A 172,191-nucleotide genomic window follows, 5' to 3' on the forward strand; every position below is an offset into this window, starting at 1 on the left:
GCTGTAAGCCCAAATCGATGCCACCCTCCGCACCCATGAAAAGGGCTGGCAAAAGCGGGGACTTGGCATTAACAATCTACCGGGCCGGCCAAACCGGCCCGGTTTGCGTGTCTGATGGCGGCCTTGCCGCCAACCCTTGAAGATGGATGTTCGCCGCGATGATCAAGACGGTCGGAATTATTGGTGCCGGGCAAATGGGCTGTGGCATCGCACATGTTTCGGCAATCGCCGGATACAAGGTGCAGATCTATGATCTGGCCGCCGAACGGATCGAAGCGGGCCTTGCAACCGTCAACGGCAACCTTGCCCGTCAGGTCTCCTCCGGCAAGATGACCGACGAGGCCCGCAAGGCAGCCCTTGCCCTGATCAAGGGCTCTTCCGATATCAACGACCTGTCCCAGGCCGATCTTGTGATTGAAGCCGTCACCGAAGACGAAACGATCAAGCGCAAGATCTACGGTCAGGTTTGTCCGATCCTGAAGCCGGAAGCGATTCTCGCGACGAATACCTCGTCCCTGTCGATCACGCGCCTGGCCTCCGCCACCGATCGCCCCGAGCACTTCATGGGCATCCACTTCATGAACCCGGTTCCGGTGATGAAGCTGGTCGAGCTCGTGCGCGGCATCGCCACGGACGAACAGACCTTCAAGACCGCCAAGGAATTCGTCGCGACGCTCGACAAGACCGTGACAGTCGCCGAAGATTTTCCGGCCTTCATCGTCAACCGCATTCTGCTGCCGATGATCAACGAGGCGATCTATACGCTTTATGAAGGCGTCGGCAGTGTCGAGGCGATCGATACCGCCATGAAGCTCGGCGCCAACCATCCCATGGGCCCGCTGCAGCTTGCCGACTTCATCGGCCTCGACACCTGCCTGTCGATCATGCAGGTGCTCTATGACGGCCTGGCGGACTCGAAGTATCGCCCCTGCCCGCTGCTGGTGAAATATGTCGAAGCCGGCTGGCTCGGCCGCAAGTCCGGACGCGGCTTCTACGACTATCGCGGCGAAGTGCCGGTTCCCACCCGCTAATTCCGTCAGCATTTGACAAGAAAAACCCGGCGATCCGCCGGGTTTTTCTTTGTCCAGATCTAGTCTCCTTCAGCTTCCCGCAGCAGGAGCAAGCGCCGCGCTGATCAGCGCCTTGGCGTCGTCGCTGTCCCAGGCGGCCGGCCCGTTCATCGAGCCGATCAGGCAGCCCTTGTCGTCGAGCAGCAAGGTTGCCGGCAGGCCGAAGGCCAGGCCTTCCTTCTTCATGTTGTTGAACACGCCCATCGAGGCGTCGCGATAATAGCCAAGCTCGTGCACGGCCGTCTCGTCGAGGAAAGCCTTTGGCTTCTCGTCGTCGCCGACGTCGATGTTGATCGCCACCACTTCGAACTTGTCGCTGCCGAGCGACTTCTGCAGGGCGTTCAAGGCCGGCATTTCCTCGCGGCAGGGAACGCACCACGTCGCCCAGAGATTGACGAGCAGCGTCTTGCCGGCAAAGGCCGAGACATTGGTCGGCTTGCCGTCCGGACCGTTGAAGTCGAGCGCGATCGGCCGCGGCGACGACGCCGGCGACATCGCGGCGACCTGCCCCTTCATGAAGGGTGTCAGCGCCGCGACCTTGGCCGAGGTCAGCGGGCAACTGGCGGAGGCCGTTTCGGTTGCCTCACCATTGCCAGACCCGGTCTCCTTCACGTATACCGCTGCCGCACCGACGATCACGCCAAACAGGGCGGCGAGCGCGAACAGTTTCACGGCCGGGGGGGATTTCTTCTGGTCGGGCATTTCATTCTCCAAGGCGGGCATTCTTCATGGCTGACGGCAATTCCGAGACGAAATCCTCCAACCAGATGTGGGGCGGTCGCTTTGCCTCGGGTCCGGACGCGATCATGGAGGAAATAAATGCCTCGATCGGCTTCGACAAGAAGCTCTATGCCCAGGACATCCGCGGCTCAATAGCGCATGCGACGATGCTGGCGCATCAAGGCATCATTTCGGCCGACGACAAAGACAAGATCGTTCACGGCCTGAACACGATCCTGTCAGAGATCGAAAGTGGTGCGTTCGAGTTCTCGCGCCGCCTCGAAGACATCCACATGAACATCGAGGCCCGGCTCGCGACCCTGATCGGTCCGGCTGCCGGCCGCCTCCACACCGCCCGCTCGCGCAACGATCAGGTGGCGCTCGACTTCCGCCTCTGGGTCAAGGAAGAGCTGCAGCGCACCGAGAAAGCGCTGACGGCGCTGATCGCCGCCTTCCTCGACCGCGCCGAGGAACATGCAGATACCGTCATGCCCGGCTTCACCCATCTGCAGACCGCGCAGCCCGTCACCTTCGGCCATCACTGCATGGCCTATGTCGAGATGTTCGGCCGCGACCGCTCGCGCGTGCGTCACGCCATCGAGCACATGGACGAGAGCCCGATCGGCGCCGCCGCCCTTGCCGGCACCGGATTCCCGATCGACCGTCACATGACCGCCAAGGCGCTCGGCTTTGCCGGCCCGACCCGCAACTCGATCGACACGGTATCGGACCGCGACTTCGCGCTCGAATTCCTGTCGATGGCCTCGATCACTGCCACGCACCTGTCGCGGCTGGCCGAAGAGATCGTCATCTGGTCGACGCCGCAGTTCGGCTTCATCCGCCTGTCGGATGCATTTTCGACCGGCTCCTCGATCATGCCGCAGAAGAAGAATCCCGACGCCGCTGAACTGGTGCGCGCCAAGACCGGCCGCATCAACGGTTCGTTGATCGCGCTGCTCACGGTCATGAAGGGTCTGCCGCTCGCCTATTCCAAGGACATGCAGGAAGACAAGGAACAGGTCTTCGACTCAGCCGAAAGCCTCGAGCTGGCGATCGCCGCCATGACCGGCATGGTTCGTGACATGACCATCCGTAGCGATCGCATGAAGGCCGCCGCCGGCTCCGGCTATTCGACCGCGACCGACCTTGCCGACTGGCTGGTGCGTGAGGCGGGCCTGCCCTTCCGCGACGCCCACCATGTGACCGGCCGCGCCGTGGCGCTTGCCGAACAGAAGGGCTGCGACCTCGCGGATCTTTCGCTTGCCGACCTGCAGTCGATCCACGCCGACATCACCGAGAAGGTCTTCGATGTTCTGACGGTCGAAGCCTCCGTTGCCAGCCGTACCTCCTTCGGCGGCACGGCGCCCAACGAGGTTCGCAAGCAGATCGCCTGGTGGCGCGCCCGCAACTAAGACATCTGCTCCCAAGCCCGCTGCGGGCGGCTCTTCGCCCGCAGAAACAGGGTGCACAAGTGCCTGAAAAATCGGTAAGACATCGCACCTGCATCAGTTCCCGCGAAGGAAAATCACGATGACATTCACGAAGGCGGCCCGGCTTGCACTTCTGCTGGCGATCCCCGGGCTGGTTCTTGTCGGTTGTGGACGCAAGGGCGACCTCGATCGCCCCGGCTCGACCGCGCCGATCAACACCAAGGCGCCGGCAGGAACTGTCGAGCAGAAGGAAAAAGCAGACGAGCGTTCGTTCCTGCTCGATCCCCTCCTCTAGTAGAAATTACGCAATTCCGAACGGAAGCCGCTTCGCACTTTCCTGGAATTGCTCAAAGCCGAGCTGCGTGACGTGAACCATTTTCAATACCGCGACGGAATTCTCTACGCCGAAGATGTGCCGGTGACCGATATCGCCCGCGCCGTCGGCACACCCTTCTACTGCTACTCGACCGCCACGCTCGAGCGCCACTACACGGTGTTCTCCAAGGCTTTCGCCGATGTGGATGCGATGGTTTGCTATGCGATGAAGGCCAACTCGAACCAGGCGGTACTGAAGACGCTCGGCCGCCTCGGCGCCGGCGTCGACGTGGTCTCTGGCGGTGAGCTGCGCCGGGCGCTGGCGGCCGGCATCCCGGCAAACCGCATCATGTTCTCCGGCGTCGGCAAGACGCCGCTGGAAATGGATCTCGCACTGGAAGCCGGCATCTACTGCTTCAACGTCGAGTCCGAGCCGGAACTTGAGGTCCTTAACCAGCGCGCCGTTCGTGCCGGCAAGCGCGCCCATGTGTCCTTCCGCATCAACCCTGATGTTGACGCGAAGACCCATTCCAAGATTTCCACGGGCAAGAAGGAAAACAAGTTCGGCATTTCCTGGGAGCGCGCCCGTGCGGTCTACGCCCATGCCGCAACGCTGCCCGGCATTGAGGTGACCGGCATCGACATGCATATCGGCAGCCAGATCACCGAACTGCAGCCCTTCGACGACGCCTTCAAGCTGCTGCGCGAACTGGTCGATACCCTGCGCTCCGACGGCCACTCGATCGATCACGTCGACATCGGCGGCGGCCTCGGCATTCCCTACAAGGACGACAACAATCCGCCCCCGCTGCCGGACGCCTATGCGGAAATCGTCAAGAGCCAGCTGCAGTCGCTCGGCTGCAAGATCGTCACCGAACCGGGCCGGCTGATCGTCGGCAATGCCGGCATTCTTGTGACCGAAGTCATCTACGTGAAGGACGGTGGCGACAAGACCTTCGTCATCGTCGACGGTGCGATGAACGATCTCATCCGCCCGACCCTCTATGAGGCCTATCACGAGATCCGCCCGGTCCGCATTTCCGCCGCCAACGCGCCGCGCATCCGCGCCGACGTCGTGGGCCCGGTCTGCGAAACCGGCGACTATCTGGCGCTCGACCGCGAGATGGCGATGCCGAAGCCTGGCGATCTCTTTGCCATCAGCTCGGCCGGCGCCTACGGCGCCGTGCAAGCCAGCACCTACAATTCACGCCTCCTGATCCCGGAAGTTCTGGTCAAGGGCGACCGTTTCCACGTCGTTCGCCCGCGTCAGGACTATGACGCGTTGATCGGTCTCGATTCGGTGCCGGACTGGCTCGACTGACCCGTCCGGGCGCGACAACGACAATCTGTGGATCGGCCGCCCGGCCGATCACGATTGTGTTTGCGCCCTCGTCTTCGCCACAAACGATGGTATCCTGAACGCAAGCGGGATAGGCGAAGTTGCGTGCATTTTTGAGCTCGGCCGTCGCCTCACTATATTGGGTCAGCCACAAGCGTTGATGGGCGACCGAAAGGAAACTTGGGCGGATGACGCAATTCCGGCAGGATGAAACGCCACAACCGAAGCCGTTTTCGAGAACTCTGGCGCTGAAGAGATGGCTGGCGCGCGCGGTGCTGGTCGCCGAGCAGGTCCTGCCGCGTATCCTTCTGCCCGGCGCGATCGCCCTTCTGTTTCTTGCCTTCGCCTGGCTCGGCTTCTTTCGCGCTGCACCTTTCTGGCTGCATGCGGTGGCGCTCTTTGCCTTTGCGCTAACCTTCCTCGCCTCTCTCGTACCGCTCAGCCGGTTGCGGCTTCCCGGTAATGCCGATGCCGATCGCATGCTCGAAGAGCGCAATGCGCTGCCGCATCAGGCCATCCGCGTCCAGGACGATCGCCCCGCGACCGACACCCCTCTGGGCGAGGCGCTCTGGCGCGAACACCAGGCGCGCATGGCACGCATGATCGGCACCCTCGAGACTGGCCTGCCGCGGCCCGATATCGCCAGGCACGATCCCTTCGCGCTCAGGGCCGTGCCTGTGCTGCTCGCTTGCGTCGCCTTTGCCTATTCCTATTCCAACCGCGCCGGATTGCTGAGCGATGCGTTCCGGCTGCCGCAGACGTCGATCGAGGCTGCCAACATCCGCGTCGATGCCTGGGTGACGCCGCCGCCCTATACCGGGCGGGCGCCAATCTTCCTGACGGGCAAGCCGGAAGCCGCCGCTGCCGTGAATGAAGACGCCGCGGCGATCACCATCCCGCAGTTCAGCGACATCACCGTCCGGATCACCGGCGCCGGTGCGGACGCGCCAGTGCGCTACGCGGAAACCGGCGGGAGCAAACCGATCGCCATTCCGGTGGCCGGCGAAAAGGCCGAGGAGAAACAGAGCAAGCCGAAAGTGGACGATACCGGCCCGAAGGTCGCCGAAATGGTTGCAACGGAGCCGGCGCGCAATCCGAATGCCGTGCGCAACCACGTCTACAAGGTCGTCAAGGATGGCGAACTTATCGTCGGCAGCCAGCGCTGGGCGTTCAAGATCACCCCGGACGGCGTGCCTCAGATCGCCTTTGACGGAATCCCCCATCCGACCATCAACGCGGCGCTCGAAATCACGTTTACGGCCAACGACGATTACGGCATCGCCCAGGCCTGGGCGGAGCTCAAGCCGCTCGACGAACCGGCGGAAGGCGCCCGCGCGCTCTATCCGCTACCGGAATACCGGCTCGATCTGCCGCGCCGTAACGCGCGCGAGGCAAAGGGCACGACCAGCCGAAACCTCAGCGAGCATCCGCTCGCCGGCAAGCGGGTAGCGGTGACGCTCGTCGCCCGGGATGCTGCCGGACAGGAAGGCCGCAGCCCGCCGCACGACATGATCCTGCCTGCCCGCCAGTTCTCGCAGCCGCTCGCCGGCGCCGTCGCCGAACAGCGTCAGGTTTTCGCGCTCAATGCCAACGACCTGCCGCGCGCCATCGACCTCAACGACGCCGTCACCTCGCTTGCCGAGGACTGGATCCCGAACCTCACTCATTTCCTGCTGTTGAAATCGGCGCGCACCCGTATGGCGCTCGCCTATAACGACGACATGTTGCGCGATGCTGCCGGATACCTCTGGGAGATCGCGCTCGGCATCGAGGACGGCGACCTGTCGCTTGCCGAGCGCCGCCTGCGCGAAGCCCAGCAGGCGCTGTCGGACGCCTTGGAGCGCAACGCTTCGGACCAGGAAATCGCCAAGCTGATGCAGGAACTGCGCCAGGCGATGCAGGAATACATGCAGGCGCTCGCCGAGCAGGCGATGAAAAATCCACGCATGACCGGCAAGCTCGACCCGAACAACATCCTGCGCCAGCAGGACCTCGAGAAGATGATGAACCAGATCGAGAATCTGGCGCGCTCGGGCGCGCGCGATCAGGCACAGCAGATGCTCTCGGAACTGCAGCGCATGATGAACAACCTCCAGGCTGGCCGCAGCCAGCAGCAGATGGGCGAGCAGAACGACGCCATGCGCCAGCAGATGGACAAGCTCGGCAAGCTGATGCAGCAACAGCAGCAGTTGATGGACGAGACCTTCAAGTTCGATCAGGCCCTGCGTGACCGGATGCAGCGGGGCGACCCGCTGCAGGGCGAAGACAACGAGCTCTTCGGTCAGGAAATGCCGCAGGACCCAGGTCAGCAGGGCGATCCGAATGGTCAGCCCAGCCCGCTTGACAACATGACCGCCGAACAGCTCAAGGATGCACTGAAACAGCTGAAAGAGCAGCAGGACGCACTCGGAAAACAGCTCGGTGAGCTGAACAAGGGCCTGGAAAGCATGGGCATCAAGCCCGGCAAGGGCTTCGGCGAAGCCAAGCGCGAAATGGACGGCGCTTCCGGCGCGCTCGGCAAGGGCCAGGGCGAACAAGCCGTCGGCAATCAGGGCCGCGCGCTACAGGCCCTGCGCCAAGGCGCCCAGGATATGATGAACCAGATGCAGGGCCAAGGTCAGGGCGGCCCTGGCATGGGTGTTCCGCAATACGGTCAAAACGGCCGCGATCCTTTGGGACGACGGCAACAGAATCTCGGCCCGAATTTCGGCGACCAGGTCAAGGTTCCAGACGAGATCGATTCTCAGCGCGCCCGACAAATCCTTGACGAGATTCGCCGCAGGCTGGGCGACAGCCTGTCGCCGGAGCAGGAGCGCCAGTACCTCGAACGCCTGCTCGACATGCGCTGAGCCGAGCGCCCGGCTCAGCCCTTTGCCTCATCACGGCAGAACATGACAACGGCTCCCGTCGCATCCAATCGATGCGCCGGGTCGCAGTCCTGTTGCTGTGGGCCGGCAGGTCTGGCCGTCAGGCGGCCAACGCCAGCGCGACTGCCTTGCGGATATCGGGAAGGGAGAAGGGCTTGGAGATGACGTCGACGATTTTGTCGGTGAGATCGTCAGCCCGCTCGCGCTGCTCGGCATAGCCGGTCATCAGCAGGATCTTCATGGCCGGAAAGGCCGCCGACGCCTGGTGCGTCAGCTCGATGCCGTCCATCACGGGCATACGGATATCGGAGAGCAGAAGGTCGAACGCCTCGGCCTCCAGGCAGGCAAGGCCATCGGCCCCATCGCCCGCTTCGACCGTCTCGTGGCCGTCGAGCCTCAGGGCCCGCGCAACGAAGGAACGCAATGCATCCTCGTCCTCGGTAATCAGGATCTTCGCCATCATGGCCTCCGCGTTCGCTTCCGAGTCCGGCGTTCACGCCGGCACCCGCACCTGATCCAAAAGTACAGCGGGCGTGGATCATCGGGAGACACACTGGCGCTGCAGCGCCGCCGATCCCCGTCGAGAATCACTGCGGCACGCACCAAAACAACCAGTTTTTCGTTTGTGTTCGGTAAACGCCGAACGACTGGATTTCAGGGCGCATGCCCCAAATCGAGACGTTTACTCGGCGTCGCCGGTGACAACACCGACAAAAGGCAGCTCGCGGAAGGCATAGGCGACGTCCATGCCGTAGCCGACGACGAAGTGATCGGGGCATTCGAAGCCGACATAATCCGCCTCGAGCTCGACCTTGCGCTTGACCCGCTTGTCGAGCAGCACGGCGATCGTGACGTTGCGGGCGCCGCGCTCGTACATCAGTTCCTTGGCGAAACGCAGCGTGCGGCCGGATTCGAGAATGTCGTCGATCAGCAGAACGTCGCGCCCATGCACGTCGCTGTCGATATCCTTGGTGATCTTGACGCCCTGCGAAACGGTGCCGGTGCCGTAGCTCGACAGCGTGATGAACTCGACTTCCGGTGCCAGACCGGCCGTATGCATCGAGCGGATCAGATCGGCCGCGAAGATGAACGATCCCTTGAGCACCGCGATCACCAGTAGATCCTTGTGCGGGCCGTTGACGATCATTCCGGCGAGCTCGCTGTTGCGGGCAGCGATGGTTTCGGCCGTATAGAGAGGTTCGATATTCTTACCGCGAACAACGGGCATCAAGGCTTCTCCAGCGTTTCATCCGGAAGACCTTAAGCCTTCCCTTTGGCGCCGCTTAGCACAATCAGCGGGCCGAAACACCGTTTTCGGCGAAGGAAACCGTCACATCCGGCATTTTTCCACCCGCATAGGGCAGTCTCGTCATGAAATGACGGCTCTCACCGGGCGCGACGGCAGCACCCTCGGGCATCACCCGTGTCGTCGTGACCTTGCGCCCGTTGGCGGCAATCTCCACCACGACGAGCGGCAATCGCTGCTCGATATCGGAGCGATTGTCGATCGAACCATAGACGGACAGCACACGCATGCCGCCGGAGTAATCGAGCCCACTCTTGATCCCCGATATCGTCAGCGGCTGGACGTCGGCCTGTCCATCGCCGGCAAAGCCGACGATCGCCAGGAAGGAAGCAAGCGCAACGCCCGCGACCATCCCGGCAAAGCGGCGTGCCGGCATGTCGCGCAGCCGCGTTTCGGCAAGACGCAACAATCGAGCGCCGAGCGACGGCTCCTGCTCCACGACCGTCAGCGTCGGCCGCCTGCGGCTGCCCGTTTGTGCATTGTCGTTGAAAACAGGATAGGGCGTGCGGCGCGACGAAGCGGATATCACCTCGAATTCCGCATCCACATAGTCGGCGCGCCTCGGCGCTGAAGCCCCGTCGCGTCCGCCGCGCTCGGGCGGCAGGAAATCTGTATCGGCGTTGTTGCTGGCGGATTTGGTCCGGAATGCCTGCATGATCATTTCCTCCTGTCCCGCAAGAGAACACGGCCGCAGGCGGCCAGTTTGTCTGCGAAACCCTCGGGCAATGCCAAGCCTCATGCGGTGCAAGAACTAGGCATTGCATCAAATCTTTCCGACACGTAAACCGGAATGGTTAATGTTTCGGAAAGACGTCGCGAAAGCGGCGCCTTTTCATGAAAAATTAACCGTCACTTAACCATGATTCCGCTGGCGGTTTTGCCTTTCTTGGCTGGTCGTCCTATGCGCGGAGGACCGGAACCGGCCGTCGGTTGCAGGGCCGTGAGAGAGACTGGGCTGCCGCTTGATTCACTTTGAGAACGTCGGACTGCGCTATGGCATGGGACCGGAAATCCTCCGGGACCTGACCTTCGACATTCCACGCCGTTCATTCCAGTTCCTGACGGGTCCGTCGGGCGCCGGCAAGACCACGTTGCTGCGGCTTCTTTTCCTCTCGCTGCAGCCGACACGCGGCCTGATCCGGATGTTCGACCGCAACATTTCGTCGATCCCGCGCGAAGAATTCCCGATGCTGCGCCGGCGCGTCGGCATCGTCTTCCAGGACTTTCGCCTGCTCGATCATCTCACCACCTACGAGAACGTCGCGCTGCCGTTGCGCGTGCGCGGCAAGGAGGAGACGAGCTACCGTGCAGACGTGCTGGAGCTTTTGAAATGGGTGGGTCTCGGCGAGCGCATCAACGTGCTGCCACCGGTCCTTTCCGGCGGTGAAAAACAGCGCGCCGCCATCGCTCGGGCGCTGATCGACCGGCCGGAGATCCTGCTTGCCGACGAGCCGACCGGCAACGTCGATCCGCCGATGGCAAGGCGCCTGCTCAATCTTTTCCTCGAGCTCAACCGGCTCGGCACGGCGGTCGTGATCGCCACCCACGATCTGTCGCTGATGGACCAGGTGGAGGCGCGGCGCATGATCCTTTCGCAAGGGCGGCTCGACATCTATGAGTGACAGCCGCACGAAACACCAAAAGGATGTGCCCGAACAGGCACCGGAGGCACAACAGCGCCGGACGGAAATGCGCGTGCGCCCGACCGGCCCGATCGTGCCGTCGAGCAATGTGTCGGGCCATGCGCTGATGTGCGTCATCGCCATCATGTCGTTCCTCGCCTGCCTGACGCTCGGCGGCGTCAGCATGGTGCGAGCCACGGCCCAGAGCTGGCAGTCGCAGATCTCCCGCGAGATCACCATCCAGATCAAGCCCGACGACAATCTCGACATGGAAAAGGCGCTGGCGGATGCCCGCGACCTGGCGCTGACCTTCAGTGGCACGACGGACGGCAAGATCGTCGACCGGGCCGCCACCGCCCGCCTGCTCGAACCCTGGCTCGGCGAAGGCCTCGATCTTGACGAATTGCCCGTGCCGCGCCTCGTCATCATCACCATCGACGAAAGCAATCCGCCGGACTTTGCGGCCATGCGCAAGGCGCTGACAGAAATAATCCCGCAGGCTTTCCTCGACGACCACCGCACCTGGGTCGACCGGCTGGTCGCCATGGCCAACACCACGGCCATGATCGGCACCGGCGTGCTGACCCTGGTCTTTTCCGCCATGGTGCTGACAGTGGTCTTCGCAACGCGCGGCGCGCTGTCGGGCAATCGCCATATCGTCGAGGTGCTGCATTTCGTCGGTGCCGAAGCCGGCTTCGTTGCGTCGGAATTCCAGAAGCACTTCCTCAGGATCAGCCTCAAGGGCGCCGGCGCCGGCGGTCTGCTCGCAGCACTTTTCTTTGCGCTCGCGGGTTTCTGGCAGTCACGGACCTTGGCGACCCCCGAGACAGATCAGGCCACCGCCCTCTTCGGTACCTTCACCATCGGCTATGGTGGCTATCTCGGCATTGCCGCGATCATCGTCGTCATCGCCATCCTGACGACCGTTACGGCGCGGCTGACGGTTACCCGCACGATCTACGAAATAGACCTCATCCGTTCGGACCCCGGCCGTACCGACCTCTACCAAAGCTGAGCCGCCTGATGTTTCGCCGCCACTCGATCTATTCCTTGCCGCAATCTGCGGCTATGTGAAGAGAATCATGATGGCGCGAGAGCTACGCGGGAACGGAATGACCGGAGGAGATAAATGGCACGGGCAAGCCGACGATCGCCGGCGGTCCCGCAGTCTCCTGCGCAAAATCCTCCGCCGAACCTTCTTCGTCCTGCTCCTGCCGCTGGCAATCCTGATCGCCGCCTTCCTGAACTTTGCCGACACGGTCGCCTCCCTGCAGCCGCCGGGTCATCCGAAGGCCGACGCGATCGTGGTCCTGACCGGCGGTTTCCAGCGCATCGACCAGGCGGTCGATCTTCTGAAGGGTGGCGCCGGCAAGCGCCTGCTGATCTCCGGGGTTCACCCGGCGACCACAGGCAGCCAGATCCGCCGCAACACCCAGAGCTCGGCCGACCTTTTCAAGTGCTGCGTCGACATCGGCCATGAGGCGATCGATACCATCGGAAATGCCACGGAAGCGGCGCAATGGATCCATGATCGCGGCTATGCGAGCGTGCTCGTCGTCACCAACAACTATCACATGCCGCGCAGCCTCCTGGAACTGCGCCGCGCCCGGCCGGAAACGGAGTTCATCCCCTACCCGGTCGTCAACTCCGATCTGAAGACCACAAACTGGCTGCGCAACCCGATGGTGCTGAAGTCGATCCTTCTGGAATTCGGCAAGTATACGGTGGCTTCGATACGCGACTTCGCCGGCGCCCGCCCGACCAGCGGCCTGCGCACCGACGCATCGCGCGCGACGCCCGCCGAAGAATAAGGGCCGGCAGGAACAGCCTTCGCCGCTGCAAAGTGAAACAGAGCAGTTTTCCTTCAGCACTTAATCGTGTAGGCAGCGATCAACCGGCTCAAAGACGCCGGTCCCCTTGAGACCTCGCCTACGAGAGCGTGCCTGATGATCGTCTTGCGTTCGATCCTTTTCAACATGGTGTTCTACGCCAATCTGATCGTGCAGATGATCGTGCTGACCCCGATCTACTTCCTGCTGCCGCGCAAGAAGGCGTGGTTCGTGCCGAAGAACTGGGTGCGCAGCAACCACTGGCTCATGGAAAAGATGGTCGGCACGACCTTCGAGATCGAAGGCTTGGAGAATATCCCCGAGGTTCCCTATATCTTCGCTCCCAAGCACCAGTCCTTCTGGGATGCCTATGCGCTGCTCCCCTGGCTCAGCGATCCCTTTTATATCCTGAAGCGCGAGCTCACCTGGATCCCGCTCTTCGGCTGGTATGTGCTCAAGCAACGCATGGTTCCGGTAAATCGCGCGGCGCGCGGCAAGGCGATGACCGGCGTGATGGACCGCACCAAGCAGGAAATGGCAACCGGCCGCGAGCTCATCATCTACCCGGAAGGCACGCGTCGCCCGCCGGGCGCTCCGCCGGAATACAAATACGGCATCGCCCGCCTCTACCGCGACCTCAGCGTACCGGTGGTGCCGGTCGCCATGCATCCCGGCCTCTTCTGGCCGCGCCGCAAGTTCCTGCGCTTTCCCGGCCACTTCAAGGTTCGCATCCTGCCGCCCATCGAGGCCGGCATGGACCCGGACGCTTTCCTGGCGAAGCTCGTCGAGGTAACCGAGAGGGCGAGCGACGAGTTGCTCGTCGAAACCGTGAAGGCCAATCCGCACCTGCCGCTACCGCCGACCGCCCAGCAGCGGCTGAAGGAACTGAAGGCAGAAGGCCGGGCCTGAACCTTCAGGCCCGGGCTGAACGCGGCGCCTGCCGCAGCAATCCGACCACCTCTTCCAGCCAGTGATCGCGGATACCCATCTCCTTGAGATGGGCGAGCGTGTTGAACACGTATTCGCTGTTCGGCCCGGATTTTCCCGTCGAAACCGCGACGATGCCGGCCGCCTCCGTGGTGGTCAGCGAGCCCGCATACTGGACGTGGGCGCGGTCGATGACGTAGGCGAGCGCCGGAACGCGGCGGCCGTCGGCAAGCAGCACCGGCATGGTGCGTTCCTTGTAGACGTGGGTCACCAGTTCACGCTCGCGCAGATAATCGACGACATCCGCCTGCTGCCCGCGCTGGACGCGAAACGCCGTCCCGATGCAGGAGCCGCCGCGGTCGAGCCCAAGCACCAGCCCCGGCCGCTGTTCGGTGCCACGGTGAACCCAGGAATGCACGCAGAGTGAGCGGCGAAAACCGAAGGCGCGTGCCGTGAGCTTCTCCTCGAAGGCAAAGCCCGGGTTCCACATCAGCGAGCCGTAGCCAAAGACCCAAAATTCGTCCATATCCACTGTCATTCAACCCGCGCTGCTGTTCTCACTGCCGAATCACGATCGGTCGCGTGGGACGGTGAGCCATTTTCGGTTTCTACGGCACAGCATCCCGGCACGAAAGAGACAAGGTCGTCCTCCTGCGGCCGAAGGAAAGAATAGTTTTGCGGATCGATGGCGCCACCCGAAAGGCAGCCTCCATCCTGTTTTGAGTGAGGTACCCGCGCCCATGTCGGCCACCGCAGTCTCCAACCCATCGCCGGTCAGCCGGAAATTCCGCTGGCTCCTGGCAGGCATCGTGCTTGTCACCGGCGTTTATTCGGCCGGCTGGTTTCTCGCCGCCGACCAGATCGAGAAGCGGCTTGCGACCCGCCTCGCCGAAGGACAGGCAGCCGGCCTCGGCGGCGAATGCACCAACATGGACGTGCGCGGCTTCCCGTTCCGCATCGGCCTCTTCTGCGACAAGGTCCATCTGGACGACACCCGCAACGGCACCTCGGCCTCGTTCGGAGCGCTGAGGACCGCTGCCCAGGTCTACCAGCCGGGCCATGCGGTGATCGAGCTTGACGGCCCGGCCGAGATCCGGGCTTCCCCCGGCCTCAACATCTTCGCCGACTGGACGTTGCTGCATGCGAGCGTGCGCGCGACCCTGTCCGGCGTTGACCGCACGTCGCTGACCTACGACAACCTGACGGGCCGGTTGCGATTGCCGCTTGAAGGCGACGGATTTGGCTTCGGCGCCAGCCACGGCGAATTGCACCTGCGCCAGAACGGCGCGGATCTCGACGCCGCCTTGAGCGTCGACAAACTGGACGTTCGGCCCGAGGAAGGCCCGAGCCTCGCACCGCCGGCGACCGCCGCCGCCGACCTGACCTTCACCGACCGGGCCGGATGGATGACAACCCCGCCGACGCCTGAGATGTTTCGCGGCAGCAAGGGCGAGCTGAGACAGCTCACCCTCGACCTCGGCTCGGGCATGAACGCCAAGCTTTCCGGGCCGTTCTCGGTCAATGATCAGGGACTGATTTCTGGCGAGTTCTCGCTGACGATGACCAATATCGAGGCCTGGCGCGCCAATCTGGTCACCCTGATCCCGGATGATGCCAACCTCGTCGACAACACCGCCAACATGCTGAAGGCTCTCGCCAACGGCAAGAACGAGGCGACCGTGAAGCTCAACGTGCGCGACGGCACGGCATTCCTCGCCTTCATCCCGATCGGCGTCCTGCCGACCCTCTAGGCTACGGCCATACGCCTCATAGGAAGGAAGACCGCTCCACGGTCTTCCTTGATCTGCTCAGGCTATTTCTGATCCATGGCATGGCGACCGAAGTCCGGCATCGCCGTGTCCTGGCCGGCCTGAATGATCGAGCGGCGAATGGCCCGGGTGCGGGTAAAGAGATCGAACAGCTTGTCGCCGTCGCCCCAGCGGATCGCCCGCTGGAGGTAGGCGAGATCTTCCGAAAACCGCGCCAGCATCTCCAGGATCGCATCCTTGTTATGCAGGCAGACGTCGCGCCACATGGTCGGGTCGGATGCCGCCAGACGCGTGAAGTCGCGGAAGCCCGAAGCCGAATATTTGATGACTTCGGATTCGGTAACGGTCTCGAGATCGTCAGCCGTGCCGACGATGTTGTAGGCGATGATGTGCGGCAGGTGCGAAACGATTGCCAGCACCTTGTCGTGGTGTTCGGCGTCCATCTCCTCGACCATCGAGCCGAGCGTCTCCCAGAAAAGCCGCAGCCGCGCCACCGCTTCCTCATCCGCGCCAGGGGGCGGCGTCAGGATGCACCAGCGGCCGCGGAAGAGGCCGACGAAGCCGGCATCCGGGCCGGAATGCTCGGTACCGGCGATCGGATGCCCCGGCACGAAATGCACGTTCTCGGGCAAGTGCGGCGCCATCTGTGCGATCACCGAACCCTTGGTCGAACCAACGTCGGTGACGATGGCGCCTGGCTTCAGATGCGCTGAGATCTCGGCGGCAACAGCGCCGGACGCGCCGACCGGCACCGAGACGATGACGAGATCCGCGTCGCGAACGGCGTCGGCGGCCGACAGCGTATAGCGATCGCCGAGCCCGAGTTCCTGCGTCCGCTTCAGCGTCGCCTCGCTGCGCGTGGAGACGACGAGCGTGCCGGCAAGCTGCTTCTCGCGGATTTCGCGCGCGATCGACGAGCCGATCAGACCAATGCCGATGAGGGCGATCGTTTCAAACTGCTGAGCCATTATTTCCGTCCCATGAATTCGGTCAGCGCCGCGATGACGCCCTCGTTGGCTTCCGCGGAGCCGATGGTCATGCGCAAGGCATTCGGGAAGCCGTAGCTGCGGACTGCCCTGAGGATATAGCCGCGGCGGGTCAGGAACTCATCGGCCTCCTCCGCCCGCTTGCCGGCCTCGTCGGGGAAATGGATCAGCACGAAATTCGTGACCGACGGCGTGATGCGGAGCCCGATCGCCTCGAGCGCTTCGGCAACGCGGGCAAGCCAGGTGAGATTGTGATCGACCGCCGTTGCGACGAAAGCCTGATCGCGGATCGCCGCCGCACCCGCCGCAATGGAAGGCGCACTGAGATTGAACGGCCCGCGGACACGGTCGACCGCGTCGATCACTTCCGGCGGCGCATACATCCAGCCGATGCGCAGGCCGGCAAGACCATAGATCTTCGAGAAGGTGCGGGTCATTACCACGTTGCGGCTGGCCGAGACGAGCTCAAGACCGGCGGCATAGTCGTTGCGGCGCACATATTCGGCATAGGCGGCGTCGAGCACCAGGAGCACGCCCTCGGGCAGGCCCGCATGCAGCCGGCGGACTTCGTCGACCGGGATATAGGTGCCGGTCGGATTGGCGGGATTGGCGAGAAAGACCATCTTGGTCCGCTCGGTGACCGCGGAAAGGATGGCGTCCACATCGGCGCGCGCATCCTTTTCCTCGACGGTTACGGGCGTCGCACCGGCCGCCAGGATCTGGATCTTGTAGACCAGGAAACCGTGCTCGGTGATAATGCCTTCGTCGCCGGGGCCGAGATAGGTGTGGCACAGCAGCCCGAGCAGTTCGTCCGAGCCGTTGCCGCACATGATGTTTGCCGGATTGAGCCCGTGAACGGCCCCGATTGCCTCCCGCAGCGCCCGCGCCTGGCCGTCCGGATAGCGCTCCAGATTGAAGGCCATCGCCTGGAAGGCTTCTATCGCCTTCGGGCTGGCACCGAGCGGCGTTTCGTTCGACGAGAGCTTATGCACCTTGGCGACACCCGGCGCATGCTCCTTGCCCGGCACATAGGCGGCAATGTCAAGGATGCCGGGACGCGGCTCAGGGCTCTTCGAAGCAAGGCTCATCGGGTCAGCTTTCTATGGCCATCAAGGTGCCACAGCGACCTTTGTCGCGCCTTGGGAGGCGCGGGGCGCTATAGGCAGGAAAAGAGGTCAAGCCATTACCGGCGCAAGCGGCTTTTGTCGAGGGTCCGCCGCCTGTACGCAGCGCCTTATCGGGTGAGGCGTGGCCGTTCGCGTGTGCTCGGCACGCCCTGCGGCGCCAACACCGGCACGAAGACACGGCGGGACGCACGCGCTGCAACCGGTAGCCCCTGGTAAAGCCGCTTCTGCGCCTCGACGACGATGACGCCTGAGAACACTGGCCAGAGCCAGCGGCCGAGCCGCTCAAAGCCTCGGCGCAGCCGCAGGATCGCCCGGAGCTTCGACGGCGGGAAGAACAGCGCGTCGGCCGTAGCCCCCGGCGTGAAGTTGGTCTCGCGCAACAGCGCCGTCAGCTGCCCGCGCGAATAGGGTCGGCCGGAGCCGAAGGGCGTATGCTCCATGCGTGCCCAGACGCCGCGTCGATTGGGCACGACGATCACGAGCCGGCCGCCCGGCGCCAGCACCCGCCAGATCTCCTTCATCGTCTCGCGCGGACTTTCGGCAAATTCCAGCGAATGCACCATCAGCACCCGGTCGATCGATGCGTCCGGCAGCGGCAATTCCTCGTCGAACACCAGCGCCGTCGAGGAAAGCTCGGCAACCGGCCAGTTCACCGCGCCCTGGCCCGCAGGCATGAAGGCGAAGGTGCGCTCCGTGTCCTTGCGGAACCGCTCGAGATAGGGAACGGCATAGCCGAGGCCGACCAGCCGCTCGTCCGGCAGCCGCGCCCAGACGGACGAAAGCGCCATGGTGACGGATTGCTCCGCCATCCGGCCAAGCTCGGAGTGATAGAATTCGCGAAGGTCGACAATATCGGTATGCATTCGCAACATGTTAGCTTCGAAGCGGTAGACTTCAAGGTAAGGCTCGCTACATTCGGCAGCATCTCCCCTCTCCTGACCGGAGGACCTGCCATGGCCGCGCTCGAACTCGATCTTTTCCTCTGCCGCACCGACAATTTCGGCGTGCTGATCCACGACCTCGAAAGCGGCCTGACCGCCTCGATCGACGCGCCCGAGGAGGCGCCAATCCTGGAGGCGCTGGAACGCCGCGGCTGGACGCTCACCCATATTCTCACGACGCACCATCATGGCGACCACGTCGCGGCCAATGACGCGTTGAAAGCCCGCTTCGGCGCCATCATCATCGGTCCGTTCAACGAGGCCGCGAAAATTCCGGGCCTCGACAAGACGGTGCGTCATGGCGAACGCTTCGAGTTTGCGGGCCGCAACGTCGAGGTGATCGAAACACCCGGCCATACCGCCGGCCATATCTGCTTCCATTTTCCACAGGACAAGCTGCTCTTTGCCGCCGACACGCTTTTTGCGCTCGGCTGCGGCCGTCTGTTCGAGGGGACGCCGGCGACCATGTGGCAGTCTCTCAGCCGGCTGATGGCCTTGCCGGACGACACGACCGTCTATTTCGGCCACGAATACACGCTCTCCAATGCCCGCTTCGCGGTCACCGTCGATCCCGACAATGCCGAACTCAAGGCACGCGCTGCCGAGATCGAGGAAATCCGCTGCGACGGCGGCTTCACCGCGCCGACGACAATCGGCCTGGAGAAGCGTACGAACCCGTTCCTGCGCGCCGCCGATCCCGGCATTCGCGCCCATCTCGGCCTGCGAGATGCCGACGATGCCGCGGTCTTTGCGGAAATCCGCAAGCGGAAGGATAACTTCTGATGGCTGAAGCACAGACGGCGGAAGAGGTCATCGAGGCGCTTGGCCTCACACGCCATCCGGAGGGCGGCTGGTACATCGAGACCTTCCGTGACACGGCCGGCGGCCCGCGGGGCCATTCGACGGCGATCTATTATCTGCTTGAGCGTGGCGACCGTTCGCACTGGCACCGCGTCCGCGACGCCGTCGAGATCTGGCACTACCACGCCGGCGCGCCGCTCGAACTCAGCATTGCCGAGGACGGCAAGCCCGCCGAGACGTTGCGGCTTGGGCCCGACATCCGGGATGGTGAGCGGCCGCAGGGCGTAGTACCGGCCAACTGGTGGCAGTCGGCTGCCTCGCTCGGCGATTGGACGCTGGTCGGCTGCACGGTCGCGCCGGCCTTCGATTTTGCCGCCTTCGAGATGGCAGCCCCCGACTGGCAGCCGCCGACCCGATAGCGATCTTTCGGACTACTCCGCCGGCTGGGTGGCTACGGCATCCTTGCGCAAAATCAGATCCTGGGCGGCGAGCACCGCCCCGCCGGTGACGAACAGGCAGGCAAGCGCTATGCGCCAGGATGGCTCTGCAAAGCCGAAGAGGATCAGGATCAGCGTCGAGAGCACCGGTGCTGCATAGCTCGAAACGCCGAGAAGCTGGATGTCGCCGTTCTTCACCCCGAAGTCCCAGGCATAGAAGGCCGCCCCCACCGGCAAGAGGCCGAGGCCCGCGACCGCCAGCCACTCGAAGGTCGTCGCCGGCCAGACCGTCGTTTCGAGCGCGAGATGGCAGACGAAGGACAGGATCGAGGTGGCAAGGCAGAAGCCGGTGACCACATCGGTCGAAACCGCCTCGAAGCGGCGTGTGATCAGCGAATAAACCGACCAGGTAAAGGCGCAGAGGAAGGCCGCGCCATAGCCGATGAGATAGGCATCGTCGAAGGCGACGCCGTTGCGCGCGACGATCAGGATCGTGCCGACGAGGCCCGCAAGCGCGCCGGCGATGTGATACCAGCGCAGCCGCTCCCCCGGCAGCAGTGCCGAACCGACAACGATCAAGAGCGGCCAGAGATAGGCGATCAGCCCGGCCTCCACCGCCGGCGCATTGCGCAGCGCCGTGAAGTAGAGGAAGTGATAGCCGAAGAGGCCGGCAATGCCCGTAATCCAGACCTTCGCCGGCTGCTTGAGCAACGCCAGGCGCTCCGGTTTTGCCACAAGCACCGCAAGGCCGGGCAGGCTGCCGATCAGGAAACAGATTGCCGAAAGCTGGAACGGCGGCATCTTGCCCGATGCCGCCGTGAACAGCGCGAGCAGCGACCACATCAGGATGGCCGAAAAACCGATCAGAGTTGCCTTGAGTTTCATAGTCGTCCCCGGGCGCGATTTCTCTCAACGGAAACCTGCGCCGTCAAAATCACGGTGCTTGGTGGTATTTAACCTTTTAGTTGCACGCGATCGCGCGTCAACCACCAAATCGCGTCGCCGAGACCGTGACCGGCCCGAGCTTGGTGGGGATGCGGACATAGACGGGGGCATAGACATTCATGGTCTCAGCTTTGGCGAACCAGATTTCCATCGTCTGCAGTCGCCGCAGATATTCGACGTCCTCGCGGCCCTTCTTGTAGCCGGCCTTCGGCACGAAGCGGATGCCGCAGACGATCACCTCGCCTTCGAAGCCCTTCGTCTTGAAAGGCCTGGTACCCTTCGGCGACAGCTTGATGTCGAGCCGCGACTCGCCGTCGAAAATCGGCAGGGTGTTGGGGCAGACGCGCGCTTGCGCCGGAATGATCAGCCCCGAAAGCGGATCGAGAACGTTGCGCATGTCACGCGAGGTGACCGGCACCCAGTTCTTCGGCAAAGGCGTGCGCTTCGGCGTCATGCTCGCATGCACGACATTGCCGTTGCGGTAAGTAACGCTGATCGCCCGGCTCTTCGAGCCACTGCGATAGGACATCGAATATTGCGACGCGCGCAGGTAATCCTTGTCGACAACGCCGGAAACCTGTGTCTGGCCCGACGTGCGGCTGAGGATATCGAGCAGGCCCGCCGATTTCAGCGTCCCCGAGATCGTGTAGCGATTCTTCTGAACCTCGGTGTGGAATGAGGCGCGCGCCACCGGCAGACCGGACAGCGAGATGCTGTAATCCGTCAGATGCTCGGCATCGGCGGCCGATGATGCTGTGGAAAACAAGGCCGCCGAAAGCAGCATTGCCCCGCGAAAGCCATTTCGCAACTTCATGCCTTTAGGAATCCATCACTTGAACATCGCCGCAATACCCTGAAATGCAGGGTGTTTACGGCTTTTCTGCGCCATTTCGCTGTCGCCGGCTACGCGGTCGGTCCAATCACGGAACCAAACCGTCGTGTGTCCTCGGTCAAGAAATAGCGCATAGCAAAACCGCTTGGAATGGGTCTCGCGCACCATTATTGTTGCCCGGACAGCGCTTCGCATGGGCAGATCGGCCGGGAAAAACCGCGGTTTTCCGAGAATGCAAGAGGTTTGGCTTGACGGGCGGGCCGTCTCTGACTATAGAACCGCGACTTTCCAATAATGGCCTAGGAACGCGGCCTGGGCTCTGGGCCCGCTACCGCATTGTCCGGCGGCGATAAAGAGAATAGGTGTACCATGTCCCGTAGTTGCGAATTGACCGGCAAGGGCGTCCAGTCGGGCAACAATGTAAGCCACGCCAACAACAAGACCAAGCGCCGGTTCCTTCCGAACCTGTGCAACGTCACGCTGATTTCCGATGCTCTCGGCCAGCGCTACCGCCTGCGCGTTTCCGCAGCTGCTCTCCGCTCGGTTGAACACCGTGGCGGCCTCGACGCCTTCCTGCTGAAGTCGGACGAGAACGAGCTGAGCATGCGCGCTCGCCTGCTGCGTCGCCAGATCGTCAAGAAGGTTGCTGAAGCCGCCTAATCGGCGCCAGCGCACCGTCTTTGACACGCGTTTAAAAGGCTTGCGGGTTCATCCGGCAAGCCTTTTTCTCGTGCGCACGTTTCTTAACCGATACGCGCTTTTGCCTTCATCGGCCGGGTGCACTGCCCTGCTTTCATCCCTCTAGCTGGTGGCATACCCCAGGATAAAAAAATGCTGATCAACCGCACATTCTTCGTCTATGTCGCGCTGATGACCCTCGTGGTCGTCGCTTCGAACATCCTCGTTCAGTTTCCGCTGCCGGGCTCGATTGCCGGTATGCAGCTCGGCGATCTCCTCACCTGGGGCGCCTTCAGCTATCCCTTCGCCTTCCTGGTGACCGACCTTACCAACCGCCAGTTCGGGCCGCGCATCGCGCGCCGCGTGGTAGTCGCAGGCTTCATCGTCGCCATTCTGCTCTCCATCGTCGCCGCCACGCCGCGCATCGCTATCGCGTCGGGCTCGGCCTTCCTGTTCGGTCAACTCCTGGACATCTCGGTGTTCAACCGGCTCCGCCGTCAGAGCTGGTGGCATGCGCCGCTCGCAGGCTCGCTGATCGGCTCGGCGCTCGATACCGCAATGTTCTTCTCCTTTGCGTTCGCACCGTTCTTCGTGTTCTTCGGCCCGAACGACAGCTTTGCGCTGGAAACCGCACCGCTCCTCGGCGTACTTGCGGCTGAAGCACCGCGCTGGATCTCCTGGGCGGTCGGTGACTTGAGCGTGAAGATCCTCTGCGGCCTCGTCATGCTGCTCCCCTATGGCGCGCTGATGAGCATCGTGAAGCCCATGCCCGCTGCGGAAAAGCAGGCGGCCTAAGGGCCGCCTGCCGGCACGCCTCGGCCCGCGCCGAAGCGGCGACCGGGCGTCGATTGCAAGGCGCGGGGAAGAGCAGCAGCCGACCTTCCCCGCGCCTCACCTTCTAGCGCTGCTTCAAAAGCATCTGAGCGTTTTCGAATGGCAGCCCTTCGTCGTCTTCCGACCGCCGGGACTGTTCTTCAAAGCCGAGGTTCTCGTAGAAGGCATAGGCCTGCGAATTGGCGGTGTAGACCTCCAAGCGGAGCTGCCCCTTCAGCTGCAGGGCATGCGAAACCAGCAAGCGGCCGATGCCGGCACCCTGGTGTCGTGGCGAGACGAAGAGCCCGCCGATGAAATCGTCGAGCAAGCTGACGAACCCGGCCGGTTCGCCGTCCCGGATGGCGACCCAAGTCTCCGCGTTCGGCAGATAGACGGTCTCGATCAACAGGCGCTGTTCACGCAACCGCGCCTCGCCGACAAATGCGTGCGCCGTTATCGAGGCCTCGAACCAGATGGCCGACAGTTCTTCCAAATCCGCAGCACGATAGGCGCGGATCATCACATCCATTTTTTTCATGGTTTTTCCGTTCAATAGATATGCGTCAAGAGGGACGCCTGTTCGGCGCCTTGAACAACCGCGAATGCGGGTAAATTTTCAGCCTCTGCGCATAAATCTCCTTCAACGGACAATCGGCCAATAGGCATTTGCCGGGACACCGTCAAGCATCGGACGGGCTTGTTCGGGCCTCTGCGCAGCCGCGCCCAGCGAGACGGCTCGATCCTTCACCGGCGCTTGGCCGGATCTCCACACGATCGGGCGGATCGCACTATTCAGGAGTTGGCTGGCTTATTGTGTCAGCGCGGTGGTGAGCCGGAACTCCAGCATCAGGTTGCGCTCGAGGATCGAATGGTTGTCGTCGGAGACGACGATGACCCGCACGTCGCCGTCGGGACGCACGACGACGTCGAGGCCTTCCATGTTGTCGATCTGGTAGCCCATGTCCGCTTCGAAGAGGACTTCGCCGTCGACGACCGCGCCGGGCTTGATCTTATCACCTGGGATCCGACGGATCTGCATGCCGAGACCCGAGCCGAAGGAGAAACGTCGCTCCAGCAGCAAGAGGTCGCCGTTCGGCAGGAAGGCGCCATCGGTTGCCGCATAGGGATCCTTGCGCACGACGCTGAATGCGCCGCGCTGTGGCCCGTCGAGGATGCCGGCCAAAAGATTGTCCGCCTTGTCGACGCTGCGTTCGGCAATGGCGATCATGGCGCCCGCGAGGGGGCTGTCCTTCGGCGAGACCGCGATCGTCTCAATGCCGGCGTTGCTGCGCAGCTCGCTGATCGGAAACGGCAATGCCAGGCTTCCGATCGGCTTAGAGCCGGCAAAACCCGGATCCGGATAGATGTCGATGCGATGGGCCTGCTCGTAACTGACGATCGCCTGGCCTTCACGAAGGGCAAGCCCTTCGGAATCCACCTTCCATTTCGCCAGGCCGACATCACCGTTACGATCCGCCATCGGCGTGGCGGTCAGGTTGGTGATACCGGAAAGCCGACCCTGCTCGTCGCGGGTTACCGCACCTTCCAGCCAGTGGCCGGTATCCATGACGGCGACGAAAGAGCTGCCGTCAGGACGAAAGCGGATTGCCGAAACCGCGCCGAACAGCGGATTTGACGAGGTCATCTCCAGACCGCCGAGAAACTCCAGGGCGCCAAACCGGGTGGCGCTGGAACCGACAGCGAAATTACTGATCTGGCGGCTGCGGATCGGCAGGTCTTCGCTATCGGAAGCGGACCATGCCGGGCAGGCCGAAGCCAGGAGGAAAAGGGCTAGGAGACCGCGGCCAAGCATCAAGAGAAGTACCTTCAGGGGGGGCATCGGGAATGACGCGGCGTGCGCTCACAGTGAGCCCGCCACGCATGGTAGCTTGGTAGACTGTAAAACTATGTCCGTAAATTGACTTCGGCCGCCAGCGATGCGTGCAGGTGCCGATTGGCAGCTCGGAGGCGATGTTCCACCGCCCCCAAGGGGGAAGCATCACCCGGCGCGGCGAAGACGCGAAGAACCGCGGCGCTGGCTTTCGTCCTCGAAGAGTGCGGCCAGCTGTTCGGTCATCGCGCCGGCAAGCTCATCGGCATCGACGATCGTGACGGCACGGCGATAGTAGCGCGTCACGTCGTGGCCGATACCGATTGCCAGCAGTTCCACCGGCGAGCGCGTTTCGATCTGATCGATGACCGCGCGCAGGTGACGCTCCAGATAGTTTCCGGGATTGACCGACAGCGTCGAGTCGTCGACCGGCGCGCCGTCCGAAATCATCATCAGGATGCGCCGCTGTTCGCGCCGCGCCATCAGCCGCTCATGCGCCCAAATCAACGCCTCGCCGTCGATGTTTTCCTTGAGCAGGCCTTCCCGCATCATCAGGCCGAGATTGCGTCGTGCCCGGCGCCACGGAGCGTCGGCAGACTTGTAGACGATGTGTCGCAGGTCGTTGAGGCGACCCGGGGCCTGTGGCTTGCCGCCGGCCAGCCACTTCTCGCGTGACTGCCCACCCTTCCACGCCTTGGTGGTAAAACCGAGGATCTCGACCTTGACGCCGCAGCGCTCGAGCGTGCGCGCCAGGATATCGGCGCAGGTGGCGGCAACCGTAATCGGGCGGCCGCGCATCGAGCCGGAATTGTCGATCAGCAGCGTCACGACCGTATCGCGGAAGTTGGTGTCCTTTTCGCGCTTGAAGGAAAGCGGCTGCATCGGATCGATGATGATGCGCTGAAGCCGCGCCGAATCGAGATACCCCTCTTCGAGATCGAACTCCCAGGAGCGGTTCTGCTGCGCCATCAGGCGGCGCTGCAGCCGATTGGCAAGGCGGCCGACCGCGCCTTGAAGATGGGCAAGCTGCTTGTCGAGGAAGGCGCGCAGCCGGTCGAGCTCGGCCTCGTCGCAAAGCTCTTCCGACGCGATCGTCTCGTCGAACTCGCGGGTGAAGACGGCGTAGTCGACCTTCTCGTTGAAGTCGGCGAAGGGCTGGTTCGGACGCTTGACCTCGCCGGGCGTTTCGCTGTCCTCGTCGCCTTCGTCCTGGAGATCGTCGTCGGAGATCTCCGCGCCGTCCATCTCGCCTTCTTCCATCTGCTCTTCGGCAGCCTGGTTCTCGTCGGCGGGTGCAGCATCGTCGCCGGCTTCCTCGTCGCTGGCGTTCTCGTCCTGCTCCTGGCTGCGCGGCTGGTCTTCGTCGGTCTCGCTTTCCTGCTCGTCCGGCTCGTTGTCGTCGTCACCGTATTTCTCGGCGACTTCCATCGAGGTCAGCATGTCGCGAACGACCCGGGCAAAGGCCTGCTGGTTGTTGATCGTCGACGACAGGTGCTCAATGTCGCCGGCAGCCTTGCCCTCGATGAACTCGCGCCAGAGGTCGAGCACCTTGCCGGCAGACGCCGGCGGCTTCTGGCCCGTCAGCTTCTCGCGCACCAGCAGCGCTACGGCCTCGCCGAGCGGCGCGTCCGCCTGGCGCTCGATGGTTGCGAAATTCGCCTTGGCGTATTTCTCTTCGAGCATGACGTTGAGGTTCTTGGCGACACCCGCCATGCGCAACGACCCGATCGCCTCGACACGAGCCTGCTCCACCGCATCGAAGATCGCGCGGGCGTCCGCCCCTTGCGGCGACATGGTCGCGTGGATCCGCGCATCGTGACAGGCCTTGCGCAGCGCCATGCTGTCACCGAGCCCGCGGGTCACGGCAAGTTCCTGCAGGGTCGGGCGCTTGGAAAGTTCCGGCAGACGGATGCGTTCGCCGGTCATGCCCGGCCGCTCGTTGGCGAAGGCGACTTCCACCTCGGCATCGCCCGCGATCGATCGGATGCAGCCGGAAAGCGCCCGCTTGAACGGTTCCGCAGCATTCTCGCGCGTGGTTGGCTTTGCCTTCGAATTCGAGCTCACGACAGTTCCTTCTTCAGCCAGAGGCGACGGCGCCCCAGTGGGGCGTCATCCGGTTTGCCACAGCGTCATGGCCCGCCCTCCCAAAGGGGACGGCAGGCCGTGGGATCAGGCGGTGGCTTCGAGCACGATGTTGGCAGCGCTTTCCTTCAGCTCGATGCCGAAGGCGCGCTGGTAGTGCTCGGCGACCAGCGCCCGCTCCAGCTCGTCGCACTTGTTGAGGAAGGTCACGCGGAAGGCGAAAGCGATGTCGCCGAAGATGTGGGCGTTCTCGGCCCAGGTGATGACCGTACGCGGGCTCATGACGGTCGAGAGATCGCCATTGATGAAGGCTGCGCGCGTGAGGTCGGCGACACGTACCATCTTGGAGACGGTCTCGCGGCCCTTGTCGGCAGTGAAGCCCTTGACCTTGGCGGCGACGATGTCGACTTCCTTGTCGTGCGGCAGGTAGTTCAGCGTGGTGACGATCGACCAGCGGTCCATCTGCGCCTGGTTGATCTGCTGCGTGCCGTGATAGAGGCCGGTCGTGTCGCCGAGGCCGACGGTGTTGGCGGTCGCAAACAGGCGGAAGGCCGGGTGCGGACGGATGACACGGCTCTGGTCGAGCAGCGTCAGGCGGCCGGAGGATTCCAGCACGCGCTGGATGACGAACATGACGTCCGGGCGGCCGGCATCGTATTCGTCGAAGACGAGCGCGACATTGTGCTGGTAGGCCCAGGGCAGGATGCCGTCCTTGAATTCGGTGACCTGCAGGCCGTCCTTGACGACGATCGCGTCCTTGCCGACGAGGTCGATACGGCTGACATGGCTATCGAGGTTGACGCGCACGCACGGCCAGTTGAGGCGCGCGGCGACCTGCTCGATATGGGTGGACTTGCCGGTGCCGTGATAGCCCGACACCATCACGCGTCGGTTGTGGGCGAAGCCTGCGAGAATGGCGAGCGTCGTTTCGCGGTCGAAGAGGTAGTCCGGATCCAGATCCGGGACATAGGCGTCGCCCTTCGAATAGGCAGGAACGCGCAAATCCGTATCAATGCCGAAAACCTCCCGGACGGAAATCGTGGTGTCGGGGAGGTTGGAAATGTCGAGGTCAATCTTGCTCATCATGTCTCCAGAGCGGCCACCGGACGGCACCCGCGCATTCGCCTGCAAAAGTGCTTCTGTATTAATCCGGGTTGTTAGCAGAAACCAGCCTGTTTTAACAATTGGTAGGCCTGAATAACCGCGCGAAAACGCTCTTCCGATCCTCTATCTCCGCCATTGGCATCGGGGTGATGCTTCTTGACGAGGTCCTTGTAGGCCGCCTTGATGTCGGCAGTGGTCGCCGAGGCTCCGAGACCAAGCGTTTCGAAGGCCTTCGCCTCGAGCGTCTTCAGCTTGCGCTGACGTGGCTCGGGACGACCGGATCGCGCCCGTGCCTCGCTGACAAAGCCGAAGGGATCGCGCATGCGGGCCTGGGCGCCGGCAGAGCCAGACCGCGTCTGCGACTGGGTCGGGCCGTTCTTGGCGTTCTTGTTGACGCCGACGGTCCAGGTGGGCCGATGACCGGTGATCGCTTCCTTCTGGTAGCGGGCGACCTCGCTGTCGGAGAGGCCGGAGAAGAAGTTGTAGCCCTTGTTGTATTCCTTCACGTGCTCGAAGCAGAACATGAAATACTGCCCCTCGGCGTTGCGACCGACGGGCGCCCGGTGCACACCCTTCTGATCGCAGCCGTCCCACTGACAGACGGGAGCCGCCGGCTCTGCCTGCGGCTCGACCTTGCGCCGGGTTCGAATGCGATCGAAGTATTTTGAATCGAGTCTCATGGCGCTCATTATGGGGTTTGGCGGGAGTCACAACAAGAATTGACAAAGCGGAATGTTGCTGGCTTTGTGCGGGCATTTTGCGCCGCCGTGCCAGCGATTACCGGGTTCTTAACTGCGAGGGGGCGCCAAGCAAACAGCAAAATGGGACGGAAGAATGTCGCTCACCGAGACCATCGAAAAGAAGCTGATCGAGGCCTTCCACCCTGAACGGCTCGAGGTCATCAACGAGAGCCATCAGCATGCCGGCCATCAGCCGGGGTTCGATGGTACCGGCGAGTCCCACATGCGGGTGCGTATCGTTTCTAGCGCCTTTGCCGGCATGAGCCGTGTCGCCCGCCACCGCGCCATCAATGATCTCCTGAAGCCAGAACTCGACGCCGGCCTGCATGCGCTCGCCGTCGAGCCGGCAGCCCCCGGCGAGCCGACCCGCTGGTAGAGGCAATCGCGGCCATCAGGCCAGCGGAGCGCCCTCTTCCGCCGGGCGGATGCGCAGCTTGGTAATGCGGTTCTTCACCCGCTTCATCACGATGAAGCGTTTGCCGTGGAAGGTGAAGGCCTGGCGTTCCTCCGGAATGCTCTTGGACTCGTGGATGACCAGACCGGCCACCGTCGTCGCCTCCTCGTCCGGCAGCGACCAGTCGAGCGCGCGGTTGAGATCGCGGATCGGCACCGAGCCATCGACGACGATCGAGCCATCGGCTTCCTGGCGCACGCCCTGAATGTCGAGGTCGTGCTCATCGGCGATATCGCCGACGATCTCCTCCAGAATGTCCTCCAGCGTCACCAGACCCTGAACCTGACCATACTCGTCGACGACGATCGCCAGATGCAGCTTGCGACGCAGGAACGCGTTGAGCTGATCCTTGAGGTTGGTCGTGTCCGGCACGAACCAGGGTTTCTGCGCGATCTTGACGATATCGAGGTTTTCCGGCTCGACATTTGGTTCGGCCAGCGCCCTCAGCAAATCCTTGGAATGCACGACGCCGATGATGTTGTCGGTCGACCCGCGCCAGAGCGGCAGCCGCGTGAACGGGCTTTCGAGAATATCGCGGACGCAGGTTTCCGGCGGCTCGTCGGCATTGATCGCCCGCATGCTGGTGCGGTGGATCATGATGTCGGAGATTTCAAGCTCGCCAAGATCGAGCACGCCGCCGAGCCGATCGCGGTCGGCCTTGATCACCGAGCCCTCGCGGTGCAGCAGGTCCACGGCGCCGCGCAGTTCCTCATGCGCCGACAGCATAGACATGTCGGAGGCCAGGTTGATGCCGAAGATGTTAAGCAGGCGCCGGACGATGCCGTTGACGAGGCTCGAAACCGGGCCGACGACGGCGACGAAGAGACGGACGAGCGGTGCCACGGCAATCGCGAAACGATCCGGCGAAGCAATCGCCCAGCTCTTCGGCAGTACTTCCGAGAAGATGACGAGCAGCACGGTCATGGCGAGTGTGGCGATCGCCACGCCGCTGTCGCCGAAGAGACCGATCAGCAGGCTCGTCGTCAGTGACGAGGCAAGAATGTTGACGAGATTGTTGCCGATCAGCAGCGCGCCGATCAGCCGGTCGCGACGCTCGATCAGCCGGTTGACGATGCCGGCGCGCTCTTCGCCGTTGTTTTCCAGCGTATGCATACGCGAGCGCGACGCGGCGGTCAGCGCCGTCTCCGAACCCGAAAAGAAGCCCGAAAGCACAAGCAGGCAGAAGACTGACAGGATCGACAGCCAGTACTCCGCCAGGAAGGCAATGAAGGCTTCGCCGGTCATTGCGGGTGCTTTTCCCTCAGGAAGCTCAGAACCTCGGAGGATGGGACGTCATCAGCGACGAAGGACTGGCCAATACCCTTCGTCAGGATGAAGGTGAGCTTGCCGCCCTTGACCTTCTTGTCCTGGGCAATCGCGTCCATCAGCCGTTCTGCCGGAGGCAGTGTACCGGGAATTTCCGACATGCGCGTCGGCAGGCCGACGGCCCTCAGATGCGCCTCGACACGGGTTGCATCGTCGGCGCTCGCAAGGTTCATGCGCGTCGAGAACTGATGCGCCAGCACCATGCCGATCGAAACGCCCTCACCGTGCACCAGCCGGGCGCTGTCGTATTCGGTCGCCGCCTCCAGTGCATGGCCGAAGGTGTGGCCGAGATTGAGCAGCGCGCGCAGGCCATTTTCGCGTTCGTCCGCCGCCACGACGTCCGCCTTGGCCTGGCAGCTGACTGCGATCGCCTCAATGCGGGCGCTACCCCCCGCAAAGACCGCCTGCCAGTTGTTTTCGAGCCAGGCAAAGAAGTCCGGCTTGTCGATCAGCCCGTATTTCGCGACCTCGGCATAACCGGCGCGGAATTCGCGCTCGCTCAAGGTGTCGAGCACGTCGGTGTCCGCCAGCACCAGATCCGGCTGGTGGAAGACACCGATCAGGTTCTTGCCGTGCGGCGAATTGATGCCGGTCTTGCCGCCGACGGAGGAATCCACCTGCGCCAAGAGCGAGGTCGGTATCTGGATGAAGCGCGAGCCGCGGCGCACGATGCCGGCGGCAAAGCCGGTGAGGTCACCGATGACGCCACCGCCAAGCGCGATCACCGCATCGTTGCGCTCGATCCGGGCGCCAAGCACCGTTTCGCAGACCGGAATCAGATGTTCGAAGCTCTTGGTCTTTTCGCCGGCGGGAAGCACCAGCGACACGGCGTCGATGTCGCACTCCCCAAGGCTCGCCATGAGCGGCTCAAGGTAGCGCGGCGCGACGTTCTCATCGGTGATGACGGCCATCTTGCGCCCCTTGAGGCGGGCGGCGATTTCCTCACCGGCCGCCGCAATCAGCCCGGGACCGATCAGGATGTCGTAAGAACGGTCACCGAGGTCGACACGGACCTTGCGTTCGGCTGCAGGCATCGCATGGCTATTCATGGGTCTTCTTGTCCTGGTACTCGATGACGGCGGTGAGGACATCCTCGACCATCGTCTCTTTCTTCACATCGCGCGACAGCACCGTCAGGTCCGCTTCGGCGTAGATCGGGTAACGCGCATTCATCAGGTTTTCGAGCGTCTGCTTCGGGTTCTCGGTCTTCAGCAGCGGCCGGGTGTCGCGCTTGTTGACCCGCTCCCAGAGCACGTCGAGCTCGGCGTTCAGCCAGACCGTCAGGCCACCCTTCTTGATCTGGCGGCGCGAGCGCTCGTTGATATAGGCGCCGCCGCCGGTCGAGACCACGCGCGGACCGCTGCGCAAGAGCCGCTTCAGCACCCGCGTTTCAAGCGCCCGGAACTCGTCTTCGCCATAGCGGGCAAAGAGATCGCTGATCGTCATGCGCGAGACGCGCTCGATCTCATGGTCAGAATCGACGAAGGGAATGCCAAGCGCCTGAGCCGTCAAACGACCGATTGCCGATTTGCCGGCGCCCATCAGGCCGATGAACACGAGATTACGTTTACCGAGTACAAGCTTCGCCCGCTCGGCAAGCGTTGCGGAAACCGGTTCGATCACGTCGTTCATTGGACTTCTTATTCCCCATTCCCTTTCGGTATCGACAAATCGGGGTGTAGCGTCAAGTCGTCGCTCGCGTCCGCTCACGGTTCTTGAACTCGGCGGAAGCGGCGTTCATATAGGTCTGGCACCCGCCACAGCGTCGCGCGCTCATTCCGAGCGCCTGAAACGCACTGGCCGTTTGAACGCCTGCATGTATCCTTACGTCCGCTTCGATCGAAAGGCACATGCAGAGGAGATTGAAATGCCGACCCTCTTCCGGTTCCTGTTCTTCTGCGCCGTAATTGCCGGGATAGTGTACGGCACGATGATCTCTCTCGTCACCTTCGTCGAGCCGACGGAGCGCGACGTCACCGTGAAGATCCCGTCCGAACGGGTGAACAAGACCCAATGAGCGATCTTTCCGCCGCCCATGTCGAGGCTTTCCTCGAAATGATGAGCGCCGAGCGGGGTGCAGCGGTCAATACGCTGCAATCCTACGAGCGTGACCTCGAAGATGCCTCCTCGCATCTGCGCACGCTCGGAACCGGGCTGACCGGGGCGACACCAGATGACCTTCGCGGGTATCTCGCCCATCTCGCCGGTCAGGGCTTCAAGGCCTCCTCGCAAGCGCGGCGGCTTTCGGCGCTCAGGCAGTTCTACAAATTCCTCTACGCCGAAGGCATGCGCGGCGACGACCCGACCGGGATCCTCGACGCGCCGAAGAAGGGACGTAGCCTGCCGAAGACGCTGAGCGTCGACGACGTCTCGCGCCTGATCGGCCAGGCGGAGACCGAGGCGGCAGCCGGCGGTACCGACCACCTCGCCAAATTGCGCATGCATGCGCTGATCGAACTGCTCTATGCGACCGGCATGCGCGTCAGCGAACTCGTGTCGCTGCCCGCAAGCGTGCTCGCCCAGAACGGCCGCTTCCTCGTCATCCGCGGCAAGGGCAACAAGGACCGCCTCGTTCCGCTATCACAGGCAGCGATCCGGGCCATGCGGGCCTATGGCGAGGCGCTCGCCGAGGAGATTGCGCGCGAGGAAAGTGGCAACCGAGAGAGCCCGTGGCTCTTCCCCTCCTCGGGCAAGCAGGGGTTCCTGCCGCGCCAGGTTTTTGCCCGCGATCTGAAATCGCTGGCCGCGCGCGCCAGCATTCGCGTCGCCACGATCTCCCCGCACGTGCTTAGACATGCCTTCGCCAGCCACCTGCTGGCCAATGGCGCCGACCTTCGCGCGGTGCAGGAACTGCTCGGTCACTCGGACATTTCAACGACACAAATCTATACACATGTTCTGGAAGAACGGCTGCACAACCTGGTGCAAAACCATCACCCTCTTGCCAAACAGGCGAAAAAACAGGATTAGGACCGCCGGGCAGGCTGGTTTCGGCCCGCAGACCCTTGTCGCAAAATGATCGGAAACGCATCTCATGCACAACTATCTCGATTTCGAAAAACCCATCTCCGACCTCGAAGGCAAGATTCTCGAATTGAAGAAGCTTGCCGGCGAAGACGAGAGCGTGAACACTTCGGATGAGATCGAACGCCTGGAGACGCGCGTCCGCGACGCGATGGTCGAGATCTATTCCAAGCTGACGCCGTGGCAGAAGACCCAGGTCGCCCGCCACCCCTCGCGCCCGCACTTCCTGGATTATGCCGCCGAGCTCTTCACCGAGTTCACGCCGCTTGCCGGCGACCGCAACTTCGCCAACGACGACGCCATTCAGGCCGGTCTTGCGCGCTTCCGCGGCATGCCGGTCGCCGTTCTCGGCCAGGAAAAGGGCAACGACACCAAGTCGCGCATCAAGCACAATTTCGGCAGCCCCCGTCCAGAAGGCTACCGCAAGGCGATCCGCGTCATGGAAATGGCTGACCGCTTCGGCCTGCCGCTGATCACGCTGGTCGATACCGCAGGCGCCTACCCGGGCGTTAACGCCGAAGAGCGCGGCCAGGCGGAAGCGATTGCCCGCTCCACCGAGATGTGCCTCAACGTTCGCGTGCCGATCGTCACCGTCGTCATCGGCGAAGGCGGCTCCGGCGGTGCGATTGCGATCGCCACCGGCAACCGCGTCTACATGCTCGAGCATGCGATCTACAGCGTCATCTCGCCGGAAGGTGCAGCCTCGATCCTGTGGCGCGATTCCACCCGTGCCAAGGAAGCGGCCAGCAACATGAAGATCACGTCCGAGGATCTGAAAGCGCTCGGCGTCATCGACGGCATCATTCAGGAACCGGTCGGCGGCGCGCACCGCGACCCGAACGCGGTCATCGGCCGCACCGGAACCGTGATCGCCGACGCGCTCAAGGAACTTTCCGGACGCGATGGCGACCAGTTGCGCACCGATCGCCGACAAAAATATCTGAATATCGGCCGTAACCTCTAAGCCGGATCGGCAGTCCTTAAGCGGGAGCGGGGCGGAAATCCCACGACCTTCCCCTCGCCCGATCTGATGGCCCGCGATTGCGGAAGCGGATTTCGCAACTGCAAAGCGGAGTGTGGCCAAATCTTGGCCATATTCATGAGGTCATGAACAGCGCATCGGCAGGGCCACCCTGCAGGGTTAAGAATTCGTGAAGTATAATCGCTTAGTGATTCTCTAAAAGGCCCACCCTCGCGGACTTGGGCTTTCCTAGTCGAGTTTGGGTTTGAACGGGCCTCTGCTGATGCGTTTCTGGAACCTTTTAGCTTCCGCCGCCATTGTCGCCGCGCTTGCCGGCTGCACCAACGAAACGCTGGATGCGACGACATCGGTCGATATCAAATCCGTCAGGAACAAGACCGAGTATCAGGTCTCTGCCCCGATGGTCAAAAAGATGAGCGAGCTCGGGATGCAGAAGCAAGCCCCGATCGCGCTGCGCATCTTCAAGGAAGAAGGCACGCTCGAGGTCTGGAAGGCCAATACCGCCAACCGCTTCCAGCTTTTGAAGACCTACAAGATCTGCGCCTGGTCCGGCAAGCTTGGGCCCAAGGTGAAGGAAGGCGACCGGCAGGCGCCGGAAGGCTTCTACCCGCTCTTCCCGCGCCAGATGAACCCCAATTCCAACTACTATCTGGCGATCAACACCGGCTACCCCAACGCCTACGACAAGGCGAACGGTCGCCAGGGCACACACCTGATGATCCACGGCGCCTGCTCGTCGTCGGGCTGCTACTCGATGACCGACGAGCAGATGATCGAGATCTTTGCGCTCGCCCGCGATAGCTTCAAGGGCGGCCAGGAAAGCGTTCAGCTGCAGGCCTTCCCCTTCCGCATGACCGCGGAGAACATGGCGCGGCACCGCGACAATCCGAATATCGACTTCTGGAAGATGCTGAAGGTCGGCTACGACCAGTTCGAAGTCACCAAGCGTCCGCCGGAAGTCAATGTCTGCGAGAAGAAGTACGTCTTCAACCAGCAGGCCTCCGGCCCGTTCAATCCGGGTGGCCAGTGCCCGGCCATGTCGACGCCGCCAGCCCTGCAGGTGGCGATGGCGAGCTTCGAAAAGAGCTACCAGACCGACTACGACAAGGCGATGAAGAAGTATGACGGCATGGTCTGGTACGAGCCCAGCGAAGCCGAGCGCAAGGCGATCGTCGCCAAGCAGCGCGTCGGCCGCGAACTCGCCTATGCGCCGACCGGCAACTCGCTTGACGCCGGCAAGATGATGAAGGCGAGCGATCTCGAAAAGAAGATCGCCTTGCAGAAGGAAGCGGAAGAAACCAAGCAGGCCGTCGAGATCCAGAAGAAGGAACTCGAAAAGGCGACCGATGGCGGCAAGCACGTCCCGGTCCCGGCCGCCAATCCCATTCCGCAGCCAGTGATGCAGGCGGCCGTCGAGCAGCCGAAGAAATCCTTCTGGAGCCTGTTCTCCAAGAGCGAGCCGGAATTGCAGATGCCGGCCCCGGTCGTCATCACGCCTGAACAGCAGGCTACTGCCGCACCGCAGACGCAAGCGGCCCCGGCAACGACCGCAAAGCAGGCGAAGGCGCCGGCCCCTGCCGCCCAGCAGCAGGCCGCTGCCGTGACCACGGCAACGACACCGTCAGCCGATGCGACCGCCGGAGCGCCTGTTATGACGGAAGAGCCGCCGAAGAAGCGGCCGTTCTGGAAGATCTGGGGCAATTGATGCCGGACGAACAGAAGATCGTCTATGACCTGAGGGGGCTTAAATGCCCCCTTCCCGTTTTGAAGACGCGTAAACGCATGACTTCGCTGGCGCCGGGCGCATTGCTGGAGATTGAGACCACCGATCCGCTGGCGGTGATCGACATTCCGCATTTCTGCAACGAGGACGGCCACAAGCTTGTAGAGGCCGCACCCGCCGACGGCGGCCACCGGTTCCTCATCCGCAAGGGCTCGTAAGACGCCACGTCTGCCGCGCGGCAACGCTTCGATTACTGAGGTGATTTAGAACCGCATGCCTGGCACGGCGAGCGGATTGTCGGACAACGCTTGGGCGTCTGGCCGGTCGATGCGCGGCTTGCCGGTGAAGGCGTCGAAGAGGTCGCGGACGAAGGCCTCTTCCAACCCCTTGGTGATCAGCACCATGCGCGTGCGACGGTCGTTCGGGTCCGGCCAGGCGGCGAGCCGCTCCGGCGTGTGGAAGACGTTCTGCACGCCATGCAGCACCAGCGGCCGGTCCGGCCTGTCGGCAACCGCGACGATCGCCTTCATCCGGAGCAGCTTCTCGCCATGCGCCGAGCGCAGGAGATCGATGAACATGTCGAGCGCCATAGGCTCGATCGGCCGGTCGTGCACGATGCTGAAGGAGCGGATGTCGCCGCCATGTCGCGTCACATCGTGATGGTGATGATGATCGTGCCCATGATCATGGTGGTGATCGTGGTCGTGATGATCGTGACCGTGGTCATGATGATGGTGGTCGTGGTGCGCCTCGTCCTGCAGCCAGCGGCCGACATCAGCGATCTTCGACGACGGGTCGTAGAGGCCACAATCGAACAGCTCTGCGCGCCCTGCTTCGGCGCTGTCGCCATCGATCAGCGGCGCGCGCGGATTGAGCGCGCGGATCCGCGCCGTCAGCGCATCACGCTCCGACGTTTCGGCAAGGCCTGTCTTGCTGATGACGATGCGATCGGCAACGGCAATCTGCTTCAGCGCTTCTTCGTGGTTGGCGATCGTCTGCAGGCCGTTGACGGCGTCGACGACGGTGACCACGCCATCCAGCCGGAAGTTCTGCGCAATGATCGGATTGCCGATCACCGATTGCAGCACTGGCGCTGGGTCGGCAAGGCCGGTGGTTTCGATAACGACGCGCTTCAGCGGCCTGATCTTGCCGGTCTGCATGCGGTCCATGAGATCGGCAAGCGTATCGACCAGTTCGCCACGCACGGTGCAGCAGAGGCAGCCGTCGGAAAGCTCGATGACCCCGTCGCTGGAGGCTTCCACCAGCAGATGATCGATCGACACGTCGCCGAACTCGTTGATGATAACGGCCGTATCCGAGAGATCGGGATCCTTCAGCAGCCGGTTGAGCAGCGTCGTCTTGCCCGCACCGAGGAAGCCGGTAAGGATCGAGACCGGCACCGCCGACAAGGGACTAACCATCATGCACTCCGATCAGAAGGTCGGCCGCGGCACCGGGATCGGCACATTGGCGACATCGCCCTGGCCGACCGGGTCGCCGGCAAGCTTCGGCGCCTTTTCGCCGCTGCCGGCGATCAGCCCGGCGAAGGCAAGCTTCAGCGGCCGGTTGATTTCGTGGATATAGGGCGAGAGCAGCTTCTGGCGGCCGGCTTCGTCGCGGCCCTCGCTGCGAACCTTCGCGGCCGCCTTCGAGCAGATCTGCTTGCTGACATCGGCCACCATGTCGCGCGTCTCGCCATAGGCCGGGATCTGCACCAGCGACGGCTTGCCGTTGCCGTTCGTCGTCAGTGCCATCTGCAGGAGCCGTGCGGACTCATCCGCACGCGCACCGAGGCTGTCCTCGCCGAGCACGACCGAGACGACGCTGCGCCCCTCGCGGGTGGCGGATGAAACCTGGTTGAAGCCGGAGGCGCAGATGAAGCCGGTTTTCATGCCGTCAGCCCCTTCGAAGCGGCCGATCAGCATGTTGTAGTTCGGATAATCCTTCTTGCCGGTGGTGAAACCTTCCAGCGAGAAATAGGAGGCGTATTGCGGAAACTCGCGCTTGAGCGTGATCGCGAGTACCGCAAGGTCGCGGGCGGTCGTGTACTGGCCGGGACCAGGCAGACCGTTGGGATTGATGAAGTTCGAGGAGGTCATGCCGATGCGGCGGGCCTCGGCATTCATCCGCTCGATGAAGGCGGGCTCCGAACCGGCGACCGTTTCGGCGATCGCGACCGCAACATCGTTTGCCGACTTCACCAGCATCATCTTCAGCGCGCTGTCGAGCGTCATCGCCTGGCCGGGCTTGTAGAACATCTTGCTCGGCGGCTCGGCGGCGGCGTTCTTGGTCATGATGACCGGGCTCTCGAGCGTGAGCTGACCGGACTTGATGGCGCGGAAGGCCGTGTAGGCCGTCATCAGCTTGGTCAGCGACGCCGGATACCATTTCTGGAAGATATCCTGGTGCTCGTAAACCTTCAGCGAATTGACGTCGACGACCAGCCTTGGATTGGCCGCAGCCGGCAGCGCCGCAAGAAGCGTGGCGCATGTCGCCGCCGTCACTCCGAGCGCCTTCATCTTGCCACGCGTGAAAAATCCTGCTGTCACCACGATAGGACCTCGAAAATCCGCTGTTGCCTCGTCTCGTCCGGCTATTTAGCCTATATGGCGAGGAGATGGCAAAGCCCATTCACGGGCAGTCGTGCCAATCCACACCGATACGCAGATACAATTAGTGATCGAACAGACCGACAGGACGAAACGATGCCGATACTTAACCGTGCCGCCGAGCTCCAGAATGAAGTCACCGAATGGCGGCGCCACCTGCACAGGAATCCGGAGCTCCTGTTCGCGGTCGAAAATACGGCAGCCTTCGTCGAAAAGAAACTGAAGGAGTTCGGCGTTGACGAAATCGTGACGGGGCTTGGCCGCACCGGCGTCGTCGGCCTCATCCGCGGCAATCTCGGCGCGGGCCGCACCATCGGCCTGCGCGCCGACATGGACGCGCTGCCGATCACCGAGACGAGCGGCAAGGACTGGGCCTCTGAGACATCCGGCAAGATGCATGCCTGCGGCCACGACGGCCACACGGCCATGCTTCTCGGCGCGGCGAAGTATCTCGCCGAGACCCGTAACTTCGCCGGCCAAGTCGCGGTGATCTTCCAGCCTGCCGAAGAAGGCGGCGGCGGCGGCAACGAGATGGTCAAGGACGGCATGATGGAGCGCTTCGCCATTGCCGAAGTCTACGGCATGCACAACATGCCGGGCATGCCCGTCGGCCAGTTCGGCAGCCGCGTCGGCCCGATCATGGCCTCGACCGACGAGTTCACCATCACCATCAAGGGCCGTGGCGGCCATGCGGCCCAGCCGCACAAGACGATCGACCCGATCATCGTCGGAACGCAGATCGTGACCGCCTTGCAGACGATTGCGTCGCGCACAGTCGATCCGCTCGCCTCCGTCGTCGTCTCCGTCACCAAGTTCAATGCCGGCTTCGCCCACAACGTCATTCCGCAGGAAGCCGTGCTTGGCGGCACCGTGCGCACCCTCATGCCTGAGGTGCGCGAGATCGGCGAAAGCCGCATCCGCACGATTGCCGAGGGTGTTGCCCAGATCTACGGCGCGACCGTCCAGGTCTCCTACAACCGCAACTATCCGGTAACGGTGAACCATGCCGACGAGACCGGTTATGCCTTGCAGGCGGCAGCCGAGATTGCCGGTGCCGGCAATGTCCAGCCGTCGCTCGATCCGATGATGGGCGGTGAGGATTTCTCCTACATGCTGCTTGCCCGCCCCGGCGCCTTTATCTTCATGGGCAACGGTGACACCGCCGGGCTGCATCACCCGGCCTATGACTTCAACGACGAGGCGATCCCGCACGGCATTTCCTACTGGGTGAAGCTCGCGGAAACGCGACTTGCCGCCTGAGGCACGGTTGGGAGGCACGATGCATCAGATCGACAAGATTGACCGACGAATTCTCAACATTCTCCAGGCGGACGGCCGCATCACCAATCTGGAGCTTGCCGATCGCATCGGCCTGTCGCCGACCGCGACCAGCGAACGCCTGCGCCGGCTGTTGAAGGAGGGATACGTCTCGGGCTTCGGCGCGCGATTGGACCCGCAGAAGCTCGGCTTTGGGCTGCTGGTCTTCATCGAGGTCATGCTCGACAAGACGACGCCCGACGTCTTCGACCAGTTCGCCGCCGCCGTCAAACAGGCGCCGGCCGTGCTCGAATGTCACATGGTGGCAGGCGGCTTCGACTATCTGGTCAAGACGCGGTTCGAGGACATGGCGGCCTACCGCAACTTCCTCGGCCAGGTTCTCTGGACGCTCCCGGGCGTCAAGGAGACCCGCACCTATGCTGTCATGGAAGAGATCAAGAACGACGGGCCGCTGCCGCTGGTGTGAGCCTCTGTCGCAGAAAAATAAAAGAACGGCCCGGGATCTACACAGATCCCGGGCCGTCTGCTTTCAGCTTAGGCGGCGTCCTGCAGCGATGCCATGTCGATGACAAATCGATAACGCACGTCGCTCTTGACGACGCGTTCATAGGCTTCATTGATCTCTTGGATGCGGATCGTTTCGATTTCCGAGACGATGTCGTGTTCGCCGCAGAAGTCGAGCATTTCCTGGGTCTCCTTGATCGAGCCGATCATCGAGCCGGAAATGCTGCGGCGCGCCGGCACCAGCGAGAAGGCATGCACCGGCACGGCGTTCTCCGGAATGCCGACCAGCACGAGATCGCCATCGACCTTGAGCAGGTTGAGGTAGGCGTTCCAGTCGATCTCGGCTGCAACCGTGCAGATGATCAGGTCAAACGTGCCCGCCAGCGCCGTGAAGGTCTCGGGGTCGTTGGTGGCATAGTAGTGATCGGCGCCGAGCTTCAGCCCGTCTTCCTTTTTGGAAAGCGTCTGGCTGAGAACGGTCACGTCTGCGCCCATGGCATGCGCCAGCTTGACGCCCATATGTCCGAGACCGCCCATGCCGACGATCGCGACCTTCTTGCCGGGACCGGCCTTCCAGTGGCGCAGCGGCGAATAGAGCGTGATGCCGGCGCAAAGCAGCGGTGCCGCAGCGTCGAGCGGCAGGTTCTCGGGGATCGACAGAACGTAGCCTTCCTTGACGACGATGCTGTCGGAGTAGCCGCCCTGGGTCGGTGTCTTGCCGTCGGCTTCGACGCCGTTGTAGGTCACGACCAGGCCGGGCATGTAGTGTTCCAGATCCAGATCGCGGGTAGCGCAGGTGGTGCAGGAATCGACGAAGCAGCCGACGCCGGCGCGGTCGCCGACCTTGAACTTGGTCACCTTGGAGCCGACCGCCGTGACGATGCCGACGATCTCGTGGCCCGGAACCATCGGGAACGCCGAGTTGCCCCATTCGTTGCGGGCCTGGTGGATGTCCGAGTGGCAGACGCCGCAATATTTGATCTCGATCACCACGTCGTCGTCGCGCGGTTCGCGGCGTTCGAAGGTGAAGGGCGTCAGCGGCTTCGACGCATCGGTCGCCGCATATCCTCTTGCAATGGCCATCAGTCTGTCCTCATTTTGGGAAAGGGTGCAGGTCCGGAGGGAGCCCGGCCTGACGCATCAGGACTATGAGGGTGCGCACGCTGCAAGCGTTAGAGCGATCCTGCAAAGTTTTTGCACGATCCTACAAGATTGACAGCGACATCCTGGAGATGGCACGTCGAGACCCTATCTGAGCGTTGCCTCACACAACGCTAAGCCGCTGGAAAGACCTGAGATTATGACAGCCACGCGACAGACTGCCCGTCCCGAGATGATCGACGTCATTGCCCGGTTTGCCAAAACCGACGGTGATCACATGACGCAGATTGCCGGCCTGAGCCTGCACCGCCACGGCGGCGATGCCCCGGTTAACTGCTCCGCCTACAGGCCGAGTTTGGCGATCATCGTGCAAGGAGCAAAGCGCGTGGTTCTCGGCGAAGAGACGCTGATCTACGGCGCCTCGGATTATCTGCTGACGTCGATCGACCTGCCGGTTCTGTCCCAAGTCTGCCAGGCCTCTGCAGACGAGCCCTATCTCAGCATGGCCTTCACGCTCGATCCCGGTAAGATCCAGGCGCTGCTTGCGTCCCTGTCGCAGCTGCCGACACCCGCCGCCTCCGTGCGCGGCATGAGCGTCAGCAAGATCACTGTCGAACTCGAAGATGCCGCACTTCGCTTGCTGCGTCTGCTCGAGCGGCCGGACGATATCCCTGCGCTGCTGCCACTGATCGAGCAGGAAATCCTCTACCGGCTTTTGACCGGGCCGCACGGCCATCGCCTCAGACAGATGGCGACGACCGACAGCCAGCCGCATCAGGTCGGCCGCGCAGTCGCCTGGCTGAAGGAACACTATTCGCGGCCCTTGCGGATCGACGATCTCGCCAACCGTGTTTCCATGAGCGTCTCGTCGCTACACCATCACTTCAAGGCGATCACCGCGATGAGCCCCCTGCAATACCAGAAACAGCTTCGGTTGCAGGAGGCCCGGCGGCTGATGCTGGAGGAGAGTCTCGACGCCGGCGATGCCGGCCATCAGGTGGGTTATGAAAGCCAGTCGCAGTTCAGTCGCGAATATGCCCGCCATTTCGGCGAGCCACCGATGCGCGACATCGGCCGCGTGCGCCGCTCGCTGCTCGAACGGCTTGCTCCGCAGGCGGAGCTGCTGAGCGAGGGCTGACGAGGCGCCCTCGGTTCCGCTGGCGGCGTATCAGCTTCGCTCGATATCCCGCCTAAGCACGATCGAGGTGGTCAGATCCTCGACATTGTCCATCGTCGCCACCTCGTTGCGCAGCTCGTTGAGCGCATTGATCGAGCCGACCTCGACCTCGACGACGAGATCCAGCTGGCCGCTGACGGAGGACACCTTGCGGACCGTAGAGAAACCGGCAAGCCGGTCGAGCACGCCGATCGATGGCGTGCGCTTCAGCGTCACCAGCAGAAAGGCCTGAATCGTGCCCTCGTCCAGCTGGCCGATATCGGCGCGATAGCCGCGAATGACGCCAGCCTTTTCCAGTCGCGTGACCCTCTCGGTCGTCGCACTTCTGGAGAGCCCGATCCGGCCCGCCAGCGACTTCATCGGGATCCGCGCCTCCTGCGACAGAATGCTGAGGATGGTGCGGTCGATCGCGTCGATGTCCTGCATGTCCCCTCCTCCGTGCCTGCCGACAAGATGACGGTTATTATAAACATAGTGCCGGTGCAACCGGCATATTGCCGGATGCATCGGAGCACAGCCCATGCAAATCTCGTCATCGAGATGAGGATCCCCATGAACGATATGCTGAAGACCACGCCCGACTTTTCGACCGAAGCGGCAGCCGCCTTGCTGAAGGAGCATTACGGCCTCTCCGGCGCACTCTCGCTGCTTGCCAGCGAACGCGATCAGAACTTCAAGGTCGAGGCTGAGGACGGCAGCATCTCCATTCTGAAGATCATCAATGGTGCCGAGCCCGAGGTCGAAAGCGATTTCCAGACCGCACTGCTCAGCCACGTCGGCGCCCATGCCGCCGACCTGCCGGTGCCGCATATCCGCCCGACGCTGTCAGGCGCGAGCCTTGCTTCGACCACGAGCACGCGCGGCGTCACCCACCGCCTGCGGCTCGTCAGCTGGGTCGAGGGCCTGCCGCTTGCCGAAACCGGGCGCAACGATGCGGCGCTACAGTCGCTCGGACGGATGCTCGGCCGCTTCGATGCCTCGCTCAAGGGCTTCATGCATCCGGGCGCGCTGCGCGATCTCGACTGGGATATCCGCCAAGCCGGCCGCTCGACCGACCGGCTGCACCACGTCACCTCGGCCGAAGACCGTGCCTTGCTCGAACGCTGCCTTGTCCGCTTCGAAAAGTCCGTGGCGCCACGGCTTGCAACCCTCCGCGCCGCCGTCATTCACAACGACGCCAACGATTGGAACGTCCTGGTCGATAAAGTCGATCACGACACCATTTCCGGCCTCATCGATTTCGGCGACGCCCTGCATGCGCCCGTGATTGCAGAGGTGGCGATCGCCGCCGCCTATGCCGGGCTCGACCATCCCGATCCGATCGGCGCCGCTGCGGCAATCGCCCGCGGCTTCCATGCGGAGTATCCGCTGGCGGAAGAAGAGGTCGATCTGCTCTTCGATCTCATCGCGATGCGCCTCGTCACGTCGGTCACGATCTCGGCGTCCCGCCGCGCCCATACCGACGACAATCCCTATCTCGCCATCAGCGAACGGCCGGCCTGGACGCTTTTGCGCAAGCTCGACCGGATGAACCCGCGTTTCGCCACCGCCATCCTGCGGCATGCCTGCGGCTTCGAGGCAACATCCGGCGCCCGCAAGGCTGCCGCCTGGATCAACGCGAACCGCAAGTCGCTGAAGCCACTGCTCGAACGCCCCGCCGCCACCTATCCGGCAGCGCTCGTCCCCTATGGCGACCCCACCCACCCGATGACGGTAAAATCCGCTGGCGAACAGCCGGATGAAGCCCAGGCGATCTGGGAAGACTATTGTCGCGCGCATGGCGTCGAACTCGGCATCGGACCTTTTGGCGAGGAACGCACCGTCTATGCCGGCGAGATGTTCGTCTCGCGCTTCATCGACCACACCCGCCGCACTCGCCATCTCGGGCTCGACCTGTTCATGGCCGCCGGCACCAGGCTCTACACTCCGCTTGCCGCAACCGTCGTCAGCGTCGAGATCGAGAAGGACCCGCTCGGTTATGGCTGCCTGATAGCACTTCGCCATGAGCCCGAGGGATGCCCGCCCTTCGTCACGCTCTGGGGTCATATGGCGCACGAAGCCATGAGTCGCATCAAGGCCGGTGACCAGCTTGCGGCCGGCGCGCTCGTCGGCGAGATGGGAGCGCCGAAGGAAAATGGCGGCTGGGCGCCGCATCTGCACCTGCAGCTTTCGACCGACATCGCTCTGTCGGCGACCGAAATCCTCGGCGTCGGCGAGCCGCAGTTCCTCGACGTCTGGGCCGAACTCTTCCCCGATGCGCGCACCTTCGCCGGGATCGCCGAGGAGTTCTACGAGAAGAAAGGCCGCTCGCACGACGAGATCGTCAAGCGCCGCAAGGAATTGCTCCTGCCGAACCTTTCGATCTCCTACGACAAGCCGATCAAGTTCGTGCGCGGCGAAGGCGTCTGGCTGATCGACGACAGCGGCCGCGCCTATCTCGATTGCTTCAACAACGTCTGCCACATCGGTCACGCCCATCCGGCAGTGGTCGAGGCGATGGCAAAGCAAGCGGCGATCCTCAACACCAACACCCGCTACTTGCACGACAACATCGTCGCCTATGCCGAGCGGCTGACGGCAACGCTGCCGAAGGAATTGACGGTCGCCGGTTTCGTCAACAGCGGTTCCGAGGCCAACAGCCTGGCGCTGAGGTTGATGCGCGCCCATACGGGCCGCGAGAATGCGATCACGCTCGACTGGTCCTATCACGGCACGACGCAGGAGCTGATCGACATCAGCCCCTACAAGTTCCGTCGCAAGGGCGGCAAGGGTCCGAAGCCGCATGTGCATGTGGCAACCATTCCCGACAGCTACCATGCGCCGGCCGACTGGCCGGCCGAGGAACACGGCAAGCGTTTTGCCGAAAGCGTCGCCGAACTGATCCAGGCCATGAAGGCCAAGGGCGAAGGCCCGGGCTTGTTCATCGCGGAATCGATCCCGAGCGTCGCCGGCCAGGTGTTCCTGCCGGAGGGCTACCTGAAGGAAGTCTATCGCCTCGTACGCGCGGCCGGCGGCGTCTGCATCGCAGACGAAGTGCAGGTCGGTTTCGGCCGCGTCGGCAGCCATTGGTGGGCCTTCGAGACCCAAGGCGTCGTGCCGGACGTCGTCACCATGGGCAAACCGATCGGCGACGGCCATCCGCTCGCAGCCGTCGTCACCACCCGCGAGGTGACCGACAGCTTCAACAACGGCATGGAGTATTTCAATACCTTCGGCGGCAACCCGGTCTCCTGCGCCGTCGGTCTCGCGGTGCTCGACGTGATCGAAGGGCAGGATCTGCGCGGCAATGCGCTTTCGGTCGGCAACTATCTGATAGATGCCTTGCGCGCCATGCAGGCCCGCTACGAGGTGATCGGCGATGTGCGCGGCATGGGCCTCTTCCTCGGCATCGAACTTGTCACCGACCGCAAGACCAAGGCACCGGCAACCGAATTCGCCCGCGCCGTCTCCAACGGCGCCCGCCGCCGCGGCGTGCTGATGGGCACCGAAGGCCCGCATGACAACATCTTGAAGATGCGCCCGCCGATGATCTTCTCGAAACGCGATGCCGATCACCTGCTCGCCGTGCTCGAAGAGACTTTTGCGGACGTCGCAAGGACGCTCGGTTAAGGCCGGCTCGAACAGCAGAAAAACCAAACGCAATGACCGGGGTGCCCGACACGCATCCCGGCACGAAGACGCATGCCCTAAAAACATCAATGAGGAGAACAGGACAATGAAACTTGGAGTGAAATTTGGAGTTCTGGCACTGGCGAGCACGGCGTTTCTTGCCGGCACCGCCGCCAACGCCGGCATGCTCGACGTCATCAAGGAACGCGGCGAACTTCGCTGCGGTGTCAGCCAGGGCGTGCTCGGCTTTTCCGCGCCCAACGACAAGGGCGAATGGACCGGTTTCGACATCGATTTCTGCCGCGCTGTGGCTGCGGCAGCGCTCGGCAATCCCGACAAGGTGAAATACGTACCGCTGTCGACCAAGGAGCGCTTCACCGCCCTTCAGTCGGGCGAGGCCGACCTTCTGTCGCGCCAGACCACCTGGACGCTGTCGCGCGACACCGATCTCGGCATGAGCTTCGTCGGCGTCAACTACTATGACGGCCAGGCCTTCATGGTGCGCAACGACCTCGGTGTGAAGAGCGTCAAGGAACTCTCGGGCGCCTCCGTCTGCACCGAGACCGGCACGACGACCGAACAGAACATGGCCGACTATTTCGGCGCCAACAACATCCAGTACCAGGTCGTCGCCTTCGAAAAGGCCGACCAAACGATCCAGGCCTTCAACACCGCCCGCTGCGACGTCTATTCGACCGACGCTTCTGCACTTTATGCCCAGCGCCTGACGCTGAACGACCCCGATCGTTTCGTCGTGCTGCCGGAAGTCATCTCCAAGGAGCCGCTCGGTCCGGCCGTCCGCCAGGGTGACGATCAGTGGTTCAAGATCGTGCGCTGGACGCTGTTCGCGCTGACCGAAGCCGAAGAACTCGGCATCACCAAGGACAATGCCGCAAAGCTTCTCGAAAGCGGCACGAACGCCCAGAAGCGCTTCCTCGGCATCGAGAACGAAGCCGGCAAGTCGCTGGGGCTCGATCCGAAGTGGGCCTACCAGGTGGTTTCCGCCGTCGGCAACTATGGCGAAGTCTTCGAACGCCACCTCGGCAAGGACAGCCCGCTGAAGATCGATCGCGGTCTCAACAAACTCTGGAGCCAGGGCGGCCTGATGTACGCCCCGCCGGCACGCTGATCCCAGGAGCAGTTCCGGCAAAGTCTCCCGTTTGGAATTGCTCATCCAAGGAAAAGCGCCAACGAGACGCCGCGGCCCTCCCCGCGGCGTTTTCGCCTTTACCAGCCTTCCTCCAGCACCCGGCCCAGCATGTCGGCGAAAAAGTCGGCGCTCTCGCGGGATAGGCAGAGCGGCGGCTTGATCTTCAGCACGTTCAGGTGGTCGCCAGTCGGCTGCATGATGACGCCGAGATCGAGCAGGCGGTCGCAGATCGCCGCCGTCTCCTCGGTCGCCGGCGACAGGGTCTCCCGATCGCGCACGAATTCGACGCCGAGATAGAGTCCCATGCCATGCACCGCGCCGATCAGCGGGAAGTGCTGCCCTAGCGCTTCGAGCCGCGCCTTCAGATAGCCGCCGACCACCTGTGCGTTTTCCGGCAGCCGTTCTTCGGTCAGGATATCCAGGACCACCTGCCCGACGACGGAGCTCACCGGGCTGCCGCCCGAGGACGAGAAGAAGTACCCCTCCTTCTCCAGCGCATCGGCGATCTCGCGGCGGGTGATGACGGCGCCGAGCGGATGGCCGTTACCCATGCCCTTGGCGACGGTAATGATATCGGGCACGACGCCCTGCTCCTCGAAGCCCCAAAAATAGTCTCCGAGACGACCATAACCGACCTGCACCTCGTCGGCGATGCAGACGCCGCCGCGGGCCCGCACCATGGCATAGACCGCGTCGAGATAGCCCTTCGGCAGCGGAATACCGCCGGCATTGCCGTAGACCGGTTCGCAGATGAAGCCCGCGAGCTTCTCGTCCGCCGCGTCCAGCTCGGTCAGTTTCTTGACGACGGAGCGCACATAGCTGTCGGTCGTGTCGGCGCCGCGGAACTCGCCGCGATAGGTGTTGGGCGCGGTAACCGGATGTACCCAGGCCGGGCGGGTTTCGAGCGCCTGCGGATTGTCGGCGATCGAGGTCGACACCGCGTCGCTCGCGACCGTCCAGCCGTGATAGGCCTCGAGCAGGCTCACGATGTTGCGCGCGCCGGAATAGGCCCAGGCGAGCCGCAGTGCCAAATCGTTCGCCTCCGAGCCGCTGTTGACCAGAAACACCGTGTCAAGCCCATCCGGCGCGAGCGCTGCAAGCCGCGTCGAGAATTCGGCGACGGAGGCATAGTGAAAACGCGAATTGGTGTTGAGCAGCGACCATTGCCGCCCCACCGCGGCTGCAAGCCGCGGATGCCCATGGCCGAGAATGGTCACGTTGTTGACCATGTCGAGATAGCTGCGGCCCTCGATGTCGAACAAATGGTCCTTCCAGCCGCGCTCGATCTGCGGTGGTTTCAGGTAGTAGTTCTTCTGCGGCCTGGCGAAGTGCTGCTGGCGGCGGGCAAGCAGTGTTTCGCTGTGCGGCTCCGGCCCATCGCATTCGAAGCCGAGGACGCCGGCCGGCGACGGGCACAGGTGCTTCCACGCCGCCGCCTGACGCGGCACGACGAAAAGCGGAGGCACGAGACCATGCTCGCGGCAAAGCTGGACGCGGATCAGGCCGTAGGAGTGCTGCTCGCCGGAGACGACGCCCAGCACGGCACCAGCAACGATCGTCTCCTCGAGGTCGGCACCGGCTTCCACGCCCTCGAGAAACAGGCTGGCTTCGGCCCCTTCGAGCACCAGCAGCCCGTCCTGCCGGACGATACGGGCGGCAAAGGGAGCGACAATCTCGCGACCGGCCTCCAGGCAGATGTCGACATGCAGTGCGAAGGTGGCATCGGGCTTCGGTGACCGCAGCTGGGTCTCCGTCATCCGGTATTCGCCATAGCGCGTCGTCGCGATGCCGATTGCATGGGCGGCGTGTTGCAGCAGCGAGATCGGCAATCCCTGGTGCTGCCAGCGCTCCTCTGGCAACAGCGGGCTCAGGATCGAGAGGTCGATCTGGCGCACGTCAGTGGGGCCGAGCCCCTGGATGAGGCTCTCACCGGTCACTCGGGCCGAGTCCGGCGCAAAGCCGACGGCCGAAAGAATGGCGTGCTCCATCAATGCCGAAGGCACCGACGACGCGACCTCGAAGATCTCCCGCTCATGCGCGGCATTGCCCTCGACGTAAGCATTGTCGGGCTCGCGGGAGAGTTGGTGTTCGGAGCTTGCGACCAGCACCGCAGCGCGCGCAACGATCAGCGGCCAAAGCGCCTTCAGTTCCACCTCGGTCAACGGGCATGCCGCATGAAACGCCTTGACCGCGGGTAGGATGAACCAGGGGTCTCCATCCGCGTGATGCAGCAGCGAGGCGCAGGTGACAGCGAGTTCGGCAGCCAGCCAGCCATTGAGGATATCGCCGAAATCGATGACGCCGTCCGGCATCGCCCGGCCGGCGGCGTCGAGCCGGCTGACCACATTGTCGTCGGTGACGTCATGGTGGATCGCCTGGGTCCTGAGTTCAGGGGTAAGCGGCTGCAACCGCCGCATGGCGCCGACCATCACTTCAGCGATGCGCTTCTTGCGCCGCTGGTCCGCCATATCGGTAAGCAGATGCAGGACGACGGGGCCGGCGCGCCTCAGATCCCATTGCAGTTCCCGCTCGAGCCCCGGATGCTCGAAGTCCTCCAATGCCGACGCGAGCTGACCCGCTAGGCCGCCGAGGGCAGCCACGGCTTCGCGCGAAAGATGTTTGCGCCGGGTGAGCGGTTCGCCTTCGAGATAGGTGAGCAAGCGGATGCGATAATCCGCGCCGCGGACGGCAACGCTCTCGATCGCCTCACCCTTGAGAGAGGGCACGACCTCCGCAACGCGTGTCGTCGGCAGACGTTTGCCAAGGTGCCGCAAGGCCGCATTCTGCGCTTCCAGTTCCAGCGGCTCGTATTCCGCCCGGCAGATCTTCAGCACATAGCGCCGCTCGCCGGTGTCGAGACGGTAGTTGCGGTCCTGCTGGCTGCCGAGTTCGCTGATCGTGCCCGACAGGCCATAGTGTTCGGCGAGCAGCGAACGCGCCTCCTCGGCGCCGACATCGGGTCTCGGGAGCTCTGTGCGAAGCTTCAGCGGGTCCTCAACCATGATCTCGTCATCCTCCCCTTAGGCGGTCGATCCTCCGAATCGACCGGAATGTTGTCGAGAATAGAGCGGGATCAAGGAAAAGATGTGCGGTTTCCCGATTACACCCACCCGCAACCTACTGCGACATGCCTTCGAGCCGATAGCGCGTGCCGGGATAGAGCAGCCGCGCCGTCGTCACATTGCCTGCGTCCGACCATGTGCGGCGCCGGATCATCAGGCACGGTTCGTTGCGGTCGATGCCGAGCAACTTGCATTCCCAGAGCTGCGGTGCGACCGCCTCGACGATCTGCTCGGTGCGGGTGATCGGCGCCATCGCCGTCAGATAGGCGTTCGGCGTCATCGCCTGGAAATCCTGCTCCAGATAGCGCGGGCAGATCGCCGGATTGACGAAACGATCCTCGATCTGGATCGGCAGGCCGTTTTCCGAGTGCACCATGATCGAATGGAAGACGCGGGCGCCGGTGGCAAGCCCGAGTGCATAGCCGATGTCAGGCGTCGCGACCTCTTCCTTGAGCAGCGTCATCAACGACGTATGGGCGTGGCCACGTTCATGGATCTCGTCGGCGATGTTGCGGACTTCGAGCAGCGCGGTGCTGCCCTTGTGCGCGGCGACGAAAGAACCGACGCCCTGCACCCGCGTGATCGCGCCTTCGGTTGCCAGTTCCCTCAGCGCCCGGTTGGCGGTCATGCGGCTGACGCCGAGGTCGGCAACGATCTCGTTTTCCGAGGGGATGCGATGATGGGCGGGCCATTCACCGCTCTCGATGCGGCTGCGGATGAACTGCTTGACCGCCTCGTAGCGCGGCATCGGGCCGTCTTCGAAAGCGATTGTCTCGTTCCGTTTTCCCAGTGCCGTCATCAACTCAAGCCCCGCCTTTCCGCGCCGCCGAACAAATCATGCGCATTCGCCCTCGAATCTTTTCGTTCATTTCACGCTTGCGCGCCAGCGTAAAATATCTATAGTTCCATATACAACTACGTACAGGAAAATGCACATGGCTAGTTTTCCCGTCAACCGGATCTTTGCAGAACGGGCTCTCCTGCCCGGCGGCTGGGCCGAAAACGTCGCGATTTCGCTCGACGCTTCCGGTCGCATCGCAACGATCGAAACCGGCACCACCGCCGCTAGCGGCGACGAGCGCACGGCCGGCCCGCTGATCCCGGCGATCGCCAACCTTCACTCCCACGCCTTCCAGCGCGCCATGGCCGGCCTTGCCGAAGTGGCGGGCAGCGGTGACGACAGCTTCTGGACCTGGCGCGAGGAAATGTATCGCACCGTCGGGCTGGTAACCCCTGACGACGTCGAGGCGATCGCCGCCAAGCTCTATATGGAAATGCTGAAGGGCGGTTTCGGCCACGTCGCCGAGTTCCACTATCTGCACCACCAGGCCGACGGCACCCCCTATGCCGACTCGGCCGAAATGTCGCTGCGCATTCTCGCTGCCGCCCGCACGACCGGCATCGGCCTCACGCATTTGCCTGTCTTCTACGCCCACGCCAATTTCGGCGGCGTCGCGCCCAATCCCGGCCAGCGGCCGTTCCTGCACGATCCTGATCATTTCCTCGCACTGCTTGAGCGGCTCGCGCCGCTCTGCCGCGACGCCGGCCATACGCTCGGCTACGCCATCCATTCGCTGCGCGCCGCAACGCCCGAGGAGATGCGCATCATCCTCGATGCCGCACCCGTTGCCGGTCCGATCCACATCCATGTGGCCGAGCAGACCAAGGAAGTCGACGACAGCCTCGCCTGGAGCGGCCGCCGCCCGGTCGAGTGGCTGCTCGATGAAATGCCCGTCGACGCACGCTGGTGCGCAATCCACGCAACGCATCTGACGGAAAGCGAACGGCAGCGTCTGGCGCGTTCGGGCGCCGTTGCCGGCCTCTGCCCGGCGACCGAGGCCAATCTCGGCGACGGCATTTTCCCGGCGGTCGATTTCATGGCCGAAGGCGGCGTCATCGGCGTCGGCACCGACAGCCACGTGGCGACCAGCGTCGCCGAGGAGTTGCGGCTGCTCGAATACGGCCAGCGCCTGCGCGACCGCCGCCGCAACCGGCTGGCCACCGGGCCGGGCGCCTCGATCGGCCGAACCATCTTCGACGCGGCGCTCAAGGGCGGCGCCCAGGCCGCCGGTCAGAAGGCGGCCGGCATCACCGTCGGCGCGCGCGCAGATTTCGTCGTGCTTGACGGCAGCAACCCCTACATCGCCGCCGCCACCGACAACCAGATCCTCGACCGCTGGCTCTTTGCACTCGGCGGCGAGACTGTCCGCGACGTCATGGTCGCGGGCGCGTGGAAGATCCGGAACGGACGCCACGACCGGGAGGACGATATCGACCGCGCCTTTGCGCGGGTGCTGATGAAACTGAAGTAATCGTCAAAGCCAAAAATCAAATCAGGGAACAGCTTAATGTCGATCAACAAATTGAAACTCACCCTGGCCGCAACCGGCCTCGTGCTCGCGGCCTCCACCGGCAGCGCCAGCGCTTCGTATTGCGGCGACGGCAAGACCGTCATGTTCGCCGGCATCGATTGGGAAAGCGGCGCCTTCATCACCGAAGTGATGAAGACCATTCTTGCCAAGGGCTACGACTGCCAGGTGGATTCGATCCCCGGCAACTCGGTGACGCTGGAACAGGCAACCGCCAATAACGACGTCCAGATCTTCGCCGAGGAATGGCTCGGCCGTTCGGACGTCTGGAACAAGGCGGTCGAGGAAAAGAAGGTCGTCGCCGTCGGCAAGACCTTCGTCGGCGCCAGCGAAGGCTGGTTCGTGCCGGAATACGTCATCAAGGGCGATGCGTCGCGCAGCCTTGAAGCCAAGGCGCCGGACCTGAAGAGCGTGTCGCAGCTCTCCGATCCGAAGATCGTCGAGCTCTTCGCCGATCCGGAAGAGCCCAGCAAGGGCCGCTTCCTCAACTGCCCTTCGGGTTGGACCTGCGAGGGCGTCAGCTCCGCCAAGCTCGAAGCCTACAAGCTCGGCGAAACCTATGTGAACTTCCGCCCGGGCACCGGCACGGCGCTCGATTCCGCCATCACGTCCGCTTACCTCCAGGGCGAACCGATCCTCTTTTACTATTGGTCGCCGACGGCGATCATGGGCAAGTTCAAGCTCGTGCAACTCGAAGAGCCGGCCTATAGCGAAGAGTGCTGGAAGGAGCTTTCGAGCGCCAACGGCAAGCGCGAGCAGGGCTGCGCCTTCCCGTCGGTCGACGTCTCCTACGGCGTCAACAGCACCTTCGCGCAGGAAGCCCCTGAAATCATCGCCATCCTCGAAAAGGCGACTTTCCCGCTCGACGCCGTCAACGGCAGCCTCGCCTACATGGCCGACAACAAGGTCGACGCGACGGCAGCGGCCGCCGAGTTCCTGAAAACCAAGGCAGATGTCTGGGGCAAGTGGGTTTCGGACGAAGCCCGCGGCAAGATCGAAGCCAGCCTCAAGTAATCGCGACCAGCCGCTGACTTGGGCTTCATCGCCGCGTCTAGCGCGGCGATGAATCCTGATCCGGCGGCCGGCCACATACCCGTGGCAAGTGCCGCCGGCGGCCGATCTGTGTCCGCTGGCAGCCCGAGCAAGGAACGCATCCGATGTTTCCGGATTCTCTCAATCTCTCCATTCGCGGGCCGGTGAACGATTTCATCCAGGCGCTGGTCAGCGGTTATGGCTGGGTCTTCAAGGCGATCAGCGCCGTCATTCTGAAAGCCGTTCTATTCATCGAATGGATCCTGCGCGGCCTGCCCTGGTGGGTCGTCATCCTGATCTTCATGGCGCTCGCCTGGCAAAGCTCGAAGCGCTGGACCCTGACGGTCGCCGTCGGCGTGCTGCTGTTCTTCGTCGGCGTGCTCGGCCTCTGGGACCTGACGATGCAGACGCTCGCCCTGATGCTGATGGCAACGATCGTCTCCGTCGTCATCGGCGTGCCGATGGGCATCTTCGTCGCCAAGAGCCGGACCGTGCGCAGCATCACCCTGCCGGTGCTCGACGTCATGCAGACGATGCCGAGCTTCGTCTACCTGATCCCGGCTTTGATGCTCTTCGGCCTCGGCAAGGTCCCGGCGATCCTCGCCACCATCATCTATGCCGTGCCGCCACTCATTCGCCTTACCGATCTTGGCATCCGCCAGGTCGACCATGAAGTGGTGGAAGCAGCGACCGCTTTCGGCGGCAGCCCCAACCAGATCCTCTTCGGTGTCGAGCTGCCACTCGCCGCGCCGACAATCATGGCCGGCCTCAACCAGACGATCATGATGGCGCTGTCGATGGTGGTCGTCGCCTCGATGATCGGCGCCCGCGGCCTCGGCGAGCAGGTGCTGAACGGCATCCAGACGCTCGACGTCGGCAAGGGGCTGGAAGCCGGTATCGGCATCGTCATTCTCGCGATCGTTCTCGACCGCATCACGCAAGGCTTCGGCAAGAGCCGGACGGAGGATCCCCGCAATGGCTGATATCGAGATCCGCAACGTCTACAAGATCTTCGGGCAGGACGCGAAAGCCGCGCTCGCCATGGCCAAGGAAGGGCTCAACAAGTCCGAAATCCTCGCCCGCTCCGGCTGCAGCGTCGGCCTCAACAATGTCAGCCTGACGATCGGCGCCGGCAAGATTTTCGTAATCATGGGGCTTTCTGGCTCCGGCAAGTCGACGCTGGTGCGCCACATCAACCGGCTGATCGAGCCGACCAGCGGCGAAGTGGCGTTCGACGGCAGCAACATCCTGGACCTCGACGCCAAAGCGCTGCGCACCTTCCGCATGCACCGCGTCAGCATGGTGTTCCAGAGTTTTGCGCTGATGCCGCATCGCACCGTGCTGCAGAACGTCGTCTACGGCCAGCGCGTGCGCGGCCTGCCCAAGGCCGAGGCCCGCGACATCGGCATGAAATGGATCGAGACCGTCGGCCTTGCCGGCTACGACGCCAAGTACCCGCATCAGCTTTCCGGCGGCATGAAGCAGCGCGTCGGCTTGGCTAGGGCGCTGGCCGCCGATACCGATGTGATCCTGATGGACGAGGCCTTCTCGGCACTCGACCCCTTGATCCGCGCCGACATGCAGGACCAGTTGCTGCAGTTGCAGCAGAACCTTTCAAAGACCATCGTCTTCATCACCCATGATCTCGACGAGGCGCTGCGCATCGGTTCGGAAATCGCCATCCTCAAGGACGGCCAGGTGGTGCAGGTCGGCACGCCGGACGATATTCTGGAACGGCCGGCCAACGATTATGTTGCCCGCTTCGTGCAACGCCGACAGGGACGGCCGGAAGCCCATGAGTGAGAAAGTAGTCCTCGATGCGCCGCTGACCTGGAAGCAAATCGCAGCGGTCGCCAATGGCGCACCGCTCGCGCTTTCCGATGCAGCACGCCAGCGCATCGTCCACGCTCGCCGGGTCGTCGACGCTCTGGTCGAGCGCGGCATCCGCGGCTACGGCATCAACACCGGTGTCGGCGCGCTCTGCGACGTCGTCATCGACCGCGAGAACCAGCAGGCGCTGTCGCGCAACATCATCCTCAGCCATTCCTGCGGCGTTGGCGAACCGCTCGCCCGGCCCGAAGCCCGGGCGGTGATGGCCGCCCAGATCGCCAACTTCGCCCACGGCTATTCCGGCGTGCGCATCGAGACAGTCGAGGCGCTGCTGGCACTGCTCAACGCCAACCTCGTCCCCGACATCCCCTCGCGCGGCTCGGTCGGCTATCTCACCCATGCGGCCGCGATCGGCCTCGCGCTGATCGGCCACGGCACCGTCGATGACGGCAAGGGCAAGATCAGCGGCGTCGAGGCGCTCGCGCGGATCGGCCTCAAGCCGCTCAGGCTCGAAGCCAAGGAGGGCCTGAGCCTTGTCAACGGCACGCCCTGCGCCACCGGCCTTGCGGCATTGGCACTGTCGCGCGCTACGCACCTCTTCGACTGGGCGGATGCCGCCGCCGCGATGACCTATGAAAACCTCGGCAGCCAGGCGAATGCCTTTGCCACCGGTCCATTGGCGCTTCGCCGCTCCAAGGGGCTGGATGAGGTCGGAGCATCCCTGCGCGATTTTCTCGCCGGCAGCCCGATGCTCGCCGAGACCGCCGGCACCCGCACGCAGGATCCTTTAAGCCTTCGTGCCGTGCCGCATGTGCATGGCGCTGCCCGCGATGCACTGGCCCACGTCGCCGAAGTCGTTGACCGCGAGCTTGCAAGCCTCACCGACAACCCGGCCGTGTCGGGCACGCCCGAAGCGCCGGAGGTGCATTCGCAGGCCCATGCGGTGGGCGCTGCTCTCGGCCTTGCCATGGACAGCCTGGCCGTCGCCGTTGCCGAAGTCGCTGCCATCTCCGAGCGCCGCATCGACCGGCTCGTCAATCCGCTGGTGAGCCGCCTGCCGGCCTTCCTCGCCGGCGATAGCGGTGTTGCCTCCGGCTTGATGATCGCCCAGTACACCGCCACTTCCCTTTCCGCTGAAAACCGGCGCCTCGCGGCCCCCGCCAGCCTCGATGGCGGCATCACCTCGGCGCTGCAGGAGGACATCCTGACGCATGCGACGCCGGCCGCCTGGAAGGCACTTGCCATCGCCGACAACCTCGAAACGATCCTTTCGATCGAACTGCTTGCGGCGTCGCAGGCCTATGACCTGCAGCCGCGTGGCCGCGCCGCACGCACCGACGCGCTTTACCGGCGCATTCGCTCGGAAATCCCCACCTATGCCGACGACCGGCCGCTCAACGGCGACTTCGCCCGCATGCGCACACTGATCGAAGGAGGCACGCCATGAAGGTGCTTCGCGCCAAAGACTACAAGCGCATGCCCTGGAAGAACGGCGGCGGTGAGACGGTGGAGATCGCCATTTTCCCCGAGAAGGCGTCGCTTGCCGATTTCGACTGGCGCGTCAGCATGGCGACCGTCGCCACCGATGGCCCCTTCTCCAGCTTCCCCGGTATCGACCGCACGCTGTCGATCCTTCAGGGCAAGGGTATGCGGCTGATGATCGAGGGTCGCGGGCCCGCTTTGATGACCGGCGAGACGGCGCCGCTCCCCTTCCCGGCCGACGTCGCGACATCAGCGACCCTCGTCGACGGTCCGATCGTCGACCTCAACGTCATGACACGGCGCGGCAGGCTCACGCACTCGGTTCAGCGACTGGCACTCGATCATCCGCGCAGGGCAGAAAACCTGGGGGGCACGACCCTCGTGCTATGCCACGGCGGCGCCGTGCGGTTGACCGCAAGTGACGCCACGGCCGACCTGGCAGCGGGCGACACGGCCGTGCTGACGGGCGCAGCCTCCTTAACCATCGAACCGGCGGCCTCTGCCGTCCTCTTCCTGATCACCATCGACAAGCCGGCCGCCTGATCGGGCGCCGTCTCGCGTCGTTCAGCCGCGCCTCAGATGCAGCAGGGGATAGGGCCGGCCTGCATCGTCGACAGGCGAACGCCCGACCACCTCAAAACCCATTCGCCGATAGAAACCGGCGCCGGACACATTCTGCTCGTTGACGTCAACCGTCAGCACCGGATGCAGGCTCATCGCATGCTCGACAAGCCGCCGACCGACGCCAGCGCCGCGCGCCTCGGCCTGGACGAAGAGCGAGTCGATCTGCGCCCCGCTCATGCCCATTAAACCGAGCGCCAGGTCATTTTCATCCGCGGCGATCCAGAACTCGGCGGCCGGCAGATACTGGTCGCGCACCAGGACCTCGATCGCAGCAAAATCCTCCGGCGTCAGGAAATCATGGGTGGCGACAACGGCGCTGCGCCAGATCTCGAAGGTGCGCGGAAAATCGGATGGACGGGAGGGGCGGATGGAGATGGTCATGATGCAATCGCTTCTGAAAATGCGGCAGCGCGAGGCGTGCCGCGCGTCCGGCTGTGGCCAACGCGACTTTGCGAGGGCGTCAGCCTGTGAAGATGTCCGGTCCTGATCCGGTCCCGGACCGCGCACCTTATCCGCAGCCCCGACGATCGCAAGCGATCTCCGCACCTGCGGTTTTCAGGCCACGCCGGTTAAGAATTCAGCAACCATATTCCATGTTCCCCGGGGAACAGCACGATTGACGCCACACGATAGTCTCCATGTCACGGTTCTTAGCCACACATCAACGAACGCAGGGACTGGAGGACAAGGACATGATCAAAACCGCTTTCGGCGTCAACGTCACCGTACTGGTCTTCTCGATCACCGTGATCGCCATCATGCACTTCGCCCTGTCCCAATATCGCGCAGCCGAAATCGCCAACATCGACCTGCCGGACTACACGACGATCACTTCGTCGATTCATCGCTGAAGCGACCTACCCCGCGGCGCCAGCCGGGCAGCATGCCTGACTGGTTTCTACGCACACCCTCTCAAGTCGCATCTGCAGGCGCTGCCATCGATGATGGCGGGGCCTTTTGCATCGATCATCGGCTCCATGTATGGCCAAAGGGATTATGATAGGGAACGCTGACTGAACGAATCGCCGCTCAAGACAGCGTTAGCAGCATATCCAGGAAGGCCCGAAATGACGGATCCGCAAAACGAACTGAAACTCAGCGCGTTCAAGTTCCACGAGCAGGCCGTCCGCGCCTCCGTCGGCGGAAAACCGCTCGCACTCGATGCGTTGGAACTCGGCGGCGAAATCCTGGTGGTACTGACCTGGCTCGGCAATTCCGAAAGAGGCCTGCGCAAGCCGGAATACGTCCTGCCCCTGAGCGCCGTGGCGCATCAGGCGCTGAGCAACGATCAGGACGCCAAATACAAATGGGCCATCGGCGCCCCGCTGCCGCAATCGCTCTTTGACGGCAGCGCATCAAGGCAGTTCCGCAGACAGTTCGGGGTCAAGAGCGGACCGGCGCTGACATTGCCCTTGAAGCCGCCGCACCATTGACGGCGATTGTGCGTGCCTCAGACGAGCGCTTTCGTGCCAGATCTCACTCATCAATCATTGCAATCTTAGAATCGTTAGAGATTGATGCCGTAACCGGCCAGCCACGAGCAGTCATCTCCAGATTGCGGAATGGAACCGTCCCCGCTTACCATGCGTAGGATGGGGGATATGCCTATGAACGACAGAGGCTTCTACATTCCGGTTCTAAGCGCGCTGACCTTGGCCGCCTTTGCACTGCTTATTCGCTTCTTTCCAGATGTGACGAACTGGGAGCTCTGCGAAGCGTCGAGATGCACCGTACAGGATTGGCTGGCAGCGACGGCCGGCTGGGTGGGATTTCTCGCAGCCGCAGTCGGCGCATACTTCGTTTATCACCAATTGGCGGAACAAAGGCGACAAACTGCATTCGCGCTCGGAGATGGCGATCCCGTCTTTCAGGTCCACGTCTACGCTTTCGACCACACACGTGCGGTTCTGCGCTTCATCAATTGGAACAGGCGTACCCTCGCCATTCACCGGATCAGGATCCGGTGCGCGGATGTCGCAATTCCCATGCCGATCAAGTTTCGCTGGTCTGAGGACCAATTCACGCCCGGCGGAGTCGTCAACGACTGCGGGATCAATGCGGCAGGATGGCTCAACACAGTGCCTGGCGTAGAAGGCTGGATAGACAGACAAGGTCGTCCAGATATCTTCGACTTCCAACTGCTCTTCCAGGAAGAAGTTGAAGACTTCATCGAACTCATTGGGGGTCTTAGCACTGCAACGATCGCTGAGATCATTGTAAACGCACAATATGAAGACGGTACGGAAAGACCGATTGATTTTAGGCTGAGGGTACCCGTCATCGATTTCCTGCCGAACACCGCAGCACGTGTACATTTGCACACTGCGGATGGCTAAGAGCATTCAAACAGAGTGCCCGCTTGGCGCCTTTTCAGCAACTCATCCAGCGCGCGTAATGAATCGACCACCTCATTCGCCCCGAGGTGGTAACGCATGCCGTACAAGCAAACTATTATCGATTCACTCGGGAACAAATGGTAGCGGAGGAGGGATTCGAACCCCCGACACAAGGATTATGATTCCTCTGCTCTAACCTACTGAGCTACTCCGCCGGGTACCGCGTCAGGGCTTCGAAGTGGAAGCCGTCTTGACCGGACGGGCGGCTTATACGGCCCGCTTCCGCCCACTGTCAACCCAAGTCTCCGGGAAAATGTGAAGTTTTCACAACAGCCCGGAAATCAAGGGCTTCAGGCGGCTGCCTGCGCCGAAAGCAGCGCCTTCAGCGCGGCTTCTGCGCCGGCTTCGCGTTCCGATTTGCGAATAAATCCGCCGCCATAAACGCGCGCATCCTCGCCGACGCCGGAATAGAGTGCGCAGGCTTGGCCGGGTGCAATACCGGCTTCGCCTTCCGCAAGCTCCACATAGATGCCCTCTTCGTCCATCGCGAGCACGGCAGGCGCCGGCTGGCGGGTGGAGCGCACCTTGGCGAAACATTCAAAGCCCCGCGCAGCGGCCACTTCGACGTCCTCATCACCCAGCCAGTTGACGTCGCGCAGGTAGACGCGGCGCGTTTCCAGCGCCTCCTTGGGGCCGACGATGACGCGGCGCGAGCGGGCGTCGAGATAGACGACGTAGAGCGGCTCGCCGGTCGCAACGCCGATGCCGCGGCGCTGGCCGATCGTGTAGTGCAGGATGCCCTCATGCGTGCCGAGCACGCGGCCGTCGAGATGCACGATCTCGCCGGAAAGCGCTGCATTCGGCTTCAGCTTCGACACGATGTCGCTGTACTTGCCCTGGGGCACGAAACAGATGTCCTGGCTGTCGGCCTTCTGGGCGACGACGAGGCCCATCTCCTCGGCGAGCTTGCGGGTCTCGGCCTTGGAGAGATGCCCCAAGGGGAAGCGCAGATAGTCGATCTGCTCCTGCGTCGTTGCAAAGAGGAAGTAGCTCTGGTCGCGATCGGCATCCGTCGGCCGGTAGAGCGCCCGCTGGCCGGCATAGCGCGGTTTCGGGCTCGGGCGCGAGCGGATGTAGTGGCCGGTCGCCAGCGCATCGGCGCCAAGCTCCTTGGCGGTTAAAAGCAGGTCGGCAAACTTGACCGTCTGGTTGCAGGCAACGCAAGGGATCGGCGTTTCGCCGGCGATATAGCTTTCGGCGAAGGGATTGATCACCGTTTCGCGGAAGCGCGCTTCGTAGTCGAGCACGTAGTGGGGAATGCCGAGGGTTTCGCAAACGCGGCGTGCATCGTCGATGTCCTGGCCGGCACAGCAGGAGCCGGCACGGTGCACGGCGGCGCCGTGATCGTAGAGCTGCAGCGTGATGCCGAGAACGTCGTAGCCCTCGCGTTTGAGCAGGCCGGCAACGACGGAACTATCGACGCCACCGGACATGGCAACGACGACACGCGTATCTTCGGGCTTGCGGTCAAAATCGAGACTGTTCACGGGATCCAATCCGGCCTTCGGGCGGCAACCTTGCGCCTGCCCTGTTTCACGCTTCATGCGATGCTTTGCCGAGGAACTCTCGGCACACGGCATCTTCGGCTCCGCGGCGGCCGGCATCAATCGGATGCATAGAGCGCGCCGCAGTACTTTCAGTTCCGCGACATATAGAAACTTGTCCGTCCGGCGGCAAGGCCGGCCGCTGCCGCTGCCCGGCCTTAAAGGCGTCAGATCAGCTTCAATCGCATGGCGCGGGCAATCGCCTGCATGCGGTTGACGGCATCGAGCTTGCGGGTCGCGCTCTTGAAGTAGCTGCTGACCGTGTAGGTCGAGATCCCCAGGATGATGCCGATCTCGTCGCTGCTCTTGCCGGCAGCCGCCCAGCGCAGACATTCCAACTCGCGGCTCGAGAGTTTTTCACGTGCCGTATTGCCGGTGTCGAAGGTGCGCTCCAGGCATTCGAAAAGCTGGACCAGCGTGAGATACAGCGTCGCCCGCTCGACGCCGGCAGGTGCCTCGCGGCGGCCCGAAAGCATGGCGATGAAGGGATCGCCGCCACTCGTGTGCAGCAGCACCGCGAAATGGCGCGCCATCTCCGGATGGGCCAGCAGGCGGTGCACCATGGCCTCGTCCGCGGGCTTGGCCGCAACATCAAGCAGCTCGGCCCCGCCGGTCACCGGCAGCTTGGTGAACCGCAACTTTTCGACCAGCCCGCTCGACTGGAAAGTCTCGCAGGCGTCGTACTGGCGCACCAGTTCGGACGGCCAGTTGCTGAGCACTAGCCGCTCGGAAAAGCGCTGCTGTTCGGCCAGCGGCATGCGCGCGATCATGAAATGGCCGAAGCCATAGCGCGCGATCAACCGCCGCATGAGATGCAGAAGTTCGTACTCGGTGCGGACGGTGGCCGTATCGATGTCCGAAAACATCTCCACCGTTTCAGCCTCGCGCAGCAAGGCCGGTTCATGCGATTCCTTCATCTGCGATCACCACATCCCCGGCGCCACCGCGCCGGTCGAGAGAAATACAAACAACGCCCCACATCTTCAGGAGCATGAAATTCACCCGACAGGCGAAATAAAACTGCCGCTCCCGGCCTGCCCGCGAAAGAAACGCGCCCGGTTGTGAAAACTATGACGATGCACCAAGAATGAATGCGGGAGCGTACATACGACGCTCATCCTTATTTCGGGGCTTCGTTACCAAAAATTTTAGTTAAAGTGAAATGTGGTATTTGCATGGCTCCCATGTCAATTCCGGGAGAATCCGGATTGTTCTCAAGCGTTTCCACAAGTCGGGGAAATATTGCCCCAAGATCTAAGGGGCGCCACACGCGGATAAAAGCCCGCCGGAAGTGTCTCAAATTATGAGCAAATTGTTACTTGACGCTTAGGCAAATGTTAAATGTGGCAGGCTAAGGTCACGGTCATATGGTCTTGAGTTTGTGTAGAGAGTCCCATGACCGAAATGATGCGACCACGCGTGAAATATGTCATCGGCCCCGATGGCAGCCCTCTGACGATTGCGGATCTTCCGCCGGCTAATACCCGGCGCTGGGTGATCCGCAGGAAGGCTGAGGTTGTTGCCGCCGTGCGCGGTGGCCTGTTGAGCCTGGAAGAGGCGTGCGAACGCTATACCCTTACCGTCGAGGAGTTCCTGTCCTGGCAGTCCTCGATCAACGATCACGGTCTCGCCGGCCTGCGCACCACTCGCATCCAGCAGTATCGCCACTAGTTCGCCCATCACAGGGCCATAGGTCGCGCGGCGGCTCCGGGTTTCCCGGGGCCGCCGCCGTCGTTTTTCCAGGTCCCGCGCGCACCGGCATTGGTTGCGTTTAACGAACGATCTGTCCTCCGGCGATGGCGGGGCAGGCGATTCCGATTTGCGGAAAACTGCGCTAGCTTCCACGCAGACAAACCCGTTCATCAAGGAAGGCTGCCATGGAAATTATGCACGAGGAAACCGGATCGCACGGCCGCTACTCGACATCAGTCGAAGGCCATACCGGTGAAATGACCTATTCGCGCACCTCGCCTCAACTGATCATCGTCGATCATACGCTCGTTCCGGATGCTCTGCGCGGCAAGGGTGTCGGCCAGGCGCTGGCCAAGCATGCGATCGAGGAAGCCCGCAGGGGCGGCTGGAAGATCATTCCGCTCTGCCCTTTCATGAAGGCCCAGGCGATGCGACATCCCGAATGGCAGGATGTCATCCAGGGTTGAGACAACCGCGCCGGCAGCCACGGCACAAATCTTAAATCGAAATCGCGACCCGCGTCTTGAAAGAGGCGCGGCCCTGCAGGTCCCAAAATGAGAAGACCCGCCCGGATGCCGAGGCATCGGGCGGGTCTTTTTGTCTTGTCACGATCGTGCCGGATCGGATCATGCCAGCCGCATGATCCGTCAAGGATGGAACCATCTGCTCCGAAACGGGCAATCGGCCCGTCCAACGGACAAATCCCCCTTGCCGGATCCGGCTCGGGGTTCAAATCACCCTTTGGAACAAGGCGTTACGGCCCGCTGCGCCGGATTATGGCGCAGGAGCCGCAGCTATGCCCGCAGGCGGGTCGACGTGTCCCGCTCTTCGAGGGCCGCCGCCTTCGCGTATTCGGCCTGCACTTCTTCGAGCGCGAGTTCGGCAGCATCCTGCTGCGTCTTCAGTTCGCGAATGGAAACCTGAAGATTGTCGGCTCTTTGACGTGCGGCCTTGGCGAAGGTGGGATAGGCGAAGTGCTGGGGATCGGAGATACCCGACTTCTTCTCCTCGAAAATAATCTGATTTTCCAGATCCTTGGTCATCCGTTCGAACTCAGCCATCATCATCTGAAGCTGGTTCAGCTGACGCTGCTTCTCCCGGACCTGAAATTCCTTCAGGCGGACAAGGCTCTCACGTGCTTTCATACGCAATACTCCCGTGGATAACGAGACCCCGGTTACTGATTTGCCCGCGAGCCGGCCCGAACAGGGCCGGAAACGAAAAATCTTCAGCGATATTAACAAAAGCCTACCGCTGGTAACCTTTCGTTTACGGGCATCGTTAATCATAGGCGTGATGATTTAAGGCTCCGTAAATGCTGAGGCACGAAATGTGACCGCCCCGGCATTAACGAGTCAGAAGAGTCAGATAACGGCATTTCCTCATGTTTCACATGAGATTAGCCGTTCTGGATTCACGTTTGAAATCAGGAGACTGCTAAAAATATTTAACAAACTCGATACACCTTGCCAGAGGGAATCAGAATTTGTTAACCATTTGGTGGCAGCCTCCAAATCAGGCAACGACTGGATCCGTATCGCGTAAGGGTGCCACGACAACCTTGGGCGGCGGAAAAGGGGAAGAATATGCGGGTTCTATTAATTGAAGACGACAGTGCAACGGCTCAGAGCATTGAGCTGATGCTCAAGTCCGAGAGTTTCAACGTCTACACCACCGATCTCGGTGAAGAAGGCGTCGATCTCGGCAAACTTTATGACTATGACATCATCCTTCTCGACCTCAATCTGCCGGACATGTCCGGCTACGAAGTCTTGAGAACGCTGCGTCTTTCCAAGGTGAAGACACCCATCCTGATTCTTTCGGGTATGGCCGGCATCGAAGACAAGGTTCGCGGCCTGGGCTTCGGCGCAGACGACTACATGACCAAGCCGTTCCACAAGGACGAACTGGTCGCTCGCATTCATGCGATCGTCCGCCGCTCCAAGGGCCACGCCCAGTCGGTCATCTCCACCGGCGAGCTCATCGTCAACCTGGATGCCAAGACGGTTGAAGTCGGCGGACAGCGCGTCCACCTGACCGGCAAGGAATACCAGATGCTCGAGCTGCTCTCGCTGCGCAAGGGCACGACGCTCACCAAGGAAATGTTCCTGAACCACCTCTACGGCGGCATGGACGAGCCGGAACTGAAGATCATCGACGTCTTCATCTGCAAGCTGCGCAAGAAGCTTGCAAACGCCGCCGGCGGCGCCAACTACATCGAAACCGTCTGGGGCCGCGGCTATGTGCTGCGCGAGCCGGATGGTGCCGAATACGCCGAAACTGCCTGATTCCCCGCCAGGGCTTGCACCGATCCCCGCATGATGCGGGCCCGACATTCAAGAGTTTCGCAAAACCCGCCTTATGAGGCGGGTTTTGTTTTGCGCGCAAACAACCACGCTTGCCGATCCTGCAATGCCCGGCGGATGCCAGGGTTGCGCGCGCCTGCACCCTCCCCTTCCCCGACGCTCGAAAATCTGATCCGCTCGCCCGCTCCGCACACAACAAAAAGCCGCGGCAAATGCCACGGCTTGATTTTGCTGCAAACAGATCAGGATAAGGCGGCTCAGGCCGCCATCGACTGGCTCGCGAAAACGCTGGTCAGGATCTTGCGGTCGAAAGGCTTCAGCAGGAAGTCGTCCGCGCCAGCGCGCTTGCCGGCCATCATCTTCTTCAGGTCTGCCTCGACGACGCAGTAATAGATCCGCACCGAAGGGCCGTTCGGCAACCGGCGAATATTGCCGATGAGCTCGAGCGCGCCTTCGAGACCCGCGTCGATGATCAGGATGTTCGGGAGTTCCGCTTCGCAGCGCACAAGCGCCTCGAGGCTGTTCGACGCCTCGTAAACCATGAAGCCCATGCCGGAGAGGATACGTTTTCCAACTTTCCGCACGACATCCGAGCCGTCGGCAATCATCAAACGTCGCATGTCCAACTCCCTTCGCCACTTACCTATACGCGTATCGGCATTCCTGAAACAACTCTATACAAATTTGGGAAAGATTTCGTTACGGAGTTTGCTTAACGAAGCTTTTTCATGCAGGATCAACACGCTGAAAACATTAAATTTTCCAGAATGCGAGCGAGATCGAAACGCATATGGCAGATACGTTTCCGCCGGATGCGATGGCACCCGGCGGCTGTCGAGAAGTCACGAAATCGGAATACCTGGCGCAGCCTAATTAAACCTCAGGCTGCATTTTGGCCGTAAAGATGATTTCCTCGCCGGTCGAGGTAACGGCGATGTCCATGCGCGCCTCCTCGCCGAGAAGCACGGTGTAATAGGGCTGGATCGAATGGGCATCGACCGCCTCTTCCGGCGTGCCGGACAGGAGTTCCACCAGCCTCGGCGGTACCCGCATCATCCGGCCCTTCGCAACGAGCGTGAACGCGGCGTCGAATTCCGGATTCTCGAGCGTCACGTCGATCGAGCCGCCGCGCGGAATGGCGCCGTAGGCAATCAGGAAGAGGTTCAGAAGCAGCTTGACCCGGTTCTTGGCGATGATCGCCCGCGGGCCGTGCCAATTGACCTCGGTCTTCTTCTCGGCAGCGGCAAAATCCTTGGCGGCCTTTTCCGCTTCGCCAGTGTCGATCGACGCGCCGACCGAACCCGAGGCACCGAAGGCAAGGCGCGCAAACTTCAGCCGGACAGAGGCGTTGAGCGCGCTCGTGCGGATGAGGTCCATCGCATCGGCATCGGCGCCGCCCTCGTCGAGCAGTTCCAGGCCGTTGTTGATGGCGCCGACCGGGGAAATGATGTCGTGGCAAACCCGGCTGCACAGAAGCGCGGCCAGATCGGGTCCCGTCAATGTCAGGTTCGGATTCGTTGCCATCTTAGTTCCTTGTTTGGTGCCATCGGCCGTCGCCTGGAGCACGCGCCGTGGTCACGCCGGTAAAGCCTCACGCGTGAAGACGCAAGTCATGAGCTGCCCGGCGCAGCCGTTCATCAGTGGAACATAATGACACCACATTTGGTAAACCGATTGTTAAGACCATCAGTTCAAATTGCATGGCATTGGTCCAGACCCCAACTGGCCGAGCAGTGATCTGACTGTCGGCCACTGCAAACCCGCAAGCGAGCAATTTTCGCGCCTGACGGAGGATATGATGCATCAGATCATGAAGGCAGCCACATCGGCTCGCCGTGTTGTCCTGGCCACGATGTTTCTGGTCGCCGGCGCCCTGTCCGCTGCGCACGCCCAGTCGGCGAACAACAACAGCCAATACACAATGCAGGAAATCGTCGATGCCGGTCACGGCTTCTTCGGCGAAACCTCGGGCGGCCTTGCCAAGGTCGTCGAACGTGCCTTTGAACGCTACGGCCTGCCGAACGGCTACATTCTCGGGCAGGAAGGCTCAGGCGCGTTCATCGCCGGCCTCACCTATGGCGAAGGCGAGCTCAACACCAAGAATGCCGGACAGCACAGCGTCTTCTGGCAGGGTCCGTCGCTCGGCATCGACTGGGGTGGCCAGGGCAGCCGCGCCATGATGCTCGTCTACAATCTGCCGAGCGTGCCGGCGCTCTACAAGCGCTTCGGCGGCGTCTCCGGCTCGGCCTATGTGGTTGCCGGCGTCGGCATGACGGTGCTGACCGACGAGAACATCGTCGTGGTGCCGATCCGCACTGGCATCGGCGCGCGCCTCGGCGTCAATGTCGGCTACCTCAAGATGACCCAGACCCCCACCTGGAATCCTTTCTAAGACCGTTGCCGGACCTGCCTGTCGCAAAATCCGGCACCATAGACTTGCAGCGCACGAAACGTCATGTTTAGTGCAAGGAAGCGGAAGATGGAGCGCCTGCCGTGCCCTTTGTGGCCGGGCAGGCGGTTCGGTTTCCGGTCCAGTTTCGAAACGGCCAGCTCGTGATCCAATTCTCGCTTCTCTTTGCCCTGGGCTTTCTGACGGCGATCATCATCGGTCTCCTGGTCGCACCGGCGATCCACCGCCGGATCGTGCGTTTCGCCGAGGACCGGCTGAAAGCGACGATGCCGCTCAGCCCTCAGGAGGTGCGCGCGCAAAAGGATGCTGCCCGCGCCGCCTTTGCCGCCGAGAATGCCCGCACGCTTCAGGCCCTGAAGCGCGAACGGGACAAGGGCGTGTCGCTGATGCTGACCAACGAGAAGAGCCTGCAGGAAGCCCGTCGCCTCAGTGGCGAAAACGCCGATCTGCACGCCCAGCTGGCCGACATGAACGTTGAGGCGGCAGACATGCGCTCGGCCATCCGCCAGTTCGAACAGCGGCTGGAACGCATGAAGGCGACCCTCGACAGCGTCGAGCGGGACAACGCCGGCAAGGCTGACGAGATCAGAAAGCGCGACGCCCAGCTCGCCCAGGATGCGGCCCAGACCGACAATCTGCGGATCGATCTGGCTGCGCGCGAGACCGAGGTCGAGCATCTGAAGAGCCGGATTGCCACGCTGCGCGACGAGCGCGAAGCCCTGCGCAGCGACTTGAAGACCGAGACCACCCATGCAAAGGAAATGGAGCTCCGCCTGTCGCGCGACGGGACCCGCCTTCACCGGCTGGAAGACAAGCTTGCGCGCGAAATGGCGACCAGCGCCGATCGCGAGAGCGCGCTCGAAAGGCGCGCCGGGGAAATCGAGAGATTGAAAGCCAAGGTCAAGGACACCAACCAGGAAATGCGTGACGCCGCCAAGGCTCTCCGCGCCGCGGGCGTCGCCTTTCCCCTGCGCCGCGACCGCAAGCCGGCATCCGAACCGGCCGCCAACGGCGCCGCGGAACCGGCCCAATCCGTAGGAGGGGAGCCCGGCTCCATCGTCGCCGCCGACGACCTGCGCAATCGCGCCACCGCCCTTTCGGAGCGCCTAACCAACTCCAAGTCCGCAGCCCATGACGAGGCGCTTCGTGATGAAGTCGCAGCAATCGCCGCGGGCATGGTCGCACTGACGGCGACGAACGAAGGCGCCGCCTCCCCCATCCTCGGCCTGCTCTCGGGCGAGGAAGAAGGCACCGGTAACAGGAAAAGCCTGGCAAAGCGCGTCAAGGACATCCTGCCGCGCGAGTAGTGCGCGCAGCGGTCGGAATCATCTGCCCTTACACCAGTGCGAACCGTCAGATCCGGCCGTTGATCAATGCCACCTGGTGCAATGCGATGCCCGCCGCGGTCGACACATTGAGGCTGTCGAGCCCAGGACGCTGGCGGATGCGCGCCGTCTGGATCGCCGTCATCACCGATTGCGGCAGCCCCTCGCCCTCGGTCCCCATCAGAAGCGCCGTGCGCTGTGCCGCCGGGATCGCCCCGATGTCGATCGTTCCCGCCGGCGACAGGCCCCAGATTGCAAAGCCCGCATCCTGCAGCTGCTGCAGCATGACGGCAACGGACCCTTCGCGGGCAAAAGGCACCGTCAGCACGGAACCGACGGAAACGCGGATCGCCTTGCGGTACATCGGATCGCAGCTCGTCTCGTCCATCAGCACCGCATCGACCCCGAAGGCCGCGGCGTTTCGGAAAAGCGCACCCATATTGTCGTGGTTGGAGATGCCGCAGGCCGCCAGCACCAGGCTCGACGCGGGTAGCGACGCGATCAGCGCGTCGCGATCCGGCTCGCCTTCGCGGCGCCCGAGTGCCAGCACGCCGCGATGCATGTTGAAGCCGGCGATCGCGTCGAACACCTGCGCATTCGCCACATAGACCGGCACGTCAGGCGGGAAACGCCGAAGAATGTCGCCAACGCCCTCCAGACGGTTTTCCAGAAGCAGGAGGGCCTCCGCCGCAAAGCCACGGCCGGTCTCGTGCGCGGCAGCCAGCATGCGCAGCACCACGGTGCCTTCGGCGATGAAGCGACCCTGCCGCCCCGTCAGATCGCGCTCCTTGATCGAGACGAAACCGGCGATCCGGGGATCGGCGGGATCGTCGATGCGCAAGACGGGCGGGAGGGCGCCTGGCATGCCGTCAGTTCGTCCGAACGGTAATATCCGCAACGATGCGGCCGGTGCCGATGTCGAAGACGATGGCGCGCGGCTCGGCGCCGGGCAGGTTGCCGTAGAACAGCACCTGCGAGCCCGAAAGCGCGACATTCGTCACGGTGAAGCCTGCGGGCAGCGCGGCAACGGCGTTGAGCGGTGCCTCGCTCGGGACGACGGCAGCGGACGTCTGGGCCGGCGCTTTCTCATCCGTGCGTGTCAGCTTGTAGACAATCGTTCCAAGGACAGCCATAAGCATGACCAACATGACGCCGGCCGAGACGAGCTGCAGCTTCACCATCTTGCGGCGGACATTTTCCATCGCCGGATCTAGCGGCTTGTCTTCCTGGTCGTCGGGCTCGATTGCGGTCATGGCTGGCCTTTTTTCGGATTTTTAGCGGAATGAACGACCCCTTTAAACAAGCAACGGCCAATAGGAAAGTCCTGACGGCGGGCGAGGATGCCGCAGGGCGGCTCGATTCCTTCCTGACGGACGCACTTTCGGGTGAATTCTCCCGCAACCGCATCAAGGCCCTGATCGAACAGGGTGCGGTGTCGGTCAACGGCAAGCCGGTGAGCGAACCGAAGAAGAAGGTACAACCGGGCGACGTTTTCGAGATCGACCTGCCCGAGCCGGAAGATCCCGAGCCGAAGGGCGAGAACATCCCCCTCGACGTGCTCTATGAGGACAGCGACCTGATCGTGCTGTGCAAGCCGGCCGGCCTTGTCGTGCATCCGGGCGCCGGCAACTGGACCGGCACGCTGGTCAACGCCCTGATCCACCATTGCGGCAGCAGCCTGTCGGGCATCGGCGGCGTCAAGCGCCCCGGCATCGTCCATCGCCTCGACAAGGAGACGAGCGGCGTCATGGTCGTCGCCAAGAACGATGCGGCCCATCGCCATCTCTCGGACCAGTTTGCCGACCACGGTCGCACCGGCCCGCTCGAGCGCGCCTACCGGGCGGTCGTCTGGGGGCGGCCACGGCAACTGAAGGGTACGATCGACGCGCCGCTCGGCCGCGCCGGCGACCGGACGAAGCGCGCGGTCAAACGCGAGGACAGCGACGACGCCCGCGAGGCGATTACCCATTACGAGGTGGTCGAGCGCTATCTCGAAAAGCCCGACGGCACCTCGCTCGCCTCGACCATCGAATGCCACCTGGAAACGGGCCGGACCCACCAGATCCGCGTGCATATGGCTCATATCGGCCACCCGCTGATCGGCGATCCCGAATACGGCGCCGCCTTCAGAACCAAGGCGAACCTTCTGCCGGAGGCCGCCAAGACCGTGGTCAATCAGTTTCACCGCCAGGCGCTGCATGCCTTCATGCTGCAGTTCGAACACCCCTCGACCGGCGAGACCATGCATTTCGAAGCACCGATGCCGGCCGACATGGCAGCGCTGATCGACGCGCTGCGCAGCGGGGAGTGACCGCCCCTTGAAATCCGGCGAAAGAATTCCGATCTAAGGCGAGCCTCTATTCGTGACATTTCCGTCGCTCCGGCGTCACATGCTTGTGAACCGGACTCCTTGAATCATGCTTTCGCCGTACTTATTTTCTACGTTCGTGGGGTCTTGACGAAGACCCACATGCCCGGCTTGCCGACCGGAGGCCGGAGACTAAAAAGGGGGGTGCTTCATATGGCCCGAAACAATTTGCCGTCCATTGCCGCTGGAGAAGGCGGCCTCAATCGTTACCTCGACGAAATTCGCAAGTTCCCGATGCTGGAGCCGCAGGAAGAGTACATGCTCGCCAAGCGGTACCAGGAACATGACGACCGCAAAGCGGCACACAAGCTCGTCACCAGCCACCTTCGCCTCGTCGCCAAGATCGCGATGGGTTATCGCGGCTACGGCCTGCCGATCGGCGAAGTCGTGTCGGAGGGCAACGTCGGCCTGATGCAGGCCGTGAAGAAGTTCGAACCCGATCGCGGCTTCCGTCTCGCCACCTACGCAATGTGGTGGATCAAGGCGGCGATCCAGGAGTACATCCTGCGCTCGTGGTCGCTGGTCAAGATGGGCACGACCGCCAACCAGAAGCGGCTGTTCTTCAACCTGCGCCGCCTCAAGGGCAAGATCCAGGCACTCGATGAGGGTGACCTGAAGCCGGAGCAGGTCAAGGAAATCGCCACCACGCTCAAGGTGAGCGAGGACGAAGTCGTGTCGATGAACCGCCGCCTGTCCGGCGACGCCTCGCTCAATGCGCCGATCAAGGCGAGCGAAGGCGATTCCGGCCAATGGCAGGACTGGCTCGTCGACGATCACGACAACCAGGAAGAAATCCTGATCGAGCAGGACGAACTCGAAAGCCGCAGGGCGCTGCTGGCGAACGCGATGAAGGTGCTCAACGACCGTGAGCGTCGCATCTTCGAAGCACGCCGTCTGACCGAAGATCCGCTGACGCTTGAGGATCTTTCGGCCGAGTTCGACATCAGCCGCGAGCGCGTCCGACAGATCGAGGTTCGCGCCTTCGAAAAGGTTCAGGATGCCGTGCGCAAGGCAGCGCTGGAGCGCGCCAATTCCCTGCGCGTCGTCGAAGGCGCCTGAGGCGACTGCAGCACTTCAGCGAAGGTTCTGCTTCAAGAACGCGAAATCCAATAAAAAAACCCGGCGGTTGCTTCCGCCGGGTTTTCTGTATCTATCGCTCTTATCGAGCTTACTGGCTGTTGCTTTCGGCAGCCGTTCCCGTCGTCGACCAGGCGCGCATCGCCTGGTTGAAGGCATCCGTACCGCTCTGCCCCTTCTCAAGCGTCAGCAGCGCGCGGCGCCCGTTGCGATAGGTGAGCGGAATATCGATCCAGCTGCGGCTACGCAGCAGTTCGGTGTTGTTGCCGATGGCGTCCGTCGCATCGTTCAGCGCGATCATGTGGAAATCGTCGGTGATCTTGGCCGGAACCGCGATCAAGGCGTCTCCCCGGTCCTGCTCGGTCCGCTTCATCGATACGCGCTGGACGCTGTCGATAGCGCCGCCTTCGAAGTTCGACGGCAGCGAGAACACGAATTCGATGACGTGACTTGCCGGCAGCGACGGATCCGCATTCCGCTTGATCGTCATCAGCGCGGTGAGGCCACGGTCGGGAACGGTGATCTGGGCCTGGATTGCCGGTTCGGGCTTGGCATCGCCGCCAGGCGACTCCTCCTTCACCGTCCATGCCACGGTTCCCGGAACGGCCGTGGGCGAAGACTGGCCAAGACGCTCCTCGTAGAGGAACATCTTCTCGCCGGTCGCAAGCGCGACTTCAGGCTGGTTCGGCTGGCCCGCCGGCTGTCCTGTCGCAGGCGCTCCGGCCTGGCCGGCCGTGCCGCCCTGCCCGGCGGCCGCTTCGACAGGCTTGCCTGCCTCCGTCTGCGGCGCCACGGACTTGCCTTCCTGCGCCGCGCTCTCGCCGGTTGGGTTGGCCGGACCGTCGTCGGTTTCCGATCCGTCCGCCATCAGGCGCTGCGTGAACTTGGTCGAGCTGTTGTCCGGAGCGACGGTATCGTCGTGCGCAGCCGGTTCCTGCGTGGCGGTTTCGCCAGCGGGCTGCGGCGGCGTGCTTTGTTCTGCCGGCGCTCCGCCGATGTTTGACACCACCGAGGTTATCGACGCCACCATGCCGGAGATCCAGGCATTGCCGGCCTCTCGGTTCTGCCAGTAGGCAAACCCGCCGCCGCCAAGCGCCAGCAGGGCGACGCCCGCAATCGCGAGACGCTTAATGCTGAAGCGCGACGGCTTCGGCGTGGCCCGGTAAGATGTCGGCCTCGGCGCCGCCGGGGTTGCTTCGCCAGCCCGTTCCGGCTCGCGCGCTGCGGCCGCAGCTCCGGCTCCCGCCGCAGCAGTATTGGCCGCGTCCTCGAAACCGAGCAGGTCGTCGATATGATCCCAAGCGGTACCAGCGCGTTCCTGCTGGTTCTGTGCCGCCGGTGCGGCAGTAGCCTGAACAGGCTTTTCGACCGGCCATGACCAGTCGCTGATCTCCGGTTCGGAAGTCTTCTCGGCCCGCCGCTCTTCGATCGCCGCGAAGGGGTCATTGTCGTCGAACGACCAGCCGCGCACCGGGTCCGCCTTCGGCGTCGCCTCAGGCGCATGTTGGTCCGGCTCGGCAACCGGGTGCATCCCCAGGAGCTCGGGCGCGTTATCCGGTTCGTGGGCCTCGGCGGCACGCTCGTCGCTGAGGTGTTCGGCAACCGGAGCGACGGTCGAAGTCGGACCAACGGTCTCCCACTCGGGCAGGTCCCACTCCGAGAGTGCCGGCTTCTGCTCGGCGTTTGCCGCCGGCGCTTCCTCCCAGGCCGGCTCATGCGCGGCATGGTGCTGCGCCTCGACCGACGGGGAAGGCTCCGATGTGTCCTGCGTTTCTGCCACCGGCTCCGAATACTCGGGCGCTTCGTAGGCTGGCGCGTCTTCGTGCGGCTGAGCCACGACGGGACTTTCGTCCAGCGGCGCCGCAACGGCTTCGGCAGGCTCAACGACCGGTTCGTATTCTACCGGCTCGACCGGAGTTTCCTCGGCCAGTTCAGCATGAGGCTCGACGACATGCGTCGGTTCCTCATAAGCCTCGACATGGTGGTAGGGCTCGGCGGCGCTTTCCGGTTCCGCGGCCGGCTGTTCGACCTGTTCGGCAACGGCCACCGGTTCGCTTTCGGCAACCGGCGCAGACTGAGCTTCAGGTTCCGGTTCCGGTTCCGGTTCCGGAACGGGCTCGTCTACTGCAGCGTCCGAGGCAACCGGTTCGACGGTCTCCGCCTCGGCTACCTCCGGCTCGTCGAGCGCCGGCAGGGCCTCGGCATGTTCGCTGTCGACCTCGGCGATCGCATTTTCGAGCTTCGCCAGCTGGCGATTGATCATGTCGTCCGACGGACGCGGGTTCATGTTTTCGAGTTGGCGGCGCACGGCCGCGCGCGCCTTCTCGTATACCCTGTCCCGCATTTCAGGTGTGTTTTCCGACAGGCCGTCAACGGTCCTGCGAATAACTGCAACAAAGTCCGCCATTAGTACTTTCTCATACGCCCAGGTATGTCTTTGCGATCACGACGCAATGTCAGTTCGCCGACACTAGTCCTCAAAGGGGTCCGTCACAAGTATTGTGTCGTCCCGCTCCGGGCTGGTCGAAAGAAGAGCAACCGGTGCACCGATCAGTTCTTCCACCTGGCGGACATACTTGATCGCTTGCGCCGGAAGATCTGCCCAGCTGCGCGCGCCAACCGTCGATTCTTTCCATCCTTCAAGCGTAACATACACTGGCTTTGCCGAAGCTTGCTGCGCCTGGCTTGCCGGCAGATGGTCGATCTGCTGCCCATCCAGAGTATAGCCGATGCAGATCTTCAGTTCGTCGAGACCATCGAGAACGTCGAGCTTGGTAAGCGCGATGCCGGTGATGCCGTTGGCGGCGACCGACTGACGCACCAGAGCCGCATCGAACCAGCCGCAGCGACGCTTGCGACCCGTGACCGTGCCGAACTCATGCCCCTTCTCGCCGAGGAACTGGCCGATTTCATCAGTAAGCTCGGTCGGGAACGGACCTTCGCCGACACGCGTCGTATAGGCCTTGGTGATGCCGAGGATATAGCCGAGCGAACCCGGGCCCATGCCCGAGCCGGCGGCAGCCTGGCCGGCGACCGTGTTCGACGAGGTGACGAACGGATAGGTGCCGTGGTCGATGTCGAGCAGCGTGCCCTGCGCGCCTTCGAACAGGATGCGGGCGCCCTTGCGGCGAGCCTTGTCGAGCAGCACCCAGACGGTGTCCATGAACGGCAGCACCTTGGCGGCGACCGACGAAAGCTCCTGCATGATCGCGTCATGGCTGATCTCGGCTTCGCCGAGGCCGCGGCGCAGCGCGTTGTGGTGCGTCAGCAGGCGATCGACCTTGGCCGGCAGCGTGTCAAGGTCGGCAAGATCCATGACGCGAATGGCGCGACGGCCGACCTTGTCTTCGTAAGCCGGACCGATGCCGCGGCGCGTGGTGCCGATCTTCGTACCGCTGTTGGAGGCGGCGTCCTCGCGGATGCCGTCGAGCTCGCGGTGCAGCGACAGGATCAGGGTGGCATTGTCGGCGATGCGCAGATTGTCCGGCGTGATCGCAATGCCCTGCTTGCCGAGCTTGTCGATTTCGGCGATCAGCGCGTGCGGATCGATCACGACGCCGTTGCCGATGACGGCAAGCTTGCCGGGACGCACGACGCCGGAGGGCAGGAGCGACAGCTTGTAGCTGACGCCGTCGATCACCAGGGTATGGCCGGCATTGTGACCGCCCTGAAAGCGCACGACGATATCCGCGCGCTCGGAGAGCCAATCCACAATCTTGCCTTTGCCTTCGTCACCCCATTGGGAGCCGACCACTACGACATTCGTCATAATTCTCTTCCTGTTCAGGCGCGCAACCGAGGCTGCGCTGTTCTCAAACCCGCGCATCTATACTGTGTTGTCATCTGGAAAGCGACCCCGTTATGTCGGGCGTTCCGCCCTTTTTGCATGACAAGGCCGGGATATAGAGCCTATATCTTCCGCTCTCCCGCCATCGCGACAGCCGGTCGCCATCCCCATGCAGGTCTGACCATCGTGAATTCCAGGGCCTACTTCTATCTGTGCATCACCGCTCTCTTCTGGGGCGGCAACTCCGTCGCCGGAAAGATGGCCGTTGGCCATGTGAGCCCAATGATGCTGACGACCCTGCGCTGGGTCTTCGCGCTCATCGTCATCCTGGTGCTGATGACGCCGCAGATCCGCCGCGACTGGGACAAGATCCGCAAGCACTGGCTGCAACTTCTTGCCTATGGCGCGATCGGCTTCACCACCTTCAATGCCCTGCTCTACTCGGCGCTCAAATATACGAGCGCCATCAATGCCGTCATTCTGCAGGCCGGCATCCCGATGCTGATCTTTCTCTTCAACTTCGCGCTCTTCCGCACCAAGGCGTCGATCGCCCAAGTGATCGGCTTTACCGTCACCCTCGTCGGCGTGCTGGTGACGGCGGCCCATGGCGACGTCACCAGCCTGCTGTCGCTCGAATTCAACTTCGGCGATGCGCTGATGATCGCGGCCTGCATCGTTTATGCCGGCTACACCGTGGCGCTGCGCTACAAGCCGACCATGCACTGGCAGAGCTTCATCGCCGCCCCCGCCTTCGGCGCGCTGTTGAGCGCCATCCCGCTGTTGTTCTGGGAGATCGGCACAGGCACGGCGATAGTCCCAGATACCACGGGCTGGGTCATCGTTCTCTATGCCGCGATCTTCCCGTCGCTGATGTCGCAGGTGCTTTATGTGCGCGGTGTCGAGATGATCGGCGCCAACCGCGCCGGCCTGTTCATCAACGCCATTCCCGTTTTCGGCACGCTGCTGTCGGTGATGCTGATCGGCGAGACCTTCCACCTCTTCCACCTCGTCGCCCTGCTCTTGGTGCTCGGCGGGATCGCGATCGCCGAAAAAGGTCGCCCGCGCTAGAGAAATCTCGCGCCTGCCGGGCAAGTTTCGGGCGATGCAATCGCTAGAACTCGGGAGGCGACTTAAGGCTTGATTAGCAGATGGGTGTTTCTGTCGCCGCCAGGATTTTCCTTGGGGCTAAGGCAGTGAAAAATATTAGAATTTCGACACGTATCTACTTATTGACGGCGATGGCGCTGGTCTTCATGGCAGCCGCCATGGCCTACAAGACTCAAGTCGCCAACTCGGAAGTCAGCGACGAGCGCCGGCAGATGCTGCGCAACGTCACCGAAGCGGCGATCTCGACGATCGCAAGCTTCGAGGAGCAGGAGCGCAATGGCACGCTCTCGCATGAGGAAGCCCAGAGCCGCGCTATTTCCGCCGTTATGGCCATGCGCTTCGGCCAGGACGGCTACTTCTTCATCAACGGCTTCGACGGCATGATGATCGCCCACCCGCTCGCCAAGAAGCTCGTCGGCACCGACGTGCGCGGCCTCAAGGATACCAACGGCAAAGCCTTTAACGTCGAGCTCATCGCGTTGGCGCAGAACCCGGGCAGCGGTATCGTCAACTACTATTGGGACAAGCCCGGCCATGAGGAGCCGGTCGAGAAGTACTCCTACATTCAGGGCTTCAAGCCCTGGGGTTGGGGCGTCGGCACCGGTGTCTATGCCGACGATCTCGCCGCCAAGTACAATGCGTCTCTGCTGATGACGATCATCACCACGGCGATCGCCGCGATCGCGACGCTTGCTGCCGCCATGGCGATCGGCCGCTCGATCAGCCGGCCGATCAACCGGCTGAAAGACGTGATGCTCGAAGTATCGAACAACGACACCCGTTCGGAAGTTCCGGATACCGACCGCCGCGACGAGATCGGCCACATGGCCGATGCCCTCGTCGTGCTGCGCGCCTCGGTGATCGAGCGCAACGCGCTTGAAGTTCGCCAGCGCGAACAGCAGGTGGCGCTCGACGGCGAGCGCAGCGCCAACGAGGAAATGCAGCAGGCGACCGCCCGCGTGCAAGCCCATGTCGTCAGCACCATCGGCGGCGCACTGGAAAGGCTCGCGAGCGGCGACCTGACGACCCATGTCCCCGATCTCGGCGCCGACTACGAAAAGCTGCGCCAGGACTTCAACACTGCCGTTGCGGCCCTTCGCTCGACGGTGAGCGCGATCGCCGATTCCACCTCAGTTGTCACCGGCAATGCCAATGAGATCAGCAAGGCAGCCAACGACCTGTCGCAGCGCACCGAGCAGCAGGCAGCGTCGCTCGAAGAAACCGCAGCCGCCCTCGACGAGATCACCTCAGCAGTTCAGAACTCCACCAACCGGGCCGAGGAGGCGACCCGCATGGTCGCCGAGGCCCGCAAGGGTGCGGCCACCTCGAGCGAGGTCGTTCGCGACGCGATCACCGCCATGGGCCGCATCGAAAACTCGTCTTCGAAGATCGGCGAGATCATCGGCGTCATCGACGACATCGCCTTCCAGACGAACCTCCTGGCGCTGAACGCCGGCGTCGAGGCGGCACGCGCCGGTGATGCCGGCAAGGGCTTTGCCGTTGTCGCGCAGGAGGTGCGGGAACTGGCGCAGCGTTCGGCAACGGCGGCCAAGGAGATCAAGGGGCTCATTACCGCGTCGGGTGTCGAGGTTTCGGCCGGCGTGCGTCTGGTCGAGGCGACCGGCTCGGCGCTCGGCGACATCGAGCGGCGGGTCAACGAGATCAACGACCGCATCGTCGCCATTGCGACGGCCGCCCGCGAACAGTCGGTCGGGCTGCGGGAGATCAACACCGCCGTCAACCAGATGGACCAGATGACCCAGCAGAACGCCGCCATGGTCGAGCAGACCTCGGCCGCAAGCCAGGCGCTCGCCGGCGAAAGCAACGTGCTATCCGGTCGGCTCGCCCAGTTTACCGTCGAGGAGAAGGTATGGCGGTCCGCTGCGCAGCGCGCAGCTTGATCCATCCCGAGACGAAAATGGCGCCAATCGGCGCCATTTTCATTCAGACGAGATGCCGCTCCATATAGAGCGCATCATCGCCATAACTTGAAAGCTTCTGCACCAGCCGTTCGTCCATGCGAACCTCGAAGCCCTGTCGCTCCCAGAAGCGGCGGGATCCGTTGACGGAAACGAGCGACATCGACCGGAACCCTTCCGTCCGTGCAACATCGGCAAGCATCGGCAACACGCCGCCCCCTGCCCCGGAGCCACGCATTTCGGGCAGAAGGGCGAGGTCATGGATGTACCAGGTATCGGCAGCCTCAGGGATTTCGCCAAGCATGCTGTTCAGCGACGGCGGCGCACCGCGAAGCCAGGGGTGGCTCAACACATAGCCGCGCGACAGGCCCTTTGAGTCCAGCATGAAACAACCGGCAGGGCTGAGCGCGATGCGGTCGGCGAGCACGGCGTCATCCTCGGGAAAGGCCTGGTGAACCACGAGCTGGATCTCCGATACGGATGCGAGGTCGGGCAGGCTTGCCTCACGCCAGCGGAATGTCATTTCGGTCATTTCTCGTCACATGCGTTCGAAACAGGAAAACGCACCGGCGGTCGGCCGGTGCGTCCTCGATATGTCCCGTGAGTGGGTCGGCAAAGTGGCAGACCGTGCTGCCACTTGCTGGGCTGGCATCAATCGATGTTGAAGACCAGCGGCTTTGCCTGGCGAATTGCCGGATTGGCACGCAGCTTGTCAAGCACGGCCTCGGAAACAGCGCCATCGACGTAGAGCAGCGCGATCGCGTCACCGGCTTCCTTCTCGCGGCCGAGCTGGAAGTTCGCGATGTTGACGCCCGCATCGCCGAGCGTCATGCCGATGAAGCCGATCATGCCGGGAACGTCGGTGTTGGTGATGTAGACCATGTGGTTGCCGACATCCGCATCGAGGTTGATGCCCTTGATCTGGATGAAACGCGGCTTGCCGTCCGAGAACACCGTGCCGGCGACCGACCGCGTCTGGTTCGCCGTCTTCACCGTCAGCTTGATGTAGCCGTCGAAGACGCCGGTCTTGTCGCGCTTGACCTCGGACAGGATGATGCCCTTTTCCTTGATCATGACCGGCGCCGAAACCATGTTGACGTCGGCGACCTGCGGCCGGATCAGACCGGCAAGCACGGCACTCGTCAGCGCCTTGGTGTTCATGCCGGCGGTCGAGCCGTCATAGAGGATCTCGATTTCCTTGATCGCGCTTTCGGTCACCTGACCGACGAAGGCGCCGAGAACATCGGCAAGCCGGATGAACGGCTTCAGGATCGGTGCTTCCTCAGCGGTGATCGACGGCATGTTGATGGCGTTGGAGACCGCACCCTTGACCAGATAGTCCGACATCTGTTCGGCCACCTGCAGCGCGACGTTCTCCTGGGCTTCCGTGGTCGAAGCGCCGAGATGCGGCGTGCAGACGACGTTCGGCAGGCCGAAGAGCGGACTTTCGGTTGCGGGTTCGACCTCGAAAACGTCGAAACCGGCGCCGGCGACATGGCCCGACTTGATCGCTTCGGCAAGCGCCTTCTCGTCGACCAGACCACCACGGGCGCAGTTGACGATGCGCACGCCGGGCTTGGCCTTGGCAAGCGCTTCGGCGCTCAGGATGTTGCGGGTCTTGTCGGTCAGCGGCACGTGCAGGGTGATGAAGTCAGCCTGGGCGAGCAGTTCGTCGAGTTCGACCTTGGTGACGCCCATTTCTTCGGCACGCTCCTTGGAGAGGAACGGGTCGTAGGCAAGCACATGCATCTTCAGACCGATGGCGCGCGAGCAGACGATCGAGCCGATGTTGCCGGCGCCGATGACGCCGAGCGTCTTGCCGGTGATTTCGACACCCATGAAGCGGGACTTCTCCCACTTGCCGGCCTGCGTCGAGGTGTCGGCGGCCGGAAGCTGGCGGGCAACGGCAAAGAGCAGCGCAATCGCGTGTTCGGCGGTCGTGATCGAGTTGCCGAAGGGCGTGTTCATCACGATGATACCGCGGCGCGAAGCGGCCGGGATGTCGACATTGTCGACGCCGATGCCGGCGCGGCCGATGACCTTGAGGTTGGTCGCAGCGGCGATCAGCTTTTCCGTCGCCTTGGTGGCGGAACGGATGGCAAGACCGTCATAGTTACCGATGATTTCGGCGAGCTTGTCCTTGTCCTTGCCGAGCTTCGGCTGGAAATCGACTTCGACGCCGCGGTCGCGGAAGATCTGGACGGCGGTTTCCGACAGTTCGTCGGATACGAGAACACGAGGTGCCATGGGAGGCCTCCTTAAAGATCAGGTCTGAATGGGAATGCGGGTAGCCAGGCCTCGCTCCCATCGGGAGCGAAGCGGATCACTCAAATCAGTGTGAGATGCGGGCGAAGTTCATTGTCCTCACCCTTTGTCCAATCAGGCCGCGGCCTGTGCCAGCGTTGCCTTCTGGGTCTCGAAAGCCCAGGTCAGCCATGGCATCAGCGCCTTCATGTCGGCGGCCTCGATCGTGGCGCCGGCCCAGATGCGAAGACCGGACGGGGCATCGCGGTAATGGCCGATGTCGAAGGCGACGCCTTCCTTTTCGAGAAGCGCAACCACGCCCTTGGCAAAGGCCGCCTGTCCGTCGGCGTCGAGCGCGAGCACGTCCTTGTCGACGATCTTCAAGCAGACCGAAGTGTTGGAGCGGGTCTCGTCCTTGACCGCCAGGTTTGCGATCCAATCGTTGGCGGCGACGAAATCGAAGATTGCCTGCGCATTGGCATCAGCCCGGGCCATCAGGCCCTTGAGCCCGCCGACCTGCTGCGCCCAAAGCAGCGCATCGATGTAATCTTCGACGCAAAGCATCGACGGCGTGTTGATGGTTTCGCCGGTAAAGATGCCTTCAATCAGCTTTCCGCCCGAGGTCATGCGGAAGATCTTCGGCAGCGGCCAGGCCGGCACGTAGGTCAGCAGCCGTTCGACGGCGCGCGGCGACAGGATGATGACGCCATGGGCGCCCTCGCCGCCAAGAACCTTCTGCCAGGAGAAAGTGACGACGTCGAGCTTGGCGAAATCGAGGTTCTGCGCAAACGCGGCAGAGGTCGCATCGCAGATCGTCAGGCCCTTGCGGTCAGCCGGGATGAAGTCGCCGTTGGGCACACGCACGCCCGAGGTCGTGCCGTTCCAGGTGAAGACCACGTCGCGGTCGAAATCGACCTTCGAAAGGTCGGGAAGTTCGCCGTAACCGGCTTCGAACTTGCGTACGTCGGCGAGCTTCAGCTGCTTGACCACGTCGGTCACCCAGCCGGCGCCAAAGCTTTCCCAGGCGACCATGTCGACGCCGCGCGGACCGAGCAGCGACCAGAGCGCCATTTCGACGGCGCCGGTGTCGGAAGCGGGCACGATACCGATACGGTAGTCGGCCGGCACTTCAAGAATGTCACGGGTAAGATCGATGGCCTGCTTCAGCTTCGTCTTGCCGATCTTGGCGCGGTGCGAACGACCGAGCGGAGCATCGGAGAGAGCGTCGAGCGTCCAACCGGGGCGCTTCGAGCAAGGGCCAGAAGAGAAATGGGTATTGTTCGGACGGAGGTCCGGCTGTGCAGGCTTTGCCATGTGCTATCCTTCCAGATAGATAGCCCTTCGTTGGGGAAGGGTGTCCCGCCGTCGTCGATATTGGCGGCGGGATCGGAAGTCAAGCGCTTTGTCGCAATCGACAAAATTAATGGCGTCGCGGGCAACATATGAAAAGACAGGCGGCCACCGCCGAACGATTGTTGCCAGGCAACGCCTTCATGTGGGCAACAGGTTGAATCACTTGGGGAAAAGCAAACCTGCTCGACTTTCCCGCGGCCGATGGCGCTAGAACGAGAAGCGCAGGCCCGCTCGGATTTCGTGACGGGAAAGACCGTCGTCAAAGCCCTTGTCGCCACGTGCGCCCGCAAGCGCCTCAGTGCCGAAGCCGAACATCTCGCCGTCGGCGATATGGGAGTAGCGGTAGCCGACATCGAGCTTCAGCTGATCGCTGAGGTCGTAGGAAACGCCGGCCATCAGCGCATAGGTGAACCGCCAGCCGTCGCGCCCCTCGTAAGAGATGGAGCCGGCCGCTCCGGCGCAGGCGCCGCCACCGGCAACGCAGGTCGCCTTTTCAACCGCCGTATCCCAGTTGAGACGCGTCGCGCCGAGACCAGCGCCGACATAAGGCGTGAAGCCGGCAAGCGTGCCGAAATCGACATAGGCATTCGCCATCAGGCCGAGAGCGGAATAGTCGGCCCCGGTCGAAAACGCGCAGGATGTTCCCGCCCCTTGCCCCGCGCACGGGCTTGCCGATGAGGATGAACCGTTGAACCGGCCCTCGAAATACTCCGCCGTCAGGTCAGCGCGGAACGTGTCGGTAAACTGGTAGCCAACGCCAAGCGACCCGGAAAACGGCTTGTCGAAACGGGCGTTGTCGAAGGTGGTGCTGTCGTAGGTCGACGTGCCCGCATCGAAGGTCCGGTAATAGGGATCGCCTTCGCTACGCCAAGGCGCATAGCCGATATCGCCGCGCAGATAGATCGCACTCGCGCCAGCCGATTCTTTTTCGATGGTGATCTCCGGCGCATTCAGGAGATCCTCATCGGCAGCGAATGCCGCGCCGGAAAGGAGCAGGCCGGCACCAAAAGCGGCCCCGCAGAACCCGTTTCGCCAATCCATGCCCATGCCCTTTCACCACTGCTATCGGTGCGGGATGGCGCGCTGCCATCACCGCTTCGTTCAGCGTTAACTATTGGCAGCGACTGGTTAACCCCCGGTTAACCATGCCTGTTAGGAAACAAGCAAAGAATGGCGGCAACGAAAAAGGCCACCCGAAGGTGGCCTTTTGTATCATCTGGTCTGGCCGATCACTTGTAGACGATCGGCTCCGGCTCGTAGGGCACTTCGCAGACACTGCCGAACGAGTAGCGCAGACCAGCGCGCGCCTCGTGGATGTAGAAGCCTTCGTCGGAGCCCGGACCGCCACCGTTGGCGTAGCCGAACATGTCGCCATCGTCGACCTGGCGGAAGCGGTAGCCGACGTCGGCTTTGAGATTGCAGGTGAGGTCGATGGCTGTACCGGCCATCAGCGCGTAGGTAAAGCGCCACTTGCTCTCACCGTCATGGCTCGTCGTCGGGTCGCAATTGCCGGGGTTGCCGATTTCGCAACTGGTGTTGCGCAGCTTGTCCCACTTGACGTGCGTCGCACCGATACCGGCACCGACGTAAGGCGTGAAGGCGCCGTAGGTGCCGATATCGACATAGGCGTTGGCCATCAGGCTCCAGGCGGAAACCGATGTGACGTCGCGCGACCGGCACGGGCCCGGGAAGTTGCCGCAGCCACCCACGGTCGAGCCGTTGAAATCGGCGCTGCCCCAATAGTCGGCCGTGACGTCGGCACGGAAGTAGTTGTTGAACTGATAACCGACACCGACGCCGGCGACCCAGGAGTCATCGATATCGGCGGTTTCGAAATTGGCGATGGAGCCGCCCGGCCCACCCTGGTAGAAATTCGCGCCGCGCAGGTTGTTCCAGGCGTAACCGACATCGCCGCGCAGGTACCAGCCGCTGGTCTGGATGACTTCGACCGGCTGTTCCGGCACCGGCTCGATAGGCGGTTGATAGACATCCGCAGCAAGAGCTGCCGTGCCGCTGAGCAAGATCGCAACAACGCCACTCAAAATTCTCTTCATGGCCCACTCCAATAGATTCCGTTGCTTGGATCACCGTGAAAGCGGTGCCCAAATCCCGTTGTTGTTGTGGATAATGAGGAGCAAAGGTTAAGTTCCGATTAACTACAAACGTTTACCGCGTTTGTTAAGGAATCGGCATATTCTTGTAGTTGTCGTGCAGTTTACTGCCTGCTGCCCGAGATCACATAAGGTAGAGCTAAATAGAACGGCAGAACAACACTCTCTTTGGTCGTGATGGTTGCAGGTTCTGTTCCCCAGCGGAGTTCTAACGGGAAAATGGCCCGGACCGCGGCGACACTACCGGGCAAAAGCAACAGGCAACGGGAAAAAAAGAGGCCGGCGCTTCGCACCGGCCCTGGAGGGAAGTCGATTGGTACCGGCTTAGGCGGCGTTGCGCACGCTGCCGATGACATTGACCAGTTCGTCGACGATGCGCTCGACCTGGCCGCGATCGTCGCCTTCCGCCATCACGCGGATAAGCGGCTCCGTGCCGGACGGGCGGATCAGCAGACGACCGGATTTCGCAAGCTCCGCTTCCGCGTCCGCAATCGCCTGGCGCACGGTCGCGTCTTCAAGCGGCTTGCCGGCCGAAATGCGCACGTTCTTCAGCACCTGCGGCACTGGCTCGAAGCGGTGGCAGACCTCGCTCACCGTCTTGCCCTGACGCTTGATCACCGCAAGGATCTGCAAGGCCGCAACAAGACCGTCGCCGGTGGTGCCGAAATCGGAAAGCACGATATGGCCCGACTGTTCGCCGCCGACGTTCAGCCCGTCCTGGCGCATCTGCTCGACGACATAGCGGTCGCCGACCTTGGTGCGGCGCAGGTCGATGCCGCGCCCTTTAAGGTAACGCTCGAGACCGAGATTGGACATCACGGTCGCCGCAACGGCACCGCCGCGCAGCATGCCGTCCTCGGCCCAGCTGTCGGCAATGACGGCCATCAGTTGATCGCCATCAATGACGGTACCGTTCTCGTCGACGATCAGCACGCGGTCGGCGTCGCCGTCGAGCGCGATGCCGATATCGGCGCGCACTTCATGGACCTTCTTGGAAAGAGCAGCCGGATGCGTCGAGCCGCAGTCGAGGTTGATGTTGAGGCCGTTCGGCTCCGTACCGATGGTAACGACTTCGGCACCCAGTTCCCAAAGGGCGGTCGGCGCCACCTTGTAGGCCGCGCCATTGGCGCAATCGACGGCGATCCTCAGGCCCTGCAGCGTGACATCGCGCGGCAGCGTGCGCTTGGCATGTTCGAGATAGCGATAGATGTCGCCATCGACGCGCTTCGCGCGGCCGATGTCTTCCGACTTCGCCAGCTGGCCCGAGAGATCCTGGTCGAGCAACGCCTCGATCTTCTGTTCGATGTCGTCGGAGAGCTTGTAGCCATCGGGGCCGAACAGCTTGATGCCGTTGTCCTGGAAGGGATTGTGGGACGCCGAAATCATCACGCCGATATCGGCGCGCAGCGAGCGGGTGAGCATGGCCACACCCGGCGTCGGGATCGGCCCGAGCAGGAAGACGTCGAGACCGGCCGCGGTGAAGCCCGCCACCATCGCGTTTTCGAGCATGTAGCCGGAAAGACGCGTGTCCTTGCCAATCACCACCCGGTGGCGATGGGCGCCATTGCGAAAGATCGTACCGACGGCGATGCCGACCCGCATCGCCAGATCCGGTGTCATCGGAAACATATTGGACTGGCCGCGAATACCGTCGGTGCCGAAATACTTGCGCTTCATAAGAGCTCCATCGTTCTGCCGGGTCAGCGCTGGCTTTGCCAGTTTCGCCTGTCTGCGGGGTGCGCGACTGGGTTTCATTGACCGGACCTCATTTCATATCGGCGGTTGCCGTACGCCTCGGATCGTCGTGCCCGCCAATGGCCATGCGATCGCAACACATGAGTCTTCTTTGACACAAAAGCGCAGCAAACGGCAGCGAGCCTAGCATCAGAAATCATTACATCCCGTTACCAAATGCCAGGTGCAAAATCGCCAACGAAAAACCGCCGCTCCACTCAAGGAACGGCGGCTTCAATACATGGCCGACAGCTGTCGGTTATTGCGGCTGCGGCTCGAACCCGCCTTCGGACTCTTCGCCCTTGCCCGCCGAGCCTTCCTTCTTGGCACCGGCCGAGGGAACGGCCGAGCCACGATGCGGCGGCGTGTCGTCGCCGAGATCACGTGCCGGCTTCTCCCCGCGGATCAGCGCCTTGATTTCTTCGCCAGTCAGCGTTTCGTATTCGAGCAACCCTTCGGCAAGCGCCACGAACTCGTGGTTCTTCTCCGTCAGGATTTTGCGCGCGGTCTCGTAGGCCTCATCGATCAGACGACGGATTTCGTTGTCGATCTTCTGGGCGGTCGCCTCCGACACGTTCTTCTGCTGAGCAACGGAGTGGCCGAGGAAGACTTCCTGCTGGTTCTCGCCATAGGAAACCTGGCCGAGCTGGTCGGAGAAGCCCCATTGCGTCACCATCGCACGGGCAAGCTTGGTGGCCTGCTCGATATCCGAGGATGCGCCCGAAGTGATGTTCTCTTTGCCGAAGGTCAGTTCTTCGGCGACGCGTCCACCCATCATGATGGCAAGACGCGAGACCATCCACTTGTAGCTCATCGAGTAGCGGTCGCCTTCCGGCAGCTGCATGACCATGCCGAGCGCGCGACCGCGCGGGATGATCGTCGCCTTGTGCAGCGGATCGGCCGAGGGAACGTTGAGCGCGAGGATCGCGTGACCGGCTTCGTGATAGGCGGTCAGCTTCTTCTCGGCCTCGGTCATCGCCGACGAACGACGCTCCGCGCCCATCATGATCTTGTCCTTGGCATCCTCGAACTCGAGCATGGTGACAAGACGCTTGTTGCGACGGGCGGCCATTAGGGCGGCCTCGTTGACGAGGTTCATGAGGTCGGCACCGGAGAAGCCGGGCGTACCACGGGCGAGCACCTTGAGATCGACGTTCGGCGCCAGCGGCACGTTGCGCACATGCACCTTGAGGATGCGTTCGCGGCCGTTGATATCCGGGTTCGGCACGACGACCTGGCGGTCGAAGCGGCCCGGACGCAGAAGGGCCGGGTCGAGAACGTCAGGACGGTTGGTCGCGGCGATCAGGATGATGCCTTCGTTGGCTTCAAAGCCGTCCATCTCGACCAGCAGCTGGTTGAGCGTCTGTTCGCGCTCGTCGTTGCCGCCGCCGAGACCGGCGCCGCGATGACGACCGACAGCGTCGATTTCGTCGATGAAGATGATGCAGGGCGCATTCTTCTTGGCCTGTTCGAACATGTCGCGCACACGGCTGGCGCCGACGCCGACGAACATTTCCACGAAGTCCGAACCGGAGATCGTGAAGAACGGCACGTTGGCTTCGCCGGCAACCGAGCGGGCCAGCAGCGTCTTACCGGTACCGGGAGGACCGACGAGCAGCACGCCGCGCGGAATGCGACCGCCGAGGCGCTGGAACTTCTGCGGGTCGCGCAGGAATTCGACGATTTCTTCCAGGTCCTGCTTGGCTTCGTCGACGCCGGCGACGTCGTCAAAGGTGACGCGGCCATGCGCTTCGGTCAGAAGCTTGGCCTTGGACTTGCCAAAACCCATCGCCCCACGCGAGCCGCCCTGCATCTGGCGCATGAAGAACAGCCAGACGCCGAGGATCAGAAGCATCGGAAGCAGGGTACCGATATAGCTGAGGAACCCGGACGAACCGTCGGTTTCCGGGCGAACCGTGACCGTCACGTCCTTGGCTTCGAGGCGCTCGGTCAGCGCCGTATCGACTGATGGCGCGTAGGTCTGGAAGGTTGCGCCGCTTTCGGAATAGCTGCCGATCACTTTCGAGCCGGTGATCACGACTTCCTTGACGCGGCTCGCATCCACGTCCTTGAGGAATTGCGAGAACGGAATCTCGCGCGAGCCGGTGCGCTCCGTCGGCTGTTGGAACATGCTGAACAGCGCGATCAGCAGAAGCGCTATGATTGCCCAAAGGGCAAGATTACGAAAATTAGGGTTCATCGAACTCCCCGGAACCTGTCACGACCCGCGCATTTCGCGAGCCGCTGTCTTGCTCCCTAACATAGGGTTCTGGTGACGTATTGCCAAGGCAAACCGCCGGCTACCGTTCCATTTCTGTCAATAGATCGTGAACCGGCGGCGGAGGATAAGGCTCTCGTCCGAACAATCCGGCGATCCGATCGGCCATGATCCGGTCGAAACCCGGCAAAAAGGTGTCGTAGAGCCCGATCCGCGGCTCGATTGTGATGGATGCGACACTTTCGCCGTTCTCAGACAGGACCCTCGGCGCCGTAAGCGATGCACGACCGGCAACGCCCGGTGGCAAGCCTGCGGCAATAAGTCTCTGCTGTTGTGGCCCGCCTCGGCCCTCTGCCGCGACGGAGATGGGCGCGCTTCCGCCATTTCGCACATGGAAGCGGCCATCCCATGTTGCGGTCTCGCCGCCTGCAAGCGTCAAAGTCGTCAGGCCCCGCGCCTCGCGATAGAGGTAGAGCCCGCTTGCGCGGCGGTCGAACACGCATCTTCCGGCCGTCATCCTACCGAGCGTTGTCTCTCGCAGAAACGCCGCCACCCGCTTCACCGTATCTGCGGCGGGGATATGCGCGCGGCCGCCGACCACGGCCACCAGCGCGAGCAGCGCCCGCTGCCAATCGACGTTGTCGCGATGGTCGTCGAGAGCAAGCGGGATCTCCACCACCAGGCCTGCATGCACGCGCACATGGCGGGTGATGAAGGCGGCAGCCCTTGTCGACGACCGGGCCCTGGCTCCAGCATCCCATACCCCCTCTTCTGCCCGCGGTGATTGCGCCAGTTCAGCCCGGACGCGGACGCGCTCGAAGGTCGGGTTGGCGTTGCTCGGATCATCGAACCAGGTCACGTCGCGTGTCGCGAGATAGGCGCGGATCGACGCTCGGTCTAGGTCGAGGAACGGCCGCAGCACCCAGATCCGGCGGTCATAAAGGGTGGCACTCGCCATGCCGGAAGCGCCCGGCCCCTGCGCCCTTTGCATCCGCATCAGGATCGTTTCGCGCTGGTCGTCGCTGGTGTGGCCGGTGACGATACAGCCGGCCTCAAGCCGCTCGGCGGCATCCGCCAGTAGCCGATAGCGCGCCTCGCGCGCCGCCGCCTGAATGCCGGTCAGCGGTTTGGGGCCATCCCAACGCTTGATGAGGTGCGGAACGCCGATGCTTGCGCAGAACGCGGCAACGCCTTGCGCTTCCGCAGCCGATTCCGGCCGCAGGGCGTGATCGACCGTACATGCGGCCAGGGAAAATCTGTTGGGGTCGCTTGCCTCGATCGCCTCGTTCAGGGCGAGAAGCAAGCCCTTGGAATCGCTCCCGCCGGAGACGGCAACGAGGATACGCATCGGGCGAAGAAAGGAGGCGAGAAATCGTTTTGCCGTTTCGACAACGGCTGTCGGCGCTGGAGCCTCAGCAGCCAAAGCGGCTCTGCTCGCTCGTCACCTTCGCCTTCACCGCAGGCGAGGCCTTGGGATAGCGCTTGTTGACCTCGCCCAGCGTCGCGCAGGCGGTTTCCTTGTTGTCGAGCGCACCGAGCGACATGCCGAGCTTCAAGAGCATTTCGGGCGCCTTCGGCGATTTGCCGTGGGCCTGATGCGCGTTCAGGAAGGTCTTGGCGGCGTCGCTGTATTTGCCTTGCGAATATTGGGCTTCACCCAGCCAGAAGCTGGCATCGGCTGCCTTGTCGCCCTTCGGAAACGCGGCCAGGTAGTCGCCGAATTCCTGCTCGGCAGTGCTGTAGTCGCCCGAAAGGACATGACCGTAGGCCGACTGGTAGAGGTCGCCGGGATTGTCGAGCGATGCAGTCTGCTGGCTGCCGGGATTGCTGTTCAAGCCGCCGTCGGCCGGTGCGCCGGAATCGACGCCGGGAAGCGTGGCGTTTGCGCCCGGCCGCCCATCCGTCGTCGCTGCGACCGGATTGCCGTTCTCGTCGAACACGATCTGTCCGAGTGTCGACGGCGGGGCCGCGCCGTTGCCGCCCTGGCTTGCTCCGGGCGAAACGCCCGAAGACGCCATGTCGTTGCCGCCGGCTGCGGGCGCCATGGTCTGGCTATCCGTCACCCCCGGGGTGACGGACGCCTGATCGCTGGTTTTCGGCGTCTGCAGAGCGCCGCTCTTCTTGGGGGAGGCCTTGCCGCTTTCCAGATCCTGGAAGCGGAACTCGTTGTCCTCCTGGAACTTCCGGATCTGCTCCTGCATCTGCAAGAGCTGGAAGCTCATTTCCTCGATACGCCCGTTAAGCGAGCGGATCTGTTCTTCGAGCTGGCCAATCCGTGCGGTTTCGGCCGACTGCACCTTTACGACGGGCAGGTTCTGCGCGCCGCTGTTGGTCTCAGTCGTTCGGGCCAGCAGCCCTGAAAGAGGCATGGCGTTCGCCGTCTGGCCGAGACCCGCAAGGGTCGCAAGACCGATCAGGCCCGCCACGACAAATTTCTTCATTTCATTTGTCCTGTTCGAATACCGGTTGTCCCACCCTTGACCAGGGGCCCGCAATACATCTCGCCGAGTCATCTGGGTGATTGCCGCACAGTTTTCCAATTGCCCTGAAAAAGCAACGGAGTTCGGCCAAAGTGTGGTAAAAAAGCAAAGGGCGGCCAAGGGCCGCCCTTTTAATTTAGCGATCTGTGATCTCCGGAACACGCAACGCCTCCTGGGATCAAGTCGTGATTCCGGGCCACGCGATGCGCGCGGCCGCGGCATCATTACATGCCGGCGCCACCGAGAACGGTAACGGCGCGGCGGTTCTGCGACCAGCAGGAAATGTCGTCGCAAACGGCGACCGGCTTTTCCTTGCCGTAGGAGATCGTCTTCATGCGGTTCGACGGAACGCCCTGGCTGATCAGGTAGTCGCGGGTCGAGGCCGCACGGCGGGCGCCGAGCGCCAGGTTGTACTCGCGCGTGCCGCGTTCGTCGGCATGGCCTTCGATGGTGATCGCGTAGTTCGGGTACTTGGCAAGCCACTGGGCCTGACGAGCGAGCGTCTGCTGCGCGTCGGCGCGGATCGAGGTGGAGTCGGTGTCAAAGAAGATGCGGTCGCCGACATTGACGGTGAAGTCCTGCTGCGAGCCCGGCGTTGCCGAACCGGCGCCACCGAGACCCAGTTCGCCAGCGCTGCCCGGCAGGTTCTTCTTCGATGCACAGCCAGCCAGGGCAAGCGTCATGACCAGGGCGATCATGACCGGGTTGCGAGCGATGGTCTGCATGCGGCCTGCGGCCGGGGTGTCAATTCGGCTCATACGCCGGTCTCCTTGAGAAGTGTCTGAATTCACGGTTGCCAGACTGTAACCGGAAGCGGTTAATCGCTATTCAACAGTTATGGTTAACAAATCGATAATTTCGGCTCGGGCCCTGCTAGACCAGCACTTTGCGGCGAGAAAGCGGCATCATTGCCACATTTTCCCGCCGCAAATCGGATCAGCCTGCAGCGGGATCAGGAAAAAAGGAGGCGGCTTTCCGCCGGCCTCCCGCCCTTAAGCGGACGAGAGGCGATCACGTTACTGGCATTGGATCGGGCGACCCAAAGCCACGTGAACTACTCGAGCAGCGGCGACCAGGCCGGGTCGGATGCGAAGCCCTGCGTCTGGATCAGTTGCTCGTTGTAACCCGACAGATCGATCGAATAGAGCTGCGGTCCGCCGGAACCGGCACCCTGGCGGAAGAACATCAGGACACGGCCGTTCGGCGCCCAGGTCGGGCCTTCGTTGTGGAAGCCGGTGGTCAGGATACGTTCGCCCGAACCGTCGGTCTTCATCACGCCGATCGAGAACTTGCCGCCCGACTGCTTGGTGAAGGCGATGAGGTCGCCACGCGGAGACCAGACCGGCGTCGAATAGGAGCCGTCGCCGAAGGAGATGCGGCGCTGGCCGGAGCCGTCGGCACCCATGACGTAGATCTGCTGGCGGCCACCGCGGTCGCTTTCAAAGGCGATCTGGCTGCCATCCGGCGAATAGGACGGGGCGGTATCGATCGCGGCGGTGTTGGTCAGGCGCGTCGTGGTCCGCGAGCGCAGGTCCATTGTGTAGATGTTGGCGTTGCCGTCCTGCTGCAGGCTCATGATGACCCGCTGGCCATCCGGCGAGAAGCGCGGCGAGAAGGTCATGCCGGGGAAGTTGCCGACGACCTCGCGCTGTCCGGTTTCCAGCTGCAGCAGGTAGACGCGCGGCTGCTGGTTTTCGAACGACATGTAGGTGACTTCCTGCCGGTTCGGCGAGAAGCGCGGCGTCAGAACGATGTCGTTGGAATTGGTGAGCGCACGGGCGTTGAAGCCGTCCTGGTCCATGATGGCGAGCTGACGCTTGCGTGCCGTCTTCGGGCCGCTTTCGGCGACATAGACGATGCGGGTGTCGAAATAGCCCTTTTCGCCGGTGACGCTCTGATAGATGGCGTCGGCGATGATGTGGGCCACGCGGCGCCAGTTTTCCGGCTGGGTGAAGAACTGCTGGCCGGTCATCTGCTTGTTACCGAACGTATCCCACAGGCGGAACTCGGCCTTCAGCCTGCCGTCGCCTTCCTGCGTCACGCGGCCGGTGACGAGCGCCTGCGCGTTGATGACCTTCCAGTCCTCGAAACGCGGCGTCGCATCCGGATTGCTGATCTTCTCGATGAACGCTCCCTTGTTGATCGGCGCGAACAGGCCCGAACGCTTCAGGTCCGCCGCAACCACGTCCGAAATCTTCTGGCCGAGTTCGCCCTGGAGAAAGTCCGTGACAGCGATCGGCAGCGGTTCGACGTTGCCCTTGTTGATGTTGATTTCAACTTCAGCATTTGCCGGTGTCACCGCCGCCACGACGGCGGCTAACATGCCCGCGGCCACCATCAGGGCGCGGAAAAGAGAGACCTTGATCATAGGGACAAGCCTTTCAGCTTCGTACGAAGGGTTTGCAGGGGTGGTTTGCTATCCGGCATGGGTTCCAATCCCGGCAGCTCTAGAGTGCGAATTCCGAGGGGTCGAAATTCAGCACGAGGGTATTCCATCCTTTTTCGCCCTCATATTTTTCAGGCGGGAGGTTCTGTAGCGGGGCCGAACGGCGGATCGCGCGCAAGGTGCTGCTTTCAACGGCACGGCGCGTACCTTCCGGACCGCCGGTTGCGGTAACCTCGGGTGTGCCGACGATATTGCCGGCGGGATCCAGCTGCACGCGCACCGTGACACGCACTTCCTCGACGCCGGTCAGGCCTGGCGTCAGCGACCAGTTGCCCTGGATCTGGCCCTTGACGCCATCGATCTCGTTGGCGCTCAAGCCCACACCAATGGTTTTCTTGCCGCCGAGCGCCGCTTCCTGTGTCGAGCGCTTGGCACCACCGGCGGAGGGATCCTGCCGGTTGAGAAGCGCGGCGATCTCGTCGGCGTTGAACTTGCTTTCCTCGGTGGAGGCAGCTTTCTTCTGTTCCTTCGGCGTCGCCTCGTTCTTGCGGTCTGGCGTCTTGGCGCTCTGGGCGGGCTTTTCGACCTTCGGCTTTGCCGCCGGCGTCGGCACCTTCTCAGGCAGCGCTTCGGCTTCCGGGTTCTCGGCCGGCTTTTCCTCGGCGGGTGCCGGCTCCGGCTTCGTCTCCGGCTTCACTTCCTGCTTCGGTTCGGGCAGAGCGGCAACTTCGGTCGCAGGTTCGGAGGCGGGCTTGGATTCCTCGACCTTCTTGATCTCTTGCTCGACCGGATCGGGCGTCGGCTCGGGCTTCTCGTTCTTCTCCGGAGAGGCCGTGGCTTCGCTCTTCGACGGCTTGGCGTTCGGCGTCGGCGGCGTCTTCAGGTCGGTATCGTTGTCGCCGATGTTTTCGGCAGGCTGGTTGGTCTCCGGCCGCTTGGTCGGAACCGGCGACGAGGTCTCCTTCTTCGGCGCCTTCTTGTCGCCCTGCTGAACCTGCGTCATCTCCGAATAGGGAACGATGTCGACAGGCAAAGCCTCGACGTCGGCGACCTGGAAGTCAGCCGGGCTGCCAAGCGACACCAGCGCCCAGGTCAAGACCATGGCGTGGAGGACAGCAGATGTAGCGAGACTGCCCTTCATCGTGGACGATCACTTTTCCTGTTCTTGCAGCGTGACAAGGCCGAGGTTCTTGAAACCGGCGGCCGAGATGCGGGCCATGACCTTCATGACCGTGCCGTAGTCGGCATTGGTGTCACCGCGCACATAGATGCGCTCGTTGTAGCCGGTGGTGGCGATCGCCTCGAGCTTCGGCACCACTTCGTCGATGGCGATCGCGGTTTCCTGCAGGTAGATCTCGCCTGCCGGGTTGACCGAGACAGTGATCGGCTGCGTATCGGAATTGAGCGCCTTTGCCTGCGTTTCCGGCAGATCGATCGGCACGCCGACCGTCATCATCGGTGCTGCCACCATGAAGATGATCAGGAGCACGAGCATGACGTCGACGAACGGCGTCACGTTGATCTCGCTCATCATGGCTTTCTTGCCGCCGCGGCGACGACGTCCGCCACCCGAACCCTTGGCTCCGCCAACCGACATACCCATCAGCGTGGTCTCCGTACTCTCTGGCGATTACTGCGCGGCCTGGCGCGGGTTCTGCAGCTTCTCGTCGATCTGCCGCGACAGGATGGCGGAGAATTCGTCGGCGAAAGCTTCCATGCGTGCCGACAGCTTGCCGGCGTCGGCCGAGAACTTGTTGTAGGCGATAACCGCGGGGATAGCGGCGAGCAGGCCGATCGCGGTGGCGAGCAGTGCTTCGGCGATACCGGGCGCCACGACCGCGAGGTTGGTCGACTTCGAACCGGCGATCGCCTGGAACGAGGTCATGATACCGACGACCGTACCGAAAAGGCCGATGAACGGGGCGGCCGAACCGATGGTCGCGAGCGAGCCGAGACGGGCTTCCAGCGATTCCGATTCCCGGGCGAGCGTCACGTCCATGGCGCGGTCGATACGCATCTGCAGGCCGATCGGCGAACGGGCGCCGCGCTCGAAGCTCTTCTTCCATTCGCGCATGGCGGACACGAAGATCGCACCCATGCCGGCCGTCTGGCGGTCGGCGAGCGTGCGGTAGAGTTCTTCCAGCGACTGGCCGGACCAGAACACCTGCTCGAAGCTGTCGAGCTGGCGGCGGACGCGGCCGTAGTTCAGCGTCTTGTCGACGACGATCGCCCAGGTCCAGACGGAGGCTGCGACCAGCCCCAGCATGACCAGCTTCACGACGAAGCCCGCTTGCATGAATAGCGACCAAAGGCTCACATCGTGTGTTGCCGCGGCCAATCCAACCTGTTCCATCGTCTTCAGTCCCCGAATCCAAACACCCGGCAAGAGCGGTTCATGCTCGTGACCGGGTAGCCCAAACGTCCTGTTTGCAAGAGTGCCCGGCACCGCCGCAGATCGCACCATCGCGACCTTAATTAGCTTTAGGTTGCCTTCTTGCCGTCAATTTTGGTCAAAGGATGACGTGCACTGCACAAATCCTGATGCGATGATTAAGACACCATTATGGTTAAGAGACCGTTACCGTTGTGTGTCTTTGCAGTATCACCCGGCGGTCGGAACTTAGCGTTGCCGAGTACGTTCCTAGGGATGGCCCAACGAACGACAAGACAACGAAGCGAAGGAGAGTCCTCACCGGATCTTGATCCCCGGGACCGATTGATCCTCGCCCTTTACGCCGAGCTCAAGGCCGAGCGGGAAACCCGCGCCGCCCTGGAGGATGCACTCGCCCACGGCGTCGTATCGCTGGAAATCCTCCAGGCCATCATCTCCGATCCGGTTCCCGTGGTGACCGAGGAGGACATTGTTCGCATCGAACGGGTCCTCGCCCTCGATGCGGCCCGGTCCGCTATTCTGGCTAAAGACGCGCCGACCGTCCGGGGTCTCCGTGGAGGCGGGTGATGGCGTCCCTTCGCAGCCCGCTTGCCGAATACAACAAACGCCGCAACTTCGGCGAGACGCGCGAACCAAAGGGCAAGCTTGGTCGCGGCCGGTCCGGCCGCATGCGCTTTCTCGTGCAGAAGCATGACGCCACCCGGCTCCACTACGACTTGCGGCTGGAATGGGACGGTGTCTTGAAGAGCTGGGCGGTCACCCGCGGACCAAGCCTCAATCCGGAAGACAAGCGACTAGCTGTCAGAACCGAGGATCATCCGCTGGCCTATGGCGATTTCGAAGGCACAATCCCCGAAAAGCAATATGGCGGCGGCACCGTCATGTTGTGGGACACCGGCTGGTGGGAGCCGGAAAACGATCCGGACGAGGGCTTGCGCGAGGGCAAGCTAACATTCCATCTTCACGGTCAGCGGATGCAAGGCGGGTGGGCATTGGTGCGGATGCGGTCACGCCCCGGTGAAAAGCGCGAGAACTGGCTGCTGATCAAGGAGGGTGACGAAATTGCCGCCGAGGATGGCGACGTTCTGCTGGAGGACCATCTGACGAGCGTCAGCACCGGCCGCACCATGGCCGAGATTGCCGATGGGAAGGGCGAACGCAAGAAGCATGTCTGGACCTCCAAGGGGGAGGACAAGGAGGCGAAGGCCGTGACAGTCAAAACATCCAAAACCGCAACGAAGCCCAAGGACAAAGCAGCAAAGCCGGCAAAGGCGAAGCAAGCCATATCGGACGAAACCGTGCTTGGGGTGCGCATCACCCATCCGGATCGCGTCCTGTTTGCTGACCAGGGCATCAGCAAGCTCGATCTCGCCCGCTACTACGCCGTCGTCGCCGATCGCATATTGCCCCATGCCGCCGAGCGTCTCCTGTCGCTCGTGCGTGCGCCGCAGGGCGTGAAGGGTCCGCGCTTCTACCAGAAACATGCGAGCGACGGTTTTCCCGACGAGATCAAGGAAGTCCCCGTCGAGGAAAGCTCCGGCGAAACGGAAAACTACATGTATGTGCGCGACGCCAAGGGGCTGGTCGCTGCGGTCCAGATGGGCACGCTGGAGTTCCATATCTGGGGATCGCATGTCGACAAGCTGGAGATCCCCGATCGACTGGTCTTCGACCTTGATCCTGACGAGGGTCTCGACTTCGAGATGGTCAAGGGTGCGGCCGTGGCCTTGCGCGATGCGCTCGACGAGATCGGGCTGAAATCGGCTCCGATGGTCACGGGCGGCAAGGGCGTCCACGTCATCGTGCCGCTGACGGCCCGCGCCAGCTGGCCGGAAGCCAAGGCCTTCGCCAAGACCTTTGCGCAAGGTTTCGCCGATCGCGAACCGGACCGGTTCATCGCCACCATGTCGAAGGAAAAGCGCAAAGGACGCATCTTCATCGACTGGCTGAGGAATGAGCGCGGCGCGACCGCCATTGCCCCCTACTCGACCCGGGCGCGCGCTGACGGACCGGTGGCGACGCCCATCAACTGGGATGAACTTGCCGATTTCAAGTCGGCCAACAGCTTCCACATCCCGGACATCCTCGAGCGAATCGAAAATGGCGCAGACCCCTGGCAGGATGTGTCCAAGATCAGGCAATCCCTGACCAAGACTATCCTGGGCAAAATCGGCGTGAACGAGGCGGACTAGGCCGCCGACGCCCCGCGCAATCCCTCGATCCACGAGCGTAATGCCGTCCCGATCGCGTGCGGATGATCCTCCTGCAGGTAGTGCGCGCCCGCGCCGAGTTTCACCAGGCGGCAATTCGCAAGCTCGTCGGCATAAGCTTCCGCCTCCGCCGGCGAGATGAGCGCACCAGGGTCGCCCGAGAACAACAGCTTGGGATATCCTGAGGCGCGAAGCGTGGCGTGATCTGCCGTACTGATAGAGTAGAACTCAGAAGGCGCGCCCTCGATCGGCAGTTCGCGCGGCAGGCGCAGCACGGGGCGGCGGGAAGATGGATCCGGAAACGGTGCCCGATAAGCAGCCATTTCCTCGTCGTTCAGTTGACGCAGGATCGCGTTCGGTACGACCCGTTCGATGAAGACGTTTTCCTCCAGGATCAGCCGCTCGCCGACGCCTTCAGTTCGGAACGCCCTGAACAGTTCGCGGGCCTGAGGCTTTTGATGAAACGCCTCATAAGTTTCAGCCGGCCGGATATATTCCATGAAGGCGAGGCCGAGCACCTTCTCCGGATTGAGTGCGGCAAAGTGGAAGGCAAGCGCCGTTCCCCAATCCTGCGCGACCAGGAAAAGTGGACCGGGGGCGACCTTTTCGATGAAGGCTTCGAGATAGCGGAACTGGTCGAGGAAGGAATAGTCGATATCGGGCTTGTCGGAATGGCCATAGCCGATCAGATCCGGTGCAACGCAGCGCCCGACCGGAATCACATGCGGCAAGATGTTCCGCCAGATATAGGACGACGTCGGGTTGCCGTGGAGGAACAGGACAGTCGGTCCCGTGCCTTTTTCGATATAGGCCATCGACGATCCGAAAATGTCGACGAATGACTTGCCCGCTGCGAATGCCTCTTCACGCATGCTTCCCTCCATCAAACACGGTTGAAAAAACGATCGTCCTGAACGTTACAAGCGGCGCCGGGCTGCGATCGACCTTCATGCGCAGCATGGCCCCCTGCCAGGCGCTGAGCAGGAAGTCGGCAAGCTCGGCCGCCGAGCCGAGCGGAGCGATTTCGCCCTTCTCCAGCCCTTCGGCGATGCAGGCCTCGAAGGGACGGCGCCATGTCGCAAAGAGTTTCGACAGATGCGCCCTGAGCCGTTCATTGTCGAAGGAGGCTTCGAGGCTGAGATTGCCGATCATGCAGCCGCGGCTGTAGTCGGCGTCAGCCAGCTTGCCGGTGATGAGGTCGATGTAGCGACGCAACCGGTCGACGGGGCGCGCGCTTCTGTCGCCAAGCGCCTCTTCCACGAGGCCCGAGACATAGGCGAAGTAGCGATCGAGCACCTCGATGACGAAGTCTTCCTTGGACGTGAAGTGATTGGTGAAGGACCCAGGGCGGGCGCCCGCAGCCTCGACGATGTCGCGTACGCCGGTCCCGGCGTAGCCTGTGTTCCATACGAGCTGATCGCCCGCCTTCAGAAGGTTTTCACGTATCGATTTTCTGGACATGGCGAAATAATACGTACGTACGTATTATTGTCAATGCACTGAATCGAATGCAGTGAAAACGCGCGTCCACCAACGAAAAACGCCCCTGGAAGGGGCGCCGTGTCTCCGTTCGACTGAAGGAGAGCCCTAGCCCGCGCTCTCCTTCGCATGATGGAATTTGTAGGCGAGCGCCTCGGGCAGCCGCCGTGGCCGACCCTGGCCGTTGATCACGGCGATGATCACCTTGGCGGCGATCAGCAACTGCTCGCCGCGGCGGATCTCCTGCTGCAGCACCATCTTGGCGCCGCCGGCCTTCTCGGTGACGGTGGTAATCGTCAGGATGTCATCCATGCGCGCCGGCAGCTTGAAGTCGATCTCCATGCGATGGACGACGAAGACGAGGCCTTCGCTGTCGCCCTCGATCGCCAGCGTTGCCTGCTCGACGCCGAGCAGCCGCAGGAAATCGGTGCGGGCGCGCTCCATGAAATGCAGGTAGCGGGCGTGATAGACGACGCCGGAAAAGTCGGTGTCTTCGTAATAGACGCGCTGGATCAGCTGATGGCCGTTTTCGGTCAGTTCGCCTGCGAGCGAAATCAGGGACATACTTTTCTCCGAAAGAATTTCCCGTTTCCTGTGCAGGAACAAAAAGCCGTTTGCAAGCATTGCAGCCTTGTCACAATCCTATCCTATCACGTGACGGACTTCCTTTGCGATCAGGAGAACGTGCATGAAGATTGCAATTCTCGGCGGCGACGGTTTCGTCGGTTGGCCCACGGCCCTTCATTTGTCCGATGCCGGTCACGACGTTCATATCCTCGACAATCTCTCCCGCCGATGGATCGATACGGAACTGGGCGTGCAATCGCTGACGCCGATGGATTCGATCCAGGAACGCACGCGTATCTGGCATGCCGAAACCGGCCGGCGCATCCATTTCAACCTGATCGATCTCGCACGCGACTACGAACTCCTGAAGAACTGGCTCGCCGGCCATCGCCCTGACGCCATCGTGCATTTTGCCGAACAGCGTGCCGCGCCCTATTCGATGAAAAGCGACCGCCACAAGAACTACACGGTCAACAACAACGTCAACGCCACGCACAATCTTCTGAACGCGTTGGTCGAACTCAGCCTCGACGCCCACCTCGTGCATCTCGGCACCATGGGCGTCTACGGCTACTCCACCATCGGCGCGGCGATCCCCGAGGGCTATCTGCCTGTCGGCATCGAAACGATGGGCGGCGAGACCGTCAGCCAGGAGATCCTCTACCCCTCCAATCCCGGCTCGATCTACCACATGACCAAGTGCCTGGATCAGTTGCTCTTCCAGTTCTATGCCAAGAACGACGGGCTTCGGATCACCGACCTGCACCAGGGCATCGTCTGGGGTACGCATACCGAGCAGACGCGCCGCCACGCCCAGCTCATCAACCGCTTCGACTATGACGGCGACTATGGCACCGTGCTCAATCGTTTCCTCATCCAGGCGGCAATCGGTTATCCGCTGACCGTGCACGGCACCGGCGGCCAGACCCGCGCCTTCATTCACATCCAGGATTCGGTGCGATGCATCGAGCTGGCGCTCACGAACCCACCGGCGCGCGGCAGCCGTGTCGAGATCTTCAACCAGATGACCGAGACCCACCGGGTGCGCGATCTCGCCGAAATGATCGCCTCGATATCGGGGGCCGAGATCGCCCGGTTGCCGAACCCGCGCAAGGAAGCTGCCGAGAACGAACTCGTCGTGCACAACGAGAAATTCCTGAGCCTCGGTCTCAACCCGACGCGGCTCCAGGACGGGCTTCTCACGGAAATCGTCGATGTCGCCAAGAAATTCGCCTATCGTGTCGACAGAACGCGCGTGCCCGCCGTCTCCGCCTGGACCAAGGACATCGCGCCGCTGATCAACCACGACCCAGAGGGCAAGCGGCTGAAATCCGTTTCATGACATCGAACGATCCTTCGGAGGGGCTCCGCCCCTCCTCGCCTCCCCAAGCCGACCATGCCTATGTGACGCTCGTCACCAATGCCGATTATGCGCTTGGCGCCCGCGCACTGGCGCGCTCCATAACACGCACGGGCACGAGGGCCGATATCGTCGTGCTGCACACGGGCGGCGTTTCTGTCGATGTACTGGCGCCGCTTGCCGAATTCGGCTGCCGGCTGGTGGAGACCGACCTTCTGCCGCTTTCCGACGCCTTCAACGCGCGCCACCAGCGCCGGAACGTGCATGACAAGGCGCCCTTCACGAAAGGCCGAAAGCCCGACTTCCACTCGCCGCTCGACAACTTCTGCAAGCTCCGGCTCTGGCAGCTTACCGAATATCGGCGCTGCGTCTTCATCGACGCCGATGCGGTCGTGCTCCGGAACATCGACCGGCTGTTTGCCTATCCGGAATTCTCCGCTGCCCCCAATGTCTACGAAAGCCTTGCGGACTTTCATCGGCTGAATTCCGGCGTCTTCGTCGCCGAACCGTCAATGGCGACCTTCGACAGGATGATCACCCAGCTTGACGCGCCGGACGCCTTCTGGCCGCGCACCGACCAGACCTTCCTGCAAGCCTTCTTCCCGGACTGGCACGGTCTGCCAGTGACGATGAACATGCTGCAGTATGTCTGGTTCAACCTGCCCGAACTCTGGGACTGGGGCTCAATCGGCGTGCTGCATTACCAGTATGAAAAGCCCTGGGAGACGGATCATCCGCGCTGGGAGGCCCTGCAGCCGCTTATCGATCTCTGGCATGGCTACCTGACAGGAGACGATATTCCGGACATCGCATCGCTCACCAACCCGGTCCGCCGATGACCCGCGTGCTTGTCTCCGGCGGCACGGGCTTCGTCGGCCGCTTCATCGTCGAACATCTGCTGCAGGCGGGGTACGAGGTTGTGATCGGCGGTCGCACGCGGGCCCCAAACACCTTCTTCAGCGGGCCTGTTGGTTTCGTGCCCCTGTCGCTCGATCCGACGAGCGATCACAGCGCGGCCTTTGGCAATGTCCAGTGTTTCGTCCATGCCGCCTTCCAGCACATCCCTGGCCGATATCGAGGCGGCGAAGGCGATGATCCCGAGAGCTTCCGCCGCGCCAATCTCGATGGTTCGGTCCGGCTTTTCGAAACGGCACGCGAACAGGGCGTAGGTCGCTGCATCTTCCTGTCGAGCCGCGCCGTCTACGGAACGCACCCAGCAGGCGCCGTGCTGTCGGAGGGATCGACCTGCCATCCCGAGAGCCTCTATGGCGCGCTCAAGCTTGCGGCGGAGCGGCAACTAGAACTGCTGGGCACGGACGACTTCAGGACAGCAAGCCTACGCGTCACCGGCGTCTACGGAGCACCGGGCAACGGGGCGTCGCACAAATGGCAGGCCCTGTTCGACAACTATCTGCAGGGCCGCCCGGTTGCACCGCGGGCCGGCACGGAAGTGCATGGCGACGATGTCGCAGCCGCCGTGCGCCTCGTGCTCGAAGCGGAAACGCGCCGCTTGCCGGTTTCGGTCTTCAACGTCTCCGATATCCTCGTCGACAACAGCATCATTCTGGAAATCGTTCGCCAAATCACCGGTTGTATGAACGACCTGCCCGAACCGGCCGCATTGACCGAATTCAACGCGATGGACTGTGGCCGTCTGCGCGCGCTCGGCTGGACGCCGGGCGGGCTCCCGCGGCTGCACGAGACGATCGAAAAGCTGCTCGGCTGAGACGCTGCGTAGAGCCGTTCTGTGTCGATCAAGGACTCCTTTAAGGGGTATTAATTTACAATTTAATACCCCAGGTTGCCGCCGAAAATCCGAGCTATGTTGGCTGCGCGGAACGGTTCCGGTCCGTGCAAAAAGCTCAACCCTCCCGTCGATCGACGGCGCTTCGAAGGAAATCAATCATGCCTATCGAGACGTTGAATCCTGAAGTCTGGAAGCTTGTCGGCACTTTGAACGGTGAATGGAAAACGAATGGCGGCAAGGATTTCGGCTGGGGCACGGTCAAGACCTCATCGCAAACCTTGACTGCAAACGCCTTGCTTTCGGTCTACAAGCTGATGCGCGGCAACCAGAATCTGACGCGCGACTACTACCTCGTCGTCGGGGATGTCTATCACGGCATCCAGGGTTCGCCATCCACTCCGTCGTCCAACTGGGTATCGGTCGGCTTTTACGCCAATCACATGAAGCTGCGCCTCGAGACGAACTCGCAGCAGGCGCGGCTCGTAACGTTCGGGCCGAACAGCACCGTCGAGCAGGCGACGATCAGTTTCTCGATCGGCGGCGAGCTCAGCGCCGAATACAGCAAGGAAGGCCCGAAGGGCGGCGCCTCGCTCAGCGCCAATGTCGGTGTCAGCTTCACGGCCTCCGAGGTTTCGTTTGCGGCACGCCCCGCAACGCAATCGATCGAGTGGCAGGCGAGATTGCCCCATGTCGGCTGGGTTTCGGCGGGAGTGCCGGCAAATCCCGGTCGCCCGTCCTATGCCGGTTACATCTGGAATGCGGCCGCGATCATCGAGGTCCCGCAAGGCGCGACACCCAACTTCAAAGGGCGCTTCGAAGTGGACTTCGAGTTCAATTGGACGCGCGGCATTCGCAAGCGGTCGTTCACGCCCGAGATCGATCTCGTCTACCAGTCCCTTACCAGGACGGGCTCCAGCGACATCGAGGTTATTCCGCCGCTGCCGACGATACTGGAGACATTGCGCTCCCTCGCCTCTTCGACCGGTCGGGACGGCAAGACCGACACCTTCCTGGCAGCGCTGGAAAACTCTCGTGTGATCGATGCGCTCGGCGACAGCAATCTTGACCAGATCGTCATCGCGCCAACCAACCTGGCCGTCCAGACGTACTTCGACCAGCACCCGCAAATCGCGCTCGAGGCCGTTTCGCCGGCAAACCAGGCCTGGCTCGATAGCTGGGTCGCCGAACGGATCATCAGCACACCGCCCGGCTCTGTTGAACTGGCAACACTCAGTGCGTCGGTAAAGAGCATGAGCGAGGGGGAATGGTACCAGTGCGCGGACGGCCTGCTGCTGGTCACCGACACCTATGAGGTGGCGTCCGGCCTGCGGGGCGCAGTGCGAAGCGGAGCCATCAGGGCCGCCTGACGCACCGTGACAAACGGGCGCCCTGCTCGGCTCAACAGAGCGGGCGGGCGGAAGCAAACAGGCCTGGCGTCGTCTTGATGCCAGGCTCTTTCAGCGCAAGACCGGACGAACCTGGAATTTGTCGCTCAGCCGAGATCGATCACCACGATCTCCGGCGGCATGCCGAAGCGAACCGGCGCAAGCGAGCAGCCGAGACCGCCGGAAACGATCAGATTGCAATCGTTCTCGGTCACATGGCCGTAGGCGTAACGCTCGCCGAAACGCGAGGGCACGACCGGCGCATAGCCGAGAAACCGCACCTGGCCGCCATGGGTATGGCCCGACAGTGTCAGCGCGACACGCGACGGAACACGCGGGAACACATCCGGCTCATGCGCCATGAGGATGACCGGATCAGTATCGCTCACCTGGGCGAGCGTACCGTCGAGATCGTCGAGACCGCTCATGCGCTTGCGTTGCCACTTCTTGCCGGGCACCAAGGCAAGCTGATCTTCGAGGCCAGCGATCCAGAAGCCCTGCCCCTCCTTCTCCAGTCTCACCGCCCGGTTGCTATAGACGTTGATGCCGACGTCCTGCAACGCCTTGTGCCCGAAGGTCGGCCCGCCGCCGTTCTTCTGCGCGGTCCGGTCTTCCCACCAGTCATGATTGCCCATGACTGCGTGGACGCCGAGCGGCGCCTCGAGTGTGGCCAGCGCCTTCGACCATTCGCTGGAATGCACATAGCTGGTGACGAGGTTCATCCCGGCCACATAGTCGCCGAGCAGCAGCGTGATATCGCCGCCAAGGCTGTTGGCCTGCCGGCAGATCGAAGCGATACGGCTTGCCGGCATCCAGGGCTCGCACGCGTGGATGTCGGTGAGCACGACGGCGCGCAGCTTGAGGCCCGGTGTCCAATTGGGTGGCGTCAATTTGTATCGGGTGACGTTCAGCCGGGCCAGAGGTTCGACGGCAAAGGCGTAGCCGCCCAGTGCCGCCATGCTGACGATACCGCCGCCGATCAGTTTCAACAATCCGCGGCGGCTGATCATCTAGTCGTCGTCCTCTAATGTCAGGCGAAACTGGGTCGCCTCCATCTCCTTGGGGGGATTAAGGCCGATATGTTTCCAGGCATTGGCGGTCAAAATACGGCCGCGCGGCGTGCGTTGGATGAAGCCCTGCTGGATCAGATAGGGCTCGATGATGTCTTCGATCGCATCACGCGGCTCCGAAAGGCCCGCCGCTATGGTCTCGATGCCGACGGGACCGCCGCCGAAGTTCTGCGCGATCATGAAGAGGTAGCGCCGGTCGAGCTGGTCGAGGCCCATATTGTCGACGAGCAGCCGCGTCAGCGCCTCGTCCGCGAGCTCCTTGGTCACGGCTTCGGCACGCGCCACTTCGGCGAAGTCGCGCACGCGGCGCAACAGCCGGCCGGCGATGCGCGGCGTACCGCGGGCGCGGCGGGCGATCTCGCGGGCGCCGTCGTCGGTCATGCCGAGGCCCATCAGCCGGGCGCCACGCCGGACGATCGATTCCAGCTCTTCGACCGTGTAGAAATTGAGCCGCACCGGAATGCCGAAACGGTCGCGAAGCGGCGTCGTCAGAAGCCCGAGGCGGGTGGTTGCCGCCACCAGCGTGAACTTCGAAAGGTCGATCTTCACCGACCGCGCCGCCGGGCCTTCGCCGATGATGAGGTCGAGCTGGAAGTCCTCCATCGCAGGATAGAGGATTTCCTCGACGGCCGGATTGAGCCGGTGGATTTCGTCGATGAAGAGCACGTCGCGCTCTTCGAGATTGGTGAGCAGGGCCGCGAGATCGCCGGCCTTGGCGATCACAGGGCCGGAAGTCGAGCGGAAATTGACGCCGAGCTCCTTGGCCATGATCTGCGCCAGCGTCGTCTTGCCGAGACCGGGAGGGCCGACGAAGAGCACGTGGTCCAGCGCCTCGCCGCGGTTTTTCGCCGCCTCGATGAAGATCTTCAGGTTGGCGCGCGCTTCCGCCTGGCCGGTGAAGTCATCCAGCGTCTGCGGGCGCATGGTCGCATCGAGGTCTTCACCGCGCTTTTCCGGCGTTATCAGGCGTGCGGCGTCAGTCATGCGTTCGTTCCATTCGGTCGGGCAGCTCAGCGCTGCAACCCGTCATCATGCCGGGCACGATGCGTTCTGCCTTCTGTGCCCAGCCAAGGCAAGCGTTCATCGCGCCAGTTCTTTCAGGCCAAGGCGAATGAGCTTGGCGCTGTCGCCGCCTTCGCCGCCGTTCTTCAAGGCCGCCGCAACGGCATTGGCCGCCTGGTCGCGCGAGTAGCCGAGATTGGTGAGCGCCGAAACCGCATCGGAAACCGGCGCGGAGGCGACGCCTTCGCCAAGCTCCTGCTTGAGGCCGATCGAGGCCGACATCTCGCCGGCGAAGGACGGCGCCTTGTTCTTCAGTTCCGTGACGATGCGCACCGCCACCTTGGGCCCGACACCGGGCGCACGGGAGACGGAGGTCTTGTCCTGCAGCGCGATCGCATTGGCCAATTCCCCCGGCGTCAGGGTGGAAAGCACGGCCAGCGCCACTTTCGAGCCGACCCCCTGCACGCTCTGCAACAGCCGGAACCATTCCCGCTCCAGCGCCGTCAGGAAGCCGAACAGCTTCAACTGGTCTTCGCGCACATACGTCTCGATGAAGAGCACCGCCGCCTCGCCCGCCGATCCGAGCCTGGACAGCGTGCGCGCCGAACAAAAGGCAACGTAGCCGACGCCATGCACATCGAGCACGACGTGATCCTCGGCGATCTCGTCGATGGTACCCTTCAATTTGCCGATCATGTGGCGTCTCTCGCGGTGGGTTCTGGATGGTCATCGGACCATCGGAAATTATCGTGTCGGGCGCAACTACGCCATCAATGCGGCAAGCCGGCTCGTCACCGATTGCCGGTTGTGGGCATGGCAGATAGCGATCGCCAGTGCGTCCGCCGCATCGTTGCCCTTGAACTCGGCCTTCGGCATCAGAACCTTCAGCATCATGTGGATCTGCTGCTTCTCGCCATGGCCGACACCGATCACCGCCTTCTTGACCGCGTTCGGCGCATATTCGGCGACCCTGAGGCCTGCGCGTGCCGGCACCAGCATGGCGATGCCGCGCGCCTGGCCGAGTTTCAGCGTCGCTGTCGCGTCCTTGTTGACGAAGGTCTGCTCCACCGCCGCCTCGTGTGGCTGATAGCTGTGCACCACCTCGGCAAGGCCGTCATGCAGCTGGCAAAGTCTGGAGGCGAGGTCCATGTCACCATCCGACGTCACCGTGCCCGAGGCGACGAAACGCAACGAATTGCCGAGCGTCTCGATGATGCCCCAGCCGGTACGACGGAGCCCCGGATCGATGCCGATGATGCGAATCGTGGTCTGCATGAATTTCACCCTATGATGTCAGTCCGGACGCTGCCAGCAAAAAGTGAACAAAACAAAAACATACGCACAGTTGAGGCGCGGCCTCAGGTTTTCTTCGGCACCGGCCTTGGATTGAGGAAAATTGAGCTTACATAGCCTTGCATCAATTTCTCTCAATAAAGGCCTTTGCCATGGCGACTTTCTCCGTCCTCGATCTTTCCCCGATCACTGAAGGCGGCAGCGTCGCCCAATCGCTGGAGAATTCGCGTCGTCTGGCCCAGGCGGCCGAGGAGAACGGCTACACCCGCTTCTGGCTGGCCGAACATCACGGCATGAAGGGCATCGCCAGTGCGGCGACCTCGATCGTGATCTCGCACGTGGCGGCAGCGACGAAGACGATCCGTGTCGGCTCCGGCGGCATCATGCTGCCGAACCACTCGCCGCTTGTCATCGCCGAACAGTTCGGAACGCTCGCCGCCCTCTACCCCGGCCGCATCGACCTCGGCCTCGGCCGTGCGCCCGGAACCGACATGCGCACCGCCCAGGCCCTCCGACGCAACATGGAGGCGAGCGGCAACAACTTCCCGAACGACGTCGTCGAACTGCAGGCACTGCTCGGCCCCGTCGCCGAGGACCAGAAGATCATCGCCGTGCCCGGCGCCGACACCAATGTGCCGATCTGGCTGCTCGGCTCAAGCCATTTCAGCGCCCATCTCGCCGGCATGCTCGGCCTGCCCTTCGCCTTCGCCTCGCATTTCGCGCCGGACATGCTGCTCTCGGCGCTGGAGATCTACCGCGAGCGCTTTACCCCCTCCGAGACCCTTGCCAAGCCGCAGGTGATGGTCGGCGTCATGGGGGTTGCCGCCGATACGGACGAGGAGGCGAACTACCTCTTCACCTCCATGCAGCAATCCTTCGTGGCCCTGCGCCGCAACGCGCGCGGGCAGTTTCCGCCGCCGGTCCAGTCGATGGATGGGCTCTGGAGCTATGACGAGAAGATCTTCGTCGACCATTCGATGATGTATGCGGTGGTCGGAGGGCCAGAGACGATCCGGCGCAAGATCGGGGCGTTCCTCGAGCAGACAAAGGCCGACGAACTGATCATCTCCATGCCGATCTTCGACATGCAGGCGCGGCTGAATTCGCTTCGCCTCTTCGCCGACGCCCAGCGCGATCTCGCCAAGGCGGCGTAAAGCCGGCCGATCAGATCGCCCCGAAAGCGGGTGCGATCTCTTCCAGATTGGCAAAGAACCGATCCGGCCCGAGCCCTTGCAGGAAGACCGGGTCGGCATAGCCCCAGGCAACCGCACCGGCCGCCACGCCCGCCTTTCGCGCCGCATCGATATCGCGCGCCTCGTCGCCGATCGCCAGGATGCGAGCCGCATCGAGGCCGGAGTGCCGGATCGCACGCTTGAAGTGCTGTGCCTTGCCGAAAAGCGCGGCACCGCATTCGAAGAGATCAATCGTCGCTGCCGCCTCGCCGAGTGCGGCGCGAATACCCTGCTCCGCGTTCGAACTCACGATCGCAATGCCGATGCCCGCCGCCTTCAATTTCCAGAGAAGCTCAGCGGCGCCCGGAAACAGCCGGACGCTTGCCGCTTCAGTCGCCATGGCACGGCGCATGAAGGTGGCGATCTGCGGCAGTTTCCAAACGGGCACGCCGAGATGCGCGATGATCTCGCGGCTGCCCATGGTGCGCAACGACTGGAACTCCTCGACCGAGAGTTCGCGGAAGCCGTAGCGCCGTGCAGCCGCGTTGCACGCCGTCATGAAACTCGCCGCCGTATCGGCAAGCGTGCCGTCGAAATCGAAGATCGCGAATTCATAGGTCATCGGGCCATCCAAAGAAAAACCCGCGGCCTTTCGGACGCGGGTGAAAATTCTGCGAGCGACGGTCGTCCCAATCAGGCCGACAGCTTCGCCAGGATCTCGTCCGAGACTTCGAAGTTCGAATAGACGTTCTGGACGTCGTCGTCGTCTTCAAGGATGTCGATGAGCTTCATCAGCGACTGCGCCTTTTCTTCATCGACCGGAACGGTGTTCTGTGCCTTCCAGATCGCCTTGACCGTCTCGGCTTCGCCGAGCGTGTCTTCGAGCGCCTTGGACACTTCGCCGATCGCCTCGAAACCGCAGATGATCGTGTGGCCGTCCTCGTCAGTGGTGACGTCGTCGGCACCCGCTTCGATCGCCGCATCCATCACCTTGTCGGCGTCACCGACGGAGAGCTTGTAGGTGATCTCGCCGACGCGATCGAAGGAGAAGGAAACCGAGCCGGTTTCGCCGAGCGCGCCGCCGGCCTTGGTGAAGGTCGAGCGCACGTTCGAGGCGGTGCGGTTGCGGTTGTCGGTCAAGGCTTCGACGATGACGGCAACGCCGCCCGGGCCATACCCCTCGTAGCGGACTTCTTCGTAGTTCTCCGCGTCGCCGCCGGAGGCCTTCTTGATCGCCCGTTCGATGTTGTCCTTCGGCATCGACTGCGCCTTGGCGTTCTGGATCGCCAGGCGCAGGCGCGCGTTCATCGCGGGATCGGGCATGCCCGACTTGGCGGCAACCGTGATTTCGCGCGCGAGCTTGGAAAACATTTTCGAGCGCACCGCATCCTGACGGCCCTTGCGGTGCATGATGTTCTTGAACTGTGAATGGCCAGCCATGGCACCCTCTGCATGCATTAATTTGAATGGAATGGGGCGCCTTATAGTTTTATTGCCGCTTTCCGTCCAGCCGGGGGGCGGTTTTTCAGTTGGCCGAGACCTGCGCGCGGCTCAAGAGGAAGCTGTGTCCGTCGTCACGGCGGCAGGAAAGGCCAGTGCGTTCCGACACGCAGGAGAACGGCCCTCGCGACCAGCTTTGCCCATAGTCGAGCACAGTCCCAGTCGAACAGCAGCTGGGATCGCCGACGGCGTGATTGAGCGTGGCGGCTCCCGCCCGGCCAAGGGTCGCCCTGACATAACGCGGCGCGACGATATCGCAGGCCAGCTCCGGACCGCCATCGGCGGGCTGATAGACGGACGTGCCGCCAGCCGGCGTGTAGATACAGCCGATATTGCCCGAGGGCATCGCGAAGATCTCCGGCTCACCCGCCGGTCGGACCGTGGTCTCCGGCTGGCTTTGCGGCTGTTGCCCCTCGGGAGACGGCATGCGCGGCGGCGGCGCGCCACCGGCCTCGGCAAGAGTCGAGAAGGAGAGAAAGAACGATACGCCAACCACGAGCAACTTCATCGGGCGATCCCAGGATGTTCAAACGCCCTTGAGGATATAAATCAGTGGTTTGCTTGGCAAGGAACGCAGGGATACTTTGATACTGGCGCTGTCGGCGTAACGCTTGTCGTAGTCGTCCCCGAACATGTCCAGAAAGGCGTCGATCGGCGGGCCACGGCGGTGCATCGGCAGGATCAGCGAGGCGCGCAGCCGGCTGACCACCCGGCTCATGCTCTCGGCACCCATGGTCAGGCCGCCATCGACAGGCACCATGAGCACGTCCAGCCGGCCGATCTGGCTGTAGTGGCTGTCATCGAGTTCATGGTGCAGATGGCCGAGATGGCCGATGCAGAGATCCGCCACCTCGAAGATGAAGATCGAGTTCCCGTCGTGCTCCATGGCGCCGCCGCCGGCGCGGATGTCGGTCGTCACGTTACGGATGTAGGCGTCGCCGACCACGAGATCGTGGCGCGCCGGTTGGCCGCTATCGCTCCAGCCGTGCAGCACGGTCTTGATCGCCGGATCCGGCGTCAGCGTGTAGTGGCTCGAATGCGCCTTGTTCATGGTCGCGACCGTCGGCGGCATCGACGGTGCATACCAGCCGCTATAGTCGGTTGCGATCGAGACGCCGCCGGGCGTCTCGATCAGGAAGGTGGAATGGCCGAGATAGCTGATCGTCACCTCGCCGACCGTCGTCTGCCCCTTGGTGGCAGCCGCGGGCGAGAAACTGGCAAAGGTTGCCTGGGGGAGCGTTTCGGCGATCGCCTGGCATTGGCTGACAGGGCGCGGCTGTTGCTGCGCATGGGCGACCGATGGCCAGAACGCGTGGATGAACCATATGGCGGCGAATGTGTAGACAAAGTACCGGAGCATCAGCCTTCACCTCTCTCACTTGCCGCCTGACCTCGGGCCTTGGGGGCACGCGGCGGGCAGGTATTGAACAGCGAATGGAAGCCTTTGCCTTCGCTCGACCGAACGGTGGCGTCACGGGGCGCGGAAAGAATTGTTCAAGGGCCCGGCCACGTCCAGTTACAAACGGCAGGCGGTGCTCACGTTTACGTCACCGACCCTGAGGCCGATAAGGTAACGATAGCCTCGTCAAAGCCGAATGCCCCGGCATTGCTGCCGGGGCATTCGTCAGGTTATCGTCCGGCCTGCCCTATTCGGCCGGGTGCGGCGCCGGTTCGCTCACCGCCGCCTTGCGTCGCCGGAACGACCGGAGCGCGACGTAGAACACCGGCGTCAGGAACAGGCCGAGGAACGTTACCCCGAGCATGCCCGAAAACACCGCCGTGCCGAGCGACTGGCGCATTTCGGCACCCGGGCCGGTCGCGATCATCAGCGGCACCACGCCGAGGATGAAGGCAAAGGCGGTCATCAGGATCGGGCGCAGGCGCAGCTGGCTCGCTTCCACCGCCGCCTCGATCGGCGTCTTGCCCTCGTCTTCGCCCTGCCGCGCGAACTCGACGATCAGGATCGCGTTCTTGGCTGCAAGACCGATCAGAACGATGAGCCCGATCTGGGTCAGCACGTTGTTGTCGAGCCCGCGGATGAACACGCCGACCAATGCGGCCAGCACGCCGAGCGGCACGATCAGGATGATCGCCAGCGGCAGAACCCAGCTTTCGTACTGGGCCGACAGCGCCAGGAACACGAAGACGACCGACAGTGCGAAGATGAACACCGCGGTGTTGCCTGTCTGGCGCTCCTGGTAGGCGAGTTCCGTCCACTCGAAGGTCGTGCCCTGCGGCAGGATCTGGGCGGCGAGCGCCTCCATCTTGTCGAGAGCCGTACCGGTCGAGACACCGACCGCAGGGTTACCCTGGATCGGCACCGAGACGTACATGTTGTAGCGCTGCACCAGCGTCGGACCGGCCGTATCCTGGATCTCGACAAGCGTACCCATCGGCACCAGCGCACCGGTTGCCGAGCGCACCTTCAGCGCCAGGATGTTGTCGCGCTCGACGCGGTACTGCTGGTCGGCCTGCGCCCGCACCTGGTAGACGCGGCCGAAGGCGTTGAAGTCGTTGACGTAGGACGTACCGAGGTTGATCGACAGCGCCTCGAAGATGTTGGGGATCGGCACGTTGAGTGTGCGCGCCTTGTCGCGGTCGATCGCCAGGAAGTATTGCGGACTGGAGGCCGAGAAGGTGGTGAAGACCCCGGTCAACCCGTCCGTCTGGTTGGCAGCGCCCATCATCTGGTAGGCAAGCCCGAGCGCGCGGCGCATGTCGGAGCTCTGCCGGTCCATGATCTGCATCTTGAAGCCGCCGGAGTTGCCGATGCCGCGCACCGAGGGCGGCGGCACGGCGATGATGAAGGCTTCCTGGATGCTCTGCAGGCTGCCATAGAGCTGGCCGATGATCTGGTTGGCCCCCTGCCCGTTCTTCAGCCGCTCTTCGAAGCTTTCGAAGGAGGCGAAGACCACGCCCGAATTGGACGCGTTGGTAAAGGTCGCACCGTTGAAGCCGGCAAAGGCGACAGCACTTTTCACGCCCGGCACGTCCTGGATGATCTTCGAGGCCCGCTTGACGACGGCGTCCGTCCGGTCGAGCGAGGCGCCGTCCGGCAGCTGGATGACGACGATCGCATAGCCCTGGTCCATGGTCGGCACGAAGCCGCGCGGCACGATCTGCGCCATGTACCAGGTGGCCCCCAGCAGCCCGACGAAGACGAGAAGGGCCGCGGCCAGCGCCACCTTCGTCGAGACGAGCTTGCGCACGACCCATGCATAGCCCGACGCCATCCGGTCGAAACCGTTGTTGAAGCCGTTCGCCAAGGCCTTGCCGAAGCGCGTCAGCGGATTGCGGCTTTCATGATGGCCGTTCTCGTGCGGCTTCAACAGGATAGCCGCCAGCGCCGGTGACAGTGTCAGCGAATTGAAGGCGGAAATCACCGTTGCGACCGAGATCGTCACGGCGAACTGCAGGTAGAACTGGCCGGCGATGCCGGGGATGAAGGCCGTCGGCACGAACACCGCGGTCAACACCAGCGAGATCGCGATGACGGCCGCCCCCACCTCGTCCATGGTCACATGCGACGCCTCGCGCGGGGTCATCCCTCGCGCGAGATTTCGCTCGACATTCTCGACCACCACGATCGCATCGTCGACGACGATACCGATCGCCAGCACCAGGCCGAACAGCGTCAGCATGTTCAGCGAGAAACCGAAGGCATAGAGGAAGGCGAAGGTGCCGACGAGTGACACGGGGATTGCGACGATCGGGATGATCGCCGTGCGCCACGATTGCAGGAAGACGAGAACGACGATGGCAACGAGAATGGCCGCCTCGGCGATCGTCTTGTAGACCTCGTTGATCGATTCCGAGATGAACTCTGTCGGGTTGTAGACGATGCGGTATTCGAGCCCGTCAGGGAAGTCCTTGGAAACGTCGGTCATCACCTTCTGGATCTGCTCGGCGGCGTCGAGCGCATTGGTGCCCGGCCGCGAGAAGATGCCGAGCGCCACCGCCGGGCTGCCGTCGAGATAGCTGTTGTTGACGTATTCGCGAGCACCGAGCTCGACACGCGCGACGTCCTGCAGCTGCACGAGGCGACCGCTTTCCGTCGCCTTGACGATGACATAGCGGAACTGCCGCGCGTCGCTGAAGCGGCCGTCCGTCGTGACCGTGTACTGGAACGCGCTGTCGCCCGGCGCCGGCGGGCCACCGATCGAACCGCCGGAAACCTGCACGTTCTGCTCGCGCAAAGCCTGCACCACGTCACCGGCCGTCATGCCATAGGCCGACAGCTTCTCCGGATCGAGCCAGACACGCAGCGCATATTCGCGCTCGCCGAACAGGATGACGTCGCCGACGCCATCGAGCCGGACGAGCAGGTCGCGAATGCGGGTGCGCGCATAGTTCGAGACGTAGAGTTGGTCATAGCGTTCGGTCGGCGACAAGAGATGCACGACCATCATCAGGTCGGGCGAACTCTTGGCCGTGGTGATGCCGATCCGCCGGACTTCTTCCGGCAGCCGCGGCTCCGCGATCGACACGCGGTTCTGTACCAGCACTTGTGCCTGGTCGAGGTCGGTGCCGAGCTTGAAGGTGATCGTCAGCGCCATCGAGCCGTCGGCGGTCGAATAGGAGGACATATAGAGCATGTTCTCGACGCCGTTGATTTCCTGTTCGAGCGGCGTCGCGACGGTGTTGGCAACGGTATCGGCGTCAGCACCCGGATAGGCGGCGCGAACGACGATGGTCGGCGGGGCGATTTCCGGGTACTGCGCCACGGGAAGCTGAAAATAGGCGATACTGCCCACGATCAGCAGCACGATCGACAGCACCGACGCGAAGATCGGCCGGTCGACGAAGAAGTGAGCAAACCTCATTGCGCCGCCCCCGCTGCTTGCGCTTCGGGGGGAAGCTGCACCGTCTCGGGCTTCACCTTGGTGCCGGGCCGCGCCCGCATCAGACCGTTGACGACAATGGTCTCGTCGCCGGTCATGCCGGAGCGGATGACGCGGTAGCCATGCAGCTTCGGGCCGAGACGCACGGGCTTGGTCACCACCGTTCCATCCCCGGTCACCTCATAGACGATGCGCTCGTTCTGGTCGGCGCCGATCGCTTCGTCCGGAATGAGGACGGCCTTGTAGGTGTTCGAGCCTTCGATCTGCACACGGCCGAAGAGACCGGGCTGCAGCACGAGGCTCGGGTTATCGAGACGGGCGCGCACGCGCATCGTGCCGCTCTGCGGATCCACGCGGTTTTCGGCGAAGTCGAGCTTGCCCTTGAACGGCTCCTCTTGCGAGTCGGCGATGGTGACCAGCACTTCGAGCGAGCCGCCGCCTTCCTGCAGCGCGCTGCCGCGCTCGCGCGCGACCCGTGCATAGGAAAGCAGCCGCCGTTCGTCGACGTCGAAGTAGAAATCGATCGGGTCGAGCGACACGATCGTCGTCAGCACCGTCTGGTCAGCCTGGACGAGATTGCCCGTCGACAGCAGGCGCCGGTCGACGCGGCCGCTGAGCGGCGCGGTGATGGTGGTGTAGTCAAGGTCGAGCTTGGCACGCTCGACCGCCGCTTCCGCGCCGCGCACCAGCGCCTGCGCCGACAGGAGTTCGCGGCGATGATCGTCGAGCGTCGAGACCGAAAGCGTGCCGGTGCCCGTCAGCGATTGCGTCCGCTTGAACTGGGCCTCGGCGAATTCCAGCGACGAGCGCGCCGATTCCAGCGTCGATTCGGCCTGAGAGAGAGCCGTACGATAGGGCCGCTGGTCGATGACGAAGAGCTTGTCGCCCTTCTTCACCAGGGCGCCATCGGTGAAATTGACCTCGTCGAGATAGCCGCCGATGCGGGCGCGAACCTGCACCTCGTCGACGGGCTCGAAACGGCCGATGAACTCGTCGCTGTCGATGACGTCCCGCACGACCGGCTTGGCGACGGTCACCACGGGCAGTTGCGCGTCCTGCGCCTGGGCACCGATTGCGGATAGAAGGGAAAGAGAAGCGCCGACGATCATCGGCAAATGCCACTGAGACAACATGCATGCCCTCCGAATGCACTTGGATCACGAGGGGCAGCCAATCGACCAGACCACCGCGATCGCTTTGAATATTTCAGAGCGGGGCCTGTGCGCAAAACAGCCGCATTACCCGTCCCGCTCCGCACAAATCCTCGGATCGGCAGCGATCCGAGAGGCAAAGTCACACAAGCAATCAAATGATACAGCAGCCTTGCGCCCTTCGGCCCGCGAACGCTGTCAGGTCAAATTCGCTGGGCAGCGAGCAATTGCCCGTGGCGCAGCGACAACAGCACATGCCCGCAATCCAGGACTGCGCACACCATTCATTCTGCAAAAACCCACGAATACATCACGCCCCGGCCCGGCGTGATTTCGCGATAACCTGCCATCATTTGATGGGGTTGTCACCTTGAAAAAAATCAATTCCAATAAGGCGATACGGGACAACCAAAGGTGCCCGCGCGCAGCTTCGCGCTGCGTTCAGAATGCCGCCTGACTTGGCCTTAAGACCAGAAATCCGGGATCGTTTCCGCCAGTCTCGGCCCAAGTCGCAGCGGCGCGATCTTCTCGGCGAGCCCTGTGCGATCGGAGATCTCGACCCCGAGACCGCAGATGGTGGCCGGACCCGAGGCCGCCTCGAAGCGCCCCTTCGGCATCTTCGAGATGAAGCGGTTGAGCGGCTCTTCCTTGTCCATGCCGAGCGAGGAATCGTAGTCGCCGCACATGCCGGCATCACTCATATAGGCGGTGCCGCCATTAAGGATCTGGTGATCGGCGGTCGGCACGTGCGTATGCGTTCCGACGACGAGGCTGGCGCGACCGTCGACGAAATGGCCGAAGCACTGCTTCTCGCTGGTCGCCTCCGCATGGAAGTCGAACACGATCGCATCCGCCTGCTCGCCGAGCGGGCAGGCATCGAGGATGGCCTCGGCCGACTTGAAGGGGTCGTCGAGTTCGGGATGCATGAAGACGCGGCCCATGACGTTGGCGACCAGCACGCGCGCGCCATTGCGGGCAAAGAACAGGTTGGATCCGCGGCCGGGCGTGCCGGCCGGATAGTTGGCCGGGCGCAGGAACTGGTCGTGCCGCTCGCAGAAGACCACTGCTTCCTTCTGATCCCAGACGTGGTTGCCGGTGGTCACCACGTCGGCGCCGGCGTTGATCGTTTCGAGGAAGATGTCTTCGGTGATCCCGAAGCCGCCCGCGGCGTTCTCGCCGTTGACGATGACGAAATCGAGCTTGAGGTCGCCGATCAGTCCCGGAAGCCGCTCCCAGACCGCCGTGCGGCCCGTCTTGCCCACCATATCTCCCAGAAACAGAAGCCTCATGCTCGCTCAAATCCCACCAGGGCAGTTCCGGCGGAAGCGCGTCAGCGGTTGTGGCGGCCGGACCTGCGTAAAACAAAGAGGTAGAGCGTCTACACGATCCTGGGCCGACAGGAAACGCCCAAGATCGATTCCGCGCGGGATCGCGAACCAATCTTCCGCCTCGGCCCGCGCGATTTCAAAGCGCCGGGCCGTCGCTCAGCTTCGTCAATGACCTAGAAATGCCGGAATCCGCTCTCGGTGAGAACGGCATCCAGCGCCACATCGTGCGGTTCGGCCGGCACGGCAGCCACCTCCTGGCAGTCGAACGCGATGCCGATCAGTTTCGGCAGATGCCCCTTGTTGCGCAACCGGTCGATGGCCCGGTCGTAATAACCGGCACCGTAGCCGATCCGGTGACCGGTCGCGTCAAAGGCAGAAAGCGGCACGAGCATGATATCCGGGTCGAGCACCGGCGCATCCGGGCCAGGCCCCGTCGTGCCGAAGCCGGTTGAGATGATGTCGACACCATCGAGCAGTTCGCGAAAGACGATCGTCTTCTTGTCCATGATCACAGGCAGGCAGAGCCGGGCGCCACGGCTCTTCAGCCGCGCCATCAGCGGCCGGATATCGACCTCGGAGCGGATGGGCCAGAAGCCGGAAACGATGTGGCCCGGATCGAGCGCAATGACGTCGCCGGCATGGTCGGCCATGGTCAGGCTCGCCTCGATGCGTATCTCCGCGGGCATCGCATCGCGCAATGCCAGCCGCTCGTTGCGCAGCGCCGCCTTCAGGTCTTTCGGTGACATCGTGCCCTCTCCTGCCTCATGCCATCGTCGCGGACGAATTCTCCTCCCGAAATGGCACAACCCGTCACTTTCTCGCCGATTCCCGGCTCAATCACCAGCCTATATACCCGATGTCGCCAGTGCACATTCACCCGCATCGCCGCTTTTGCCGCGGTTTGCGACAGCACTGCCAGCGGCTTCCCGGTTCGGCACAGCATTAGCGTTCCGTTCATCATGGACGACGGTTCCGCTTTCGCGCATTGGCGAGCGCATGCAAATAAAGACGCGATTTCAAATAATTAGCAGGAACTAATGCCCGCGTTCGATGTATGGACGCGCTCCTGCAGGCAGCAGTGGAAAAGCCGACGTCCATGAAGGACCAGATGAAAGAACTCGAACCGTTGGAACTGCGTTGCCTGACGCTTGCAGCCCGCGGCCGCACGCGCCAGGACATGATGCGCGAAACCGACATTCCGCTCGACCGGATCGACCGCGCGCTGGAAGACGCCATGCGCAAGCTGCAGGCCGGCAATCTGGCTGAAGCCGTCTTTCGTGCCGCAAGGCTCGATCTCATCTCGTAAGGATTGGCGCGGGGGCGGCCTAGAGCATCCAGTGCGACCGATAGACCACCTGCCCCAAGATCCGCTCCCGCTGCCGAAGGTCGGGGTCGCCTGCCGAGATCCCGACATCGCGCAGCAGCCACGGCTTGTCTGCCGGCACCTCGACGGGCGCCTCGACAAACAGCAAATCGACAGTCCATTGCCTTGCCCTGCGTCGGGCGGTAACGAACGTTTCGGAAAAGGCGAGAACGGCAAGCACGCTCATGGTAAGGACTCGGGCGCAAGATGATCTGACGGGACGATCTTCGTCCTCGCATTGACATCTGACAAACGAATTGCAAGCATGACTGTCATCAGAAAATCTGATGGTTGAAGCCATGCCCCTTCCCCTCGATAGCGATCTGCTCAGAACCTTTCTCGCGGTTGTCGATACCAGCAGCGTCACGCGCGCCGCAGACATCGTCGGGCGCACCCAGTCGGCCGTCAGCATGCAGATCAGGAAGCTCGAGGATGTGCTCGGCGACGCCCTGTTCGAGCGCCATTCGCGCGGTGTGGTGCTGACGCCGCAGGGACTGCGGCTCGTCGACAATGCCAGGCGCATCGTTACCCTGCTCGACGACACGGCCGCCGCGCTCCGCCAACCCGCGCTCGACGGCGCGGTCCGGATCGGATTGCCGGAGGAATACATCAACTCGACCTTGCCGAAGGCGCTCGGCAGTTTCGCCGCCATCCACCCGGGCGTCGAAGTGACCGTGCAGCAGGGCGCGTCGATGACCAATGTCGCAGCGCTGGAAGCGGGCGAGATCGACCTTGCCGTCGTCTTCGAGCCCGGCGGAAAGACGAGGAACGAGGTGCTAATGATGGATCCGACCGTCTGGGTGACGTCGGAGCAGCACCGGACCGACGAGCGCCGCCCGGTACCGATCGCGACCTATACCTATCTCGAAGGCGGTTGGTGCGACGACCTCGCCCAGCGCAACTTGAGGAAATGCCGCATCGACAACCGCGTCGCCTATGTCAGCCGCACCAGCGGCGGCCTGATGGCGGCGGTGGTATCCGGCCTCGCCATCGCGCCGCTTGCCCGCAGCAGCATTCCGGCCGGCTGCCGCGAACTGACCGCTGATGACGGCTACACGGTGATCGATCACTCGAATGTCGTGCTGCGGATTTCAAAGGCCGGAAACGGTAAGGACCGGATCGTCGAGGCCATGGCCGACGCCATCCGCCGGGCCTTTGCCGGGGAGTGAATGAGCAACGGAAAGAGGGAGAAGTGCGATCCACACAACCGATGGATATTTTACGATCCCGGGTGCCTACAAAGTAGGTGGGCGCCATGTGTCCGAACCCACGGGTCCGGACAGGGACAGCTCCCTTAGGATCGAGTATGGCCCCGGGGATTGTGGTTCCTGTCGGGGAGCGCAGACCGCATACGATATATAAAGTGTCTCGGTGCTTCGCGCCAGTGGCTCGCCGACGAAACCTTGTCAGCTCGACGGCGTCGTGGGGCGGCCGTTCAGCTTGGCGGCGATACCGTGGATCTGCTGGGTCACTTCGCTGAGCGCCGAGGCCAGCGCCTCCTCGTTCTTCAGCTGATCCGAAAGCGCGGCGTCGCGCCCATTCGTCAGGTTGCCGACCTCGGCTTCGAGGTTCTTCAGCCGGCGATTGACCTCGCTGAGCTCGTCCATGACCATGATGCCGGCCATGACGGTCAGGCGCAGATCGCCGATCTCGCCAAACTGGGTCTTGAGGTGTCCGACATACTGATCGAAATTGGTGGCAAGCTCGATCAGATGATCTTCCTGCCCTTCCTCGCAGGCCATGCGATAGGCCTTGCCATCGATCGAAACTGTCACCTGCGCCATGTCGCTTGTTCCTAGCGGTCGAGCACCGCCCGAATGGTTTCCATCGCCGTCACGAGGCGACGGGAAACCTCACGGTTGACCTCCTCGAGCCGGTTTGCCCGGAACTGCGACTGATCGAGTTCCTGCGCCAGCCGCGACCGGTCGGTGTTGACGCGTCGCACCTCGCCCTCGAACTCGCTGAAGTCCCGCTCCCTGTCAAACCGACCGTCGATCGCATTCTCCAGGGATTGCACTGCGTTTCGCAGTTCGTCGATCGCCGCTTTGACAGTCTTTGCCGGCATGTGTTCCGAATACCTCGCCCATGAGGCCGAATCGCCCGAATCCCGTCCGCCGCTTCGGCTCGATCTTTTTTAAACCTATTACGTAAGTCTCAACAATGCCAAGTACAGCAAACAACAGCGGAAGCTGTGGATGGATTGCGTAGCCGGCTTTCTTCAACGGCAGTGCAGCAGGCTTATTGCATTGCGGAACAAGCACTCGGGCAGGGACCGAAGCAAGCTGCCGTCAAATGGCCGCGGAAGCCCCGTATTTATTGACTCGCACGGCGCACCTGCTATGTGTCAGCCGCTTCTTGCGCGGTCTTTGGAGGATAGAGACCGTTCCCTGACCACCGAACGCAAACGGAACAGTCATGATCTCTCGCGAAAAACACGACCGGATGGCAAATGCGATCCGTTTCCTCTCCATGGATGCCGTCGAGAAGGCAAATTCCGGCCACCCTGGCCTGCCCATGGGTGCAGCCGACATAGCGACAGTCCTCTTCACGCGCTATCTGAGCTTTGACCCCAAGAACCCCTCCTGGCCGAACCGCGACCGCTTCGTGCTGTCGGCCGGCCACGGCTCGATGCTGCTCTACTCGCTGCTCTATTTGACGGGCTACGAAGACATCTCCATCGAAGAGATCAAGAACTTCCGCCAGCTCGGCGCCCGCACCGCCGGCCACCCGGAATACGGCCACGCCGCCGGCATCGAGACGACCACCGGTCCGCTCGGCCAGGGCATTGCCAATGCCGTCGGCATGGCGATCGCCGAGCGCAAGCTGCGCGACGAATTCGGCTCCGACCTGATGGAGCACTATACCTACGTGCTCGCCGGTGACGGCTGCCTCATGGAAGGCATCAGCCAGGAAGCGATTTCGCTCGCCGGCCACCTGAAGCTCAACAAGCTGATCGTCTTCTGGGACGACAACAACATCTCGATCGACGGCCCGATCTCGATCGCCGACTCGACCGACCAGCACGCCCGCTTCCGCGCCAGCAACTGGAACACCATTGCCGTCGACGGCCATGATCCGGAAGCGATCGCCGCTGCGATCGACCAGGCTCAGAAGTCCGACAAGCCGACGATGATCGCCTGCAAGACGACGATCGGCTTCGGCGCCCCGAACAAGGCCGGCACCCACAAGGTCCACGGCTCGCCGCTCGGCGCCGAGGAAATCGCCGCCACCCGCAAGGCACTCGGCTGGGAAGCCGAAGCTTTCGTCGTTCCTTCGGACGTTCTCGACGCCTGGCGTCTGGCCGGCCTGCGCTCGACCAAGGCGCGCAAGGAGTGGGAAGACCGTCTTGAAAAGAGCGAGGCCGAGAAGAAGGCCCAGTTCGTTCGCCGCTTCTCCGGCGAGCTCGAAGGCCGTCTGTCCTCCGCCATCGACGACTACAAGAAGAAGCTCGCCGAAACCAAGCCGTCGCCGGCAACCCGCAAGGCTTCCGAAGACGCGCTCGAGGTCATCAACGGCGTTCTGGCCGAAACCATCGGCGGCTCGGCCGACCTGACCGGCTCGAACAACACCAAGACGAGCCAGACCAAGTCGATCACCCCTGACGACTTCTCTGGCCGCTACATCCATTGGGGCGTTCGCGAGCACGGCATGGCCGCTGCCATGAACGGCATGGCGCTGCATGGCGGCGTCATCCCCTATTCCGGCGGCTTCCTGATCTTCTCGGACTATTGCCGTCCGTCGATCCGCCTTGCCGCTCTGATGGGCATCCGCGTCATCCACGTGCTGACGCACGATTCCATCGGCCTTGGCGAAGACGGCCCGACGCACCAGCCGGTCGAGCACATGGCAGCGCTACGTGCCATCCCGAACCTCCTGATGTTCCGCCCGGCCGACGCCACGGAAACGGCCGAGTGCTGGCAGCTGGCGCTCGAAAGCCACAACCGTCCGTCCGGCATCGCGCTGACCCGCCAGAACCTGATGGCCGTTCGCACCGAGTATGAGGAAGAAAACCTCTGCGCCCGCGGCGCCTATGACCTGATCTCGGCCGCCGACGCCAAGGTCACGATCTTCGCCACCGGCTCGGAAGTCGAAATCGCCGTCAAGGCCTGCCAGACGCTGACCGCCAAGGGCATCTCGACCCGCGTCGTCTCCGTTCCCTGCTTCGAGCTTTTCGCCGAGCAGAGCGAAGACTACCAGCAGGCGATCATCGGCAACTCGCCGGTCAAGATCGCCGTCGAAGCCGGCATCCGTCAGGGCTGGGATCACTTCATCGGCAGCGATGGCACCTTCATCGGCATGTCGAGCTTCGGCGCTTCCGGCCCCTACAAGGAGCTTTACAAGCACTTCGGCATCACGCCCGAGGCGGTGGTCGCCGCCGCGGAAACGAAGCTCGCCTGATCAATCTGCGGGGCGCGCCGAAAGGTGCGCCCCGCTTTTTTTCGTACCACGTCAGTCAGACAGGGAGAGACCCATGACAGTGAAAGTCGCCATCAACGGTTTTGGCCGCATCGGCCGCAACGTGCTCCGCGCGATCGTCGAATCCGGCCGCACCGACATCGAAGTCGTTGCGATCAACGACCTTGGCCCCGTTGAGACCAACGCTCACCTGCTGCGCTATGACTCGATCCACGGTCGCTTCCCGGCCGAGGTCAAGGTCGAAGGCGACACGATCACCATCAACGGCGGCAAGCCGATCAAGGTGACCGCGATCAAGGATCCGGCAACGCTGCCGCACAAGGAACTCGGCATCGACATCGCGATGGAGTGCACCGGCATCTTCACCGCCCGCGACAAGGCTGCAGCCCACCTCACCGCCGGCGCCAAGCGCGTCATCGTCTCGGCTCCGGCCGACGGCGCCGACCTGACGGTCGTCTACGGCGTCAACCACGACCAGCTGACCAAGGACCACCTGGTCATCTCCAACGCATCCTGCACGACGAACTGCCTGGTTCCGGTCGTCAAGGTCCTGAACGATACCATCGGCATCAGCCACGGCTTCATGACCACGATCCACTCCTACACCAACGACCAGCCGTCGCTCGACCAGATGCACAAGGATCTTTACCGCGCCCGCGCTGCCGCTCTGTCGATGATCCCGACCTCGACCGGTGCCGCCAAGGCCGTTGGCCTGGTTCTGCCGGAACTGAAGGGCAAGCTCGACGGCACGTCGATCCGCGTCCCGACCCCGAACGTCTCCGTCGTCGACTTCAAGTTCGTCGCCAAGCGCAACACCTCGGTCGAGGAAATCACCAACGCCATCAAGGCCGCCTCCAATGGCGCGCTCAAGGGCGTTCTGGGCTACACGGAAGAGCCGCTCGTTTCGCGCGACTTCAACCATGACAGCCACTCCTCGATCTTCGCGATCGACCAGACCAAGGTGGTCGAAGGCAACTTCGTGCGTATCCTCACCTGGTACGACAACGAGTGGGGCTTCTCGAACCGCATGGCCGACACGGCGGTCGCGTTCGCCAAGCTCATCTAAGACAGATGTTTCGCGCCCTCTCCTCAACGACGGTCCGCTGGCGTCCGCTGGAAGGGGAAGGGCTCGAACACCTGACGCTGACAAAAATCGACACCACCGACGGCGCGGTCATCCGCGCCGTCGGCGTTCTGATCGGCAGCCGCGGCGGCACGCCCTATGGCGCGCGCTACCGGATCGACTGCGACGACAGCTGGCACGTTCGCAAATTGATGGTCGACACCACCGATGGCCGCAGCCTGCATCTGCGCTCGGACGTTCCGGGCGAATGGGCGACGGCACGCGGCACGCCCCTCCCCGAATTCGACGGCTGTATCGATATCGACCTCGCGGGAACGCCCTTCACCAACACGCTGCCGATCCGCCGCCTCGGCCTTGTGAGCCAGTCCGGCACCGCCAGACTGAAGATGCTCTACGTGCCGTTCGACACGTTTCAGCCTGTTTTGGACGGCCAGCACTACACCTGCCTCGATGATTTCAGGCTCTATCGCTACGAGGCCGAGGACCGCAGTTTTGCCGCGGAACTGCCCGTAGACGAGGACGGCCTCGTCATCGACTACCCCACCCTTTTCCAAAGACTATCACCGGAGACTATCTGATGACTTTCAAGACCCTCGACGATCTGACCGACATCGCCGGCAAGCGCGTTCTGGTGCGCGTCGATCTCAACGTGCCGGTCAAGGACGGCGTGGTCACCGACGCGACCCGCATCGAGCGCGTCGCGCCGACCATCCGCGAATTGTCCGAGAAGGGCGCCAAGGTCATCCTGCTCGCCCATTTCGGCCGTCCGAAGGGTGAGCCGGTCGCCGACATGTCGCTGAAGACAATCGCTCCTGCCGTCGAGGACGTGCTCGACCAGCGCGTTCATTTCGGCGCCGACTGCATCGGCGACAAGGCCAAGAACGCGATCGCCGAAATGAGCGACGGCGACGTGCTGCTCTTGGAAAACACCCGCTTCCACAAGGGCGAGGAAAAGAACGAGGCCGAATTCGTCAAGGCGCTCGCCGCCAATGGCGACATCTACGTCAACGACGCCTTCTCGGCCGCCCACCGCGCCCATGCTTCGACGGAAGGTCTTGCCCATCACCTGCCGGCCTATGCCGGCCGCACCATGCAGGCCGAACTCGAAGCGCTCGAAAAGGGTCTCGGCCAGCCGAAGCGCCCGGTCGTCGCCATCGTCGGCGGCGCCAAGGTCTCGACCAAGATCGACCTGTTGCAGAACCTCGTGACCAAGGTCGATGCGCTCGTCATCGGCGGCGGCATGGCCAACACCTTCATCGCTGCCAAGGGCATCAATGTCGGCAAGTCGCTGTGCGAGCATGACCTCGCCGACACCGCCAAGGCGATCATCGCCGCTGCCGACAAGGCCGGCTGCGCCATCGTGCTGCCGGAAGACGGCGTGATCGCCCGTGAGTTCAAGGCCGGCGCCGACAACGAAGTCGTCGACATCAACGCCATTCCCGCCGATGCCATGGTTCTCGACGTCGGCCCGAAGTCGATCGCGGCCGTCAATGACTGGATCTCCAAGGCCGAAACGCTGGTCTGGAACGGTCCGCTCGGCGCCTTCGAAATCGCGCCTTTCGACAAGGCCACCGTTGCCGTTGCCAAGCATGCGGCTGCCCGCACCCGTCAGGGTTCGCTGGTCTCGGTTGCCGGCGGTGGTGATACCGTCGCGGCGCTGAACCATGCCGAAGTCGCCGACGATTTCAGCTACGTCTCGACCGCCGGCGGCGCATTCCTGGAGTGGATGGAAGGGAAGCCGCTTCCGGGCGTCGACATCCTGAAGCAGAAGTAAGTCATACAACCGGCGCGTGGGAAGCACTCTCACGCGCCGGCCATCAAGAAAAAACATCATTTATTCAAACGATTAAAAAATTTTAAATCGTTTCAGTCGATTTTCCCGCCATTTTCCTGGACAATTTCACCTGTTACTCGCGCTCCTGTTGGGAGCGTGGCGGTTGCCCCGTGCACCGTCGGCCCTGCAACTGTTTCAGTGTTCGCCTGATCCTGATGATCGGCGCTGTCTAGGGAGAGAAAAAGCATGACGGAAAAACTGGAAGACATCGCCGTCGCCATGGTCGCCAATGGCCGCGGACTGCTTGCCGCTGACGAGTCCACGGCAACGATCAAGAAGCGCTTCGATACGATCGGTCTCGAATCCACCGAAACCTCCAGGCGCGATTACCGCGAGATGCTGCTGCGCGCCGAAAAGGCGATGCGCAAATACATCTCCGGCGTCATCCTCTACGAAGAAACCCTGTTCCAGCATGCGGTCGACGGCACCCAGCTCGTCGACATCATCCGGGCGGCCGGCTCGATCCCCGGCATCAAGGTCGATGCGGGCGCCAAGCCGATGACGAACTTCCCGGCCGAGACAATCACCGAAGGCCTCGACGGCCTTGCCCAGCGGCTGGCGAGATATCACGAGGCCGGCGCACGCTTTGCCAAGTGGCGCGGCGTGATCTCCATCTCCGATACGCTGCCCACCGCCGGTGCGGTTCGCGCCAATGCCCATGCGCTCGCCCGCTACGCCGCCCTGTGCCAGGACGCCGGCATCGTCCCGATCGTCGAGCCGGAAGTGCTGATGGACGGCGCGCCGGGCGATCACTCGATCGATCGCTCCGAACAGGTGACCGAGTGGACGCTGCGGACAACCTTCGAAGAATTGGCGGCCATGCGCGTCAAGCTCGAAGGCATGATCCTGAAACCGAGCATGGTGATCGACGGCAAGAAGGCCCGCAATGCCTCCGTCGCCGAAGTGGCCGAGCGCACCATCCGGGTGCTGAAGCGCACGGTGCCTTCGGCGGTACCGGGCATCGCCTTCCTCTCGGGCGGCCAGTCGACCGAGGAAGCGACCGCCCACCTCTCGGCAATGAATGCCAGCCACGACCTGCCCTGGAAGCTCACCTTCTCCTATGGCCGCGCGCTGCAGCAGGAGGCGCTCAATGCTTGGCACGGCAAGGCCGACAACATCGGCGCCGGCCAGCGCGCCTTCTCGCATCGCGCCGAGATGTGCAGCCTTGCCGCCAAGGGTACGTGGAAGAAGGAACTCGAGAAGGCTGCCTAAGCCAGGTCTACCGGATGAGAAGGGGCCGTCCGCCGGCCCCTTTTTTTGCCAAAGGGTTGGCGCGCCTGCGAGGTGACGGCTTCGTCGGCGTCGGGGAACTTGTCACCCGGACAAGTTCGCGTCTTTGTGCGGTGTGTCGGCTGCCTTAAGCCTTGGCTTCAGAGCCGACACGATGAGCGCCAACGGCGCCCAACCAGCGAAAGCCAGGACCATGACCTCTGACACCGCGCCGAAATCCGTTGCCTATGTCACCGTCGACGTCTTCACCGACGAGCGCTTCGCCGGCAACCAGTTGGCTGTCATGTCCGACGCACGCGGCTTGAGCGATCGTCAGATGCAGGCGATCGCGACCGAATTCGGCTATTCCGAAGTCACCTTCGTTTTGCCGCCGCGCGACCCCGCCAACACGGCGGAAGTCCGGATCTTCACGCCGACGACGGAGATCCCCTTTGCCGGTCATCCCAATGTCGGCACGGCCTTCGTGCTCGGCGGGCAAAAGGAAATCTTCGGCCGCGCGCCCGGTGAAATCCTGCGGTTCGAGGAAAAGGCCGGCCTTGTCGAGGCCACATTGCTGCGGGAAGGCGGTGTAGTGGTGGGCGCCACCATCGTCGTACCGCGCAGCCTGACCGTCGGCCCCGAAATCGACGCCGACACCATCGCCGCCTGCGCGTCGCTCGCGCCTGAAGCCGTCAGCAGACGCGTGCATGCGCCGACCCAGCTTTCCGTCGGGCTGCCCTTCGCCGTCGCCGAAATCAAGGATGTCGCGACGCTGTCGTCCGCCCACCCCAATGTCACCGCCTTCCAGGCGGCCAACGCGCGCTACAAACCCGAGGAAGACAGTTTCAGCCTGTTCCTCTACGCTCGCTCGGCAGAGGCGCCATGGCAGATCCGGGCGCGCATGTTCGCGCCGCTCGACAATGTCAACGAGGACCCGGCAACCGGCAGCGCCTCGGCAGCACTTTCCGCCCATCTCGTCTCGCTCATCCAGGAGCAGGATATCGATGTCGAGATCATCATCGAGCAGGGTGTGGAGATGGGGCGCCGCAGCCTCATCGGCGCGCATGTCCGAAAGCAGGGTGGTGTCGTTCGGAAGGTCAGCCTTTCCGGCCATTGCGTCAGCGCCATGCGCGGGCTGATCGACCTCTAGAGCGTCCTTCCTCGCCCTCAGGCGCAGTCGCGCTCCGGCAGAAGCTTCAAGATATCGGCAAACATATCCTGCCATTCGGCGTCGTCCATCTCGAGGAAGCCGAAGCCGCGCAGCAGGAAGACGCCTTCGGTCGCGAGAAACACCATTCGCGCCCTGCGCCCCTCCTCCGTCGAGAGGTCGAGACCATCGAGGCGGGCGCGGTACCAGGCGCGGTTCTTCGCCATGTGCTCTTCCCGCTGCAGCAGCGCCGCCATCATGCCGGATGTGCGGGCATTGTCGGCCGTGTTCATCCGGGCGGTCACCGATGCATGGGCACGCATCGCCTTGATCGGATCAGGATCGTCGCCACCCTCCGCCGCTACCGCGGTATCGAACTCGTCGAACCAACGCTGCATCATCGCGTCGATCAGGCCGTCCTTGTTGCCGAAGCAATATTGCACGCCGCCCTTGGTGATGCCGGAAGCCTTGGCGACGGCATCGATCGTCAGGCCGGCCGCGCCGACGGAATTCACCACCGCCTCCGCCGCGTCCAGAACCTTGTCCCGATCGATTGTTCGTCGCCGTCCCATCTTGACTTCCTATTTCAAATCCATACGTACGTATTCAAATAACCAACGCCCCTGATTTAAACAAGGCCCAGCCCCCATTTCCCAGTGGCGGCCACCGAGGTGTACCATGCTTCCGCAAAATCGCTGGCTCATTCTGGCCATAGTATCGAGCGCGCTCTTTCTGATCGTCGTCGACATGACGGTGCTCTATACCGCCCTGCCCCGCCTGACCCACGATCTCGGCGCCACCGCGTCGGAGAAGCTCTGGATCGTCAACGCCTATGCTCTCGTCGTCGCTGGTCTTCTACCCGGCCTCGGCACGCTCGGCGACCGGCTCGGCCACAAGAAGCCCTTCATCGTCGGCCTTGCCGTCTTCGGCATCGCCTCGCTGATCGCCGCCTATGCGCCGACACCGGCGATCCTGATCGGTGGTCGCGTCCTGCTCGCCGTCGGCGCTGCCCTCATGATGCCGGCGACGCTGTCGATCATCCGGCTCACTTTCACCGACGAACGCGAACGCGCGCTGGCGATCGGCGTTTGGGCAGCGATCGCTTCGGGCGGTGCCGCGATCGGCCCGGTGCTCGGCGGTTTCCTGCTCGAATACTTCTGGTGGGGCTCGGTCTTCCTCATCAACGTGCCGGTCGTCGCGATGGCCCTCGTGCTCGGCTTCGTCGTGCTGCCGAACAACGCCGGCAATCCGAAACACCCCTGGGACGCGATCGGTTCGCTGCAGATCATGGTCGGCCTCATCGGCCTTGCCTATGCCGTCAAGGAAACGAGCAAGCGCGAGCCGTCGTTGGAAGCGGGTCTCGCTGCCGCCGTGATCGGCGCTATCGCGCTCTTTCTCTTCGTGCGCCGCCAGCGCCGCAGCCCGCATCCGCTGATCGACTTCAGCCTCTTCCGCAATGCGGTGTTTTCCTCCGGCGTTGCCGCAGCGCTCGTGGCATCCGCCTCGATCGTCGGCATCGAACTGGTGCTGAGCCAGCAGTTGCAGCTCGTCGAGGGCTTTTCGCCGCTCGAGGCCGGCTTCTTCATTCTGCCGATCCCGCTTGCAGCTTTCGTCGCCGGCCCGCTGACTGGCACCCTGCTGCCGCGCCTGGGCGCCGAAGTGGTACTGCGCTCGGGCCTCATCCTGGCGGCTCTCGGTCTTGGCGGCTATCTGCTCGCCCATGAAACCGGCGCGCTCGCCCAGATCGCCACCCTCGTCGTTCTCGGCCTCGGCATCGGTGCGTCCATGACCGCCGCCTCCAGCGCCATCATGTTCAACGCCCCGCCGGAACGGGCCGGCATGGCAGCATCGATCGAGGAGGTCTCGTTCGAGCTTGGCGGCGCGATCGGCATTGCCGTGCTCGGCACCGTCATGTCGGTCGTCTACACCGCCTTCCTCGTCCTGCCGGAGGGGGCTGCAATCCCGCCGATGGCGCGCGACAGCCTCGATGAAGCCCTGCTTCTCGCCGAGAAGCTGCCGGCGGATGTGGCGAGCGAACTGGTGAGCCGTGCCCGCCTCGCCTTCGAAGGAGCGTTTACCGCGGTCGTGATGGTGGCAACAGCGATGCTGTTCGTGACCGGGGCGGCCATTTGGTGGCTGACGGCCGGGCGCGTCAGCGCCCCTCAGGGATCCCGCCAGGCGGGCCACCACTAACAGCAAGCTTCGAGCCGCCGGATGGAAACGACTGTCCGGCGGTCAGCGCAATCCGGCTTCGCATTTCGCGATCGCCTCGACCATCGCCTGGAAGCGAACATGGTGGCGCACCGCGTCGAGGTCGGAATCCTGCTTGAACCAGAGCAACTGGTAGCAGGAGCTCTGCGGCAGCAAGGTTTCGAGAAGATCGAGGGCCGCGTCGATATCGCCAAGGATGCAAAAGACGCAGGCCGTGTTGTAGCGGGCGACCACGTCATCGGGATCGATTGCCAGCGCCCGCGCTGCCCATTCGCGCGCACGGTCGGCCTCGCCCATATGGGCAAGCGCCAGCGCGCCGCGGTGGGCCGGGCCCGAGTTTTCCGGGTTGAGCTCCAGCGCCCGCTCCGCCCGAGCGATGCCGATGCGTGCCCACTGCTTGCGTTCAGTATCCCGGCCGAGCGTGCGATAGGCGCTCATCAGGTGGATCGGTGACAGGTAGTCGTCCGGCCGGATATCGGCGGCACGCTTGAAGAACTGAATCGCCATTTCGAACGCGCCCTGCATGAACAGGAAGCGGCCATAGTGGAAATTCGCCTCGTAGAGCCCGGCATCCAGCGCAAGCGCCTGCTCGAAGGCGGCGACGGCTTCGTCGCATTGGCCGTCCTGGTGCAGCACGAGACCGCGCGACGCATGGGCCTCCGCGAGGTCTGGGTCGAGCGCCAGCGCCTTGTCGGTCATGGACAGGATGCCTTGCAGCGGAAATTCACCCTCGTGCCAATCGCGAAGCGCCGACTCGCAGTCGGCAATGCCGGCATAGGCGCGGGCAAAATCCGGATCGAGCTCCACCGCCTTCATGAACATGCGCCGCGCGAGCAGGAGATAGGAGCGCGTCCAGGCGTGGGAAAACTGCCGGCCACGCAGATAGTAGGTATAGGCCTCGACGCTTGTCGTCGGATCGCTTTCGATCGCCCGCCTCTCCGCCGGCAGCAGCTTGATCTTCAACTGGTCGACGATCGCATGGGTGATTTCGTCCTGGATCGCGAAGATATCAGTCAGGTCCCGGTCGTAGCGGTCGGCCCAGAGATGCGTGCCGGTCAGCGCATCGATCAACTGGCCGGTGATGCGCACCTGCGCGCCCGCCTTGCGCACGCTCCCCTCGAGGATGTAGCGGACGCCCAATTCCTGGGCCACCTGCTTCACCTTCACCGACCGCCCCTTGTAGGTGAACACGGTGTTGCGAGCGACGACGTGCAGCTTCGAGATCTTCGAGAGATCGGTGATGATGTCTTCGGTGATGCCGTCGGAGAAGTATTCCTGCTCCGGATCGTGGCTCATATTGGTGAAAGGAAGCACGCCGACCGAGAGCCCGTAGCCATCGTCGAGCACCACCGGGCACGATCCGTTCGGTGCCGACGCGACCTTCGTCGGGGCGCCGAGCGCCACCGAATAGACGTGAACGCCGGCGGCGATGTTCTTCAGCGTGTGTTCGCCCTTGTCGACGAAGCCGACATCCAGGCGCGACCCGACGTGATCGCGCACGGAAGCCGAGACGGCGATGCCCGACGGCTCTGCGAGGCCTTCGAGACGCGCCGCGACATTGACGCCGTCCCCGAAGATGTCGCCATCCTCGACGATGATGTCGCCGAGGTGCACGCCGATCCTGAGCTCGATGCGCTTCAGCGGCGACACGCTTTCGTTGCGCAGCAGCATGCCGCGCTGGATATCGACGGCGCAGGCGACCGCGTGCACGACGCTTGCGAACTCGACCAGGATGCCGTCGCCGGTGAGCTTGACGATGCGTCCCTTGTGACGGGTGATCTTCGGATCGACGAGTTCGCTCTTGTGCCGTTTCATGGCGGCCAGCGTGCCGGTTTCGTCAGCGCCGATCAGGCGACTGTACCCCACGACATCGGCAGCGAGAATGGCAGCAAGCCGGCGTTCCAAGAAACCCTCGAAGTCATCTCCCGAATGAGGTTCGCACTTTAGCGCTTTCTTTCCCATCTGTCCTGCGCCCTTTTCTGGTTGAAACGACAGGTTTCGCAACCAAGGTAGCGGCGAGCCGGAGGCGATGGAGTTCCAAAGGTAACGGGGAGTTGCGGCGGGGCGGCCGGGTCAGGGACGGATCAACACCGTCACCATCATCATCACGATGGCGAAGACCGCGATCTTCCAGAAATCGCGACGGCGGCGCAGCCCCGGAATGCCGATCGGCCAGAGGAGCTGAATGGCCATGATCAGAAGCAGAAAAAGGGCGATCGCCTTCTGCATGTTGCCCTCGTCTACCGGGAGGCTGCCTCAACCGGTGAAGCGTTCGCAACACCGGCACTCTTCGTCGCACGCAGCACCGCCTCCCCCGAGGACTAGCGATACGTTGCGCTTGGCAAAAAGGGCTAGTGTTTCCGCGGGCGATTTGCAATGACCGGCCGCCGCATGTTGCGTCATTCGTCTCCCATCGAAGGACAAAACCTGCGGCACAGCCAGACGCTGCAATCAGAAACCGGCTGGCAATTCACCAGGCACCGCCCTAACTTGCTGACGGCAGAACGAATTTCGGATGAATGATGAGAAAGAACCTGCTCCCGGTCGCCGCCCTCCTGCTCGGCACGCTGTTTCTCTTTCTGGGCAATGGTCTGCAGGGGCTTCTTCTTCCCGTGCGCGGCACCGCTGAAGGCTATCCCACCACCATCCTCGGGCTGATCGGCACATCCTGGGCTGCTGGCTTCGTTCTCGGCTGCTTCTTTGCGCCCACGGTCGTCAAGCGCATCGGCCACGTGCGCGCCTTCAGCGTCTTTGCCTCGCTCATCGCCATCGTCGCGCTAATGACCGGCATCCTGATCGATCCGACCTGGTGGCTGATCCTCAGGGCGCTGACAGGCTTCTCCACTGCCGGCACCTCGATGATCATCGAAAGCTGGCTGAACGAGCGCGCCACCAACGAGAGCCGCGGCGTCATCTTCTCGCTCTATATTGCCATCACGCTCTTCGGCGTCGTCGGCGGCCAGATGATGATCCCCTTCGGCGATACTTCCACCACCATCTTATTCATGATCTGCGGCATCCTCTACTGCGTCGCCATGCTGCCGACGCTTCTGTCCAAGGCTGCCTCGCCGCAACCGCTGAAGAAGGTGAGCCTCGACCTGCGCGGCCTTTACCGCAACTCGCCGGTTTCCTTCCTCGGCATCCTGCTCGTCGGTATTGCCAACGGCGCCTTCGGCACGCTCGGCGCCGTCTTTGGCCGCCAGGCGGGACTTTCCGACAGCACCGTCGCCGCCATGATGAGCGTGGCGATCTTTGCCGGCGCCGTCATGCAGTTGCCGGCCGGGCGGCTATCCGACCGCATCGACCGGCGCTACGTCCTGGCAGCACTTGCCGGGGTCGGCGCTCTCGCAGGCTTGCTGATCTTCCTGGTCGAGCCGACCCAGGTCTGGATCGTGCTGACGCTGATTGCGATCTACGGTGCGGCGGCCAACGCGCTCTATCCGATCGCCGTGTCGCACGCCAACGACTTCGCGACGGCCGAGGACTTCGTCAAGGTCTCCGGCGGCCTGCTGCTGCTCTACGGCATCGGCACCATCATCGGCCCGACGATCGGCGGCCCGGTCATGACGGCGGCGGGCCCCTACGGCCTGTTCATGATCACCGCCTGCGCCCATATCCTGATCACGGCCTACGCCATCATCCGCAGCCGGATGCGCGCGCCGGTCCCGGTATCCGACCGCGACGCCTTCTCGCCGGTCAACGCCGGCACGCCGACGACGCCGGAAAGCCTGCAGCTTTCGCCGCGCGCGGCGCCGTTTGACGAGACACGCAACGAGCCAGACAAAGGTCCGGAATGGGAGGATCAGTCCGATGAGCCTGTTTGACGACGATCGGCCGCAAAAGAAGGTGGCCCATGAAATTGGCAGCGATCTCGCGCTGCTGTCGGTTGACGAGTTGACGCAACGCATCACCCTTCTGACCGAGGAGATTGCACGGCTGGAGGCGGAGCGGACACGCAAGTCCGCCAGCCGCTCGGCCGCCGAGAACCTGTTTCGCTGATCCGGCGGCGTAAGGTCGCACCGCAGCAAAACGAAGCGCGTTTAACGCGGCATTAAGCATTATCTGCGATTGTCAGGGCATCCGGAGCTTTCCGGTTTCAGACAATTTCACCGACTGGCGAATGGGTCTGATTTTTCTCCCTGTTTTACCTTGAGAGCCGCTTTCCGCGGCTCTTTTTTTGTTTTGGCATAGGTTTATCCAAAGAACTGTGGAGATTAACCCTTTCTTAAGAATGCCCTTGCGCGAAATGCGCTATCGGATCATTCTTCAAGCATAGAGACGGGCAAGGATTTATTTCCCATAACCGTCCACTACCTGACTGTCGTGATGCGTTTGAACCAGGGAAAACAGGTCATGTCCGAGAGAGGATTGAATACGGTCAGTTTCGCAGGACACGCGGCGTCCTCGGCACAATTCAAGACCCTCTATTCGGAAGGCATGGGACTGGTCGAAGAAACGGCCACCTATCTCGACGGACCGGGCCGCGCCGCTTCCAAGGTCCTGCCGCGCATGGCATCGGTTCTCTATGCAGCCGAATCCATGCGGCTCACCACCCGCCTGATGCAGATGGCTTCCTGGCTGCTCCTGCAGCGCGCCGTCAACAACGGCGAGATGAGCCGCGATCAGGTGATGTCGGAAAAGAGCAAGGTTCGCCTCGACAGCTTCAACGTCGACAAGGCGGCTCCCGGCTGGGCCGAACTGCCGGAATCCTTCCGCGACCTGATCGAGCGCTCGCTGCGCCTGCAGAACCGCGTCGCCCTGCTCGACCGCGAGATCTATCGCCCGAACGAAGCGGCCGCGATCGTCCCGGACAACCAGAACGGTGTCAAGGCGCAGATCAAGCTGCTGCAGACGGCCTTCGGAACCAACTGACGCCGCGCAGAAAATAGACCTGAGAAATCAAACCCGCCGCAACAGCATTTGCCGGCGGGTTTTTCGTTGCGACCGGCAGCACATGGCGGCGCTGGCGCGCCTTGGCCTCGACTGCGAAAATTCCTGGAGAAACCTCACCGAGGGCGCCTATCCGATTGACGCCACACAAGGGCATCTCGATCTCCTGACGGAAGAGGCGTTACCGCTTGCGAAAAGCGCCGGCTGGCCGGGTCAGGAACCGCGACATAACGCCGTCATCCTGCTCCTTGCCTGGAACAGCGACGGAGCGCCAGTGGCCACAGCGCGTCCATGGCACGGCGCCATGTCACCGCCTCGCCCGGCCTATCCCCCAGAACCAAGACAGAAAAAAGCCCGGGCCAAATGACCCGGGCTTTTTGAATCTGCCGAAGAGGCGCTCGATTAGAGGCCGAGGCCTTCGAAGCGCTTCTTGAACTTGGAGACGCGGCCGCCGCGGTCCATGAGCTGCTGGTTGCCGCCGGTCCAGGCCGGGTGCGACTTGGGGTCGATTTCCAGGTTCATGGTGGCGCCTTCAGAACCCCAGGTCGAGCGGGTTTCGTATTCGGTGCCGTCGGTCATGACTACCTTGATGACGTGGTAATCGGGATGGATGTCTGCCTTCATAACGATCTTCCTAGAGTTCCAGGGTCCAATTGTCGCAAGGCATTGCGACTTCGAGACCGAACACGTAAATGAAGCCGCGCACCGGCTGAACGGCCACGGCTTCCCAATTCGATGCCGTGCCTATACATCAAGGTCTGCGCGATAACAAGTGCCGCACGGAAGACTCATGGGCAATCCCTTCCTCCGTGTCTGGCGAAAGGGGTCAAGTGTCGTCAAGAGAAAACCAGGCGCCTGCGCGCAAGTCCATCCGCCCGCTCGCCACGCTCCTCCCCTATCTCGCCCGCTACCGTCATCTGGTCGTCGGCGCCGGCATTTCGCTGATCCTCGCTGCCGTGACCACGCTGGCGCTGCCGCTCGCCGTTAGGCGGATGGTCGACAACGGTTTCTCCAGTCCCGACAGCGGCTTCATCAACACCTACTTCTCGATGCTGATGATGCTCGCCATCGTGCTGGCGCTGGCAAGTGCAGCGCGCTACTACTTCGTCATCACGCTCGGCGAGCGCATCGTTGCCGACTTGAGGCGCAATGTCTTCGATCGCGTCACCCGCCTTTCCGCCTCCTTCTTCGACGTCAACCAGTCCGGCGAGATCGTCTCGCGGCTGACCGCCGACACGACGCAGGTAAAATCCGCGGTCGGCGCCACCGCCTCGGTCGCGCTGCGCAACCTGATCCTGTGTCTCGGCGCCATCGGCATGATGGTCTATACCAGCCCCAAGCTGTCGAGCCTGGTGCTGATCGCCATTCCGATCATCGTCTTCCCGCTCGTCGGCTTCGGCCGTTCCGTCCGCCGCCGCTCGCGCCAGGCGCAGGACACGCTCGCTGCCGCCTCGGCCTATGCCGGCGAGGCGATTGCCGCATCGCGCACAGTCCAGGCCTTCAACGGCGAAGGGCTTGCCAACAGCCACTTCGGAGCCGCCGTCGAGGATGCCTATGGCGCGGCGCGCGCCGCGATCAAGGCGCGCTCGGTGCTGACCGCTTTCGCCATCACCATGGTGTTCGGCAGCGTCGTCGCCGTGCTCTGGTTTGGCGCGCACGACGTACTGTCAGGTAATCTCTCCGCCGGCACGCTCAGCCAGTTCCTGCTCTATTCGGTCTTTGCCGCGGGCAGCCTCGGTTCGCTCTCGGAAGTCTGGGGCGAACTCTCGCAGGCAGCGGGTGCTGCCGAGCGACTGAACGAGCTTCTGACCGAAGTCCCCGAGATCCAGGCTCCGGAAAATCCCGTCGCCATGCCGGTCCCGGCGACCGGCGCCATCGCCTTCGACGACGTTCATTTCGCCTACCCGTCGCGACCCGACTACAAGAGCCTCAACGGCCTCAGCTTCAAGATCGCGCCCGGCGAGACCGTTGCGATCGTCGGACCGTCCGGCGCCGGCAAGAGCACTGTGTTCTCCATGCTGCTTCGCTTCTACGACCCTGCCAAGGGCGCAGTGCGCGTTGATGGCGTCGACATTCGTACCGTCGACCCGAAGGATCTGCGCGACCGCATTGCGATCGTGCCGCAGGATGTGACGATGTTCGCCTCGTCGGTGCATGACAACATCGCCTTCGGCATGCCGAATGCCAGCCGCGAGGCGGTGCGTGCCGCCGCCGTCGCCGCGCAGGCGGACGATTTCATCAACAGGCTCGACAAGGGTTACGACACCTATGTCGGCGAACGTGGCGTTACACTTTCCGGCGGCCAGCGCCAGCGCATCGCCATCGCCCGCGCCATCCTCAAGAACGCGCCGGTGCTGCTTCTCGACGAAGCAACCTCGGCCCTCGACGCCGAGAGCGAGACGCTGGTCCAGAAGGCGCTCGACGGCCTGCTGCACGAGCGCTCGACCATCATCATCGCCCATCGGCTGGCGACCGTGCTGAAGGCCGATCGTATCCTGGTGCTCGATCACGGCCGCATCGTCGAGGAAGGAACCCACGCCTCCCTCATCCGTCAAGGCGGACTCTACGCCAAGCTTGCGCGGCTGCAGTTCAACCATGGCGCAGAGGCACTGTTCGTCAACGTGCAGAGCTAAACGCACCGCACGGCGCGAAAAGCGTCCTCCGATTTGCCGTAAAGCGGTTGCCGACGGGAGGCCGAGCCCTATTGTTAGGGGGCCGGCCGAGGAGGCCGGTATCGCTTTCTGCTGAATTGATCGGGAGGACTACCGCATGGCATTTTCGCACCTGACCCGGCGTGCCACTCTGGCGCTGGGCCTGATGGCGCTGACGGCGCTGCCCCTTGGCTCGACGGCACTGGCCCAGGACTTCCCCGACCGGCCGATAACGCTCGTCGTTCCCTTTGCCGCCGGCGGTTCCACCGACGTGGTTGCCCGCATCGTCGCGCAGAAAATGTCGGAGGACCTCGGCCAACAGGTGATCGTCCAGAACGTTGCCGGCGCCGGTGGCAATCTCGGCGCAGACAATGTCGCCCGCGCCGATCCGGACGGCTATACGATCCTGATGGGCACGGTCGCCACCCACGCGCTCAATCCGCTGATCCTGAAGACCAAGCCCTACGATCCCGAAAAGGATTTCGCGCCGATCTCCCTGCTCGTCGTCGTGCCCAACGTGCTCGTCGTCAATCCGGAACTCCCGGCCAAGGACGTTGCGGAACTGCTGGCACTCCTGAAGGCCAAGCCCGACGAGTACAGCTATGCGTCTTCCGGCAACGGCACGCCGCTGCACCTCTCCGGCGAACTCTTCAAGAAGATGGCCGGCGTCAGCATGCAGCACATCCCCTACAAGGGCGCAGGCCCGGCGCTGAACGATGTCATCGGCAACCAGGTGCCGATCATGTTCGACAACCTCCCCTCCTCCTCCAGCCACATCAAGGCGGGAACGCTGAGGGCGCTTGCGGTGACCACGGCGGAACGGGCACCGTCCTTCCCGGATGTGCCTACGGTCGCCGAGGCCGGCATTCCGGGCTACGAGACCTACACTTGGAACGCGCTCTTCGCCCCGGCCAACACGCCTCAGCCGGTCGTCGCCCGCCTCAACGAGGCGGCCAACAAGGCGCTGAAGGATCCCGCAGTCGTCGAGCGCATGAAGGAATTCAGCGCCACGATTGTCGGCTCGACGCCGGAAGAGCTGGAGGCCCATGTGAAAGCCGAATTGGCGAAGTGGACGCCGGTCGTTCGTGACGCCAATGTGCAGATGGATTGACGATCAGAACGAGCGGGGCCCCTCATCCGGCTGCCGCCACCTTCTCCCCGCAGGCGGGGAGAAGGGACTTGTGGCGCGGTCCGTGCGTATGCGCCAGCACATACGATGTTACTCGGTTGCCTGAACCTCGATGTACCGCGCCGCCTCGGCGGCGATTACACGTGAGGGTATCGTTGCACAATCGACCGTCACCTCCCCGCTTGACGAGAAGAGGGCTAGGATGAGGGGCAAATACGCGGCAAGGAGCCATCACACCCCGGCAGCACCCCGCCCCGCGGCCCGGCCGGAAAAGATGCAGCCGCCGAGGAACGTGCCTTCGAGCGCGTTGTAGCCATGCATGCCGCCCCCGCCGAAGCCGGCGACTTCGCCGGCAGCGTAGAGACCGGGCACCGGCTCGCCCGATTGCTCCAACACCTGGCCTGACAGGTTGGTTTGAAGCCCGCCCAGCGTCTTGCGCGTCAGGATATGCAGCCGAACGGCAATCAGTGGGCCGGCTTTGGCATCGAGCAGCCGATGCGGTTTGGCCGTGCGTAGCAGCCGGTCGCCGCGATAGGCGCGCGCACCGCGGATCGCGGTCACCTGCGCGTCCTTGGAGAATGCGTTGGTAATTTCCCGGTCGCGCGCCACGATCTGCTGCCGCAAGTGCTCCAGTGACAGCCGGTTCTCACCGGTCAGCGCATTCATCGCCGGCACCAGGTCTTCGAGACGATCGCGGACGATGAAATCCTCGCCCTTGTCCATGAACGCCTGGACCGGCCCCGGCGGGTTCTTGCCGAGCCGCTTTAACAGAAGGGTGATGCTCTTGCCGGTGAGATCGGGATTCTGCTCCGAACCGGAAAGCGCGAACTCCTTTTTGATGATCGCCCGCGTCAGCACGAACCAGCTGTAATCATGACCGCTGTCGCGGATCGCCTTCAACGTGCCGAGCGTATCGAAGCCGGGCATGGCCGGCGCCGGAAAACGGTTGCCGTCGGCGTCGCACCAGAAGGACGAAGGCCCCGGCAGGATGCGGATGCCATGGTCCGGCCAGATCGGATCGAAGTTCTTCAACCCCTCCGTATAGTGCCACATGCGATCCGCATTGATGACCGCGCCGCGCGCCTGGCTGGCGATCTCCAGCATGCGCCCGTCGACATGGTGGGGCACACCCGCAACCATCGTCGCCGGCGGCTGGCCGAGCCGCTTGCGCGGCCAGTTGCGGCGCACCAGATCATGGTTTCCGCCGATACCGCCTGACGTGACGACGACCGCGCCCGCCGAAATCTCGAAATCGCCGACGATGTCGCGGGAGCTGCGTTCACCGCGCCCGACCGGATCGTCCTTGAGCAGCGCACCGCGCGCACCCGTCACGCGGCCTTCGGTGGTCACAAGTTCATCCACCCGATGGCGGAAGCGGAAGCGTACGAGACCACGACTTTCCGCCTCCCGCGTCAACCGGATGAACGGTTCGAGCACCGCCGGGCCGGTACCCCAGGTGACGTGAAAGCGCGGCACCGAATTGCCGTGCCCGTGGGCGAGCCCACCGCCGCGCTCCGCCCAGCCGACCACGGGAAACCAGCGCATGCCGAGCGAGTGCAGCCAGGAGCGCTTCTCGCCCGCGGCAAAGTCGAGATAGGCTTCGGCCCAGAGCCGTGGCCAGTGATCCTCCGGACGGTCGAACTGCGAGGAGCCCACCCAGTCCTGCCCGGCAAGCTCGCGGGTGTCGCGGATGCCCATGCGGCGCTGTTCAGGGCTGTCGACAAAGAACAGGCCGCCAAGCGACCAGAAGGCCTGTCCGCCAAGATTCTGTTCCCCTTCCTGGTCGAGCACGATGACCCTGCGGCCGAGTGCCGCCGCCTCCGCTGCGGCGACAAGGCCGGCAAGCCCCGCGCCGATAACCAAAACGTCGCAATCCATGAAATGCTCTCCCCCTCGCATCCCATCCGGCCCCCCACGCACTGACACGCAAAGGCCGCCGCAGCCATCTGAATGGCTGCGGAAATTGTTACGCGTACGTCAAGGTCAATTCAAGCGTCAGGCTGCGTCGCCCGACGACGGGATACGCGGAGAGCGAATTCTATTTCTCGGTCAGCTTGAGCTCGATGCGGCGGTTCTGCGCCCGCGCCTCAGGGGTTTCACCCGGTGCAATCGGCTGGTACTCGCCAAAGCCCGCAGCCACTAGCCGATCTGCTGGCACACCCTTCGAGATCAGGAACTTGACCACGGAGGTTGCACGCGCCGACGAAAGCTCCCAGTTGTCGGCGAAGCGCCCGGCGCCTGAAAGCTGCACATTGTCCGTGTGGCCGTCGACGCGCAGCACCCAGTTGATTTCGGAGGGGATTTCCTTGGCGAGGTCGAGCAGCGCGGTGGCGAGCTTGGCCATTTCCGCCTGCCCTTCCGGATTGAGGTCGTTGCCACCAGAGGGAAACAGCACCTCCGACTGGAAGACGAAGCGGTCGCCGACGATGCGGATGTTCTCGCGGTCGGAGAGAATTTCCCGGAGGCGTCCGAAGAAGTCCGAGCGGTAGCGGTTGAGTTCCTGCACCCGCTGGGCAAGCGCCACGTTCAGCCGGCGCCCGAGATCGGCGATCTTGGTCTGCGACTGCTGGTCCTTGGCTTCCGACGCCTGAAGCGCGACTTCGATGGCGGCGATCTGGCTGCGGAGCGCCGCAATCTGCTGGTTCAGCAGTTCGATCTGGCTCATGGCCCGGGCGCTGACTTCACGCTCGGTCTCAAGCTCAGAGCCGAGACGGCCGATCTTCTGGTTGGCGGCGTCCGTGCTCCCGGCGCCCTGGTCGAGCAGGGCCTGCAGCCGCGAGCGTTCGCCTTCGGACGTGGCGAGCGACGCCTGCAGATTGGCAAGCGAATCCTCGAGATCCTGCTTGCCGCTCTTTTCGAGCGCCAGAAGCTGGGTGAGTTCGTTGATCTGGCTGTTCAGCCGCGTCAGCACCTCGTCCTTGCCGCTGATTTCGCGACTGAGCAGAAACTGTGCAAGGACGAAGACGGTCAGCAGGAACATGATCGACAGCAGCAGCGTCGACAGTGCGTCGACGAAGCCCGGCCAATAGTCGATCGTGCGCTGAGAGCGGCCTTTTCGGGCAAGCGCCATGGATTACTCTCCTCCGGCCTCTTCCACGCGCGCCTTGGCCGACACGGCCGGCTTGTCATGCGCCGGCGACCGGTCGGAGATGCCGACCCGCGATGCCAGCTTGTCGAGCGTCTTGCGCATCGCCTTGGCTTCGTCCTGCTGAGCCTCAATCCAATCCCGCAGCATCTGCTGTTCGCCGCGCATGTTCTTGACCAGCCCCTGAATGCCTTCGGCGAGGCTTGCCATGGCCGCGGTCGTGCGCTGGTTCGCGCCGCCCTCATGGTTGAGGCGGACGAGCTGGTCGGTGAGCCTCTTCAGCTCCTCGACCGGCGCGCCGGCGGGCAGATCGAGGGTCGGCGAAAGTTCCGAGCCGACGTCCGTCACGGAGGAGAGCCAGTTTTCAAGCTCGGTGTAGAACCGGTTCTGCGCGCGCCCGGCCTGCAGATCGAGAAAGCCGAGGATCAGCGAACCGGAAAGGCCGAAAAGCGACGTCGAAAACGCCGTTCCCATGCCGGTGAGCGGTGCCGACAGGCCATTCTTCAGCGCCGAGAGGATGTCTTCCGTCGTTCCCGATCCGGCATCCAGAGACTGGATGACCGTGTTGATCGAGCCGATCGTTCCAAGAAGGCCCCAGAAGGTGCCGAGCAGGCCGAGAAACACCAGAAGCCCGGTCAGGTAACGCGAAATGTCGCGCGATTCGTCGAGGCGGGTGGCGATGGAATCGAGGATCGACCGCAGCGCCGTGGTCGAGATCGCCGTCTGGCGACCGCCGATCAGCGCCCGCATCGGCGCAAGCAGCACCGGATCGCGCCCGACCTTGTCCGCGCTGCCGGCGGCACGAAACGAGTTGAACCAGCGCACCTCGGGGCGCAAGCCCAGCACGTGGTTGAAGACGAGCAGGATGCCGATCAGAAGGACGCCGAGGATCAGGCCGTTGAGGCCCGGATTGGCGAGAAAGGCGTTTTGGGCCTGACGGAAGAGGATTGCACCCACGAAGCCGACGATGATCAGAAAGACCACCATCGTCCAGAAATAGTGCATGGGGCTCGAGAGCTTGTGCGGGTTGTAGCCGTCTTCCATACCTTCCCGACCGTTCCACCCGGACAGATGCAGTTTCGTCATGGGTATGAGTATCTCCCGCTTCACTTGACGGAACGGCGCCGCGCCGGCCCGGAGCCTATCGCATAATTCCTGAAACCGAAATCGATTCAAGGGCCAATTTGTGTATGCAGCCGGGATCACGCCACGGCCTGCAGGTCGCCAGTTAGGCACAGGCCTGTGGCGGTGTCGTGTTGCACCGCCCAGCTTCGCGCCAAAAACAAAGCCTCCGATGCGGGATGCGCATCGGAGGCTTCGGAACAAACGGGATTGCGACTTACTTCGTGGGCACCGGGCGGTGAACGACTTCCGTCAGCGCCTTGACGATGTATTCGTTGCCGCAGATGACCGAACCGTCATCGACCGGGCGGGCGCCGCCGTTGATATCGTGCGTCCAACCACCGGCTTCGCGAATGAGAAGCACACCGGCGGCAATATCCCAAGCGGCAAGGTCGCGCTCCCAGTAGCCGTCGAAACGGCCGGCAGCGACATAGGCAAGATCGAGCGCAGCCGAGCCCATGCGGCGGATACCTGCAACTTCGCCCATCACATGGCGCAGTTCGATCAGGTACTTGCCGTGGTTGCCGCGGCCAAGATGCGGCGTGCCGGTGGCGATGACGGCATCGGAAAGATGCTTGCGCGCAGCGACGCGCAGACGACGGTCGTTGAGGAAGGCGCCACCGCCGCGCTCGGCCGTGTAGAGTTCATCGGTTGCCGGGTTGAAGACGACAGCGCCGACGATCTCGCCCTGGCGCTCCAGTGCGATCGAAACGGCGAAATGCGGAATGCCGTGCAGGAAGTTGGTGGTGCCGTCCAGCGGATCGACGATCCAGCGGTGCGCACCGTCGGTGCCGATGATCTCTTCGCCTTCCTCGCCGAGGAAGCCATAGGTCGGGCGAGCCTTCAGGAGTTCTTCGCGAATGAGCTTTTCGGCCTTACGATCGGCCTGCGAAACATAGTCGCCCGGTCCCTTGAGCGAGACCTGCAGGTTCTGGACTTCGCCGAAATCGCGGGACAACGACTTGCCCGCCTTGAAGGCGGCCTGAACCATGACATTGAGAAGTGCTGAACGAGCCATCTGGCGATCCCTTGAAAAACGAAGGCCGATCGAACGCGTTCGATCGGACGTTGAACCTGCTTGACGAAACATAGGCGCATTACTGGCCCCAAGGGCAAGCTGCAAACCGTGCTCCGTCGTCAAAAAACCGAGTGAAGTCTCACTCCGCTCGCGCATTGCTGCCACTGTCATGGAGCCACGAGCAAAACCGCGGCCTCAGAACCACAAAAGCCCCGCGAGTTCAAGCGAAATAGCATTTTTGCCGGCCGGCGGCGACGGGATTCCGCCTCGCTCAGCTCCGGCGATACCTGTTGGCCGCACTCAGCGCCTGCTTCTGCTGCTCTTCATTGAGACCGAGGTAGAAGTCTTCGAGCGCATCGTCCTTGAGACCGGCACGGCGTGACAGCACATACCATTTCGCCGCCTCGACCGGGTTGGGCCTCGTGCCGATGGCATTGACATAGAGATGCGAGAGACGGTTCTGCGCCACCACGTTGCCGCCCTCGGCCGCCCGGCGCATCCAGCCGAAGCCGTCCTCCAGGTTCCGATCACCGGCAATGCCTTCGATCATCCAGATCGCGATGTCCAACTGGGCGGTATCGAAGCCCGCCCGCGCCGCACGGATCAGCCATTCGCGGGCACGCGCCCGCTTGCTTTCCTCGATGCCGTCGACATTGACCAGGATCTGCGACAACGCATATTGCGCGTCGGCAATGCCCTGTTCGGCCGACTTCTCGTAATAGGGCATCGCCAGCTTCAATCCCTTCGGTCCGGGATTGTCGGCAACGAGCGTCTGGCCGTAATTGAACTGTGCCGAGCCATTGCCGAGATCGGCCGCCTTCTTCATCAGCTCTTCGGACTTTTTCCGGTCACGCTTGGCGTAGCGCCCCTCCATCAGGATCAGGGCATATTTGAACATCGCCGCCGGGTCGCCTTTTTCCGCCGCCTGGCCATACCAGAAGGCAGCCTGCTGCGGGTTGCGCACGACGCCAAGCCCCTGCTGCAAGATTTCGGCAATGAGCGTCTGTGCCGCAGGATCGCCGAGCTGCGCCCGTGGCAGCGCCAGATCCATCGCGGTCAGGTAATAGCCGCGCTGAAACGCGCCGTAGGCGTCGTCGACCTTGCCGGCGAAGGGTTTTTCGGCCGGCAGCGCCGGCAATTCGGCGCCCATGCGATCAAAGACACCCACGCCTCCAGATGGCGCCGTGCCGTCCGCCGGCTTCTTGTCCGGAGCCGAGTTCGACTTGTCGCCAGTCTCGGCTCCTTCGGGCATCGCCGCGCCGTTGAAGGGCGTGATGCGGCCACGCTTTTCGACGCCGGCATCGTCGCTTGCGGACGGCTTCTCCTGGGCATGCGCCGGCAGCGCCAGGGCAACGGCCAGGGCGACAAGGGAAAGACCTCGACTCAATCTGGAAGACGGACGGTTCAACATCGAAACGTCTTAATCTTCAAACCGTGGCGCTTTTTCGTCAAGCAACGCGTTGACCGCGGCAACGACGGAGGGCGCCTGTTCCGGCTCACCGAAGACGGCCAGACGAAGCGCCACAAACTCGGCGCCGGTCTCCGCCACTGCAAGCGCCGATTGCGGATCGGTGCCGCCCATGACGATGCACGGGATCTCGATCATCGACGCCCACCATTCGGCAAGCGCGAGGTTCTTCGAATGCGCCTCCGGCTTGATGTCGCCGTCGGTCCTGCCGAAGAACACGTAGTCCGGGCGCACTTCGCCGATCTCCAGCGCATGGTGGCGGTCGGCCGCGTTGCCGCCGCCGACGATCAGCTTCGGCGTGTGCTTCTCGACCGCCTCACCGAGCACTTCGGCATTGCCGGCAACATGCAGGCCATCCGCCTTGGCGCGACCGGCAACGCGCGAGTCACCCGCGATCAGTGCTGCGGCGCCCGCCTCCTGGATGACCGGCACCAGGCGCTCGGCATGCTTCTGGAACTCGCTATCGTCGAGCCCGTATTGCGGCACGATCACCGAGGCGACGTCGCCACCCTTGAGCGCGTCGGCTAGTACCTTGGCACGTTCCGCCGCATCGGGCATGTCGGGCGCGATCAGCACCAGGCGGCAGCGTTCTGTTGTCATGCTCAGATATCCATTTCCGGCTGTGCCGCGTAAGCCGCGAAACCAGCGCTCGATTTCATTTCCGAAAACCGATAGACGGAGACTGCAAAAGGATCAACAGCCACCCATGCTTCCGGATCTCGACTTCTACCTTATCGCCATCCCGGCCGTTCTGCTTGTCGGCCTCAGCAAGGGCGGCATGGGGGAAGCACTTTCGCTCATGGGTGTACCGATCTTGTCGATGGCGGTGTCGCCCGTCCAGGCCGCCGCCCTTCTCCTGCCGATCCTGATCGCGATGGATCTTGTATCGCTCTGGATGTGGCGCAAGCATGGCGACCGCAAGACCCTTTTCATGCTTTTGCCCGGCGCCATTGCCGGCATCGTCATCGGCTGGGCAACCTCCGCCTATGTCTCGCGTGACCTGCTCCGCCTGATCATCGGCCTGATCACCGTGCTCTTCGTGCTTCGCTACGTCTACAACATCTGGCGCATGCGCCTCGGCATCACCATCGCGCCGAAGACGCAGCGGGCCGGGCCGGCAGCGCTTTGGGGCTCGTTCGCCGGCTATGGCAGCTTCGTTGCGCATGCCGGCGGCCCGCCGTTCCAGATCTACGCGCTGCCACTGCAGCTCGACCCGCGCGAATATACCGGCACGATCGTGCGCTTCTTCGCGATCCTGAACGCGGTGAAGCTCATTCCCTATTTCGCGCTCGGGCAACTCGACCTCAGCAACCTGAAAATCTCGGCGACGCTCTTTCCGCTGGCGATCGTCGCGACCGTGTGCGGCGCCTTTATCGTTCGCCGCATGAAGCCGCAGATCTTCTACCCCTTCATGTATAGCATGGCCTTCATCGCGGGCTCGAAGCTGCTCTGGGACGGTATCGTCGGCCTCGCTGCGGGCGGCTGAGCCGCCACCCAAGTATTACGGAAATATTGCAAAGCAAAATTAGCGTTTCGCACCGCACAAAATTCTTGCTGCCTTGCAAAAATTCGCCTAACGTCCGCCCATGACGATCGCGGACCCTTTCGATGCCATTGCGGACCCGAACCGGCGCCACCTGCTGGAGGAATTGCGGCGCGCGCCGAAAACCGTGAACGAACTGGCCGAAGGCTTGCCGATCAGCCGTCCGGCCGTATCGCAGCACCTGAAAGCCTTGCTGGACTGCAATTTGGTCTCGGTCTCGGCGAGCGGCACGCGGCGGATCTATGCGATCAACCGGCCGGGGTTTGACCGCCTCAACCTCTGGCTCGACCAGTTCTGGTCTTGAGCTTGGAAGCGACGACCCGGAAAACAAGAGGACCGGGCGTCAAGCCCGGCCCGAAATTCCGTATATTCCACTGTGGGGGATTGGTTCTAAACCTTGTTGCGCCTACTCAGAGGGGAGATGGCGCTTCCCGATGGTTCTGGGAAATACCGTTGATAATCAGTGAGTCGAGGAGCGAAGCCTTTCGATTTCGTCCTTGATGCGCAGCTTCCTTCGCTTGATATCGGTAATCAGTTCGTCTTCCACTGACGGCTGATTCATCGCTACGTGGAGCTCCTGCTCCAGGGCGCCATGTTTTTTCTCAAGCGTTGCAAGATGAGCCTCAACAGTCATTTGGCAGTCCCTTCCTTTTGCTTGCATCCGGCACGCAAATGCCGGATGTTTCATGGTTGTAACCTTACTACTGTGCCATGCCATTTTTCATTTGTCGAAGGCGAAATGATGACGAGGGATAACTTCCCGTTACCGCCCAAGATGTGATAGAGCGGCGCATGAAATTCCGGTTCGAGGAGGACTTCGCAACCGGGCTGATGGGGATCGCTTTGCATGCCGGACCAGGACCAGGCCGAACTCAGACTGACCGCCGCGCGGCTGAGGCAGGAACATGAAGACTATGATGCTGCCATCAACGCCATGATCGAGACCGGCTGCGACGCGCTCAGAGTGCAGCGCATGAAGAAGAAGAAGCTGGCGATCAAGGACAAGATCAGCAAGATCGAAGACCAGATCATTCCCGATATCATCGCCTGAACGCGGAACAGGACAGACGTGATCGACACCACGACCCCACCCGTCGCCATCATCATGGGAAGCCAGTCGGACTGGGAGACGATGAAGAACGCCGCCGATACGCTCGACGCGCTCGACATTCCCTATGAGGCACGCATCGTTTCGGCCCATCGCACGCCCGATCGGTTGGTCAACTTCGCCAAGGGCGCCCGCGACGAGGGCTTCAAGGTCATCATCGCCGGTGCCGGAGGTGCTGCGCACCTGCCCGGCATGTGTGCCTCGATGACGCCGCTGCCGGTCTTCGGCGTCCCCGTGCAGTCGAAGGCGCTTTCCGGCCAGGACAGCCTGCTGTCGATTGTCCAGATGCCGGCCGGCATCCCGGTCGGAACGCTGGCGATCGGCCGCGCCGGTGCCGTCAACGCAGCCCTCCTTGCCGCAGCCGTCCTTGCGCTTGGCGACGAGGACCTCGCCGACCGGCTCGACGACTGGCGCGAACAGCAGACCATTGCCGTTGCCGAGTATCCGGTGGACGAGGCATGACCACCATCGGCATTATCGGCGGCGGCCAGCTCGGCCGCATGCTGGCGATGGCAGCCGCCCGACTGAACTTCCGCACGGTCATCCTCGAGCCGCAGGTCGACTGTCCGGCTGCCCAGGTCGCAAACGACCAGATCGTCGCTGCCTATGACGACGAAGCCGCGCTCGGAAAGCTTGCTGAAGTCAGCGACCTCATCACCTACGAATTCGAGAACGTTCCGGTCGCGGCTGCCGAGCGACTGGCGGCAAAACGCCCCGTCTTCCCGCCACCGAAAGCGCTGGAAGTCGCGCAGGACCGCCTCACCGAGAAGCGCTTCATCAACGGCTGCGGCATTGCCACGGCGCGCTTCCATGCCGTCGACAGCCAGGCCGACCTTGAAGCGGCCCTTGCGGATTTCGGCGGGACCGGCGTGCTGAAAACCCGTCGCCTCGGCTATGACGGCAAGGGCCAGCGCGTCTTCCGCTCGACGGCAGACAGCCCGGCGGGCGCTTTCGCAGCACTCGGCGGCGTACCGCTGATCCTCGAAAGCTTCGTGCCCTTCGAGCGCGAAATCTCGATCATCGCCGCCCGCGCGCCCGATGGCGCCGTTGCCTGTTTCGATCCGGCGGAAAACGTGCATCGCAACGGCATCCTCCATACCTCGACGGTCCCGGCAGAGATCGGTGCTGCGACCGGCGCAGCGGCACGGGTTGCCGCCAAGGCGATCCTTGATGCGCTCGGCTATGTCGGCGTCATCGGCGTCGAGTTCTTCGTGCTCGCCGACGGCAGCCTGATCGTCAACGAGATGGCGCCCCGCGTGCACAATTCCGGCCACTGGACGGAAGCTGCCTGCGTCGTCTCGCAGTTCGAGCAGCATATCCGTGCCGTCGCCGGACTGCCGCTCGGCAATCCGCGTCGCCATTCGGACTGCGTCATGCAGAACCTGATCGGCGACGACCTCGACACGGTCCCCGCATGGCTTGCCGAGGATGACGTGCTGGTGCACCTCTACGGCAAGACCGAGGCCCGCGCCGGCCGCAAAATGGGCCACGTCACGCGGCTCGTCCGCGGCTGAGGACCATAGAAATGCGGGGCAAGACACCAAAATGGGGCGTCTTGTGGTTGACACACCAGGGGTGACACGGTATTTGCCATCCCACCTTAAAGGAGCGCGCTCACGGGCGCGCTTTTGATTGTTAGAGATACCGGGCGAATTTTCATTCCCCGAAACCTGCGGATCAGGAAAATGAAGATCAAGAATTCGCTCAAGTCGCTCAAGACCCGCCACCGCGAAAACCGTCTGGTTCGTCGCAAGGGCCGCATCTACATCATCAACAAGTCCAACCCGCGCTTCAAGGCTCGTCAGGGCTGAGACCCGACAGGGGACTTGGGGACAGCGCTCAAGCGATGTCCCAGAATTGATTTTGAAGTTATTCCGTGGCGAGCTAACATGCTCGCCATGCGAGTTTTTATACCCTTGATTCTGGCGTGTTCCGCCCTGCTCGCCACCTCCACGGGAGCTGGCAATGTTTCCTTCGCGGCGGAAGCCTCGACCCAACCGGAAGCAACCAGCCTCACCACCCCGAAGCAGCGCCTCGACACCCTGTTCGCCGACCTGAAAAAGGAACGCGACCCCGACAAGGCACGCGAGCTCTCCAACCAGATCCGCATCGAGTGGCAGGATTCCGGCAGCGCCACCGTCAACCTGCTGATGCAATGGGCCGACAAGGCGATCACCGACAACAAGCAGCCGGCCGCTCTCGATATCCTCGACCAGGTTATCGCCCTTGCACCCAATTATGTCGAAGGCTGGAACCGCCGCGCGACACTGCATTACGCGATGGGCAACTACCGGAAATCCATGTCGGACATCAATCGCGTGCTGTCGATCGAGCCCCGCCACTTTGGCGCACTTGCCGGCATGGCGGCAATCCTCGGCGCCTCCGGCAAGGATGAGCTTGCCATGCGTGCCTGGGAACAGTTCCTGGACATTTATCCCGCCGATCGCAAGGCGCAGGAACAACTGGGGGAACTTGCCGAAAAACTCGCCGGCAGCAAGACCTGACAACGCGCGTTCCAGTCGATTGCCGAGCCCGCCAACGCCCATCCCCTCCGACAGGACATCGCTTCTGAAGATCGCGACAGCCGCGCGCCATTTCATCGCACCGATCTGGATGGAATGGCATCGTCACGCCGGCGCGGACCGCCCCACGATCGCCTCGCAAGGCACCTGCGGCCGCACGAGCCTGTTCCTGCAGCGCGTCTTGAGCACCCAAGGCTTCAGCGCCGACTGGGTCTGCGGAACGCCGCGCAGCGGGCCGTTGGAGCCTGAAATCGGACCGTTCGGCTTCAACTGCGGGAAGAGCTGGCAAAGCCACGCCTGGGTCGAATGCGGCGATTTCATCGTCGACATCACAGCCGATCAATTCGGCGCGCCTCCGGTCCTCGTTGTCGATCGCACGGACAACCGCTACAACAAAGGCAACCGGGATGGGGCGCTGCCAGAGTTCGTGCTGGCCCGCCGGCGCGCCGTGGACGACATCTGGCCGCAATGGCAAAGAATAAGTGCCGGTGGCCTCAAGGGTTCGCTTACGCCTTGAAAGCCGGGCGCCGGAAGACAAATAGAGACTATGTTCCCAGTTGCGCTCCTGTCCCTTGCACTGATACTCGCCGGCGTCGCCTACAGCCTCTGGCACGCGCGTAGCTTCGCCCGGCGCTTTCCCAATGTCGGCGAACTGATCGACATCGGCGGCTACCGCATGAACAGCGTGCACCTGCCCGCCGGCGGACAAGCCGACCTCTTGCCCGTCGTCTTCATCCATGGCGCCAGCGGCAACCTGCTCGACCAGCTGCATGCCTTCGCACCGGCCCTTGACGGCCGCGCCGAGATGCTGTTCGTCGATCGCCCGGGCCACGGCTACTCGGAGCGCGGCGGGCCGGAAAACGACTTGCCGGACGGTCAGGCGGATGCGACCGCAAAGCTGATGGACAAGCGCGGCATTCGTCGCGCCGTGATCGTCGGCCACTCCTTCGGCGGCGCGATTGCAGCGAGCTTCGCCCTTAACCACCCGGACAAGACCGCCGGCCTCGTCCTGCTGGCGCCGGCGACCCATCCCTGGCCCGGCGGCATCGACTGGTATTACCGCCTGACGGCCCTGCCCTTCGTCGGCTGGCTCTTCGCCCACACGCTGGTGACGCCGCTCGGGCAGCGGCGCATCGAGGGCGGCACACACTCGATCTTTTCGCCCAATCCACGGCCGGCCGACTACATCGACAAGACTGGCCCGCATCTCGTGCTGCGTCCCTCGACCTTCCTCAGCAATGCCCGCGACATCGCCAACCTGCACGCCTATCTGACCGCGACCGCGCCGCGCTACCGGGAGATCGCCGCACCGACGGTGATCATCACCGGCGACAGCGATGGCATCGTGCTGGCCGATATCCACTCACGCGGGCTGGCGCGCGATATCCCCGGCGCCGAACTGCTCTGGATCGGCAATCTCGGCCACAAGCCCGACTATGTGGTCACCGATGTCATCGTCGCCGCGGTGGAGAAGCTGGCCGGCAAGCCCGGGGATCTGGATGCGGCAGTAAAGCGCGCCGAAGAAAGGCTTGCCGCCGCCAAGGCACCCTGATCGCGCCAGGCCATCCGTTGGGACCGCACCCCATCTGGCAGCCTTTGTCGGCGCGCCCGTTATCCCGCCACCTGCCATCATCAACAAAACACGAAACCCCAGGAGCGGATCAGCGCTCCTGGGGTTTCGTTGCAGTCCGAAAAAGAGAGCGGGCGTCAGACGCCGCTCATGCCGTCCGAGCCGATATAGGCGATACGCAGCATGTTGGTCGCGCCGGGGGTACCGAGCGGCACGCCGGCCGAAATGATGATGCGTTCGCCCGGCTTGCCGAAGCCTTCCGAGGCAACGATGCGGCATGCGCGGTTGACCATGTCGTCGAGGTCTGTCGCATCCTCGGTGACCACGCAATGCAGGCCCCAGACGACCGAGAGGCGGCGCGCCGTCTGCACGATCGGCGACAGCGCGATGATCGGCACCTGCGGCCGCTCGCGGGCGGCGCGCAGACCCGTCGTACCCGACGAGGTGTAGCAGACGATGGCAGAGAGCCGCAGCGTCTCGGCGATCTGGTGGGCCGCAAGCGAAATCGCGTCGGCGCCGGTGGCTTCCGGCGGCGTGCGCTGCGCGTAGATGATGCTGGAATAATGCGGGTCGCGCTCGACGTTGCTGGCGATCGACGCCATGGTCGAAACGGCTTCCACCGGATATTCGCCCGAGGCCGATTCTGCCGAAAGCATGACGGCGTCCGCACCTTCGAACACGGCTGTCGCGACGTCGGAGACTTCGGCACGCGTCGGGACCGGAGCCGAAATCATCGATTCCAGCATCTGGGTGGCGACCACTACCGGCTTGCCGGCGCGGCGACATGCGCGCGTCAGCTGCTTCTGCAGGCCCGGCACCGATTCCAGCGGCATCTCGACGCCGAGGTCACCGCGGGCAACCATCAGCGCGTCCGAGAGTTCGATGATCTCGTCGATCCGGTCCAACGCCTGGGGCTTCTCGATCTTCGACATGAGGCCGACGCGGCCGCGGGCGATCTTGCGAACTTCGGCCAGGTCTTCCGGGCGCTGCACGAAGGAGAGCGCCACCCAGTCGAATTCACCGGTCGCCAGAACGGCGTCGAGGTCGGCACGGTCCTTGTCGGTCAGCACACCGACGGCAAGCAGCGTGTCGGGCAGGCTGACGCCCTTGCGGTCGGAAATCTTGGTGCCGGCGACAACGGTCGTGACGATGCTCTTGCCGTCGGTCTTCTCGGCCTTGAGGTGCAGCTTGCCGTCGTCGATCAGCAGGCGATGGCCGGGCTTGACCGCTTCGAGGATCTCCGGATGGGGCAGATAGACACGGGTGTTGTCGCCAGGCTCGTCCTTGTTGTCGAGCGTGAAGGTCTGGCCGACCTTGAGATCGACCTTGCCTTCGGCGAACTTGCCGACACGCAGCTTCGGTCCCTGCAGGTCGCCGAGAATGCCGATCGGCCGGCCGCAGCGCGCCTCGACCGCGCGGATGCGCTGCACCAGCGTGCGCATCACGTCGTGGCTCGCGTGGCTCATGTTGATGCGGAACAGATCGGCCCCGGCCTCGTGCAGCTTCTGGATCATCTGCTCGTCCGAAGACGCCGGTCCGAGCGTTGCGAGGATTTTGACTTTTCTGTTCCGCTTCATCAATTCTGGCTTTCCTGCGTGCCGGACGGATCCGAAAGCTGAACCATCCAGCTTCCCTGCCGTCCCGTGTCGTACTCTTTGAATCCCATGCGCTGGAAGCCGCGGGCGAAGCAGTCCTGCACGCCCGTGATTTTAAATTCGTTCTCGGCAACGCACATGTTGACGTCACCGGTCCAGCGGCCACCACGGGCCGCATCTTCCGCGTAAAGATAATAATATCGTGACTGAAGCTCGCCCTCGATCAGGGTCGCGCAGGTGTTGGCAGGCACCTGCCACCAGCCTTCCGTCATCCAGCCGTCCTTGGCCCGGTAGCCGATGGCTACGCCGACCAGTGTCTGGGTGCCGTTGCACACGCGGAAGTCGGCGCGTGCGTCGCTGGCGAAAAGAAATGAGCTTGATGTTACCAGGAGAAACAGGAGGATGCCTCCCAGTGTCGTCAGCCCCGGCTTCGCTTTGGAAAAAGGATATCTGGACACGGTTTCCGATGGAACTCCGTTTTGATTTGCGTGGCACTTTCTTGCGACGGGTGGGCCCGAAAGTCAACGCAACTCTAATCGATTACAATCGGTAAATTGCTTTCGGATTTCGATAAACAGTTGCGTTTTTCTTGCGATTGACGCCCTCGCGTGCGATCAGCGAGACGGGGCGCTGAAACGGACTGGAACGGCATGCAACACTATTCTCCCTATGAGATTATCGAAGCCAAGCCCACAACCGGGCTCGTGCTCCTTGCCGATCACGCGATGAACCGGCTGCCTGCCGAGTATGGCAGTCTCGGCCTTCCCGCTGCGGCCTTCGAGCGGCACATCGCCTACGATATCGGTGTCGAAGCGCTCGTGCGGCGCCTGTCGGCGATGCTCGATGCGCCGGCCGTTCTCGGCTGCTTCTCGCGCTTGCTGATCGATCCCAATCGCGGCGAGGACGACCCGACGCTGATCATGCGGATTTCCGACGGAGCGATCATTCCGGGAAACCATCCCATCACCGAGAAGGAGTGGGAGAACCGGCTGAACCGGTTCCATCGTCCCTATCACCGCGCCGTCTCCGAGACCATCGGCCGAAGCGCCGAGGCGCATGGCGCAGCACCGCTGGTCATCTCCATCCATTCCTACACGGCGGCCTGGAAGGGCGTCGCCCGTCCCTGGCACGCCGCCGTCCTCTGGGACAGCGACGGCCGCGCCGTTCGGCCACTGATCGACAGGCTCGAGGCACCGGGCGATATCGTCGTCGGCAACAATGAACCCTATGACGGCGCGTTGCGCGGCGATACCATGTTCCGGCACTGCATGGTGCCGGGCATTGCGCATGCCCTGATCGAGGTGCGGCAGGATCTGATCGCCGACGCCGAAGGCGTTGCCGCCTGGGCCGAGCGGCTGGCGCCGATCCTGGCAAGCCTCAACGCCATGCCCGAACTGCATCGGTACGAGCGGCACATCTCGCGCACCGGCGCCTATGATGAAGAGGAAGAGCGACCATGACCGAACTGACCCCGGAGCAACAGATCGCCTTCGAGGCCGCAGCCTTTCGCCGGCTGGTCAACCATCTGCGCGAGCGCAGCGACGTCCAGAACATCGACCTGATGAACCTCGCCGGCTTCTGCCGCAACTGCCTGTCCAATTGGTATCGCGAAGCCGCCGAACAGGCGGGCGTTCCGCTTGCCAAGGAGGAATCGCGCGAGATCATCTATGGCATGCCCTACGAGGAATGGCGCGAGCGCAACCAGAGGGAAGCATCCGCAGAACAAAAGGCGGCGTTCGAGCTCAACCGGCCCAAAGCTGAGTGAGGAAAGGCGTATGCGGTTTTCCGCGGCATTCCGCTCTAACTCGTAAGCCGCTTCAAAATGATGGCTGGATCGAGCCGACGCAAACCGTCGTGATCAAAGGAATAGGGTCGTTTCGCCCGCCTCTGCCACGGAAATGACCGCGTTGTTGCGCAATCACCCTTGACCTTGGCGGCCGTTCGCGGCACGTCACGGCACCCAAGAAATTCCATTCCCCCTATCAAGGAGAAGACCATGTCGGATGCTCACGGCGTCGCACGCGATCAGCTTCGTGCTTTCATCGAACGGATCGAACGCCTGGAAGAAGAAAAGAAGACCATCGCCGACGACATCAAGGACGTCTATGGCGAAGCCAAGTCCACAGGTTTCGACGCCAAGATCCTGCGCAAGGTCATTTCGATCCGCAAGCAGGACCACGACGAGCGCATGGAACAGGAAGCGATCCTCGACACCTACCTCCAGGCGCTCGGCATGGTGCCGGCAGCCGACGAGGGATAAGCAAGTCTTTTTGAAGGCCGCCTGTCGGCCGCCTTCGCCTTCCGCGCGTGAACGCCGGCAGCAGAGGCTCTCAATGCAGCCGGGAGCCGACATAAGGCGAAGACAGAATGCAGATACGAAAAAGCCCGCCAGGTCGGCGGGCTTTTTCGTGTCTATGGTTTGGTGGAAGCTCAGTTGGTGCTGAACTTCTTCACTTCCATGAAGTTGACGGCATTGCCGCTGAACCGGGCCGTGTCGACGTTTGGTCCGGCGCTGCTGGAGAAGCCGGCGGCATAGACTGTCGTCGGAGCAGTACGCAGAGACTTGCTGACGAAGCGCGGCGCCTTCACCGGCTTGGAAAGCGTTGCGACGCGGCCGGTCGAAAGCGCCCATTCGGAAATGATCTTCTGGGTCAGCTTCGGCTCGGCGCGCACCGATGAGCGGGTCGCGGCATCGGCGTCGTTCTTCTTCGGTCGGCCGCCCTTGGCCGGAGCTTCCGCCTGCGTGTCGAAGGCGCTGTCGAAGATCGCGGCGCGCGCATTTGTACCCGACTGCGGCGCATAGGCTGCCATCTCGATCGGCTGCGGCTGGGCAACCGGCTGACGTTCAGCTGGCGTCGGCTGGGCAAGCGCGACACGGGTCTTGGCTTCAGCCGCCACGTCGCGCGGCGGTTCGGCGGATGCCACGACCGGGCGCTCCGCGAAGGAGGGGATCACGACCTGTGCATCGGCAACGGCGGCAAGCGCCGCGTCACCCGCGGGCCGCACGGCCGGAACCGGCACGAAACCGAGCGCCTGCATGTCCGGCTCGGCATCGGCGGATGCGACGAGCGTGTTCATGTCGCGGCGGTCAAGCATTTGCGGCACAGGAACCTTCATCGAGCCGAGGTCGGCAAACTCGCTCGGCATTTCCGAGGTTGGCGGCAGGGCGGCAGCAAGGGCTTCCTGCGCCGGGTTCTTCTCCGGCGCCACCAGGGCGACGGCTACGCCACCATCGGCAGGCGCTTGCTTGAAGGCAGGCCGCACCGCCGGGACCGGCGCATTGATGTTCTGTTCGGCAGCAACCGTCGGCTCGGCGGCGACAGAACCGGCGACGCCGGGCAGCGCTTCCTGAGCGGCGGGCGCGGCAGCCGTCTGTACCTTGGCAGCAGGAGCTGCGCCACCTTCATCGTCGGCACCAGGGCCGGCTGCGATTGCCGAGGGTTCTTCATCCTCGTCACCGCCGCCGCCAAAGAGCATGGCGAACAGGTTGCCGCGGCGCTTGCCGCTCGCCGTATCGCCCGGGCCCGTATCGCCGCCACCAGCGACCTGGATCGCCGACGCGCCGACGCGACGCTTGTAGTCGGCAACCGCCTGGTCATAACCCGGAAGCGGCTTGCCGTCGGACGGCAGATGCATGGTCTTGCCGTCGGGGAAGAGGCGCGCCAACTCGGCACGGCTCATGCGCGGCCAGGCGCGAACGCCACCGACATCCATATGGACGAAAGGCGAGCCGGAAGTCGGGTAGTAACCGACGCCGCCCACCTGGAATTTCACGCCGATTTCACGCAGCGTCTTCAGCTTCACATCCGGCAGATAGAAGTCCATCGCCTTGCCGAGCATGTGCTGGCTCTTCTTGGCGACGCCCTTCGAACGCGAACGCAGCATGCCGTTGGTCGCCGGCGAACGATAGGCCGAAACGACGTGGATGTAATCGCGCGATCCGCTCTTCTGGTAGACTTCCCAGACGAGATCGAGCAGGCGCGGGTCCATCTTCGTCGGCTCGTTGCGACGCCAGTCGCGCAGGAAACGGTTGATTTCCTGCAGACCCTTGGCGTCGTAGCGGCCATTGCGCTTGAAGGTGATCTGCGCCTTTTCCTGAGTATGAATGAAATAGAGCTTCAGTGTCCGGGTCTGGCCTGCGGCCTCCACGGGAGGAGCAAAACCAGGCGTAACGAGGGCAGCCGCAAGAGCAACGGATGTCAGAACCTGCGGCACCCGGCGGGTGACCGCCGCGCAGACTCTCGCTAAGGAGCCGAGCGGCTTCTTAAAACCGAACAAATTTGGCATTCAATCCCCGTCCGACGGACAACCGTGCTTCGCTGTCTCAGATGACTGTCAAATAAGGTGACAGCATGGCAAATTTGCCACAGTCGTCACCGCCCCTTATAATATAGTGAATACTTCACTAACAAGGTCTAAACGGCGGTGACTGAATAGCACGGCTAATGAATCGTGAATGCGTCGATTTTATGCCGCCTCTCTCAAAGGGTTATCGGGATCGATGCCATAATCCTTCAGCTTGCGGTAGAGGGTAGACCGGCCGATACCGAGCTTTCGGGCAACCTGACTCATCTGTCCGCGGTAGAATTTCAGCGCAAAACGAATCAATTCCTCCTCGACTTCGGCAAGCTTGCGCACGTCTCCGCCCTCGTCGACGCTGGCGATCGCATTCTCCATGCGCGGGTCGCTGGAGGCTTCCGCCTCCATGGACTTCGCCGCACTCGCGAAGTCGGGATAGACGCTTGATGCCGTCTCGCCGCCAGCCGGCGCCCGCTCCGGTCCGCCCTCGCCCCAGGAGAAGCCCGAACGATCGGAAACCACGTAGCCGGGTATCTGAGTGGCGATCTGCGGGAAATCCTTCACCGTCAGTTCGTTGCCCTCGGCAAGCACGACGGCGCGGAAGATCGCGTTCTCGAGCTGGCGAATGTTGCCCGGCCAATCATAGGCGGTCAGAAGCGCGAGCGCACCGCTCGATACCGTCAGCGGCTGGTTCAGCCGCTGCTCGGCGGCGAAGCGCTCGACGAAGGAGCGCACCAGCACCGGGATATCTTCCTTGCGTCGGCGAAGCGCCGGAATGGTGATCGGGAAAACATTGAGGCGGTAGTAGAGATCCTCGCGGAACCGCCCTTCGCGCACTTCGTTGATCAGATCCTTGTTGGTGGCCGAGATCAGCCGCACGTTCACCTTCTGCGGATGGCGCGCGCCGATCGTCTCGACCTCGCCCTGCTGAACCGCGCGCAGCAGCTTCACCTGAACCTCGAGCGGCAAGTCGCCAATCTCGTCGAGGAACAGCGTTCCTCCGTCCGCATCGACGAACTTGCCGGTGTGCTTTTCGGTCGCGCCAGTAAAGGCACCCTTTTCGTGACCGAAGAGAATGCTCTCGACCAGATTGTGCGGGATGGCGCCACAGTTGACGGTGATGAAGGGCTTGCCGACCCTGTCGCTTGCCGACTGGATGGCGCGCGCCACCATTTCCTTGCCGACGCCGGATTCGCCCTCGAGCACGATCGGGATGTTGGACTGCGCGGCGCGGCGTGCAAGGTCGATCACCCGGATCATCGCCGGGCTTGCCGAGACGATATCGTCGAAGCCGACGGCGCCACCGCGCGGACGGCGCGAGGTTTTGACCTTGCCGTCACGGCTTGCCATTTTCAGCGCATTGCTGATGGCCACGGACAGCCGTTCCGGAGAGACCGGCTTGACCAGGAAGTCGAAGGCGCCGGCCTGCATCGCGTGCACCACGGTCTCGATGCCGCCCTGTCCGGTCTGGACGATGACCGGCGTGTCGACGCCGCGCTCGGCCAGCGCTTCGAGGAAGCCGTGGCCGTTCATTTCCGGCATCAGGAGATCGAGAAGGATGACATTGATCATGCCGCCCTTGCGCTCGAGCAGTTCCAGACCGCTGCGGCCGTTATCGGCGAGATGCGCCACATGACCGAGACGCTCGATCATGTTCGTCAGCAACCGGCGCTGCACCGGATCGTCATCAATGACCAGAATGTGTGATGTCACGGAAGCCTCCTGCTCTGGACACGCGGTACTCTTTGGCCAACCTCATGTGCCAAATCACGTCAGGCATCTGTGCCATAAAGGGCTGAACATCATGTTTTGAGAAATGCTTGCATTTTATCCATTGCCGGCGATAGCAATGGGGCCCATATCGCTGCCTCTTCCTGTCACGAACGAGAGAAATCCGACGATGACCTTCCGCCCCTTCGCCCCCGAGCAATTTGTTGTCCGCGCCGCCGCCGGCCAGAGCCATGGCGCCGCTGCCGACCTCGGTGACCTGCCCTCCTGGCGGCTGGAGGATCTTTATGCCTCCGCTTCCTCGGATGCGTTTCGCAACGATATGACGAAGGCCGATGCCGACGCGATCGCCTTCGAGACCAAGTGGAAGGGCAAGCTGGCCGAAGCGGCGACGAAGAGCGGCGAAGCCGGCATCGGCGCTGCCGTGCGGGAATTCGAAGCGCTCGAAGACATCATGGGCCGCATCGCGTCGTTTGCGGGCCTCACCTATTTTTCGGACACGTCCAAGCCGGAGAATGGCAAGCTTTACGGCGATGTGCAGTCGAAGCTCACCGACATGTCGGCGCATCTCCTGTTCTTCTCCCTGGAGCTGAACCGGATCGACGACGCGATCCTCGACAAGGCACTCGAAACAGACGCGCTCGCCGCCCATTACAAGCCCTGGCTGACCGACCTGCGCATGGACAAGCCCTATCAGCTCGACGACAAGCTGGAGCAGCTTTTCCTGGAAAAATCGATGACCGGTGCCGCCGCCTTCAACCGGCTGTTCGACGAGACTATGGCAAGCCTCACCTTCACTGTCGACGGTGAAGCGCTGCCGCTCGAGGTCACCCTGAACCTGCTGCAGGACCCGTCGAGCGACGTTCGCAAGAAGGCGGCGATGGCGCTGGCGGAAACCTTCAAGGCCAATATCCGCACCTTCACGCTGATCACCAACACGCTCGCCAAGGACAAGGAAATCTCCGACCGCTGGCGCGGCTTCAAGGATATTGCCGACAGCCGGCATCTGGCCAACCGCGTCGAGCGCGAGGTCGTCGATGCGCTCGCCGAAGCGGTCAAGTCCGCCTATCCGCGCCTGTCGCACCGCTACTATTCGCTGAAGGCAAAGTGGCTCGGCATGGAGCAGATGGATTTCTGGGACCGCAACGCGCCGCTGCCGGAAACGCCGAACGCGCTGATCTCCTGGGACGAGGCCAAGGACACGGTGCTCTCCGCGTATAATGCCTTCGCGCCGGAAATGGCTGATATCGCCCGCCGTTTCTTCGATGAGCGCTGGATCGACGCGCCGGTGCGGCCCGGCAAGGCGCCGGGCGCCTTCGCCCACCCGACGGTGCCGTCGGCTCACCCCTATGTGCTCGTCAACTACATGGGCAAGCCGCGCGACGTGATGACGCTCGCCCACGAGCTCGGCCACGGCGTGCACCAGGTGCTTGCCGGCGGACAGGGCGCGTTGATGGCCTCGACGCCGCTGACGCTCGCCGAAACCGCGTCTGTCTTCGGCGAGATGCTGACCTTCCGCGCGCTTCTCGACCAGACGAAGGACAAGCGCGAGCGCAAGGCCATGCTCTCCCAGAAGGTCGAGGACATGATCAACACGGTCGTGCGCCAGATCGCCTTCTACGAGTTCGAGCGCAAGGTGCACACCGCGCGGAAGGAAGGCGAGCTGACGGCCGACGATATCGGTAAGCTGTGGCTGTCGGTGCAGAACGAGAGCCTTGGCCCGGCCATCCGGATTTCCGAAGGCTACGAGACCTACTGGGCCTATATCCCGCACTTCATCCATTCGCCCTTCTACGTCTATGCCTATGCCTTCGGCGACTGCCTGGTGAACTCGCTCTACGCGGTCTACCAGAACGCCGAACAGGGCTTCCAGGACAAGTACTTCGAGCTTCTGAAGGCCGGCGGCACCAAGCACCATTCCGAACTGCTCGCCCCCTTCGGCCTCGATGCCACCGATCCGTCGTTCTGGGCACAGGGACTGTCGATGATCGAAGGGCTCATCGACGAACTCGAAGCGCTTGATAAGGCCTGATCCGGACAAGGGTCCGGATCGCGGCGCGATCGACAAGACGACTTTATGAGCGACACTGCACCCTATGTGCTGTTCCGGGACGACAGCGAAAGCCGCACCACGGTTTTCGCATCGCCTTCGCGCGTCATAACGGCCCGCACGAAGGCCGATTTTGTCCGCGGCCTTGCCGAGCTTGAACGCGCGCACAAATCAGGCAAATGGATTGCCGGCTTCATGTCCTATGAGGCCGGCCATCTCTTCGAGGAGAAGCTCGAAGGCTTTGCCGAGGAAAATCGCAAGACGCCGCTGATGTCATTCGGCATCTTCGATGCGCCGAGTGAGGATCATCCCCTCGCCGAGCCGCAGCGGCGAACCGAGAACGAACCCTTCTTGAGCGAACCGCGCGCCGGCTGGGATTTCGATACCTACCGCGAACGTTTCGACCGCCTGCACCTGCATCTGCGAAAGGGCGATTGTTACCAGGCAAACCTGACGATGCCGATCCATGCCCGCTGGTCCGGCGACCCGCGCGCAGCCTTCTGGTCGCTGATCGACCGACAGCCGGTCAAATACGGCGCGCTCGTCGCGCTCGACGGGCCAGTGCTCCTGTCGCGCTCGCCGGAGCTTTTCTTCCGAGTCGATGCGGACGGCTGGATCGAGACCCACCCGATGAAGGGCACGGCCAAGCGCGGCGCGTCGGCCGCGGAAGACGCCGAGATCATCGCCGCCATGCGCGCCGACGAAAAGACCCAGGCCGAAAACCGAATGATCGTCGATCTCCTGCGCAATGACATCTCGCGCATCACCGAGGTCGGCACGCTTGATGTCCCCAAGCTCTTCGACATCGAGACCTACCCGACCGTGCACCAGATGGTGAGCCACGTCCGAGCAAAGCTCCTCCCCGAGATCAGCCTCAAGGATATTTTCACGGCGCTCTTCCCCTGCGGCTCGATCACCGGGGCGCCGAAGATGCGCGCCATGGAAATCCTGCACGACCTGGAAGACGGTCCCCGCGACGCCTATTGCGGCGCCATCGGTTTCATCGCCCCGAACGGCGTGATGCGCTTCAGCGTCGCGATCCGGACGATATCGCTCTTCGAAAATGGCGATGCCGTCTTTAATGTCGGCGGCGGCATCGTCTTCGACAGCACCGCCCAGTCCGAATACGAAGAGTGCCTCCTGAAGGCCCGCTTTGCCGTTGGCGACGACAGGATCGCGCTCGGCGAAGGCGATGTCGCGCCCGCCGACGACGCGGTCGTCCGATGACGGATTTCTCGTTGATCGAAACCCTGCGCTACGAGCCCGAAGCCGGTTTCATCCGCCTGCGTCTGCACCTCGCCCGGCTGGTCCGGTCCGCCCGCCGTCTCGGCATTTCGGGCGCCGATGGCGCGCAGGCCGCGCTGCTTGCAGCGGTCAAGGCCGGCGATGGCGGCGCCGCGCTTCGCGTTCGTCTCGAGCTCTTCCCGGACGGCCATATCGAGGTGAAGACCGCCCCCTTCGCTCCGCTCCCCCAAGATACGGTCTGGCGGGTACGGGTTGCCAGCACCCGGCTCAAGTCGGGCGATCCGCTGCTGCGCTACAAGACCAGTCGCCGCGCCGCCTATGAGGCAGCCCGCGGCGAGTTCGGCCCGAGCGAGGCCGACGAAGTTCTGCTTCTGAACGAGAAGGATGAGGTCTGCGAAGGCACGATCACCTCCGTCTTCCTCGACGACGGCAGCGGCATCCTCAAGACGCCGCCGATCGCCTGCGGCCTGCTTGCCGGCGTGCTACGTACCGAGCTCATCTGCCAGCGCCGCGCGCGAGTTGCGCGGCTTTCGCTTAACGACCTCGCCCGCGGCGACCTTTATCTCGGCAACTCGTTACGGGGCCTGATCCGGGTGAACCTCCTGGTCTGAGCCGGGAAGCGTGTGGCGCCTGACCTGGTCCCGCCCATCGCGCTTGGCGAGATAGAGCGCCTGATCGGCGCGTGCATAGAGGTCGCTGACCGTGTCCCCGTCGCGATACTCCGCAACCCCGACCGAACAGGTGTAGAAGAACTCCGGGATGTTCTCGAGCGGGCGGGAATTGCGCACCCGTTCGAGCAGACGATCGAGAATGCGGTGGCCCTCGCTGATGGTGGTATCAGGCAGGATGAGCATGAATTCCTCGCCGCCAATCCGGCCGAAGCAGTCCGAACGGCGCACGAACTCCTGCATCTGGCGCGCAAAGTCGAGTAAAACCTCGTCGCCGCGCTGGTGGCCGTGGCGGTCATTGATCGCCTTGAAGTAATCGATATCGATGATCGCGACACAGCCCCACATATGCGGGTTCTCGGCGCAGTTGGCGATGAACTCGGTGAGACGCCCCATCGTGTAGCGGCGGTTGGGCACGCTCGTCAGCTCGTCGACCTGGGCGGCCCGAAGCGCAAAGTCGCGGTCCTGGCGCAGTTCCCGTTCTTCGGCATGGATCGTCGTGACGTCGACGGCGATGCACAGCATGCAGCCATCCGCATCCACCGTCTCCGTCATCCACAGCCAGCGACCGTCGTGCAGGTCTGTTTCCATGGCGCGGAACGGCACCTTGCCGCGCCGGTGCAATGTCGAGGCGATCCAGGCATCGATGTCTTCCGACTTCAGGATGGTGCCCTGTCCGGCGGCATGGTTCCGACGCATGATCTCTTCCCAGGTCGGGCTCTCGTCCGGACCGACATGGTAGGCCGCGCGAAACGCCGGATTGGCGAAGCGCAGTCGATCGTGCTGATCATAAAGTGCGATCAGCACGGGTGTTTTACTCTGTAGGGCCGCAAGAGCCTTGAGATGACTACCGGTCACGGTCTGTCACGCCTCCGGGAACTAATCAATTATGGCGCGAAGCGGATGCTTCTACCGTAGCTATAGCACGAACCGCTTGTGACAAGCGTTTCACCGTGCGAAACGATAGGGAATATGGTTAAATCGCAACCTAGACCGGTCGCTCCGCATGAAGCATACGCCTTACGACGGTTCTTCAAAACCTTTCACCATCGGCCTTGCCCAGCTCGACCCCGATCGCTGGATTGAGCCGGACGACCAGCTGCAGCACTATCTCTCCGAAAAGAAGCGGCTGCTTGCGCAAGCGCGCGGTACCGTGTTTGCCGCAGCCGACGGTACGCAGGACGCCCAGCGCGAACTGCTCGGCATTCTGGTCGACTACCTGCCGGCCGCCTACCCAGAGATCTACCGCCGCGACGGCGACAGCATGATCGTCGGCGGCGAGCCCGTGCCACTCGACGGCGATGATCCACTGGCCGTTTCGGGATCGCTTGTCCAGGACGATCTCGCCATCATGCAAAAGACCGGAGACGGCTGGCGTCTCAACGCCGCCTATGTCGCCTTTCCCTCGTCCTGGTCGCTCGCCGAAAAATACGGCCGCACCATGAACGAGATCCATGGCCCCGTCCCGGGTTTCGAGCATGGCACCCGCAATGCCGAACTGATTGCCCGCATGTTCGACAACCTGCCGCCGGGTCGCTTCGTCGAGCGCTTCAACTGGGCGGTCAATGTCGACGGCGCGCTGCACCTGCCGAAATCGAAATCCGAAGGCATCGCCGCCGGTGCGATCGAGATGACCGAGGAGCGGACCTTCATCCGCATCGAACGGCAGACGCTGCGCAAGCTGCCTGAGACCGGTGCGCTCGTCTTCACCATCCGCATCTATTCGGACCCGCTGACGATGCTGCGCAAGCGACCGGATGCCGCGGCGCTGGCCGCGTCCTTCGTCGAGCAGCTGCGCGCCCTGACCTTGCCGCAGGCCGCCTACAAGGGGCTTGTCAGCAAGCGGGACGGGCTGATTGAAGCACTGCTCACGATCGCCGGTTAAGCACAGACGCAAATAGCGGTTGACCCGCCGGCTCTTTATTGTGACAGCAATCTATGCTCTACAGCGCCGCGTGCCCCACGGGCATCGCGGCCGTCGGCACATTCATACGAGCCAGAACAGCGGCCACAGCCGCTTCCTCATGCTTAGTCACCCACCGCCACAGGGAAAGTTTTCTCAGGAGTAAGACAAAAATGGCAGATACCACCTATCCGGTTTATGGCGAGATCACCGGTCCGATCGTGATGATCGGTTTCGGTTCGATCGGTCGCGGCACCTTGCCGCTGATCGAGCGCCACTTCAAATACGACAAGAACCGGTTGATCGTGGTCGAGCCCCGTGAGGATGCTGCCGACAACGAGATCTTCGAACGCCATGGCGTTCGTCACGTTCGCGCGCATGTGACCAAGGACAACTACAAGGAACTGCTGAAGCCGCTTCTGACCGAAGGCGAAGGCCAGGGCTTCTGCGTCAACCTGTCGGTCGACACCGGCTCGCTTGACCTGATGAAGATGTGCCGCAAGCTCGACGTGCTCTACGTCGACACGGTCGTCGAGCCGTGGCTCGGCTTCTACTTCGACGCCGAAATGGACAATTCCGAGCGCACCAACTATGCGCTGCGTGAAACCGTGCGCAAGGAAAAGGAAAAGAACCCGGGCGGCACGACCGCGGTTTCCACCTGCGGCGCCAACCCCGGCATGGTCTCCTGGTTCGTCAAGCAGGGCCTCCTCAACCTCGCCAACGACCTTGGCGTGAAGTTCGAAGAGCCGCATCAGGACGACCGCGAAGGCTGGGCCAAGCTGATGAAGAAGGTCGGCGTCAAGGGCGTGCACATCGCCGAGCGCGACACCCAGCGCACCAAGAACCCGAAGCCCTTCAACACCTTCTGGAACACCTGGTCGGTCGAAGGCTTCATCTCGGAAGGCCTGCAGCCGGCCGAACTCGGCTGGGGCACCCATGAAAACTGGATGCCGAAGAACGCCAAGAAGCACAAGAAGGGTTGCAAGGCAGCGATCTATCTGGAGCAGCCGGGCGCCAACACCCGCGTGCGCAGCTGGTGCCCGACCCCCGGCCCGCAGTATGGCTTCCTCGTGACCCACAACGAGGCGATCTCGATCGCCGACTTCTTCACGGTTCGCGACAAGGAAGGCGAAGTCACCTATCGCCCGACCTGCCACTACGCCTACCATCCGGCCAACGACGCCGTTCTGTCGCTGCACGAAATGTTCGGCAACGGCGGCAACGCCCAGCCGGTGCACCACGTCCTTGACGAAAAGGAACTGGTCGACGGCGTCGACGAACTCGGCGTGCTGCTCTACGGCCACGACAAGAACGCCTACTGGTTCGGCTCGCGCCTGTCGCTCGAAGAAACCCGCCGCATCGCGCCTTACCAGAACGCGACCGGTCTGCAGGTCACTTCGGCCGTTCTCGCCGGCATGGTCTGGGCTCTCGAGAACCCGAAGGCCGGCATCGTCGAAGCCGACGAGATGGACTACAAGCGTTGCCTCGAAGTCCAGCTGCCCTACCTCGGCCCGGTCGAAGGTCACTACACCGACTGGACCCCGCTCGACGGTCGCCCGGGCCTGTTCCCGGAAGACATCGACACCAAGGATCCGTGGCAGTTCAAGAACATCCTCGTTCGCTAAGCTGCTGAGACGTAAGCGCATCCGGCCCGGGACACGAACGTGCCCCGGGCCTTTTCATCTCCGGCGGAAAAGCCCGAGGCCGCGGCCTGCCGCTCTTGCTTTCAACTCATGATCGCGGCATGGTCTGCCGGAATGAAACAATCCGCTCGACCCAAACGCGGGGGAAATCGCCTATGAAGCCATTCGCCGTTCTGACCCTAATCGCAACCGCGGCCGCGCTTGCCTCCTGCCAGTCGTCGCCACGGATCATCGATGAGGGTGGGCAGCCGGCACGCCAGGCTTCGGGCGTCGAGGGCTCCTGGGTAGACCCGAACGGTATCGTCTCGACATTTGCCGGCGGTACCTTCTCCACGCGCACGACCGACACCAACCAGTTGCTCGCCTCGGGCAACTACGTCAAGACGAGCCCGACGCTTGTCGAGATCAATATGACCTCGCTGGTGCGCAACACCCAGTCGAAGGTCGCTTGCGCTCTGGTCACGCAGAACCAGCTCAACTGCACCACCGACGCCGGGGCACAGTTCTCGCTCGCGCGTCGCGGCTAAAACAGAAAACACGAAATTGCAAAAGCCTCCGTCCGGAGGCTTTTTTCGTTTGCGGGCCACGACTTAACCTTAACGGTAAACCCGACAACCAGGGCATGGTTTTAGCGCTTGAAGTCGCCTTCAAGTGATGAAAACATCCGGCCCGGCAAAGCCACCCCGACCGTGGGGACCGGATCCGTTTCGGCGGACCGGATGCGGTCGGGCGACAACCGGCAAAACAGGAGAACATCATGATCAGACACGTGCGGACCGGCCTGATGACCGCGTCCATTCTTGCCCTCTCCTCGGGCGCAGCCTTCGCCGATTATGAATTGAACATCCTGCATATCAACGACCTCCATTCCCGCATCGAATCGATCAACAAGTTCGATTCCACCTGCTCGGCGGAAGAGGAGGGCAAGAACGAGTGCTTCGGCGGCGTCGCGCGCCTCAAGGCCTTGATCGACCAGAAGCGCCAGGACCTCTCGGGCAAGAACGTGCTGCTGCTCAACGCCGGCGACAACTTCCAGGGTTCGCTGTTCTTCACCACCTACAAGGGCCTCGCGGAAGCCGAATTCCTCAACCTGATGAAGTTCGACGCGATGACCGTCGGCAACCATGAGTTCGACGAGAGCGAGGACGGCCTTGCCGGCTTCCTCGACAAGATCGCCTTCCCGGTCGTCACCGCCAACGTGCTGCCGAGCCAGAAGTCGAAGATCGGCGACCGCATCAAACCGTCGATCGTGCTCGATGTCGGTGGCCAGAAGGTCGGCATCGTCGGCGCGGTTGCCAACGACACGCCGGAACTCTCTTCCCCCGGCCCGGACATCCTGATCGGCGACGACGTCGCCACCACCACGGCAGCCGTCGAGGAGCTGAAGAAGCAGGGCGTCGACAAGATCATAGCGCTCACCCATGTCGGCTATCCGCGCGACCTCGCGGCCATCGCCAAGATCCCGGATGTCGACGTCGTCGTCGGTGGCCACTCGCACAGCCTGCTGTCCAACACCGATGCAAAAGCCGAGGGTCCTTACCCGACGATGGTCGATAACCCAGGCGGCTACAAGGTTCCGGTCGTCCAGGCCGGCTCCTACACCAAATATCTTGGCGACCTCGTCGTTACCTTCGACGACAAGGGCGTGGTCAAGGCTGCCAAGGGCGATCCGATCCTGGTCGACAGCTCGGTCAAGCCGGATGAGGCCGTGCTCGCCCGCGTCGCCGAACTCGGCAAGCCGATCGAAGAGCTGCGCTCGAAGATCATCGCCAAGACCGAAGCACCGATCGACGGCTCGCGCGAGAATTGCCGCACCAAAGAGTGCGAAATGGGCAGCCTGCTCACCGACGCCATGCTCGACCGCGTCAAGGGCCAGGGTGTGACCATCGCCATCACCAACGGCGGCGGCCTGCGCGCCTCCATCGATGCCGGCGACGTTTCGATGGGCGAAGCCATTACGGTCCTGCCGTTCCAGAACACGGTTGCGACCTTCCAGATGAAGGGCGACGGCATTCGTGAAGCCCTGGAAAACGGTCTCAGCAAGCTCGAAGAAGGCGGCGGCCGTTTCCCGCAGGTGGCCGGCATGAAGTTCTCCTTCGACAAGTCGAAGCCGGTCGGCAGCCGCGTCGTCTCGGTCGAGGTGAAGGAAGGCGAGGCCTACGTCCCGCTCGATCCGGCCAAGACCTATTCGCTCGTCACCAACAACTACATGCGCAATGGCGGCGACGGCTACGACGTCTTCAAGGAGAAGGGTGAAAACGCCTACGACTACGGTCCGGGCCTCGAAACCGTGCTTGCCGACTACCTTGCCGCCCACCAGCCGTTCAAGCCCTATACCGACGGCCGCATCACCGAGGTCGCTTCGGCGGCCGGTGCGGCAACGGCCGAGCCGGCGGCGGACGCAAAGCCTGCTGCCGACGCCACGGCAGCCCAGCCGGCGGCAACGGCCGGCGGCACGGCGGCAGCGAGCGGCCCGCAGAAGCACGTGATCACCAAGGGCGACACGCTCTGGGATCTCGCCAAGGCCTTCTACGGCGAAGGCGCGCTCTGGAAGAAGATCTCCGACGCCAACGGCAAGCCGGCGCCGCGCCACCTGCATGTCGGCAAGGAACTGGAGATTCCGGCAAAGTAAGACAATTTGCCTCTACTTTCAGAGCCGGCGCGGCTTCCCCGCGCCGGCTTTTCTTTTTAGAAGGACTGGAAACCGAAGGAACGAAAGCGGCGTCCCGATACGGGGACCCGACGAGGATGAAGATGACCGATCAGCTTGCCGTGACCACCCCTGCCAACCACCCGTCCGTCAAATCCGGAAAGGTCGGTATCCTGCTGGTCAATCTCGGCACGCCTGATGGCACCGACTACACCTCGATGCGCCGCTACCTGAAGGAG

At 63.0% G+C, this 172,191-nt stretch carries 167 protein-coding genes, 1 tRNA gene, 1 other RNA gene and 1 pseudogene; 85 read left to right on the top strand and 85 right to left on the bottom strand.

The window, feature by feature from the left end; genetic code table 11:
- Nucleotides 1-158: 158 nt before the first annotated feature.
- The gene (locus ASE71_RS09395) at nucleotides 159-1,031 is read left to right on the top strand and encodes a 3-hydroxybutyryl-CoA dehydrogenase (protein ID WP_034806743.1); all 873 of its coding nucleotides are present in this window, start codon (nucleotides 159-161) and stop codon (nucleotides 1,029-1,031) included.
- 69 nt (nucleotides 1,032-1,100) lie between these two features.
- Here ASE71_RS09395 and tlpA read toward each other — a convergent pair whose 3' ends face one another.
- Nucleotides 1,101-1,772, bottom strand: a complete 672-nt coding sequence (gene tlpA / locus ASE71_RS09400) for a thiol:disulfide interchange protein TlpA (protein WP_034806622.1) — start codon at nucleotides 1,770-1,772, stop codon at nucleotides 1,101-1,103.
- A 26-nt stretch (nucleotides 1,773-1,798) separates the two neighbouring features.
- Between tlpA and argH the strand changes: the two genes are divergently transcribed.
- The 4 genes from argH (at nucleotide 1,799) to ASE71_RS09420 (ending at nucleotide 7,723) form a co-directional block, all read left to right on the top strand.
- Nucleotides 1,799-3,202, top strand: coding sequence for an argininosuccinate lyase (argH, locus tag ASE71_RS09405; RefSeq protein WP_034806619.1), 1,404 nt, complete (start codon nucleotides 1,799-1,801; stop codon nucleotides 3,200-3,202).
- A 118-nt stretch (nucleotides 3,203-3,320) separates the two neighbouring features.
- On the top strand, nucleotides 3,321-3,515 hold the full coding sequence (lptM, locus tag ASE71_RS09410; protein WP_034806616.1) for an LPS translocon maturation chaperone LptM: 195 nt from the start codon (nucleotides 3,321-3,323) through the stop codon (nucleotides 3,513-3,515).
- A gap of 72 nt (nucleotides 3,516-3,587) precedes the next feature.
- Nucleotides 3,588-4,856: a diaminopimelate decarboxylase gene (gene lysA, locus ASE71_RS09415; protein WP_034806740.1), complete on the top strand. Its 1,269-nt coding sequence runs from the start codon at nucleotides 3,588-3,590 to the stop codon at nucleotides 4,854-4,856.
- A gap of 206 nt (nucleotides 4,857-5,062) precedes the next feature.
- Nucleotides 5,063-7,723, top strand: a complete 2,661-nt coding sequence (locus ASE71_RS09420; protein WP_060518499.1) for a TIGR02302 family protein — start codon at nucleotides 5,063-5,065, stop codon at nucleotides 7,721-7,723.
- 118 nt (nucleotides 7,724-7,841) lie between these two features.
- Here the strand turns inward: ASE71_RS09420 and ASE71_RS09425 are convergent, their stop codons facing one another.
- From ASE71_RS09425 to ASE71_RS09435, 3 genes are all read right to left on the bottom strand, one after another.
- Nucleotides 7,842-8,201 (bottom strand): response regulator, encoded by a 360-nt coding sequence (locus ASE71_RS09425; RefSeq protein ID WP_034806737.1) that lies wholly within the window; start codon nucleotides 8,199-8,201, stop codon nucleotides 7,842-7,844.
- Nucleotides 8,202-8,423: 222 nt separating this feature from the next.
- Nucleotides 8,424-8,969 carry a hypoxanthine phosphoribosyltransferase gene (hpt, locus tag ASE71_RS09430; RefSeq protein WP_034806612.1) on the bottom strand — a complete coding sequence of 182 codons (546 nt, stop codon included), beginning with the start codon at nucleotides 8,967-8,969 and terminating at the stop codon, nucleotides 8,424-8,426.
- A 64-nt stretch (nucleotides 8,970-9,033) separates the two neighbouring features.
- On the bottom strand, nucleotides 9,034-9,702 hold the full coding sequence (locus tag ASE71_RS09435; RefSeq protein WP_060518649.1) for a hypothetical protein: 669 nt from the start codon (nucleotides 9,700-9,702) through the stop codon (nucleotides 9,034-9,036).
- 307 nt (nucleotides 9,703-10,009) lie between these two features.
- On the opposite strand from ASE71_RS09435, the gene ftsE reads away from it, so the two are divergent.
- The 4 genes from ftsE (at nucleotide 10,010) to ASE71_RS09455 (ending at nucleotide 13,407) form a co-directional block, all read left to right on the top strand.
- A complete protein-coding gene (gene ftsE / locus ASE71_RS09440; protein ID WP_034806610.1) occupies nucleotides 10,010-10,669 on the top strand; it encodes a cell division ATP-binding protein FtsE in 660 nt (219 codons plus the stop codon).
- Nucleotides 10,662-11,684: a cell division protein FtsX gene (locus tag ASE71_RS09445; RefSeq protein ID WP_034806606.1), complete on the top strand. Its 1,023-nt coding sequence runs from the start codon at nucleotides 10,662-10,664 to the stop codon at nucleotides 11,682-11,684. Before ftsE ends, ASE71_RS09445 begins: the two co-directional genes overlap by 8 nt.
- A gap of 97 nt (nucleotides 11,685-11,781) precedes the next feature.
- Nucleotides 11,782-12,480 (top strand): YdcF family protein, encoded by a 699-nt coding sequence (locus tag ASE71_RS09450; protein WP_060518501.1) that lies wholly within the window; start codon nucleotides 11,782-11,784, stop codon nucleotides 12,478-12,480.
- A 135-nt stretch (nucleotides 12,481-12,615) separates the two neighbouring features.
- Nucleotides 12,616-13,407 carry a lysophospholipid acyltransferase family protein gene (locus ASE71_RS09455; RefSeq protein ID WP_034806600.1) on the top strand — a complete coding sequence of 264 codons (792 nt, stop codon included), beginning with the start codon at nucleotides 12,616-12,618 and terminating at the stop codon, nucleotides 13,405-13,407.
- A 4-nt stretch (nucleotides 13,408-13,411) separates the two neighbouring features.
- Here ASE71_RS09455 and ASE71_RS09460 read toward each other — a convergent pair whose 3' ends face one another.
- Nucleotides 13,412-13,963 (bottom strand): gamma-glutamylcyclotransferase, encoded by a 552-nt coding sequence (locus ASE71_RS09460; protein WP_060518502.1) that lies wholly within the window; start codon nucleotides 13,961-13,963, stop codon nucleotides 13,412-13,414.
- Nucleotides 13,964-14,165: 202 nt separating this feature from the next.
- Here ASE71_RS09460 and ASE71_RS09465 point away from each other — a divergent pair, with 202 nt between their 5' ends.
- Nucleotides 14,166-15,176, top strand: a complete 1,011-nt coding sequence (locus ASE71_RS09465) for a DUF2125 domain-containing protein (protein WP_060518505.1) — start codon at nucleotides 14,166-14,168, stop codon at nucleotides 15,174-15,176.
- A gap of 62 nt (nucleotides 15,177-15,238) precedes the next feature.
- On the opposite strand, the gene ASE71_RS09470 is transcribed toward ASE71_RS09465, so the two are convergent.
- From ASE71_RS09470 to ASE71_RS09480, 3 genes are all read right to left on the bottom strand, one after another.
- Nucleotides 15,239-16,162, bottom strand: a complete 924-nt coding sequence (locus tag ASE71_RS09470) for a prephenate/arogenate dehydrogenase family protein (RefSeq protein ID WP_034806590.1) — start codon at nucleotides 16,160-16,162, stop codon at nucleotides 15,239-15,241.
- Entirely contained in the window at nucleotides 16,162-17,268 is a 1,107-nt protein-coding gene (gene hisC, locus ASE71_RS09475; RefSeq protein WP_060518506.1) for a histidinol-phosphate transaminase, read from the bottom strand. Before hisC ends, ASE71_RS09470 begins: the two co-directional genes overlap by 1 nt.
- A gap of 146 nt (nucleotides 17,269-17,414) precedes the next feature.
- Nucleotides 17,415-18,179 carry a class I SAM-dependent methyltransferase gene (locus tag ASE71_RS09480; RefSeq protein WP_089044490.1) on the bottom strand — a complete coding sequence of 255 codons (765 nt, stop codon included), beginning with the start codon at nucleotides 18,177-18,179 and terminating at the stop codon, nucleotides 17,415-17,417.
- A gap of 81 nt (nucleotides 18,180-18,260) precedes the next feature.
- On the opposite strand from ASE71_RS09480, the gene gloB reads away from it, so the two are divergent.
- Nucleotides 18,261-19,031, top strand: coding sequence for a hydroxyacylglutathione hydrolase (gene gloB / locus ASE71_RS09485; RefSeq protein ID WP_060518508.1), 771 nt, complete (start codon nucleotides 18,261-18,263; stop codon nucleotides 19,029-19,031).
- Nucleotides 19,031-19,468 carry a cupin domain-containing protein gene (locus ASE71_RS09490; protein ID WP_060518510.1) on the top strand — a complete coding sequence of 146 codons (438 nt, stop codon included), beginning with the start codon at nucleotides 19,031-19,033 and terminating at the stop codon, nucleotides 19,466-19,468. The genes gloB and ASE71_RS09490 overlap by 1 nt, the downstream gene beginning before the upstream one ends.
- Before the next feature lie 12 nt (nucleotides 19,469-19,480).
- Here ASE71_RS09490 and ASE71_RS09495 read toward each other — a convergent pair whose 3' ends face one another.
- The 3 genes from ASE71_RS09495 to ASE71_RS09505 form a co-directional block, all read right to left on the bottom strand.
- The gene (locus ASE71_RS09495; protein ID WP_060518512.1) at nucleotides 19,481-20,371 is read right to left on the bottom strand and encodes a DMT family transporter; all 891 of its coding nucleotides are present in this window, start codon (nucleotides 20,369-20,371) and stop codon (nucleotides 19,481-19,483) included.
- A 97-nt stretch (nucleotides 20,372-20,468) separates the two neighbouring features.
- Nucleotides 20,469-21,245 (bottom strand): DUF3108 domain-containing protein, encoded by a 777-nt coding sequence (locus ASE71_RS09500; protein ID WP_060518514.1) that lies wholly within the window; start codon nucleotides 21,243-21,245, stop codon nucleotides 20,469-20,471.
- A 15-nt stretch (nucleotides 21,246-21,260) separates the two neighbouring features.
- Nucleotides 21,261-21,431, bottom strand: a complete 171-nt coding sequence (locus tag ASE71_RS09505) for a hypothetical protein (protein WP_156400705.1) — start codon at nucleotides 21,429-21,431, stop codon at nucleotides 21,261-21,263.
- Between the two features lie 201 nt (nucleotides 21,432-21,632).
- Between ASE71_RS09505 and rpmB the strand changes: the two genes are divergently transcribed.
- Nucleotides 21,633-21,923, top strand: coding sequence for a 50S ribosomal protein L28 (rpmB, locus tag ASE71_RS09510; RefSeq protein WP_034806568.1), 291 nt, complete (start codon nucleotides 21,633-21,635; stop codon nucleotides 21,921-21,923).
- Between the two features lie 171 nt (nucleotides 21,924-22,094).
- A complete protein-coding gene (locus ASE71_RS09515; protein WP_034806565.1) occupies nucleotides 22,095-22,736 on the top strand; it encodes a VUT family protein in 642 nt (213 codons plus the stop codon).
- Between the two features lie 103 nt (nucleotides 22,737-22,839).
- Here ASE71_RS09515 and ASE71_RS09520 read toward each other — a convergent pair whose 3' ends face one another.
- The 5 genes from ASE71_RS09520 to ASE71_RS09540 all read right to left on the bottom strand — a co-directional run bounded on the left by ASE71_RS09520 (nucleotide 22,840) and on the right by ASE71_RS09540 (nucleotide 28,460).
- Nucleotides 22,840-23,292: a GNAT family N-acetyltransferase gene (locus tag ASE71_RS09520; protein ID WP_060518516.1), complete on the bottom strand. Its 453-nt coding sequence runs from the start codon at nucleotides 23,290-23,292 to the stop codon at nucleotides 22,840-22,842.
- 270 nt (nucleotides 23,293-23,562) lie between these two features.
- On the bottom strand, nucleotides 23,563-24,567 hold the full coding sequence (locus tag ASE71_RS09525) for an esterase-like activity of phytase family protein (RefSeq protein WP_060518518.1): 1,005 nt from the start codon (nucleotides 24,565-24,567) through the stop codon (nucleotides 23,563-23,565).
- Between the two features lie 186 nt (nucleotides 24,568-24,753).
- The gene (gene cobT, locus ASE71_RS09530) at nucleotides 24,754-26,649 is read right to left on the bottom strand and encodes a cobaltochelatase subunit CobT (protein ID WP_060518520.1); all 1,896 of its coding nucleotides are present in this window, start codon (nucleotides 26,647-26,649) and stop codon (nucleotides 24,754-24,756) included.
- 105 nt (nucleotides 26,650-26,754) lie between these two features.
- A complete protein-coding gene (gene cobS / locus ASE71_RS09535) occupies nucleotides 26,755-27,750 on the bottom strand; it encodes a cobaltochelatase subunit CobS (protein WP_034806552.1) in 996 nt (331 codons plus the stop codon).
- A 74-nt stretch (nucleotides 27,751-27,824) separates the two neighbouring features.
- Nucleotides 27,825-28,460: a J domain-containing protein gene (locus ASE71_RS09540; RefSeq protein ID WP_034806549.1), complete on the bottom strand. Its 636-nt coding sequence runs from the start codon at nucleotides 28,458-28,460 to the stop codon at nucleotides 27,825-27,827.
- Nucleotides 28,461-28,605: 145 nt separating this feature from the next.
- Here ASE71_RS09540 and ASE71_RS09545 point away from each other — a divergent pair, with 145 nt between their 5' ends.
- Nucleotides 28,606-28,887: a BolA family protein gene (locus tag ASE71_RS09545; RefSeq protein ID WP_060518522.1), complete on the top strand. Its 282-nt coding sequence runs from the start codon at nucleotides 28,606-28,608 to the stop codon at nucleotides 28,885-28,887.
- A 15-nt stretch (nucleotides 28,888-28,902) separates the two neighbouring features.
- Here ASE71_RS09545 and ASE71_RS09550 read toward each other — a convergent pair whose 3' ends face one another.
- Genes ASE71_RS09550 through ASE71_RS09560 form a run of 3 tightly spaced genes read right to left on the bottom strand, consistent with a single transcriptional unit; the run spans nucleotide 28,903 to nucleotide 31,923 of the window.
- Complete coding sequence (locus tag ASE71_RS09550; RefSeq protein WP_060518524.1) at nucleotides 28,903-30,210, bottom strand: HlyC/CorC family transporter; 1,308 nt, start codon at nucleotides 30,208-30,210, stop codon at nucleotides 28,903-28,905.
- Nucleotides 30,207-31,340 (bottom strand): 3-dehydroquinate synthase, encoded by a 1,134-nt coding sequence (aroB, locus tag ASE71_RS09555; RefSeq protein WP_034806539.1) that lies wholly within the window; start codon nucleotides 31,338-31,340, stop codon nucleotides 30,207-30,209. Before aroB ends, ASE71_RS09550 begins: the two co-directional genes overlap by 4 nt.
- Nucleotides 31,333-31,923, bottom strand: a complete 591-nt coding sequence (locus tag ASE71_RS09560) for a shikimate kinase (RefSeq protein ID WP_034806536.1) — start codon at nucleotides 31,921-31,923, stop codon at nucleotides 31,333-31,335. The genes aroB and ASE71_RS09560 overlap by 8 nt, the downstream gene beginning before the upstream one ends.
- A gap of 235 nt (nucleotides 31,924-32,158) precedes the next feature.
- On the opposite strand from ASE71_RS09560, the gene ASE71_RS36405 reads away from it, so the two are divergent.
- From ASE71_RS36405 to ASE71_RS09585, 5 genes are all read left to right on the top strand, one after another.
- The gene (locus ASE71_RS36405) at nucleotides 32,159-32,308 is read left to right on the top strand and encodes a hypothetical protein (protein ID WP_034806731.1); all 150 of its coding nucleotides are present in this window, start codon (nucleotides 32,159-32,161) and stop codon (nucleotides 32,306-32,308) included.
- Nucleotides 32,305-33,261, top strand: coding sequence for a site-specific tyrosine recombinase XerD (xerD, locus tag ASE71_RS09570; RefSeq protein ID WP_060518526.1), 957 nt, complete (start codon nucleotides 32,305-32,307; stop codon nucleotides 33,259-33,261). Before ASE71_RS36405 ends, xerD begins: the two co-directional genes overlap by 4 nt.
- 64 nt (nucleotides 33,262-33,325) lie before the next feature.
- Complete coding sequence (locus tag ASE71_RS09575) at nucleotides 33,326-34,279, top strand: acetyl-CoA carboxylase carboxyltransferase subunit alpha (protein ID WP_034806530.1); 954 nt, start codon at nucleotides 33,326-33,328, stop codon at nucleotides 34,277-34,279.
- 280 nt (nucleotides 34,280-34,559) lie between these two features.
- A complete protein-coding gene (locus tag ASE71_RS09580) occupies nucleotides 34,560-36,002 on the top strand; it encodes a L,D-transpeptidase family protein (RefSeq protein ID WP_060518650.1) in 1,443 nt (480 codons plus the stop codon).
- Nucleotides 36,002-36,238, top strand: coding sequence for a sulfurtransferase TusA family protein (locus tag ASE71_RS09585; RefSeq protein WP_060518528.1), 237 nt, complete (start codon nucleotides 36,002-36,004; stop codon nucleotides 36,236-36,238). The genes ASE71_RS09580 and ASE71_RS09585 overlap by 1 nt, the downstream gene beginning before the upstream one ends.
- 45 nt (nucleotides 36,239-36,283) lie before the next feature.
- On the opposite strand, the gene ASE71_RS09590 is transcribed toward ASE71_RS09585, so the two are convergent.
- Both ASE71_RS09590 and ASE71_RS09595 read right to left on the bottom strand, forming a co-directional pair.
- Complete coding sequence (locus ASE71_RS09590) at nucleotides 36,284-37,441, bottom strand: CobW family GTP-binding protein (protein ID WP_060518652.1); 1,158 nt, start codon at nucleotides 37,439-37,441, stop codon at nucleotides 36,284-36,286.
- A 12-nt stretch (nucleotides 37,442-37,453) separates the two neighbouring features.
- Complete coding sequence (locus ASE71_RS09595; protein ID WP_060518655.1) at nucleotides 37,454-38,524, bottom strand: D-alanyl-D-alanine carboxypeptidase family protein; 1,071 nt, start codon at nucleotides 38,522-38,524, stop codon at nucleotides 37,454-37,456.
- Nucleotides 38,525-38,725: 201 nt separating this feature from the next.
- Here ASE71_RS09595 and ASE71_RS09600 point away from each other — a divergent pair, with 201 nt between their 5' ends.
- Nucleotides 38,726-39,889 carry a M20 aminoacylase family protein gene (locus tag ASE71_RS09600; protein ID WP_034806520.1) on the top strand — a complete coding sequence of 388 codons (1,164 nt, stop codon included), beginning with the start codon at nucleotides 38,726-38,728 and terminating at the stop codon, nucleotides 39,887-39,889.
- A gap of 19 nt (nucleotides 39,890-39,908) precedes the next feature.
- A complete protein-coding gene (locus ASE71_RS09605; protein ID WP_034806518.1) occupies nucleotides 39,909-40,373 on the top strand; it encodes an Lrp/AsnC ligand binding domain-containing protein in 465 nt (154 codons plus the stop codon).
- Between the two features lie 68 nt (nucleotides 40,374-40,441).
- Here ASE71_RS09605 and ASE71_RS09610 read toward each other — a convergent pair whose 3' ends face one another.
- The gene (locus ASE71_RS09610) at nucleotides 40,442-41,494 is read right to left on the bottom strand and encodes an NAD(P)-dependent alcohol dehydrogenase (protein ID WP_060518530.1); all 1,053 of its coding nucleotides are present in this window, start codon (nucleotides 41,492-41,494) and stop codon (nucleotides 40,442-40,444) included.
- Nucleotides 41,495-41,711: 217 nt separating this feature from the next.
- Between ASE71_RS09610 and ASE71_RS09615 the strand changes: the two genes are divergently transcribed.
- Nucleotides 41,712-42,650, top strand: coding sequence for an AraC family transcriptional regulator (locus ASE71_RS09615; protein WP_060518532.1), 939 nt, complete (start codon nucleotides 41,712-41,714; stop codon nucleotides 42,648-42,650).
- A 30-nt stretch (nucleotides 42,651-42,680) separates the two neighbouring features.
- On the opposite strand, the gene ASE71_RS09620 is transcribed toward ASE71_RS09615, so the two are convergent.
- Nucleotides 42,681-43,115: an Lrp/AsnC family transcriptional regulator gene (locus ASE71_RS09620; RefSeq protein ID WP_043617453.1), complete on the bottom strand. Its 435-nt coding sequence runs from the start codon at nucleotides 43,113-43,115 to the stop codon at nucleotides 42,681-42,683.
- Between the two features lie 126 nt (nucleotides 43,116-43,241).
- On the opposite strand from ASE71_RS09620, the gene ASE71_RS09625 reads away from it, so the two are divergent.
- A complete protein-coding gene (locus tag ASE71_RS09625; RefSeq protein WP_060518534.1) occupies nucleotides 43,242-46,298 on the top strand; it encodes an aminotransferase class III-fold pyridoxal phosphate-dependent enzyme in 3,057 nt (1,018 codons plus the stop codon).
- A 106-nt stretch (nucleotides 46,299-46,404) separates the two neighbouring features.
- Complete coding sequence (locus tag ASE71_RS09630; protein ID WP_060518536.1) at nucleotides 46,405-47,427, top strand: amino acid ABC transporter substrate-binding protein; 1,023 nt, start codon at nucleotides 46,405-46,407, stop codon at nucleotides 47,425-47,427.
- A 98-nt stretch (nucleotides 47,428-47,525) separates the two neighbouring features.
- Here ASE71_RS09630 and ASE71_RS09635 read toward each other — a convergent pair whose 3' ends face one another.
- Nucleotides 47,526-50,450 carry an aminotransferase gene (locus ASE71_RS09635; RefSeq protein ID WP_060518538.1) on the bottom strand — a complete coding sequence of 975 codons (2,925 nt, stop codon included), beginning with the start codon at nucleotides 50,448-50,450 and terminating at the stop codon, nucleotides 47,526-47,528.
- A 115-nt stretch (nucleotides 50,451-50,565) separates the two neighbouring features.
- Nucleotides 50,566-51,309, bottom strand: a complete 744-nt coding sequence (gene hutC, locus ASE71_RS09640) for a histidine utilization repressor (RefSeq protein WP_034806500.1) — start codon at nucleotides 51,307-51,309, stop codon at nucleotides 50,566-50,568.
- 136 nt (nucleotides 51,310-51,445) lie between these two features.
- Here hutC and hutF point away from each other — a divergent pair, with 136 nt between their 5' ends.
- From hutF to ASE71_RS09670, 6 genes are all read left to right on the top strand, one after another.
- Entirely contained in the window at nucleotides 51,446-52,822 is a 1,377-nt protein-coding gene (hutF, locus tag ASE71_RS09645; RefSeq protein WP_060518540.1) for a formimidoylglutamate deiminase, read from the top strand.
- 36 nt (nucleotides 52,823-52,858) lie between these two features.
- Complete coding sequence (locus ASE71_RS09650) at nucleotides 52,859-53,893, top strand: ABC transporter substrate-binding protein (protein WP_034806494.1); 1,035 nt, start codon at nucleotides 52,859-52,861, stop codon at nucleotides 53,891-53,893.
- A 143-nt stretch (nucleotides 53,894-54,036) separates the two neighbouring features.
- Nucleotides 54,037-54,894 carry an ABC transporter permease gene (locus ASE71_RS09655; protein ID WP_060518542.1) on the top strand — a complete coding sequence of 286 codons (858 nt, stop codon included), beginning with the start codon at nucleotides 54,037-54,039 and terminating at the stop codon, nucleotides 54,892-54,894.
- Nucleotides 54,887-55,714 carry a quaternary amine ABC transporter ATP-binding protein gene (locus tag ASE71_RS09660; RefSeq protein ID WP_060518545.1) on the top strand — a complete coding sequence of 276 codons (828 nt, stop codon included), beginning with the start codon at nucleotides 54,887-54,889 and terminating at the stop codon, nucleotides 55,712-55,714. Before ASE71_RS09655 ends, ASE71_RS09660 begins: the two co-directional genes overlap by 8 nt.
- Nucleotides 55,707-57,188 carry an HAL/PAL/TAL family ammonia-lyase gene (locus ASE71_RS09665; protein ID WP_060518547.1) on the top strand — a complete coding sequence of 494 codons (1,482 nt, stop codon included), beginning with the start codon at nucleotides 55,707-55,709 and terminating at the stop codon, nucleotides 57,186-57,188. The genes ASE71_RS09660 and ASE71_RS09665 overlap by 8 nt, the downstream gene beginning before the upstream one ends.
- The gene (locus ASE71_RS09670; protein WP_060518549.1) at nucleotides 57,185-57,766 is read left to right on the top strand and encodes a HutD family protein; all 582 of its coding nucleotides are present in this window, start codon (nucleotides 57,185-57,187) and stop codon (nucleotides 57,764-57,766) included. Before ASE71_RS09665 ends, ASE71_RS09670 begins: the two co-directional genes overlap by 4 nt.
- Nucleotides 57,767-57,787: 21 nt before the next feature.
- Here ASE71_RS09670 and ASE71_RS09675 read toward each other — a convergent pair whose 3' ends face one another.
- Nucleotides 57,788-58,228, bottom strand: a complete 441-nt coding sequence (locus ASE71_RS09675) for an acetyltransferase (RefSeq protein WP_034806719.1) — start codon at nucleotides 58,226-58,228, stop codon at nucleotides 57,788-57,790.
- 311 nt (nucleotides 58,229-58,539) lie between these two features.
- Between ASE71_RS09675 and ASE71_RS35705 the strand changes: the two genes are divergently transcribed.
- From ASE71_RS35705 to ASE71_RS09685, 3 genes are all read left to right on the top strand, one after another.
- Entirely contained in the window at nucleotides 58,540-58,698 is a 159-nt protein-coding gene (locus tag ASE71_RS35705; protein ID WP_156133954.1) for a hypothetical protein, read from the top strand.
- Nucleotides 58,699-58,914: 216 nt separating this feature from the next.
- Nucleotides 58,915-59,280, top strand: coding sequence for a hypothetical protein (locus tag ASE71_RS09680; protein WP_034806483.1), 366 nt, complete (start codon nucleotides 58,915-58,917; stop codon nucleotides 59,278-59,280).
- A 174-nt stretch (nucleotides 59,281-59,454) separates the two neighbouring features.
- A complete protein-coding gene (locus ASE71_RS09685) occupies nucleotides 59,455-60,183 on the top strand; it encodes a hypothetical protein (protein ID WP_060634950.1) in 729 nt (242 codons plus the stop codon).
- A 138-nt stretch (nucleotides 60,184-60,321) separates the two neighbouring features.
- Here ASE71_RS09685 and ASE71_RS09690 read toward each other — a convergent pair.
- The 3 genes from ASE71_RS09690 to ASE71_RS09700 form a co-directional block, all read right to left on the bottom strand.
- Nucleotides 60,322-60,398: transfer RNA gene (locus tag ASE71_RS09690), tRNA-Met, on the bottom strand.
- A 135-nt stretch (nucleotides 60,399-60,533) separates the two neighbouring features.
- Nucleotides 60,534-61,787: a tRNA 2-thiouridine(34) synthase MnmA gene (gene mnmA, locus ASE71_RS09695; RefSeq protein ID WP_051659745.1), complete on the bottom strand. Its 1,254-nt coding sequence runs from the start codon at nucleotides 61,785-61,787 to the stop codon at nucleotides 60,534-60,536.
- A gap of 167 nt (nucleotides 61,788-61,954) precedes the next feature.
- On the bottom strand, nucleotides 61,955-62,704 hold the full coding sequence (locus tag ASE71_RS09700) for a helix-turn-helix transcriptional regulator (protein ID WP_034806462.1): 750 nt from the start codon (nucleotides 62,702-62,704) through the stop codon (nucleotides 61,955-61,957).
- 478 nt (nucleotides 62,705-63,182) lie between these two features.
- On the opposite strand from ASE71_RS09700, the gene ASE71_RS09705 reads away from it, so the two are divergent.
- Both ASE71_RS09705 and ASE71_RS09710 read left to right on the top strand, forming a co-directional pair.
- A complete protein-coding gene (locus tag ASE71_RS09705; RefSeq protein WP_003527546.1) occupies nucleotides 63,183-63,458 on the top strand; it encodes a DUF1153 domain-containing protein in 276 nt (91 codons plus the stop codon).
- A gap of 206 nt (nucleotides 63,459-63,664) precedes the next feature.
- Complete coding sequence (locus ASE71_RS09710) at nucleotides 63,665-63,946, top strand: GNAT family N-acetyltransferase (RefSeq protein WP_034806461.1); 282 nt, start codon at nucleotides 63,665-63,667, stop codon at nucleotides 63,944-63,946.
- Between the two features lie 327 nt (nucleotides 63,947-64,273).
- On the opposite strand, the gene ASE71_RS09715 is transcribed toward ASE71_RS09710, so the two are convergent.
- Nucleotides 64,274-64,624, bottom strand: a complete 351-nt coding sequence (locus tag ASE71_RS09715) for a flagellar export protein FliJ (RefSeq protein ID WP_034806460.1) — start codon at nucleotides 64,622-64,624, stop codon at nucleotides 64,274-64,276.
- 441 nt (nucleotides 64,625-65,065) lie between these two features.
- On the opposite strand from ASE71_RS09715, the gene ctrA reads away from it, so the two are divergent.
- Complete coding sequence (gene ctrA / locus ASE71_RS09720; protein WP_025424706.1) at nucleotides 65,066-65,767, top strand: response regulator transcription factor CtrA; 702 nt, start codon at nucleotides 65,066-65,068, stop codon at nucleotides 65,765-65,767.
- A 275-nt stretch (nucleotides 65,768-66,042) separates the two neighbouring features.
- Here ctrA and ASE71_RS09725 read toward each other — a convergent pair whose 3' ends face one another.
- Together ASE71_RS09725 and chpT are read right to left on the bottom strand one after the other, a co-directional pair.
- Nucleotides 66,043-66,405 carry a response regulator gene (locus tag ASE71_RS09725; RefSeq protein WP_034806707.1) on the bottom strand — a complete coding sequence of 121 codons (363 nt, stop codon included), beginning with the start codon at nucleotides 66,403-66,405 and terminating at the stop codon, nucleotides 66,043-66,045.
- Nucleotides 66,406-66,658: 253 nt separating this feature from the next.
- A complete protein-coding gene (gene chpT / locus ASE71_RS09730; RefSeq protein WP_060518553.1) occupies nucleotides 66,659-67,309 on the bottom strand; it encodes a histidine phosphotransferase ChpT in 651 nt (216 codons plus the stop codon).
- A 274-nt stretch (nucleotides 67,310-67,583) separates the two neighbouring features.
- Between chpT and ASE71_RS09735 the strand changes: the two genes are divergently transcribed.
- Together ASE71_RS09735 and ASE71_RS09740 are read left to right on the top strand one after the other, a co-directional pair.
- Nucleotides 67,584-68,177 carry a DUF1134 domain-containing protein gene (locus ASE71_RS09735; RefSeq protein WP_082566315.1) on the top strand — a complete coding sequence of 198 codons (594 nt, stop codon included), beginning with the start codon at nucleotides 67,584-67,586 and terminating at the stop codon, nucleotides 68,175-68,177.
- A 161-nt stretch (nucleotides 68,178-68,338) separates the two neighbouring features.
- Nucleotides 68,339-69,502: a hypothetical protein gene (locus ASE71_RS09740; RefSeq protein WP_060518656.1), complete on the top strand. Its 1,164-nt coding sequence runs from the start codon at nucleotides 68,339-68,341 to the stop codon at nucleotides 69,500-69,502.
- 46 nt (nucleotides 69,503-69,548) lie between these two features.
- Here ASE71_RS09740 and ASE71_RS09745 read toward each other — a convergent pair whose 3' ends face one another.
- The gene (locus tag ASE71_RS09745; RefSeq protein WP_034806450.1) at nucleotides 69,549-70,385 is read right to left on the bottom strand and encodes a TrmH family RNA methyltransferase; all 837 of its coding nucleotides are present in this window, start codon (nucleotides 70,383-70,385) and stop codon (nucleotides 69,549-69,551) included.
- A gap of 4 nt (nucleotides 70,386-70,389) precedes the next feature.
- On the bottom strand, nucleotides 70,390-70,773 hold the full coding sequence (locus tag ASE71_RS09750) for a hypothetical protein (protein WP_034806447.1): 384 nt from the start codon (nucleotides 70,771-70,773) through the stop codon (nucleotides 70,390-70,392).
- Nucleotides 70,774-70,802: 29 nt separating this feature from the next.
- On the opposite strand from ASE71_RS09750, the gene ASE71_RS09755 reads away from it, so the two are divergent.
- Together ASE71_RS09755 and rpoH are read left to right on the top strand one after the other, a co-directional pair.
- Entirely contained in the window at nucleotides 70,803-71,831 is a 1,029-nt protein-coding gene (locus tag ASE71_RS09755; protein WP_060518558.1) for an RluA family pseudouridine synthase, read from the top strand.
- 210 nt (nucleotides 71,832-72,041) lie between these two features.
- Nucleotides 72,042-72,947, top strand: coding sequence for an RNA polymerase sigma factor RpoH (rpoH, locus tag ASE71_RS09760; protein ID WP_034806441.1), 906 nt, complete (start codon nucleotides 72,042-72,044; stop codon nucleotides 72,945-72,947).
- 109 nt (nucleotides 72,948-73,056) lie between these two features.
- On the opposite strand, the gene ASE71_RS09765 is transcribed toward rpoH, so the two are convergent.
- Nucleotides 73,057-75,372 carry a hypothetical protein gene (locus ASE71_RS09765; RefSeq protein WP_060518561.1) on the bottom strand — a complete coding sequence of 772 codons (2,316 nt, stop codon included), beginning with the start codon at nucleotides 75,370-75,372 and terminating at the stop codon, nucleotides 73,057-73,059.
- A 63-nt stretch (nucleotides 75,373-75,435) separates the two neighbouring features.
- Nucleotides 75,436-76,734 (bottom strand): adenylosuccinate synthase, encoded by a 1,299-nt coding sequence (locus ASE71_RS09770; protein WP_034806437.1) that lies wholly within the window; start codon nucleotides 76,732-76,734, stop codon nucleotides 75,436-75,438.
- 204 nt (nucleotides 76,735-76,938) lie between these two features.
- On the opposite strand from ASE71_RS09770, the gene ASE71_RS09775 reads away from it, so the two are divergent.
- Together ASE71_RS09775 and ASE71_RS09780 are read left to right on the top strand one after the other, a co-directional pair.
- Complete coding sequence (locus tag ASE71_RS09775) at nucleotides 76,939-77,820, top strand: DMT family transporter (protein ID WP_060518658.1); 882 nt, start codon at nucleotides 76,939-76,941, stop codon at nucleotides 77,818-77,820.
- A gap of 125 nt (nucleotides 77,821-77,945) precedes the next feature.
- Nucleotides 77,946-79,760, top strand: coding sequence for a methyl-accepting chemotaxis protein (locus ASE71_RS09780; RefSeq protein WP_060518563.1), 1,815 nt, complete (start codon nucleotides 77,946-77,948; stop codon nucleotides 79,758-79,760).
- Between the two features lie 43 nt (nucleotides 79,761-79,803).
- On the opposite strand, the gene ASE71_RS09785 is transcribed toward ASE71_RS09780, so the two are convergent.
- The 14 genes from ASE71_RS09785 to tolQ all read right to left on the bottom strand — a co-directional run bounded on the left by ASE71_RS09785 (nucleotide 79,804) and on the right by tolQ (nucleotide 96,657).
- A complete protein-coding gene (locus tag ASE71_RS09785; RefSeq protein WP_060518566.1) occupies nucleotides 79,804-80,310 on the bottom strand; it encodes a GNAT family N-acetyltransferase in 507 nt (168 codons plus the stop codon).
- Nucleotides 80,311-80,429: 119 nt separating this feature from the next.
- Nucleotides 80,430-82,025, bottom strand: a complete 1,596-nt coding sequence (gene serA / locus ASE71_RS09790; protein ID WP_034806426.1) for a phosphoglycerate dehydrogenase — start codon at nucleotides 82,023-82,025, stop codon at nucleotides 80,430-80,432.
- 132 nt (nucleotides 82,026-82,157) lie between these two features.
- The gene (locus tag ASE71_RS09795; RefSeq protein ID WP_060518572.1) at nucleotides 82,158-83,336 is read right to left on the bottom strand and encodes a phosphoserine transaminase; all 1,179 of its coding nucleotides are present in this window, start codon (nucleotides 83,334-83,336) and stop codon (nucleotides 82,158-82,160) included.
- Nucleotides 83,337-83,582: 246 nt separating this feature from the next.
- Nucleotides 83,583-84,416: an outer membrane protein gene (locus ASE71_RS09800; protein WP_060518661.1), complete on the bottom strand. Its 834-nt coding sequence runs from the start codon at nucleotides 84,414-84,416 to the stop codon at nucleotides 83,583-83,585.
- 188 nt (nucleotides 84,417-84,604) lie between these two features.
- Entirely contained in the window at nucleotides 84,605-85,429 is an 825-nt protein-coding gene (locus ASE71_RS09805; RefSeq protein WP_060518574.1) for an outer membrane protein, read from the bottom strand.
- A gap of 381 nt (nucleotides 85,430-85,810) precedes the next feature.
- Nucleotides 85,811-87,163 (bottom strand): phosphoglucosamine mutase, encoded by a 1,353-nt coding sequence (gene glmM, locus ASE71_RS09810; protein WP_060518576.1) that lies wholly within the window; start codon nucleotides 87,161-87,163, stop codon nucleotides 85,811-85,813.
- Nucleotides 87,164-87,479: 316 nt separating this feature from the next.
- On the bottom strand, nucleotides 87,480-89,420 hold the full coding sequence (gene ftsH / locus ASE71_RS09815) for an ATP-dependent zinc metalloprotease FtsH (RefSeq protein WP_034806263.1): 1,941 nt from the start codon (nucleotides 89,418-89,420) through the stop codon (nucleotides 87,480-87,482).
- 100 nt (nucleotides 89,421-89,520) lie between these two features.
- The gene (gene tilS / locus ASE71_RS09820; RefSeq protein ID WP_060518662.1) at nucleotides 89,521-90,786 is read right to left on the bottom strand and encodes a tRNA lysidine(34) synthetase TilS; all 1,266 of its coding nucleotides are present in this window, start codon (nucleotides 90,784-90,786) and stop codon (nucleotides 89,521-89,523) included.
- Nucleotides 90,787-90,850: 64 nt separating this feature from the next.
- Nucleotides 90,851-91,879, bottom strand: coding sequence for a tol-pal system protein YbgF (gene ybgF, locus ASE71_RS09825; RefSeq protein ID WP_034806258.1), 1,029 nt, complete (start codon nucleotides 91,877-91,879; stop codon nucleotides 90,851-90,853).
- Nucleotides 91,880-92,142: 263 nt separating this feature from the next.
- A complete protein-coding gene (gene pal, locus ASE71_RS09830; RefSeq protein WP_034806256.1) occupies nucleotides 92,143-92,676 on the bottom strand; it encodes a peptidoglycan-associated lipoprotein Pal in 534 nt (177 codons plus the stop codon).
- Nucleotides 92,677-92,972: 296 nt separating this feature from the next.
- A complete protein-coding gene (gene tolB / locus ASE71_RS09835; RefSeq protein ID WP_034806253.1) occupies nucleotides 92,973-94,286 on the bottom strand; it encodes a Tol-Pal system beta propeller repeat protein TolB in 1,314 nt (437 codons plus the stop codon).
- Between the two features lie 79 nt (nucleotides 94,287-94,365).
- Nucleotides 94,366-95,445 (bottom strand): hypothetical protein, encoded by a 1,080-nt coding sequence (locus ASE71_RS09840; RefSeq protein WP_034806249.1) that lies wholly within the window; start codon nucleotides 95,443-95,445, stop codon nucleotides 94,366-94,368.
- Nucleotides 95,446-95,454: 9 nt separating this feature from the next.
- Nucleotides 95,455-95,907 (bottom strand): protein TolR, encoded by a 453-nt coding sequence (gene tolR, locus ASE71_RS09845; RefSeq protein ID WP_034806246.1) that lies wholly within the window; start codon nucleotides 95,905-95,907, stop codon nucleotides 95,455-95,457.
- Nucleotides 95,908-95,934: 27 nt separating this feature from the next.
- Nucleotides 95,935-96,657, bottom strand: a complete 723-nt coding sequence (gene tolQ / locus ASE71_RS09850) for a protein TolQ (protein ID WP_034806243.1) — start codon at nucleotides 96,655-96,657, stop codon at nucleotides 95,935-95,937.
- Between the two features lie 294 nt (nucleotides 96,658-96,951).
- On the opposite strand from tolQ, the gene ASE71_RS09855 reads away from it, so the two are divergent.
- Both ASE71_RS09855 and ligD read left to right on the top strand, forming a co-directional pair.
- On the top strand, nucleotides 96,952-97,263 hold the full coding sequence (locus tag ASE71_RS09855) for a hypothetical protein (RefSeq protein ID WP_060518578.1): 312 nt from the start codon (nucleotides 96,952-96,954) through the stop codon (nucleotides 97,261-97,263).
- Nucleotides 97,263-98,888, top strand: coding sequence for a non-homologous end-joining DNA ligase (ligD, locus tag ASE71_RS09860; RefSeq protein ID WP_060518580.1), 1,626 nt, complete (start codon nucleotides 97,263-97,265; stop codon nucleotides 98,886-98,888). The genes ASE71_RS09855 and ligD overlap by 1 nt, the downstream gene beginning before the upstream one ends.
- Here ligD and ASE71_RS09865 read toward each other — a convergent pair.
- The 3 genes from ASE71_RS09865 to ybgC form a co-directional block, all read right to left on the bottom strand.
- Nucleotides 98,885-99,778, bottom strand: coding sequence for a haloalkane dehalogenase (locus tag ASE71_RS09865; RefSeq protein WP_060518582.1), 894 nt, complete (start codon nucleotides 99,776-99,778; stop codon nucleotides 98,885-98,887). The two genes, ligD and ASE71_RS09865, sit on opposite strands and share 4 nt — an antisense overlap.
- Complete coding sequence (locus tag ASE71_RS09870; protein ID WP_060518584.1) at nucleotides 99,771-100,367, bottom strand: TetR/AcrR family transcriptional regulator; 597 nt, start codon at nucleotides 100,365-100,367, stop codon at nucleotides 99,771-99,773. Before ASE71_RS09870 ends, ASE71_RS09865 begins: the two co-directional genes overlap by 8 nt.
- 126 nt (nucleotides 100,368-100,493) lie before the next feature.
- Nucleotides 100,494-100,949: a tol-pal system-associated acyl-CoA thioesterase gene (ybgC, locus tag ASE71_RS09875; RefSeq protein WP_034806232.1), complete on the bottom strand. Its 456-nt coding sequence runs from the start codon at nucleotides 100,947-100,949 to the stop codon at nucleotides 100,494-100,496.
- Between the two features lie 124 nt (nucleotides 100,950-101,073).
- Between ybgC and ASE71_RS09880 the strand changes: the two genes are divergently transcribed.
- The 4 genes from ASE71_RS09880 to ASE71_RS09895 all read left to right on the top strand — a co-directional run bounded on the left by ASE71_RS09880 (nucleotide 101,074) and on the right by ASE71_RS09895 (nucleotide 105,426).
- Nucleotides 101,074-102,294: an NAD-dependent epimerase/dehydratase family protein gene (locus ASE71_RS09880; protein WP_060518586.1), complete on the top strand. Its 1,221-nt coding sequence runs from the start codon at nucleotides 101,074-101,076 to the stop codon at nucleotides 102,292-102,294.
- The gene (locus tag ASE71_RS09885; protein WP_060518588.1) at nucleotides 102,291-103,151 is read left to right on the top strand and encodes a glycosyltransferase; all 861 of its coding nucleotides are present in this window, start codon (nucleotides 102,291-102,293) and stop codon (nucleotides 103,149-103,151) included. Before ASE71_RS09880 ends, ASE71_RS09885 begins: the two co-directional genes overlap by 4 nt.
- Nucleotides 103,148-104,038: an NAD-dependent epimerase/dehydratase family protein gene (locus ASE71_RS09890; RefSeq protein WP_060518590.1), complete on the top strand. Its 891-nt coding sequence runs from the start codon at nucleotides 103,148-103,150 to the stop codon at nucleotides 104,036-104,038. The genes ASE71_RS09885 and ASE71_RS09890 overlap by 4 nt, the downstream gene beginning before the upstream one ends.
- Nucleotides 104,039-104,217: 179 nt before the next feature.
- The gene (locus ASE71_RS09895; protein WP_060518592.1) at nucleotides 104,218-105,426 is read left to right on the top strand and encodes a hypothetical protein; all 1,209 of its coding nucleotides are present in this window, start codon (nucleotides 104,218-104,220) and stop codon (nucleotides 105,424-105,426) included.
- A gap of 125 nt (nucleotides 105,427-105,551) precedes the next feature.
- On the opposite strand, the gene ASE71_RS09900 is transcribed toward ASE71_RS09895, so the two are convergent.
- The 4 genes from ASE71_RS09900 to ruvC form a co-directional block, all read right to left on the bottom strand.
- Nucleotides 105,552-106,454 carry a metallophosphoesterase gene (locus ASE71_RS09900; RefSeq protein WP_034806217.1) on the bottom strand — a complete coding sequence of 301 codons (903 nt, stop codon included), beginning with the start codon at nucleotides 106,452-106,454 and terminating at the stop codon, nucleotides 105,552-105,554.
- The gene (gene ruvB / locus ASE71_RS09905; protein ID WP_034806214.1) at nucleotides 106,455-107,498 is read right to left on the bottom strand and encodes a Holliday junction branch migration DNA helicase RuvB; all 1,044 of its coding nucleotides are present in this window, start codon (nucleotides 107,496-107,498) and stop codon (nucleotides 106,455-106,457) included.
- Nucleotides 107,499-107,594: 96 nt separating this feature from the next.
- A complete protein-coding gene (ruvA, locus tag ASE71_RS09910; protein WP_034806211.1) occupies nucleotides 107,595-108,212 on the bottom strand; it encodes a Holliday junction branch migration protein RuvA in 618 nt (205 codons plus the stop codon).
- Between the two features lie 66 nt (nucleotides 108,213-108,278).
- Nucleotides 108,279-108,791, bottom strand: coding sequence for a crossover junction endodeoxyribonuclease RuvC (ruvC, locus tag ASE71_RS09915; RefSeq protein WP_034806209.1), 513 nt, complete (start codon nucleotides 108,789-108,791; stop codon nucleotides 108,279-108,281).
- Nucleotides 108,792-108,961: 170 nt separating this feature from the next.
- Between ruvC and ASE71_RS09920 the strand changes: the two genes are divergently transcribed.
- Nucleotides 108,962-109,963: an LLM class flavin-dependent oxidoreductase gene (locus ASE71_RS09920; protein ID WP_060518594.1), complete on the top strand. Its 1,002-nt coding sequence runs from the start codon at nucleotides 108,962-108,964 to the stop codon at nucleotides 109,961-109,963.
- Between the two features lie 10 nt (nucleotides 109,964-109,973).
- Here ASE71_RS09920 and ASE71_RS09925 read toward each other — a convergent pair whose 3' ends face one another.
- The 8 genes from ASE71_RS09925 to ASE71_RS09960 form a co-directional block, all read right to left on the bottom strand.
- A complete protein-coding gene (locus ASE71_RS09925) occupies nucleotides 109,974-110,603 on the bottom strand; it encodes an HAD hydrolase-like protein (RefSeq protein WP_034806206.1) in 630 nt (209 codons plus the stop codon).
- A 71-nt stretch (nucleotides 110,604-110,674) separates the two neighbouring features.
- Complete coding sequence (locus ASE71_RS09930; protein WP_043625539.1) at nucleotides 110,675-111,421, bottom strand: YebC/PmpR family DNA-binding transcriptional regulator; 747 nt, start codon at nucleotides 111,419-111,421, stop codon at nucleotides 110,675-110,677.
- 85 nt (nucleotides 111,422-111,506) lie between these two features.
- A complete protein-coding gene (locus ASE71_RS09935; RefSeq protein WP_090299744.1) occupies nucleotides 111,507-111,989 on the bottom strand; it encodes a hypothetical protein in 483 nt (160 codons plus the stop codon).
- Between the two features lie 18 nt (nucleotides 111,990-112,007).
- Nucleotides 112,008-112,844: an MBL fold metallo-hydrolase gene (locus ASE71_RS09940; RefSeq protein WP_113544657.1), complete on the bottom strand. Its 837-nt coding sequence runs from the start codon at nucleotides 112,842-112,844 to the stop codon at nucleotides 112,008-112,010.
- A gap of 283 nt (nucleotides 112,845-113,127) precedes the next feature.
- Nucleotides 113,128-116,304, bottom strand: a complete 3,177-nt coding sequence (locus ASE71_RS09945) for an efflux RND transporter permease subunit (RefSeq protein WP_060518598.1) — start codon at nucleotides 116,302-116,304, stop codon at nucleotides 113,128-113,130.
- Nucleotides 116,301-117,455 (bottom strand): efflux RND transporter periplasmic adaptor subunit, encoded by a 1,155-nt coding sequence (locus ASE71_RS09950; RefSeq protein ID WP_034806198.1) that lies wholly within the window; start codon nucleotides 117,453-117,455, stop codon nucleotides 116,301-116,303. Before ASE71_RS09950 ends, ASE71_RS09945 begins: the two co-directional genes overlap by 4 nt.
- Before the next feature lie 482 nt (nucleotides 117,456-117,937).
- Nucleotides 117,938-118,762, bottom strand: a complete 825-nt coding sequence (locus tag ASE71_RS09955; RefSeq protein ID WP_034806196.1) for a YmdB family metallophosphoesterase — start codon at nucleotides 118,760-118,762, stop codon at nucleotides 117,938-117,940.
- A gap of 212 nt (nucleotides 118,763-118,974) precedes the next feature.
- Nucleotides 118,975-119,547, bottom strand: coding sequence for a 5-formyltetrahydrofolate cyclo-ligase (locus ASE71_RS09960; protein ID WP_034806194.1), 573 nt, complete (start codon nucleotides 119,545-119,547; stop codon nucleotides 118,975-118,977).
- Nucleotides 119,548-119,909: 362 nt separating this feature from the next.
- Here ASE71_RS09960 and ASE71_RS09965 point away from each other — a divergent pair, with 362 nt between their 5' ends.
- A complete protein-coding gene (locus tag ASE71_RS09965; RefSeq protein WP_234798710.1) occupies nucleotides 119,910-120,107 on the top strand; it encodes a transcriptional regulator in 198 nt (65 codons plus the stop codon).
- 19 nt (nucleotides 120,108-120,126) lie between these two features.
- Here ASE71_RS09965 and ASE71_RS09970 read toward each other — a convergent pair whose 3' ends face one another.
- Nucleotides 120,127-120,351 (bottom strand): hypothetical protein, encoded by a 225-nt coding sequence (locus tag ASE71_RS09970; RefSeq protein WP_060518600.1) that lies wholly within the window; start codon nucleotides 120,349-120,351, stop codon nucleotides 120,127-120,129.
- A 112-nt stretch (nucleotides 120,352-120,463) separates the two neighbouring features.
- On the opposite strand from ASE71_RS09970, the gene ASE71_RS09975 reads away from it, so the two are divergent.
- Complete coding sequence (locus tag ASE71_RS09975) at nucleotides 120,464-121,333, top strand: LysR family transcriptional regulator (RefSeq protein ID WP_089044562.1); 870 nt, start codon at nucleotides 120,464-120,466, stop codon at nucleotides 121,331-121,333.
- 23 nt (nucleotides 121,334-121,356) lie between these two features.
- Here ASE71_RS09975 and ssrS read toward each other — a convergent pair.
- The 3 genes from ssrS to ASE71_RS09990 form a co-directional block, all read right to left on the bottom strand.
- A non-coding RNA gene (gene ssrS, locus ASE71_RS09980) (6S RNA) lies at nucleotides 121,357-121,514 on the bottom strand.
- A gap of 56 nt (nucleotides 121,515-121,570) precedes the next feature.
- Nucleotides 121,571-121,948 carry a cell division protein ZapA gene (locus tag ASE71_RS09985; protein WP_034806187.1) on the bottom strand — a complete coding sequence of 126 codons (378 nt, stop codon included), beginning with the start codon at nucleotides 121,946-121,948 and terminating at the stop codon, nucleotides 121,571-121,573.
- Nucleotides 121,949-121,959: 11 nt separating this feature from the next.
- Nucleotides 121,960-122,229 carry a DUF4164 domain-containing protein gene (locus tag ASE71_RS09990; RefSeq protein ID WP_034806184.1) on the bottom strand — a complete coding sequence of 90 codons (270 nt, stop codon included), beginning with the start codon at nucleotides 122,227-122,229 and terminating at the stop codon, nucleotides 121,960-121,962.
- Nucleotides 122,230-122,579: 350 nt separating this feature from the next.
- Between ASE71_RS09990 and tkt the strand changes: the two genes are divergently transcribed.
- From tkt to ASE71_RS10020, 6 genes are all read left to right on the top strand, one after another.
- On the top strand, nucleotides 122,580-124,562 hold the full coding sequence (gene tkt / locus ASE71_RS09995; RefSeq protein WP_060518602.1) for a transketolase: 1,983 nt from the start codon (nucleotides 122,580-122,582) through the stop codon (nucleotides 124,560-124,562).
- A gap of 73 nt (nucleotides 124,563-124,635) precedes the next feature.
- On the top strand, nucleotides 124,636-125,646 hold the full coding sequence (gene gap / locus ASE71_RS10000) for a type I glyceraldehyde-3-phosphate dehydrogenase (protein ID WP_034806178.1): 1,011 nt from the start codon (nucleotides 124,636-124,638) through the stop codon (nucleotides 125,644-125,646).
- Nucleotides 125,647-125,651: 5 nt separating this feature from the next.
- Nucleotides 125,652-126,242 carry a putative glycolipid-binding domain-containing protein gene (locus tag ASE71_RS10005; protein WP_060518604.1) on the top strand — a complete coding sequence of 197 codons (591 nt, stop codon included), beginning with the start codon at nucleotides 125,652-125,654 and terminating at the stop codon, nucleotides 126,240-126,242.
- Complete coding sequence (locus ASE71_RS10010) at nucleotides 126,242-127,438, top strand: phosphoglycerate kinase (RefSeq protein ID WP_034806155.1); 1,197 nt, start codon at nucleotides 126,242-126,244, stop codon at nucleotides 127,436-127,438. Before ASE71_RS10005 ends, ASE71_RS10010 begins: the two co-directional genes overlap by 1 nt.
- A 246-nt stretch (nucleotides 127,439-127,684) precedes the next feature.
- A complete protein-coding gene (locus ASE71_RS10015; protein ID WP_034806152.1) occupies nucleotides 127,685-128,710 on the top strand; it encodes a class I fructose-bisphosphate aldolase in 1,026 nt (341 codons plus the stop codon).
- A 211-nt stretch (nucleotides 128,711-128,921) separates the two neighbouring features.
- Entirely contained in the window at nucleotides 128,922-129,857 is a 936-nt protein-coding gene (locus tag ASE71_RS10020) for a PhzF family phenazine biosynthesis protein (protein ID WP_060518606.1), read from the top strand.
- 17 nt (nucleotides 129,858-129,874) lie between these two features.
- On the opposite strand, the gene ASE71_RS10025 is transcribed toward ASE71_RS10020, so the two are convergent.
- Nucleotides 129,875-130,426 carry a TetR/AcrR family transcriptional regulator gene (locus ASE71_RS10025; protein WP_060518608.1) on the bottom strand — a complete coding sequence of 184 codons (552 nt, stop codon included), beginning with the start codon at nucleotides 130,424-130,426 and terminating at the stop codon, nucleotides 129,875-129,877.
- Between the two features lie 106 nt (nucleotides 130,427-130,532).
- Between ASE71_RS10025 and ASE71_RS10030 the strand changes: the two genes are divergently transcribed.
- A complete protein-coding gene (locus ASE71_RS10030) occupies nucleotides 130,533-132,047 on the top strand; it encodes an MFS transporter (RefSeq protein ID WP_060518610.1) in 1,515 nt (504 codons plus the stop codon).
- A 42-nt stretch (nucleotides 132,048-132,089) separates the two neighbouring features.
- On the opposite strand, the gene ASE71_RS10035 is transcribed toward ASE71_RS10030, so the two are convergent.
- Entirely contained in the window at nucleotides 132,090-133,970 is a 1,881-nt protein-coding gene (locus ASE71_RS10035; protein WP_060518667.1) for a TPR end-of-group domain-containing protein, read from the bottom strand.
- Between the two features lie 168 nt (nucleotides 133,971-134,138).
- On the bottom strand, nucleotides 134,139-134,294 hold the full coding sequence (locus ASE71_RS36410) for a hypothetical protein (RefSeq protein ID WP_090299729.1): 156 nt from the start codon (nucleotides 134,292-134,294) through the stop codon (nucleotides 134,139-134,141).
- A gap of 147 nt (nucleotides 134,295-134,441) precedes the next feature.
- Between ASE71_RS36410 and ASE71_RS35710 the strand changes: the two genes are divergently transcribed.
- The 4 genes from ASE71_RS35710 (at nucleotide 134,442) to ASE71_RS10050 (ending at nucleotide 136,937) form a co-directional block, all read left to right on the top strand.
- Entirely contained in the window at nucleotides 134,442-134,588 is a 147-nt protein-coding gene (locus ASE71_RS35710) for a hypothetical protein (RefSeq protein ID WP_156400706.1), read from the top strand.
- Nucleotides 134,588-135,889: an MFS transporter gene (locus ASE71_RS10040; protein ID WP_034806144.1), complete on the top strand. Its 1,302-nt coding sequence runs from the start codon at nucleotides 134,588-134,590 to the stop codon at nucleotides 135,887-135,889. The genes ASE71_RS35710 and ASE71_RS10040 overlap by 1 nt, the downstream gene beginning before the upstream one ends.
- Nucleotides 135,876-136,064, top strand: a complete 189-nt coding sequence (locus ASE71_RS10045) for a DUF1192 domain-containing protein (RefSeq protein ID WP_034806142.1) — start codon at nucleotides 135,876-135,878, stop codon at nucleotides 136,062-136,064. The genes ASE71_RS10040 and ASE71_RS10045 overlap by 14 nt, the downstream gene beginning before the upstream one ends.
- Before the next feature lie 354 nt (nucleotides 136,065-136,418).
- The gene (locus tag ASE71_RS10050; protein ID WP_034806141.1) at nucleotides 136,419-136,937 is read left to right on the top strand and encodes a DUF1465 family protein; all 519 of its coding nucleotides are present in this window, start codon (nucleotides 136,419-136,421) and stop codon (nucleotides 136,935-136,937) included.
- A gap of 420 nt (nucleotides 136,938-137,357) precedes the next feature.
- Here ASE71_RS10050 and rpmE read toward each other — a convergent pair whose 3' ends face one another.
- A complete protein-coding gene (gene rpmE, locus ASE71_RS10060) occupies nucleotides 137,358-137,579 on the bottom strand; it encodes a 50S ribosomal protein L31 (RefSeq protein ID WP_034806140.1) in 222 nt (73 codons plus the stop codon).
- A gap of 206 nt (nucleotides 137,580-137,785) precedes the next feature.
- Between rpmE and ASE71_RS10065 the strand changes: the two genes are divergently transcribed.
- Nucleotides 137,786-139,588: an ABC transporter transmembrane domain-containing protein gene (locus ASE71_RS10065; RefSeq protein WP_060518614.1), complete on the top strand. Its 1,803-nt coding sequence runs from the start codon at nucleotides 137,786-137,788 to the stop codon at nucleotides 139,586-139,588.
- Nucleotides 139,589-139,724: 136 nt separating this feature from the next.
- Nucleotides 139,725-140,717: a Bug family tripartite tricarboxylate transporter substrate binding protein gene (locus ASE71_RS10070; protein ID WP_034806138.1), complete on the top strand. Its 993-nt coding sequence runs from the start codon at nucleotides 139,725-139,727 to the stop codon at nucleotides 140,715-140,717.
- Between the two features lie 249 nt (nucleotides 140,718-140,966).
- Here ASE71_RS10070 and ASE71_RS10075 read toward each other — a convergent pair whose 3' ends face one another.
- The 6 genes from ASE71_RS10075 to ASE71_RS10100 all read right to left on the bottom strand — a co-directional run bounded on the left by ASE71_RS10075 (nucleotide 140,967) and on the right by ASE71_RS10100 (nucleotide 148,028).
- Nucleotides 140,967-142,613 carry an FAD-binding dehydrogenase gene (locus tag ASE71_RS10075; protein WP_060518616.1) on the bottom strand — a complete coding sequence of 549 codons (1,647 nt, stop codon included), beginning with the start codon at nucleotides 142,611-142,613 and terminating at the stop codon, nucleotides 140,967-140,969.
- Between the two features lie 160 nt (nucleotides 142,614-142,773).
- Nucleotides 142,774-143,805, bottom strand: a complete 1,032-nt coding sequence (locus tag ASE71_RS10080; RefSeq protein WP_060518618.1) for a peptidoglycan -binding protein — start codon at nucleotides 143,803-143,805, stop codon at nucleotides 142,774-142,776.
- Between the two features lie 3 nt (nucleotides 143,806-143,808).
- Complete coding sequence (locus ASE71_RS10085; RefSeq protein WP_060518620.1) at nucleotides 143,809-144,906, bottom strand: MotA/TolQ/ExbB proton channel family protein; 1,098 nt, start codon at nucleotides 144,904-144,906, stop codon at nucleotides 143,809-143,811.
- 253 nt (nucleotides 144,907-145,159) lie between these two features.
- A complete protein-coding gene (locus tag ASE71_RS10090) occupies nucleotides 145,160-145,960 on the bottom strand; it encodes an inositol monophosphatase family protein (protein WP_034806132.1) in 801 nt (266 codons plus the stop codon).
- Nucleotides 145,961-146,231: 271 nt separating this feature from the next.
- Complete coding sequence (locus tag ASE71_RS10095) at nucleotides 146,232-147,371, bottom strand: tetratricopeptide repeat protein (RefSeq protein ID WP_060518622.1); 1,140 nt, start codon at nucleotides 147,369-147,371, stop codon at nucleotides 146,232-146,234.
- 9 nt (nucleotides 147,372-147,380) lie between these two features.
- Nucleotides 147,381-148,028, bottom strand: coding sequence for a thiamine phosphate synthase (locus ASE71_RS10100; protein WP_060518623.1), 648 nt, complete (start codon nucleotides 148,026-148,028; stop codon nucleotides 147,381-147,383).
- A 106-nt stretch (nucleotides 148,029-148,134) separates the two neighbouring features.
- Between ASE71_RS10100 and ASE71_RS10105 the strand changes: the two genes are divergently transcribed.
- Nucleotides 148,135-148,914, top strand: a complete 780-nt coding sequence (locus ASE71_RS10105; protein ID WP_034806126.1) for a sulfite exporter TauE/SafE family protein — start codon at nucleotides 148,135-148,137, stop codon at nucleotides 148,912-148,914.
- A gap of 100 nt (nucleotides 148,915-149,014) precedes the next feature.
- Nucleotides 149,015-149,275: an ArsR/SmtB family transcription factor gene (locus ASE71_RS10110; RefSeq protein WP_034806124.1), complete on the top strand. Its 261-nt coding sequence runs from the start codon at nucleotides 149,015-149,017 to the stop codon at nucleotides 149,273-149,275.
- A gap of 156 nt (nucleotides 149,276-149,431) precedes the next feature.
- Here ASE71_RS10110 and ASE71_RS35030 read toward each other — a convergent pair whose 3' ends face one another.
- On the bottom strand, nucleotides 149,432-149,605 hold the full coding sequence (locus ASE71_RS35030) for a YdcH family protein (RefSeq protein WP_034806123.1): 174 nt from the start codon (nucleotides 149,603-149,605) through the stop codon (nucleotides 149,432-149,434).
- A 213-nt stretch (nucleotides 149,606-149,818) separates the two neighbouring features.
- Between ASE71_RS35030 and ASE71_RS10115 the strand changes: the two genes are divergently transcribed.
- The 7 genes from ASE71_RS10115 (at nucleotide 149,819) to ASE71_RS10145 (ending at nucleotide 154,153) form a co-directional block, all read left to right on the top strand.
- Entirely contained in the window at nucleotides 149,819-150,022 is a 204-nt protein-coding gene (locus ASE71_RS10115; RefSeq protein WP_034806122.1) for a YdcH family protein, read from the top strand.
- 54 nt (nucleotides 150,023-150,076) lie between these two features.
- Nucleotides 150,077-150,541 carry a 5-(carboxyamino)imidazole ribonucleotide mutase gene (gene purE, locus ASE71_RS10120; protein WP_060518669.1) on the top strand — a complete coding sequence of 155 codons (465 nt, stop codon included), beginning with the start codon at nucleotides 150,077-150,079 and terminating at the stop codon, nucleotides 150,539-150,541.
- Complete coding sequence (locus tag ASE71_RS10125) at nucleotides 150,538-151,593, top strand: 5-(carboxyamino)imidazole ribonucleotide synthase (protein ID WP_060518625.1); 1,056 nt, start codon at nucleotides 150,538-150,540, stop codon at nucleotides 151,591-151,593. Before purE ends, ASE71_RS10125 begins: the two co-directional genes overlap by 4 nt.
- Nucleotides 151,594-151,764: 171 nt before the next feature.
- Nucleotides 151,765-151,890: a type B 50S ribosomal protein L36 gene (ykgO, locus tag ASE71_RS10130; protein WP_034806120.1), complete on the top strand. Its 126-nt coding sequence runs from the start codon at nucleotides 151,765-151,767 to the stop codon at nucleotides 151,888-151,890.
- Nucleotides 151,891-151,968: 78 nt separating this feature from the next.
- Complete coding sequence (locus ASE71_RS10135; RefSeq protein ID WP_034806119.1) at nucleotides 151,969-152,583, top strand: tetratricopeptide repeat protein; 615 nt, start codon at nucleotides 151,969-151,971, stop codon at nucleotides 152,581-152,583.
- A 109-nt stretch (nucleotides 152,584-152,692) separates the two neighbouring features.
- On the top strand, nucleotides 152,693-153,118 hold the full coding sequence (locus ASE71_RS10140; protein WP_143556353.1) for a lasso peptide biosynthesis protein: 426 nt from the start codon (nucleotides 152,693-152,695) through the stop codon (nucleotides 153,116-153,118).
- 30 nt (nucleotides 153,119-153,148) lie between these two features.
- Nucleotides 153,149-154,153, top strand: a complete 1,005-nt coding sequence (locus tag ASE71_RS10145) for an alpha/beta fold hydrolase (protein ID WP_060518629.1) — start codon at nucleotides 153,149-153,151, stop codon at nucleotides 154,151-154,153.
- Between the two features lie 155 nt (nucleotides 154,154-154,308).
- Here ASE71_RS10145 and pyk read toward each other — a convergent pair whose 3' ends face one another.
- Together pyk and ASE71_RS10155 are read right to left on the bottom strand one after the other, a co-directional pair.
- Entirely contained in the window at nucleotides 154,309-155,748 is a 1,440-nt protein-coding gene (gene pyk / locus ASE71_RS10150) for a pyruvate kinase (protein ID WP_060518631.1), read from the bottom strand.
- A complete protein-coding gene (locus ASE71_RS10155; protein ID WP_413814632.1) occupies nucleotides 155,748-156,188 on the bottom strand; it encodes a DUF1036 domain-containing protein in 441 nt (146 codons plus the stop codon). Before ASE71_RS10155 ends, pyk begins: the two co-directional genes overlap by 1 nt.
- 228 nt (nucleotides 156,189-156,416) lie before the next feature.
- Here ASE71_RS10155 and ASE71_RS10160 point away from each other — a divergent pair, with 228 nt between their 5' ends.
- From ASE71_RS10160 to ASE71_RS10170, 3 genes are all read left to right on the top strand, one after another.
- The gene (locus tag ASE71_RS10160; protein ID WP_060518633.1) at nucleotides 156,417-157,226 is read left to right on the top strand and encodes an N-formylglutamate amidohydrolase; all 810 of its coding nucleotides are present in this window, start codon (nucleotides 156,417-156,419) and stop codon (nucleotides 157,224-157,226) included.
- A complete protein-coding gene (locus ASE71_RS10165) occupies nucleotides 157,223-157,531 on the top strand; it encodes a DUF1244 domain-containing protein (protein ID WP_034806113.1) in 309 nt (102 codons plus the stop codon). The genes ASE71_RS10160 and ASE71_RS10165 overlap by 4 nt, the downstream gene beginning before the upstream one ends.
- A 231-nt stretch (nucleotides 157,532-157,762) precedes the next feature.
- The gene (locus ASE71_RS10170) at nucleotides 157,763-158,026 is read left to right on the top strand and encodes a DUF2312 domain-containing protein (RefSeq protein ID WP_060518635.1); all 264 of its coding nucleotides are present in this window, start codon (nucleotides 157,763-157,765) and stop codon (nucleotides 158,024-158,026) included.
- Nucleotides 158,027-158,196: 170 nt separating this feature from the next.
- Here ASE71_RS10170 and ASE71_RS10175 read toward each other — a convergent pair whose 3' ends face one another.
- On the bottom strand, nucleotides 158,197-160,053 hold the full coding sequence (locus tag ASE71_RS10175; protein ID WP_034806108.1) for a DUF882 domain-containing protein: 1,857 nt from the start codon (nucleotides 160,051-160,053) through the stop codon (nucleotides 158,197-158,199).
- 180 nt (nucleotides 160,054-160,233) lie between these two features.
- Nucleotides 160,234-161,778 (bottom strand): sigma-54-dependent transcriptional regulator, encoded by a 1,545-nt coding sequence (locus tag ASE71_RS10180; RefSeq protein WP_034806104.1) that lies wholly within the window; start codon nucleotides 161,776-161,778, stop codon nucleotides 160,234-160,236.
- Nucleotides 161,779-161,965: 187 nt separating this feature from the next.
- Here ASE71_RS10180 and ASE71_RS10185 point away from each other — a divergent pair, with 187 nt between their 5' ends.
- Genes ASE71_RS10185 through ASE71_RS10195 form a run of 3 tightly spaced genes read left to right on the top strand, consistent with a single transcriptional unit; the run spans nucleotide 161,966 to nucleotide 165,699 of the window.
- A complete protein-coding gene (locus ASE71_RS10185) occupies nucleotides 161,966-163,825 on the top strand; it encodes a M3 family oligoendopeptidase (RefSeq protein WP_034806631.1) in 1,860 nt (619 codons plus the stop codon).
- A 45-nt stretch (nucleotides 163,826-163,870) separates the two neighbouring features.
- The gene (locus tag ASE71_RS10190; protein WP_060518637.1) at nucleotides 163,871-165,070 is read left to right on the top strand and encodes an aminodeoxychorismate synthase component I; all 1,200 of its coding nucleotides are present in this window, start codon (nucleotides 163,871-163,873) and stop codon (nucleotides 165,068-165,070) included.
- Nucleotides 165,067-165,699, top strand: coding sequence for an aminotransferase class IV family protein (locus tag ASE71_RS10195; RefSeq protein ID WP_060518639.1), 633 nt, complete (start codon nucleotides 165,067-165,069; stop codon nucleotides 165,697-165,699). The genes ASE71_RS10190 and ASE71_RS10195 overlap by 4 nt, the downstream gene beginning before the upstream one ends.
- On the opposite strand, the gene ASE71_RS10200 is transcribed toward ASE71_RS10195, so the two are convergent.
- A complete protein-coding gene (locus tag ASE71_RS10200; protein WP_034806098.1) occupies nucleotides 165,664-166,614 on the bottom strand; it encodes a sensor domain-containing diguanylate cyclase in 951 nt (316 codons plus the stop codon). The genes ASE71_RS10195 and ASE71_RS10200 overlap by 36 nt on opposite strands.
- Before the next feature lie 148 nt (nucleotides 166,615-166,762).
- On the opposite strand from ASE71_RS10200, the gene ASE71_RS10205 reads away from it, so the two are divergent.
- The 5 genes and pseudogenes from ASE71_RS10205 to hemH all read left to right on the top strand — a co-directional run.
- Entirely contained in the window at nucleotides 166,763-167,641 is an 879-nt protein-coding gene (locus tag ASE71_RS10205) for a heme-dependent oxidative N-demethylase family protein (protein WP_060518641.1), read from the top strand.
- Nucleotides 167,642-167,832: 191 nt separating this feature from the next.
- Nucleotides 167,833-169,284, top strand: a complete 1,452-nt coding sequence (locus ASE71_RS10210) for a homospermidine synthase (protein ID WP_034806092.1) — start codon at nucleotides 167,833-167,835, stop codon at nucleotides 169,282-169,284.
- A gap of 173 nt (nucleotides 169,285-169,457) precedes the next feature.
- On the top strand, nucleotides 169,458-169,829 hold the full coding sequence (omp10, locus tag ASE71_RS10215) for an outer membrane lipoprotein Omp10 (RefSeq protein ID WP_034806089.1): 372 nt from the start codon (nucleotides 169,458-169,460) through the stop codon (nucleotides 169,827-169,829).
- A 230-nt stretch (nucleotides 169,830-170,059) separates the two neighbouring features.
- On the top strand, nucleotides 170,060-171,934 hold the full coding sequence (locus ASE71_RS10220; RefSeq protein WP_034806086.1) for a bifunctional metallophosphatase/5'-nucleotidase: 1,875 nt from the start codon (nucleotides 170,060-170,062) through the stop codon (nucleotides 171,932-171,934).
- Nucleotides 171,935-172,056: 122 nt separating this feature from the next.
- Nucleotides 172,057-172,191 (top strand): annotated as a pseudogene (hemH, locus tag ASE71_RS35715) (ferrochelatase); the annotation flags it as partial.

Source organism: Ensifer sp. Root954, assembly GCF_001429005.1.
In the GTDB taxonomy this organism is placed as follows: Bacteria; Pseudomonadota; Alphaproteobacteria; order Rhizobiales; family Rhizobiaceae; genus Ensifer; species Ensifer adhaerens.

Bases quoted from the DNA above. Each gene is read 5' to 3' on its own strand.
- ASE71_RS10135 (WP_034806119.1), top strand. From the start codon at position 151,969: ATGCTCGCCATGCGAGTTTTTATACCCTTGATTCTGGCGTGTTCCGCC.
- ASE71_RS09970 (WP_060518600.1), bottom strand. From the start codon at position 120,351: ATGAGCGTGCTTGCCGTTCTCGCCTTTTCCGAAACGTTCGTTACCGCC.
- ASE71_RS09770 (WP_034806437.1), bottom strand. From the start codon at position 76,734: ATGACGAATGTCGTAGTGGTCGGCTCCCAATGGGGTGACGAAGGCAAA.
- aroB (WP_034806539.1), bottom strand. From the start codon at position 31,340: ATGAATAGCCATGCGATGCCTGCAGCCGAACGCAAGGTCCGTGTCGAC.
- mnmA (WP_051659745.1), bottom strand. From the start codon at position 61,787: ATGAAGCGTGAAACAGGGCAGGCGCAAGGTTGCCGCCCGAAGGCCGGA.
- ASE71_RS09935 (WP_090299744.1), bottom strand. From the start codon at position 111,989: ATGAAGTTGCTCGTGGTTGGCGTATCGTTCTTTCTCTCCTTCTCGACT.
- ASE71_RS10210 (WP_034806092.1), top strand. From the start codon at position 167,833: ATGGCAGATACCACCTATCCGGTTTATGGCGAGATCACCGGTCCGATC.
- ASE71_RS09520 (WP_060518516.1), bottom strand. From the start codon at position 23,292: ATGAAAAAAATGGATGTGATGATCCGCGCCTATCGTGCTGCGGATTTG.
- ASE71_RS10010 (WP_034806155.1), top strand. From the start codon at position 126,242: ATGACTTTCAAGACCCTCGACGATCTGACCGACATCGCCGGCAAGCGC.
- ASE71_RS09460 (WP_060518502.1), bottom strand. From the start codon at position 13,963: ATGACAGTGGATATGGACGAATTTTGGGTCTTTGGCTACGGCTCGCTG.
- ASE71_RS10050 (WP_034806141.1), top strand. From the start codon at position 136,419: ATGTCCGAGAGAGGATTGAATACGGTCAGTTTCGCAGGACACGCGGCG.
- ASE71_RS36410 (WP_090299729.1), bottom strand. From the start codon at position 134,294: ATGCAGAAGGCGATCGCCCTTTTTCTGCTTCTGATCATGGCCATTCAG.
- tolB (WP_034806253.1), bottom strand. From the start codon at position 94,286: ATGATCAAGGTCTCTCTTTTCCGCGCCCTGATGGTGGCCGCGGGCATG.
- ASE71_RS09725 (WP_034806707.1), bottom strand. From the start codon at position 66,405: ATGCGACGTTTGATGATTGCCGACGGCTCGGATGTCGTGCGGAAAGTT.
- ASE71_RS09630 (WP_060518536.1), top strand. From the start codon at position 46,405: ATGAAACTTGGAGTGAAATTTGGAGTTCTGGCACTGGCGAGCACGGCG.
- ASE71_RS10170 (WP_060518635.1), top strand. From the start codon at position 157,763: ATGTCGGATGCTCACGGCGTCGCACGCGATCAGCTTCGTGCTTTCATC.
- ASE71_RS09840 (WP_034806249.1), bottom strand. From the start codon at position 95,445: ATGAAGGGCAGTCTCGCTACATCTGCTGTCCTCCACGCCATGGTCTTG.
- rpoH (WP_034806441.1), top strand. From the start codon at position 72,042: ATGGCCCGAAACAATTTGCCGTCCATTGCCGCTGGAGAAGGCGGCCTC.
- serA (WP_034806426.1), bottom strand. From the start codon at position 82,025: ATGGCACCTCGTGTTCTCGTATCCGACGAACTGTCGGAAACCGCCGTC.
- ASE71_RS09765 (WP_060518561.1), bottom strand. From the start codon at position 75,372: ATGGCGGACTTTGTTGCAGTTATTCGCAGGACCGTTGACGGCCTGTCG.
- ASE71_RS09635 (WP_060518538.1), bottom strand. From the start codon at position 50,450: ATGGTTGAGGACCCGCTGAAGCTTCGCACAGAGCTCCCGAGACCCGAT.
- ASE71_RS09650 (WP_034806494.1), top strand. From the start codon at position 52,859: ATGTCGATCAACAAATTGAAACTCACCCTGGCCGCAACCGGCCTCGTG.
- ASE71_RS09985 (WP_034806187.1), bottom strand. From the start codon at position 121,948: ATGGCGCAGGTGACAGTTTCGATCGATGGCAAGGCCTATCGCATGGCC.
- ASE71_RS10160 (WP_060518633.1), top strand. From the start codon at position 156,417: ATGCAACACTATTCTCCCTATGAGATTATCGAAGCCAAGCCCACAACC.
- ASE71_RS09715 (WP_034806460.1), bottom strand. From the start codon at position 64,624: ATGAAAGCACGTGAGAGCCTTGTCCGCCTGAAGGAATTTCAGGTCCGG.
- lptM (WP_034806616.1), top strand. From the start codon at position 3,321: ATGACATTCACGAAGGCGGCCCGGCTTGCACTTCTGCTGGCGATCCCC.
- ASE71_RS10005 (WP_060518604.1), top strand. From the start codon at position 125,652: ATGTTTCGCGCCCTCTCCTCAACGACGGTCCGCTGGCGTCCGCTGGAA.
- ftsH (WP_034806263.1), bottom strand. From the start codon at position 89,420: ATGAACCCTAATTTTCGTAATCTTGCCCTTTGGGCAATCATAGCGCTT.
- ASE71_RS10140 (WP_143556353.1), top strand. From the start codon at position 152,693: ATGGAATGGCATCGTCACGCCGGCGCGGACCGCCCCACGATCGCCTCG.
- ASE71_RS09870 (WP_060518584.1), bottom strand. From the start codon at position 100,367: ATGTCCAGAAAATCGATACGTGAAAACCTTCTGAAGGCGGGCGATCAG.
- hutF (WP_060518540.1), top strand. From the start codon at position 51,446: ATGGCTAGTTTTCCCGTCAACCGGATCTTTGCAGAACGGGCTCTCCTG.
- cobS (WP_034806552.1), bottom strand. From the start codon at position 27,750: ATGAGCAAGATTGACCTCGACATTTCCAACCTCCCCGACACCACGATT.
- ASE71_RS09550 (WP_060518524.1), bottom strand. From the start codon at position 30,210: ATGACCGGCGAAGCCTTCATTGCCTTCCTGGCGGAGTACTGGCTGTCG.
- tolR (WP_034806246.1), bottom strand. From the start codon at position 95,907: ATGGGTATGTCGGTTGGCGGAGCCAAGGGTTCGGGTGGCGGACGTCGT.
- ASE71_RS09735 (WP_082566315.1), top strand. From the start codon at position 67,584: ATGCATCAGATCATGAAGGCAGCCACATCGGCTCGCCGTGTTGTCCTG.
- ASE71_RS10020 (WP_060518606.1), top strand. From the start codon at position 128,922: ATGACCTCTGACACCGCGCCGAAATCCGTTGCCTATGTCACCGTCGAC.
- ligD (WP_060518580.1), top strand. From the start codon at position 97,263: ATGGCGTCCCTTCGCAGCCCGCTTGCCGAATACAACAAACGCCGCAAC.
- pal (WP_034806256.1), bottom strand. From the start codon at position 92,676: ATGAGCCGAATTGACACCCCGGCCGCAGGCCGCATGCAGACCATCGCT.
- ASE71_RS10075 (WP_060518616.1), bottom strand. From the start codon at position 142,613: ATGGATTGCGACGTTTTGGTTATCGGCGCGGGGCTTGCCGGCCTTGTC.
- ASE71_RS10015 (WP_034806152.1), top strand. From the start codon at position 127,685: ATGACGGAAAAACTGGAAGACATCGCCGTCGCCATGGTCGCCAATGGC.
- ASE71_RS09540 (WP_034806549.1), bottom strand. From the start codon at position 28,460: ATGAGCGCCATGAGACTCGATTCAAAATACTTCGATCGCATTCGAACC.
- ASE71_RS09625 (WP_060518534.1), top strand. From the start codon at position 43,242: ATGAACGATATGCTGAAGACCACGCCCGACTTTTCGACCGAAGCGGCA.
- ASE71_RS09925 (WP_034806206.1), bottom strand. From the start codon at position 110,603: ATGACCTATGAATTCGCGATCTTCGATTTCGACGGCACGCTTGCCGAT.
- ASE71_RS09800 (WP_060518661.1), bottom strand. From the start codon at position 84,416: ATGGATTGGCGAAACGGGTTCTGCGGGGCCGCTTTTGGTGCCGGCCTG.
- ASE71_RS09880 (WP_060518586.1), top strand. From the start codon at position 101,074: ATGAAGATTGCAATTCTCGGCGGCGACGGTTTCGTCGGTTGGCCCACG.
- ASE71_RS10195 (WP_060518639.1), top strand. From the start codon at position 165,067: ATGACGGATTTCTCGTTGATCGAAACCCTGCGCTACGAGCCCGAAGCC.
- ASE71_RS10090 (WP_034806132.1), bottom strand. From the start codon at position 145,960: ATGGCTCGTTCAGCACTTCTCAATGTCATGGTTCAGGCCGCCTTCAAG.
- glmM (WP_060518576.1), bottom strand. From the start codon at position 87,163: ATGAAGCGCAAGTATTTCGGCACCGACGGTATTCGCGGCCAGTCCAAT.
- ASE71_RS09700 (WP_034806462.1), bottom strand. From the start codon at position 62,704: ATGAAGGAATCGCATGAACCGGCCTTGCTGCGCGAGGCTGAAACGGTG.
- ASE71_RS09445 (WP_034806606.1), top strand. From the start codon at position 10,662: ATGAGTGACAGCCGCACGAAACACCAAAAGGATGTGCCCGAACAGGCA.
- hisC (WP_060518506.1), bottom strand. From the start codon at position 17,268: ATGAGCCTTGCTTCGAAGAGCCCTGAGCCGCGTCCCGGCATCCTTGAC.
- ASE71_RS10220 (WP_034806086.1), top strand. From the start codon at position 170,060: ATGATCAGACACGTGCGGACCGGCCTGATGACCGCGTCCATTCTTGCC.
- ASE71_RS09945 (WP_060518598.1), bottom strand. From the start codon at position 116,304: ATGAGGTTTGCTCACTTCTTCGTCGACCGGCCGATCTTCGCGTCGGTG.
- ASE71_RS09745 (WP_034806450.1), bottom strand. From the start codon at position 70,385: ATGCCAGGCGCCCTCCCGCCCGTCTTGCGCATCGACGATCCCGCCGAT.
- tolQ (WP_034806243.1), bottom strand. From the start codon at position 96,657: ATGGAACAGGTTGGATTGGCCGCGGCAACACACGATGTGAGCCTTTGG.
- ASE71_RS09710 (WP_034806461.1), top strand. From the start codon at position 63,665: ATGGAAATTATGCACGAGGAAACCGGATCGCACGGCCGCTACTCGACA.
- ASE71_RS09965 (WP_234798710.1), top strand. From the start codon at position 119,910: ATGAAAGAACTCGAACCGTTGGAACTGCGTTGCCTGACGCTTGCAGCC.
- ASE71_RS09490 (WP_060518510.1), top strand. From the start codon at position 19,031: ATGGCTGAAGCACAGACGGCGGAAGAGGTCATCGAGGCGCTTGGCCTC.
- tlpA (WP_034806622.1), bottom strand. From the start codon at position 1,772: ATGCCCGACCAGAAGAAATCCCCCCCGGCCGTGAAACTGTTCGCGCTC.
- ASE71_RS10175 (WP_034806108.1), bottom strand. From the start codon at position 160,053: ATGCCAAATTTGTTCGGTTTTAAGAAGCCGCTCGGCTCCTTAGCGAGA.
- ASE71_RS09670 (WP_060518549.1), top strand. From the start codon at position 57,185: ATGAAGGTGCTTCGCGCCAAAGACTACAAGCGCATGCCCTGGAAGAAC.
- ASE71_RS09495 (WP_060518512.1), bottom strand. From the start codon at position 20,371: ATGAAACTCAAGGCAACTCTGATCGGTTTTTCGGCCATCCTGATGTGG.
- ASE71_RS09425 (WP_034806737.1), bottom strand. From the start codon at position 8,201: ATGGCGAAGATCCTGATTACCGAGGACGAGGATGCATTGCGTTCCTTC.
- ASE71_RS09450 (WP_060518501.1), top strand. From the start codon at position 11,782: ATGACCGGAGGAGATAAATGGCACGGGCAAGCCGACGATCGCCGGCGG.
- tilS (WP_060518662.1), bottom strand. From the start codon at position 90,786: ATGCGTATCCTCGTTGCCGTCTCCGGCGGGAGCGATTCCAAGGGCTTG.
- ASE71_RS10110 (WP_034806124.1), top strand. From the start codon at position 149,015: ATGACGATCGCGGACCCTTTCGATGCCATTGCGGACCCGAACCGGCGC.
- ASE71_RS09505 (WP_156400705.1), bottom strand. From the start codon at position 21,431: ATGGTGCGCGAGACCCATTCCAAGCGGTTTTGCTATGCGCTATTTCTT.
- ASE71_RS09950 (WP_034806198.1), bottom strand. From the start codon at position 117,455: ATGTTGTCTCAGTGGCATTTGCCGATGATCGTCGGCGCTTCTCTTTCC.
- ASE71_RS10070 (WP_034806138.1), top strand. From the start codon at position 139,725: ATGGCATTTTCGCACCTGACCCGGCGTGCCACTCTGGCGCTGGGCCTG.
- ASE71_RS09580 (WP_060518650.1), top strand. From the start codon at position 34,560: ATGCGTTTCTGGAACCTTTTAGCTTCCGCCGCCATTGTCGCCGCGCTT.
- ASE71_RS09525 (WP_060518518.1), bottom strand. From the start codon at position 24,567: ATGCTTGGCCGCGGTCTCCTAGCCCTTTTCCTCCTGGCTTCGGCCTGC.
- ykgO (WP_034806120.1), top strand. From the start codon at position 151,765: ATGAAGATCAAGAATTCGCTCAAGTCGCTCAAGACCCGCCACCGCGAA.
- ASE71_RS09515 (WP_034806565.1), top strand. From the start codon at position 22,095: ATGCTGATCAACCGCACATTCTTCGTCTATGTCGCGCTGATGACCCTC.
- ASE71_RS10165 (WP_034806113.1), top strand. From the start codon at position 157,223: ATGACCGAACTGACCCCGGAGCAACAGATCGCCTTCGAGGCCGCAGCC.
- ASE71_RS09435 (WP_060518649.1), bottom strand. From the start codon at position 9,702: ATGCAGGCATTCCGGACCAAATCCGCCAGCAACAACGCCGATACAGAT.
- ASE71_RS35710 (WP_156400706.1), top strand. From the start codon at position 134,442: ATGACCGGCCGCCGCATGTTGCGTCATTCGTCTCCCATCGAAGGACAA.
- ASE71_RS09785 (WP_060518566.1), bottom strand. From the start codon at position 80,310: ATGACCGAAATGACATTCCGCTGGCGTGAGGCAAGCCTGCCCGACCTC.
- ASE71_RS10205 (WP_060518641.1), top strand. From the start codon at position 166,763: ATGAAGCATACGCCTTACGACGGTTCTTCAAAACCTTTCACCATCGGC.
- ASE71_RS35705 (WP_156133954.1), top strand. From the start codon at position 58,540: ATGATCAAAACCGCTTTCGGCGTCAACGTCACCGTACTGGTCTTCTCG.
- ASE71_RS09920 (WP_060518594.1), top strand. From the start codon at position 108,962: ATGGCGACTTTCTCCGTCCTCGATCTTTCCCCGATCACTGAAGGCGGC.
- ASE71_RS09795 (WP_060518572.1), bottom strand. From the start codon at position 83,336: ATGGCAAAGCCTGCACAGCCGGACCTCCGTCCGAACAATACCCATTTC.
- ASE71_RS09605 (WP_034806518.1), top strand. From the start codon at position 39,909: ATGCATCAGATCGACAAGATTGACCGACGAATTCTCAACATTCTCCAG.
- ASE71_RS10100 (WP_060518623.1), bottom strand. From the start codon at position 148,028: ATGACAACAGAACGCTGCCGCCTGGTGCTGATCGCGCCCGACATGCCC.
- ASE71_RS09685 (WP_060634950.1), top strand. From the start codon at position 59,455: ATGAACGACAGAGGCTTCTACATTCCGGTTCTAAGCGCGCTGACCTTG.
- xerD (WP_060518526.1), top strand. From the start codon at position 32,305: ATGAGCGATCTTTCCGCCGCCCATGTCGAGGCTTTCCTCGAAATGATG.
- ASE71_RS09600 (WP_034806520.1), top strand. From the start codon at position 38,726: ATGCCGATACTTAACCGTGCCGCCGAGCTCCAGAATGAAGTCACCGAA.
- ASE71_RS10125 (WP_060518625.1), top strand. From the start codon at position 150,538: ATGACCACCATCGGCATTATCGGCGGCGGCCAGCTCGGCCGCATGCTG.
- ASE71_RS09575 (WP_034806530.1), top strand. From the start codon at position 33,326: ATGCACAACTATCTCGATTTCGAAAAACCCATCTCCGACCTCGAAGGC.
- ASE71_RS10190 (WP_060518637.1), top strand. From the start codon at position 163,871: ATGAGCGACACTGCACCCTATGTGCTGTTCCGGGACGACAGCGAAAGC.
- ASE71_RS10040 (WP_034806144.1), top strand. From the start codon at position 134,588: ATGAGAAAGAACCTGCTCCCGGTCGCCGCCCTCCTGCTCGGCACGCTG.
- ASE71_RS09960 (WP_034806194.1), bottom strand. From the start codon at position 119,547: ATGTCACCGAAAGACCTGAAGGCGGCGCTGCGCAACGAGCGGCTGGCA.
- hpt (WP_034806612.1), bottom strand. From the start codon at position 8,969: ATGCCCGTTGTTCGCGGTAAGAATATCGAACCTCTCTATACGGCCGAA.
- ASE71_RS10095 (WP_060518622.1), bottom strand. From the start codon at position 147,371: ATGTTGAACCGTCCGTCTTCCAGATTGAGTCGAGGTCTTTCCCTTGTC.
- ASE71_RS09975 (WP_089044562.1), top strand. From the start codon at position 120,464: ATGCCCCTTCCCCTCGATAGCGATCTGCTCAGAACCTTTCTCGCGGTT.
- ctrA (WP_025424706.1), top strand. From the start codon at position 65,066: ATGCGGGTTCTATTAATTGAAGACGACAGTGCAACGGCTCAGAGCATT.
- ASE71_RS09655 (WP_060518542.1), top strand. From the start codon at position 54,037: ATGTTTCCGGATTCTCTCAATCTCTCCATTCGCGGGCCGGTGAACGAT.
- ASE71_RS09705 (WP_003527546.1), top strand. From the start codon at position 63,183: ATGACCGAAATGATGCGACCACGCGTGAAATATGTCATCGGCCCCGAT.
- ASE71_RS09890 (WP_060518590.1), top strand. From the start codon at position 103,148: ATGACCCGCGTGCTTGTCTCCGGCGGCACGGGCTTCGTCGGCCGCTTC.
- ASE71_RS09420 (WP_060518499.1), top strand. From the start codon at position 5,063: ATGACGCAATTCCGGCAGGATGAAACGCCACAACCGAAGCCGTTTTCG.
- ASE71_RS09500 (WP_060518514.1), bottom strand. From the start codon at position 21,245: ATGAAGTTGCGAAATGGCTTTCGCGGGGCAATGCTGCTTTCGGCGGCC.
- purE (WP_060518669.1), top strand. From the start codon at position 150,077: ATGGGAAGCCAGTCGGACTGGGAGACGATGAAGAACGCCGCCGATACG.
- ASE71_RS36405 (WP_034806731.1), top strand. From the start codon at position 32,159: ATGCCGACCCTCTTCCGGTTCCTGTTCTTCTGCGCCGTAATTGCCGGG.
- ASE71_RS10080 (WP_060518618.1), bottom strand. From the start codon at position 143,805: ATGGCGCTTGCCCGAAAAGGCCGCTCTCAGCGCACGATCGACTATTGG.
- omp10 (WP_034806089.1), top strand. From the start codon at position 169,458: ATGAAGCCATTCGCCGTTCTGACCCTAATCGCAACCGCGGCCGCGCTT.
- ybgC (WP_034806232.1), bottom strand. From the start codon at position 100,949: ATGTCCCTGATTTCGCTCGCAGGCGAACTGACCGAAAACGGCCATCAG.
- ASE71_RS09855 (WP_060518578.1), top strand. From the start codon at position 96,952: ATGGCCCAACGAACGACAAGACAACGAAGCGAAGGAGAGTCCTCACCG.
- ASE71_RS10025 (WP_060518608.1), bottom strand. From the start codon at position 130,426: ATGGGACGGCGACGAACAATCGATCGGGACAAGGTTCTGGACGCGGCG.
- ASE71_RS09865 (WP_060518582.1), bottom strand. From the start codon at position 99,778: ATGCGTGAAGAGGCATTCGCAGCGGGCAAGTCATTCGTCGACATTTTC.
- ASE71_RS10030 (WP_060518610.1), top strand. From the start codon at position 130,533: ATGCTTCCGCAAAATCGCTGGCTCATTCTGGCCATAGTATCGAGCGCG.
- pyk (WP_060518631.1), bottom strand. From the start codon at position 155,748: ATGAAGCGGAACAGAAAAGTCAAAATCCTCGCAACGCTCGGACCGGCG.
- ASE71_RS10115 (WP_034806122.1), top strand. From the start codon at position 149,819: ATGCCGGACCAGGACCAGGCCGAACTCAGACTGACCGCCGCGCGGCTG.
- argH (WP_034806619.1), top strand. From the start codon at position 1,799: ATGGCTGACGGCAATTCCGAGACGAAATCCTCCAACCAGATGTGGGGC.
- tkt (WP_060518602.1), top strand. From the start codon at position 122,580: ATGATCTCTCGCGAAAAACACGACCGGATGGCAAATGCGATCCGTTTC.
- ASE71_RS09930 (WP_043625539.1), bottom strand. From the start codon at position 111,421: ATGGCTGGCCATTCACAGTTCAAGAACATCATGCACCGCAAGGGCCGT.
- ASE71_RS09885 (WP_060518588.1), top strand. From the start codon at position 102,291: ATGACATCGAACGATCCTTCGGAGGGGCTCCGCCCCTCCTCGCCTCCC.
- rpmE (WP_034806140.1), bottom strand. From the start codon at position 137,579: ATGAAGGCAGACATCCATCCCGATTACCACGTCATCAAGGTAGTCATG.
- ASE71_RS09610 (WP_060518530.1), bottom strand. From the start codon at position 41,494: ATGGCCATTGCAAGAGGATATGCGGCGACCGATGCGTCGAAGCCGCTG.
- ASE71_RS10185 (WP_034806631.1), top strand. From the start codon at position 161,966: ATGACCTTCCGCCCCTTCGCCCCCGAGCAATTTGTTGTCCGCGCCGCC.
- ASE71_RS35030 (WP_034806123.1), bottom strand. From the start codon at position 149,605: ATGACTGTTGAGGCTCATCTTGCAACGCTTGAGAAAAAACATGGCGCC.
- ASE71_RS10145 (WP_060518629.1), top strand. From the start codon at position 153,149: ATGTTCCCAGTTGCGCTCCTGTCCCTTGCACTGATACTCGCCGGCGTC.
- ASE71_RS10105 (WP_034806126.1), top strand. From the start codon at position 148,135: ATGCTTCCGGATCTCGACTTCTACCTTATCGCCATCCCGGCCGTTCTG.
- ybgF (WP_034806258.1), bottom strand. From the start codon at position 91,879: ATGAAGAAATTTGTCGTGGCGGGCCTGATCGGTCTTGCGACCCTTGCG.
- ASE71_RS09480 (WP_089044490.1), bottom strand. From the start codon at position 18,179: ATGTTGCGAATGCATACCGATATTGTCGACCTTCGCGAATTCTATCAC.
- ruvB (WP_034806214.1), bottom strand. From the start codon at position 107,498: ATGACTGACGCCGCACGCCTGATAACGCCGGAAAAGCGCGGTGAAGAC.
- ASE71_RS09465 (WP_060518505.1), top strand. From the start codon at position 14,166: ATGTCGGCCACCGCAGTCTCCAACCCATCGCCGGTCAGCCGGAAATTC.
- ASE71_RS09895 (WP_060518592.1), top strand. From the start codon at position 104,218: ATGCCTATCGAGACGTTGAATCCTGAAGTCTGGAAGCTTGTCGGCACT.
- ASE71_RS09750 (WP_034806447.1), bottom strand. From the start codon at position 70,773: ATGACCGCAATCGAGCCCGACGACCAGGAAGACAAGCCGCTAGATCCG.
- ASE71_RS09545 (WP_060518522.1), top strand. From the start codon at position 28,606: ATGTCGCTCACCGAGACCATCGAAAAGAAGCTGATCGAGGCCTTCCAC.
- ASE71_RS09615 (WP_060518532.1), top strand. From the start codon at position 41,712: ATGACAGCCACGCGACAGACTGCCCGTCCCGAGATGATCGACGTCATT.
- ASE71_RS09900 (WP_034806217.1), bottom strand. From the start codon at position 106,454: ATGATCAGCCGCCGCGGATTGTTGAAACTGATCGGCGGCGGTATCGTC.
- ruvA (WP_034806211.1), bottom strand. From the start codon at position 108,212: ATGATCGGCAAATTGAAGGGTACCATCGACGAGATCGCCGAGGATCAC.
- ruvC (WP_034806209.1), bottom strand. From the start codon at position 108,791: ATGCAGACCACGATTCGCATCATCGGCATCGATCCGGGGCTCCGTCGT.
- ASE71_RS09955 (WP_034806196.1), bottom strand. From the start codon at position 118,762: ATGAGGCTTCTGTTTCTGGGAGATATGGTGGGCAAGACGGGCCGCACG.
- ASE71_RS09660 (WP_060518545.1), top strand. From the start codon at position 54,887: ATGGCTGATATCGAGATCCGCAACGTCTACAAGATCTTCGGGCAGGAC.
- ASE71_RS09755 (WP_060518558.1), top strand. From the start codon at position 70,803: ATGAACGACCCCTTTAAACAAGCAACGGCCAATAGGAAAGTCCTGACG.
- hutC (WP_034806500.1), bottom strand. From the start codon at position 51,309: ATGACGGCACTGGGAAAACGGAACGAGACAATCGCTTTCGAAGACGGC.
- ASE71_RS09585 (WP_060518528.1), top strand. From the start codon at position 36,002: ATGCCGGACGAACAGAAGATCGTCTATGACCTGAGGGGGCTTAAATGC.
- ASE71_RS09560 (WP_034806536.1), bottom strand. From the start codon at position 31,923: ATGAACGACGTGATCGAACCGGTTTCCGCAACGCTTGCCGAGCGGGCG.
- gloB (WP_060518508.1), top strand. From the start codon at position 18,261: ATGGCCGCGCTCGAACTCGATCTTTTCCTCTGCCGCACCGACAATTTC.
- ASE71_RS09675 (WP_034806719.1), bottom strand. From the start codon at position 58,228: ATGACCATCTCCATCCGCCCCTCCCGTCCATCCGATTTTCCGCGCACC.
- gap (WP_034806178.1), top strand. From the start codon at position 124,636: ATGACAGTGAAAGTCGCCATCAACGGTTTTGGCCGCATCGGCCGCAAC.
- chpT (WP_060518553.1), bottom strand. From the start codon at position 67,309: ATGGCAACGAATCCGAACCTGACATTGACGGGACCCGATCTGGCCGCG.
- ASE71_RS09665 (WP_060518547.1), top strand. From the start codon at position 55,707: ATGAGTGAGAAAGTAGTCCTCGATGCGCCGCTGACCTGGAAGCAAATC.
- ASE71_RS09455 (WP_034806600.1), top strand. From the start codon at position 12,616: ATGATCGTCTTGCGTTCGATCCTTTTCAACATGGTGTTCTACGCCAAT.
- ASE71_RS09470 (WP_034806590.1), bottom strand. From the start codon at position 16,162: ATGGCTCAGCAGTTTGAAACGATCGCCCTCATCGGCATTGGTCTGATC.
- ASE71_RS09990 (WP_034806184.1), bottom strand. From the start codon at position 122,229: ATGCCGGCAAAGACTGTCAAAGCGGCGATCGACGAACTGCGAAACGCA.
- ASE71_RS09395 (WP_034806743.1), top strand. From the start codon at position 159: ATGATCAAGACGGTCGGAATTATTGGTGCCGGGCAAATGGGCTGTGGC.
- ASE71_RS09680 (WP_034806483.1), top strand. From the start codon at position 58,915: ATGACGGATCCGCAAAACGAACTGAAACTCAGCGCGTTCAAGTTCCAC.
- ASE71_RS09620 (WP_043617453.1), bottom strand. From the start codon at position 43,115: ATGCAGGACATCGACGCGATCGACCGCACCATCCTCAGCATTCTGTCG.
- rpmB (WP_034806568.1), top strand. From the start codon at position 21,633: ATGTCCCGTAGTTGCGAATTGACCGGCAAGGGCGTCCAGTCGGGCAAC.
- ASE71_RS10085 (WP_060518620.1), bottom strand. From the start codon at position 144,906: ATGACGAAACTGCATCTGTCCGGGTGGAACGGTCGGGAAGGTATGGAA.
- ASE71_RS09805 (WP_060518574.1), bottom strand. From the start codon at position 85,429: ATGAAGAGAATTTTGAGTGGCGTTGTTGCGATCTTGCTCAGCGGCACG.
- ASE71_RS09590 (WP_060518652.1), bottom strand. From the start codon at position 37,441: ATGGTTAGTCCCTTGTCGGCGGTGCCGGTCTCGATCCTTACCGGCTTC.
- ASE71_RS10045 (WP_034806142.1), top strand. From the start codon at position 135,876: ATGAGCCTGTTTGACGACGATCGGCCGCAAAAGAAGGTGGCCCATGAA.